Here is a 205,490-nt window from a genome sequence, read left to right as displayed (position 1 = left end):
GGCAGCGGATGCGTACTTTACGGCTTTCCCCCGAGCCCCGCAAGGGGCGGCTGTAAAAAAATTTCAGGGGCGCAACACAGCGGCTTATCCACAGCCGCTCGCAGGCGAGCGGCTGTGGATGGTTTTTCGCTAGAAGGGAAGACGACGACGCCCGCACGGGGCGGGCGTCGAAGATCACGCAGCCACTCAGCTCGAGGGCGGTGAGTGTTTCATCTTGCGCATGGCGGCAAGCGTCGGGCCGGACGCCACGTAGGCGCCAAACAGCAGCAGCAGCATCACCGAAGGCTCGACCGAGATCACCACGAAGCCGAGCACGATGGCCAGCAGCACCACGAAAGGCACCGGTCCCTTGAGATCGATCTCCTTGAAGCTGTAATAGCGAATATTGCTGACCATCAGGATACCGGCGGTTGCCACCACGAACAGCATCAGCAGCTTGAAGCCGAAGGCCTCGGCATCGAAGCTGTGGAAGGTCCAGACGCTGGCCGCCACGAAGGCTGCCGCCGAAGGACTAGGGAGGCCAATGAACCACTTCTTGTCGACGCTACCGAGCTGGACGTTGAAGCGAGCCAGCCGCAGCGCCGCGCAGGCGACGTAGAGAAACGCCACCACCCAGCCGGTCTTGCCGATGTCCTGGAGTATCCAGGTGAACGCCACCAATGCCGGCGCCACGCCGAAGGAGAGCATGTCGGAGAGGCTGTCGTACTCGGCGCCGAAAGCGCTCTGGGTATTGGTCAGGCGAGCCACCCGGCCGTCCAGCCCATCCAGCACCATGGCAATGAAGATGGCCACGGCAGCGGCGGTGAAGTCCCCGTTGATACCCGCCACCACCGAGAAGAAGCCGGCGAATAGAGCTGATGTGGTGAAGAGGTTGGGCAGCAGATAGATGCCCTTGCGCCGCACCTTCTTGCCATTCTCGATCGACTCTTCGATCACCTCCGTCTCACGCACGAAGGCGGCGGCCAGATCCTCTTCGGCCGGTGGCTCCCTCTTGCCCTCAGTGGGGCAAGGCTCCGGGGCGTCGCGGGAATTGTCGTGCTCGGTGTTGCGGGGCTCCTGACTCATTCGTCTCGTCCGTTGCCAGAATGGGTTCACCCGAAGGTATTGTTCACATTCTACACCGAGATATCGCAGCGGACAGTGCACATGCGGGCCACCAGAACGCCAAGGGCGCGGAAAATCCGCGCCCTTGGGTGCAACACATGCGCCAGACGGACAATCAGTTCTTGGACTTGTCCACCAGCTGGTTGGCCGCGATCCACGGCATCATGCCACGCAGCTTGGCACCCACCTGCTCGATCTCATGCTCGGCATTGAGGCGACGACGGGCAGTCATCGAGGGGTAGTTGGTGTTGCCTTCCTGGATGAACATCTTGGCGTACTCGCCGGTCTGGATGCGCTTGAGTGCGTTGCGCATGGCCTGACGGGACTGCTCGTTGATCACCTCGGGGCCGGTCACGTACTCGCCATACTCCGCGTTGTTGGAGATGGAGTAGTTCATGTTGGCGATGCCGCCTTCGTACATCAGGTCGACAATCAGCTTGAGCTCGTGCAGACACTCGAAGTAGGCCATCTCCGGAGCGTAGCCCGCTTCGGTAAGGGTTTCGAAGCCGGCCTTGACCAGCTCGACCGCGCCGCCGCAGAGAACGGCTTGTTCACCGAACAGGTCGGTTTCGGTCTCGTCCTTGAAGGTGGTCTCGATGATGCCGCTCCGACCGCCGCCAATAGCTGCGGCATAGGAGAGCGCGAGCTCTTTGGCCTTGCCGGAAGCATCCTGATGGATGGCGATCAGGTCGGGAATACCGCCGCCCTTGACGAACTCGGAGCGAACGGTGTGACCCGGCGCCTTGGGCGCGACCATGATCACGTCGAGATCCTTGCGCGGCTCGATCTGGTTGTAGTGGATGTTGAAGCCGTGGGCGAAGGCCAGGGTGGCGCCCTGCTTCAGGTTCGGCTCGATCTGGTTCTCGTAGATCGCCTTCTGATTTTCGTCAGGCGCCAGCACCATCACCACGTCGGCCGCCTTGCACGCTTCTTCGACGCTGGCAACCTTGAGGCCGGCCCCTTCGGCCTTGGCCGCGGAGGACGAACCCGGGCGCAGCGCGACGGTGACGTCGACACCGGACTCCTTGAGGTTGTTGGCATGGGCATGGCCCTGGGAACCGTAACCCACGATGGTGACCTTCTTGCCCTGGATGAGGGCGAGGTCGCAGTCCTTGTCGTAGTAGACGTGCATGTGTATTGCTCCTGAAAGTGAAGGTTGGCGAAGTGTCGTGTCAGCGTTGACGGCCACCCGCGCCGTCTGTCGCGGCGCTGGGAGTCGGCTCTTTCGATGTGGCTACCATAACGCCGCACGCACGTTGCGTAAAACGCGATATTTGCAACACGACATGCCAATTTATGCAATAATGGCTCGATGGATATGCGCCCCCTCAAGCAGTTTCTCGCTCTGGCAGATACGCTGCACTTCAGTCGTGCCAGCGAGCTTTGTCACGTCAGCCCTTCGACGCTCTCACGGACGATCCGCCAGCTCGAAGAGACCCTCGATGCGCCGCTGTTCGTGCGCGACAACCGGCACGTCGCCCTGACCCGTCAGGGCCAACGCTTTCAGCAATACGCCCGTGAGGCGTTGCACCAATGGGAGCTGCTGCGCCACGCCCTGGGCAGCCAGGCCGGCGAGCTTGCCGGAGAAATCAGCATTTACTGCTCGGTCACCGCCAGCTACAGCTTCCTCTACGACCTGCTCAGCGACGTCCGTCAGCGCCACCCGCGCATCGAACTCAAGCTGCATACCGGCGATCCGGCGGAGTCGATGGGCCGGGTGCTGGCCGGAGAGGAGGATATGGCCATCACACCGCGGCCCCGCAGCATGCCGGCCGGCCTGGCCTTCAAGTCACTGACCCGCTCGCCGCTGGTGTTCATTGCCCCGATGGCCCAGGCCGAGTGGATTCCCGCCACGCCCGACTCTCCCTCCATCGAACAGTGGCGCAACGTGCCGATGATTCTCTCCGAGGCAGGACTGTCACGGGAATATGCGGACACCTGGTTTCGCGCCTTGGGCGTGCCGCCCAGCATCTACGCTCAGGTAGCCGGTCACGAGGCGATCGTCAGCATGGTGGGGCTCGGCTTCGGCATCGGCGTGGTGCCGCGAATCGTGCTCGACAATAGCCCCCTGGCCCAGCGGGTGCGGGTACTGCCGGTCAAACCCGAGCTGCCCCATTATGATGTCGGGCTTTGCGTTCTCCACCGCCAGTTGAAGAGCCCGCTGATCCAGGCGTTGTGGGACGAGGTCGAGGAGCGCTGACAGAGCCAGCCAACAAAAAGCCGCCCCGTAGGGCGGCTAGACATACTGCAGAAGGTAGATTTACGTCACGAACGCAGTCGTAACTCAGAGCGAAAGCACTTTATCGCCGCGGGCGATGCCCGACACCCCGGTCCGCGCCACTTCGAGAATCCCAACCGGCCCCATGGCCTGCAGGAACGCATCGAGCTTGGGCGCATCGCCGGTGATCTGCACCGTGTAGAGGCTCGGGGTGACGTCGACGATCTGCGCGCGGAAGATGTCGACGGTCCGCTTGACCTCGTCGCGGGCCGCTCCCAGCGCCTTGACCTTCACCAGCATCAGCTCGCGCTCGATATGGTTGCCCTCGGTGAGGTCGACCAGCTTGATCACGTCGATCAGCTTGTTGAGGTGCTTGGTGATCTGCTCGATCACCCGGTCGTCACCGACGGTAGTCACGGTCAGCCGCGACAGCGACGGATCCTCGGTGGGCGCCACGTTGAGCGTCTCGATGTTGAAGTTGCGCTGCGAGAACAGCCCTACCACGCGAGACAGTGCGCCCGGTTCGTTTTCCATGAGAATCGAGATGATATGGCGCATCAGGTCCGCTCCGTCTTGGAAAGCAGCATGTCACGCATGGAGCCGAGGGGCACCTGCATCGGATAAACGTGCTCGCGCGGGTCGACGATGACATCGACGAACACCAGCTCGTGCTTGTCGGCAAAGGTGCGTTCCAGCGCCGGGCGCAGCTCGTCCATCGTCTCCACCCGCAACGCCGTGAAGCCATAGGCCTCGATCAGCTTGGCGAAATCGGGCAGCGACTCCATGTAGGAGTGGGCATGGCGGGACTTGTAGTTGAGGTCCTGCCACTGGCGCACCATGCCCAGCGAGGCGTTGTTCAGGTTGATGATCTTGACCCCACCACCGAACTGCTTACAGGTGGAGAGCTCCTGCATCATCATCTGGAAACTACCCTCGCCGGTGACACAGATGACCTGCTCGTCCGGGAAGTTCTGCTTGATGCCCATGGCCGCCGGGAAGCCGAAGCCCATGGTGCCGAGCCCGCCCGAGGTGATGAAGCGGTTGGGCTTATCGAACTTGTAGTACTGGGCCGCGAACATCTGATGCTGGCCCACGTCGGTGGTCACATAGGCCTCACCGCGAGTGATTTCGCACAGCGCCTCGATCACCTCCTGAGGCTTGAGCTGCTCGCCGGGCTTCGAGGGCTCGTAGAGCTTGCCGCGGCGCTCCTCGCGCCAGCCGTCGATCTTCTGCCACCACTCGGTCAGCGCCTCGGGGTGAGCGATCTCCTTGCCCTGCACCAGACTGATCATCTCGTCGATGACGCTGGCCGCCGGCCCCACGATGGGCACGTCGGCGCGCACCGTCTTTGAGACGGAGCTGGGGTCGATGTCGACATGGATGATCTTGGCCGTGGGACAGAACTTGGAGGTGTTGTTGGTCACCCGGTCGTCGAAGCGCGCGCCGATGGCGATGATCAGGTCGGCATGGTGCATGGCCATGTTCGACTCGTAGGAGCCGTGCATGCCGAGCCAGCCCAGGCACTGCCTGTCGCTCTGCGGATAGGCGCCGATACCCATCAGTGTGGTGGTGATGGGGTAGCCGAGCCGCTTGACCAGATCGGTGAGTCCTTCGCAGGCACGCCCGGTGATGACCCCGCCGCCGGTGTAGAAGACCGGGCGCTTGGCCTTGAGCATCATCTCCACGGCCTTCTTGATCTGACCGGTATGGCCCCGCGCCACCGGGTTGTAGGAGCGCAGCTTGACCTTCTTCGGATAGACGTACTCATAGCGCTCGGTGGGAGCGGTCATGTCCTTGGGTATGTCCACCACCACCGGGCCGGGCCGACCCGTCGCGGCCAGATAGAAGGCCTTCTTCAGCACTTCGGGAATCTCGGTCGGATGCTTGATCGAGAAGCTATGCTTCACGATCGGCCGCGTCACGCCGATGATGTCGGTCTCCTGGAAGGCGTCATCGCCGATCAGGTGGCTCATCACCTGCCCGCACAGCACCACCATGGGTATCGAGTCCATGTAGGCGGTAGCGATGCCGGTGACGGCGTTGGTGGCACCGGGGCCGGAGGTGACCAGCACCACGCCGGGCTTGCCGGAGGCCCGGGCATAGCCGTCGGCGGCATGGGTGGCCGCCTGTTCGTGGCGTACCAGGATGTGCTTGACCTTGTCCTGACGGAACAGTGCGTCGTAGATGTGCAGCGCTGCGCCGCCCGGATAGCCATAGATGTATTCGACGCCTTCATCCTGCAGGAATCGGGCGATCATATCCGCGCCGGAAAGCAATTCCACTTGTGTATCTCCCCTGGAGGTCTCGAGTGCGATCCGCGCCCGTTGATGGGCACGGGTTCGAGTGCGGCGGTATGCCGCTGTCGGCCGAGCCGACACCTGATGCCAAACCCTGGCATTTAGCCCTGTTGGGGCCTGCACTCTCATCGGGAACGCACTACGACGACCGCGCTCGCGGTAGCCGGGCATTCCCATCACGGCGGATCGCCGCGTCGGGGCATTGGCCAGAAGCGGCGGTTGGCCGCATCCGGTAGTCCTTCGGCGGGTAAAGGCCAGTGTGGCCTACCCTTCGCGCGGGGATGGGGGGTTGCCCGCTGAAATCCGCGCCCGCAAATCAGGAACGCTCAAGATTCCAACAGCCTTGCGGTAGTGTCAACCGTGAGCCGCCATGCAAGCACCGGTGGGATAAAAAAACCCGCCGGCGAGTGCGGGCGGGCAAGGGGGTTACAGGACGCAACCTATAAACAGTGTAGTCGTTTGCCGGATCGAGCAGCGGCCAATACGTAACGTTATGTATCAGCGGTGAAACACCAGCTTTTCCTCTTCAACCTCGACGCGAATGGTGTCGCCGGGCGCGAAGCGGCCGGCCAGCAGATCCTGTGCCAGCGGGTTCTCGATACGGCTCTGGATCGCCCGCTTGAGCGGCCGCGCACCGAATACCGGATCGAAGCCTGCCAGGGCGAGCTGGGCCATGGCCTCCTCGCTGACCTCGAGGCCGAGATCGTGCTCGGCCAGACGTGCCCGCAGCCTGTCGAGCTGAATGCCGGCAATCGCTTCGATCTGCGTCTGACGCAGAGCGTGGAACACCACGACCTCGTCGATGCGGTTGATCAGCTCGGGACGGAAGTGCATGCCCACCACGTCCATCACCGCCTGCTTCATCTCCTCGTACTTGGTGTCGTCGCCGCCAAGACGCTGGATGATGTCCGACCCCATGTTGGAGGTCATCACGATCACGGTGTTGCGGAAGTCCACCGTGCGGCCCTGGCCGTCGGTGAGGCGTCCGTCCTCCAGCACCTGCAGCAGGATGTTGAAGACGTCGGGATGGGCCTTCTCCACCTCGTCGAGCAGCAGCACCGAGTAGGGCTTGCGACGCACCGCCTCGGTCAGATAACCGCCCTCCTCGTAGCCGACGTAGCCGGGGGGCGCACCGATCAGACGCGCCACGGAGTGCTTCTCCATGAACTCCGACATGTCGATACGCACCATGGCCTCTTCGGTGTCGAACAGGAAGCTGGCCAGCGCCTTGCACAGCTCGGTCTTGCCCACCCCGGTGGGGCCGAGGAACAGGAACGAACCGTTGGGTCGGTTGGGATCGGCGAGCCCGGCACGGGAGCGACGCACGGCGTTGGCCACCGCGGTGACCGCCTCCTCCTGGCCGATCACGCGCTGATGCAGCGCCTCCTCCATGCGCAGCAGCTTGTCGCGCTCGCCCTCGAGCATCTTGGCCACCGGAATGCCGGTCCAGCGCGACACCACTTCGGCGATCTCCTCTTCGGTGACATTGGAGCGCAGCAGCTTGTGCTTCGAAGTGTCGGTCTCGGCTTCGCTCGACTCGGCGATCTTCTTCTCCAGCTCGGGGATCACGCCGTACTGCAGCTCCGACATGCGACCGAGATCGCCCTGACGACGGGCCTGCTCCAGCTCGATCTTGGCTTTTTCGAGCTCCTCCTTGAACTGCCCCGCCCCCTGGATGCTGGCCTTCTCGGCCTTCCATATCTCGTCGAGGTCGGCGTACTCGCGCTCGAGTTCGTCGATCTGTTCCTGCAGGCTTTCGAGACGCTTCTTCGAGGCTTCGTCGGTCTCCTTCTTGAGATGCTCGCGCTCCATCTTGAGCTGGATCAAGCGGCGGTCGAGGCGATCCATTTCCTCGGGTTTGGAGTCGAGCTCCATGCGGATGCGCGACGAGGCCTCGTCGATCAGGTCGATGGCCTTGTCGGGCAGCTGCCGGTCGGTAATGTAGCGGGTCGAGAGCTTGGCCGCGGCGATGATGGCACCGTCGGTGATGTCGACATTGTGGTGCACCTCGTAGCGCTCCTTGAGCCCGCGCAGGATCGCCACGGTATCCTCTTCGCTGGGCTCATCGACCAGTACCTTCTGGAAGCGCCGCTCCAGAGCGGCATCCTTTTCGATGTACTTGCGGTACTCGTCGAGAGTGGTGGCACCCACGCAGTGCAGCTCGCCACGGGCCAGCGCCGGCTTGAGCATGTTGCCGGCATCCATCGCCCCCTCGGCCTTGCCGGCACCGACCATGGTGTGCAGCTCGTCAATGAACAGAATTACCCGACCCTCTTCCTGGGCCAGCTCCTTGAGCACCGATTTCAGGCGCTCCTCGAATTCACCGCGGAACTTGGCCCCCGCCAGCAGCGAGCCCATGTCCAGCGACAGCACACGCTTGTCCTTGAGGCCCTCCGGCACCTCGCCGTTGACGATACGCTGGGCCAGCCCCTCGACGATAGCGGTCTTGCCCACGCCGGGCTCGCCGATCAGCACCGGGTTGTTCTTGGTGCGCCGCTGAAGCACCTGGATGGTGCGGCGGATCTCGTCGTCGCGGCCGATCACCGGGTCGAGCTTGCCATCGGCGGCACGCGCGGTGAGGTCGAGGGTGTACTTCTCCAGCGCCTCGCGGCTCTCCTCGGCGTTGGGATCGTCGACCCGCTCGCCGCCACGCACGCTGTCGACGGCCTGCTCCAGCGCCTTGCGGGTCACGCCGGCCTGGGTCAGCAGTTTGGTCACCGCATGGTTCAGCTCCAGCGCGGCGAGCAGCACCAGCTCGCTGGCGATGTATTGATCGCCGCGCTTCTGCGCCTCGCGGTCGGTGAGGTTGAACAGCTTGATCAGGTCCCGCGAGGGCTGCACCTCGCCGGTGAACTGGGAAACCTTGGGCAGGTCGTCGAGATGCCCGGTCAGGGCGTCACGCAGCCGTGCGGCATCGCCGCCGGCCTTCTGGATCAGTGCCTTGATGCCGGTGTCGCGGGCATCGAGCAGCGCCAGCAGCAGATGGCCGGGCTCGAGCTGATTGTGCCCACGGCCGACGGCCAGCGACTGGGCGTCGGCCACGGCGTTCTGCAGCTTGGCGGTGAACTTGTCGAAACGCATTCGCTTTCCTCCATCGGGGTGGCGGCGCGTTCGGACGCACCGCTTGGCCCTGTCGTATCGGTGACAGATTCAATGGAGTCAGCGTGGCCGGCTTTCAAGTCGCCGACCAGGGAAAGCGAACCGTGCTTGATCTGGATCAGCGTAGCCAGATCACGCTGGCCATGCGTCCGGTCTTGCCGTTGTCGCGGCGGTAGGAGTAGAAACGGGATTCGCAAGCGGTGCAGAAGTGACCGCCGCTGATATGGGCGACCCCCAGCCGCTCCAGGCGCAGGCGGGCGAGCTTGTAGAGGTCGGCCATGTAATGGCCCAGGCGATAGGGGCTGGGATCGAACGCCGCTGCCGCTTCGGGATGGATGCCGACGAACGCCCGCTGCACCTCGGGGCCGACTTCGAACTGGGCATTGGAGATCGCCGGCCCCAGCCAGACCATGATCTCTTCCGAGGGTACGCCGAGCGCAGCCACCGCCGCCTCGAGCACGCCGCCGGCCAGGCCGCGCCAGCCGGCGTGGGCCACCCCCACCCGAGTTCCCATGCGGTCGCAGAAGAACACCGGCAGGCAATCGGCGGTGAGCACCACGCAGGCGTAGCCGCGATCGAAGGCCACCGAGGCATCCGCCTCGGGTACGCTGTCGCTGTAGCTCGACTGCACCCGTGCACCATGCACCTGCCGAAGCCACAGCAGCGGCCGCTCGTCGTCGATCTCATCGGCCAGCAAGCGACGACACAGCGCCACGTGAGCCGGATTGTCGCCCACCTGATCGCCCGGATTGAAACAGGCGAACTCCCCCTGACTGGGGCCGCTCTCGCGGGTCGTGACGAAAGCTCCGACACTGGCCGGCGCCGGCCAGTCGGGCACGATCAGGGTCGGCTGCAGGTGGGGGGCATCGCTCATCCGGGCTCCTCAGCGCATGACCTCGTGGTCGTCACGCAGATAGTCGATCAACAGCAGCAGATCGTCGGGCAGCGGCGCCCGAAACTCAACTGTTTCACCGCTGGCAGGATGCAGAAAGGCCAGCTTGCGGGCATGCAGTGCCTGCCGGGGGAACTCCCGCAGCAGCGTCTTGAGCTCATCGCTGGCTGCGGCCGGCAGCTTGAGGCGTCCACCGTATACCGGATCGCCCACCAGCGGGAAGCGCCGATGAGCCAGGTGCACACGGATCTGGTGGGTGCGCCCGGTCTCGAGTCGACAGCGCACGTGGGTGTGGGTGCGGAAACGCTCGACCACCCGGTAGTGGGTCACCGCCGGCTTGCCGCTGGGGTGAACCGCCTGGCGCTTGCGATCCTTGGGGTGGCGGCCGATGGGAGCGTCCACGGTGCCACCGGAGGTCATCACGCCGACGCAGACCGCATCGTATTCGCGTGACATGGTGCGAGCCTGCAACTGCTCCACCAGGGCGGTCTGGGCCGCCAGGGTCTTGGCCACCACCATCAGACCGGTGGTGTCCTTGTCCAGCCGGTGCACGATACCGGCACGCGGCACGGCGGCAAGACTAGGACAGTGATGCAGCAGGGCATTGAGCAGGGTGCCGTCGGGATTGCCGGCGGCCGGGTGAACTACCAGGCCGGCCGGCTTGTCGATGATCAGCACCTCATCGTCCTCGTGGACGATGTCGAGGGGGATGTCCTCAGCCTCAAAGCGAGTCTGCTCCTCGAGCGTGGCCACCAGCTCGAGCCACTCGCCGCCGGCCATCTTGTCCTTGGGCTTGCCCGGCCGGCCGTCCACGGTGAGTGCGCCCGCCTTGATCCAGCCCTTGAGCCGCTCGCGGGAATGGTCGGCAAAGAGTTCGGCAGCGGCCTGGTCGAGGCGGCTGCCGGCCAGGGAGATGGGCACACGCTGCTGGGCTTCCACGGTCTGGGGCATGATGGACTGTCGTTGAAGAGCATCCTCGGACTGCGTTTTGACGCGAGGTGCTTTATAGTGGACGGGTTATGGCCAATTCTACCATGGCCGACACGAGTTGTTAGATACGAGGATCACGATGCGCGTTTCCCCCATCGCCACACGCCTTGTCGCCCTGCTTCTGGCCGCCGCCCTGATCACGGGCTGTGCCGGCAGGTCTGGCACGGAAGAACAGGACGAATTCGAAGGCGTCGCCGAACAGCAGCTCTACGACGAGGCGCGCGACGCGCTCGAAGGCGGCCGCTACACCACCGCCATTACGCGCCTCGAGGCCATCGATACGCGCTATCCCTTCGGACGTCATGCCGAACAGGCTCAGCTCGAGTTGATCTACGCCTACTACCAGACCCAGGACTGGGAAGCCGCCCGCGCCGCCGCCAGCCGCTTCATCCGTCTGCACCCCACTCATCCGCAGGCTGACTATGCGCTCTACATGCGCGGGCTGTCTTCCTGGCAGGCGGGCCGCTTCAGCCTCGAGCGCCTGCGTCTGATCGACATCTCCAAGCGCGACCTGGGTGCCTCGCGCGACGCCTACTCCGACTTCCGCGAGCTGGTATCGCGCTACCCGGCCAGCGAATACGCGCCCGACGCCGAACAGCGCATCGTCTACCTGCGCAACGTGCTGGCCCGTCACGAGCTGCACGTAGCGGACTTCTACCTGCGCAAGGGCGCCTATCTGGCCGCCGTGGAGCGTGGCCGCTGGGTCATCGAGAACTACCCGGAAGCCGAGGCCACCCGCGATGCGCTGGCCGTGATGGTCGAGGGCTACCTGGGGCTCGACATGCGCGACCGCGCCCGCGAAGTGCTGCAGGTGTTGATTCAGAACGATCCCGGTAACGAGCGCCTGCGGGGCCGTACCTTCCAGCCGCAGCACGTGCGGGCCCAGTCGCTCTCCGCTTGAGTCCGTCAGCCCCCGGCTGAAAACCAAGAACCCGCGAGCTTGCTCGCGGGTTCTTGCGTTGGGCGCTTTGGCTCGGTCAGTCGCCGGGCTGCCAGCCGTTGACGATGGGATAACGGCGGTCGCGCCCGAAGCCGCGCGGAGTCACCCGCACGCCCACCGGCGCCTGGCGCCGCTTGTACTCGTTGCGATCGACCAGCTTGACCACCTGATAGACGTCGTCGCGTTCGAAGCCGGCCTCGATGATCGCCTCGGCGCTCATGTCGCCCTCGATGTAGCGCATGAGAATGGCATCCAGCGTATCGTAGTCGGGCAGCGAGTCGGTGTCCTGCTGCCCCGGCGCCAGCTCGGCCGAGGGCGGCCGGGTGATCACCCGCTCGGGAATCGCCGGCTCCTGCGCGTTGCGCCAGCGGGCCAGTCGATAGACCCAGGTCTTGTAGACGTCCTTGAGCGCATTGAAACCGCCCACCATGTCGCCGTAGAGCGTGGCGTAGCCCACCGCCATCTCGCTCTTGTTGCCGGTGGTCAGCACCATCAGGCCCTTCTTGTTGGAGATCGCCATCAGCAGCACGCCGCGACAGCGCGACTGCAGGTTCTCCTCGGTGGTATCGCGCTCGGTGCCGGCGAAGGTGTCGGCCAGCGTAGTCATGAAGGCGTCGACCATCGGCTCTATCGGCAGCACCTCGTAGTGCACGCCGAGCACCCGGGCCTGCTCGGCAGCGTCCTCCTGAGACATGTCGGCGGTATAGCGGTAGGGCATCATCACCGCGTGCACCCGCTGCGGCCCCAGCGCATCCACGGCGATGGCCAGGGTAAGGGCCGAGTCGATGCCGCCGGAAAGCCCCAGCACCACGCCTTCGAAGCCGCTCTTGTTGACGTAATCGCGCACGCCGCTGACCAGCGCACAGTAGAGACTCTCCTCGGGCTCCTCGAGGGGCTCGATCTCGCCCTCCACCGGTGCCCAGGCGCCATTCTCCTGCACGAACTGCACCGGCATCAGCCCCGCCTGCCAGTAGGGTGCCACGACCCGTACCTGGCCACCGGCATCGACGCAGGCCGAGCCGCCGTCGAACACCAGCTCGTCCTGGCCGCCGATGGTGTTGACGTAGACCAGCGGCAGCGACACCTCGGCGGCACGCTGCTCGAGCAGGCGCAGGCGTTCGGCCGGCTTGTCCTGGTGGTAGGGCGAGGCATTCAGCGTGACGACGATATCGGCGCCGGCATCGCGTGCGGCCCGCACCGGCGCACCGTCCCACAGATCCTCGCAGATCAGCACGCCGAGCTTGGCCCCCTTGTGCTCCAGTACCAGGCTCTGCTCGCCGGTGGCGAAGTAGCGCCGCTCGTCGAAGACCTGATAGTTGGGCAGCACCTGCTTGGCGTATTCGCCGATCCACTCCCCGTTGTAGAGCAGCCCGGCCAGGTTGTAGCCGAGCCCCTCGCGGCGGCCGGGATAGCCGATGATCACCAGCACGTCGCGGGACATCTTGGCCGCCATGCGCGAACGCGCCTCGCGCAGGCGGGTCTCCATGGAAGGACGCAGCAGCAGATCCTCGGGCGGATAGCCGCTCAGGAACAGCTCGGGAAACACCACGATGTCGGCACCGTGCTCGATGCGTGCCTCGCGAACGGCCTCGATGGCACGCTCGGCGTTGCCGGGAATGTCACCCACCAGCGGGTCCAGCTGCGCCATCACCAGCGTCAAGTCTTGCATGGGCGTAGGAATCTCTTGAGAATCGATGTCATGACATTGTCCCGCAAGGGCGTCCGGCTGGCAAAGCCGCCAACCCAGAAGGGAGCCAGAAAAGGATGAACCTATTGCTCATTCGCCTGATCATCTTCGCCGTGCTGTTCTTCGCCGGCCTCAAACTCTATCGCATGTACCGCGAGTGGAAGCTCGACCGCGAAGGGCAATTGGAGGATGCATCGCACCAGGAAGGCAACCAGATGGTGCGCTGCAGCTGGTGCCAGGTACACGTGCCGGAGAACGAAGCACTGCGCGAGCAGGGCGAATGGTTCTGCAGCAGTGCCCATCGCGACCGTTACCTGCAGGAGCAGCGCCCCGAGGAGTAAGCTGTCAGGCCGTAGCGGCAATCGCCTACAGGCTCCATCGGCGATGACTGATAGACGCTCTGCGCAGCTCGACTAGAGTGGAGGTCTCATGCGAGGACACCACTCTGGAGAGCGCCATGGATTCGGCTCGCGCCACGGCTTTCATCGCCCCACGCCAACGTGGTCTGACCCTGATCGAACTGCTGGTCGTCATCGTCGTGGCCGGTATCCTGATGGGATGGGCGGTGCCCGGCCTGCAGGCGATGCACGCTCGTCAGGAAGTGGTCGCCGAAGCGCACCGCCTGCGCACGGCACTCGTGCTGGGGCGCAACAGCGCCATTACCCGACGCAGCACGGTCATCGTCTGCCCCAGCCCGGACCGGCAAAGCTGCCGCATGGATGACTGGAGCGCCCCGCTGGCCATCGTGCTCGGCCCGCTGTCGGGCAACGACTTCGCCCCGGACGCCCTGCTCAGGGTGCTCGAGAACGGCCGCGGCGTCAGCGTCAGCTATCGTCAGGATGACAAACCGGTACGCTTCACCCAGTTGGGTCGGTCGTCGGGCCACAACGGCACCTTCCGCATCTGCGGTCGGCATGGGCAGGGTACCGAGCTGGTACTGAGCAATTTCGGCAGAGTGCGCGCAGGCAGCGCCATCGACTGCTGACCCCGCCAAATCTGACGAGCAGAAAAATGCGTCAAGCCATCGTAGGTTACCACCGGGACGACGAAGGACACTGGGTCGCGGAGCTGGCATGTGGCCACAACCAGCACGTGCGCCATCAGCCGCCCTGGATAGAGCGCCCCTGGGTCATGAGCGAGGCCGGGAGGCGTACGCGCCTCGGCGTCGAGCTCGAGTGTCTGAAATGCGAGCGGGGCGAACCGCGGGACGATCCATGACCCGGCCCCGCCCCATGGCACCGCTCATCAGCGAGCCCGCTATCCCTTGGGCCCCATCAGCAGCCAGATGATCAGCCCCACCAGCGGGAACAGCAGCAGCACGATGATCCACAGCAGCTTGGCAATGGGGCCTGCCGGGCTCTTGGCCACCTTGACGATGGCCCAGACCAGGATGATCAGCCAGATCAGGCCCAGAAGGCCGCCTACTTCGATTCCCATCAGACATCTCCTTGTCCAGCGGTCGGTGTTGTTCAAGAAGTAGCACGCAGCGGCACAGGTAACAATCCGAAACTGTTACGCCAGGTAATATCAGGTAACTCATCTCAGCCGAGCTGCCACCAATCCGGGAACAGCCGGCGCACTTCCGCACGCCGAAAGCGATCGTCCATCAGCACCAGCGTGCCGCGGTCCTCGGGGCTGCGAATCACCCGACCGGCGGCCTGAATCACCTTGATCAGTCCCGGTATGCGATAGGCGTAGGCATCGCCGTTACCGAACCGCGCCTCGAGCCTGGCCTTGAGGGTCTCGTTGAAGGGATCGAACGGCGGCAGACCCAGGGTGGCGATGAAGGCGCCGATCAGCCGCTCGCCGGGCAGGTCGATACCCTCGCCGAAGGCCCCACCCAGCACCGCGAAGCCGATGCCCTGCCCGCCCGCGCGAAAGCGGGCCAGGAAGGCATCCCGCTCCTCTTCGCGCATACCGCGGGTCTGACACCAATGAGGCAGTTCGGGGTGGAGCTGCTCGAGCCGCTCGGTCACTGCCTGCAGGTAGGCGAAGCTGCTGAAAAAGGCCAGATAGAGCCCCGGGCGCTGGCGGTACTGTTCGGCCAGCTCGGCGACGATGGGACCGAGCGAGGCCCCGCGGTCACGCAGGCGGGTCGAGATACCGCCCGGGATGCGTACCGCCAACTGGTCGCCGCGAAACGGCGAGGCGACCGACTGCCAGACACAGTCGTCCGGCAGCCCCAGCAGGTCACGATGGTAGTGTGCCGGCGACAGCGTGGCCGAGAACAGCACGCAGCTGTGGGCCTGGGCGAAGCGCGGGGCCAGGAAGTCGGCCGGCACCAGGTTGCGCAGCCCCAGCACCGCGCGCCCACGGCCATGACGGCTGAGATCGCACAGCGAATGCTCGCCGAACGACTCGGCCAGACGGCCGAAGCCGAGGGCATCGAACAGCCGCTCCTGCAGCACCGGGTCGGCGCCACCGGGATGCTCGGCCAGATAGTCGCCGATCGCCGCCGCCACCTGCTGCAGCGCGCCGACCAGGCGGCTGGGCAGGTCATCGAGTACTTGGTAGGCGGGGCGGCCCCGCTGCCCTTCGTCGGCGCCGCCCTGCTCGCGCACCAGCGCCTGCCACTGGCGCATCAGCCGGCCGAGGGGCTTCACCAGCGGCGCCGGGGCACTGCGGTACAGCGTCGCGAAAGCGTGCTGATCCAGCTCGCCGCTGTACATCCCCCGGGCTCGCTCCACCAGGTTGTGAGCCTCGTCAACCAGCAGCGCCAGACGCCAGCCGTTGGCCTGGGCCAAGCCGTGCAGCAGCGCCGAGACGTCGAAGTAGTGGTTGACGTCACCCACGCAGACGTCGCTCCAGCGCGCCAGCTCCTGACCCAGGTAGTAGGGGCATACCCCATGCTCGAGGGCCACCTCGCGCAGCGCTTCGCGGTCGAGCCAGCCGCGCTCGGCCGCGGCCTGGCGTGCGGCGGGCAGCTTGTCGTAGAAGCCGGCGGCCAGCGGGCAGGCCTCGCCATGGCACGCCTTGTTCGGGTGCTCGCAGGCCTTGCTGCGCGCCGTCAGTTCCAGTACCCGCAGCGGCAGGCGCTCCTCCTGACGCTCACCGCAGTCACCGGCGGCTCCCAGCTGCACCAGCGCCTCCAGCGCCAGGCGCCGGCCCGGGGTCTTCATGGTCAGAAAGGCGAGCCGGTCGATCTGCTGGCGCGGCATCGCCTTGAGGGTCGGGAACAGCGTGGCCACGGTCTTGCCGATGCCCGTGGGCGCCTGGGCCAGCAGGCAGCGCCCGGTGGCCGCCGCCTTGTAGACGCCCTCGGCCAGCTCGCGCTGCCCGGGGCGAAATTCGGCGTGGGGAAAGCTCAGCCCGGCCAGGGCGGTATCGCGGGTCTGGCGATGGCACGCCTCCTGCTCTGCCCAACTCAGGAAGCGTTCACACTGAGCCTCGAAGAAGGCGGTGAGCTCGGTGGCGCTGGCCTGCTCGGTAAGCAGCGTCTCGCGCTCGCTGCCGATATCGAAATAGACCAGCGCCAGGGTCAGCGAAGCGAGCCCCCGCTCGGCGCACAGCAGCGCCCCGTAGACCTTGACCTGGGCCCAGTGCAGAGCGCGCTGATTGGCGGGCATGCGCGAGAGGTCGCCGCGATGGGTCTTGATCTCCTCGAGGCGGTTCAGCGCCGGGTCGAAGCCGTCAGCCCGACCGCTGACCGCAAGACCGCGGTAATGCCCGCTCAGGGCCAGCTCACGCTCGAAATGCTTGCCGCGTCGCCCTGCCACCAGGGCATGGCCGGCGATGCCTTCGCGAGCGCTGGGCGAGGGCGTGAAGCGGAGGTCGAGATCGCCCTCGCGGGCGGTGAAGTCGCATAGCGCCCGCACCGCCACGCGATAGAGCGGCGCTTCGCCACTCGTCGCGGCAGCACTCATGGCGCTCCGCCTTGCTGCCAGGTCACGTGACAGACCACGGCCTCGATGCCCTGGGCCTGGAAGAACGCCAGCCAGCGCCCCTGGTTGTCCTGCAGCCGGTCGCCGGGCCCCTTCACTTCGATCAGGCGATAGCGGGGCTCGCCGCTGGCCGCATCGGGCAGGAACTGAATCAGATCGGGCAGTCCCGCGCGGTTGGTCTTGAGGTCGGCGAGCAGGCGCTCGAAGCAGGCCCGCAGGTGCGTTGCCGGAATACAGACCAGGGCCTGCTCCAGCAGCTCCTCGTCGAGCGCGTCCCAGTAGACGAAGGGGGACGCCAGGCCGCGTTTCTCGTGCCAGACGCGCCATATCGCCTCACCGTGGCTGCCATCGTCGAGGCGCGCCAGGCAGGCGTCGAAGATCTCGCGCCGACGCGCGACGAAGTCGTCGCGATAGAGATCCGCCGGGCCGATGTGAAAGGGGTGGAAGAAAGCGCCCGGTAGCGGGGCGAACAGTGCCGGCCAGCAGAGCAGGCCGAACAGGCCGGCGATCAGCGCGTTCTCGACATAATGAACCGGTGCTTCGGGACGGCTCAGGTGTTCGGCCGCGGCGCGCTCGACGCCGACCGAGCCGGCCATGGGCAGGCAGAGATCGAGACGCCGAACGGCAGCGTCGGGCTCGCGGCTCGGCGGCGCCAGCTGCAGTCGCCGGCACAGCCTAGGCAGCAGGCGCGCCAGCGCCTGGCGCTCCTGCTCGCCGACGGTCGATGCCCATGCCCGGCTGGCCAGCGCATGGGCCTGGCGATACTCACCCAGCCGCTCCAGCAGCCGCAGGTGGCGTATGCGCGCCTCCACCTGGCCGCCCGCCCCCTCGCCGCTTTCGGCATAGAGCTGCAGGGCCAGGGCTTGCTGGCCGCTGCGTTCGGCTGCCTGGCCCAGCAGGAACGCCAGTCTGCCTCGCCGCTGCGCCAGCCAGGCGTTCTCCTCCGGCACGCTCGGCAAGTCGGTCATCAGCGCCGCGATCGGCTCGCCCTGCTCCAGGCGCTCGCGCAGCGCGTGCAGCGCCAGATAGGCATCGACTTCTTCGCGACGCTGGAAGGCGCGGGAGCCGGGCGTCAGCGGCACCCGCTCGAAGCGCTGCAGGCCGAGCTCGGCGAGCACGAACTCGGCCCAGTCCTGGCGCAGGTTGCCAAAGAACATCAACCGCAGGCGGTCGCACCAGGGCATCACCGCTAGCCGCACGATGCGCTCGCCGTCCAGAGCTTCACTCGCCACCGACCACCATTCGCTCAGGCGCTTCGCCTGGAACTCTTGCACCGACAACGCCTCGCTGATTGCCGTCTTGCTCGCTCCGGGAGCAAGCCCGGCAGCGGCAATCTCCGCCTTCAGCGCCCGGCGCAGTTCGGCCAGACGCAGCAGACGAAACAGCTCGGCGAACCCCAGCTCGGGGTCCGCTTCGACCCAGCCGGCATCCACCAGCGGCGCCAAGGCGCGCTCGGTGTCGCCAATCTCGGGATAGACGAGCCTGCCGGTACGAAAGAGCTCTCCCTTGCGCATCACCATGCGCACCAGCAGCGCCTGGGACGACCGAGGGAAAGCATCGAACGTGGCGAGAAGACCACGCTCCTCCCGGGTCAGCAGGTCGGCATGATGCGTACCCACCCAGTCCAGGACGAAGCGGAAGTTCGCCAGGTAGTAGAAGGGGTCGTCGAGGGAGGCGGTGGCCGCAGCGGTGCCTGAAACACTGTTCATGCATCCATGATATCAGTCTCACCGCCGCCCGCCAGCTCTGCCTCAGCTCAAACCTGCGGCGAGAGCGCGCACCACCTCGGCCGCCGGCACTTCACGACAGCTGCTGGCGTTCTGTCCGGCCCACAGCGGCGAAAAATCGGCGCTGCCCGCGGCCTCGGCGGCGCTGCGCAGCGGGGCAATGGCGGCGGTGGCCAACGGGAAGGCCGGTACTGCCTCGCTGAGCGGACCCTGCTCGCGCATCAGCCGGGTGATGATGCCCCGCGCGGGGCGCCCCGTGTACAGGTTGGTCAGCGCCGTATGACGCGCGGCCTCGCTCTGCAGCACACGGCGATGCAGCGCCGAGGTAGTAGCCTCGGGGCAGCATAGGAAGGCGGTGCCGACCTGGACCGCCGATGCCCCCAGTGCGAAGGCGGCAGCCACGCCGCGCGCATCGGCAATCCCCCCGGCGGCTATCACCGGCAGCGACACGGCCGCCACTACCTGCGGCAGCAGGGCAAAGGTACCGAGCTGGGTGGTGACGTCCTCGTCGAGGAACATGCCGCGGTGGCCACCCGCCTCAAGCCCCTGGGCGATGATCGCATCAGCCCCATGGGCCTCGAGCCAGCGTGCCTCCTCGACGGTGGTGGCGGACGAGAGCACCACGGCTCCCCAGCCCTTGACCCGCTCGATCAGCGCCGCCTCCGGCAGACCGAAATGGAAGCTGACCACCTCCGGGCGGAAGGGCTCCAGGGCATCGCACGCCGCCTGATCGAACGGATGCCGCCCGGCGCCGGCCGGCACGCTGTCGATATCGAGGCCGTACTCGGCATAGTAAGGCGCCAGCAGCCGATGCCAGCGTGTGAGCCGCGCCTCGTCCGGCAGCGGCGGCGCATGGCAGAAGAAGTTGACGTTGAGGGGCCGCGAGGTGGCAGAGCGAATGCGCTGGAGCTTGTCCGCCATGGCTTCCGGCGTGAGCATGGCGCAGGGCAAGGCGCCAAGCCCCCCCGCCTCGCTCACGGCCACTGCCAGCGTGGCGCCCTGCACGCCGGCCATGGGCGCCTGAAGAATGGGAAGCTCGATGCTGAGCTGGCGGGTCAGGCTCATGATTCCTCTCCCTGCTGTCGCTTGTTGCGCTGCCAAGGGCGCCTCGGCCCCAGCGTGTCGGCGGCATAGGCGCCCCGCTCGCCCATGGGCCGGGGTTCGCCCACGGTGGTATCGCGCTTGGTTTGACGCTCCATTTCAGCGTTGATCTCGGCGCCCAGCAATACGACGAACGAGGAGAGCCAGAACCACAGCATCAGGATCACCACCGCCCCGAGCGAGCCATACAGCTCGTCCATGTTGGCGAACTGGCTCACGTAGAGCGACAGACCGCCTGAGCCAAGCAGCCACAGTAGCGTGGCCACCAGGGTGCCCACGCTGACCCACTCCCAGCGCGGCGAGCTGCGATAGGGGCCGTAGCGATAGAGCACCGCGATCACGAACATCATCAACAGCAGCAGGGCCGGCCAGCGTAGCCAGTTGATCAAGGTGACCACGGGCCCCTCCAGGGCCAGCCAGCCGACGACCAGTGGAAATAGCGCAACGACACCGATCGCCCCGAGCGAGATCACGATCAGCCCGAGAGTCAGCGTGGCCACTACCAGCATGCGATGCACGAAGCCGCGCCGCTCCTCCTCGCCATACACCACGTTGAGTCCGACCAGCAGGCCGCGCACCCCCTTGGATGCCACGAACATCGCCACCGCCAGACCGAGCAGTGCCGTCAGACTGAGTCCAGTATCGGTATTGGCGCCGACCTCCTCGGCCTGCTCGGTAATCAAGCGAGCTCCACCGGGCGGCATGAAACGGCCGAGCTCAGCGATCTGCTCGGCCAGCTCCACCGGATCGAAGGCCAGTGCCCACAGCGAGATGACCGCCGCCATGGCGGGAAACAGCGATAGCAGCGAATAGAAGGCGATGCCGGCTGCCAGCATGTTGACGTGGTCGTCCGCCAGCTGCTCCTTGACCCGCCAGATCACGTCCAGCCACCCCGGAGCGGGTATCTGGTTCGGCTTGCCGGCCTTGCGGCCTCTCAGTTCCTTTGCCATGACATCCTCAGGGCTGCTGCGCCGGGCGCAGTATCATGCGGGCATCGCGAATCTCGATGTCGAAACGATTGAGGAAGCTCATCCCCAGCAGCGCCACCTCGCCCTCGAGCCCGGGGCTGATGGAGCCATTGACGTTAGTGGCTGTGAAGCCGCCCAGACTGACCTCGTCGAGTCGGGTGAGGTCCCCGCGAACACGTCCGTTGGCGGTGTTGAACCAGGCCGAACCGGCACTTTGCAGGCCAAGCCGCTCGGCAAACTCGGCGGGAACGGCCACGTAGGTGGCACCGGTATCGAGCAGGAACTCGATCGGCTCGCCGTTGATACGCCCGGTGGCGACGAAGTGGCCGGAGCGGTTGCGCTCCAGCACGATTGGCTCGTCGGAGCCGGTCACGGCGTTGACCAGGTGCGCGTTGGGATTGCGCTGTTGCTCGAGAAACCCGTGGAACCACCAGCTGCCAACGCCGATGAACGATACCCAGAACAGCAGCATCATGCCCATGCCGGCACGCCTGATAGAACCGTTCTGTCGGTTCATGTCTTTTCCCCCGATTGGCAGGCTTCGCCCGCTTTGACACTTTGGGTCTGGCTGTCTGTACTGAACGGCGCTGCGCCTCCCTTGGCTGCGCTTCGACGACTGTCGCTTCAAGACATCTATCGATTCAATAACGTCCATCTATTCAATAACGACAAGGATAGCCACATGCACGACCGCATCGAACATTCGACCATGATTGCCCAGCGCCATTCCCCTCTTGCCCCGACGCTGATCGGTGCCGCCATGATCACGGCCCTGCTGGCCAGCATGCCGCTGGCGGCATGGGACGGAATGGTGGAAAAGCAAGTCTTCGAAATGGACGAATACACCACCATCGGCGGCGACACCATCGCGCCGGTGCGCATCGGCTGGGAGGCCTACGGCACCCTCAACGAGGAGAAGGACAACGTCATCCTGATCACCCACTTCTTCTCCGGCACCAGCCATGCCGCGGGCCGCTACGCCGAAGACGATGCGGCACCCGGCTACTGGGATGCCATCATCGGTCCCGGCAAGCCACTGGATACCGACGAGTACTACATCATCGCCTCGGACACCCTGGTCAACCTCAACGCCCACGACCCCAACGTCACCACCACCGGACCGGCCACGCCCAACCCCGAGACCGGCGAGCCCTGGGGCACCGACTTTCCGCTGGTCACCATTCGCGACTTCGTCGAGGTACAGAAGGCCCTGCTCGAGAGCCAGGGCATCGAACGGCTGCATGCCGTGATGGGGCCTTCCATGGGAGCGCTGCAGGCCTACGAGTGGGCCAGCGCCTATCCCGAGCGGGTCGAGCGGCTGATTCCGGTGATCGGCGGTGGCGCTGCCGATCCCTGGCTGCTGGCGACCCTGAGCGCCTGGGCTGCCCCCATTCGCCTGGACGCCAACTGGAACGAAGGCGACTACTATGACGGCGAGCCGCCACTGGACGGGCTGCGCGAAGCGCTCAAGCTGGTGACGCTGAACGCCAACCACTGGCTCTGGGCCAACGAGACTTTCGACCGCAGCTGGGCCGACGAGGATGCCGATCCGGCCCGTGAGCTCGACGCGCGCTACGCCATCGAGCAGACGCTCGACGACATCGCTGCGGCCCGTGCCGAACTGGCTGACGCCAACCACCTGCTCTATTTGGTCAAGGCCAACCAGGCGTTCATCGCCGGCCACGGCGAAAGCCTGGAAGAGGGGCTCGCCCGCATCGAGGCACCCACCCTGATCCTCTACAGCGAGAACGATCTGGTCTTCGCTCCGCAAGGCATACGCAAGACCGCCGAGATGATCGAAGCCGGTGGCGCTGACGTGGAACTGGTGACCCTCGAAGGCAAGCGTGGCCACCTGGATGGTGTCCTCGGCATCGATCAGGCAGGTGATCGCATCCGCGCGTTCCTGGCCGAGTGAAGCAAGCGGTCGCTACCCGCCTAGCCGAGTAGCGACCGTGCCAGCAGGTAGCCCCCCATGGCCAGCAGGCCGCTCAGAAAGATCCGCCGGAAGGTGGTTTCCGAGAGCCGTTGACGCAGCCGCTGACCAAGCTGCATGCCTACCAGAGCCGGTACTACCGCTCCCAGCGATAGCAGGCCCAGCTCCACGCTGAGCAGGCGCTGGCCGCCCATGGAGAGACCGAGAGCCATGGTAGTGACCACGAACAGCACCCCCATGGCCTGGATCAGCATGTCCCGCGGCAGGCCGAGAGACTGCAGGTAGGCCACACCGGGAAACACCGAGGAGCCGGTCATGCCGGTGAGCAGGCCGGTCAGCGCCCCGTTGACCGGCGCGGCATGCCGGCCGCGGCTGACCAGCTTGCCCAGGCCGAGGTTGAACAGCCCGGCCAGGGCGTAGAAGGCGATCAGCACTCCGAGCAGCCCCGAGAGCCAGCGCACGTCGACCCGGGCCAGAACGGCCACGCCCAGCCACACGGTGACCACCGACGCCAGCAGGAAGGGCCACAGGCGCCATACGATCTGCTTCAGGTAGCCCCCCACCAGTGCCTGCCAGACGTTGGTGATGATGGTGGGGGCCAGCAGCAGCGCCATGGCCGAGGGCAGGCCCACCGTGGCCGCGAGCAGCGCCAGCGACACCGTGGGCATGCCCATGCCGATCACTCCCTTGACCAGGCCGGCCACGACGAAGGTGAACGCGACCAGTGCCAGCAGCAGGAAATCGAGCGTCATGTCGTTGCTTCCTTGTCGGTCACAGAGACGCCGTTATGCGCCTCCCATTCGGCCGCCGCCTGCTGCCCGCGGGCCTGGTCGACCGCCAGGCAGATGAGCATGGCTACGATGAACAGCGCCGCGCACAACAGGATCGACGCCTGGAGCCCCACCACGGATTGCAGCAGTCCGAGCGCGATGATGCCGAAGACCCCGGCCAGCTTGTTGGCCAGCCCCCAGAAACCGAAGAACTCGGCGGCCTTGCGCGTCGGCGAAAACAGCCCGACCAGGGCGCGGCTGGCCGACTGGCTGGAGCCCAGTGAGAGCCCCGCCAGACAGCCGACGAACAGGAACAGGTGCTGGGCCTCCCAGTCGAGGCCGAAGGCGGCATTGAGGAAGGCGGTGACCTCCGGTGTGGCCCAGATGGCCAGAATCGCCGCCACCCACAGCAGCAGGGTCAGCTGGTAGGTGAACTTGGTGCCGATGCGATCCTGGATGAAGCCGAAGCCCAGCGCGCCGGCGGCCGCCGTGATCTGCACGATGATGAACATGATGTTGCGCACCGCCTCGTCCCAGCCGATCACCTGGGCGCCGTAGATGAAGGCGAAGGCGATGATGATGTAGACCCCGGCCATGGAGAACAGCAGCGACACCAGGAAGATGCCCAGATCGCGAAAACGCCGCAGCTCATGGAGCGTGGTGGAGACCCGCTCCCAGGCGATCTCCCGATAGCGCTTGCGGTGCGGCTGAGGCGTGCCGCGCTCCTTCAGCCACACAAAGGTGGGAATGGCGGTGATGAGGAAGAACGCTGCGGCAAAGGGGCCGACCCAGCGTATACGCTCGAAGTTGTCGGCACTGGCCTCCCCCAGCACCACCAGCGTGAAGCCAGCTGCGAACAGACCGCCGACGTAGCCCAGCGCCCAGCCGAAACCGGAGATCTTGCCCAGATCCTGCGGCGGGCCGAGGTCGGGCAGAAAGGCGGCAATGAACGACTCGCCCATGGAGTAGGCATAGTTGGACACCACGATCAGCAGCACGCCCAGCATGACGTAGCCCGGGGCCACGAAATAGAGCAGCGCCGTAGCAATCACGGTGGCGATGTAACTGATGAACAGGAAGCGCTTCTTGGCCGCCTGGTAGTCCATCACCGCGCCGCACAGCGGTGCGGTGATCACCACCAGCAGATAGCTCGTCGCCAGAGCCAGGCTCCACAGCAGGTTGGCAAGACGAAAGCCGTCGCCGCGATCCCCGACGATGACGGTAGTGAACAGCTCGCCGAACACCACGGTGATGATCAGCAGCGTATAGGCCTGGTTGGCGAAATCGAACATCGCCCAGCCCAGGATCTCCTTCTTCGATGCCCGCTGCCTGGCGCCAGCACTGCTGGCCGCCGGTATCACGCTCATCCCACTCTCCTCATGCCTGCGGGACCTTCCCGAAGCGCTAGCCTACCAGCAATCCGACGCAAAAATGACGCTGGGGCGGCTTTCACTACACTGAGGGTCACACATGGACTGGAGGTGAATCATGAAAGGACGCTGGAGCGGTACCCCCCTGCTGGCACTGGCCGTGCTCGCCACGGCAACGAGCGCCGACGAAGTGACATTGACGACCGAGCATCAGACGCTGAGGCTGGTAGCGGTGGCGGAAGAGCTGGAGCGCCCCTGGGGTGTGGCTATCTTGCCTGGTGGCCTCTACTTGGTCAGCGAGCGCGGCGGGCGGATTCAGACCTTCTACAACGACGAAAGGGAGACGATCGACGACTTGCCCGGCATTCAGAGCGACGACCAGGGCGGGCTGCTCGACATTGCCGCCTCGCCCGACTATCCCGATACCGGCTGGATCTACTTCACCTATGCCAGTGGCGACGCCGACTCCACCGCCACGGCCCTGGCCCGCGGTCGCCTGGCCGGCAATCGGCTGACGGACGTGGAAGAGCTGTTCGAGGAGAACCGTCGCTCCGAGCCCGGCCCCCATGCCGGCTCACGCCTGGCCTGGATGGGCGACGACACCCTGCTGATGTCGGTCGGCGACCGCGACTCGCCCGAACGGGCCCAGGACACCAACGATCACGCCGGCTCGATCCTGCGGCTCGGCCCTCAGGGTCTGGCACCCGAGGACAATCCTCGCTTCGAGGACGTGGGCTACCTGCCGGAGATCTACTCCTGGGGCCATCGCCACGTGCTGGGGCTGGCCGTGGATCGCGATAGAGGCGACGTCTGGGCCGTGGAAGCCCGCGGCAACGGACATGACGAGCTCATGCGCATTCGCAGCGGCGAGAATCACGGCTGGCCGGAGGACGACGACAGCGAGGAAGCCGCCGGCGCGGACCTGCTCGACGACATCGCCAGCGGTGAGCTGTTCACCGACGAGGAGGTCATCGAGCCCGTGCATCGCTTCTCCTCGGACGTCTCTCCTGCAGGCCTGGCCGTGGTCGACGGTGAACGCTACCCGCAGTGGCAGGGCAACCTGCTGGTGGGCGGCCTGGAGAGCGGTCAAATCTATCGCCTCGAAGTGAACGGCGATGAGGTGACAGAAAAGGAAGCGCTCCTCGACGAATCGCTGGGGCCGGTGCGCGACATCCGCCAGGGCCCCGAGGGTTACCTCTACGCCCTCATCGGTGACGATAACGGCACGCTCTATCGGCTCGAACCGGAAGAGTAACACGTGCGCTACATTTTGCCGGCCCGGCTTCGGGCCGGCTTGTCTTGCGTGGAGTGGAATCCTTCCTTTCTCACGCACCGCCGGGCATTATCACTGTTAACCTGAGTTAAACAGCTTTGTCCGGTGGCGCTGTTATCTGCCCTCTGGCAGGAAGTCGACGCTTGGCAGCGTGACTCTCGTCACCAGACAGTAATCAAAAGAACAAGCTGGCAGGGTGGGGAACGCATGAGAAAAAGGTTGACGATGATGCTGGTCCTGCTGCCGCTTTCAGCAGCAGAGGCCTTGGAGGAGCTGACCTTCATCACCGAGGAATACCCACCCTACAATTATCGGCAGGAAGGTCGACTCGAAGGCATATCCATCGAACTCCTCGAACGTATCTTCGCCGAAACCGGTACCTCCCTGTCCCGCGAGGACGTGCTGTTCTATCCTTGGGCCCGCGGTTACGAGACGGCCCTCAACGAGCCCGGCACGGTGCTGTTCTCCACCACCCGCACCGAACAGCGCGAGGAGCTGTTCCAGTGGGTGGGGCCCATTGCCACGGACAGGGTGGCCCTGATCGCTCGCCGCGGCAGCGGCATCCAGTTGAACGATATCGACGACGTGATCGCCGGTGACTACCGTATTGCCGTGATCCGCGAGGACATCGGCGCCCAACGGCTGCAGGAAGCCGGAGTGCCGGAAACCCAGATCCATGCGGCGATGTCAGGTGCCAGTGCCCTACGCATGCTCGAGCGGGGCCGGGTCGACCTGTGGGCCTATGGCGAGGACGTGGCCTTCTGGCTGATGAATGAAGAGGGCCTGCCGACCACTGACTACACCCCGGCCCTGACCATCAGCGAATCCGACCTCTACTACGCCCTGAACCGGGACACGGACCCCGAGCTGGTGGCCAAGATGCAGGCGGCGCTGAACAACCTGCGCGAGGGCGGCGTGCTGAGTGAAATCCTCGGCGGCACCATCGCCTTCAATACCGAGGAGTACCCTCCCTACAACTACCTGGATGAACACGGCAGCATCATCGGCTCGTCCACCGAGCTGCTGCGCACGGCGCTGAACGCCGCCGACCTCGAGGCCGACTTCCGCCTGCTGCCCTGGGCTCGCGCCTATACCGAGGCCCAGCTGCGCGAACGCCACTGCGTCTACTCCACGACCCGTACACCCGAGCGCGAATCCCTGTTCACCTGGATCGGGCCGCTGACCTCCAGCACCTGGACCGCCTTCGCCCTGGAGAACACCGACATCGCAGCCGACTCGCTGACGGACCTGTCCGAGCTGCGTGTCGGCAGCTTTCGTGAGGACGCAGTGGGTCGATATGTCGCCAGCCAAGGCATTCCCGTCGTCGTCACCAGCGCCGAGCGCGAAAACGTCAATCGTCTGCAGAGCGGAGTAATCGACGTCTGGGTCACCGGGGCACAGGCGGCCGACTACCTCGCCGCCGAAGCCGACCTGTCACTGCGCCCTCTGTTCACCTTCAACGAGGTCGATCTCTATCTCGCCTGTCACCCTTCGGTTCCCGATCAGTTCGTCTCGCGGCTGCAGGCCGCCATCGACCGCATTCATGCCGAAGCGGAGGTACCCTAGTGAAATATATTCCTGGCATGGATCGCCGGGCCGGTAGACGCAGCCTGACCGCCAAGCAGGCCGGCCTCACTCTGGCCATCGCACTTCTGCTCAGCATCATTGCCGGCATCGTCGAGCTGGCGCTCGACGCCCGTGCGATGCGTCACGAGATCGTCCTCGAAACGCACTACCGTATCGACCTGGTACACGGCACTGCCGCCGAAGCGGCCTTCCAGCTCAATCCTGAACTGGCGACACAGGTGGCCGAAGGCCTGCTCAGCGGCGGGCGGATTGCCAGCGTCACCATCAGCGACGATTTCGGTCGCGTCATGGCTGAACGTCGGCACGACGACTCCGATACCTCCAGCTGGATGGTTCAGGCTCTGTTCGCCGATATCCTCCACTACCGCAAACCGCTGGTCTATCAGATAGGCTCCGACAATGCGCCCACATCAATTGGCGAGCTGGAGTTGACGCTATCTCTCGACAGCTTGTCCCGCGATTTCATCGATCGCAGTCAGTTGATCTTCTCTCTCGGCGTGGCCAAGGCCCTGGCCATTGCGGCCCTGCTGGCACTGGTCTTCCACTGGTTCATCACCCGCCCCCTGCTCAAGGTGCACGCAGCGATCACCGAGACCGACCCCAGTCAGCCCGGGCGCTGGTCCAAGCCGGTCATGGGAGTACATGGTAACGATGAGCTGGGGCATCTGGTGGAGAGCGTCGACCGGCTGCTGCAGGCCTTCCAGCACGGTCTCGACCAGCGCGATCAGCTGCAGCAGATCTCCACCATGGATGGCCTGACCGGCATTGCCAACCGCCGCCACTTCGATGCCTTCCTCAGTCAGGAGTGGCAGCGCGCCCAGCAAGGCAATCATGACATCTCGGTGATCTTCATCGATATCGACCATTTCAAGGAGTTCAACGACCACTACGGCCACGTGGCCGGCGACGACACCCTGCGAGCCGTCGCCCACTCGCTTACCCGCGTGATCCATCGTCCTTCCGACCTGGTCGCACGCTATGGCGGCGAGGAGTTCGTCTGCGTGCTGCCGGAGACCAATCTGGCAGGCGCCCAACGGGTAGCCGAACGCATCCAGAAGGAGATCCACGCGCTCGACATTCCTCATGCCCACGCCACCCAAGCGGGCCGGGTCACCGCCAGCCTCGGCGTGGCCAGCAGCTACCCCGCACAGGACGACGTTGCCGGCTTCGAGGCGCTGCTGGCCGAGGCCGATCACCAGCTCTATCGAGCCAAGCGCCAGGGGCGTGACCGGGTCGCCGTCCAGACCTGAGCAGTGCCGGGGAACCGGTCCGGTAGTATGGAATCGATAGAGTAGACCCAGCCGGAGGCGGAGCAAGCGTATGAGCAGACGCGACGAGTTCGTCGAGCAGATGAAGGCCCAACTGGACGAATGGAACACCGAGATCGAGGCCTTGGTTGCCCGCGCACGCAAGGCCAGCGCCGAGGCGCAGCACCGTTATCAGGACGATATCGAGCGCCTCAAGCGGCGTCGCGACGAAACCCAGCGCCGCCTCGAGGAGTTGCAGTACGCCGGCGAGGCGGCCTGGGATTCGCTGCAGCAGGGGTTCGACGACGCCTGGGAGCTGTTACGCAAGGCGCTGAGCGATGCTCAGCGCCACGAGCCACCGCCCAAGGACGTAAATGAAGCGGATGAGGAAAGCCCAGGCTCCCGATCGCCAGGTGGCTCGCCTTAGCCCTCTTTCTCGCCCTTGTCCTTGGGTGGCAGCTGCTTCTTCTCTTCCGCATCCTGGGAGTGGACCTCGTTGCCGCGCTGCAGCCTCTCGATCGACTCCCCACCCTGGTGCGTCAGCTGTGCCAGGCGGTCGATCTGGGCGTCGAGCTGGGGCAGCGCTTCCTGGCGATAGCGCGACAGATCGTCGATGGCACCCAGCACGTCATCGAAAGCCTGCTCCAGCGCCTGCATGTCGAGTTGGGCCGAGGCGGCACGGGTCTGGATCTCCACCCCCTGCTGACGCAGCGCCTTGCCCGTTCCGGCAATCATCTCCGAGGTCGTGGTATTGAGCGACTCCACCCGATCCAGCACCAGGCGCTGATTGGCCAGGGCCAGAGCCACCGCAACCGCCACCGTCAGCGCCGACACGGTAACGTGGATCGCCCGGTCGACGCCGCGAATCAGTTCGCGGTTGTTGCGAATGATCACTTCCAGCGCCAGCACGCCCTGCTGGCTGACCGCCTGCTGCTGCTGCAGATCGACGATGCGCTGGCGCAGCGGGAAGAGCAGCTCCTCCTCAATGAAGGTTCGCTGAGGGTGATCGTCGCCCAGCCGCTCCAGGGCCTGTATCAAACGCTGGTCGATCAGACGACCCAGGACGATCTGCCGCTGCAGCCGACCAAGCAGCTGACGCAGGCTCTCCTGATCGTCGCTGAGGGTGATGTTGTCGCGGCGCAGCATGTCGCGACCGCCTTCCAGGTCGGCGATGATGGCGTCCAGCGCCTGCTGGGCATTTTCGAACTTGCGGAAGTAGCGTTGAACACGGCTGCCGGCACCCGGAATGCGTGACAGTAGCCGGTCGAACGGCCCCGAGGCCAGGCGGTGCTGGTGCGGATCGAGCTCCTGCATGTGGCCGCGCAGGTCGATCAATGCCTTGGCCACCGGGCCGCCCTCGTCGCCCTGGTGTGCCAGCTTGCGCAGCGGCGCCTGCAGCATCTCGCTGTGATGCGCCGCCTGCTGCTGCAGCTCGAGCCCCATCTCGTCCACCGCGCGACGCTGGCGATCGAGCTCGGCGCCTTCGCTGGACAGCACGTCGTCGACGAAGGCATTCGCCAGTTGCTCCAGCTCAGGGTCGTCGACGACGATCTCCTCGCTATCCTTCGGCTCGGGCGCCACCGCCTCGAGTTCGCTGGCGATCTCCTCCACCGGCGGCAGCGAGAGCGGTGAGCCGCGTTCAGACGACTGCTTCATGAGTACTTCCCCATTCAGGCCTTTCCCCTACCATAGCAATTCCGCTCCTGACGCTGCGCGATCAGGCTGGGCATACATTCAACGACGTTCGCTGCGGCTGTAGCGCTCTGCCCCCTCGATGAAGCGACGCAACTCTTCCAGCGCCCGGTCGGTGGCAAGCGACGCCTGGGGTCGCCCGGTCTCGACCCGCGCCAGGGCCACTGCGGTATCGTCGAGCAGGGTCAGCGCCGACTCGTTGCGCGCCACCAGGCGTCGCAGGCGCCGGTCGGTCTCCTCGATCAGCTCCAGGCGGCGCTTGAGCGCGATGCGCTCCTCGACGGAGAGCTGGCTGCCCTCCTGGGTCAGGCGGCGGCGCACGTATGCGTCATCCAGCCCCATCACCCCCCGCGCCTGGGCCGCCATGGAGGTGAAGGTGTCCACCGCCCCGAGGCAGACCTCGGTGATCAGACTGCGCGAGCGCTCGAAGGCCAGCTCGCTCTTGTCGAAACGGGCGGCGAGCAGTTCCATCACATGGGTATAGCGGGTATAGAAACGGTCGACCTGGCTTGCCAGGTCGCCGCGCCTGACGTCGAGTAGCTGCTGCTTGACCCGACACAGTGCCAGGGTCAGCTCATCGGCCCCCACCGGCGGTCGGGCCGGGTCGAGCTCGGCCACCCCCGCTTCCCGGGCCGCACGCTCACGGTCGGCGCGTTGACGCTCGGCCTCTGCCGCGAGCCGCTCCTGCAGGCGCCGCTGATGTCGCCGACTGCGCCAGCGACGCCAGCCCCGTTCCACGGGCAGCGCCACCGCGACCGCCACCAGCCCGGCCAACCAGCCGCTCAGGCTGGGGCCAAAGCCGCCCCACAGCGAGGTCAGCCACAGCACCATGCTGATGAACGGCACCAGCAGGCAGTAGCGAAACAGTACCTGGAAGCGATTGGGGTTGTCGGTGGGCACCGCCAGCCGCGGGTTGGCCAACCCGACCAGACACCACGGCAGGCAGGTGACGAACAGCCCGTAAGCGAATCCCTGCAGAAATCCCAGCATAAGCCTCGTGCGCCAGCGGGTAGATGCATCTGAGTGTACGGGGGCCGGCGACGCGGCGCGAGCCTGACGGCCTCAGCGGCACAGGCGAAAGCCGCGCATGCCGAAGTGGAAGTGATCGGCATGGGCGCGATTGTACTTCGGCCCCAGCACGTTACCGAACAGGTCGCAGGCGCCGTCACGCGCATCGCGCAGGAAGTCTCCCCGCGCATCCTCGTCGTCCCAGTGGTCGAGCAGCGTGATACGTCGCCCATCGGCCAGGTGGAATGCCGCCACGTCGAGCGCCTCCGCGGTGGCATGCTCACTGAGGCGTCCGCTCTCGCGACCGTAGACGTTACGACAGGCAAAGCTGCCGAAATGTTCGACCCGCGCCACACGCACATCGAAGTGGGCCTCGGCGGCAGGCTGCAGACGCTGCCGCTCGTACATCACCCAGGCCAGCGCCAGCGGGCAGCGCGCCACGAAGCTGGCGTTGAACTCGACCTCGCTGCCATGCACACGCACCACGTTTTCCAGCGGGCAGCCGCTCACCGGTTCGTGATCGTCGAGCGGGGTCATGCGCAGCGCGCCCTCGGGCGCCGTTGCCAGTGCCGCCAGACAGCCTTCGCGATCCTCGGCCAGGCGATGCAGCTTCCACTTGGTCACCGGGGTCAGGGGGTCGTCGACGTGCAGCGGCGCCCAAGGGTGCCAGTGGCGAGGGATACGCTCCTCGAACTGCCACCAGGCGGCCGCAGCCACGCCAATCAGCACGATCAGGACAAGCAGAAAACGCATCTCACCTCATCGTCAGAGAAACAGATGAAGGAGCAGCGCCACGCCCCCCACCGCCAGGGCCGTGATCACGGCGACGTCCACCGCGCGGTCGAGCCAGCGGTCGAAGCCGCCCGAGGAGCGGCGACGCGGCTGGCGACGCCGGGTGGCGCCGCGCTGTAGCGAACGTTGGCGTGAGCCAATGAGAGACATGGTAGGCATCCGATACCGTTTCTTTCTCAAGCTTACGACCTGTCACCACGCCTGGCTACCGCCGCTGTCAACCATCTAGCCTCCCTCGCGCCGATGAATGCGCCGGTTGACCACGTTGGGTGCCCGCCGCAGGCGCTCCTGCTCGCCCAACGCCTCGGCCTCGAAGGCGTCGGCACCCACCGGGGTCTCGCCATGACGGCGGTAGAGCTGGGTCAGCATGGCCTGACGGTCGGCGCGCAGCTCGCGGATCAGCACCAAGATCATGCCGTAGAGGATGAAGGTGAACGGCAGCGCCGAGAGTACCGCGGCGGACTGCAGCCCGGTCAGCCCGCCGGCGGCAATCAAGGTGAGGCAGATGGCGGCGATCAGCACGCCCCAGATCACCCGCTTGAACAGCGGCGGATTGATCGAACCGTTGTCGGTCATCTGGGCCACGATGTAGGACGCCGAGTCGGCCGAGGTAACCAGGAAAATGAAGATCAGCAGCATAGCGATCACTGACAGCACACCGCTGTAGGGCATCCGCTCGAACATCTCGAACAGCGCCACGGTGATGTTGGCCTCGGTGGCCGCCGCCAGGCCGGCGTCACCGGCCAGCTCCATGTGCAGCGCAGCGCCGCCGAATACACCGATCCACAGGCAGGCCAGCAGCGGCGGCACGATCAGCACGCCGAACACGTACTGCTTGATGGTACGGCCACGCGAGACCCGGGCGACGAAGGTGCCGACGAAGGGCGACCAGGCGATCACCCAGGCCCAGTAGAAGACCGTCCAGTTGGCCGCCCAGGTGTTGTCGGTGAAGGGCGAGATACGCAGGCTCATGCCGATGAAGTTCTGCAGGTAGTCGCCGATGCCGAGCGTGATGGTCTCCAGGATCATCACCGTGGGCCCGGTGATCAGCACGTAGAGCATCAGTCCGATGCACAGAATCATGTTGAGGTTGGAGAGCCGCCGGATGCCCTTGTCCAGCCCCGACCAGGTGGAGGCCATGTAGGCCAGGAACATCACGAACAGGATGACGAACTGCCACAGCACGCTCTCGGGCAGACCGAACACGGCGTTGAAGCCGCCATTGAGCTGCAGCACGCCCAGGCCCAGCGAAGTGGCCACCCCCATCACCGTGGCCACCACCGCGAACACGTCCAGGGTCGGCGCATAGGGACGAACCCGGGGATACTTCGCCGAGATCGACGACAGCACCGAGGAGACCAGCCCGGCCTGCCCCTTGCGGAACTGGAAATAGGCGATGATCAGGCCGACCACCGAGAAGGCGGCCCACTGGTGTACGCCCCAGTTGAAGTAGCTGTACTGGATGGCATAGCGCGCCGCCTCGGTGGTTTCCGCCGGCACGTCGCCGTAGGGCGGCTCGATGTAGTGGAACATCGGCTCGGCCATGCCGTAGAACACCAGCCCCACGCCGAAGCCTGCCGCCAGCAGCATGCTGACCCAGGAGAAGAAGCTGAAACTCGGCGTGCTGTCCTGGGGCCCCAGGCGGATCTTGCCGTACTTGCTGAAGGCCAGCGCCAGCAGGAAGAGGACGAAGCCGAACACCGAGATGAGATAGAACCAGCCGAACAGCCGGGTGACCCCGGCGAGAGCGGCATCCGCGGCATTGGCGAAAGCCTCCGGAAAGCTGGCGCCGGCGGCCACCAGCGTCAGGATGATCAGGGCCGAGACGATGAAGACCCGCTGCCCTCCATGGTTGGCCATACAGAATTCCCTTAGTCGTCCTTGGGGCTTCTCATGCTAGCAGCCCGACCGCAGCGGCACACCATCCTCCCTCGGTCTGCCTCACTTCCGGCGTTTGGGCATTGCATCGGGGCACGGAGAAGAGGATTCTAGGAAAACCAAGCAGGCTAAACATTTTTTTCGAGTGCCATCATGTCCCGACTCTCCCGGACGCCACTGTCCGTGCTCGACCTGGCGCCCATTCGCCAAGGCGGCACCATCGCCGACAGCTTCGCCGAAAGCGTGGCCCTGGCCCAGTTGACCGAGCGTCTCGGTTTCACCCGTTACTGGCTGGCCGAGCATCACAGCCTCGACGGCATCGCCAGCGCCGCCACCGCAGTGCTGATCGGCCACATCGCCGGTGCCACCTCACGCATCCGCGTGGGCAGCGGCGGCATCATGCTGCCCAACCATGCGCCGCTGGTGATCGCCGAGCAGTTCGGCACCCTCGAGACCCTCTACCCGGGCCGCATCGACCTGGGCCTGGGCCGTGCGCCCGGCTCCGATGCCGCCACCATGGCAGCGCTGCGCCGCGACCCCTACGCCGGGGCCGAGAACTTCCCCGAGCTGCTCGCCGAGCTGCAGGGTTTCCTCGACGACGAGCGCCCCGAGCAGCGCGTGCGCGCGGTTCCCGGCCAGGGCACCAGGGTGCCGCTCTGGCTGCTCGGCTCCAGCGGCTACAGCGCCCAATTGGCCGCCCGCGAGGGGCTGCCGTTCGCCTTCGCCGCCCAGTTCGCCCCAGGCTATTTGCACGAGGCGCTGCGCCTCTATCGCGACAACTTCCGCCCCTCGGCCCTGCTCGAACGGCCCTACGCCATGGTGGGCCTGCCGGTGATCGCTGCCGAGAGCGACGAGCGAGCAGAGTTCCTCGCCTCCACCGCCCGCCAGAAGTTTCTCGGCATGATACGGGGCAAGCGCACCCGCGCGTTGCCGCCGGTCGAGACCCTCGACTGGACGCCCATGGAGCGGGTTCAGGTCGAGCAGTTCCTGGGTGCGTCGGTGATCGGCGGGCCCGAAACCGTACGGACGGGCCTCGAGCGCTTCCTAGAACTGACCGGCGCCGACGAGCTGATGCTCAATACCGATACATTTGCCAGCGCGGATCGACTGCACAGCTACGAGGTCGTCGCCGAGGTGTGGCGGGCATGAACGACCGTCCCGGCGCACAACTCGATCTCGCCGGCATTCTCGTCGGCATCCGGCGCATGGCGCCGCTGTCGCTGTTCGTGGTGATCTTCGGCCTGGCCTTCGGTGTGGCCGCCCTGGCGCGCGGGCTGTCGGGGTTCGAAGCCATGCTGATGAGCGCGCTGGTGTTCGCCGGCGCCTCGCAGTTCGCCGCCCTGGAGCTGTGGGGGCCGGAGATCCCGCTGCTGCCGCTGATCGCCACCACCTTCGCCATCAATGCCCGCCATCTGCTGATGGGGGCCGCCATCCAGCCCTGGCTGGCCCACCTGCCCCCGGCTCAACGCTACGGCAGCCTGGTAGTGATGAGCGACTCCAATTGGGCCATGGCGGTGGCCGACCGTCAGCGCGGCGAGACCAACGTCGGCATGCTGGTGGGCGGCGGCATCGCCCTGTGGCTGACCTGGCTGGCGGGCACGCTGCTCGGCGTGATCTTCGGTAGCGGCATCGCAGAGCCCGAGCGCTTCGGCCTCGACGTGATCATGGGCTGCTTCCTCCTGGCCATGCTGCTGGGTGGGCGCCGTGATCTCTCCATGCTCGCCCCCTGGGGTGCCGCCGCCCTGGCGGCCCTGGCCGCCATGGTCTGGCTGCCGCCGCACTCCCACGTCATCGTCGGCGCCCTGGCCGGCGGGCTGGTCGGCCTGATGGTGCCCGCCAGGCCAACCCGGGAGGCGACTGCATGAGCCTGCCAGCTACCGCCGCGGGGGCGCTGGCGGCCATTTTCATCATGGCACTGGTCACCTACCTGACCCGCGCCGGCGGCGTGTTCGTGATGTCGCGGGTACCCATCGGCCCCAGGGTGGAACGGTTCATCAATGCCATGGCCGGCTCGGTGCTGGTGGCAGTGATCACGCCGATGGCGGTACAGGGCGACTGGGGCGCCCGCCTGGCGCTGGTGGCCACGCTCGGCATGATGCTGGCGACGCAGAAAGCGCTGGCGGCAATCGCTGCCGGTATCGTGACCGCCGCCCTGTGGCGGCTATGGCTGTGATAGCCTGAGGCCCAGGAACGTTTGTCGTGTCGCGGTCTCCAAGAGATACCGACCACACCCGTGAGGCGGAACCAATCCGCCCGGAGATGATCATGTTCGACCCCAACGATCTACGCCGCAACGCCGCCTGGCAGGCCGCCCAGCAGTGGCGCACCCGTGCCAGCCAGTCTCCTCGCGGCCCCTTGAGCGGACTCAAGCTGATCCTGACCTGGCTGCTGTTCGGCGTGCTGCTGATCGTCGGCACCGTGCTTGGTCTGTTCTTCCTGCTGCTCGGCTGGGCCATGCTGCCGATCGTGCGCTACCGCATGAAGAAGCGCCTTGAACAGCTACGCGCCGAGCAAGCCAGGGAAGCCGGCAGCGGTTACCACTATCACGAGACCCACACTCGAGAGACCTACTCCGGCGAAGCCCACTATCGCGGTAGCGAGCCTGAATTGCTGGAAGGGGATTTCGAGGTGCGCGACGACAAGCCCAAGAGCTGATCGGCCATTCGGCTCTCCACGCGCATGACAGTCCCACGCGCATGACAGTCCCACGCGCATGTAAAGTCCCATGCAGTAAAAAGCCCGCCGAGCGGCGGGCTGAAAATGTCATGCAGGGATTGCAGACAATCGGCCTCGGCCGACCTGTGCAGATTATCGGGGCCTTCCGCCAACGGCTCATAGGCTTTCTTCATAGACGCGATAGGCCACGGCTCACGGTGGAAAATCAGCGCCGACTGCCATACCTTGAAGCCATACGCTCCCGGCGTCTCCATGCGCCCTTATCATCCGGAGGACAACAACAATGCCTCGACTTCGGACCACGACGGCACGCGTGCTGCGCCCCTCGCTCCTCGCCTGCCTGCTCGTTGGCTTCGCCTTGCCCGGCCTGGCCAACGACTACCCTACCGAAGCCCGCGTCGATTACGTGCTGGGCTGCATGGCAGCCAACGGCAACAGCTACCTGACCATGCAGAAGTGCGCCTGCAGCATCGACGTGATCGCCGAGCATCTGCCCTACGAAACCTACGAACAGGTCGAGACGGTAATGGGCATGCAGGACCAGCGCGGCGAGCTCGGCGTGCTGTTCCGCACTGAACGCGGCATGCAGGACCAGGTGCAGGCCCTGAACCAGGCCCAGGCCGACGCCAACCTGCGCTGCTTCTGATGCCCAGACCTCGCTTCACTGCCGGCCTGCTACTCGCCACGATCACGCTCTGGAGCGCTCCGCTGACGGCCTTGGCTGACGGTCATGCCGAGGGCGAGCGGCTGTTCCGCGCCCAGTGCGTCGGCTGCCACAGCATCGAACCCGGCCGCCACCTGGCCGGCCCCAGTCTGCACGAGGTGTTCGGGCGCCCGGCGGGCAGCATCGAGGAGTTCGACTACTCCGCCGCCTTCGAACAGGCCGAGCTGACCTGGGATCGCGACACCCTCGACGCCTTCCTGGCCGGGCCCGCCACCTTCCTGCCCGGCAACCGCATGGTGCTGTGGGAGCTCGACCCGCGCACCCGCCAGCGCATCATCGACTATCTGGAGTACCGCAGCCTGGAAAGCCAGGGCCAGGAGAGCCAGGGCACTCCCTGACGCTCAGCCGTCACTGCCACCCTTGGGGGACGCTGGAGCTTCAGCTTCCCTTGCGGGCCATCATGCCGCGGGACGGGTTATAACCCACGATCGCCAGCACCAGCAGCACCGCCGCCACCGCCACGCTGATCGCCACCGCCTCGGCGTTGAAGCGCTCGTACATGGCGAAGCGGATCATCTCCACGGCGTGGGTGAAGGGATTGAGCGCAGCGATCTGATAGACCAGATAGCTGCCCTCGCGGATGCGCCACAGCGGGTAGAGCGCCGAGGAAAGGAAGAACATCGGGAAGATGACGAAGTTCATCACCCCGGCGAAGTTCTCCAGCTGGCGGATGAAGGAGGAGAGCAGCAGCCCCAGCGCACCGACCAGGAAGCCGGTGATCAGCAGCGCCGGCAGCAGGTAGAGATAGCCCATCGCCGGCGCCTGGATGCCGTAGGCCCAGGCGATGGCCAGAAAGACGTAGACCTGCACCACCGACACCAGGGTGCTGGCCAGCAGCTTGCACACCAGCAGGTACCAGCGCGGGAAGGGGCTGACCAGCAGCACCCGCATGCTGCCCATCTCGCGGTCGTAGACCATGGAGAGCGAGCTCTGCATGCCGTTGAACAGCTGAATCATGCCCACCAGCCCCGGCACGATGTAGACCTCATAGAGGATGTAGGTCTGGTAGGGTTCGGTCATGGCCACCCCCAGCGCCATGCGAAAGCCGGCGGCGAACACGAACAGCCACACCAGGGGGCGCACCAGCGCAGCGAGAAAGCGGCTGCGCTGGTGCAGGAAGCGCAGCAGCTCCCGCCCCACTACGCCGCGCAGACAGTGCAGCCAGGGCATCACTCGCATGCGGTCTCCTTTCCCCCGACGAGACGGTCGAAGGCCTCGCCCAGGGTCTCGACGCCGAGCCGGGCGGTCAACGTCTCGCCGTGCTCGTCGGCCAGCAGCCGCCCGCGGTGCAGCACCGCGACCCGATCGCCGGGGCGCACCTCGTCGATCAGGTGCGTAGCCCACAGCACCGCCACGCCCGCCTCGGCGCACAGCCGATGGGCATGCTCGACCAGGTCGCGGCGCGAAGCGATGTCGAGCCCCACGGTGGGTTCGTCGAGCAGCAGCAGGCGCGGCTCGTGCATCAGGCCCCGGGCGATCTCCACTCGCCGTCGCTGGCCTCCGGAGAGGCGACGTACCCGTGTGCGGCGCTGGTCGGCCAGCCCCACCCGCTCGAGCTGAACCAGCGCGCGCCGCTTCGCTTCTCCGCTCGACATGCCGTGCAGGGCGCCGTGGTAGGCCAGGTTCTGCATCACGCTGAGATCGAGGTCCAGGGTCGGCTGCTGGAACACCGCGCCGATGCGGGCGTGGGCCTGCACTGCCTGGCGGCGCACGTCGAAGCCGCCGATGCGGATCTCGCCCCGGCGGCGATCGTGCAGTCGGGTGATCAGCGAGAACAGCGTGGTCTTGCCGGCGCCGTTGGGTCCGAGCAGCACGACGAACTCCCCGGCCTTAACGGCCAGGGAGACGTCGTCCAGCGCCGGCCTGCCGGCATAGGCGAAACTCAGCCCGCCCACCTCCAGCGCCAGTGCGGCTGCATCGTTCGCCTCGCTCACGGCTCGACGATCACGCCCCAGGGGAAGCGCCCCACCGGTATCGACTTGACGGCCCGCAGGCTATCCACCTCGATCATGGTGACGTCGCCGCTGACCCCGTTGGTGGTGTAGAGCCGGCTTTCGTCGCCGTTGAGCGCCAGATGCCAGACCCGCTGGCCGACCAGGATGTAGTCGAGTACTTCGTAGGTCTGCTGGTCGACCACCGCCACCCGGTTGGAGGGCCCCAGGGCGACGAAGCCGTAGCGACCGTCTGAGGTCAAGGCCACCCCCACTGCCTGCACAGTTTCCCGCGGTACGCCAGGTACGTCGAAGCGGATCACGTGCTTGACGTCGAAGGTCTCTTCCATGTCGAGGATCGACACGGTGCCGGCGATCTCCGCCGAGACCCAGGCCTCACGGCCGTCATGGGTGAACTCGGCGTGGCGCGGACGGGCGCCCACCAGGCGGTGATACACCGCTTCCATGGTCTCGGTGTCGATGATGTGGGCCATGTTGGAAGTCTCGGTGGTGGAGACCAGCCAGCGCCCGTCTGGACTGATGCCGAGCCCTTCCGGCTCGACCCCCACCGGGATCTCGGTGACCAGTGTGCGACGCTCGTAGTCGAGCACCGAGACGATGTTGTCGTCCTCGTTGGAGACGTAGATGTAGGGCCGGTTGGGGTCGACGCGGATCACCTCCGGATCGTCGCCCGAGGCCTGGCTGCGCACCACCTGCAGCGTCTCCAGATCGATCATGTCGATGGCCTCGTCGTCGCCCACCGCCACGAACAACTCGCTGCCGTCGCTGCTGAAGGCCATCGACCGCGGCCGCCGCCCCACGCTGATGGTCTCCACCACCTCGAGGCTCGCCCCATCGATGACCGAGATGGTGTTGTCCTTCTCGTTGGAGACGAAGATGCGCTCCGCCTGGGCGCTGGCGGGCAGTAGCACCAGCGCCCCCAGCGCCAGCCCGAGCAGGCCGGGCGAGATCATGCGGTTCAGAAGCGGCATTGTGATTCCCCCTCGTCGGCGCCGAGTGCATCGAGCGGCGTGCGTGGATGCAGATAGCCCTCCTGTGGCGACACCGAGGCCACCATGCGCGGTCCGGTGATCAGGATGGGCTGGCGTAGCTGATGGTTCCAGGTGCGATAGCTGACCGGGAAGCCCAGGTAGCCGGCAAGCTCGAACTCCTCGCTGAGCATGTAGTCGAGCACGGCATCGCGCTCGACGGAGCCGGTGCGGGCCGTCGCTTCACCCAGCGAGCGCAGCGCCAGCCAGGCGCCGAAATCCCGCGGCGTCATCCAGCGGTCGGCGAGCTTCTCGAAGCGCCGCTGCAGCTGCACCGCGCCCCAGGACTCGTGAGCCCGATGCCAGGGCGTGGCCATCAGGCCTTGGGTGCCGACCACCGGGCGTGGGGCCCAGGTCTGGAAGGGGAAGTATTCGCCGAAATAATCGGTCTCGTCGGCAATCACCAGCACGTCGTGCTCGGGCAGGTCCTGCAGGAACACCGGGATCTCGCGCTGGATGGCGTGGAAACCGCCCTCGGCGCGGCGTGCCATGGGGTCGTGAGGCCACATCCTGTCGCCCACGACGCGATGGCCGTAGCGCTCGGCCGAGGCGCGCAGCACGTCGGCCAGGATGCGATCCTCGTCGGTGTTGCCGTAGACCAGCGCCCAGCGGTCCCACTGCTTGAAGCCAAGGAACTGGGCCAGGGCGTCGGCCAGCATGCGCCGGCTCGGCGTGGTGTGATAGAGCTCCGGGTGGCATGCCTCGCCGCGCAGCTCGTCGTCCGGCGCCCAGGCGTTGAACACCACCCGGCCACCGCGGGCGGGGTGCGCCATCACTTCATTGAGCGCCGCGGCGGGCAGGCCACTGACGATCCACTCGACGCCCCGCTCGACCAGGCTCTCCAGCGCCTCGCCGACGTCGCCGCCCTGAGCCACCACCGCCTCGTGAAAGACGAACTCCTGGCCCAGAAACTGAGCCGTGGCGTTGTTGTCGTTGATGCCCAGGCGAGCGCCCTGCAGCCCTTCGTCGTCGATCACGGGATCGAGCACCGAGAGCGGCTCCTGGTCGTCGGGGCGCTCCATGCCCAGATACCCCACGACGATGGACGCCGGCGTATCGGCCGGCACCAGGGGCGACCACCCCAGGCCCAGCGCCAGCCCTCCCAGCGCCAGCCAGCGAAAGGCTCGCGGTAGCGTACTCATAAGCACTCCTCAGGCAGCCGCACTGCCGCTGTTGTCGTTGTCATGCTGCTCTAGCCGATGCTTCATGGCATGCGCGCCATGATCGTGCGCACCATGCGCGACAGCTTCTCCTCGAGCAGATAGGGCTGCTCGCACATGGCCGGCAGCGCCTGCTGACGCTGCTGAAAAGTGCGCTGCTCCCAGAACAGCGCCTCGGAGAGTCGCTCGAGCTCGGCCGCGTCGGCGCTCTCCTCGGCACGCCGTTCCTCGAGTTCGTCGACCATGGCCGAGATGGTTGCCAGGCGTGCCAGCTGGGCGCGGGAAGCGCTGCGAATCCCTTCGATGGTGCGCCGCCGCTCGCGATTGGTGAGCTCGAACAGCCCGGCGAAGAGCAGGGTCAGGCGCCGCTCGACCTCTTCGTCGGCCTGCTCCTCGGTCAGCGACTCGACGAATTCGCGCACCCGCGCCTGGGCCTGTTCTTCCGGCGTCGCACGCGAGGTGGCAAAGCGCGCCACCCGGCCGACCTCCTCGTCCTCCCACCAGTCCTGCTCCAGCTCCTCCGGCGAGGGCCCGGTCCAGATGGTGCCCCAGGCCAGCTCGGGGATGAGCCGCTGCACGCAGGGCCAGTCGGGTGGTCCCGCCGCAGCGCGCTGGGCCTCGGTCTCGGTCGCCGCGAACAGCGCCAGCGTGAAGCCGACTCCCAGCAGCAGGGGGGCGAATGGTCGTACACGGCTCATGCCCCATCTCCTTCATCCGTATCCAGCAGCCGGCCGCGGCGGTCGAGCAGCGGCACGTCATACTCGCGCAGGATGGCGTCGATCTCCCCCTGGCGGCGCTCGATGAAGTCGTTGATCCAGTCCTTCCAGTGGGGCTCGCCGCGGCGCACACCCATGGTGATGCGATAGTCGAGGGTGGCATCTGAGTCGTCGTCGATCAGCGGCACGACCTTGAGCGGCGGGTCCTGGCGCGCCGCGTAGTAGCCGGCCAGCGGCCCCCACAGCACCGCTCCCTCGGTCACGCCTTCGGCGACGTCGGCAATGGCATCGCGCACCGGGGCACGCACGCGCGTATCGACCATCAGCGGATAGCCCTGGATGCGCGCGCCGGTTCGCCGCAGCGGCACCAGCGGCGGGGTCTCGGCCACCACGCCGATGCGACGCCCGGCAAAGACCGGATCGCTCAGCCGAGTGGCGTCAAGCTCGGAGTCCTCACGTACCACCAGCGCATAGACCGAACGGTAGTAGGGGTTGGTGTTCTGCACGAAGTCGTAGCCCGCCACGACGCCGATCATCACGTCGCATACGCGCAGCTCCAGGGTGTTGCGTACGAAGCCCATGACCTGGGGCGCCCAGACGTAGGTCAGCGGCACGCCGAGGTCTTCGGCCATCAGCTCGGCGATACGGTTCTCGAACCCTTCGCCGGCCTGGTTGCTGAAGGGCAGATTGTTGCCGTCGGCGCAGACCCGCAGGGCCTCGCGCTCCTGGCGCTCGGGGGGATTGGCTAAGGCACCCACGGCAGCGGCCAGCCCCAGGGCCACGGCCAACGCCTGCAATGACTGACGACAGGCTGCTCTCATGCATCCTCCGCTTCAGGAAATGATGTCGCGAATGGAGCGGGCTCACTCCTTGGCGTTCGCTTCCTCAGCGGCCTTGTCGTCGCCGTTCTCCTCGGCTTGCTCCTGCATCGACTCGATGATCTGCGGACGACCTCGCCCCAGGCCGCCCTCGCCGCGCGCTCGCATGTAGCTGAAGAGTTTGGGAATGTTGCCCATGACGTAGGGGTCGTCGGCGAAGGAGGGCATCACCTGCCCGGGTTGCACTTCGCGCCCCGAGGCGATGGTGCCGGCGAAGTTCTCCCAGCCACGCCGCTCGGCCGCGCGAATCAGGTTGGGGGCGAACGAGGAGCCCATGCCGTCGGGCCCGTGGCAGGCCATGCAGGCCCGGGTATAGACGAGGTAACCCTCGTAGGTATCGGGATCGACCTTGCCATCCTCGACGACAAAGGCGCCGGGTCCATCGCCGGTGACGCGATGCTCGTCGGCAAGGGCGGCGGAAGCCAGCCCCAGGGTGAGGAACAGTGCGGGAACAACGTGAAAACGTGCAAATACCGTCATGCAGCACATCCTTCTGGTAACCGCTTCGGCCACGAGGAGACCACCTGCTGCCGAAGTGAAAGAGGATGGGCGGGAATGGCAAATGGCCATTCCCGCCCCGGCCAGACCCGCTCAATCGGGCAGAGCGAAGACCGTCAGCACGCCACCGAGCTTGGTGTAGTCACCCAGCGCGGAGAACACGCCCACGGCACCGAGGCCCTCTTCGGGATCCTCGAGTCCCGCTGCCAGGCCGATACCGGCCCAGCCGCCGACCCCGGAGAGCACGGCCACGTACTGCTTGCCCTCGTGCATGAAGGTATTGACGTTGCCGATGATCCCGGAGGGCGTCTTGAAGCGCCACAGCTCCTCACCGTTCTCGATGTCCACCGCCTTCACGTGACCTTCGAGCGTGCCGTAGAAGGCCAGATCACCGGCCGTGGCCAACGCCCCGCTCCACACCGCGAAACGCTCGTCGACCTCCCACACGGTCTCGCCGGCAACCGGATCCCAGGCGATGAAGCTGCCCATGCGGCCTTCCATCTGGCCGTTCTCGGTGGGCGAAGGCATCATGGTCAGGGTCGCACCCACATAGGGCTGACCGGCCACGTACTCGGTCTCGTAGGGCTCGTAGTTCATGCAGATGCGGTTGATGCCGGCATAGATCAGGCCGGTACGCGGCGAGTAGGCGCTCGGCTGCATGTTCTTGGCGCCCATCGCGGTGGGACAGATGTCGGTGGTGTTGACGTTCACCCCCTGACGGAAGGTGCTGTAATCCTCGTTGACGTTGGGCCGCCCGGTCTCCATGTCGTAGCTGTCGGCCCAGTTGGTCTCGGGAGCGAACTTCTCGGCCACCAGCAGCTCACCGGTTTCACGGTCGAGCAGGAAACCGAAGCCGGTGCGGTCGATGATCGCCAGGCCCTTGCGCTCCTCACCCTCGAACTCCACGTCGATCAGCTGGTTCTCGTTGACGCCGTCGTAGTCCCACTCGTCGAACGGCACCTTCTGATACACCCACTTGACCGAGCCGTCGTTGGGATCGCGGGCAAACACGGTGATGGCCCACTTGTTGTCGGCCGGCTCGCCGTCGACGGCGCGCTGATCCGGGTTCCAGGTGCCGGGGTTGCCGGTACCGTAGTAGATCAGGTCGAGGTCGGGGTCGTAGGTGACCCAGCCCCAGGGTGCCCCGCCGCCGCGCTCCCACTCGTCTTCCGGCCAGGTGGAGACGCCGAGGTCGGCCTCGCCGATGGGCTCGCCCAGCATCAGGGTGGTCTCGGGGTCGATCAGCACTTCGTCGTCCGGCCCGGTGGAATAACCGCGCCAGACCATCTCACCAGTCTCGACGTTGTAGGCGGTCATGTGACCGCGGATACCGTATTCGCCGCCGCTGATACCGACGATCACCATGTCATGCACCACCAGCGGCGACATGGTGTTGGTTTCGCCGACGGTGTGGTCGCCGTTGCTGACGTCCCACAGCAACTCACCGCTCTCGGCATCCAGTGCGATCAGGGTGTTGTCGGCCTGGCCGAGGAACAGGCGGCCGTCGGCATAGGCCAGGCCACGGTTGACCGTGTCGCAGCACATCACCGGAATGACGCGGGAATCCTGATCCGGCTCGTAGCTCCAGACCACACGTCCTTCGTCCTCCAGATCAAGGGCGAAGACCTTGTTGGGGAAGGGGGTGTGGATATATAGCCGGCCATCGCCGACATAGAGGGGACCGCCTTCGTGGCCGCGCAGCACGCCGGTGGAGAACTGCCACACCGAGCGCAGCTCGTTCACGTTGTCGCGGTTGATCTGGTCCAGTTCGCTGAAGCGGTTGCCCTGGTAGTTGCCCAGCTGAGTGGCCCAGTATTCCGGGTTCTGCTGGAGTTCGAGTTGATTCTGGTTGGCATGCGCCACCGACACAGCCAACAAGCTAATGGCCGTTACGGCATAACCGGTCTCCCTAAGCATGGCGTTGTCTCCGTCTCACTGAAGGTGTGCCTGGGGAAAGCGGCACATCTTGTGTAATTGTGTTTCAGGTATTGACAAGATCAGGTCTAGCACAACATCGGCAGGAGCATGAGCAGATCAGTTAATTTAGGTATAGCTGGGAATAAAAAGACTATTGCCTCTGGGCAACAATCCTGGACCACCCGAGCCAACCCCCCGCCATTGCGGCATTTCAAGAGCCTATGTCTCCTCATTCGGAGACTTTTGACGGATCTTATTTGCCCTTACTAGACTTAGGTCGCAAGGTAGCGAAGCCATTAGCTGCTTTACTGAATGGGCATGCCATCAATCCACCCATGTGGAGGAGTTCTTATGTGGACCAAGCCTGCTTATACCGACCTGCGTCTGGGCTTCGAAGTGACGCTATATATCTCCAATCGCTGAACCATCCCTTCGGCACGGACTCGACCGGCTGACGCTCTTCGCGGGCGTCAGCCGGTCGTTTTATCGGGTTCACCTTCGCCACGGAGTCCTGAATGCACGTACTGGTCCTCGGCGCCGCCGCCGGCGGTGGCTATCCACAGTGGAACTGCAACTGTTCGCTCTGCCATGGCCTGCGCACCGGCAGCATCGAGGCAACCCCTCGTACCCAGTCATCCGTTGCCATCAGCGCCGACGGTGAGCGCTGGCTGCTGTGCAACGCCTCGCCCGACATCCGTACCCAACTGGCCGCCAATCCCGAGCTGCACCCGCGCCGCATTCCCCGCGACAGCGGTATCTCGGGCGTGCTGTTGATGGATGCCCAGATCGACCACACCACCGGCCTGCTGTCGCTGCGCGAAGGCTGCCCCTTCGACGTGTGGTGCACGCCTAACGTGCATCAGGACCTGAGCAGCGGCTTTCCACTGTTCACCATGCTCGAACACTGGGGAGGACTGAACCGGCGGGCCATCGGCATCGATGAAGCTCATCTGGAGGCCACCTTCGAGGTGCCTGCCTGTCCGGGCTTGTCGTTCACCGCGGCGGCGCTGGACAGCAACGCGCCGCCCTATTCGCCCCGCCGCGGCGCACCGACGCCGGGCGACAACATCGGCCTGCTGATCGAGGACCGGGCCCGCGGCACGCGGCTGTTCTATGCCCCGGGGCTCGGACGCCTCGACGAGCGGGTACGCGGCTACCTCAGCCAAGCGGACTGCGTGTTGGTCGACGGCACCCTGTGGCATGACGACGAACTGCTGCGTGCCGGGGTGGGCAAGTCGACCGGCGCTGACATGGGCCACCTGGCTCTGGCCGGACCGGGCGGTCTGCTGGAAGAGCTGGGGCGCTTGCCGCCGTCCACCCGCCGGGTGCTGATCCATATCAACAACACCAATCCGATCCTCGACGAGCGCTCCGCGGAGCGTGCTACGCTCACGGAAACCGGCATCGAAGTGGCTTTCGATGGCATGCGCCTCGAGATCTGAACCCGGCGCACCGAACGGCGTCACAACGATAGCGCATCCGCTCGCACGCACTGGGAAGGAATCGTCTCATGAGTTCGATCGCATCCCCTTTCGCCGTCTCGACGGTGGATCCCGACACCCCGGCGCTTTCCCCCGAGGCGTTCCGCGAAGCGCTGCTGGCCAAGGGCGACTACTACCATGTTCACCACCCCTATCAGGTCGACATGGCCGAAGGACGCGCGACGCCGGAGCAGATTCGCGGCTGGGTGGCCAACCGCTTCTACTACCAGGTGATGATCCCGCAGAAGGACGCCGCGCTGCTGGCCAACTGCCCCGACGCCGCTACCCGTCGCCGCTGGATCCAGCGCCTGCTCGATCACGACGGCCATGATGACGACGGCGGCGGCATCGAGGCCTGGCTGACCCTTGGCGAAGCGGTGGGCCTCTCCCGCAACGAGCTCTGGACTCAGGAACACGTGCTGCCCGGCGTGCGCTTCGCGGTGGATGCCTACGTCAACTTCGTGCGCCGAGCGAGCTGGCAGGAAGCGGCGATCTCCTCGCTCACCGAGCTGTTCGCCCCTCAGGCACACCAGAGCCGGCTCGACACCTGGCCGACCCACTATCCCTGGATCGACGAGACCGGCTACGGCTACTTCCGCAAGCGCTTGAAGGAGGCACGCCGCGACGTCGACCACGGCCTGGAGGTGGCGCTGGCCGTGTGCACCACCGCCGCTGCCCAGCAGCGCGCGCTGGAGATCCTGCAATTCAAGCTCGACGTGCTGTGGTCGATGCTCGACGCCATGACCCTGGCCTACCAGCTCGAGCAGCCGCCCTACCACTCGGTCACCGACCGGCGCGTCTACCACAGGGGGCTGTGATGGCCATGATCGAGTCCGCTACCGTCTATCGTCTGCGCCCCGGCTGGCGCCTGCAGTGGGAAGAGGCCCAGGGCCGTCACGTGCTGCTTTACCCCGAGGGTATGGTGCAGCTCAACGACAGTGCCGGCGCCATTCTCGGCCAGCTCGATGGCCAGCGCGACGTGGCCAGCCTGGTGGCCAACCTGCAGGCACAGTTCCCCGATGCCCCCGCTGCGGCGATCGAGCAGGACGTACACGAATTCCTGCTCGATGCCGCCCGACAAGGGTGGATTCAGCATGACTGACCGAACCGACACCGCCGCTGTCAATGGCGCCACCGGCGCGCCGCTGTGGCTGCTCGCCGAGCTCACCTACCGCTGCCCGCTGCAGTGCGCCTACTGCTCCAACCCGCTGGACTTCGCCGCGGTGCAGGAGGAGCTCACCACCGCGGAGTGGACCGAGGTGCTGCGCCAGGCCCGCGCCATGGGCGCCGTGCAGATGGGGTTTTCCGGCGGCGAACCGCTGGTGCGGCACGACCTGGAAGAGCTGGTAGCCGAGGCTCGCCGCCTCGGCTTCTATACCAACCTGATCACCTCCGGGCTCGGTCTCGACGAGGCGCGCATCGAGGCGCTGCGCGAGGCCGGCCTCGACCATATCCAGATCAGCCTGCAGGCCGCCGACCCGGACGTGGCGGCAGCCGTGGCCGGTTCGCCCAAGGCCCATGCCAAGAAGCTGACCATGGCGCGGGCGGTCAAGGCCGCCGGCTACCCCATGGTGCTCAACGTGGTGCTGCACCGGCACAACATCGACCGCATCGACGAGATCATCGCCCTGTGCGACGAGCTGGGGGCCGACGCGGTGGAGCTGGCCAACTGCCAGATGTACGGCTGGGCCCACCTCAACCGAGAGGGCCTGCTGCCGAGCCGCGCCCAGCTCGAGGCCGCCGAGGCTACCACCGCGCGCTGGCGCGAGCGTCTGGCCGAGCGCGGCCGCGACATGCGCCTGCTGTTCGTGGTGCCCGACTACTACGGCGAGCGCCCCAAGGCGTGCATGGGCGGCTGGGGCTCGATCTTCATGACCGTGGCCCCGGACGGAGCGGTGCTGCCCTGTCACAGCGCGCGCATGCTGCCGATGACGTTTCCCAACGTGCGCGACCGGGGTCTCAGGGAGATCTGGTACGACAGCGAGCCGTTCAACCGCTACCGCGGCGACGCCTGGATGCAGGAGCCCTGTCGCAGCTGTGACGAACGCCACAAGGACGTCGGCGGCTGCCGCTGCCAGGCCTACTTGCTCACCGGCGATGCCGCAGCCACCGACCCGGTCTGCTCGCTGTCGCCGAATCACCATTTGATCGAGGCTGCCCGCCGCGAGGCCGACACAGCCACCCGCGCCATCGAGGCGCTGACCCTGCGCAACGTGCATGAGTCGCGAGTGTTCTGCCGCCAATGAACGCCCCGCCCCCTCTCGACGACGACGCGGCCCGCCGCGCGGGGCTGCCGCCGGGCAGCCGCTTGCAAGAGGTGCAACTGCCAAGCGGGCTGTGGATCGCTGCGGCGGAAGTGCCCAACGCGCGCCTGCAGCGCCTGGTCGCCGCGGTGGGGGTGGGCTACCTGGACGAGCCCGACGACTGCCGCGGCCTGGCCCACCTGCTCGAGCATGCCCTGTTCCTGGGTTCGACCCGCTATCCCGAGGCTGGCGAGCTGGCGCACTGGGTCGGCGAGCGGGGCGGGCGCTACAACGCGCGTACCGACGACACCGTTACCGACGTACACCTGCACCTGCCGCCGGACGAGACCGATGACGGCCTCGCCCGACTGGTGGACATGCTGGCCCGGCCCCGGCTGGTTCCCGAATCCATCGCCCGGGAGGTAGAGGTACTCGACGCGGAGTTCCGCGCCCGGCTGGCCGACCCCGACCTGCACCGGTTGGCGGCACTCGGCCGGCTCTGTCGTGAAGGCCACCCCGCCCGGCTCTGCCACGCCGGCAACCGCAAGAGCCTGGGCGACGATGCGACTCACCTGGTCTCCCGGCTCAGCGACTTTCACGCTCGTCACTACCGCAGCGGCCGCATGGCGCTGGCCATGCTGGGGCCGCTGCCGCTCGCAGCACAGCTCGAGCTGCTCGCGCGCCACGGCGCGGCGCTCCCCATAGGCGACCCCTCACCGCTTCCTCGCACCTGGCGCTGGGGCGAGCCTGGCGGCGTGGCCTGGCATTCGCCCCAGGCCACGCCCGGCACGTCGGCGCTGGAGTTGTTGTGGCCACTGCCTGACGAGCTCGATGCCAGCCACAGCGACTGGCTCTCCGGCGTGGCCGCGCGACTGGCCGACGGACGGCTGGCCGCCACGCTGCAGGCCGCCGTGGAGCTCGACAGTTTCGACGTGACGCTCACCCCACAAGGCACCGGAGCGGCCCTGGCGCTGCGCCTGGCACCGGCACCCGACGAAGAGGCCGTCCAGACGCTGCTGGCCGCCTGCCGCACGGCGCTCGAGCGGGCCCTCGTCTCGCCGTTGGCCACACGCCCCCCCGCCGCCATCGAGCTGGATGCCTGGCCCCGCCGGTGCGCCTGCCGCCTGGCCGGTTCGGGCAGCAGCAGCGATCGTGGCAACGATGGCCAGGCAGCGCCGCCGAAAGCCCTGCTGCCCTGGCTCGCCACCGAGCAGTGCCGGCTGCTGTGGCAATCTCCACATGCCCCCGGCAGTTGGAAGCGCCTGACCGAAACCGGCACGGTCTGGCAGCCGCAGTCGCTGTCAGAGGCAGAGCTGCCGTTGCCCTGGCGCGCGGCCCCCGCGCTGCCGGCCCGCACCCTACGACCGAGCGCTGATGAACCCGACCCACACCTGCTGAATCAGGGCGTGGGATTTCAGCTCTGGGCCGGCGATCCGCTGCAGCTGCCCGGCGCACCGCCGGCATGGTTCTGCCTGGGCTGGTCCGCCTCGCTCGCACACCAGACCGCACGTCTGGCCCAGTGGCGGCAGAATGCCCTGCCGCTGCGTCAGGCCGCCGCCGCCAATGGCCTGCAGCTCCGCTGCGACGGCGACGTTCGCGGCGACTGGCTGATCGCCACGGGCCCGGCCGAACGGCTGGACGCCCTGGTGGAGCTGGCCGTCGCATGCTGGCCCGAGACGGTGACGCGGCCCCGCGACGAAGCGCCCAAGGGGCTATTGGCCCAGCGTATGCTGGCACGTCTGGAAACCCTGCCACCGCCCGGCACGCCCGGTAAGCCGAACCAGCAGCCGCTTGCCTGGGTGTACGGCGACACCGATACCCAGGCAGCCGAGACCCTGCTGCGGCGGCTGGCGGCAAGCCGACGGAACGACGACACAGCGCACGAGGTTACCGCAGAGACACACTGGCTCTCAGCGCAGGCAGACGACCATGCCGTGATGCTCGAGATTGCCGGCCCGGACGACACGCCCCAAAGCCGCTGGCTGCTGCAGTTGCTGGCCCAGTGTCACGATGCCGCCTTTCATCAGGAGATGCGCCAGCAACGTGGGCTCGGCTACGTGGCGGCGGTACGCTACCGCGAAGCGGCGGGCTACCCGCGGCTGGGCTACGTGGTGCAGTCGCCAGGCACGGGGGTGGACGCGTTACGCCAGGCCATCGGCGAATTCCTGGCCCACCAGGGCGAAGCGCTGGCGCGCCTCGACGAAACGGCAATGGCAAACCGCAAACGCGCCCTGCTTGCCGCCGCCGGCCCGCCCGAGACCCATACCGAGGCCTTGAGCCGCTTGTGGCAAGCGCTGCGCCGTCAGCCACAGGCGGATGCCTGGCAGCCCCTGCCGTGGGAAGCCGAAAGCCAGGCCCTCACCTCACTGCATGCCGGTGAGATCACGGCGATGGCCAGCGCCATCGCCGAGGGTCGCCTGGCGCAGCGCTGGTGGCTGCATGACCCAAGCGCAGCCCACCCGTAACACTTGTTACGAGAATGTTGCCCACCAGCAACTCTGTTATGCCACTGCGCCACAATCGCCCCGCCTCGACTCACCTAGACTGACATCAGCGTCATCCCATGACGGGCGCCGCAGCGCCCCATACCACAACAAACCAGGGAGACCTGCCGATGAAATCTCGCGCCGCCGTTGCCATGGCCGCGGGCCAACCCCTCGAACTCACCGAGATCGACGTCCAGGATCCCAGGGCCGGTGAGGTGCTGGTACGAATCAAGGCCACCAGCGTGTGCCACACCGACGCCTTCACCCTCTCCGGCGCCGACCCCGAAGGGCTGTTCCCCTCGGTGCTGGGCCACGAGGGCGCCGGCATCGTCGAGGCAGTGGGCGAAGGGGTGACCAGCCTCAAGCCCGGCGATCACGTCATTCCGCTGTATACCGCCGAGTGCGGCAAGTGCAAGTTCTGCCGCTCGGGCAAGACCAACCTGTGTCAGGCGGTGCGCGCCACCCAGGGCCAGGGGCTGATGCCCGACGGCACCTCGCGCTTCTCGCTCGACGGCAAGATGCTGCACCACTACATGGGCTGCTCGACCTTCAGCGAGTACACCGTGCTGCCCGAGGTCTCCCTGGCGGTGGTCTCCAAGGAGGCGCCGCTGGACAAGATCTGCCTGCTCGGCTGCGGCGTGACCACCGGCATCGGCGCGGTGCTCAACACCGCCAAGGTGGAGCCGGGCGCTACCGTCGCGGTGTTCGGCCTCGGCGCCATCGGCCTGGCGGTGATCCAGGGCGCGGTGATGGCCAAGGCCAGTCGCATCATCGCCATCGACGTCAACCCGGACAAGTTCACGTTGGCCAAGCAGTTCGGCGCCACCGACTTCGTCAATCCCAAGGAGCATTCCGATCCGATCCAGCAGGTGATCGTCGACATGACCGACGGCGGGGTCGACTACTCCTTCGAGTGCATCGGCAACGTCAACGTGATGCGCTCGGCGCTGGAGTGCTGCCACAAGGGCTGGGGCGAATCGGTGATCATCGGTGTGGCCGGTGCCGGCGAGGAGATCTCGACGCGGCCGTTCCAGCTGGTCACCGGGCGGGTGTGGCGCGGCTCGGCGTTCGGCGGGGTGAAGGGGCGCAGCGAGCTGCCCGGCTACGTGCAGCGCTACATGGACGGCGAGATCAAGATCGACGAGTTCATCACCCACGACATGCCGTTCGAGCAGATCAACGAGGCATTCGAGCTGCTGCATGAGGGCAAGAGCATTCGTACGGTGCTGCATTATTGACAGCCGCGCGAAAGCGTCACAAGAGCGATACACGTCCAGGGGACAAGGAGGCAGCATGAGCCTGATGGATATGATACAGCGCTGGTTCGGCGGCAAGCCCGCCGCCGCGACACAGAGCACGCCCCGGCCGCCGCCTGCGGCGAGAAACCCCGAAAAAACGACAACACAGGGGAGTCAACCCACCATGAGCCACCACAACGTTCACATCCATCCCGCCGTGGACGACGGCGTCAAGCGCGGCAGCGACAGCTTCACCGGTGGCAAGCTCCACTGCCACTGCCCGAGCGACCGGGTCGAGGTGACGATCGACGCCCAGTGCGCCCACAACCATGTCTGCGGCTGCACCAAGTGCTGGAAACCCGAGGGCGCGCTGTTCTCGATGGTGGCCGTGGTGCCCCGCGACAAGCTCAAGGTCACCGCCCACGAGGAGAAGCTTCAGGTGGTCGACCCGGCCGCAGCCATTCAGCGCCATGCCTGCACCGGCTGCGGCGTGCACATGTACGGCCGCATCGAGAACACCGGCCACCCCTTCCACGGGCTCGACTTCATCCATACCGAGCTGTCCCATGATCAGGGCTGGGCCGGCCCCGAGTTCGCCGCCTTCGTCTCGTCGATCATCGAGTCCGGCGCCGACCCGCAGAACATGGGCGCGGTACGCTCACGGCTACAGGAGCTGGGCCTGCCACCCTACGACTGCCTCTCGCCGCCGCTGATGGACGCCATCGCCACGCATACCGCCAAGGCCAAGGGGGTGCTGTGACGGTAGCGTTCATCTTCCTGAAAGCGTCCGGGCCCGCCATGCTGATCTAACCTCGATAGCGGGCCCGGTCACTTTCGCCTTGTGCGGCGGGCCGCACCTCGCCCTTACTCGCCCAAATAGGCCAGCGCTGCCGCCGCCAGCGCCTCGATGCCGGTGCGCAGGGTCTCGGGGTTGCCCGGGAAATAGTAGGGGGAGTGCGGCATCTCGAGGTGGCGCATCTTGTCGGCCACGCTCGCCCCCGGCGTCTCCGCCCAGCGTGATACCGGCGTCGCGCCGATGAACCAGTAGACGTAGGGAATGTCCTCGCCGCCGAACCCGCCGGCCTCGGCATTGCCGAAGAAGGGAAAATCCTCGCTGCCGTTGAGCCGTGGCATCTCGTAGAGACGCTCCGACCCGAAGTGCCCGGCGTGAGCCCGGCGCACGTGGTCGACTGCCACGGGGTCGTTGTGCAGGGCGATGGTCTCGTTCAGCACAAGGAACTCCGGCGCTCTGGGCGAGCGCCCGGCCTCGCACTCGGCGCGTACGATGCGCTCGATGGCGGCTACCACCTGGCGATGCAGGGTGTCGTCGAAGCTGCGCACGTTGATCTCGAGCTCGGCCGAATGGGGGATGATGTTGGCCTGAGTGCCGGCCTGCAGCTTGCCAACGGTGACCACCACCGTCTCCTCCGGCGGTACCTCACGAGCGACGATGGTCTGCAGGCGAGTGACCACGTGAGCGGCGATCACCACCGGGTCCACCGTCTGGGCGGGCATGGAGCCATGCCCGCCGGCGCCGTGAATCGTCACCGCCAGGTTGGTGCAGGCGGCCATGGCGCGGCCGGCAATGTGCCCGACCGTGCCGGCCAGCGCCGGCATGTTGTGCTGGCCCAGCACCACGTCAGGCCGGGCGAAGCGCTCGTAAAGGCCGTCGTCGAGCATGGCCCTGGCACCACTGAAGATCTCTTCGGCAGGCTGGCAGATGAGCATCAGGGTGCCATTCCAGCGCTCTCTCAGTGCTGCCATCACACCGGCGGCACCGACCACGCAGCTGCTGTGCAGGTCATGGCCGCAGGCGTGCATCAGCGGCACCCGCTCGCCCTGGGCGTTCTCGGCGCTCTCCCGACTGGCGAACTCGAGCCCGGTGCGCTCCTCGATGGGCAAAGCATCCATGTCGCCGCGCAGCATCACGGTGGGACCCTCGCCGTTGCGCAGCAGGGCCACGACACCGGTACCACCCACGCCACGGGTCACCTCGAACCCCAGGCTCCCCAGCGCCTCGGCGAGGCGGGCGCTGGTCTTGTGCTCCTGGAAGGGCAGCTCGGGGTAGCGGTGCAACTGGCGGTAAAGCGCCTGTACCTCATCGAAGCCAGCCTCCACCTGGGCGCGAACGGCGCCCTTGAGGTCCAGAGTGGGGGATAAGATCGTCATCATGGCCTCCGTGGCGGTTCAGTGACTTGGAGTGCTGGATAAGGGGTGGCCCTGACGAGCAGAGCGGGATAGCCCCTGCCAGGCCGCTACCACGCCCACGTTGAGCAGCATCGCCCATACGCCGGCATGCCAGCCCAGCGGCGAGCTCCAGACGAAGTCCATCAGCAGATAGGCCAGGCTGCCCATCAGGGCGCCCGCCATGACGCTGGTGCGACGCAGTCGCGGCAGGAACAGGGCGCCGATCACCATGGGGAAGAGCTGTACGATCAGTCCATAGGCGCCGAGCAGCAGCAGGACCAGGGAAGCGGGATTTGCCAGGGCGAAGAGATAGGCGATCAGCGACAGGCCGACCACGCTCCAGCGGGTGGCGCTGACCACGGTCCGTTCACTGGCGCGCTGCATCACGGTGGGCCCCAGCACATCGCGTACCAGTACGATGGCCGCGGTATGGGCCAGGTTGGCGCCGGTGGACATGGCCGCCGCCAGCGCACCGGAGAGCATCAATCCGATCACCCAGGGGGAGAAATTGGCCACGTCCATGACCATGCGCAGCAGCACGGTATCCGAGCGCGCCAGCGGCTCGTCGGCGAACACCAGCACGCCGGCAAAGCCGATGAACAGCAGCGGCACCAGCAGGTAGGCGTAGAGCGGATAGAAGACGCTGACCTTGCGCAGGGTGCGGCCGCTGTCGGCGGAGTAGAACTTCATGAACAGATGCGGCCACATGGCCCCGCCGAAGGCGCTGACCAGCACCGCGGTGCTGAAGTAACCCCAGCTCATGCCGCTGGCGCCGGGCATGGTCAGGTACTCGGGCGCCGCCTGCTGAAGCTGGAGGAACATTTCGCCGACCCCGCCGTAGAGGCGCTGCGACACGGCCAGGCCCAGAAACCAGGCGATGGCGATCATCATGATGCCCTGCACCAGATTGGTCCAGCCGATGCCGCTCAGGCCGCTGCAGAACACGTAGGCCGCCACCACCATGAAGGCCAGCAGGGCGCCGAGCCAGAAGGGAATCAACCCATCGGTGGCGGCCTGGAAGAGCAGCCCGGCTCCGGCGATCTGGATGGTCAGATAGGGTACCAGCGCCAGCACGCCGATGGTGCCGGCCAGGATACCCAGCGCCTTGCTCCGGTAGTGGTCGGCGATCATGTCGCCCTGGGTCAGATAGCCCTTCTGGCGGCCCAGCTCGGCGACCCGAGGCCCCATCGCCCAGATGGTGATCGGCACCAGCGCCAGGTAGGCGAGAATGTAGAAGGCCGGCGAGCCGTGCTGATAGGCCCAGCCCGGCGCACCGAGGAAGGCAAAGGCGGAGAAGATCTCGGCACCGAGGATGAAGAACAGGATCACCACGCCGACGTGGCGTCCGCCGGCCACATAGCCCTCGAGGCTCGAGCTCTGCTGACCGCGGGCGCGCAGGCCCACCCACAGCACCATGGCGAGATAGGTCAGGGTGATACCGACCACGATCAGCGAATCAGTCATGACGGCCGCCTCCGTGACGTACGACGTAGGCAAGCCACATGCCGGCGAACAGCACCAGCATCCACAGGATGTACCAGAAGAACAGGAAGGGCAGCCCCAGCACGATGGGCTCGATGCGGTTGGCAATCAGCGCACCGGGCCAGATCATGGCCAGCGTGCACAGGGCGAAGTGCAGCCCAGTCAGGAGATGGTAGGTCTTGGTCATCGGGAGAGTCCAGCTCGCCGCAGCGAGTCTTGTTGTGGGTTGTCTCCTGACTATGGGACAGACGGCACGATCGAAAAAATAGGGATTTGGGATGCGAGCCATGCCATGACGGCATGGCTCGTGGAAGGCTTCCTTACTGAAGCGCGCGGAGCGGTTACTGAGCCAGGCTGGGACGTACCTGCTCCGTTCTGGCCACCATCACGGAGTCAGCCACCAGCTCGGCGGTGATTGCCGACAGCGTCCAGCCCAGATGACCGTGACCGGTGTTGTAGAACACCCGTGGCTGCCGCCCTCTTCCCACCCGCGGCATCATGTCGGGCAGCATGGGGCGCAGCCCCGCCCAGGGCACGACCCGCCGGGTACCGACGCCGGGGAAGCAGCGTTCGACCCAGTCGATCAGCGGACGAACTCGGTCGTGACGGATATCGCGGTCGAGGCCGTTGAACTCGGCGGTGCCGGCCACGCGGAAACGCTCGGCGCCCAGCCGGCTGGTGACCAGCTTGGCCTCGTCGTCCAGCAGGCTCACCATCGGCGCCGCATCTCGAGAGGCCGCGTCGTCGAGATGCACGGTGATCGAGTAGCCCTTCACCGGATAGACGTTGAGACGGTCGCCGAGACTGGCCGCCAGGCCACGACTCGCCACACCGGCGCACACTACCAGGCCGTCGTACGCCTCCCGCTCGCCTTGCACGCCGACCCAGGCTCCGCCGGCATCGGCCCCGACGCCGGACACGTCCTGGCCGTAGCGAATGCTCCCGCCGCGACGCTCGACGGCAGCCGCCAGGCCCTGGGTGTACTTGTGGATGTCGCCCGTGGCGTCGCTCTCGGTGAAGAAGCCGCCATGGTAGTCGCCGGCCAGATTCGGCTCGATGGCGCGCATCTCCTCGGGCGTCACCGGCCGCCGCTCGAGCCCGCCATTCGCCAGCAACCTGGTGACTCTGGCTGCATGCTCGAAGCTCGCCCTGTCGCGGTAGATGTGCAGAATGCCCCGCCGCTCGAGGTCGAACTCGATCTCTTCGTCGCGCGCCCAGCGGTAGAGATACTCCCGGGCGGCGATCGCCAGGCGTGCCGTTTCCGTGGTGTTGTCGGCATAGCGGGGAATGGCGGCGATGAACTCGGCGAACCAGCTCAGCTTGTGCCAGGTAGGCCGGGGATTCACCAGCAGGGGCGCATCGGCTCGCAGCATCCAGCGCAGCCCTTTGAGCACCGTGGGCCAGTGAGTCCACACCTCGGCATTGGAGGCCGACAGTTGGCCACCGTTGGCGAAGGAGGTCTCCATGGCTGCATAGCGGTTGCGCTCGTAGAGCGTGACGTCCAGGCCGCGTTTGAGCAGCGCGTAGGCGGTGGTGACACCCGTGATGCCACCGCCGATGACGGCGATACGTTGCATTGCGTTTCTCCAGACGCGTCGGGTCGAACTCGCCGCCAGCCGGCAGCGAGTACCCCATCCGTCATGGAACCTGAGAGATTCACGCGCGCAATGCCCGCTTGCTCCTTCGGTGTGCCGACGGACGCAGTCGTCGGCCGCTCTTCGGAATCAGTGATGCGAAGCGGTCCTGTGGCCTGAGAGTTTCCGGGGCAGTTGCTCCTTCGGCGCCGGTGCCGCAGCTCACGGACCGGTCTCTCCCGCTGTCGCACTATCAGTCATGCCACTATCCGCGCTGGGAATCCATAGGAAAAATACCAATAATCGATGAAAGCCATGCCATTCAGGTATCGGAGCCGATGGAATTCCGCCAACTGCACTACTTTGTCGCCGTCGTCGAGGCCGGCTCCATTTCCGCCGCCAGCCGTCGCGTGCATGTCGCCCAGCCCGCCCTGACCCGTCAGATTCACCTGCTGGAAGAGGACCTGGAGACGCGGCTGTTCGAGCGGCATGCCCGCGGCGTACGCCTGACGGTGGCCGGCCAGGCGCTCTATGAGGAAGCACAGCAGCTGCTCGACCGCCGCACGCGGCTCAAGGCACGCCTCACCGCGCTGGGACAGGGGGTGGTCGGCAAGGTCAGCCTGGGCGTGACGGTGACCCACCTGTGGGTTCCGCAGGTGGCCGGGCTGCTCGGGCGCTATCGCGAGCGCTTCCCTCAGGTTGCCTTCGAGGTCTTCCCGCTGCTCTCGGGGCCGCAGTTGGAACGGCTGCGGGAGGGCACCCTGGATGCCGGCATCCTCTACCTCGACGACAGCGGCCAGCCGGGGCTGGAGACACGCCTGCTGCAGCACGATTCGCTGGTGCTGGCGGTGCCGGCAAGTTCTTCCTGGGCCGAGGTCCCGCCGACGAGGCTGGAGCAGTTGGCCGACGCCGAGTTCGTGTGGGGGTTTCGCAGCGCTTCGCCGGTCTACTTCGATCGCATGCAGGCCCACTTCCAGCGTCTAAGCTTCCACCCCCGGGTGGTGCAGTATGGCGCCGACAACATCGCCATCCTGAGCATGGTGGCCGCGGGGCTCGGCATCGCCATTCTGCCCGCCGCCAGCAGTCATCACCCCATGCCGGGGATCCGCTTCCTGCACCTGCCGGAGCTCGACGCCTGCGCCATGCCGCTGTGGTTCGCCTGGCGGCCCGACAACGATTCCCCGGCACTCTGCAATCTGATCGAGCTGGTCGAGAGCCTGGACGCCCCTGCCCGCCCAGTCGAAGGCTGAGATTCACTACCCCTCGGGCACTCCCAGCGCCGCAAACAGCGCCGCCAGTTCCGGGTCCTGCCGCTTGGCGCGTAGCAGCGCGGCGTCCTCCACCGCGAAGCGGCCCGCGGTGGCACTCAGGTAGACCTTGCCGCTGGCGCGGTCGGCGAAGCGCACCTCCGGTACCTTGGCGAGGCACTGCTTCAGAAAGGTGCAGTTGGCGGCCACGGCCAGGGTGTCGCCGGCGGGATAGACCTCCTCCGGACACGTCGCCGCGGTGTGGATCTTCTTGTAGCGGTCGAGGTTGACCAGGCCCACTGGGTCCAGCACGTGCAGCACTTCGCGGGTGCCGTGGGCGACGACCTCCGGCGGGGTGTGCCGGGGCACGCTGTTGTCGAGGAACACGTACTTGAAGCGTGGCCGCGGGCTGTCCATCCACTTGAAGAACACCCTGGGCATGCCGTCGTAGGCCTCCACACAGTGCCCCAGGAAGTCCGACACCGCCTTGTAGCGCCCGCGCTCCAGCCCCCTCAGCCAGCCCCGCTCCACCGTGGCCTCCGGCGGGGTGATGATGAAGTACATGTGCATGGTGGAGACGTACTTGGCGTAGGTGCCATCCAGCAGCCGCGGCACCGTGTCGGAGGAGAAACTGTCGAAGCGAAAGCGGTCGATCAGCAGGTTGGGAATGGTGCGGTCCCGCTGCGCCTTGTCGCGAATGTAGCGGTCCAACTTGGCGTCGATCAGCTTGACCTCCTTGCCCGCCAGGCGACCGGCGTACTTGTAGGCCTCACCCAGGGTCTCGTAGTCGAGCAGCAGGCGACGCCAGATATCGGGCGTGATGGTGCCGTACTGCTCCGGCGGGATACCGAGGTCCTGCAGGGTGTATCTCAACAGGTGGCGCAGGGAGCTCTTGCCGGCCGCCGAGGCGCCCTTGAGGCTGATCAGGATCGGCTCGTCGGCGAGTGGCACCCGGGCGTAGCCCTCCTGCTCGATGGCCCGCTCGACGTGTGGCGCCAGCAGGTTGCCGACCACACGGCTGCCGTAGTCGTTGCAGGCGTGGCGGGCGATCAGCGTCGCCAGCACCTCGCGGTCCACGCCGATATGCCCCTGGACCGCGGCAATCGAGCTCATCACCCGATAGGCGCTCTTGTAGATGGCCTGTGCGAGCTCGTCCTGGGCGGCCAGCCCCCGCTGCTTGATGCCCTGGATGGCATCGTGGTGGCGCTCCTCCAGGGTACGGCGGTCGGCCTGCCGCTGCGGCGCCGGACGCCTGCCCAGCCAGCGGGCCAGCCGCGAGACCGGCTCGGGCTCGGGCTCGGCCGCTTCCGGCTCGACGGCGAAGGCCGCTTCCAGGATCTGCCCCACTCCGGCCCGGATCGTCGCGTAGAGCTCGTCGAAGGCCTGACGCAGCGCCGGCATGTGGGGCAGCAGGTAGCCGCTGAGGATCTGCAGGGTGATGCGGCGGAAGTTGCGCCCCAGCACTTCCTCCTCTTCCCCCTCGGCCACTCGGATATCGGCGGTCACCCGCACGATCAACTCGTGCAGCACCAGACGCTCGGCACGAAACGCCACCAGCTCCTCCTCCTCGAGGCCGGTGAGGGCTCTCAGTTCGGGGATCTCGCTCAGCCGGGTATAGACGTTCTCCTCGCGATGGATGGTTTCCAGGGGCTGGTAGCGCCTGGGCAGGTCGGCCTCGAGGCCGGGATTCCACGCCGAGTACTCGGGGGTCTCTCGATCAGACATGGGAGCCACGCTCGTGCTGCGATTGCCGGCCGATGTTCGGCACTCATGCCTCGACATTGGCCGAATTCGCTGCCCAGAGCAATCATGGCTTTTCTCCAGCGACAGAAGCCGCCCGCTGCCTTGGCTGCGCCCACGGCCGATGCAGGATCAAATAGGCCGCACAGCCGATCGCCACACCCCAGAAGGCCGAGCCCAGACCGAACAGGCTCATCCCCGAGGCGGTGGCCAGGAAGGTGATGATCGAGGCCTCGAGGTGCTGCTTCTCGGCTGCCGCGGCACTGAGGTTGCCGCTGATCGCCCCGATCAGCGCCAGTCCCGCCAGCAGGGCGACGAAGGTCACCGGCAGCGAGGTGAACAGCAGCACGATGCTGCCCGAGAACAGCGCGCCGAACAGATAGAACACGCCGTTGGCCACCCCGGCCACATAGCGCCTGGCGGGGTCGGGGTGGGCCGCCCTGCCGGTACACAGCGCCGCGGTGATGGCCGCCACCACCGTGGTGATGCCACCGAACAGCGCCATCGGCATCGACACCAGGCTGGTGACGGTGAGGATCGGCCGGGCCTGGGTGGCGTAGCCGGCGCCGCGTAGGATCGCCATGCCCGGCAGGAACTGGCCGGTGAGACTGACCAGCGCCAGCGGCAGCGCCAGGCTCAAGGTGGCGCTCAGCGTCCACTCGGGGCGAATCGGCTCGGGCGCGGCCAGTTGCCATGAAACGCCCGCCAGGCTGGCGCCCTCCAGTACCACCGCCAGCACGATCCCGACCAGCAGCAACAGCACCAGGAAGTAGCGCGGAAAGAGCCGCTTGAACACCAGGTAGGCGGCGAGCATGCCCATGGCCAGGGCCGGAGAGCTCTCCAGCGCAGTGAACACGCCGAGGCCGAACTGGAACAGGATGCCGGCCATCATTGCCGCGGCGATGCCGGGCGGAATCAGTGCGATGAGACGGTCGAAGGTGCCGCTCACCCCCACCGCAAAGACGATCAAGGCGGCGGTGAGATAGGCCCCCACCGCCTCGTTCAACGACAGCCCGGGAAACAGCGTGACCAACAGCGCCGTGCCGGGCGCCGACCAGGCGGTGATCACCGGCACCTTGAGCCACAGGCTCAGGCCGATACCCGACACCGCGGCGCCAATGGAGATCGCCCACACCCAGGAACTCATCATCTGGGCGGAGATGTCCGCGCTCTGCGCGGCCTGGAAGAAGATCGCCAGCGGGCCGGCGTAGGAGATCAGCACCGCCACGAAGCCGGCGGTCACGGCCGACAGCGACCAGTCCTGGCGCAATGACATGGTTCACCTCGCGTGAGTGGGATGGAGAGTCGAAACGGGAAAAAAGGCCCGCGGCGACGGATCGCACGCGGACCAATGGAGGACGTACGGCCGCTACGCTAGCGCGCCGCGGCGGTCTCGCGCTTGACGATGAACTCGAAGTCCTTGGTCTCGAAGATCATCGAGATCAGCACCCCCAGCACCAGTGCCCAGAACGAGGCGCCGATGCCGAGGATCTGGATGCCCGAGGCGGCGATCAGGAAGGCGAACAGCGCGCCCATCTCGTGCTTCTTGCCGGAGAAGGCGATGGCCAGCGCCGAGGTCAGCACGCGGACCAGCGCCAGGCCGGCGATGATGGCGATGAAGTAGCCCGGGGTGGCCTCGATCAGGCTGACCACGTAGCCGTAGAAGGGCGCGCACACCACGAAGATGGCCCCGGTGATCACCGCCGCCACCCAGCGCTTGTCGCGCTCGCCGGCTTCCGGCGAGGAGCAGATGCCGGTCATCGGCGCGGCGATGCAGGTGCTGTGCAGGTTGAAGAACGAGGAGATCATGGTGCCCAGGCCGCCCACCGCGGTGATGCCGTTGGCCGGTACCTTGTCGTAGCCCATGCCCTTGACCAGGCCGACGCCGGCCGGGGTCTCCATCCCCACCAGAATGATCGCCAGCGGCAGGCCGTAGGCGAGGAAGGCGCCCAGGGTGAACTCGGGCACGATGAACTCGGGGAAGCGCACCGTGGCCTGGATGCCGGAGAAGTCGACGCCGGTGGCCATCAGGTAGGCGATGCCCGCGCCCATGGCCACCAGCAGCGGCGGCACGCGGCGAAACAGCCGCGCCGCCAGGAAGAAACTCAGGATCATGATCGCGGCCGGCAGCAGGGCGTCGTCCAGCGAGCCGACCATGCGCGTGCCGAAGCTCAGCAGCACGCCGGCGATCATGCCCATCACGATGGGCATCGGGATCAGCCGCATCACCGTGGCCATCACCCCGGTGAGTCCGGCCACCAGCGAGATGGCGCCGGCGATCAGGGTCGCGCCCAGGGCGGCCTCGAGCCCCACCACCGGGATCACCGCGGCGAACAGCAGCGCGCCGGGAATCGAGTTGGCCATGGGCAGGGGCAGCCGGTAGTAGCTCGGCACCAGCAGGCCGAACAGACCGTTGATCATCAGGTAGCTGATCACCCAGATCATGATGAAGGAGGAATCCAGGCCGGCCGCGGTGCCGGCGCTGATGTGGATGACGCCGGCGCTCAGGCCGAACACGCCGGCCACCAGGCCGGCGCTGGCATTCTCGGGCGTCAGGTCGCGGATGAAATCGCCGGGTAGGCGCTTCAGGCTCGTGCCTTTCTCGATGTGTTTCACGGTGTGCTCCAGGGGACTGTTGTTGTCGTTGGGTGGGTGCGAGCAGGTGGCGTGAATGGCGCGACGGTATCGCTCAGCCGCTGTCGCCGCCCGCCACCGGCACCACGCTGCCGGTGATGTAGCTGGCATCGCGGGAGGCCAGGAACAGGATCGGGCCGGCCTGCTCGTCGAGGGTGCCGTAGCGCCCCATGAAGCTGGTGGCCTTGGTCTGATCGATCAGCTGCTGGTACCACGCCTTCTCCTGCTCGCTGGGCTCGGCGCTGTTGCGCGGCGTCAGCCGCGGCGGCGCCTCGGTGCCGCCGGGGGCGGTGGCGTTGACGCGAATGCCGTACTCGGCGTATTCGAAGGCCAGCGCCACGGTCATGGCGTTGACGCCGCCCTTGGCCGCGGCGTAGGGCACCCGGTTGATGCCGCGGGTGGCCACCGAGGAGACGTTGACGATGTTGCCCTGGCTCGCCAGCAGATAAGGCAGCGCCGCGCGACAGCACCACAGGGTGGGAAACAGCGAGCGGCGCACCTCGGCCTCGATCTGTTCGGGCGTGTAGTGGGCGTAGGGCTGGGCCCAGATGGTGCCGCCGACGTTGTTGATCAGCACGTCGAGCCGACCATAGTGCTCCTGCACCTGGCGCATTACGCCCTCGGCGCCCTCCCAGGCCTCCAGGTCGGCCTGGAGGGCGATCGCCTCGATGCCCGCCTCGCGCAGCTCGGCCGCCACCCGCTCGACGTGCTCGGCGCGGTCCACCAGCGCCAGCCGGGCGCCCTCGGCCCCGGCGCGTTCGGCGACGCGCTTACCGATGCCCTGAGCGGCACCGGTGATCACCATCACCTGCTCGGCAAAACGCGCGCTCATGCCACCGCCTCCTTCTTTGCTTCTTCCGGGGCCAGGCTCGGGGTGAACTTCTCGTAGTGGAAGCTCGCGGGCGAAATCCCCTGCTCGCGGAAGTGAGTGAGCACCGCGTCCACCATCGGCGGCGGCCCGCACAGGTAGACGTCGACCTCGCCGTCATGCAGCAGCTCGGGCGCCATGTGGTGGGTCACGTAGCCCTTGCGCATGTGCTCGCTCGCCGCATCGGCGACCACCGTGGTGTAGGCGAAGTCGGGCAGCGCCTCGACGAAGGCGTCGAGTTCGTCGAGCTTGACCAGGTGGTCGTCGACGTTCACACCGTAGAGCAGCCGCACCGGCTGGTCACAGCCCTGCTCCTGCAGCTGGCGCAGCATGGCCAGGAACGGCGCCAGGCCGGTGCCGCCGGCCAGCATCAGCACCGGGCGTCTGACCTCGCGCAGGTAGAAGCTACCCATCGGCCCGGTCAGGGTCAGGGCGTCCTCGGGCTTGGCCGCGCCGCTGAGATAGCCGCTCATCAGGCCGTTCGGCACGTTGCGGATCAGGAAGCTCGCGCGGCGCTCCCCTGGCGCCGAGCTGAACGAGTAGGAACGGGTCTCGTCGCTGCCCGGCACCTGGATGTTGACGTACTGGCCCGGCAGGAAGGCCAGCTCCTCGCCCTCATCGAGATACTCTTGATCAAGATCGATGACCAACTCGAAGCTGTCCTCGGAGAGGCGCGAAACCTCGGCGACTCTGGCCGGGAACTCGCCCACCGCGGTCTTGCACAGGGTCGATGCCACCGGCACCTGCACCACGCAGTCCGATGAGGGCACCATCTGGCAGGTCAGCACCTTGCCTTCAGCCACCTCCTCGTCGGAAAGCGCCTCGTCGATGTATTCGTCGCCAAGATCGAATGCCCCCTGCTCGCAGGTACCCTTGCAGGTGCCGCAGACGCCGTCGGAGCAGTCCATCGGCAGATTGACCTTGTGACGATAGGCGGCATCGAGCACCGTTTCCCCTTCCTTGCAGGAAATGAAACGGGTCACGCCGTCCTCGAAGTTGAGCGCAATGGTATAGCTCATGCTCGTCTCCTCCCCACCGGGTTCACGATCGTTCAGACGTGATACACGTCGATGACCTGGTGGATGTAGTCGTTGTTGAGCACCACCTTCTTGCTGACGATCAGCGGCTCTCCGCCGCTCACGTCCAGGGTGTAGAAGGAGGTGCCGAAGTAGCCGTCGGTCTGCTGGTAGCGATGGCTCAGGGTGTGCCAGTTGAAGCGCAGCTCGACCGTGTCACCTTCCTGGGAGAGCACCTCAAGATTGGAGATCTGGTGGGTGGTGCGCGGCTCGGGAATGCTGGTGGCGCCGGAGCGTTCGGTCTTGATGCGATAGACGCGATCCTCCAGCCCCTCGCGGTTGGGGTAGTAGATCAGCGAGATCTCGCGCTGGGGGTCCTCGGTCAGCCGATCGTCGTCGTCCCATGCCGGCATCCAGAACACCGCATTCTTGCTGTAGCAGGTCAGCCACTCGTCCCATTCGCGGTCGTCAAGCAGACGGGCTTCACGATGGATGAAGGCCTGGATGGCCAGAAAATCGATACTCATGATGACCTCCTCAGGATTCGCTCGTTGCGCCAGACGTGGTGGCGATGAACTGGCTGCGTTCCTTGTCGATGGCACGCAGCATCTCCTCGACCCAGTGCTTGTGGTGCAGCACATAGAGTCCTTCGTCCTCGGGGGAGGCACCGCTGAGCAGCGGCTTCATGTCGATGGCCTTGGCGTTGTCGTCGGCGCCCTCGATCCACTTCTTGGCGCCGCGGGAGAGGTCGTTCCACTCCGCGTCGAGTCCGGCGTAGCCGTTCTGGCAGGCGCGGAACTCCTCAAGGTCGTCGGGCGTGCCCATGCCGCTGACGTTGAAGAAGTCCTCATACTGACGGATGCGCAGGGCGCGGTTTTCGGCGGACTCACCCTTGGGCGCGAAGCAGTAGATGGTGACCTCGCTCTTGTCCACGGCGATAGGCCGGATCACGCGAATCTGAGTAGAGAACTGATCCATCAGGTAGACGTTGGGGTAGAGGCAGAGATTGCGGGTCTGGTTGACGATGGAGTCGGCCCGCGCCTCGCCAAGCTCCTGCTCGATGCGCTCACGCTGGGAGTAGACCGGACGTACCTCGGGGTTGAGCAGGCGGGTCCACAGCATCATGTGGCCGTTGTCGTAGGAGTAGAAGCCGCCCATGCTCTTCGACCAGCCGTTGGCGTCCACCGCCTTGGTGCCGCCGGCGTCGTAGTTGCGCCGCTCCATGGTCGAGGCGTAGTTCCAGTGCACGGTGCTGACGTGGTAGCCGTCGGCACCGTTCTCGGCGCCCAGCTTCCAGTTGCCATTGAAGGTGTAGGACGACGTGCCGCGCAGGATCTCGATGCCTTCCGGCGCCTGATCGACGATGTTGTCGATGATCTTGGTGGTCTCTCCAAGGTACTCGTTGAGCGGGGCGACATCGGCACTCAGGCTGCCGAACAGGAAGCCGCGATAGTTCTCGAAGCGCGCCACGCGCTTGAGGTCATGGGAGCCTTCCTGCTTGAAGCTCTCCGGGTAGGCGCCGGCCTTCTCGTTCTTGGCCTTGAGCAGCTTGCCGTCGTTCTTGAACGACCAGCCGTGGAACGGGCAGGTGAAGGTGCCCTTGTTGCCGCGCTTCTTGCGGCACAGGGTTGCGCCGCGGTGGGCGCAGGCGTTGATCAGCGCGTGCAGCTCACCCTGCTTGTCGCGGGTGAGGATCACCGGCTGGCGGCCCATGGTCACGGTCATGTAGTCGCCCGGCTCCGCCACCTGGCTCTCGTGAGCCAGGAACAGCCAGTTGCCTTCGAAAATGTGCTTCATCTCCAGCTCGAAGAAGGCCGGGTCGGTGAACATGCTGCGGTGGCAGCGGAAGATACCGTTCTCGGGGTCGTCGACGACGGCGCCGCGAACGCGTTTCTCGAGACGATCAAGCTGTGCGGTCATGGCTCCAACTCCTCGTTGCTCTTGTCAGGGACGAGGCTCCCCTACCCACCGGCGGGGGCCGGCGGGCAGAGCGCTTCGTGTCGTCAGTCAGGTAGCGTCAGCTGCGGGCGCTCAGGCCTCGACGGGCTCGCGCTTGGCCGGTGCCGCTTCGTCTTCCAGCGCCCGCGGGCGCTTGTGGCGGCTCTGCTGCTCGGGGTCGGCGGTGGGTGCCAGCTCGACGTCGAACACCACCTCGGTGAAGGGCGCTTCGAGCCCGCGCTTGGCGGCCTCGGCGGCGTCCTCGATGCGGGTGGCGTCGACCACCAGCTCTTCACGGGTGGCGAAGGCGAAGTCGTCCCAGGTGTACTCGTCGCCGGCCAGGTTGATCTGGGTGGTCAGGTGACGATGTCCTGGAGCGGAGACGAAGAAGTGGATGTGCGCCGGACGCTGGCCGTGGCGACCCAGCAGCTTGAGTACCTGGTCGGTGGGGCTGCCGGCCGGCACGCCGTAGCCGGAGGGGATGATGCTACGCGCGCGGTAGCGGCCCTCGGCATCGGCGATGATGGTGCGGCGCAGGTTGTACTGCGACTGCGAGGGATCGAAGAAGGAATAGCCGCCCTTGGAGTCGGCGTGCCAGATCTCCACCTGGGCGCCGGCCACCGGCTTGCCCTGGGTGTCGCGCACCTGACCGGTCAGCCACATCACCTCGGCATCGGCGTCGCTGCCGTCGTCCATGCGCGCCTCGCCTTCGCTCACCGGCGCGCCGGCCACGTAGAGCGGACCTTCAATGGTACGCGGCGTGCCGCCGGTCAGGCCGGCCTGCTCGTCGGCGGCGTCCATGCGCATGTCGAGGTAGTGGTCGAAGCCGAGCCCAGGGGCCAGCAGGCCGAACTGGCTCTCCTTGCCCAGCTCGTTGAGCAGGCTCACCGCCGACCAGAACTCCTCGGGGCTGACGTCGAAGTCGTCGATCAGGCGGTATACGTCGGAGAGCAGGCGATGCAGGATCTGCTTGCCACGGTGGCTGCCGCCCTGCTGGTCGAAACCGGCCACGGCCTTGAGAAAGTTCTGCACGTCGGGGGTGTCATGGATCTTCACGGTCATGGGTCTGTCCTCGTTGTCGTTGGGTGCCCCGCGGGGCTGGCGTGATGCTTGATCAGCTGTCGTCGTCGCGTATGGATGACGGATGGCGGCACAGCGGCTTGACGCTGATCTCCATCCACGGGAAGAGCGGCAGGCCCGCGACCAGCTCCTGCAACTCGGCGTTGTCGCGCACGTCGAAGATGCTGACGTTGGCGTAGCTGCCGGCGACCCGCCACAGGTGGCGCCACTTGCCCTGACGCTGCAGCTCCTGGGCGTACTCCTTCTCGCGCGCCTTGATCGCGGCGGCCTCGTCGGCCGGCATCGTCGGCGGCAGCTTGACGGTCATCTCCACTTGGAAAAGCATGCGTTTCTCCTCAACGGCGGGCGTAATGCGCCAGTTTGTCTTCATCCAGGGCGATCCCCAGCCCCGGGCCTTGCGGCAGCTCCACGCCGAACTCGCCGTAGGTCAGCGGCTCGGCGACGATGTCGTCCTTGAGCAGCAGCGGGCCGAACATTTCGCTGCCCCAGGCCAGCTCGGGCAGCGTGGCCCAGGCGTGCAGCGAGGCGGCGGTGCCGATGGTGCCCTCCAGCAGAGTGCCGCCGTAGAGACCGATGCCCGCCGCCTGGGCCACCTCAGCCAGCGCCAGGGCCCCGCGCGGGCCGCCGGCCTTGGCGATCTTCAGCGCATAGGCGCCGCTGAAGCCGGCGGCGGCCAAAGCGAAGCCGTCGCGGGCGTCGGCCACCGCTTCGTCAGCCAGCATCGGCACCTCGAAGCGCTTGGCCAGGCGCACCAACCCGGCATGCTCGCGGGCGGAGACCGGCTGCTCGATCAGCTCGATACCGGCGGCCTGCAGCGCGGCGATACCGCGCACGGCGGTGCTCTCGCTCCAGGCCTGGTTGACGTCGACGCGCACGCTGGCCCGTTCGCCCAGCGCCGCCTTGATCGCGGCCACGTGGCGCACGTCGTCGTCCACGGCGTTGGCGCCGATCTTGAGCTTGAAGTCGCAGTGGCGGCGCTGTTCCAGGCGCTGGAAGGCCTCGTCGATGTCGCGGGCGGTATCGCCGCTGGCCAGGGTCCACAGCACCGGCAGGTAGTCGTGGCGCGCACCGCCGAGCAGCTCGGCCATGGGCAAGCCGAGGCGCTTGCCCTGGGCGTCGAGCAGCGCGGTCTCCAGCGCCGACTTGGCGATGGCGTTACCGCGGGCGTGGCGGTCGAGGCGGGCACGCAGCGTGGCGACGGCGCTCGCCGGCTGGCCGATCAGCAGCGGCGCCAGGTAGCTGTCGATGTTGCGCTTGATGCTCTCGGGGCTCTCGGGGCCATAGGCGAGCCCGCCGATGGTGGTGCCCTCGCCCAGGCCCTCGACGCCGTCGGAGTCGCGCAGACGCACGATGACCAGCGTCTGGCAGGCCATGGTGGTCATGGAGAGCTTGTGAGGGCGGATGGTCGGTAGATCGACCAGCAGCGTTTCGATGGACTCGATAACAGATGACATGCGCGCTCCGGCGGTTCGGTGTTTCGATACCGTGGCAGTCTGATTGCCACGGCGCGGCCGAACCAATATCGTTTAGGTCCCGAGCCATACCTTGGAGGTATCATGGAGCTGCGACATCTACGCTATTTCTGCATGGTCGCGGAGGAGCTCAACCTGACCCGAGCGGCCGCCAAGCTGCATATGGCACAGCCGCCTTTATCACGACAGATCAAGCAATTGGAGAGCGAAATTGGCGCCGAGCTGTTCGAGCGAAGTGCCCGTGGACTACGCCTGACGCCGGCGGGTCAGTTCTTCCATGAGCATACCCTGCAGATAATGGACAAACTCGACACCACCGTTGCCGCGACCCAGCGCCTGGCCCGCAGCAAGCGCGTGATCTTCGGCATCGGCTTCGTTCCTTCGGTGTTCTACGGGCAGCTTCCGCTGCTGGTGCGGGAATTACGACAAAAGGATAATGTCGAGCTGGTGCTGGCCGAGCTGACCACGGTGCAGCAGGTGAAGGCGCTCAAGAGCGGGCGCATCGACCTGGGCTTCGGCCGCATGCGCATCGACGACCCCGACGTGGAGCAGGAGAACCTGTTCGACGAGCCGCTGATGGCGGCCCTGCCCGAAGGCCACCCGCTGGCCGACACCGTACCGACTCTGGCCCAGCTCGCCGAGTACCCGCTGGTGCTGTTTCCGGCCCAGCCCAGGCCGAGCCTGGCCGACATCACCTTGGGGCTGTTTCGCCGCCGCGGACTCAAGGTCACCGTGGCCCAGGAGGCCAACGAGCTGCAGACGGCGCTCGGCCTGGTCGCCTCCGGCCTGGGCATCACCCTGGTGCCGGAGCAGGTCAAGCGCGTACGGCGCGACGGCATCGTTTACGTCTACCTCGCCGACCCGGGCCTCATCTCGCCGGTGATCTGCAGCCGGCGCAAGGGCGAAGCGCCCTCGCCGATCATGCAGGAGGCCAATGCCATTCTTGAGGTATTGGTGGAGAACCGCCGCAGCGGAAGATATCCATGAACTGTCGGGAAAGTTCAGGCGAGAGACCGCGCCACGGCCAGGCACGATGCCCGGCTGCCGTGACGCGACAGCACCGTGAACTCTTCGAGCCGCAGGCCGGCGGCGTCGAGCTGCGCCTTGAAGGCGTCCTCGTAGGTCACCCGGCCGAAGTCGATGCTGGTGAGCCGCTTGAGCATGGGCTTGAGCCACTCCATCCCGCGGGAGGGCCGCAGTTGGATGGTCTGGGTGAAATAGAGCCGTCCGCCTGGGTTCAACAGTGCCGCGCAGTGGCGAAGTGCCCGCTCGGGCTCCGGCAGCAGCATCAGGCTGGCCGAGAAATAGGCTGCATCGTAGGGGCCTCCGTCATGGTCGTAGACGGACTCGAGACGCACCTCGGCATGGGCGCAGAGCGACTCCTCCTCCAGCCGGCGCTGGGCGCGGTCGATGTAGTCGGCATCGATGTCGATACCGGTGATGCGCAGCCCCTTGCGCCTCACCGTCTCGGCGTTGGCCGCCAGCGCCCCGGCCGTGCCGACCCCGACGTCCAGCAGGGCCGCCTCCTCGGGCAGCCGTTCGAGCACCGCGGCGTACCAACGGGAAGTCAGCCTGAGGATCAGGGCGTCGTAGATAAGGCTGCGCAGCATGGTTCAGCGGCCACGCCTGGCAAAGAAGGCATCGATGGCACCCTGTGCCTCCGGCGAGCCGCAGCGCTCGAGCAAGCGTCGCTCCTCTCTGGCGAAAGCGCCTTCGACGGCAGCGTCGTCACTCTCACGCAGCAGCGCCTTGATGGCGAGCAGCGTATCGAAGGGCTTGGCCACGAGCCGTTCGGCACAGTCGAGCGCCTGCATCAGCGCCTTGCCGTCGGGAGCGACATCGGTGATCAGCCCCAGCTCACCGGCACGGGCCGCAGTGAACGGCTGGCCCAGCATCAGCATCGCCGTGGTGGCCTTGCCGCCGGCCAGGCGTGGCAGCAGATAGGTAGTAGCGCCCAGCGGTGTCAGGGCCAGGTTGACGAAAGGCAGGCAGAAGCGGGTCGAGTGACCGGCATAGGCGAAGTCGCAGTGCAGCAGGATCGACGTGCCGAGCCCCAGCGCCAACCCCTCGGCGGCGGCCACCACGGGCTTGGGAAAGGCACGCAGGCGGCGCAGAAAGGCGATGGCCGGCACGCTTTCGGCATCGGCCAGTGCCTTGTAATCGTTCAGATCGTTGCCGGCGGTGAAGCAGTTCTCGCTGCCGGTGATGACCAGCACCTTGACCTCGGCGTCCGCCTCGGCCGCATCGAGCACCTCGATCAACCGCGCATAGCTCGCCGCGTCCAGAATGTTGCGCCGCTCGGGGCAGCTGATTCTGAGCAGCTCGATGCCGCCCTCTCGCCGTGACGTGGTGATGTCGGTTGCCATGATCCGCACTCCTCTCACACCCAATGCCTGACCACAGCATAAGAAAAAATTAATAAGTAAGCTAAGTTTTCCCGCCTGGCCGCGTTGCGTCCCGGGGCGCTATTCGAAAAGTAGACCATCGAGACGAAGGAGATAGGCCTCTCCCGGTTTGAAGGCCCAGGTGAGAGAAGTATCCAGACTAGCCCTCTCGTACCCATTGATGACGCGGGGCACGCCGGCCGTGACGCCGTGCTGCCAGCCGTGCCTCGGCCCGCTCCTGCAGCTGCGGCAGGGAAAGGCACTCCAGATGCAGCGCCCATTCGCGGCGCAGCCCTTCGTCGAAGGGTTGGTAAACGGCGGTCTTCAACGCTTCGAACAGTCTGGCGCAGGCCGGGTTGTCACGCGCCTCGTCAGGTAGCGCGAGGCTCAGGCGCTCGAGCCAACCGGCCGCATCGGCAACGGGCACCTTGATGCGCCGGTCGCGGGTTCGTCTCACCCCCTGCGCCGCCAGCTTCCACGCCTCGGCCTGCTGCTGCGCCTCCACGTGCAGCCGCGGCGTCACGGCATCGATGAGCCCCAGCCGTCGTGCCTGGGTCGCCCCGATGGTCTCACCCGAGAGCAGCAGGTGCAGCGCGGCGGCCAGCCCCATCAACCGGGGCAGCCGCTGGGTGCCGCCAGCGCAGGGAATCAAGCCCAGGGCGATCTGCGGCAACCCCAGGCGCAGCTCGGGCGGACCTAACCGGTAGTGACAGGCCATGGCCAGCTCCAGGCCGCCGCCGAGTACCGCACCGTGCAGCCAGGCCACGCAGGGTTTGGTGCCGCTCTCGATGGCCAGTGTCAGCTCAGGCAGGGAGGGCGCTTCATGCAGCCGGTCGAGCTCGCCCATGTCGGCGCCCGCCGAGAAGCAGCGGCCTCCCGCCTTGAGCAGGATCCACCTCACCTTCGGGTCGTTCTCGGCTTCGATTAGGGCCCGGCGAAGCTCGCTGCGCAGCCGCTGGGTCAAGGCATTGACCGGCGGATTGAACAGAGTGATCCGCGCGCAGTCGCCCTCGCGAATCAAGGTCACGGCTCGGCTCATGGCTCGTCTCGCTGTGTGATTAAAGGGCCGGCTCTTGCAGCATTACTGACAACTTATTGTCACAGCTACTTCTTCACGCCATTGCCAGTTCATGGAGAGAGTTTAGCCAAACCAAAATAAAAGACAATGTGTTGACATAAAATTTCGACTCGCCTAGCTTGAGCCTCAAGACGCGCCGAGCCGCACCAAGCACCGGCGCCCGCCACAACAACGAAACAACGGCAACATCAGGAGCTCGTATGGCTATCGAGACGAATCTGACTCCCGAGCGCAGGCAAGCGATGATCGCGCTTGGCGCCTGGAATGACATGCTCTTGACGGATTATCTGGATAAGGCCGTGGCCAGCGCCGCCGGTCGCCCGGCCATCGTCACCTACCGCATGGCCGAAGGCAGCCATGACTCGCTGTCCTACGCCGAACTGAACGAGAAGGTCACCCGCATGGCGGCGGGTTTGGCCGGCCTGGGCGTGGCCAAGGGCGACGTGGTCTCCTGCCAGCTGCCCAACTGGTGGCAGATGACCGCGCTGCACCTGGCCTGCATTCGTATCGGCGCAGTGCTCAATCCGCTGATGCCGATCTTCCGCGAACACGAGCTGCGCTTCATGCTGGCCCAGGCCGAGAGCAAGGTATTCGTCGTGCCCGGCGTGTTTCGCGGCTTCGATCACGCCGCCATGGCCCGGGGGCTGAAGGCTGAACTCACCGCCCTCGAACAGGTGCTGGTGGTAGGCGGCGAGGGACCGGACAGCTTCGAGAACACCCTGCTGGAACGCGCCTGGGAGCGGGAAACGGATACTGCCGCGCTGTTCCGCGAACGCCGCCCTGGCGGCGACGACGTGGTGCAGCTGCTTTACACCTCCGGCACCACCGGCAAGCCCAAGGGGGTGATGCACACCTCCAACACCCTGATGAGCCACATCCGCCCCTTCGCCACCCGGCTGGGGCTGGGCAACGACGACACGGTGTTCATGCCCTCGCCGCTGGCGCACCAGCTCGGCTTTCTCTACGGCCTGATGCTGCCCGTCTACCTCCAGGCCACCGCGGTGCTGCAGGACACCTGGAAACCGGCCGAGGCCGTCGACATCATTCGTGCCGAGCGGCCCAGCCTGATGCTCGGCTCCACGCCCTTCCTGGCCGACATCGCCGAGCAGGCCGAGGCCCACGGTCCCGATCTGCAGTCGCTCAAGCTGTTCATGTGTGCCGGCGCACCGATCCCCAGCCCGCTGGTTGAGAAGGCCGCACGCAACCTGCCGACGCGCATCATCTCCGCCTGGGGCATGACCGAGAACGGCGCGGTGACCACCACCCGCCCCGGCGACGCCCCCTCTCGCGCCGTGCACACCGACGGCCTGCCCCTGCCCTTCATGGAGCTGAAAGTCACCGACCTGGAGGGCAATACCCTGCCGCCCGGCCAGGAGGGGCCGCTCTATGTTCGCGGCGCCAGCCTGTTCGTCGGCTACTTCAAGCAGCCGGAGCTCTACGGCGTCGACGCCGAGGGCTGGTTTCCCACCGGCGACCTGGCCCGCCTCGACGAGCAGGGCTACGTGCGCATCACCGGACGTTCCAAGGACGTGGTGATCCGCGGCGGCGAGAACATTCCCATCGTCGACATCGAAAACGCGCTCTACCAGCACCCGGCAATCCAGGCCGTGGCCCTGGTGGGCCGTCCCGACGAGCGCCTGGGCGAGCGGCTGTGTGCCTACGTCACCCTCAAGGAAGGCGTCGAGTCGCTGACGCTTACGGATGTCACCGCCTTTCTCAGCGAGCGCCAGGTGACGCGCCAGTACCAGCCGGAGTTCCTGGTGGTGCTCGACGAGCTGCCGCGCACGCCCTCGGGAAAGATACAGAAATTCAAGCTGCGCGAGCAGGCCGCCCAGAGCGTGGCGTGACGCGAGGCCATCGCCTACCCAATCCGCAACGAGAGAGAGCTGCATGAGAGGACTTCAGGACAAGACCGTCATCGTCACCGGTGGCGGCGGCGGCATCGGCCGCGCGGTGTGTTGCCGCTTCGCCGCGGAAGGCAGCAAGGTGGCGGTGCTCGACCGCGATCTCGACGCCGCCCGCCGCACCGTGGAGGTAATCGCCGAAGCCGGCGGCCAGGCCCGCGCCTATGGCGCCGACATCACCGACTACGCCGCCATCGTCGACACGGTCGAGCTCATCGAGGCCGAGCTCGGCGTGCCCCTGGTGCTGGTCAACAACGCCGGCTTCGATCGCTTCATGCCGTTCCTCAAGACCGAGCCGGCGCTGTGGGAGTCGCTGATCGCGGTGAACCTCACCGGCGCGCTCAACATGCACCACGTGGTGCTGCCGCGGATGATCGAGGCCGGCGGCGGCAAGGTGATCAACGTCGCTTCCGACGCCGCCCGGGTCGGCTCCTCCGGCGAAGCCGTCTACGCCGCCTGCAAGGCCGGCCTGCTGGGGCTGAGCAAGACCCTGGCTCGGGAGCTCGCGACCAAGGGCGTGACCCTCAACGTGGTCTGCCCGGGCCCCACCGACACTGCGCTGCTGCAGGGTTTTGCCGAGACCTCACGCGACCCGGAGAAGCTGCTCGAGGCGTTCCGCAACGCAGTGCCCATGCGCCGTATCGGCCAGCCTGAGGACTACCCGGGAATCATCGCCCTGCTCGCCAGCGACGACGCCGATTTCATCACCGGCCAGGTCATCAGCGTTTCCGGCGGCCTCACGATGGCGGGCTGACGCCCCCGCGACGCCTTCAGCCCCACAACGCTTTCAGGAAGACACTCATGACACTGCAGACACCTAACTACGAAGACGTTCTCTATGACGTCACCGACGGCGTGGCGACCATTACCATCAACCGCCCGGAGCGCTACAACGCCTTCCGTGGCCAGACCTGCATGGAGCTGCTCGACGCCTTCAACCGCGCCGGCTGGGACAAGTCGGTGGGCGTGATCGTGCTCACCGGCGCCGGCGACAAGGCGTTCTGCACCGGCGGTGACCAGGGCGCCCACGAGGGCCAGTACGACGGCCGCGGCATCATCGGCCTGCCGGTGGAGGAGCTGCAGACGCTGATCCGCCAGGTGCCCAAGCCGGTGATTGCCCGGGTCAACGGCTTCGCCATCGGCGGCGGCCATGTGCTGCACGTGGTGTGCGATCTCTCCATCGCTGCCGAGACTGCCATCTTCGGCCAGGTGGGGCCCAAGGTGGGCTCGGTGGATCCAGGCTTCGGCACCGCCTACCTCGCCCGGGTGATCGGCGAAAAGCGCGCCCGCGAGATCTGGTACCTGTGCCGCAAGTACAGCGCCGCCCAGGCGCTGGAGTGGGGCCTGGTCAACGCCGTGGTGCCGCCCGAGCAGCTCGACGAAGAGGTGCGCCGATGGTGCGACGAGATCCTCGAGAAGAGCCCCACCGCGCTTTCCATCGCCAAGCGCTCGTTCAATGCCGACAGCGAGAACATCGCTGGCATCGGCGCTCTGGGCATGCAGGCGCTGAGTCTCTACTACGAGACCGACGAGTCGCGGGAAGGGGTGGCCGCCTTCAAGGAGAAGCGCCGGCCCGAGTTCAGAAAGTTCTACAAGTGACGGCCCCTGCCGCGAGGATGACAGCATGAACTTTGCCTTTACCGAACAGCAGCAGGCCATTCGCGAGAGCGTGGCGCGGCTGGCCGCCGACGCCCTGGCCCCGCGCTACCGGGCCCGCGAGCAGGAGGCGCTCATCGAACGCGAGATCGTCGTCCAGCTCGGCGAGATGGGCTGCCTGGGCGGCGAGCTGCCCGAGGCGTACGGCGGCAGCGGCCTGGACTGCGTGACCAGCGGTATCATCGTCGAGGAGATCGCCCGCGGCGACTTCAACGTCGCCTACCTGCCGCTGCTGGCCTCGCTCAACGGCCAGATCATCGCCCGCTACGCCCGCCCCGAGCTGGCCCGGGAGTGGCTCGGCGGCATCACCGCCGGGCGCAAGATCGCCTGTATCGCGCTGACCGAGCCCCACGGCGGTTCCGACGCCGCCAACCTCAAGCTCAAGGCTACCCGCGACGGCGAGCGCTTCCTGCTCAGCGGCGAAAAGACCTCGATCTCCATGGCCGACCAGGCCGACGTGGCGGTGGTATTCGCCCGCACCGGCACCCAGGAACAGCGCGCCAACGGCATCAGCGCCTTCCTGGTGCCGATGGATTCGCCCGGCATCTCCACCAGCCGCTTCGAGGACTCGGGACAGCGCGCCATTGGCCGGGGCTCGATTTTCTTCGACAATGTCGCGGTACCGGCCGATCACATGCTCGGCGACGAGGGACAGGGCTTCAAGCAGGTGATGCAGGGCTTCGACTACAGCCGCGCGCTGATCGGCCTGCAGTGCCTGGCGGTGGCCCAACAGTCGCTGGACGAGACCTGGCAGTGGCTCACCGAGCGCGAGGCCTTCGGCCACAAGCTCGCCGCCTTCCAGGGCCTGACCCATCCGCTGGCGGAGTACCAGACCTACGTTCAGGCCGCCCGTCTGCAGTGCTACTACGCGCTGTGGCTGAAGGACAACGAACTGCCCCACACCAGCGAGGCGGCAATGAACAAGTGGTGGGGGCCGAAGCTCGCCTTCGACGTGATCAAGCAGTGCATGCTGGCCCACGGCCATACCGGCTGGGGCGAGGACATGCCCTTCTCCCAGCGCATGCGCGACGTGCTGGGACTGCAGATCGGCGACGGTACCGCCCAGATCATGAAAAACATCATCGCCCGCCAGGCGGTGCCCAGATGACCAACCTCATCGCGACCGAACGCCCTGACTCCCGCCTGGCGGCGCTGCTCGACAAAGGAGTGCCATCGATGGCGATTCAGGACGACAAGAGCGTGGCCAACCGGCTGTTCTTCCGCCTCTTCCAGGCCAGCAACATCCTGCAGAAGCAGACGGTGGGTCAGGTCGGCCTGAGCACGGTCCAGTGGGCCGTGCTCGGCGCCCTGTCGCGCAAGGGATATGAGGACGGCATCTCTTTCAATCAGCTCACCGAGTACCTGATCGTCAGCCGCCAGAACCTCGACGGCGTGCTCAAGCGGCTGGAGCGGGACGATCACGTCAAGCGCATCACCCACCCCGACGACAAGCGCGCCCGGCTGATCCTACTCACCGATAAAGGCCGCGCCTTCTGGGAGAGCCTGCAGCCGAAGATCCACGAGTTCTATGCCCAGGGGCTTGCCAATTTCACCTTCGACGAGACGGTGAGCCTGCTGCACTACCTCAACAAGTTCCAGAAGGACCTGGAGGCCATCGCCATGCGGGATGCCCCCACCGCCGAGCACGAGAAGAGCTGAAACAGCCCGGCGGCTCGCCCCACAGCTCTTACCAAGGAGTTTCTGAATGCACGTCGACGACGCCATCCGCAGCCGCAAGTCCGTTCGCCGCTTCTTGCCCGATCCGGTCAGCCGCGACACGCTGGCCCACATCGTTGAAGTCGCCGGACGAGCGCCCAGCGGCAACAATATTCAGCCGTGGCAGGTTCACGTGGTGACGGGTGAGGCACTGCACCGGCTCAGCGCTTCCATTCTCGCCGCCTTCGACAGCGGCGAGGAGCATCAACCCGAGTACACCTACTACCCCACCCAGTGGTTCGAACCCTATCGCGAGCGCCGCCAGCGCTGCGGCTACGGCCTCTACGAAGCGTTGGGCATAAAGCGTGAAGACAAGGCCCGGCGCCACGAACAGATGCGCCGCAACTTTCACTTCTTCGACGCCCCGGTGGCCATGATCGTGACCATCGACCGACGCCTCGAGACCGGCAGCTACATGGATGCCGGCATGCTGATCCAGAGCCTGATGACCTCCGCCCGAGGCCAGGGCCTGCACACCTGCGCCCAGGCCGCGCTGGCCTGGTATCACCGGATCATCCGTGAACAGCTGGGGCTGGCCGACAGCGAACTGGTGCTGTGCGCCATCGCCGTGGGTCACGAAGATCCCGAGGCACCAGAGAATCACTTCATCACCGAGCGCGAGCCGGTGGAGAACTTGGCCACCTTTCACGGCTATTGAAGATAGCGCCAAGTCTCGCCAGGGGGCTGGTCAGCATCGCCGCGAGTGCCGCGGCGATGGCGGTCGCCGCCGCCAGCTACTGCCCCACCACCTGGTCGCGCCCCTTTGCCTTGGCGGCATAGAGATGCACGTCCGCATCCGCAAACATCTCGTTGAACCCTTGAGATTGCGGGTCCCCGACAGCGACACCCGCACTGATCGTCACGTGCACACTCTGGCTTTCCACCGACACAGGTTCCACACCTACGGCCAGGCGAAGCTTCTCGGCGCGGCGCCAGGCAGCACCGTCCCCGCAGTCGTAAAGCAGGACACAGAACTCCTCTCCCCCCAACCGGGCGACCAGGTCCTGTGCACGGACTGCCGAAAGCAACCGCTGGGTGACGGCGACGATGACCTGGTCCCCGACGGCATGCCCGTGGGCATCATTGATCGCCTTGAAGTTGTCGATATCGATGAGGACGAGGGCATACGGACGATCCAGGTTGCACAGAGCTTGGCGAACCCGTTCGAAGCGCTGCAGGAAATGGCGGCGGTTCGAGATACCGGTCAGGCTGTCCTGGTTGGCTAGCGCTTCGATTCGATGGTAGGCGGCCTCCCGGGATCGTTCCTGATAATACGCCGCGGCACCGAAGGCCATCATCGCGCCGAGGATATTGGTCAGGGCGGCCCCCGACAGCGCCGGCCAGTCGTTTCGGTAACTGAGGGTCAATGACAGGATGACTGCGAAAAAAACCAAGTAAACGGGCAAGCCCTTGCGCGTGCCGAGCAGGAAAAAATTGACGATAGCGAAGAAAACCGTCCATACCGCTGCAGAGACACCCGCCTGCACATACCAAAAGAAGAAGGCAGAGAGGAGACCGCAGGACAGGACCGTCACCCAAGCCGATCGCTCGATGTTACGGTTGACCCGCATATCTGCCAGCGCCAGCACGACGATGACGAAGAACCCCAGCTCGACGACCGCCAAAGGGATCGCCTTGAAGTAGAAGAAGTTGATCAAGGCATACGCCAGGGAGGTCAGCGCAACGATGATCAAGAAGCAGTTGGCCAGCCAGAATCGTCGCGAGTCCGCTCCCAAGTCAGTGTCGCTCTCGACCCGCCACCTACGCGCTAGTGGTGTGTTCATTGCTCCCCCGCCCCCTGATGTCGCCACTTCTCGAGAAAGTAGGCTTCACGAAAGCATGACCCCACCCGACGCTGACGATCATGTTTGCGAATGCTAACAGAGGTATATCGGCCGGGCTGCGGGGGCCTTGAGGTCACCCATCAACGCTCAAGACGAAGGTCGCATTGTGGCGATCGGGCGCAGCCTTCAGCCTTGAAACGAACTTGTGTACGCATTGCGTACGATCAACTCCCTCTGCAGCGTCACCAACCGGAAGCTCTTGCAAGGACCACCCCACATGACCGAACCCTGCGCAATCGTCACCGGCGGTGCCCGCAACATCGGCCAGGCCATCGCCCTGCGCCTGCAACGTGACGGCTATCGCACCATCGTGCTGGATATCGTCGAGCCCGAGGCGGAGTCGCTCAGAGCCGATGCGCGCCTGGTCGATCTCGCCGAGGTGGAAGCAACCCGCGAGGTACTCGCCGAAATCGTCGCGGCTCACAGCGTAAGCTGTCTGGTCAACAACGTGGGGATCGTCGCGCCGGCGCTGCTCGACGACACGCGAGTGGAGGACTTCGACCGCCTGATGCACCTCAACGTGCGCTCGGCGCTGATCTGCACCCAGGCGCTGTTGCCCGGCATGCGCGAACGCAACTACGGCCGTATCGTCATGAACGCCAGCCGCGTGGTGCTGGGCAAGGAGGCACGCAGCCTCTACAGCGCGACCAAGGGCGCGCTGCAATCCATGGCCCGCACCTGGGCGCTGGAGCTGGCCGGCGACGGCATCACCGTCAACTGCGTCGCCCCCGGCCCCATCGCCACCAGCGCCTTCTGGGAGAACAACCCGCCGGATTCGGAGCGCGCACGACGCATCATCGACAACATCCCGGCGCGGCGCATGGGCCAACCCGAGGACGTGGCCCAGGCGGTGAGCTTCTTCTGCGACGCACGCAGCGGCTTCGTCACCGGCCAGACCCTGTTCGTCTGCGGCGGCGTCAGCGTCGGCTGATCCGCGCTAGATCACATCGCGCTGGCGCAACTCGGCGATCTCCTCCGGCGTCTTGCCAAGCAGCCGCGCCAGCACGGCCTCGGTATCCTCGCCCAGTGCCGGCGGCGCCTTGCGATACTCCAGCCGGGTACGCGAGTACTTGATCGGGTTGGCCACGCCGGGCACCGGCCCGTGGCGCGACTCCAGCTCGATCTTCATTTCCCGCGCCTTGACCTGGGGGTCGTCGAAGACCTGAGCGATGTTCTGGATTGGCCCGCAGGGCACGGCGATCTCGCCCAGCAGCGCGATCCACTCGGCGGCGGTACGGCTGCGGGTGATCTCGACCATGATCGGTACCAGCTCGAGGCGATGCCGGACCCGCTCGGGATTGGTCGCAAAGCGCGGGTCCTCGGCCAGCTCGGGGCGCCCCACCGCCTGGCAGAAGCGCTGGAACTGGCCGTCGTTGCCGATGGCGATGATCACCTTCTCGCCGTCGGCGGTGGGAAACGGCTGATAGGGAACCAGGTTGGGATGGTACTCGCCGGTACGGGTGGGCGGCGTACCGCTGCAGAAGTAGTTCTGCGCCTGGTTGGCCAGCCAGCTCACCTGCACGTCGAGCAGGGCCATGTCGATGTACTGCCCTTCGCCGGTCAGGTGACGGTGGTGCAGCGCGCCGAGAATGGCGATGGTCGCGTTCATGCCGGTGGTCAGGTCCGCCACCGCCATGCCGACTCGCTGCGGCCCCGCGCCGGGCTCGCCGTCGGCGGCGCCGGTGATGCTCATCAGGCCGCCCTGGGCCTGGATCAGGTAGTCGTAGCCGGCCAGAGCGGCCATCGGCCCGGTCTGGCCAAAACCGGTGATGGAGCAGTAGATCAACCCGGGATTGATCGCCTCCAGGGTGGCGTAGTCGAGCCCCTTGCGCGCCAACCCGCCGCGCTTGAAGTTCTCCACCAGGATGTCGCTCTGGGCGGCCAGCTCACGGATCAGCGCCTGCCCTTCGGGCTGGCCCATGTCCACGGTCACCGAGTGCTTGCCGCGGTTGGCCGAGAGATAGTAGGCGGATTCGCGGGTCTCGTTGCCGCCGCGATCCTTGAGCCAGGGCGGGCCCCAGTGGCGCGTGTCGTCACCGCTCACCGGGCGCTCGACCTTGATCACCTCGGCGCCCATGTCGGCGAGTATCTGGGTACACCAAGGGCCGGCCATCACCCGGCTCAGGTCGAGCACGCGCAGGCCTGTCAGCGGTCCCGCCATATCACCTCTCCCGCTTCTTGCGTTGCGCCCGTGGGTGCGATACCGCTCACGGGCTCTCCTGCGTCACGCTGGCGCTGACGGACTGACGGCGCGCCGCGACATAGCGATAGATCGCCAGCAGGATCGAGCCCAGCGTCAGGGCGATGAAGAACCAGGTGATCGGACCGCGCACGAAGATCGAGAGATCGTTGTGCCCGATCAGCAGCGAGCGGCGCAGGTTGTCCTCGAACATCGGCCCGAGAATGAAGCCGATCAAGAATGGTGCCGCCGGAATCGCCGCCCGGTTGAAGATGTAGCCCAGCACGCCGAAGCCCAGCATCAGCCACACGTCGAAGGTGTCGTTGTTCACCGCGTAGGCACCGTAGACGCAGAACATCAGCACGATGGGGAAGAGGATCGACTTGGGAATGTCGGCGATCAGCGAGAAGTACTTGATCGCCCCGTTGCCCACCACCAGCAGCACCAGCGAACTGAACATGATGCCGACGAACAGCGCGTAGATCAGCGTCAGGTTCTCCTGAAACATGATCGGGCCCGGGGTCAGGCCGTGGACCATGAAGGCGCCGAGGATGATGGCGGTGATCACGTCGCCGGGGATGCCCAGCGACAGCAGCGGGATCATGGTCGCCCCAGCCACGCCGTTGTTGCCCGCCTCGGCGGCGGCCACGCCTTCCACCTCGCCCTTGCCGAAGTTGTCGCGGTTGGGCGAGCGGCGGCGGGCGTCGCTGTAGGAGATGAAGGCCGCGGCGGTGGCCCCGGTGCCGGGAATCGCGCCGATGATCACGCCGATCAGGCTGCCGCGAATGATGCTCTTCAGGCAGCGTTTGAGCTCCGCCAGGGTCATGCCCACCCCGCTGGCCTTGGCCTTGAGGTGCGGCAGCGCCTTCTTGCGATAGAACTCGATGATCTCGGGAATGGCGAACAGCCCGATCAGCAGCGGGATGAACGAGATGGAGTCCATCAGGTTGTAGTTGCCGAAGGTCAGCCGCTGGGAACCGTAGACCTCGTCCAGCCCCACCAGCGAGAGCAGGATGCCCATCAAGGCGGCAAGCAGGCCCTTGATCATCGAGCCGCTGGCCAGCGAGATGATGATGGTCAGCGAGAAGCAGATCAGCCAGAAGAACTCCGGCGCACCGAAGTTGAGCGCGATCTTGGCCAGGTAGGCGGCAAAGAAGATCAGCGCGATGTTGGAGATGAAGTCGGCGATCACCGAGGAGTAGAGCGCCGTCTTGAGCGCCTTCTTGGCGTGGCCCTGCTGGGCCATCGGGTAGCCGTCGAGCAGGGTGCAGGCGGAAGCCGGCGAGCCCGGGGTGCGAATCAGGATGGCCGTGATGGAGCCGCCGTACATGCCGCCCTTGTAGATGCCCACCAGCAGCAGGATGGCCGCCACCGGCTCCATGGTGAAGGTGAACGGCAGCGCCAGCGCGACCGCCATGGTCGCGGTCAGTCCTGGAATCGAGCCGACCACGACGCCGATGACCACCCCCAGCGCAATGGCCAGGAAGTTGTCCAGGCTGAGAAAGAGATGAAGGACTTCCGAAAACATATCCATGCATTCACCCAGGGGCAGTAGCGCCTGCCGTCAGAACGGCATCAGCGGCAGCGGTACGTTCATGACCTTCACGAAGACGAAGGCGACCGCGGCAGGTAACACGAAGGCCAGGCTGTAGACCCACCAGGTCCTGACCGGGTGAGCGGCGAACAGAATCAGCGTGGCCAGGATGCCGCTGATCACCGCCCCCAGCGCCTCGAACAGCGCCACGTAGACCACCAGCGCCGCCACCATCATGGCGAAACGCAGCCGGGGCCCCTTCTCGATGCGGCGTCCATCCTCCTTGTCGGTGTTGTCCACCAGCATTCCCTGCACGATCAGCAGGCAGGAGAAGAACAGCATCAACCCGCCCACGATGCGCGGTAGCCAGCGCGGCGACATCAGCGGGCTCTGCATGATGGGCGGCTCGCTGATGTAGTTGGGGATCAGATAGAACAGCAGGATGGCGGAAGCGACCAGCAGCACACACCCCGAGAGAACGTCTCCGGGGTCGCGAACCGCCATGACACGCTTTGACGACGAGGACGACATGACACCCTCCAGAGGACAGGTGAGGCGAGGACAGAGCCTCGCCTCAGCGAACGGTGAAAGCGGTCGACTCGCTTACTGACTGATGCCGGCCTGCTCGGCCACTTCCTGCCAGCGCTCGACCTCCTGGGCGATGAACTGCTTGAACTCCTCGCCGGCCACCTGGCCCGGCTCGGCACCCAGTTGGTCCGCGAAGCTGACGAATTCCTCGCGCTGCATCACGGCATCGAGCGCGGTGCGCATGGCCTCCTGAGCCTCCACGGAGAAGGACTCGTGAGCGATCAGGCCGAACCAGGCGGTGGTCACGAACTGGTCGAGGTTGTAGTCGCCGACTTCCACCAGGGTGGGCACATCGGGCAGATGCTCGGAACGCTCGGCGGAGGTCACCGCCAGCGCCTTGAGGTCGCCTGAGCGGATATGGGACAGCACGGTCGGCATGTTCTCGAAGGAGACGTCGACATCGCCTCCCAGCAGAGCCGGAAGTGCGGCACCGCTGCCGGCAAACGGCACGGCGGTCAGGTTGGTCTCGGTCAGCGTCTTGAACAGCTCTCCCGACATGTGAATGGAGCTACCCACGCCGCTGTGGCTGAAGGTCATGTTCTGCTCGCGCGCCGCCTCGACGAACTCTTCGACGCTGTCATAGGGGCTGCTGGCCGGCACCACCATCACGTTGGGGATATCGATCAGGTTCTGCAGGAAGACGAAATCCTCGACCGGATCGTAGTCGAGGTCGGGATAGATCGCCGCCCCGATGGTATGTCCGGGCGAGGCCATCAGGATGGTATGCGCGGCGTCGCGCCCACCGCGCGCCAGGCGACCGGTGGCCACGGTGGAACCCGCTCCCGGCCGATTCTCCACCACCACGTTGGCGTCGAGCTCATCCTGAAGCAGGTCGGCCACACGACGCGACAGTACGTCGGTGGTACCGCCCGGGGCATAGGGCACGACCAGACGCACGTCGCCGGTCGGCCACTCGTTGGCATGGGCAGTAGAAACGGACATTGCCACCGCCAGGCCACCACCGCATGCCGCAAGGCACACCTTTTTCAACAAGCTCTTTTGCACACCAGCCATCACGCCACCTCGCATCGTCGTTTGAAATTGTTCGCAAAGCGCACACTTATTCGTTATCGAATCGAGAGTACTGGGTTGCGCCCGGGCTCCAAACCCGACCTTAGTCTTAGCGAGTCTCTCGGCAGGCATGAAAAAGCCCGGGCCAACCACCACAGCCCGGGCAAGGAGGAGCAAGGAGGAGCAAGGAATAACGCTACTCGAGCGACTCGTAGGGCAGCCCGACGTAGTTCTCGGCGATGGTCTTGAGGCCGGCCTCCGAAGAGGTGAGATAGTCCAGTTCGGCCTGCTGCATGCGGGTCTCGAAGTCTTCCTCGTCGGAGAACTTGTGCAGCAACGAAGTCATCCACCAGGAGAATCGCTCAGCCTTCCAGATACGCTTCAGGCAGGTCTGCGAGTAGTTGGGGATCAGGTCGGTGCGGCCCTCCTGATACACCTTCACCATCAGCCGGTAGAGCGTGTTGACGTCGCTGGCGGCGAGGTTGAGTCCCTTGGCGCCGGTGGGCGGCACAATGTGGGCGGCGTCACCCACCAGGAACAGCCTGCCGTACTGCATGGGCTCGACCACGAAGCTGCGCAGTGGTGCGATGCTCTTCTCCAGCGCAGGGCCGGTGACCAGCTTGGCCGCCACCTCTTCGGGCAGGCGACGCTTGAGTTCCGCCCAGAAGCGCTCGTCGGACCAGTCCTCGACCTTCTCGTCAAGGGGCACCTGCACGTAATAGCGGCTGCGGGTCGCCGAGCGCATGCTGCACAGTGCGAAGCCGCGCTCGTGGCGGGCGTAGATCAGCTCGTCGGAGACCGGCGGCGTATCGGCCAGCAGGCCCAGCCAGCCGAACGGGTAGATCTTCTCGAACTCCTTGATGCGATCCTTGGGGATCGACTGGCGCGAGACACCGTGAAAGCCGTCGCAGCCGGCCACGTAGTCGCAGTCGAGGCGCACGGTCTCGCCGTTCTTGTCGAAGGTGACGTAGGGAGCGTCGCTTTCGAGGTCATGCGGCTGCACGTTGTCGGCCTCGTAGATCGTCGTGCCGCCGGCGGCCTCCCGCGCCTCCATCAGGTCGCGGGTCACTTCCGTCTGGCCGTAGACCATCACCGCCTTGCCGCCGGTCAGTCCGGCCAGGTCGATGCGTACGCGGCGGTTGTCGAAGGCCAGCTCGACGCCATCGTGAGGCAGGCCCTCCTCGTTCATGCGTGCGTCTACGCCCGCTTCGCGCAGTAGGTCGACCATGCCCTGTTCCAGCACGCCGGCACGAATGCGGCTGAGCACGTACTCGCCGCTCTTGCGTTCGAGGATCACGTTGTCGATGCCTTGGCGGCTCAGCAGCTGGCCGAGCAGCAGCCCGGAGGGGCCGGCACCGATGATGGCTACCTGGGTCTTCATGGAAAAAGCCTCATTATTGTCAGGGACGACACATGAGTTGCATTTTTCAATGAAAAGTCTCGGCTATTAAGGCAAGATAAATACCAATAGTTGGACTTTTCGCACATTCTTTATCGACTTTAGTCGTACTGGAGGGCCCGTAATGAACTCTCCCCACGCCTCGGTGCCCGTGTTCAAGCTCTACGGTGAGACCCACCCCTGGCCGACACCCGACCTGCTGCACTGCGAATCGATCCCCGAGCGCAGCCGGCTGCACGACTGGCACATCCGCCCCCACCGGCACGCCGACCTGGTGCACGTGCTGCACATCGCCAGCGGACAGGTCGAGCTGGAGCTGGAGGGCACCCAGCATGCCCTCAGCGGGCCGCTGGCCATCGTGGTGCCGGCCATGAGCATTCACGGCTTTCGCTTCTCGCAGGATATCGAAGGGCATATCGTCACCCTGGCCCAGCCGCTGGCCGAACAGCTCGGCCAGCAGCTCGAGGAGCAGGCCAAGGCGCTGCGTCAGGCCAACTACTTCCCGCTGGAACAGGCGGCCCAGGCGCACCGCCTGGCCACGCTGGTAGCGCAGATCGACACCGAGTACCGCCAGCCCGCCGCGGGCCGCGACCGCATGCTGGGTGCGCTGGTGCAGGCCTTGTGCGTGGAACTCGCGCGCCTGGCTGAGCCGCACGGCCCCGCTACCGCGGAGCCACGGAGCCGCGACCGCGGCCACGAGCACCTCGCCCAGTACCAGACGCTGATCGAGGCGCAGTACCGCCAGCAGCCCAGCGTCGAGCAGTTTGCCGAGTGGCTCGGCATGAGCAGCGCGCACCTCAATGCCCTGTGTCGCCGCCTGGCGAATCGCAGTGCGCTGCAGCTGCTCCACGAACGCCTGCTGCTGGAGGCCAAGCGCCAGCTCACCTACACCAACATGACCATCAGCCAGATCGCCGACAGCCTCGGCTTCTCCGAACCGGCCTATTTCACCCGCTTCTTCAAGCGCAATACCGGGCTCTCGCCGCGGGACTTCCGCCTGCGCCAGCACGCCGAAACCTCGCCCAAATGAAAAGGCCCCGGTCAGCTAGGCTGAACCGGGGCAGGAGATCAAAGGTGCGAGGTTATAGCATCCATAGCGACAGCACCGGGAAAGCAATCAACAGCGCCAGGCGCAGCAGGTCGGCGACGATGAAGGGCGCCACGCCGCGGTAGATCTCGCCCAGCCCCACATGGGGCGCCATCGCCTTGATCACGAACACGTTCATGCCCACCGGTGGCGTCACCAGCCCCAGCTCCACCGTCAGCACGGTGAGAATGCCGAACCACACCGGATCGATGCCGAGCATGGTGATGATCGGGAACACCACCGGCACCGTGATCACCAGCATGGCGATGGAATCCATGAACATGCCGAGCACGAAGTAGAGCAGCAGGATCAGCAGCAGAATGACGATGGTCGGCACGTCCAGCCCGCCGAGGAAGGTGCTGATGGTGAAGGAGATGCGCGACACCGAGATGAAGTAGCCCAGTGTCTCGGCCCCTACCAGCATGAAGAACACCACCGCCGAGAGTGCCAGGGTTTCCCGCACGCTCTGCCACAGCCCGGCCAGACGCATGCCCTTGTAGAAGGCGTAGAGCATGGTGGCGAAGGCGCCCACGCTGGCCCCTTCGGTGGGCGTGAACATCCCTTGGTAGATGCCGGCAATGATGATCACGAACACGGCGAAGAACGGCAGCAGCCCGGAAATCGAGCGCAGCTTCTCGCCCAGCGAGGTGGGCTCGCCCGGCACCGCCATATCGGGCCAGATGCGCATCACCACGCTCACCGTCAAAGCATAGAAGAGCAGCCCCATCAGGCCGGGGATGATGCCCGCCGCGAACATGTCGCCGACGGACTGCTCGGTGATCACGGCGTAGATCAGCAGCGCGATGCTGGGCGGGATCATGATGCCCAGGGTGCCGCCGGCGGCCAACGTGCCGGTGGCCAGCGAGCGCTTGTAGCCGTGCTTCTCCATCTCGGGCAGCGCCACCCGGGTCATGGTGCTGGCGGTGGCCAGCGACGAACCGGAAATGGCCGAGAACACCCCGCAGGAGCCCACCGTGGCGATCGCCATGCCGCCCTTCCAGCCGCCGCAGATGGTGCGCGTGGAGTTGAACAGCATGCCCGCCATGCCCGAATGGGCGGCCAGCACCCCCATCAGGATGAACATCGGAATGGCGCTGAAGCTGTAGCTCGAAAGTACGTCCACCGGTACCGACTTGACCATGGAGAGCGCCGCGCCCCAGGAGATCACCTGGGCAAAGCCCACCACGCCGACGATCAGCATCGCCAGCGCCACTGGCACCCGCAGAATCAGCAGTACCAGCAGGCCGATCAGGCCGATGCCACCGATCATCTCGCTACTCATGATGGACACCTCCCCCCTCGGTAGCGAAGAAGGCACCCAGGACGGCATGCAGCAGGCTGCGCAGCGCCAGCAGCGCACACAGCACGGCACCGAACTGGTAGATTGGCCCCATGGGAATCCGCAGATCCTGAGTCACCTGGCCACGCTGGGCGGCGATAGCAGCTTCCTGCCACAGGCCGATGGCCATGACCGTGCCCAGCACCACGAAGCCGAACAGGAACAGGCCGCCCAGGCGCTCCTTGAGCACCGGCGAAAGGCCGTGTGAGAAGGCCTCCACCACCACCTGGCTGCGCTCCACGCTGGCGGCCATGGCCGCCAGCAGCGAGAACATCAACAGATAGCGCACCAGCTCGACGCTGCCGATCACGCTCCAGTTGAGCGCCCCGCCTGAGAGGCGGAACGCCATGCGCAGCAGCACGTCGACGATGGTCACGCTCATCAGCGCCAGCAGCGCCAGACCCGCCACCAGCAGGCACAGGCGCCCCAACTGGCGGCTTGCGAACAGCAAGGGTTGCATCATGGCCTCCCGGCTCAGCCCTGCTCGACCGAGCAGGCCTCGCGCGCCGCCATAGCGGCTTCGTAGACTTCACGCGCGTTGTCCAGGCCGCGGCCTTCGAGCTCGCTCAGGTAGTTCTCGATCCCCGCCTGGAGCGGACCGGCCCAGTCGTCGTGCTCGAGCGGATTGTCGATCACGCGGATGGTGTGTCCGGCCTCCTCGGCTTCCTGCTTGCCGGCCTCATCCAGGCCGTCGAACACGCCGCCGGCCACTTCGCTCCACTGCATGCCCATGTTGGCCTCGATGGCCGCCTGCTGCTCGTCGCTCAGGCGGTCGAAGCTGCGCTGGTTCATGGTGGCGACGAAGATCAGCGAGTAGAACGGCACCTGGGTGTGATAGTTGGCCAGCTCGTTGAGGCGGAAGACCTTCATGCCCTCCCAGGGGAAGCTCAGGCCGTCGATCACGCCGCGCTGCAGCGAGGTGTAGATGTCCGGGGCCGGCATGCCGACCGGCTGGGCGCCGAGCTGCTCGAGCATCTCGCCGGCCACGGCGGTGGGACGGCGGATACGCAGGCCGGAAAGATCGGCGGGTGACTGGATGTCGTTGTCCACGGTGTGCAGGTACCCCGGCCCCGTGGTGAACATGAACAGTACCTTGGTGTCGTCGTACTCGCTGGCGATGTGGCCGTCGTCATAGAGGGTCTGCAGGATGCAGGCGCCCTGGCTGGCGGTATCGGAAACCCCCGGGAGCTCGACGATCTGCGACAGCGGGAAGCGGCCCGCGGTGTAGCCCTGGGCGGTGATGGCGATGTCGGAGATGCCGTTGACCGCGCCCTGATAGGCCTGATCGGCGCGGGTCAGGGTCTGGGACGGGTAGTTCTCGATTGTTAGCTCGCCGCCGGAAGCCTCCTGCACGGCCTCCGCCCAGGCCTGGAAGATCTCCTGGTTGATGCCGGAACCGTCCGGCCAGAAATGCGACATGCGCAGGGTGGTGGAGGCCTGCGCGGCGGAAGCGGCAGTGAGCCCAGCGATGGAAGCCGCCAGCAGGCAGCGAGACAGGACACGGTTCATGGGTGCCTCCAAGGGTCGTTGTAGTCGATTTGCAGTGCCATTGTTCGCAACACGAACACACGTTCGGCTTAGCGACTAAGCTACCCCACCACTGCCCCACCCGATAATCGACATTAGTCTATGTCGCTTGGATTTTTCGTTGCTCTAAAAGAAGAAACAGCGCTTCAGGTCTTATTTATGTGGACTATCGATAACTTTTATTGGACTTTTGGAATCCCGAGCCAGCCGGAGGATTCACCCCAGCCCCCATAGCTCGCCGTAGCGCAGGCCGATGAAGGCGTGCTCGCGCATCAGCATCTCGGCGCGGGCACCCTCGCCGTGGCGCAGCGCCTGAAACACCAGCTCGTGCTGGGTCTGGGCCAGCTGCAGCTTGCGGTACTCCCGATCGAGCGCCTCGCTGTCGATGACGATGGAATCCGCGGCGGCAAAGGGCAGATGGTTGTTGCGGGCGATGGCGTCGCCGATCACCGGGCTGCCGGCCGAGCCGACGATGGTTTCGTGGAAGCGCCGATTGAGCTCGCTCCAGACGTCGACGTCACGCTCCTCCAGGTAGCCCTTGGCCAGCAGATCGCGCCCCTTTTGGATCCAAACCGTCAGCTCCTCGGCCAGCTCCGGGCTCAACCCCTGCTCCGCCAGGCGCCGTGCCGCCAGCCCCTCCAGCACCCCGCGCACTTCCACCGCGCAGAGCACGTCCGCCTCGGTGAACTCCCGCACCATGAAGCCGCGCTTGCCGGCCCGCTGCAGCAGCCCCTCCTGCTCCAGGGTGCGGAAGGCCAGGCGCACCGGGGTGCGCGAGACGCCCAACTGCTCCGCCACCGCCACCTCACCGATACGTTCACCGGGCTGATAGAAGCCTTCGCCGATCAGCTTGCGCAACCGGCTCACCACGCTCTTGTCGCTGTCGCTCACTCGATCACCACCCTTGCTGCCCTTTCGAAATTAACAATGGATCCAACTAAAGCATAAGTTGACCATCATCAGGCTGAAAAGCTCTACTTTGGATCCAAACACAATATTCACGACCGTGACCGAGCGCGGCTTCACGCCGCCGGCATGCCGGCCCCTGCCGAGGAGAGAACCATGAGTCAACAGGCCCCCTTCCCCAAGAACACCTGGTACGTCGCCTGCACCCCGGACGAGATCACGGACAAGCCGCTGGGGCGCACCATCTGCAACGAGCCCATCGTACTCTTTCGCGGCGACGAAGGCCGCGTTGCCGCAGCGGAGGACTTCTGCCCGCACCGCGGTGCCCCGCTGTCGCTGGGCTTCGTGCGCGACGGCAAGCTGGTTTGCGGCTACCACGGCCTGGAGATGGGCTGCGACGGCAAGTGCGCCGGCATGCCCGGCCAGCGCGTACGTGGCTTCCCCAGCATCCGCGCCTACCCGGTCGAGGAGCGCCACGGCTTCGTGTGGCTGTGGCCAGGGGATCCCGAGCAGGCCGACCCGAGCCTGATCCCCGAGCTCCACTGGGCCAACAGCCCCGACTGGGCCTACGGCGGCGGGCTCTACCACATCCACTGCGAATACCGCCTGATGATCGACAACCTCATGGACCTGACCCATGAGACCTACGTGCACGCCTCCAGCATCGGCCAGCCAGAGATCGAGGAGGCCGCCCCCGAGACCACCGTGGAGGGCGACGAGGTCATCACCAGCCGCCACATGGAAAACATTCCGGCACCGCCCTTCTGGCAGGCGGCCCTGCGTGGCTGCGGCCTGGCCGACGACGTGCCGGTGGATCGCTGGCAGATCTGCCGCTTTACCCCGCCGAGCCACGTGCTGATCGAGGTGGGCGTGGCCCACGCCGGCAACGGTGGCTACGACGCCCCAGCGGCGGTCAAGGCATCGAGCATCGTGGTCGACTTCATTACCCCCGAGACCGACACCTCGATCTGGTACTTCTGGGGCATGGCGCGCAACTTCAAGCCAGAGGACGGCGAGCTCACCGAAAAGATCCGCGAGGGCCAGGGCAAGATCTTCGCCGAGGACCTGGAGATGCTCGAGGCCCAGCAGCGCAACCTGCTGCGCTATCCGGAGCGCCAGCTGCTCAAGCTCAACATCGACGGCGGCGGCGTACAGGCCAGACGCATCATCGACCGCATCCTCACCGAGGAGCGAACCGCCAGGGAGGGCGTCACCCCATGAGCAGCGTTCCTCTCTCGCTGATCGTCGAGGTCAAGGCGCGCCACGACGAGGCCCGGGACATCGTCACCTTCGAGCTGGCCGACCCTCACGGTCGGCCGCTGCCGGCGTTCAGCGCCGGCGCCCATCTCGACGTGCAGGTCAGAAGCGGCCTGATTCGCCAGTACTCGCTGTGCAACCACCCCGAGGAGCGCGACCGCTACCTGATCGGCGTGCTGCGCGACCCCGCCTCCCGGGGCGGCTCGGTGGCCATGCACGAGGAGATCCAGGTCGGCGACCTTATTCAGATCAGCGCGCCCAAGAATCATTTTCCGCTCAAGCCGGCAGCGCGCACCCTGCTGCTGGCCGGCGGTATCGGCATCACGCCGCTGCTGTGCATGGCCGAGCGCCTTGCCCACACCGATGCCGAGTTCGAGCTGCACTACTGCACGCGCTCGCCGGAGCGCACCGCCTTTCGTCGGCGCATCGCCGAGTCCGGCTTCGCCGAGCGGGTCCACTTCCACTTCGACGATGGCGCAGCGGAGCAGAAGCTGGACCTCGAGACGCTGGTCGCCACGCCGGATCCCGACGCCCGGGTCTACGTCTGCGGCCCCACCGGCTTCATCGAGGCGGTGCTCACGGCCTGCAAGGCGGCGGGCTGGCCCAGCGAACGGCTGCACACCGAGTACTTCGCCGGCGCCGTGACCGACACCGCCGACGACGACAGTTTCGAGGTCAAGATCGCCAGCAGCGGCGCCAGCTTCACCGTGCCCGCCGACAAGACGGTGCATCAGGTGCTGGCCGAGAACGGCATCGAGATCATGGTCTCCTGCGAACAGGGCGTCTGCGGCACCTGCCTGACCCGGGTGCTGGAGGGCGAGCCCGACCACCGCGACCTCTACCTGGACGACGACGAGCACGCCGCCAACGACCAGTTCACCCCCTGCTGTTCGCGGGCCAAGAGCAAGGTTCTGGTGCTGGACCTGTAGGTGCTTCACATGACGACACCCATAACGACAAGAGGAACATCCCCATGACACCCAGCAAGATCGTCACCGGTATCGCTTTGGCAACCACGCTGCTGGCCGCACCGGCTCTCGCCGAGGCCACCACCCTGCGTATCGCCCACGTCTGGCCCGGCGGCTCGCTGATCGACCGCGAGCTGTTCCAGGCCTGGGCGGAGAGCGTCGAAGAGGCCTCCGAGGGCCGCCTGCAGGTGCAGATCTTCCCCGGCGCCACCCTCACCGGTGCCGACAACGCCTACCAGGGCGTGGTCAACGGCATCGCCGACATCGGCGCCACCGCCCAGGGCTACAACGCCGGTCGCTTCCCGCTGACCCAGGTGGTCGAGCTGCCCGGCGTCTCGGCCAGCAGCCGCCAGGGCTCGTGCATCCTGCAGTCGCTCTACGAGCAGGGCCACTTCGACGAGGAGTATTCCGATACCCGGCCGCTGTTCATGTTCACCACCGGCCCCGGCTACCTGCACACCAAGGAGCGCCTGATCGAGACGCCGGCGGACCTGGAAGGGCTGCGCCTGCGCCGTCCCACGCCGGTGGTCGGCGACATGTTCACCCGACTCGGCGCCCAGGCCGTGGGCATGCCGGCGCCGGAAGTGTTCACCTCCATGCAGCGCGGCGTGGTGGACGGGCTGAGCTTCAACTGGGAGGGCATGAAGACCTTCCGCCTCAACGAGCTGGCCAGCTACCACACCGAAGTGCCGCTGTACGACCTGTCGCTGTTCGCCACCATGAACCAGCGCACCTACGACAGCCTGCCCGAAGACCTGCAGCAGGTGATCGACGACCACAGCGGCCTGGAGTGGTCACTGCGCGCCGCCGAGGTCTATGACGAGCTGATCCGTCAGGGCCGCCAGGACGCCGAAGAGGCCGGCCACGAGTTTCTGGTCATCGAGGATGCCCTCGAGCATCCCGACTGGGGGCCGGTGCTGAACGAGACCATCGAACGTTACCTGGACGAAGTCGGCGAGGAAGGCCGGGAGATCTACGAAGCCGCCCTCGCGCTACAGGACGAGTGCCGCGGCTGAGTTCATCGCTAGTCGCTTCACTCGCCATACTCTACCCGCCACCCTCCATTCGCTAAGTCACCCTTCGTTACGGCAGCCCTCGGGCTGCCGTCTTCGTTTCTCCTCCAGAACGCTTCTTGCAAGACTAAAGTCGAAGAAAGGTAGGAATGACCCGGCTCGGCGACTGCTGTACTCTATCTATTGTTTAGTTACACAACAGTATCTTCGAACAACAAGCGCTCAGCTTGACGATTATTGCCGAGGCACACATGACCGAAACGCTCGTCAAGACGACTCTGGACGACACCATCTACACCATCACCCTGGCGCGCCCGGAGAAGCGTAATGCCGTCAGCGACCGTCTGCTCAGCGCCCTGGAAGAGGCCCTGGTGGCAACGCCGGAAGAGGCCCGGGTCATCGTCCTGGCCGCCGAGGGCAAGCACTTCTGCGCCGGTCTGGACCTCGCCGAACATCAGCATCGCGACCCCTTCGGCGTGGTGCAGCATTCGCGCGGCTGGCACCGCCTCTTCGATCGCCTGCAGAACGGCGGCCTGCCGGTGGTGACCGCCATGCAGGGGGCCGTCATCGGCGGCGGGCTGGAGTTGGCCACCGCCACCCATGTGCGGGTCGCCGAGTCCAGCACCGTCTATCAGCTGCCGGAAGGGCGTCACGGCATCTTCGTCGGCGGTGGCGCCTCGGTGCGGGTCTCCAACATCATCGGCCCCGGCCGCATGTGCGAAATGATGCTCACCGGCCGCGTCATGGACGCCGACGAGGGCCAGCGTCTCGGCCTCTCCCACTACGTGGTCGGAAACGGCGAGAGTCTCGACAAAGCCCGCCAGCTTGCCGCGCGCATCGCCGAGAACGCGCCAATGGCCAACTGGGCCATGGTCTCAGCCATCTCGCGCATCGACAACATGGCCAGCGACGACGGCCTGTTCGTGGAATCGCTCACCGCCGCCCTGACCCAGACCAGCCCCGAGGTGGCCGAGCGCATCGGCAACTTCTTCAAGCACAAGGGCCAGGGCCCACGTACCTGAGGAAAGCATCATGAAATTCCAGGACAACACCTTCATCGTCACCGGTGGCGCCTCGGGGCTGGGTGAAGCCACCGCCCGCGCCCTGCACGATGCCGGCGGCAACGTGGTGATCGCCGATCTCAATGCCGAGCGCGGCGAAGCGCTGGCGGACGAGCTGAACGCCAGGAGCGCCACCGACCGCGCGCTGTTCCGCCGCACCGACGTTACCAGCGAGGCTGATGCCCAGGCCGCGGTGGCGCTGGCCGTGGACACCTTCGGCGGCCTGCACGGGCTGATCAACTGCGCCGGAGTCGGCGACCCCGCCAAGGTGGTCGATCGCCACGGCGAGCCGCTGCCGCTGGACGCCTTCGCCCGCATCGTCAACATCAACCTGCTGGGCACCTTCAACATGCTGCGCCTGGCCGCCGCCGCCATGGCCAAGGGCGAGCCCCAGGCCGACGGCGAGCGCGGAGTGATCGTCAACACCGCCTCGGTAGCCGCCTTCGACGGCCAGATCGGCCAGCCCGCCTATGCCGCCTCCAAGGGCGGCATCGTCGCCATGACCCTGCCCATCGCCCGGGAGATGGCCCGCCACGGCATTCGCGTCATGACCATCGCCCCGGGGCTGTTCAGAACCCCGCTGATGGAGGCGCTGCCGGAAGAGGCGCAGCAGTCCCTGGCCGCGTCCATCCCCTTCCCCAACCGCCTGGGCGAGCCCGACGAATTCGCCCGCCTGGCCTGCCATATCGTCGACAACCCCATGCTCAACGGGGAGACCATTCGGGTGGATGGGGCGATCCGGATGGCTCCGAGGTAAGGAAAGGCCACCATGCTCGATTACCAGGCGCCGCTGCGCGATATGCAGTTCATCCTCGAGGAGCTGGCCGGCCTCGAGCGGATCGGCGAGCTTCCCGGCTGCGAAGATGCCTCGCCGGATCTGGTCAGCGCTGTGCTGGAGGAGGCCGGCAAGTTCGCCGCCGGCGTGCTCGCGCCGCTCAACCCGGTCGGCGACCAGCAGGGCTGCCGTCTGGAAGGCGAGCGAGTGGTCACCCCCGAGGGCTGGCAGGCAGCCTACGACCGGTTTCGCGAGGCCGGCTGGATCGGCCTCTCGCTGCCCCCTGAGCATGGTGGCCAGGGCCTGCCCAAGCTGGTCTCCACCCCGGTGTGGGAGATGTGGTTCTCGGCTAACATGGCCTTCGCCATGCTGCCCCAGCTCAACGTGGGCCAGACCGAGGCGCTGATGATCGCCGCCAGCGAGGCGCAGAAAGCCACCTGGCTCGACAAGATAGTAAGTGGCGAATGGGCCGCCACCATGAACCTCACCGAGCCCCAGGCCGGCTCCGACCTGGCCGCCACGCGCATGCGCGCCGAGCCCGAGCCCGGCGGCGCCTACCGTCTGTTCGGCCAGAAGATCTTCATCTCCTACGGCGAGCACGAACTCACCCCCAACATCGTGCATCTGGTGCTGGCCCGGTTGCCCGACGCCCCGCCGGGAGTGAAGGGCCTGTCGCTGTTCCTGGTGCCCAAGTACCTGCTCGACGAACGGGGCGAGCCGGGGCCGCGCAACGACATCCGCTGCATCGCCATCGAGCACAAGATGGGCATCCACGGCAGCCCCACCTGCACCCTCAGCTACGGCGACGACGGCGGCGCCCTGGGCCATCTGGTGGGCGAGCCGCACCAGGGCCTGGCCACCATGTTCGTGATGATGAACGAGGCCCGCTTCAACGTGGGCATTCAGGGCGTGGCCCTGGGCGAGCGCGCTTATCAGGCCGCCCTCGCCTACGCCCGGGAGCGTGTGCAGGGGCGCGACATCGTCACCGGCGAAGCCGGCAAGGCCATCCTCGCCCACCCCGACGTCAAGCGCATGCTGGTGTCGATGCGCGCCCGGCTGATGGCCATGCGCGGCCTGCTCTACAGCGCCGCCGGCTGGTTCGATCTCGCCCGTCATCACCCCGAGGCCGAGGCTGCCGACAAGTACCGCCGCTACGTCGACCTGCTGATGCCGGTGGCCAAGGGCTGGTGCACCGAGGTGGGCAACGACCTCTGCGACGAGGCGATCCAGGTGTTCGGCGGCATGGGCTTCGTCGAGGAGACCGGGGTGGCCCAGCTGTTCCGCGACGCCCGCGTCATTACCATCTACGAGGGCACCACCGGCATTCAGGCCAACGACCTGCTGGGTCGCAAGATCCTGCGCGAGGACGCCGCCACCCTGCGCGAGCTGATCGCGGATATTCGTCAGACGGCCGGTCGGCTCGACGGTCATGAGCACCTGGGCGACCTGGCGCAGCCGCTCTACGACCAGGCCACCCTGCTCGACGGAACCGTCGACTGGCTGCTGGCCCACAAGGCCCACACCGCCAAACTCTACGCCGGTGCCGTGCCGCTGCTGCACCTGCTCGGCATCGCCTGCGGCGCCTGGCAGATGGCCCGCCTGGCGCTGGCCGCCGAGGCCCGCCGCGCAGCAGGCGACGGCGACCCCGACTACCTGACGGGGCTGAGCGAACTGGCCCGTTTCTACCTGGCCACCCAGGCACCCCAGGCTCACAGCCATGCCCATACCCTGCGCTACGCAGGGGCGGTACTGAGCCGCTTTTCCGAGAAAGGGCTTTGAGAGCAGGGCTTTGAGAGAGGGCCCTAGGCCCTCTCCCCACCAGCCTTACCCCACCTTGACGATCAGCGCCGCGGCGGAGTCGCCGGCGGCGCAGCCGGTCACCAGGGCGTAGCCGCCGCCCTTGAGTGCGGTCTCCTCGATGGCTTCGATCAGCAGACGCGCCAGGGTCGGCGCCTGGGGGTGGCCGTAGACCAGCGAGGTGCCGTAATTGTTGAAGCTGTAGGCGTCGAGCCCCAGCGCCTTCGAAAGGTGCAGGTCGTTGGCGATGAAGGGCGTGTGGTTCTTGATCGTCTTGATCTGGTCGAGCCGGAGATCGGCCCGGGCGAGCGCACGCTTGACCGACTCGGCCGGCGCCATCGGCATGTGCGCCGGCTTGGTGCGGGCATGGCCGTAGGCCACCACCTGCACCGCCATCTGCGGGTCGCGGCTGAGCTCGACGGCCCGCTCGCGGGTGGTGACGAGAATGCCGGCATTGGCATCGGCCGGGTGGGTCTGGGCGCCGTAGGTATGGATACCGTCCGGCTGCACGCAGCGCAGCTTGGCGAGTCCCTCGGCGGAGGTCGCAGTCACGCCCTCGTCGGCTTCGACGAGCTTGGTCTCCTTGCGCGAGACCGCGACCTCCACGGGGAACATGTAGCGCTTCTGGAAGGCGCGCTCGCTGGCCAGCGCCTCGGCGTACTGCTCATAGCGCCGCAGGGTCAGCTCATCGGCCTGCTCGCGGCTGAAACCGTGCTCCCGCGCCACGTTCTCGGCGGTGGTCAGCATGTCCTTGCCGGTGGCCGGATCGGCGGCGATGTTGTCCATGTTCCAGTTCTCGGCGATCACCTCGCCACCCGGCCCGTTGGGGTTGGGCCAGATGGTGTGGGGGCCGTTGGAGGGCCGGTCGGCCAGCAGGCAGTAGGTGGTGTCGAAGCTGCCGGAATCCACCGCCAGGGCGGCATTGAACACCGCTGTGGTGGCGGTGGCGCAGGCCTGGGTGATGTTCTGCCCCGGGGCCTGGCCGGCGCCCATCATGGCCGCGGCCCAGGGGGCGCCGTAGAAGATCGACTTCTGCCCCACCGACACCCCCAGGTAGAGGTAGTCGATGAGCGCGGGATCGATGTCGCGGGCGGCGAACCAGCGCTTGCTGGTGGCCGCACCCAACTCGATGGAGTTGACGTTGGCCAGGCTGCCCATCCACTTGCAGAAAGGGGTGGTGTAGTAGCCGCCGTAGGGGATGTAGGCGTTCTTGAACATGTCCGATCTCCAAATGCTGTTCAGTCGCGGGTCAGGTGTGCGCGCAGGCCGCCCCACTGGGGCTGGAAGAGCTCCGCCGGCATCTCGCGCAGCTCGCTGGCAATGCGCGGCACGAAGTCCATGGCCGCCAGGATGTCGCGCTCGACGTCCAGCCCGGGGGCGATTTCGGTCAGGGTGATCTCGCCGTCGAGCAGCTCGAACACGCAGCGCTCGGTGACGAACAGCACCGGCTTGCCGGTCTCGTGGGCGTAGCGACCGCTGAAGGTGATCTGGTCGACGCGCTGGACGAACTTGCGCCGCGGCCCCTCCTCGAGAATCCGCAGGCTGCCGCCCTCGACCGCCACCTTGCCGCCGTTGGTGAAGGTGCCGCAGAACACCACCTTGCGGGCGTTCTGGCTGATGTTGATGAAGCCGCCCGGCCCCACCACCTTGTCGCCGAACTTGCTGACGTTGAGGTTGCCCTCGTGGTCGGTCTGGGCCAGCCCCAGGAAGCACACGGCCAGGCCGCCGCCGTCGTAGAAGTCGAACTGATAGCCGTGATCGATGATCGCCTCGGCGTTGTAGGCGGTGGCGAAATCGCCGCCGCTGGCCGGCACGCCGCCGTAGGTGCCGAGCTCGGTGGTCAGCGTCATCAGGTCGCTGACGCCCTCTTCCGCCGCCACGCTGGAGACCCCTTCCGGCATGCCGATGCCGAGGTTGACCACCCCGCCCGGCACCAACTCCATGGCGGCGCGCCGGGCGATCACCTTGCGCGGGTCCAGCGGCAGCGGCTTGATGCCGCCCAGCGGCACCTTGAGATCGCCGGCCAGGGCCGGGTTGTAGGTGGTGGTGATAGTCTGCATATGGTGTTCGGGCTCGGCCACCACCACGTAGTCGACCAGGTCGCCCGGCACCTTGACCTGCTTGGGGTGCAGGCTGCCCTGGGTGGCCAGGTACTCCACCTGGGCGATGACGATGCCGCCGCTGTTCCTGGCCGCCTGGGCCATGGAGAGCTGCTCGAGGAACAGCGCCTCGCGCTCCATGCTCAGGTTGCCGCGCTCGTCGGCGGTGGTGGCACGGATCACTGCCACATCCACCGGGAAGGTGCGATAGAGCAGCCACTCCTCGCCTTCCAGCTCGACCAGCTTGACCAGATCCTCCTCGGCGGCGCTATTGGCCTTGCCCCCCGCCAGGCGCGGATCGACGAAGGTGCCGAGCCCCACCTTGCTGAGCACGCCGGGCTTCTTGCCGGCGATATGGCGCCACAGGTGCGCCAGCACGCCCTGGGGCAGCAGGTAGCCCTCGACGCGGTTCTCGCGAATCAGCTCGCCCATGCGCGGCGCCTGGCCGGTGTGGCCGCTGATCAAGCGCTTGACCAGGCCGGCGTGGCCAAGGTGGTTCATGCCGCGGCTCTTGCCGTCGCCGCAGCCGCAGCTGTGCGCCACGGTGAGGTCGCGGGGCGCCCCGGTCTCGAGGAAGCGCTGCTCCAGGGCCGTGGCCACGGCTTCGGCGAAGCCGCACAGGCCGGCGGTGGTCCAGATGACCGTATCGCCGTCCTGGATCAGGTTCGCCGCGGCAGCGCTGTCGATGATCTTGTTCACACTTGTCGGCTTCACTGTTGTCGGCCCTCTTGCGAAATCACCACTAGGCTCTGTACGAAAACTGTCTGCGCTCGCCCATACGGCGTTAAAAATCGGCTCAAAGTACTCATTTACACCCCGTAAGCTCCGTCTTTTCGCCGATTTTTGCCTTGTCTGGCCATCGCTCGCCGACTTTTCGTACAAGGCCTAGCATGGATATATATTGTTGAATCAACAAACATACTGACTCATGGATCTCCCACTCGAACGCCCCGGCTAGCGGGGCGCTCCCGTCAGCCGCTGGTCAACACCAGCACGATCTGGGGATAGAAGATCACCAGTGCCACCACCAGGATGTCGGCCACCAGGAAGGTCGAAACGCCGCGGAAGATGTCCATCAGCGAGGCGTACTGCCCGGCCACGCCCTTGATCACGAAGATGTTCATGCCCACCGGCGGCGTGATCATGCCGATCTCCAGCAGCTTGACCAGCAGCACGCCGAACCAGATCAGGCTGACGTCATACAGCTCGAAGATCGGCAGCAGCACGGGCAGGGTCACCAGCATGGCGCCGAACGGCTCCATGAACAGCCCGAGGAAGAGATAGATCAACACCACCACCAGCATCAGTTCCAGATAGGTGGGGTCCCAGCCGCTGACGGCACCGGTGATGTAGCCGGCCACACCGCTCAGGCTCAGGAACATGGTGAACATGCTGGCACCGACGCCGATGATCAGCAGCGCCGAGGTGGTGGAGAGCGTCTCGAGCAGCGCCGCCTTCATGGCCCTGCCATTCAGCCGCCGCAGCACCAGGCCGATAAGAATCGCCCCGGCAGCGCCGACGGCACCGGCCTCGGTGGCGGTGAAGAAGCCGGAGAAGAGGCCGCCGAACACCAGCACCCCGAGCGCCAGCACCGGCCAGATATCGAGCAGCGCCTGACGCGGAGACACCTCGCGGGCGCCAACGGCCTCCCGGGGCACGATGTCGGGGCGCAACCAGCTCACCACCAGGATCACGATGCAGTAGCTCACCGCGGTCAGCAGGCCGATGGTGATGCCGCCCAGGAACACCTGGGTGATCGAGACCTGGGCGAACACGCCGTAGACGATCATCAGGATGCTGGGGGGAATCAGCGCCCCGATGGTGCCACCCGCGGCAATGGTGCCGCAGGCGAAGCTGGGCTTGTAGCCGCCCTTCACCATCTCGGGAATCGCGATGCGCCCCATGGCCGCCGAGCAGGCGACGCTGGAACCGCTCACCGCGGCAAAGCCGGAGCTGGCAAAGATGCTGGAGATGGCCACGCCGCCCGGCAGCCAGCGGAACACCACCTTGGCCGCATTGAACAGGCCGTTGGTCAGCCCGGCGTGGTAGCAGACGAAGCCCATCAGCAGGAACATGGGTACCGCGCTGAGCGTCCACTTGGCGATGAACTCATAGGGCGTCGAGGAGAGCATGCCGATGGCGGTGTTCCAGCCGAACATCATGGTCATGCCGCCCAATGAGACCGACACCAGAGCAAGCGCAACCGGTACGCGAAGTGCCAGCAGGACAAGGAGAATGATCAAGCCATAGAAACCGGTCGCAACGGACATGAATTACCTTTCCTCTTGCGCGGGAGAATCGTACGTCGTTCCCGTCGCCAGCAGCGGCAGCCTGACCAGGCAGACCAATGCAGCCAGCGCAAAGGCCACGGGCAGTACGAAATAGGTCGGCCAAACGGGCATCGGCACGTTGAGTGACATGACGTAGGCGCCGATCTGGTACTGCTCCATGGCCTTGCCCCAGGTGGCCACGGCCAGCGTGGCGTAGATGGCCGCCGAGAGCAGCGATACCAGAACGTCGGAAATGCGGATCAGCCTGGGGCCCATCAGGCCTTCCAGCGCTTCGACGCTGATCATGTTGCGGCGCCACTCGACCCAGCCCAGCGGCAGCAATGCCAGGGTGATCAGGTAGTAGCGGGTCACCAGTTCCAGCGTGGCGGGAATGGAGATCGACAGCGTCGAGCGCAGCACCACATCGAGCGTGATGTGCACCACCATCAGCAGAATCCCCAAAGTGCCCAGCAGCGCCAAGCCGACAGCGGCGAGGTTGGTCAGGCGATATAACACAGCCATGGGGCGTCTCCTACATCAAGGAAAACACTGCACAAATGCCGGCCCGAAGGCCGGCCATTCGTGGGGTACACGACCTACTCAGCTGCCGTAGGTGGCGAAGTCGACGTCACTAAAGATTTCACGCTTCATGGCCTCGGCAATGGCCTCGTGATCGTCGCCGATCTCCTCGACGATCTCGGTCCACTTGTCGACCAGCGCCTGGAAGCGCTCGATCTTGGCCTCGGCGTCTTGCACACCGTGACGCCTTTCGGCCTGCTCCGCGGCGTAGACCAGGTCCTCTTCAATGAAGGCCGGAATGGCATCGAGAAGATCCTGCTCGGGCTCGAGAATCTCGATGCCGCTCTCCTTGGCAACTTCGCGCGCCTCCTCGGCCATCTCGTAACCCCAGCGCTGGGTGATGGCGGCACTCGCCTCGACGGAAGCGTGGATCATCGCTTCACGCTGTTCCTCCGTCAGGCTGTCCCATGCCTGCTGGCCGACGGCGTGGGAGATGGTGCTGTGGAAGGTGCCCAGCTCGACGTCGGTCACGTAATTGAGAACGTCGTCAAGACGGAAGGAAATGATGTCGGCGATGGAGGCGATGGTGCCCTCGATCACACCCTGAGAGAGCGACTCGTAGGTCTCGCCCACCGACATGGTCGCCGGTGTCAGGCCGACCGATTCGGCCCAGCGCGAGTACTGCGGGCCGCCGACGCGCATGCGCAGGCCGCGCAGATCGGCAAGGGAGCGTACCGGCTTGGTGCTCAGGATGCGATAGAGATCAGAGGCATGCGAGCTGGTGTAGACGATACCCAGCGCCTTGAGCTCTTCCTGACATTCCGCACAGGTAACGATATATTCCGTCACTGCCGCCGCCATGGCATGGGGCGTGGTGCCGAGGAAGGCCATGTCGCCGACCAGGTTGATCTCGGGAAGGTCGGCCGGGAAATAGGCCGGCAGGAACAGCCCCGCCTCCACCAGACCGCTGCGGATGGCATTGCGCATGTTGCCGATGTTGGCCACCTCGGTGCCCAGCAGATTGCCCCTCAGCTCACCGTTGGTCTTCTCCTCCAGGCGCTCGGCAAACTGGGTGAACATCGGGTTGTAGGCGGGATGAGCGGGCGGTACCCCAGGCGCCATGCGCAACTCACGGGCCTGAGCATGGCTGGCGAGCGCCAGACTCCCGACGGTGACGGCAATGGCAACGGTCTTGAGCAGCGTGTGATTCGTCATGGGTGTCTCCAGATGGATTATATTTGTTTGTTGAATCAACAATGGTTGTAGTCATCTATCTGATGGCCGATTATAGTCCACTCATCAACCCCTCTCGATACCCGACTTTGGTCTAAGTCCGCTTGGCACAATGACATCCCAGAGCGCGGGCTCAACACGTTTGGCGAGCCTCGCTAGTGCTTTGCCTAGCTGTGCGCGCCTCGGCATGGATTCACGGCACTATCGCTCGCCCACCACGGCACCATGGTGAGAGCCATCGAACGAAGGGTCAGCGACGGATCGTTGCAGCCTATAGTCGAGGGCGATACACTCAAAAATGAAATGTAGCGGCTGGCATCTTGCATTACCTTTTCGACAAATAGCGGGTTATTTAACCAATAATTTTAAAGTTTTCTTGGTAAAAACATGAGCCACCCACTACCACCTCTAAACCCGCTAAGAACGTTTGAGGTCGCCGCTCGCTTACGCAGCCTCACTCGTGCCGCCGACGAGCTCCATGTATCGCAAGTTGCCGTTAGCCGACAGGTCAAGGTGCTGGAAGATTATCTTGGTGTCGCCTTGTTCACTCGCCTGCATCGCGGCATAGAGCTTACCCAGGAAGGCGCTGAACTCTACGAGGGCGTAAAGCAAGCCTTTCAGGACATAGAAAAAGCCACGAAGAAAGTATCGCGCCGAAATCAGCGAGACACGCTTTCGATACAGTCCTACACCACGTTTTCCCAGCGCTGGCTGATACCTAGACTGGCAGACTTCCACAAGAAGAACCCATTGCTGGAAGTCAAATTGTCGTCGTCATTGAAGCCCGTCGACTTCAGCATGCAGAACGTGGATGCAGCCATTCGTTCGGGGCATGGAGACTGGCCAGGCCTGCACGCGGAAAAGCTGGTCGACATCGAGCTGGTCCCGATCGTATCGGCCTCATTGTGGGCAACCGAGCAATTGGAGAAAGACGCCATTTCTCGAGTTCGTCTGCTGCACTCGACGGCACGGCCCGATGACTGGAAGGCGTGGATCGAGGCAAGCGGGCACCAGGCAGATCCAGATATGGGGATAAAATTCGACACCTCCGCGCTGGCCTATGAAGCCGCCTCGATGGACATAGGCTGCGCTATTGCCATCAAGGTCTTCGTCGAACGTCAGCTGCAAGACGGTAGCTTCGTGGCACTATCGGACTTCATCTGCAAGACGGGCGAGGCCTATTACTTGACCTGGCCGAAGGATGCCCGCCCTTCGGATGCATTGCTCAAATTCCTGGAGTGGATGAGAGGCATGATAGACCAGCCGCTCTGACAGAATCTTGTTGGAAAACCCGCCTGTCATTCAGAAAGCCCGTGAACGAGCCTCTTGTCATGGCGATGCCGAAGCCATTGGAATATCGCCAGGTGCACGAACAAAAGAACTCCGCACAAGAAATAGGCCAACGTAAAGCCCGCGAGCTGCGTGGCAAGCCCCAGGAGCAGAGGTGCGAGGAACTGCATGGCTCGGTTGGCCATAAGGCGCATCGCCAAGGCTTGCGCTCTCTGCTCTTCGCGCACCTCCTCGGCGATCACCACCATCGAGAGCGGCTGGGACAACCCCACCCCGACACCTACCAGAATGGCGAAGAAGCACAACAGGTAAAAATCGCCTGCCAAGCCAGTGAGCAGCAAGCCTGAGGCCATGAAAGCCATGGTCAATGCCATGGTCGCGTAACGTCCACGGAAGAGACGAACGATCATGCTGGTGAATGGCCTGATGGCCATTGAGGAAAATGCGCGCAGGCTGACGATGATCCCGATCGTGGTGCCCGTGAGCGCCAGGCTTTCCAGGTACACGGGGAGGAAGCTGGAGTGCGCACCCAGCGCCAGCATCGCTGCGAGCGAAGCGATCATGGATAGCTGGACGCCATGCGTGTTCTTCACCAGCGCCAACTGCCTTGTCAGCCCCACTCGCAAGCCGACTTTTTCCTTTAGGCCACCATGTCCCTTGCGCTTGTTGGAGATGAAGATCGCCACCAGCGAGACCAGAGACATGTGAAAAGCCGCGTGGATGGCCCCCGCAGGACCACCCCGATGGTCGATGATCCACCCGGCCAGCAAGGGCCCGAGCATTTGGCCGACGGAGAGAAAGGTCGTGTACCAGCCGAAGTATCGCTCCAGCTTGGTCCCCCTGCCGAAATAGCTGACAGCCGTTTGCGCCGAGATGATCATCATCAGCTGCGCCAGGCCAATCACCAGCTGGCCTGCGACCAGGCCTGTGAAGCCAGGCAGTGCGGCCAGCAGCCATGCCCCCAGCACCATGCCCGCCGCACCCAGCTGCAGGGGGCGTGTACTCCCCCAGCGAGCGACGAGCGAGCCAAACGATAGCGCCAGGAACAGCGGTAACACGTACGGAGCACTGACCAGAAGCCCCAGGGCCAGTGGCGTTGCTCCCAGCTCGATGGCTGACAGCGGTACGGCTACCAGCAACATCGTTTGCACGAGGAAGGCGACGCCTAGGCTCAGGCAAATACACGCAAACTCCTGCCGCATCGTATGCTATCCCTATTCCTGAACGCCTGAACGCCCGAACTCCTGAACCAACCATAAAGGGGCGGGCACAGCCACTGCCCACCCCTCCCCTTATCGGTCGCCTCCTCACCCGCCTCTATCTCACGATGGGCCGCTGGCGACGGTATCCTTTGATCTTGTTGCGGAAAGCACCCAGCGCCGGCAAGACGAACGACAGCACCGCAAGCGCGAGCAGCGTGGCACTCAGCGGGTTCGTCACAAACGTCGTCACATCGCCATTGGAGATGGAAAGTGCACGACGCAGGTTCGTTTCCAGCATATCGCCCAATACCAGTGCCAGAATGATCGGGGCCAGGGGGATATTGGTCTTGCGCAGCAGGTAGCCGATGACGCCGAAGGCCAAGGTCACATAGACCGGGAACATCGAGCCTGCAGAGGCATAGGCGCCGATCAAGCTGATGGAAGCCACGATGGCGGCGATGGCAGGACGCGGTATGTCGGCCACCTTGGCCCAGAACCGAGCCCCCGCCAGGCCGATGAACACCATGATCGGCACACTGATCCACAGCGAGACGAAAACCGTATAGGGGATCTGCGGGTTGGTGGTGAACAGCAGGGGCCCGGGCTGTATGCCGTGAATCATGAGCGCGCCGATCATGATGGCCGTAGTGGCCGAGCCCGGAATGCCCAATGCCAGCATGGGCGCAAGGGAGCCGGAAACCGAGGCGTTGTTCGCCGTCTCCGAAGCAGCGATACCCTCGTAGCTGCCTTTACCGAACATTTCCGGCTGCTTGGAGAAGCGCTTGGCAACGGCGTAAGAGACGAAGGAACCGACGGAAGCACCCGCGCCGGGTATCACACCGACGAAATAGCCGATGATGGAGCTCCGCAAGAACAGCGTCTTCATCTTGTAGAACGATTTCAAGGGCACTGCCAGGATACCGCTCATCGGCTGGTTCTTGGTCTTGTTGCTGGCCCCCGCCTCGATCATGTAAAGGACTTCGGAGAGAGCGAAAAGACCCAATAGAGCAGGAACCAGCGGCAGCCCCTCGAAGAAGTCGGGATGGTAGCTGAAACGCGGCACCCCCGTTTGGGTATCCAGGCCGATGGTGGCCAGGGCCAGCCCGATCCCCATCGCCAGGGCGCCCTTCCACATCGAACCGGAAGACAGGCTGGATACCAGGCTCAACCCAAGCAGCGCGAGTGCGAAGTAGGCCGTAGGGCCGAAATTCAGCGCATATTCCGAGAGGGGAACGGCGGTCAGGAACAGCAGAATGGCGCTGGCGAAAATGCCTACGCCTGAAGAAACGATGGAGATGTTCAGCGCAATCCCCGTCTTTCCCTGCTTGGTCAACGGGTAACCATCCCAGGCCGTTGCCACCGCCGCCGCCGTGCCGGGAGAGTTGAGCAGAATGCCCGAGATGGCACCGCCGTACTCGGCCGCGGCAAACAGCGCGACCAGCATGACGATGGAAACGATGGGATCCATGCCGTAGGTAAAGGGAATCATCAATGCGATGCCCAGGCTGGGCCCCAAGCCGGGGATGGCACCGATCAGATAGCCGATGAGAGCGCCCGCGACGAGGCCGAGGGGGACCATCGGATTGGTGAAGGCATCGAGGCCTATCAGAAGATTGTCGATCATCATCACACCTCAGTCGAAGTAGACGCCAAGCACCAGCACGAAGAGGACGTAGATACCGGCGGATAGCAACGGTGGCAGGCTGAACAGCAGCAGATAGCGCCTTTCGCCGCCTAGCCACATCAGCAGGAGCGCGAGTAGCGCGATACCGACAAGAGGCCCTATCGCCCGGAAGGAGAGCACCAGGACGAACATGACGGCGATGGTCAGTGCGACTTGCACCGGTCGACTGACCGTCACGTAGGCGTCGGCGTCATTCTTTGGTGCCGCAATGAGGGATACGAGGATGAGCGCAACCAGCGATACGCCGATCAACAGGGAAACAAGGACAGGAAACCCACCGGCTCCGACTCCACGCGCCGCACCGGGAAGCTCCAAGGCCTCCTTGAAATAGAAAGCATTGACGAGAAAAAGCACCACATAGACGAATATCTCGAGCCACTTTTTCTTCAGCCTAAGCTCCGAAACGACGTCGTCTTTGGCATTGGCATCATGGGACAAATCACTCATTGGCGGCCTCCTGATCTGTTATAGTTTTTTCTTTCGATACTCGACATGAAGCCGCTAGGCTTCTGTTTCCGCTGTCTTCACCAGGCCGGCATCGCCTCGCTCATGGCCCTTGCCGCTCACATCGGCAAGCCAGCCGAGCTGCGACGCGAGCCTCTCGTGGCCCCACTGGCGCGCAATGAAGAGGGGACCGCCCCGCCAGCGCGGGAAACCGTATCCGTGTACGAGTGCGATATCGATATCCGCCGGTCGCTGGCAGACGCCTTCATCGAGCAACAGCAGCGCCTCGTTGATCAGCGCGAGCAGCGCCCGCTGCTGGATCTCCTCGTCATCGAACGCCCTCGCCTCAATACCCTGCTCCTGGCGGTAGCGCGCGACGATTGCGGCGACCTCGGGGTCCGGGATGGGGCGTTTGTCTTCGCCGTAATGGTAGTAGCCCCTACCGGTCTTGCGGCCCAGGCGACCGACCTCGCAGATCACATCGGGTATCCCGACGTAGCGGCGCAGATGCCGGGTGGCCAGGGTTTGCTGACGCATCCTCCAGGCGATATCCAGCCCGGACATGTCAGCCACCTTGAACGGCCCCATGGCAAAGCCATACGCCTCCAGAGCGGCATCGATCCGCTCGGGGGTGGCGCCCTCTTCCAGCATGAACTCGCACTGGCGACGATAGGCCGCGTACAGCCGGTTACCGACGAAGCCCCAGCTGTTGGCGACCACGATGGCTTTCTTCTTCACCCGCCGCGAGAACGTGATGGCGGTGCTGAGCGTCTGCTCGCTGGTGGTCTTGCAGCGCACCACCTCGAGCAGCGCCATGCGCTGCGCGGGGCTGAAGAAGTGCAGCCCAAGCACGCGTGCCGGATTGGCCACGCCCTCCGCGATGCGGTCGATATCGAGATAGGAGGTATTGGTCGCCAGCAGCGTGTCCTCACCGACCAGGTCGGCAAGCTCGGCAAACAGTGCCCGCTTGACGTTGAGGTCTTCGATGATGGCTTCGATCACCATATCCGAGCCGGCCACCGCCTGGATCTCCTGGGTGGGGCGCAGTCTCGCCAGCAGCTCATCGCGCCGTTCGGTCGTCATGCGCCCGCGCCCGATATCGGCTTCCAGCTCCTGTTCGATTCGCTTCACGCCCGCCGTGAGGGCTGTGGCATTAAGCTCCAGCAGATCGACCGTATAGCCGGCCTGCAGCACGCAGAGGGCGATTCCGCTGCCCATCGTGCCGGCACCGATCACCGCGACTCGCTCCAGCGTGCGAGGCACTATGGCCTGGCTCGGCGTGAAGGGCTGCTCGCGCTCGGCGAAGAAGAGGTAGCGCAGCGCGCGGGCGGGCTCGCTGCCACGCAGGGCGAGGAAGTGCGCCCGCTCCTGGGCCAGCGCTTCGGCAAAGCTCGACTTGCCGGCACTCATCACCACCTCGGCCGCCACGGCTGCCGCCGGCAAACCACGGGAGCGTGCCAGGAGCTTTTGCGCCTGGGCCTGTAGTGTTGCTTCATCGACGTGGTCGACGTCACGCTCGGCCAGGGGGCGCTTGCCACCCCGGTAGCGGCTTGCGTAGGCCAGGATTTCGGCATGCTGCGCCGCGCCCTCTTCCGTCGCCGTCAGCAGCTCGTCCACCAGTCCGATCCGATTGGCCTCGACGGCAGCTATGGGCTTGCCGCCGACGATCATCTCCAGCGCCTTGGGCAGCCCCACGGCGCGCGGCAGACGCTGGGTGCCCCCGGCGCCGGGGATGACCCCGACGCTTACCTCGGGCAACCCCAGCGTGGCGCTGGGCGTGGCCAGCCGCACGTCGCAGGCCAGCGCCAGCTCCAGCCCGCCGCCCAGGGTGTGGCCCTTGACGACGGCGATCACCGGCAGCGGAAAGGCAGCCAGCGCCGCCGTGACTTGCGGCAGCGTCGGCTCGGTCGGCTCGCTTTCCAGCTCGCGCAGGTCGGCGCCGGCCATCAGGTGCTGGCCCGCTCCCGTCAGCACGACGGCGGTGGTGCGCTGCACGTCGATCCGGCCCAGCGCGGCCAGGATGCCTCTGCGCACCGCGTCGGTGCTGCTGTTGACCGGCGGGTTGTCGAGGACGATGACCGCCACCGCCCCCTCCTGCCGCAGGTGGACCTGGCCGCCGGTGCGCGGTTCAGCCATGGGAGCTACCCTCCCCGCGACCCTCGTCGAGGACGAGCACCGCATCCGCCGCCACCACGCCCTGCCCTTCCGGCATAACGAACAGCGGGTTGATTTCCGAGGTCACAACGCGGTCGCCCAGCGCTGCCATCAGGGCGGAGAAATTGACGATCGCCTGCGCCAGCGCTTCGGTATCGCGACGCGCTGCACCGCGATAACCGTCGAGCAGAGGCCAGGTGGTCAACTGCTGCATCATCTCCCTGGCCTGTTCCAGCGTGAGGCCGCCCTGCATCGGTAACAGCCGGATGGCGGTGTCCTTGAACAGCTCGGCCGTGACGCCACCGGCCCCCAGCAGAATGGCCGTGCCCAGGGCATCGCGATTGGCGCCCAGGATCAGCTCATGGCCGCCCGACACCATCACCTCCACCAGGTAGGCTTCGGGGCGGCGTCCCACGTGGGACTCCACCTGATGCGCCATCTGCTCCAGGCGATCGCCGATGGTCTCGGCATTCAGGTGCAGTGCCACGCCGCCGATGTCGCTCTTGTGCAGCAGGTTGGCATCCAGCACCTTCAGCACGACCGGCGCCCCCACTTCACTGGCGGCATGCTCGGCTTCCTCACGGGTGTGCACGACGCGGCTCGCCGGTACGGCAATGCCGGCCGCTGAGAACAGCCGCTTGGCGGCCACCTCATCGAGCGCACCCTCAGGCAGGCCGCTCACATCGGGCAGCGGAACGCTCGGCAGGCTGCCTTCAGCGCTCAGCGGCCGGCTGGTGACGTACAGCGCTTCCAGCACGGCGCTGCAGCTTTCCGGCGAGCTGAAGCCGGGTATGGCCGCGCGATTCAGGCGCTGCAGCGTGTTCGGCGCATAGGGGCTGACATAGGCCAGCACCGGCTTGTCGCTGGCACCCAGGCTGTCGCTGATCGCGCCGACCACCAGGTCCGGCATGGCCAGGCCCGAAGAGCCAATGATCACGATCAGGGCATCGTAGCTGTCGCTTGCGAGCAGGATGCGAATCGCTTGCCGCAGCAGATCGGGCTGCAGCCCCGCCAGGGTCACGTCGATGGGGTTGCGGTCGAGTGCCGTTGGCGTATCGCCCTGCAGGGCGCGCAGTTGCTCCGCGGTGGCCTGATCCGGCGCTGGCGTCTCGAAGCCATTGATGCCCAGGCTGTCGGCGATGAGGGTACCGGCGCCGCCGGTAGAGGTCAGCACGGCGACGCGGCGCCCCGCCAGCTTGCGCCCGGCCACCAGTACGGCGGGCACGTCGAGGAATTCGTCGAAGGTGTTGACGCGAATGACGCCCAGCTCACGGAAGAAGGCATCGTAGACACGGTCTTCTCCCGCCAGCGCACCGGTGTGCGAGCTGGCGGCACTGGCTCCCGCCTCGGAGCGGCCGATCTTGAACACCACCAGCGGCTTGCCTGCTTCGCGGGCCCTCAGTGCCACTTCACGGAAGCGCCCCGGGTGACGAATGCTCTCCAAGTAGAGCGCAATCACCTTGGTGCTGGGATCGTCGATCAGGTACTCGACGAAGTCGCTCACTTCCAGGTCCACCTCGTTGCTGGTGGAGATGAGCGATGAGAGACCGATGCCGCGGCCCGCCGCACGCGAGAGTAGCGCCCCCAGGATGCCGCCGCTCTGCGAGACCACCGCCACGCTGCCGGCAGGCAGCTCGCTGACCTCCAGCGCCCCGCTGGCCGAAAGGGGGATGCCAGCGGTCAGGTTGACCAAACCGATGGTGTTCGGCCCCAGGATGCGCATGGAGCCGGCGGCCTCCTTCAGCTGTGCCTGAAGATCCTGGCCCTCTTCTCCCGCCTCCGCATAGCCGCTGGCGAGCACCACCGCGGCCTTGCAGCCCAGTTGCGCCAGTCCGCGAACCGCATCGATGCTGCGCTTGGCATTGAGCAGCACCAGGCCGACATCCGGGGCCTCCGGCAGCGCCTCCACGTTCGGGTAGCAGGTGAGACCCTGAATCTCGTCGGCCTTGGGATTGACCGGATAGATCGGCCCTGCGAAGCCGTGCTTGATCAGGTAAGACACGGGCAGACCCGATGTCTTCTTTGGATCGGCGGAAGCGCCGATCACCGCAATGCTGCGCGGATTGAGGAGGGCATCGATCGGGTTCACTGCTGGGCCTCCTTCATGCGATCGAGAAAGGCCTGCACCGAGCCGCGATGCTCTTGTGAGGTGTAACAGATACCCTGCGCCTTGCTGCCCTCGGCGAACACCTGGTGCTCGGACATCTCGTAGCTCTTGTTGATGACCGATTTGGTCAGCGCGATGGCCGTACGCGAGCCGCTGCTCATCTCGTCCGCCATGGCCTGGGCCGAGCTCAACAGCTCGTCGGCGTTGCAAAGCTGGTCCGCAATGCCCAGTCGCAAGGCCTCTTCGGCATTCACACGACGACCGCTGAAGATCAGCGCCTTGGCACGCGCCAGGCCGACACGACGGGGCAGGAAGTACATGCCGCCGCCATCCGGCACCAGCCCACGGGCGATGTAGGCCCAGGTGAAGTGGGCATGCTCGGATGCCACGACGAAGTCACAGGAGAGCGCCAGATCCGCGCCCAGCCCAGCCGCCGCACCGTTCACAGCCGCCACGGTGGGAATCGGCAGGTTCAGCAGCAGGCTAGCGGCATAGTGGACGCCCTGCTGGCGCTCCCAGCCGTTGAATCCCACCGTCGCCGGATCCGCCTCCATCCGTGTTTTCATGCCTGCGATGTCGCCGCCGGCACAAAAACCCTTGCCATTCCCGGTAATGACCAAAGCGCGAATGGCGCGATCGCCACGGATCGAAAGCAAGTGCTCGACCAGCTCGGCCCGCATGGCATCGCTCATGGCGTTACGCTTGTCGGGACGGTTCAGCGTCAGCAGGGCGATACCGTTGTCGACCGTGCGGATAACCAACTCAGGTTGACTCATAAAACACTCCTTCTGGAGAGGGCATCACAATATCGGCACCAGCCCCAAGACCAAGCAGGACAGTCTTGATGCAACATTGTCGGACCGCTCACCGAGATATCATTGCCAATACAAAGAAACCAATGACGGTCTTGCATTGCTTAAGCACCTGATCATTTGCATTCCTTTGGCACTTGGCATTACTTATATACTGGAATTAATTAGTCACTAGGACGTTACTTTCATCCGCCGCCAAAAAACGACTCAAATAGTATTGACTTGACGACCAAACATGCCTTCCGTGAGGGGCTGAGCAATGCGAGAGCGTTTCCACACTGACACATTACTCAGCGAATATACGAAGTCTGTTTATTCTTCCAACTGGGCCTTTGCCACCTCGCTGATTTGATGGGCAAAAGCGGTATACTCTTCCGGTCCCATCCAGGTGTCGGTAACACCGGCGTTGCGAGCGTAGTTTTGGTAGTGTTCGCTACGCATCGCCTCATGGAAGGCATCGGCGATCTGCTGCTGCAGCTCCATCGGCATGCCGGCAGGACCGAATATCCCGCGTACCTGCACCCAACTGGAGTCGACGTCGAAGCCTTGCTCTTCCAGCGTGGCGACGTCGTCGAGCCCGTCCACTCGCTCCGCTCCGTGTACGCCCAACCCTTGCAAGCGCCCTGCCTCGAAGTAGGCCTGGGCCCCGCTCAGGTTCGACATGCCCACGTCGACATGTCCGCCCAGTACGGCGGCAACAATATCGGGGGTCGAATTGAACGCCACCCACTCGAACTCGACATCGGCGGCCTTTTCCAACATCCGCAGTGCAATATGCTGTGTCGACCCCACTGGCCCGAAGCCGCCTACGGCGACCCTGCCATCCCGCGCTCTGGCCTCTTCGACCAGATCGTTGATGTCCTCGATGTCCGATCCGGTTCTGGTCCATATCAGGTTGGGATCCGACTGAGCGGTGGCTATCCAGCTAAAATCCTCGATGGAAAACGTACCCTTGAGGTTGGTCAGCATGCCGGTAAAGTGGGACAGGGTGTTCACCGCCAGCGTCAGCCCATCCGGGTTCGCAGACCTGACTCTTGCCATCTGGGTCGCACCTGCGCCCCCCGGCGAGTTGATGACCGCAATGGTTTGCCCTATCTTCGGCTCCAGCGACTCCGCCACGGTACGAATGAATACATCTGCCGAGCCACCGGCACTCGTGTGCATAATGATTCTGACAGGCCCTTCAGGGCGCCACTCACCTTCATCTGCGGTAGAAGTCGCACTAAAACCCAGTGCGATAGACAATGACAAGAAAGAAGCGAAGCAATATTTCTTGAGCGAAGATGAGCCATGGTATTTTTTCACGTCGTGCTCTCCTTTATATAGCAACACCATATTTATTTTTTAGCTGCAATTCGATACTGGCATACCCCTTAGCAGCCAGCCACTGACCATAAATTGGTGCTTGGCCAACCTTTGGTTTATCGAATGCTAGAAGGCTATTCAGGCTCGGCGGGCAGGCCGTCGCCCCACAGAATGTCGTTCTTAATCTCTTCAAGCCGACGTTGCGAAAGGATTCCCGCCGTCAGCTCATCATACTTTTCGATGAGTTCGTCATCCGACATGGGCTCTTCGGGATCTCCCTTGCGCACCCTCTGCATATGGTGGTATTCCTGGCCGTCATCGGTCATCACGATGATGTTAGCCATCCGCTTCGCCGGGTACTGCGCCGCAATATCCTCTCTTTCGGCTACCGTCACCCTTTTCATCAGGTCGCGCACCCGTGCATCACTCAGCATTGAGCGCTCGAATGCCTGCAACCTGACCTTCCCGGTAATCAAAAAGACGGCAATGCAGTACTGAATGCTGAACCTGGCTTCCTGCGCGGAGACAGGCTCGGGCCGATTGCACATCGAGTAGGTGGCGCCATACCCCTCGATATGGATGCTCTGAATCCGCTCGATCGGTATGCCCTCTCTTTCCCGCAGCACTTTCAAGCCATCGAGCGCCGGGAAGATGTGCCCACAGCATCCATGATTCTTGATCGTCATTCGCGTGATGGGCGTCCAACTGCCGATACCTTCCAGAGCGACCTCCCAGTTCCCCGTGGAGTCGCTGGTCGCCGCAGCGAAGCCGTTGGGCGCATGCAGGCTGTCCAGCGATGCCGTCACACCATGGGCTGCAGCCATGCCGGCCATGAGCCCGGCGTCCGCTGCATGGCCGGCATGCAGGGGCTTGGCCATGCCTTCGCCCTGCAGGTTCTGCTGATGCCCGCCGGCGAAGCTGCTCGCAAGCGCGATGGCGTGGGCGATCTGCTGTCGGCTTGCTCCCAGCAGCATTGCCGTGGACACCGCCGCGCCGATGGTCCCCACCGTGGCCGAGGTATGCCAGAAGGTGTAATGGCTCGGCTGGACCGCCAAGGCGATACGACAGCCGACTTCGTAGCCGCCGACGATGGCGCGGTGCAGCCGTTCGCGCGATACGCCGGTGTTCTGGGCAACGGCAAGTGCCGCAGCAATGGTGGAGCTGCCGGGGTGATAGCCGCCATCCTTGAAGATATCGTCGAACTCGACCGTATGGCTGGCAGTGGCGTTCAACAAGGCGGCGTACCTGGGCGCACTGTGCAGTCCATCCACGTAGCACACGGCCTTACCGGCGCCGCGCGTGGCAGCAAACGCCTGGGAGAGCAGCGTGGCAGGTTCATGGCGGGTACCGGGCAGCGTGGTGGCAAACCAGTCCAGCAGCGCTCTGCGCGTCGCCCACTCCATCTCAGGGGCCAGTGGCCGGTGCTGCCACTCGTCCGCCGAGCTCGCCAGGCGTTCGATAGGATGATTCATTGCGGACTCTCTGCGTGGATCTCGTCCAGCGCACCGCCGATGACACCCGCGGCTTTCAGCGCCTGCAGATCGCCTGCCGAGTATCCCAGACTGGTGAGCAGCTCTCCCGTCTGGGCGCCGACCCTTTGCGGAGGAGAAGTGATTCGCCGCTCTCCGGCGGACATCGTGAACGCCGAGACCGGCACGACCAGTTCGCGCTCGTCATTCTCGGCGATAGGCTGGCCGTGCAGCACGCCTCTCGCGCCGACATGCGGATCTGCCAGCGCCTCCTCCAGCCGCCTGATGCGTGCCGCCGGAATGCGTCGCTGCTGCAAGAACGTCTCCCAGTAGCTCGCCGTCATGGTGCCGATGATTTCCGCAATGACTCGCGCCTCTTGCGCATGGCCATCCAGGCGCTGATTGTTGTTCTCCTTGATCATGTCCTCGCGCCCCAGCGCGGTCCACAGGCGTTTCTGCTGGGTCAGGTTGGAGGCAGCGATCATCAATGGCTCATCGGAAGCCTGGTAGCAACCGATGGTGGCAAAGGGGAAGGTGTTGCCCTTTGGCTCCGGCTTCGCCCCGTTCCACAGCAGGGCAGTCAAGGCTGGGCTTGTCAGCATCAGGGCCGTGTCCAGCATCGACACATCGATGAACTGCCCTTTGCCACCGTTGCGCTCACGCTGAAAGAGCGCCGTCGCGATGGAAAATGCCGCTGTCGTGCCCGTGGCATAATCGACTACCGGCGCCCCGCTCTTGAGCGGCCCGGTATGACGGTCTCCCGTCATTGCCATCATGCCGGAGAAGGCCTGAATGACATTGTCGTAGGCCGTCAGCTCCCGGCGCGGCCCCGTGGTGCCAAACGCAGAAATGGAGCAATAGATCAGCGCCGGGTTGATGGCTGCCAACTCTTCATATCCCAGCCCAAGCTTTTCCAGAGCACCGGGGCGATAGTTCTCGACGAACACGTCGGCCGTTGCCAGCAGCTTCTTCATGATTTCTTGCCCTTCGGGCTTCTTGAAATCGATGGCGACAGCCTTCTTGTTGCTCGCCTGCGACATGAACGCCGTGCCCATGCCGATATCGTTCAGTTTCCGATCGGATCCTTGAAGACGCGCCTGGTCGGGATCGGATGGCGACTCCACCTTGATGACGTCCGCCCCCAACACGGCCAGCTGATACGTGGAAAAAGGGCCGGCCAACACATGGGTGGCATCGATGATTCGCACGCCTGCAAAAGGGGGAGACATAGCACCTCGTCACTTTCTCAAGTTATTCGTTTTGTATGAATTCCCGGTACAAACCGTACACCGCTGACTTTCAACATATACAAGGGTGGGGAACAGCTGTACTGAAGAAAAATCATGCCCGGCTTAACAAAAAGTTAGCGGGCTCTCTTGAAAGGAGAGGCAAGGAGAGAAAACAAGGGAAGGGGCGCGAGATAGCGATGCTCTACATCATAAGCAGGTAGGCCAGCGCCGGGCATAGGGCTAACTGGCAGCAGGAAGCTGGCAGCGGTAAAAGCAGGAGAACCAACGCGAAAAGGCCCGGCGAGTCGCGTTCTCGCCGGGCCGAAAGCAAGCTAGTCGGACACAGAGCACCTTGGCATCAGAAGCTGACGCTGAGACCCGCCGCCACGTTGTTGTCGGTGCGGTCGTAGCGGCCTGCCTCGAGGAAGCCGTACACCTTGTCGTTGAAGTGGTGGCGCACGATACCCACCCAGGCGTCGTTGTCGAGATCGAAGTTGCGGTTGTTCTCGGCGTAGCCGAGGGAGACCGACCAGGCATCGCTCAGATTGGCCGAGACGTTCACACCCCAGGCATCGAAGTCGGAAGCGGCACCGCTGTCCTCGCGGTCGTCGTTGTGCTCGTATACCCCGCCCAGTTGCACCATGCCGAAGTCGTAGCCGATGCCGAAGGAGGTACGGTGCAGGTTGTCGATGCCCGGGCGGCGCACCTGGGTATGGCCGATGCCGAAGTTGAGCGGCCCTTCGTTGTAGACCAAACGCCCCGTCACCACGTCGAAGTCCTGATCGTTCTGGGCGTTGGTGGTCATCACGGCGCCGATGAACTGGAAGCCACCGAACGTGGGCGTGCCGTAGGAGAGCACGTCGCTGCCCTGCTCGGCTTGGCCGAAGATGGCGTTCTGCCCGGTCTGGCCATGGAAGCGGTTGTATTCGAAGGTGTCGATGTTGTTGTAAATCTGGTGCCAGAAGCCGGAGGGCACGCGGGGCTGGAAGCCGAAGCTACCGAAGTCGGTCAGCAGCAGCACGCGGGCGGTGCGGATGTAGATCTCGCCGTCATCCTGGCGGTGGGCGCCCGGCGTCCAGGTCTGCTCATCCACGGAGTTGATGGCATTGGCGAAGTCGGCGATCAGGTCGTAGCGGATGCGGAGGCTGGGATTGACGGTGTAGACCCCACCCACGCCGGCCTCGGCCCGGAAGGCCCAGAGGTCGAGATCGCGGTCGCTTACGTCGAGTACGCCGCCGGTCACGTTGCCGGAGAAGGTGGGGCCGTTGTGCTGGGTGTCGGCCAGGGCCTGTCCGGAAACCGCAGCGGCCAGGGCGAAAGCGAGAGGCGTCAAGGTCAGTCGTTGGAGCGTTGTCATTGTGTGTTCCCATTGTGTGTCTTGTTGGCGAGCAGCGCGCTCAAACGCTGCATAACAATACTTTCCAACAAACAAATTGTTGTCAAACACAATGTTTATATCAACATATCGTCCGCATAACGAACAATATTGGAAAATGGAAAAACACAATTCATACAAAGAGTTGCAGAGATTTCCAGGGTGTGCATCGGCAATCGCTCACACAGCCTCCCTTGCTAAAGTCGAATGCCGTAGCTGCTGAAACGAGGTACTCGCTTACCAGAACGAGGAACGCCCCGGCTTCCAGGACGGGGCGTCAGACATGCAGCCTGTGTTGCTCTACAGGAGTGCTCAGCGGAATCGATGCACGCGATATCGGACTCAACCGAGCTGCAGGACGCTCGGCGGCAGTGGCTCGCGATACAGCTCGTCGACGATGGCGGCCCGGTTATCGAGCACCGCACGCTGGTTGATCGAGCCTTTGTCGGTGATCTCATGGGCATCCAGCCGCGGCGGTTCGTCGAGCAGTACCAGGCGCCGCACCCGGGTGGAGCTGCCGGTGCTGTGAGCGTCCAGGTCGCGCAGCATCTGCCGGAAGCGCTCGCGCACCGGCTCGCTTGCCAGCACCGTGGCGGCATCGACCTCGCGGTCCAGCCCCGCCAGCTCGCGGCACTTCTCCAGATCCGGGAACACCATGACCGAGATATAGGGCTTGTCGATGCCGGCAATCACCACGTCCTTCACGTGGGGGGCGCCGGCTTCGATGATGCGCGCCCGCAGTGGCCCGACGCTGACCCAGGTGCCGGTATCGAGCTTGAAGTCCTCGGAGATGCGACCGTCGAAGCGCATGCCGCGCTGGGGGTCGTCCGGGTCGATGAACTTGACCGCATCGCCCAGGCAGTAGAAGCCCTCCTCGTCGAAGCTCTTGGCGGTGAGCTCCGGCTGGCGCCAGTAGCCCGGCATCACGCTGGGCCCCTTGACCCGGCACTCCAGCTTGCCGCTGTTGGGCACCAGCTTGATCGTCACACCGCGGGCCGGCAGGCCCACCACCCCCGACTTGGACTCCTCCAGCGAAGCGAACATGGCCGAGGGCGCAGTCTCGGTGGCGCCCAGCCCCGTGAGCATGCCCACCTTGCAGCCAAGGGTCTGGACGGCCAGCCGGTCGAGCTCGTCCCAGATGTGCTGGGAGAGCCCCGCGGCGGCGAAGAACATCAGATTGAGCCGCGAGAAGAAGGTCTCGCGCAGGGCATCCTCGCGCTTCAGGTAATCCACCAGGATCTCGAAGCCCTTGGGCACGTTGAAGTACACCGTGGGCGCGATCTCGCGCAGGTTGGCGATGGTTTTCTCGAACTCCCCCGGCACCGGGCGGCCGTCGTCGATATAGAGGCTGCCGCCGTTGTAGAGCACGATGCCGACGTTGTGGTTGCCGCCGAAGGTGTGGTTCCACGGCAGCCAGTCCACCAGCACCGGCGGCTCGTCGCGCATGAAGGGCATCAGCGACGCCAGCATCTCCTGGTTGGAACAGAGCATGCGGTGCGTATTGATCACCCCCTTGGGCATGCCGGTGGAACCCGAGGTGAACAGAAACTTGACGATGGTATCGGGAGTGACCGCCGCGCGGGCCGCCTCCACCGCCTCGGTGGGGGGCGTATCCAGCAGCGACTCGAAGGCATCGATGCCGGGAAAGCCGGTGGTATCCACCGCCACGCAACCGCAGTCGGCCGGCTGCACCGCCGCCAGCGCCGGCGCGAAATCCTTGGCCTTGTCGACCAGCAGCAGGCCGGGAGTCAGCAGCTCGACGATATGGCGTAGCTTGGCGTAGTCGCGGCTGACCAGCGAATAGGCCGGCGAGATGGGAGCGAACGGCACGCCCACGTACATGGCCGCCTGGGCCAGCAGCAGGTGCTCGATGGAGTTGCCGCTGAGGATGACCAGCGGCCGCTCGACGCTCAGCTCGTGATCGAGCAGCGCCTGGGCCAGGCAACGCACGCGGCTCAGGGTGTCGGCATAGCTCAGGCGCTGCCACTCGCCGCTCGCGTCGCGGCGCGCCACGAAGGTTCTCTCCGGCGCCTCGTCGGCCCAGCGCTCCAGACACTCGAGCAGCGTAGCGGGATAGTCGCCAAGAGGCTCCTCGATGCTGAGCAGTTGGGTGCCGTCATCGCGCGAGACCAGTCGGGCAGTGGCAGTGCCCAGGTGAACATCGCGAAAGGGGTGAAGCATGGGCGCTCCTGCTGTTGTGATCGTTGTCAGGGGTCGAAAGGGGCATTCGCTACCCTCGGCCTGGGAGCCTTGGTAACATGGGTCCAGTATTTTTTTAAATTGTTGGATAGTCAAACATTTAACCACCATAACATTATGCTTGGGAATGCCAGCGGCAGGTGAGGAAAACCAAAGAATATCAAAAAGATATGCGGCACATCGGGCGATACCCATCACGCCTGGATACGACTAAAGTTGGTACCCAGGCAGCCCCGCCAGCTGCTATCCGATAGGCTATTCACTGCTCCGCCCGCGTGGCTCACCCTAGGTCAGGACCCACATATTCATGAGCAACGACGACCAGAACGGAATCGACTACTCCATGCTGCAATCCCGCCTTGGTTACAAGCTACGCCGGGCGCAGCTCGTCTACTTCGACGTCTTCTTCGAGGCCTGTGCGCAGGAGGGCATCACGCCCGGGCTGTTCAGCATCCTCGCCATCATCTACCACAACCCTGGCTTGACCCAGTCGGCGGTTTCCACGGCCCTGAACGTGGACCGCTCCGCCATGGTGGCGGCCATCGACAAGCTGGAGAGCATGGAGGTGGTGGAGCGGCGCAAGTCGAAGAACGACCGCCGCTCCTATGCGCTCTACCTGACCGAAAAGGGCAAGGAGTTCACTGAGCGGCTCAACCGCAAGGTCTCGGCGGGCGAAGACCGCTTCGACAAGTTCATGAAAGAGGGCGAGCGCGAATGGCTGCTCGACCTGCTCGACCGCATCATCGAGAACCGCAAGGGCAACTAAGGCCCGTCGCCTGCCAAGCGTAGGGGGCGATACCATCGCCCCCTGCTACTTGCCTGGCTCGGCAGCTCAAATGGGGGCTGCTCAAATAGGATAGTGCCGTGGGCCCAGTTGCACCGTCACCCAACGCAGCTCGGTGAACTCCTCGATACCCGCCTTGCCGCCGAAGCGCCCGTAACCGCTGGCCTTGGTGCCGCCGAAAGGCATCTGCGGCTCGTCGTGCACCGTTGGCGCATTGATATGGCAGATACCCGAGCGGATCTTCCCGGCCACCTTCATCGCCCGCGCCGTGTCGCGGCTGAACACCGCCGCCGAGAGGCCATACTCGCTGTCGTTGGCGATGCGAATCGCCTCCTCCTCGCCATCGACGCGGATCACCGCCACCACCGGCCCGAACGACTCCTCGCTGTAAAGGCGCATGGCCGGGGTCACGCCATCCACCACCGTGGCCGGCATGATCACCCCATCGGCCCGGCCGCCGGCGGCCAGGCGCGCACCGTGGCTCTCGGCATCGTCGAGCAGCGCATTGAGCTTCTGCCCCGACTCGGCGTTGATCAGGGTGCCCAGGGCGTTGCCCTCGCCGCGCGGATCGCCGACCTTGAGCGCCGCGGCGCGGGTGGCCAGCTTGTCGACGAAGGCATCGGCCACCGAGGCATCGACGATCAGCCGCTCGGTGGACATGCAGATCTGCCCCTGGTTGAAGAAGGCACCGAAGATCGCCGCATCCACCGCGGCATCCAGATCGGCGTCGTCCAGCACCAGGAACGGCGCCTTGCCGCCCAACTCCAGCAGCACCGGCTTGAGATGGTGCGCCGCCTTCTCGGCGATGATCCGCCCCACCCCGGTAGAACCGGTGAAGTTGATGCGCGTCACCTCGGGGTGGGCGATCAGCGTCTCGACGATCTGCGGGGCCTCGTGGGGCGCATTGGTGACCACGTTGACCACGCCCTCACCGAGGCCGGCCTCCACCAGCACCTCGCCGATCAGATGGTGGGTCGCCGGGCACTGCTCCGACGCCTTGAGAATCACCGTATTGCCGCACGCCAGCGGTGTGGCCACGGCGCGGGTACCGAGGATGATCGGCGCGTTCCACGGCGCGATACCCACCACCACGCCGCAGGGCACGCGGATGCCCATGGCCAGGTTGTCGGGTACGTTGGAAGGGATCACATCGCCCTGAATCTGAGTGGTCAGCGACGCTGCCTCGCGCAGCATGCCGGCAGCCACCATCACGTTGAAGCCGGCCCAGCCCGGCGTAGCGCCAGTCTCGTTCACCATGCGCTCGATGAACTCCGCCTGGCGCGCTTCCATCAGCTCCGCCGCCTTGAGCAGCTTGCCGCGCCGCTCGCCGGGGCCCGTTTGCGACCAGGTCGCGAAGGCGCGGCCCGCGGCATCCGCCGCCGCCTTGGCATCCTCCACCGAAGCCGCCGCCGCCGTGGTCGCCACCTCACCGGTGAAAGGGTTGCGACGTTCGAACGTTCCTTCTCCAGAGGCAGCCTTGGCCTGGCCGCCGATCAGCAATCCGAGGGTCGTCATGGGTCACTCCGTTGCGTTGTTTTCAGCATTGCCCGCTTCTCATTCTCCCCGAAGCCAACGGCTGCATAAGGCAATATCAGCGGGATTACTTGGACTTTTCCCGTATCGGGTTGGGACTTTAGTCGTGTATCTCGAGCGGTATCAAGGAAGGGCGCGGCTAGGCTGCCGACTAATATCGGGAGGCAGGAGACGGTCAGAAGCGATCATTCATAAGAAGCTGGTTTAACTTGGAGCTGAGCCGCCGTTTGAGAGGCACTACGCAGCTTCTGAACATTCCATGCCAGCTCATTGCTATATCTCTTCAAACTCAAGGTCAAACGAGGAGGTGCTTCTTTTTCCCTGGAAAACTTGTGCATGGGGAATATGTTCCTCTACGGCTTCTAAAATCTGCTCCCTCACCTCGTCAGTCATACGGCATCCGAGATACACGGCTCCGAATACGCTCGGATTCTCTTTAAGGAGCGTATAGCCATCGCCCGGTGGCTCGTGAAGTAGCGGCATGTGAACACGCCATTCTTTTTCGTACGCCCAGTCGGTGTGCTTTGTAAAGGCCACATCCCAACTCAGAGCAGCCAAATCAATTGGATCCTCACCCGTCAGGTGCCGGACGTACTGATCGAGGGAAGGGAACATTGGGAATTCCCTTGAGTAGTCGACTCTCCGTGCCGCCAAGAGGGTATTGTCCAACTCATCGATACAGCGGAGCTTAAGGACAAGGCCTCGGTGTTCCTCTGCGTAGTGCGACCACATCACGACATTGTCGTTTGTCTCGCTGACGCAGAGCACCCGAGAGTGCGTAAGATGTTCTTGTATAGCGGCATGCAGCCTCTCAATATTTTGCGGGAAGTTGTACGCTATCTCTTGTGTAGCCTCCCAAAGCTCTTTCATAATCGCTTCTTCGGGAAGTCTGCCTGCGATGCCCTGTAGACCGAGAGCGAGTTGAGTAAGTAAAGTAGGCTCTTTGAAATCGGTTTTCCCCCGAAAGACAATCTGCTCTATCTCCCGGAACAAAGCTTGTCCGATTTCGGGACCACTGAACCCGAAGGTGAAGCCAATCTGATGGTCAAACGGATCATTGAACTTTAGGGGGGTACTCCACCGAAGAGAGTGGTTCGATATCACCTTTAAAGCCGTCTCGACCGACATGTATTTGTAGAAGTGATGCTTATCATGGGCCCGGATCACTCTCTCCCCCTAGTATAATAAGAAGCTTCGCGGTAATTTTAGCACCTCGAAGAAGTGGAACATTTTCCAGCAGCAGCGTCTGACTATCTGAAGTGTGACGGTATTTACCTGACAGTCGGCCACTGAAAAGCAACGTGGAAATTTTACAGCGCACACCAATGGAAATACCTAGAAAGGTATTTCAAAAACCTCAAACTTAGACTTTCCTTCATATTTATAATACTTCCTTAACGCCTCAGACAGCTCCTCTCTAGCCTCTTTACCTTCATTCATAGTAGCCACTTCGCTTTCGTGTAAATCTACTTGAAACTCTATTGTGCTTTCTTGTTTATTCCAATGCATATGTCCTTCTTTCAACAATTTATTCACTTTTGAAGGCTCTTCAATAAGCGAATATAACGACCACCATATATCGTCTGCCACATCATCCTTGAAAAAATTTAGCTTTTTGGCATCCCTGGTAATCTCCGAACAAAATTTTTCGTGAATTTTGCCAAAGGCCATCTTATTTGCATTATGCAAATTGTTATATTGCTGAATAATTTTCTCAAATCGATCTGCCCGAACGAAATGTACCTTAGCAAAGGTCTGCTGCTTATCCAAAATATATCCCGCCACATAAATTTCATCATCTATGGCGAAGCCTTTAGCTATATTTTTTTCAAAATCCAGACGAACAAGATCTGTTTGAGCCACTGACAGCAAATTAAATTGAAATACACAAGAATCTTTTTTGCGCAGGGGCAGGGCATTCATCTCATACGCCTGAGCCTTCATAACTGAATTTACGGAATTGAATATATTTTTATCATTCTGAGGGGATCCACTCACCTTATTCATCTCTTGAAAACCAAATATATGCCGCTCCGGCTTACCAGTTACAATATTGGCTTTCTTTTGTTTTAAAATAGAGAGGTAAAATTCTTTCCAGTCAGGCTCGTCAAGCATATAGGACAATACACGATCATTTGACCAAGCATGAACTGGAACCCACTCTATATTGGGATCACTATGATTGGACTCTTTCGACAATAGCGCCCAAGCATTTTGCTCACTTTTCTTGCAACTTAAAATTAATGCAGTATACACATAGATATCATGTACAAGATTAGCTTTGTATGCAACAATATCTATTTCCCGAACAACTTCTTGCTGATCGTCCACATAATATTTGTTATTGATTACATTCCAACCATTCTTCACAAGGATGTTAGATATGTCGAATTCTAATCTGAAACCAGTTTTTTCAATGCCTTTTTCAATTTTCTCTATATCCATAACCCCTCACCCCAGCTATTAAATTTCATCCAAGTTTAAATCTCACTTTCACTGACGAACCTCAATCGCGGCAAGCATCGCCTTAATTGACTTTTCTAGTAAGTCACGTGCTCGCGATTTCATCTTGGTCCTTCTTATACTAACGCCAAGTTCTACAGCCCTCTGGCCGCGTCGCGGCGACGAACGTGCATGCTGCCCTGCCCTTCATGTCCGCTCCGGGCCGTTACCAGCATCAGCTTTTTCCAAATTGGCAAACATAGTCTTGATTTTCCGGTGAGAAGATCCTATAGCTATCATGAAGCACGCAAATAAGCACTTAATACGCAAGGTCATATTCAACGCCACCCAAAAACACTGAATGTAGCCCACCAAACTTTACTGCAGCATTAACTTCCTGTATTGTCGGCCCTAAAAAGACCCTGTAATCCTCATTGCCTTCTGAATATATATTCCCGACAACAAACCATCTATCGATGTATTCATCAGAGTAACAGAGGTGCTCTCTGCTAAAAGGCGAAACCACCTTATCAAATATCCGATAAGAACTGGACAAAAGATTTATTGAATGATTCCCCTTAAATAACTCTAGACGAAAATACGCTCTTTTAACCGTTTTAAAACTATAGTTGGAAACCTGAACAAAGATAGGGCGAGATGGCGGGCATTGACGCGCAGACCCTTCTCTATCTATTGTTACCTTCATACCTTGTCCATAAAAAAGCAATGACGCAACCACTCCTAATACTAACAGCCCTGCACCTGCGCTTAATAAAAATATCATTTTTTTCATTCTTTTCCACATTTCCCCGATGTATCGCCTAGCTTATAAATCAAATGCTTTTTGCACACCACACACTTTAGGTTGTTAACTGCCACCTCAGCTTCATCAGCATTGACTGAGGTTTACCATTCGGCCATGAGCGGACACTGTGACTTTCCTGATGTTTAACGCCAGCCCTAGGCTGGCGCTAAGCCATGGAGCGGGTTAGCGTCAGATGGAGTGCCCTTGTTAAACGGCACTACCGCTCGCTCCTATATAGCCACTAACAAACCCTGTGAGAGCGAAAATGATGATTCCGAGTAGCACACCCACTCCGAAACCAGCCCAGCCACTTTTACTGCGGTACCGCCAGACCGCGGCCATTAGAAGGCCTGTCCACAGCATGGAGCTGTACCCTGACATCGGCTCAGGGCTACGCCCAACCAACGCCGGAATAAACATTGCGGCGTATACCCCAACTACCAATACCCCCGCAAGCAGTACCCAGACAAGGGATTTGCGATCACTTTTGTCTTGCTTCTGTTGAACGGTCTCATCATCACCAGACACTGCTCCCTCCTTTGCTGTTAACAGGTCTTAGACAGTGTGCTCGGTTATTGACTTGAACGAGCCCGCGCTTTCAACTAGATACGCCGCGCGTATCCAGCCCCCTAAGGCACTAGAATATTGAAATATTAAGTATGGCTCGGCTACATAATACCGGTCACCGTGCATGCTACATATCCCAATGAACGTGCCCGCTGACTTCCAGCATGTCAGCTTTGGGTCGTTAGCTGCCATTACCCTTCCGCTCCATTGCCAAGCCAGGGGCCAGCCTAAAGCGCACCCACCTTTTCAGATTACAAACGAACACATACAACCAGCCTAGACGCTCCCTCAGCCCCACACCAGCGACCTATGTCAACGCAATGCCAAAAAGCCAAGAGCCAGCGCAATGGCTGGCTCGCGGTGCTGACAACCGCTCCATGATCTCGCCGGGCGACTAGTTCTCTATTGCCGCGAACGCTGCGGCGATGGTGGGCGGCGCCGTGGGTCGGGCGTACATCGCCTTCAGGTACTCTCTCAGCCGCGGGGCGGCGTCGAGCAAGTTCTCTTCGTTGGCCCAGTCCAGGGTGTAGGCGGCGTTGAAGTCGGCGACGCTGAGTCGATCACCGACGAGGTACTCGCGCTCCTGCATGTGGCGTTCGAACACCGTCAGCATCTCCCTGCACTCCTGCCTGGCCAGGTCGACGTCCTGGGGTATGCGCATCTCGTCCGGGTAGATGAAGGTATGGCGAGCAATGCGCCACAGCGGTGGCTCGATCTCGGTCATCAGGAAGAAGATCCAGCGGTACATCTGGGCGCGTTCTTCCACAGCGCTGGGGATGAAACCCGCCTGTGGATATTTCTCGGCCAGGTAGAGCTGTATCGCAGCCGATTCGGCGATGGTGGCGGTGCCGCCGGCTGGGCGAATATCACCTTCAGGTGCTTTCTCAGCTTCGGTGTTGGCGCCGACGGCGACGGAACCGAAGGCATAACATGATCTTGCGCAATCCGCACGGGCACCGCCAAACACCTTTCAGCCTGCACAGCAGCGAGGCCTTCCTGCCTCCCTTTTCGGCCGTTCTCCATCGCACGATCTACCGGTACCGTTGCCCGACCCAGGGGCGCGGGCACTTCTCGATGTCGCGGGATATATAGTGATGGTCGACGGAACATCGATCCGCAGCTCGGGACCGAGCGTGTTAACGCCACCGTGGCTTGCGTAGTAGATGCGGGCCGCCGAGGCTGCGCGTGAAGCGCCGAAAACGCAGATTACTAAGCCTGTAGCCCCAATGGCAACCTTGGTGCGCCAGTGACATTACTGTCGTCAATGTCTTACAAAAAGCAGAGAGGGTGACCTACAGCCTGCAAACTCAATGCCTGCTACCCTAACCCGCTTTCTAGGAACTAGGCGCTAATATCTCGCCGCAGGGAGGCACATTGGCCAACGCAAACGGATGGCAATTCACCCTGACCTTGCCTGGGGCCGACGACCTGGCGGTCATTGAGTTCACTCACACCGAAGCGCTGTCCCAGCCCTTCAAACTGAGCATGCGCTTCGCCAGCCGTAACGGCAGCCTCTCCGCTACCGAACTCCTCGATCGCCAGGCCAGCCTGACGATCTGGCAGAACGGCGAGGTGCTGCGCCGGGTCCATGGCGTGGTCAGCGAGTTCGCGCGCGGCGACCGCGGCCATCGACACACCCTCTACCGGGTCGAGATCCGCCCCGCGCTGTGGCGCCTTGGCCTGCGCCACAACTCGCGCATCTTCCAGGAGGTCTCGCCGCTCACCGTGCTCAACACCCTGTGCGACGAGCGCGGCCTCACGGATGTGGCCTTCGCCGCTACTCGCGAGCTGCAGACTCGAGAGTTCCTTGTGCAGTACCGGGAAACCGATCTCGCCTTCGTCGAGCGCCTGACCGCCGAAGAGGGCCTGTTCTACTTTCATGAGTTCGAGGATGCCCCGAACGGCGCCCATCGCCTGGTCTTCGCCGACGCGCCCCAAGTGCTACCCCACCTGGGTGAGCGCACCTACCACGGCCGCGCCGGCGGTACGCCACCCAAGCGCCACGTGCGCAAGCTCGAACAGTTCGCCCGAATCGCCCCGGCCTCGGTCACGCTCAAGGACTACTCGTTCAAGAACCCGGCCTATGCGCAGCTTCACGAACACGCCGCGGGTGACCTGGAAAACCACGCCCAAAGGGACGACTACGAGCACTACGACTATCCCGGGCGCTACAAGGCCGACGCCGCCGGCGATGCATTCACCCGTATTCGCCTCGAAGCGCTGCGCCAGAAGGCCAGCACCGCCGACGCCGAGAGCGACCTACCCGAACTCGCCCCGGGCGTGCGCTTTGCGCTCACCGACCACGACATCGATGAGCTTAACCGCGACTGGCAGGTCATCCAGGTCGTTCACCACGGCAAGCAGCCCCAGGCGCTGGAAGAGGATGGCTTCGTTCAGGGGGGCAATCAAACCGATCAAGGCGGCATGACCAAGTACCATAACGAACTGGTGCTGATGCCCGCCGACCAGGCCTGGCGGCCCACGCCCAACCCCAAGCCCCGCGTCGACGGCCCACAGATCGCCGTGGTGGTCGGCCCCGAGGGCGAGGAGATCTACTGCGACGAGCACGGCCGGGTCAAGGTCCAGTTCCCCTGGGATCGCTACGCCGAACCCAACGAGACGGCAAGTGCCTGGGTACGCGTGAGCCAGGGCTGGGCCGGCGGCGGCTACGGTAGCATGGCGATTCCCCGGATTGGGCATGAAACGGTCGTCTCGTTTCTGGAGGGCGATCCGGATCAGCCGCTGATCACCGGGCGGGTCTATAACGCCGTCAACACACCGCCCTACGAACTCCCGGCCCACAAGACCCGTACCGTCCTCCGCACCCAGAGTCACAAAGGCGAGGGCTTCCAGGAGCTGCGCTTCGAGGACGAAGCGGGCCAAGAGCAGATTTGGCTGCACGCCCAGAAGGATCTGGAGCTGCTGACGAATAACGACTGCACCGAAGAGATCGGCAACGACAGCTTCCTCACCGTGCACCACGACCGCATCGGCGAGATCCATGCCGACGATCACCACACCGTGCGCGGCGAGCGCCATGAGCAAACCGTCGCCAACCAGCACCTCACGGTACAGGGCACCCTGCACCTCAAGGCCGGCCAAGCCTGGCTCAGCGAATGCGGCCGCGAGCTGCACATCAAGGCCGGCCACAAGGTGGTGCTCGAAGCCGGTAGCGAAATGACGCTCAACGCCGGCGGCAGCTTCCTCAAGCTCGACGGTGGCGGCGTCACCCTGGTCGGCCCCAAGGTCAAGATCAACGCCGGAGGCAGCCCCGGCTCGGGAAGCGGCCAGGCCGTCGAGACGCCGCTGCTGCCGGGGCGGGCAATGGCTGAAGCGCATCAGCGTATTGAGGGCTTCACGCACGAGGCACGGCTTACGACGCACCTCAAGTTGCCGGAGATCTGCGAAGAGTGCTGGCGGGAAGCGTTGGCCTCGGGGCAAACAATGGTTCAGGCGGGGAAATAGCGTATGGCTGAGGTCACAACGATACCCGTCGACTGGCAACGGACCCCTTGGCCAGCGGAAGAGGCACCCAAGCGCATCGCTCTGATCGAATTGGGGCTTCTCGATCCGGCTGCGCGCACCGCACTGTTCGAGACATCAGGCATCACGGCCTGGCCTTTGCTGCAGGATGACCGGCAGCCGCATCTGGCCGCTGAAGGGCCATGCCTGTTCGAGGTGACGCTCGAGTCGATGGCCGAACTGTCAGCACAGCATGTGCTTGGTTGCGCTCTGCATGCCTGGATCGAGAGTCGCATGGCGACTCAGCGTCTGGCCAGCCAACTGGCACCCGCCATGGTGGCCTATCCGGCTGGTGAGCCACCGGCACTGTTGAGATTCTATTTGCCCCAGGTCATCCGGCAATTGCATGCCGAGACCCAAGCCGATTGGCACCACTCGCTCTTCGGTGGCATCGAGCAGTGGTGGCAGCGGGACGATAACCGAGGCTGGCAGCCGCTAGGCGTCATGCCCGAGCAAGCGCCGCAGGAATCCCCTTGGCAGCTGACCTTGTCTGCCTCGCTTTACCAGGCGCTGCAAGGCGATCCGGAGGTACGCACCGCGACTCGCGTGCTCACCCAGCAGTACCCCGAACTCTTTGCCGGCATGTGCGCCTGTGCTCGCTCGCAGCGAGTGGAAGCTGCGCTCTTGGCCGCGACCGAGGCGGGTCTGGTTCAACCCGGCGAGCGCCTGGCTTATGTTTATCGCCGCTTGCTGGCTGAAAACCAGGAGCGATAAATGCTGGTGAGATGGATCTGGAACTGGTTGTTCAACCAAATCTGGTACGGCCTGCCCAAGGGAGCGCGCTGGGGGCTGGGCGCGCTGTTTGCCGGCTATTTCGTGTGGCTGTTTTTCTTGCCCGATTTGCACCCCATGCCCACGGATACCTCTATTGAAGGGCGCAGCCATATCGACCGCCCTATCCATCGGTTTTGGGTCAATGGTCGCTGGGGGGGGGAATCTAGATCCTTATGGTGGTGGGGGAACGGTATGCTGCCAGTCTATCAGCGGCGATACCGCTGAGATGGTGTGGGTGTATGGGCGGACCGTCGAGGAGTTCGAACGTGGCGATGAGCCCGAAAGACGCCATGTGACGCTTCCCATGCCGGAGCGCATGCGGGAAGACCGCTACCTGCACGTGCACTTTCTGCCCAATCACGAGGTCAAGCTGGGCTGGAGCTCTAATCTGGTGTCGCCCTATGACCATTTGCCGAAGAGCTTAGACGTGGCCCGCTATCAGGAGCAATAAATGCTGGTGAGATGGATCTGGAACTGGCTGATCAACCAAATCTGGTACGGCCTGCCCAAGGGGGCGCGCTGGGGGCTGGGCGCGCTGTTTGTCGGTTATTTCGTGTGGCTGTTCTTTATGCCCAGCCTGCACCCCATACCCACGGATACCTCTATCGAAGGACGCAGCCATATTGATCGTCCTATTCACGACTTTTGGGTCAATGGTCGTTGGGGAGGAAATGTCGAACCCTATGGTGGTGGGGGGGTCGTCTGCTGTCAGCGTATTAGCGGCGAGACCGCCGAGTTGGTGTGGGTGTATGGGCGAACCGTCAAAGAGTTCGAACGTGGCGATGAGCCCGAAAGGCACCACGTGACACTACCCATGCCGAAACGCACGCGGGAAGACCGCTACCTACATGTTCACTTTCTGCCCAATCACGAGGTCAAGCTGGGCTGGAGCTCTAATCTGGTATCGCCCTATGACCATTTGCCGAAGAGCTTGGACGTGGCCCGCTATCAGGAGCAATAAATGCTGGTGAGATGGATCTGGAACTGGCTGTTCAACCAAATCTGGTACGGCCTGCCCAAGGGGGCACGCTGGGGGCTGGGCGCGCTGTTTGCCGGTTATTTTGTGTGGCTGTTCTTCCTGCCCGACCTGCATCCTATGCCTACGGATACCTCGATACGTGGGCATAGTCATATCGACCGCCCTGTTCATCGTTTCTGGGTCAATGATCGCTGGGGGGGAAATCTTGGTCCTTATGGAGGAGGTGGGACCGTGTGCTGTCAACGGATTAGTGGCGATATTGCCGAAGTGGAGTGGGTGTACGGGCGGACCGTCGAGGAGTTCGAACGTGGCGATGAGCCCGAAAGGCACCACGTGACACTACCCATGCCGGAGCGCACGCGGGAAGACCGCTACTTACATGTTCACTTTCTGCCCAATCACGAGGTCAAGCTGGGCTGGAGCCCCAACCTGGTATCGCCCTATGACCATTTGCCGAAGCGCTTGGACCAACTCGAGGAGGGAAGTGGCCCATGACCGAAGAGGAAATCCTGGCCAACTGCGAGGCGCTAAGCGCTATTGCCGAGGATCTAATCGCTATGGACACCATGACGTGTCATAGCATCTTGGAGGTGGGCGTTTTCTTCGATGGCATTGGGCGACACGCTGAGCGAGATGAGCCCGATGGACGGTTTAGCAACGTGGCACGTCTCTACGAAACATTCCCCGATCAGACTAGCGATCAGCCAGGTCGACGTTTCCGCAAGCTCTATCTTCCTGGCTTGGGTACACCGATGGAGAGTGAAGCGTCCGAGAGCCTGGCTGCGGTGGGGCGAATGGTGCCCGGTGAGGCACGTAGAACCATAGAGGGGCACCTGAGCGGTAGCGCCCGTCAGACCGTAGGGCGCGGACTGCTGGAAGAGAGTGGGCGTGCCTGGTGGGAGACCTCCCGGCGTACCCTGGCCCAGCAGTTCAGTTCGTTCAAGGGCTGGGTGATGGCACCGCGTGATACTCTCGCACGCCTCGGTGTCGAATCCTGGGCGCCGGTGCGTGACAGCCCCTTGATGGCGCACCTGCTGACCAGCGGTGCGGCCTCGCGGCTGACCAAGGCGATGAGCGAGTTCGAGGAGGAAATTGCACTAGCGAATTCAGCCGAAATGCCGCTGCGTACTATTCGTGTATCAGTGTTCGGCTTCGATTTCGGCGCGGCCTTGGCCAAGGCCTTTATCCGCGAGCTGCTCGACAAGAGATGCGAACGCCAGGGCAACACCTACCGCTACCAGGACGCTGAAGTGGTAGTCGCCTTTGCCGGACTGTTCGACTGCGTGCATCGCACCCACCCGGATATGGGGCCGCTGGAAGCCCTGACGCCGACCGTCACGGAGATCGACGACGGTGGCCCGCTACATCCCGCCTGCCGCCGTGCCGTGCACCTGATCGCCGCCCAGGAGCGGCGGATCACCCGCCGCTGCCGCCCGCTTGGCGGGCAGCGCGCCAACTGGCGCGAGGAGCTGCTGCCGGGCATCAGTGAAGATGTCGGTGGTGGCCTCAAGCCCGGCGAGCAGAAGGTCAGCGCCGAGCTGTCGCGCTATGCGTTGCACCGAATGTACCGTATGGCGCACCGGGCCGGTGTTCCGGTGCCCAGCCTGGAACAGCTCTACCAACGCAACCCTGATGTGGCAGCTTATTTCATGGTCGATGACGAGATCGATGGCCGTACGCTGCCTTCACTGGCGGCGGCCTACGCTGCAGCAACCCGCAAGTACCGGGAACCAAGCGCCGAGAGCTTCCTCTTCCACGCCGAGCTGTACCTATCCTGGCTGGACAAGCGCTACCTGATCTACCGCGACACCAGGGCCGCGCTGGAGGCTCGTCTCGGCGCGTTGCCGAGCCGTACGCCAAGCGGTGTGCTGGGCGTGCCTGCGGCCTCATTGACCCGGCCGGCCGAGTGGGAGGATATCGTTGCCACTGCCGAGGAGATCGAGCAGGCACTGGCGGAGCTGGAGGTCCAGTGGGGCTGGTTGAAGGAGGTCGACCGGGAGGCTCGGAACATCAGTGCCCAGCATCGGACAGGGAACAATGAGATTGGCGGCTATGCTCGGCGACACTTGGCAACGGAAGGCAATCTCGCCGAGCTGTGGATGGCCCGGGTTGGCAGCGAGTCGGCGCGAAACGAGCTCGAGGAGACCTTCACGCGAAATAGTGATGTCGCATACCTGTTCCGCTATGGAATTCATGACCGCCATGCCGACGACCAGGAACTGCAATTCCAGGCCGGGGGCGCGAATGCCAGCGTGGGTAGCCGGCATTACCGCTTCTTCGCCTGGCGCGGCGTGGACATGCCTGGCGAGGAGCCACCGGAGCGCCCCGCTCAGCATCCTAGGGAGAGAATGGAGCGCTGGACCATGCGTTGAGCAAAAGCTAGCCCCCAGGCCCCGCCTGGGAGCTGAACTGGCATGCCGGCGAGGTCGACGAGAGACACGCCCTGATCCCAGCGGCGAGGGTCCGATCCATGAGTCTGTCCCTTCAGTCTCAATGTTGACGCCGACGGAGCCGAAGGCACGACAAGGCCTTGCGCAATCCGCGCCTGGCACCGCCAAACAGTTTGGCAAAAAAAGCGGCGCGCAGCCGGGCATTGCGCCGCTCGATGTCACGCATTTTTGGGTCGGGGTTATGGAAGGCCATCAGTCGTCTCGCCCGCTGTCGTTCTGCCAGCGTAGCAAAATTGGGGATCATCACCCGGCCCGGCACATGCTATACGTGTATTGACTGATTAAGGCGGCAATCGGCCAGTAGCTGCCACTTGATTGCCTCTGCGAAATCTTGGGCGATACAACTGGCGTTTTGGTACCTGGCTAGGTGAGTGCGACTTTACCGTCCTGCATCGCTCAATCGGCACGACTGACGCCAGGCCATAAGCGAGCTAGGCCAATCCCCGCTGCGACTGCTCAGGCCTGCGAAGGCAAAGATGCGCCGTAGGCCAGCAAAGAATCGGGGACAGGCCACGATTCATTTCAACCGTGGCTTCCCCAGTTGACACAGGCCGGCCTTTACACCACTGCAGCCGCCACCGCCCTGGAACGCCAGGCAAACCCCAGCACCATCAGCAGCCCCAACCCCGCCATCGCCGCACCGGCCAGGGAAATCGCCGGGTAGCCCAGGCCGACGTTGATCACCGCACCACCCAGCGCCGCGCCAATCGCATTGCCCAGGTTGAAGGCGCCGATGTTTACAGCCGAGGCCAAGTTGGGCGCGTCCTTGGCGGCTTCCATCACCCGCATCTGCAGCGGCGGCACAATGGCGAAGCTGGCGATACCCCAAATCAGAATGGATGCAGCAGCCGGTAGCGGCCAGCGCATCAGTACCGTGAACGCCAGCAAGACCAAGATCAGCGCACTCAGCGAGACGATCAGGGTGCGGTCGACGGAGCGATCTGCCGCCTTGCCACCCCATATATTGCCCAGCGTCAGGCCGATGCCGTACAGCACCAGCATGGCGGTGATAAAGGTGGTGGACGCCTGGGTTTCGCTGCTGAGGATCGGCGCGATATAGGTGAATACGGTGAACATCGCGCTGGAACCGATCACGGTCAGGGCCAGAGCCGACAGCACCGGTCCCCGGAGCAGCACTCGGATTTCAGCCAGTACGCCGTCGCTTTTCCGCAGCGCCACGTTGGGCAGGGCGAACCACAAGGCGGCCATGGCCAGTACGCCCAAGCCGGTAATGCCCCAAAACGCGGTGCGCCAGCCAAACACTTCACCGAACCAGGCCGCCAGCGGCACGCCGCCGATGGTCGCCAGGGTCAGTCCCATGAACATGGCCGCCACCGCGCCGGCACGTTTGTCCGGCGCGACCACGCTGGCGGCAACGATGGAGCCGACGCCGAAGAAGGCACCGTGGTTCAGCGAGGTCACCACCCGGGCAATCAGCAGACTGTAGTAATCGGTGGCCAGGGCCGACATCAGGTTGCCCAGGGTGAAGATGGCCATCAGCCCGATCAGCAGGTAGCGCCGGGGTATCCTGCCGGTGGTCAGGGTCATCAGTGGCGCGCCGAGCAACACGCCCAGCGCATAGGCGCTGACCAGCAGGCCGGCAGCAGGAATGGAGACGCCGAGATCGAGCGCGATGCCCGGCAACATGCCCATGGGGGCGAACTCGGTAACGCCGATGCCGAAGGCACCGATGGCGAGTGCAACAAGGGGTGGATTGATACGCATGGAAGGCTCCTCATCTATGCCGCGAATGCTAAGATCCAAATCTTGGCGGCGGTAGATGGCTTTTCTGGCAAACACCTTTGCTTACGGAGCACAAATGGACTTCAACGGCAGGTCAGGTGAAATGGTCGTGTTCGCCAGCGTGGCGGAGGAAGGCAGCCTGTCCGCTGCGGCGAGAGCACTAGGGCTGACACCCTCGGCGGTCAGCCGGATCATCTCCCGTACCGAACAACGCCTCGGTACCCGCTTGCTGCTGCGCACCACCCGCGCGATCACCTTTACCGCCGAGGGCGAGGCGTATCTACGTGGTGCCCGGCGCATCCTTGCCGATATGGCCGAGGTCGAAGAAGCGATCGCCGACCAGGGCGTGCCACGGGGTCGCTTGCGTGTGAGTGCTGCGCTCGGCCACGGGCGGCTGGCCATCGTGCCGTTGGTGACCGCATTCAGTGCGCGTTACCCGAACATCACTGTCGACCTCACTCTGGGCGACGAAGTAGTCGATATTCTCGGCGGCCAGGCCGACGTAGCCGTGCGCTTTGGCCATCTGCCCGACAGCCCACTGACCGCTCGCCGCATAGGCGATACCGGCCAGGTGGTGGTGGCCTCCCCAGACTATCTCCAGCGCCACGGTACGCCGCAGCAACCGGAAGACCTGCTGCAACACAACTGCCTGCGCTTCAACTTCCGACGTGCTGAACCCAACTGGCCGTTCATCCGCGATGACCAGGCATTCTCCCTCAAGGTATGCGGCAATATCGAATGCAGCAGCGGTGAGGCGCTGGCGCAATTCGCACGGGTGGGCGCCGGCATCGCGCGCATCGGCGAATTCAGCGTGGCCGAGGATTTGCAGCGCGGCGACCTGGTACCGCTGCTGGAAGCCTTTAATCCCGGTGATAGGGAACCCATTCATGCGGTGTTCGTGGGTGGCTCGGCGATGCCGGCGCGGGTGCGATTGTTCGTGGACTTCCTGCTAGAGAATCACCGCATGTAAACAGGCGATAGCTCCGAGGGTGAGTGATGGCTTTCGGCCAGGAGCGCTCTTTTAGTGGACGCTTATATAAACACGCCATTCAGCGGACGCAGCTTTTTACGTTCTGCTGAATGAGCTGGTTAGCATACAGGTGCATGATCATTGATCTGCTTTTCTGGAACCACTCAAATATTAACTACAGTATATCTTTTTGCTACATATCTTAGCCACCTGTCGCATCGCAGCCAGATGGCATGAGTTTCCGTTGTGCAACCGAAAAAGGACCAGTCGCTTAGTAATATATGCAACTCTTGCCTCTTTACGGCAAGGTCTATTTTAGCCAGGAAAAGCTCCCGTGTGCTTCTCAATAATTTCAATATCATTCTCGGAAAGCGTTTCAATATACCCCCTGTCAACAACCACATTTTTTAGGCCAAATTTTGCACAAATCCGTGCAAGCTCCGACTTTCTATCACGCTTTGTAACATCACCAAAAACAGACAGCACGGCCTCACACAGAGTCCTTTTTTCATCGTCAGATTCAAATAAATCAGATCCAGCGGTCTCGATAGACCTAACGAGATTGTCGGCCATAATGTCTCGCCCCTCTTGAACTGAAAGCGTTTCGCGGAGTATTTGCAAAAATGCATCGCCAGAAAGATTCTCCACGTTCACCAACATATTATTATACAAGCGGGATGCCTGCTCGTCCGTTATGTCGGTATCGATAATTGTGTCAACCAAGACAGTCGGCCAGTTTTTTATAATTGCGGAGACCCACATCGCCATAATTGAATCGGGAACCCCGTCCGAAGCTTCAGCCGGTTGTCCGAGGAGCGTAGTTGTTGCCGACTTAATTTCAGATTCGTCGGCGCAGGAAACCTCATGCTCCAAGACAGTGACCAAACTGATTGAATCATGATTCTCTTCAGAATTCGCCATCTGAATGAACTGCTGGACAAGATTTGCCAACTGATCTGACGTCCGTGTCGCGTCCGGGTACTTCTGTGCAATTTCCTCAGAAGCGGCAGGGTCATATGCCCATAACTGATAGGCACTGGCAACAAGTCGGTCTGGATTTTCTGGTTGCGCCAAACGAGCACGACGGTGCAGATCGTCTAAGCTATAGAGCAAGGCTGCCGCCTCGTTTGTTTGGCCGAGCCTATCGAGAGTATCGATGCCAGCGTTGAAGAGTTTCTGAGCCTGGAAATCCACTCCCCCTTCTGCAGCTGGGATTGGCCATGATCCCGAGAGCTTGTTATACACGCCCGCCAAGATACTGGGGTGCGCCTGGAGTTGTGCCAACGCATTGAGCAGTTTCGTCACTTTCTCATTGGAGAGTTTAGAAAGGTTTTCGCTGACTGCCTCTATTTTGGATACGATAAAATCTCCAGACTTTTGGGAAATTTGACTTACGAGTTCGTCAATGTATTGATTGATCTGCTCAATGAATGGGCTTTCCAACAAAGTTTGGGCATTTAGCGTGAAAAGGAGGCGCGACATTGCTTTTATTTGGTGCTCGGTTAGCTCATTGCTGCCTCGGAGCGAGGAAATCGAGGAAGCCACCTGAGTGCGCAAACTATCGGGTGCATCGTCTTCGGTTACCGCGGCTAGGAGCGCAAGTTGGCAAGGCTCCTGTAGATCACTGAATAGCTGCTTAGCCCAGGCTTGACTCAGATTGCCCGCCTGTTCGGAATCCACCTCTGCAATCACTGAATAAAGTCGAGCTGCGCTGTCAGAACGCTCTGCTGACTCTGACCATTTCTGAGCCAGTCGGGCCATGTGCTCGACGCCGGTGGCACTGAACGATTCACAAGCCTCCGCAACTTCGACAATTGTGCTTCGAAGGGCTTTCTCATCCGTCAGTGGCCAAGTGCCGGCGTCGCTTTCGTGCTGATCGAAGCGAGCAGCAAGGGCTTCAAAAACCTTCTGTGTCGAGGCCTCATCAGCGTCAACGTACCACTGTGCAAACGCGGTAAAAGCCACCTCTGCCAAGGAAGGTTCCCGGAGGGCAGCAAAGTTGGCAAGGTAATCCCATAGTGCCGCGCGGCTTTCGGCCCCCTGCTCGAAAAGCCGTGTAAACACAGTGTCCACGCGATCTCTAATGACGGGCAAGTCCAGGTTTTCTGGCTCTTCTTTTTTGAACTCTTCTTGAACGAGAAAGGGGTACCTGTCCTCAATTAGTGGCAAAAGGACATCCCCGCGATAGGATAGTTGCTCTTCGAGCCAGGACAGAGGAAGTTGATCGGATTGACCTTGAACCTTTAAGGTCCGGTGAAGCAGCCATTGACCAAATTTTTGTTGGGCCTGAGGCGGCAGGTCAACTTGTTTCATCAGTTCCAAAACAAGCATAGCGGCGGCGTCCGTTAGCTCTCGCAATTCTCGCAAGCTGGGGCGTTGCAGGGTAGGCAAGAGGGCCTTACTAGTTTCCGCAGCAATGTCTTCGACGAGAGAGCGACCAAGGGCGCGGAGTTCCTCATTGTCACCATATGCCCTGATTTCAAAGAGCTTGGTGGGTCCGACGCGCCAACGTAGAGAATCACTGTGTCCTGAACGTCGAACGACGAATCCGAGGATACGGCGCCTTTCATTCTCTGGGATTCGCTGACTTATCTCAGCGACTGTGAAGGCGGCGTTGTCCTGAATTGTAAACGTTTCGGCGCGTAGATCGTCAATCAGGTCGGCCACCAAAGCACCGATTTCTGCTGACAAGGGATTCGTGCTGCCGGTAAGTCCGGTAGCGTCTAACAATGCAGTAATGTCCGTTGTTCTCAGGGCTTCCTCAATCGGAACCGCCTTGTCGCCATGCTTCCGAGAAACAGGATCCTGCGACAATGCCAAGAAGGGCTGCAAACTATACGGACGGCGCACATCCTGTATGTGAGACATAAATTGCCGCAGTCCACGGTGTTGAGTCTTTACCACCCAGCGACCCTCTACAGTAGCATCGACAGAAAAAGCAGCCAATTCTTCACGCACCTCAGCCGGTAACTCCTCTATAGGTTCTGGGCGAATGAACCTATCGATAAAATAATCGAAGATACGTGGGTTGCGCTGTAGAGCCTGATATAGGTCAGGAAAGTCGCTTCTTATCGCACAGATGATCCCGACAGTTAGAGGGTGATCCGTAATGACTTTTTCACCTAGGCCACCTGGGCTGTTCGACCCGATGCCTCCGTGCTCTCGTATAGCGCCAAGCCACCAACTTTGGGCGAACAGATTGACGATTTGAATAGCGTTTCGAGGACTTTGTACTCCAGGATGAATCATTCTGTCGACGAGTTCCTGAATATCTACCTTTCGGTTTTTTAGGTCTGTTTGAAGAGCTGAGAACTCCGATTTTATGAGGCCAAAGGCGAAACTACGCATATCTCGCTTTGGAAAGGGCGGGATTTCAAGCCGAAACTGGAAGATTCGATCGAGATAACGGCGTGCGTCCTGAATTGTGGAAACCGCGGCTGGAAGCTCCGCGGATGGCCGCCGTTTACTCAATGCATCAGCAACCCTTTCCTCATCGCACGAGATGACAAAGACGATACCAATATCATGAGGCACTTGATGTGATGCGATCTCTATAAGGCTTCGGATGCCATCGAGTCCACTCACCATTTCATCGGCAGTCAGCCGATCAAGATCGTCAATAAAGACAACGATCCGTCGGACCTTTTTGCCGTGAGTATCACGAACACGGCCACTCTTGAACTTCTGAAGCTGCGCTTGAAAGATATTCTCGAACTCCTCAATTGTCTGACTTGGATTCGATGTGACTTGAATTGGTATGCGTGCCGATAAAATCGGCAAATTGGTAAAAAACTTGTACGCAAGCAATCCAACCAAACCAGCGGAACTGAATATACTTACTGATTTAGAAATGGGATCATCGAAACCAAAAACCCACCCCATCAATGTAACGAGTACAAAAAATAAAAAACCGAACCCAGCAACAACCAGAAGTCCCACTGCGTAATGGTCGATAAATTCGGCCCAGAGCTCATTTAGTGGCTTTCTCCGAGATTCTGTTGACACGATGGTTTTTAGTAGCTGTTTATCAGCCTCTTCGTGAGTGCCACCAATCTCCAGAAATATATGGCGGAAGAGCGATTTTCGGATATCGCTTTCACCGCCATACTTCCAAGCGTTGAAGGTGATTGGGTATATACGATCACGGCGCGGTACGCCATCGACGCTCCTCGTTTCATCATCTTGTAGGTCGCTTAGGTAAAGCCTTTTAACGGTTGATTTTCCAGTGCCCCATTTGCCGAGAAGGCCGATCGAGTATGGCGGTCGGTGTTTATTATCTTCGAGAAGCCCTTTCAATGCCTTTGCGAGATGAACATGGCCAAATTTATCACCATCTGCCGAGGAAACTTCTCTGTCGAGATAGGCAGGCATTTGTTCTTTATGAAGCTCGGATTTATGCATGGAGTACCCCTTTTGCTCCCATGAAAATAGAGATATTTTTTCTTTTTAGGTTCGAACACTTTCTTATATTATTGGGGGCGGACCACGACACCTTATTTATTTTCATATTTAATTTCCAAAAATGCATCATTAATCCATATATTAAGTAAAAATTATCTTACCGCATCACTATTTGTGTAAAGGCATGTAAAGCACACTTTCAAGTGCAGCCATAATATGATCGGAGATAAGAGACCCAACAATAGCATAAACAATCTTCATCAAAGCTTACTTGCTTGCGAATACTAGGTATTAGATAGCGTGATCAATAATCTACTCGAACGCGCATACTGCCTTTTCCAGCATGACCGCTTTGGGTCGTTAGCTGCCATTAGCTTTTATTCAGCCCAGAGCAACCGCCACCATTTCAGCTTACAAACGAACACATACAATCAGCCTAGACGGTTGCTCAGCCCCACACCAGCCACCTACGTCAACGCAATGCCAAAAAGCCGAAAGCCAGCGCAATGGCTGGCTCTCTCGGTACAACAGCTCAACAACCTCCGGGCGACCTAACTCTCCATTGCCGCGAACGCTACGGCGATGGAGGGCGGCGCCGTGGGGCGGGCGTACATCGTTTTCAGGAACTCCCTCAGCCGCGGGGCGGCGTCGAGCAAGTTCTCTTCGTTGGCCCAGTCCAAGGTGTAGGCGGCGTTGAAGTCGGCGACGCTGAGCCGGTCGCCGACGAGGTACTCGTGCTCCTGCATGTGCCGCTCCAGCACCGCCAGCATCTCCCTGCACTCCTGCCTGGCCAGGTCGACGTCCTGAGGTATGCGCATCTCGTCCGAGTAGAGGAAGGTGTGGCGGGCAATGCGCCACAGCGGTGGCTCGATCTCGGTCATCAGGAAGAAGATCCAACGGTACATCTGGGCGCGTTCTTCCACAGCGCTGGGGATGAAACCCGCCTGTGGATATTTCTCGGCCAGGTAGAGCTGTATCGCAGCCGACTCGGTGATGATCTGGTCGCCGTCGACCAGCACCGGAACCTTGGCGGCAGGGTTGAGCGCAAGGAAATCTGGCTTGAGGTGCTCACCTTGCATGAGATACACCGGGACCTGTTCATACTCCAGGCCCAGTTCGTTGAGCATCCAGATCACGCGCAGGGTACGGGTCGGGGGCGTTCCGTAGAGTTTCATCATGTTCCGGCTCCATCGATTGGCTGGCATCTGCCGTTTCGCCTGTTTCCGGAACTCATCGAACGGGGTCGCGCGCTATCGACACTCCATAACGAGAAGAGCCAGCGCAGGCGCTGGCTCTTCTCGTCGTATCTGATTACCGGGCCGACTCGGCCAGGCACTACTACCCGTTAGAGGTAGTAGTTGTTGCGCAGACGAGGCGCATGCTGGCGGTAGGCAGCTTCGCTCATCCGCTCGAGCAGACGGTACGCGGCAGAGCCGATGCGCTTGATCAGGGGAGCGCTGGTTTGGGTGGCGACTGCGGTGTGGGAAAGCGTCTGGGTGGTCATGGCTGGGTATCTCGGTTACTTCATGAGGATGCTAACAGAATACCCGAAATTTAGACTTTGGTCTAACTTATTCGCCTTTAGTCGCATGACCTGCGTCATGCCAATGGCCAAAAAAACCGAGAGCCGGCACGTGTGCCGGCTCTCGGTGTCTTGCGGCCCTCTTGGGGCGGATTCGCTGCGGTGATGGAGAATCAGAAATCGAAGAACACCGTCTCGCCTTCGCCCTGCAGCCTGATGTCGAGGCGGTAGCGCACCTTGCCGTCGGCTTCTTCGCGCTTGGCGATGAGGGTCTGGCGGCGGGTCGGCGATTCGATGCGCGAGAGCACCGGGCAGGCGGCGTTGGCCTCGGCTTCGTCCTCGAAGTAGAGGCGGGTCTGCAGCTGGATGTTGATGCCGCGGGCGAAGATCGCCAGGTTGATGTGCGGCGCCATGAGCTGGCCGTTGGGGTGGGCCACCGGGCCGGGCTTGACGGTCTTCAGCGACCATTCGCTGCCGTGGTCGAAGGTGGTGGCGGTGCGCCCGAAGCTGTTGAACGGCTTCTTGAGGTCGAACTCGGGCTGGTAGACGCCGTTGGCGTCGGCCTGCCAGGCTTCGAGGAAAGCGTCGCGTACCAGGTCGCCGTTGCCGTCGATCACGGTGCCAACGACTTCGATCAGCTCGCCCTCGGCGCCGGGCTTGGCCATCTCGTTCCAGATCTCTTCGTCGCGGGTCGGGTTGCCCGCGGCGGCCAGGGCCAGGCCGATGTGTACGTAGGGCCCGGCGGTCTGGGAGGCGGTCTCGCGCAGCATCAGCTCGCTGGTGGGGACGCTGTTTGGCTGTTTCATGTGATTTCCCTCACTGATTCTCGAACCCGCTTACTGATTTTCGAAATAGGTCTGCAGCTCGCCGCGTACCACCAGGTCGAAGCGGTAGGCCAGGCAGTCCATGGGCTTGCTGCGTGCCATGTCGAGGCGGCCGATCATGGTCTCGACCGCGGCCGGGTCCTTGATGGTGTGGACGATGGGGCACAGCGGAATCAGCGGATCGCCCTCGAAGTACATCTGGGTGATCAGGCGGGTGGAGATCGAGGGGCCCATCACCGAGACGTGGATGTGCGAGGGGCGCCAGCTGTTGGGGTCGTTGGGCCAGGGGTACGGGCCGGGCTTGATGGTGCGGAAGCGGTACCAGCCCTGCTCGTCGGTGAGGGTACGGCCCACGCCGCCGAAGCCGGGGTCGAGCGGAGCGAGGTAGCGGTCGTTCTTGTGACGGTAGCGCCCGCCGGCGTTGGCCTGCCACATCTCGACCAGGGTGTGTGGCACCGGCTTGCCGAACTGGTCGATCACGCGGCCGAACATGATGATGCGCTCACCCACCGGCAGGCCGGCCGCGCCCGAAAGCGACGGGTCTTCGCGGAAGTTGAGCAGCAGGTCGTTGTCGTGGGGGCCCATGCGCAGGTGGCGGAAGTCGGGGCCGGTGAGTTCGGAAGCGGTGGCTTGCTGCATGCTGGCCAGGGCCTGCTGCGGCGAGCGGGGCACGCTGGTCTTGTAGCCGGGGGCGTAGGCCGGGGGGTGCCAGTTACGGTCGCGCTCCACGAAGCGCTTGTTGTGATCTTGCATGGCGTGTCGTCTCTTGGGGAGAGTGGTCTTGTCTCGCCCAGTGTGGCCTCTCGCCAAAGGCCCGCCAATTGACGACTCGGGCACCCCTCATAACCGTTGGGTTATGCTGCACCGCCGCTATGACGCTATTTTCAATTGCTCCCGGCGCCGCGCTCGGCGCTCACTTCGCGCAGTACTTCGCAGAAGGCCTCCAGCGCCAGCGAGGGCTGCATGCTGGCGTTGTAGCACAGCCCGACGGAACCGCCGCGGGGTTCCAGCTCGATGCCGAGGCGACACAGCCGCCCCGCCGCCAGGTCTTCGGCCACGGCCTCTTCGGGCACGACCCAGATGGCATCGCTCTCCAGGGTGTAGTGACGGCTGATGGGCAGCGAGAGCGTCTCCAGCCGCTGGCTCATCAGCGTCAGCGAGTGGCGCACGCAGAAGCTGTCTACCTGCTGGCGCAGGGTGGTCTGCAGGGGCGGCAGCACCCAGGGGAATTCGCCCAGCCGGGCGGCTTCCAGCGGCGCGATGCCGGCCAGCGGGTGGCCGCGGCGCACACACAGCAGCAGCGGCTCGTAGTAGAGATGCTCGAAGGCCAAGTCGCGGATCTCGCGGGCCTCGGTCATGCGCCCTACTACCAGATCGAGCTCGCCGCGGCGCAGACGCGAGAGCAGGAAGGCGCTGGCGCCGACTACCACGTTGACGCCCACCGCGTTCTGCCCGCCGGGCGCGGCGTGCCAACGGCGGATGGCCTCGGGCAGCAGCCGGCTCTCCACCGTGGAGAGCGCCCCCACGCGCAGGTCGTGGGCGCCCAGGCGCACGTCGCCCACCGCGGCCACGCCCTCTTCCAGCGCGCGCATGGCCGGCCCGGCATGGCGCAGCAGGGTCAGGCCCGCCTGGGTCAGCGCCACGCCCTGGGGCGTGCGTTCGAACAGTGAAGCACCGAGGCTCTCTTCCAGCTCGCGAATGGTCTTGGAGATGCCCGGCTGGGTGATCGCCAGCCGCTCGGCGGCCCGGGCGAAGCTGCGCTGGCGGGCCACCTCGAGGAAGGCCTGCAGATGGCGCAGCTTGATACGGGCATTGAGCATGGGGTTTTCCTACTGGCGTAAGGCGAGCCAACTATCAGCGACTAGCAGCGAATATCAGAAGGTACCCGAAGAACGAAATGACGACCATGGAAAGCCGAACCGGCCAGGCGGCCGGTTCGGATGGTGCGACTTGTGCACTCTCTTTGCTGATGAATCAGTCTATGCGCAAACTGACTATCAGGCATGGTGAGGTGGCTTGATCAGGCTCTCGGCAGGAATACCGAACATGTCGTGTAGTTTCCAGACCATGGCGAGGGTCAGGTTCCGCTTGCCATTCAGGATCTCATAGACGCGATTGCGACGACCAAGAGCGGGCTCGAGATCCTTGGGCGTGAGCCCCTGCTGTTCCATGCGAAACTTAATCGCCTCAATGGGATCCGGCAGGTCCACGGGAAAGTGCTTGGCTTCAAAGGCCTCGATCAGCGTCAGGAGGATCTCGAAGCGGTCGCCTTCCTCGGTGCCGGGCTCCGGCTCATTATCGAAATAGCCAGAAACTTCCCGCAGGGCGGCCTGATAATCGTCCTCGGTACGAATGGGGCGAATATCCATGGGTTACTCCATCTCTACGGTTTCGGCATCGACTTTGTCATATTCCGCGTGCGTGCCGATGAACTTGATGTAGACCGCGCCAAATCGGTAGGCAACGGCGACGATCAGTCGATAGTCGTTACCTTTGATGTTGAACACCACACGCTTGTTGCCCACAGGGCTGGCGCTGCGGTATTTGGCCTTGATGTCATGCGCATCTTTCCATTCGGCATGCTTCACCTCATCGACCCAAGCTTCCAATGACGCCTTGGCATCGGGGTGTTGCCGCCAAAAGTCACGCAGATACTTGATGGCGATGATCCTCATAGCGCCAATGATGTCCCAATATGGGACCATGCGCAAGGCGAGTGGTTCCCTACGCTGCCCCACCGCTCTACCAAATCATGGTGATGCCACTTACCCAGCCCCGGTTATACGAAGCTCGCGAGATGAGCCAACGCATGGAAGACGCCAGACAAAGGCAGCCGTAGAAACCTTGCATCCCGAATATCGGTACGCCTAGAATTGGCCTCAATACACCCGCCAAGCCTATGTGGACTTCGGTCCTCACGCTCAAGTTGCGCGGGTTTTTTTATTTCTCGTCACAAGAACGTGAACCGGGCAGGAAGGCTCGGACGACTTCCTGCCTCTGCCCCAAGTCAGCCTAGCTCCTCGCCCCAGCCCAGCTCCTTGGCCAACGCAAACGCATGGTTCGCCGTCGGTACGCCGGCGTAGATCGCCACGTGCATCAGAACCTGGCGCAGTTCCGCTTCGCTGAGGCCGATGCGCTTGGCGGTCTTGAGGTGCAGCGTGAGCTCCTCGCGGCCCAGGGCGGCGAGGATGCCGGTAGTGATCAGGCTGCGTTCGCGGCGGGTGAGGTCGTCGTTGCTCCACAGCTCGCCCCAGGCCAGCCGGGTGATCATCTGCTGGAAGGGGGCGTCGAGGCTGTTGGCGTTCCGGCTGGCGCGGGCGACGTGCTCCTCGCCGAGCACCTGCTTGCGGGTCTCGAGACCCTCGGCATAGCTCACGCCATGCTCGCCGACGTCCTCACGCTCGCTGGCCATCCACAGCAGCAGCCGCTTGGCCATGGCGGCGGGCGCCTCCACCGAGGGCACGTGGGCAATGCCTTCGAGGATCTCCAGCGGCGCCCCGCCACACTCGGCGGCCAGGGCCTGCAGGGTCTCCGGCGGGGTGGCCACGTCGGCGCTGCCGCCGAGCAGGTGCACGCCGATGCCCGGATGCTCGGCGAGCGGCCCTTTCAGCTTGCCGCGGAAGTCGGTGCGGCCGAGCATCTCGCACAGGCGGGCGTAGGATTCGTCGTCGCCGCGGCCCATCTGGGTGCACCAGCCGGCCTTGAGCGCCGGTTCGGCCTCGAAGCAGGCCGGCGCGAACCAGCGCGGTACGATCTCCTCGGCCATGGCCGCCAGGCCCTCCTGACGAATGCGCTCAGCGCGGGTGCTCCACAGTTCGGCATTGCCGATCACCGCGCCGGTGTTGGTCAGGGTTACGGAGTAGAGCCGCTCGGCGTGCTCACTGATCAGCTGCTGGCCGACCACGCCGCCGATGGAGGTGCCGACGAAGTGGAAGCGCGAGGCACCGGCATGTTCGACCAGCGCCAGCGCCTCGCGGGCCAGCGTCGCCGGGGTGATCTCGCCGCCTTCGGCCGGCCAGGCCTGGCTGGCCCCGTGGCCGGGCAGGTCCCAGGTCAGCACGCGGTAGCGTGGCAGCAGCGCCGGCAGCAGCTCGTCCCACACCGCCTGGCTCATGCCCAGCGGATGCGCCAGCACCACCAGCGGCAGCGCCTCGGGGCCGAGCAGGCGATAGGCGACGCTGCGGCCGTCGATGGTTAGAAATGCCATGTTCCTTCTCCCTGCAGTGCAACGGGAAAAGCCGGCAGTTCCTCACCGCCGGCCCTGGTTCCAATCTCAGTCTCGCTTAGATCCTTTCGATCAGCGTGGCAATACCCTGCCCCACGCCCACGCACATGGTGCACAGCGCGTAGCGCTTGCCGGTGCGCTGCAGCTCGTGAGCGGCAGTGAGCAGCAGGCGGGCGCCGGACATGCCCAGCGGGTGGCCCAGGGCAATGGCGCCGCCGTTGGGGTTGACCCGCGGGTCGTCGTCGGCGAGCCCCAGGTCCCGCGTGCAGGCGAGGGCCTGGGCGGCGAAGGCCTCGTTGAACTCGAAGATGTCGATCTCGTCCATGGTCACGCCGGTGCGCTCGAGCAGCTTGCGCACCGCCGGCACCGGGCCGTAGCCCATGATGCGCGGCTCGACGCCGGCCGTGGCCATGCCGATGATGCGGGCCATGGGCTTGAGCCCATGTTGCTCCACTGCGGCCTGGCTTGCCACCAGCATGGCGGCGGCACCGTCGTTGACGCCGGAGGCGTTGCCGGCGGTGATGCTGCCACCCTCGCGGAACGGCGTCGGCAGCCCGGCCAGCTTCTCCAGGGTGGTCTCGCGCGGGTGCTCGTCGGTATCGAATACCAGCGGCTCCTGCTTGCGCCGGGGGATCTCGATGGGCGTGATCTCGATGGCGAAGCGACCCGCCTTCTGCGCGGCGGCGGCCTTCTGCTGGGAGCGCAGGGCGAAAGCGTCCTGGTCCTCGCGGGAGATGTTGAACTGTTCAGCCACGTTCTCGGCGGTCTCCGGCATGGAGTCGATGCCGTAGGCCTTCTTCATCAGCGGGTTGACGAAGCGCCAGCCGATGGTGGTGTCCTCGATCTTCTGGCCGCGGGAGAAGGGGCTGTCGGCCTTGCCCAGCACGTAGGGCGCACGGGACATGGATTCCACGCCGCCGGCCAGGGCCAGCTCCATCTCGCCGGCCTTGATGGCGCGGAAGGCGGTGCCTACCGCGTCCATGCCGGAGCCGCACAGGCGGTTCATGGTGGTGCCGGGCACCGAGGTGGGCAGGCCCGCCAGCAGGGCGGACATACGCGCCACGTTGCGGTTGTCCTCGCCGGCCTGGTTGGCGCAGCCCATGAAGACCTCTTCGATGGCGGCCGGGTCGAGATCCGGTGCCTCGGCCAGCACCGCCTTGAAGATGGTGGCGGCGAAGTCGTCGGGGCGCACGCTTGCCAGGGTGCCGCCGAAGCGGCCGATGGCCGTACGCCGCGGGTGGCAAAGGAATACGTCGGTCATGGGACTCTCCTGTTCGGCTTACTGAACGCTATGGGCGCGCTCGGTGCGAGCCTTCAATTCACGCAGGATCTCGAGTTCGTTGGCGCTCGGCTCCGGCGTGGCCTCGAGGGTGTCGGCGAAGCGGATCTCCCAGCCGGTGGCCTCGATCACGTCCTCGCGGCTCACGCCAGAGTGCAGCGAAACCACCACCAGCTCCTTGGTCTCGGGGTCGGGCTTCATCACGCACAGGTCGGTGATGACCCGGGTCGGTCCCTTGCCGATGTTGGGCACGCCGTCGCGGCCCTTGCCGTCGCGGCCGAAGCCCAGGGTGGTGACGAAGTCGACCCGATCGACGAAGGCGCGCTTGGAGTGCTTCAGGGTGATGAATACCTCACCCGCGTTCGTCGCGATTTCCGGCGCACCGCCGCCGCCCGGCAGGCGCACCTTGGGCTCGCGGTAGTCGCCGATCAGGGTGGTGTTGAGGTTGCAGTAGCGGTCGATCTGGGCGGTGCCGAGGAAGCCCACGTCGATCTTGCCGCCCTGCAGCCAGTAGCGAAACATCTCCGGCACGGAAACGGTGGTGAGCGCGGTTTCGGCCAGCTCACCGTCGCCGATGGAGAGCGGCAGCACGTCGGGCTTGGTCTGCAGGGTGCCGGATTCGTAGATCAGCACCACATCGGGGGCATGGGTCAGGCGCGCCAGGTTGGCCGCCTCACTGGGCAGGCCGATGCCGACGAAACAGGTCATGCCGTTCTCCAGCGCGCGGGCCGCGGTGACGGTCATCATTTCCGCCGAGGTGTAGTCCAAGCCCTTATCGACAGTACTCATCAGGCGTTCCCCCCTGCTTTCATGACGTTCTCTTCGATCCACCGGGTGAAGGTGTCGCGGTCGCGGGCGATGCCGTCCCACTCCTTGTAGAAGGCGTTGTTGCGCGGGTAGTAGCCGTGGGCATAAGAGGGCAGCGAGCCCTTCTCGGCCACGGCGATGGCGCTGATGGCCCAGCCCGGGATGATGCAAGCGTTGGGGTGATAGTCGGCCTCGGCGCGCAGGTCGTCGACGATCTCCTCGACGGTGACGATGCTGTGCTTGGCCGCCAGCACCGCCTCCTTCTGCACGCCGACGATGCCTTCCACCAGCACATTGCCGGCGCGGTCGGCCTTCTGCGCGTGGACGATGGAGACGTCCGGGCGCACCGCCGGCACCGCGGCCAGGCGCTCACCGGTGAAGGGGCACTCGATGAACTTGATCTGGTCGTTGACGCTGGGCAGCTCACTGCCAACGTAGCCGCGCAGCACGGCCAGCGGCAGCCCGGCGGCGCCGGCCTCGAAGGCGCAGGCCATGGCGGCGTGGCTGTGCTCGAGGATCTCGACCTTGTGCGGCCAGCCCTTCTCGACCGCGTCGCGCAGGCGGTGCAGCGAGCCCACGCCGGGGTTGCCACCCCAGGAGAAGATCACCTTCCTGGCGCAGCCGGCGCCGATCATCTGGTCGTAGACCAGGTCCGGCGTCATGCGGATCAGGGTCAGGTCGCGCTTCTTCTGGCGGATCACTTCGTGACCGGCGGCGAACGGAATCAGGTGGGTGAAACCCTCCATGGCCACGGTGGCACCGTCTTCGACGTAGCGGGCCACCGCGTCATGCAGGCTCAGGAACTCGGCCATGATATGTCTCCTGGGCGCTCTCGCTGAAGTTCGAATAACGAACTTTGTTTTGTGATGCGAACAAATTACCCCCGCAGCATTCCCGCCGTCAAATTCAAGGTGGCTGAAACAACACTTCAGGCAGCCAAGCTCGCGGCTGACCGATACTCTTAATAGGTTGATATATCGAGCAAAAGGTGAGAAAGCCGCGAGACTGAGCGCAACACCCCTCAGCCCGAACCACTACCAAGGTATAACCAAGACACCTACACCGCTGGTCTCAGTTAGAGGCCAGACCGAGGATCTCGCGGGCTTGCTGCCACGTAGCCACCGGACGCTCGTATTTTTCACACAGTGCGGCGGCACGCTCGACAAGGGCGGCATTGGAGGGCGCCAGGGTGTCGCGGTCGAGCCGCACATTGTCTTCCAGGCCGGTACGGGTGTGACCGCCCGCGGCGATCGACCACTCATTCAGCAAAAGCTGGTTGGAACCGACGCCGGCACCGCACCACTGGGCATCCGGAGCCAGTCGCTTCAGGGTCTCGATGTAGAAGTCGAAGGTCGGCTTGTCCGCCGGCATGGCATTCTTGACCCCCATCACGAACTGGACGTAAAGGGGCGCCTTGAGCCTGCCCTGCCTGGAAAGCTGCACCGCTTGGTGAATGTGCGACAGGTCAAAAGCTTCGATCTCTGGCTTCACGGCGTACTTGAGCATCTCGTCGGCAAGCCACTCCACCAGCTGCGGCGGGTTCTCGTAGACGCGGTTGGGAAAGTTGTTGGAGCCCACCGAGAGGCTGGCCATGTCCGGCTTGAGCGGCAGCATGCCGCCGCGCTCCTCGCCGGCGCCGGAGCGGCCGCCGGTGGAGAGCTGAATGATCATGCCCGGGCAGTGCTTTCTTAGCCCTTCCATCAAGCGGGCGAACTTCTCGGGGTCCGAGCTCGGCGTCTGGTCATCGTTGCGCACATGGCAGTGAGCGATCGTCGCCCCGGCCTCGAAGGCGGCCTGGGTACTCTCGACCTGCTCCTCGACGGTAATGGGAACAGCGGGGTTGTTTTCCTTGCGCGGCAAGCTGCCGGTAATGGCAACGCAGATAATGCAGGGATTGGACATGATGACCTCTCGAGGAACCGGGACGCAGCCAGACGTTGACGGATCAATGTCTGAGAAGATTTCGAAAAGTTCGTATAACGAACTTAATTTTGCAATACGAACAATCTAGCGCCCTGTCTCTCTGCGGTCAAATCGGCAAGCGTGCAAAAAAACAAAGGGGAGGCCAGGCCTCCCCTCGTCGGGTGTCATCAATCGATGGGTTTTCAGCACATTATTCGCGCTGAAGCCAAGCAGCGGCGCGGCGCACTTGCGCTTGGCTACTACCAAGGTATAAGGCGGGATCGGTTGCCTGGCGCAGCGCTTGCGCTTCCACCTGCCCTTGCAGCTCAGGGTGAGCCTGCAGCGCCTCGGCATAGGCCACGCCCTGCAGGCGGGCCGTTTCGGCAGCCTCGGCGCTGATGCGCTTGGCCGCGTCCTGGCCCAGCGTGGGCGCCAGCAGGCGCAATACCGGCTCGGCCATGATGCCGCCACCAGTGACGGCCAGGTTGCGGCGCATGGCCTCGGGGTGCACCTCGAGCCCTTCGAGCAGCACAGCGGCCTGCTCCAGGGCCCCCTCCACCAGCAGCGCGCTGTCGAGCAGCGGCGTCCACTCGGCGTGCCACTCGCCCAGGCCGCGCTCCAGCGGCTGGGCCTGGGCATTGAGGATCACCGAGACATGGCCGTGGACCTGCCGCGCCGCGCCGCGAATCAGTGCACAGCGCACCGGGTTGCGCTTGTGCGGCATGGAGGAGGACTCGCCCATGCCCTCGCCGCCGGGCTCGCTCACTTCGCCCACTTCGGTCTGGGTCAGCAGCGCGACATCGAGCGCCAGCTTCTCGGCGGCGCAGGCCACGGCGTCCAGCGCGGTGGCCAATGCATGGATCGGCTGGCGGTCGGTGTGCCAGGGGAGCACCGGAACGCTCAGCTCGAGGCGCTGCGCCAGGGCATCCATCAGTTCCAGGCCCAGCCCGCTCGGATCGGTTCCATCCAGTCCCTGCCCATCCAAGCCCGGCCCGTCCAAACCCGAGTGCACGGCTACCGCACCACCGAACTGCACCGGCAGCTCGAGGGTGGCAAGACGACGGCGCGCCTGCTCCAGGCCGATGCCCCAGTGCGCCACCTTGACGCCGAAAGTGAGCGGTAGGGCCTGCTGCATCAGGGTGCGCCCCACCATCACCGTGGTTTCGTGAGCCTGCATCAGCTCGACCGCAGCACTACGGCAGCGTCGCAGCAGCGCATCCAGCGCTGCCAAGCGCGGCTTGAGCATCAGCATCAGCACCGAGTCGATCACGTCCTGGCTGGTGGCGCCGAGGTGAAAATGGCGCCGCAGCTCGGCGGGCAGCGCCGCGCGCGCCTGCTTGACGAAGGGGATCGCCGCGTTGCCGCCGCTGGCCACGCCGGCGCCAATGGACGAGATATCGAAGGCGTGTCCCTCGAGTGCCTGACGCATCTGCGCCGCCACACCTTCGGGCAGAAGGCCACGCGCCTCCTGCACCTCGGCCAGGGCCAGCTCGAAGGCCAGCATGCCGGCCACCATGGCCTGGGCATTGCACTCATTCAGCGCGGCTTGGCTCATGAAGGGATGCTGAAGCAGGGCGTCGGACATATCATGTCTCCGGTAACATGTTTCCGGTCATCAGGGCTCGGACTCACGACTTGGTCTTGCCAGTCGCTCAGCCTATAGTCGAACAAGTGTTCGTGATTCGAACACTATGCTAGATTGGGGGCGACCCGGGAGCAACTCACGATAACGGAACGACAATGACACCAGAGGAAGAGGTTCTCAGCCCAGACGACCGCGACTTCGTGACCGCCCTGGCCAGCGGCCTCGAGGTCATTCTGGCCTTCGACGAGGCCAACCCGCGCATGACGCTGAGCGAGGTGGCGGCACGCACCGACATGAACCGCGCCCGCGCCCGGCGCTTCCTGCTCACGCTACACGCGCTGGGCTACGTGAGAAAGCAGGGCCGTTACTTCGAGCTGGCCCCACGGGTGCTGCAACTGGGCTACGCCTTTCTCTCTGCCAACAACTATCGTAGCGTGATCCAGCAGGTGCTGGAGGACATCACCGCAGAAAGCGGCGAATCCTCGTCCCTGGGCGTACTCGACGGCGATGCCGTTACCTACGTGGCGCGCTCCTCGGCCCCCCATCGGCTGATGGCGATCACCCTCTCGGTTGGCACCCGCCTGCCCGCGGCGCACACCTCCATGGGCCGAGCGCTGCTGGCTCAACTGCCCGACGCCGAACTCGATGCCTTCCTCGAGCGGGTCACCCTGGAGCGCCACACCGACAAGACCGTGACCGACAAGGCGCTGCTGAAGAAGTGCATTCTCAAGGTGCGCCAGCAGGGCTACGCCATTGCTGATCAAGAACTCGACTCGGGGCTGCGCTCGCTGGCGGTACCGGCCTTCGACGCCAACGGCAAGCTGCTCGGCGCGATCAACATCAGCACCAACGCCGCCCGGGTCGATCTCGACACCCTGATGCGGGAATACTTGCCGCTGCTGCAGAGAAAGGCGCGGGAGATTAGGGAAACGGTAAGTTGAGCATGGCAAGGCGAAACGCCGTCTAACCCACCCCATGCCAGGAAGGGTGCATGCTGGAAATACTCGCCATCACCACCCCGATCTTCCTGTTGATCGGGGCCGGCTACCTGGCCATGGGCACGCGACTGGTGAATCGGGAGCAGCTGCAGGGGATCACCATCTTCGTGCTCTACTTCGCCTTGCCGGCGCTGGTCATCCGCGCGGTGACCCAGAATCCCCTCGACGAGGTCCTGCGACCTCACTACCTGCTGGCCTATGGCCTCGGTTCGCTGGCGGTGTTCGCCTTCGCCCTGCTGCTGACCCTCGGCCTGCAGCGCAAGCCGCTCAGCGAAGGGGCTATTCACGCCCTGGGCATGTCGGCCTCCAACAGCGGCTTCATCGGCTTTCCGGTGGCGGCCATGGTGCTGGGTGCCTCTCCGGCGGCGGTTTTCCTGGCGCTGAACATGCTGATCGAGAACCTGCTGATCATTCCGATGGCGCTGATTCTCGCCGAGGTAGGCCGCCAGCGCGGCGCCGGTCTCGCCACGGTGGCACGCAAGACCCTCTTCCGCCTGATACGCAACCCCATTCTGGTAGGGCTGGCGCTGGGCCTGCTGCTGGCGGTGACCGACACCGCCTTGCCCCGGCCGCTGGCCCAGGCGGTCGACATGCTGGCCAACGCCTCCGGCCCCGCGGCGCTGTTCGTCATCGGCGGCACCCTGTTTGGCCTCCAGGTGCGCGGCATGATGAACGACGTAGGCCAGATCGTAGCGGGCAAGCTGATCCTGCACCCGCTGGCGGTGCTCGGCGTGTTCCTGCTGATACCGGAAGCGGACCCCATGCTGCTGGCCGGGGCGCTGCTGTTTGCCTGTGCGCCCATGATCAGCGTCTTCCCGCTGCTGGGCCAACGCTACGGCATGGCCGGTGTCAGCGCCGCCACGCTGATGGTCGCCACCCTATCCGCCTTCGTGACCCTGAGCGTGGCTATCTGGGCGATCAAGAGCGTTGGGCTGCTGCCCACTGCCTGAGGCTAGCGACCAGCGCCCCCGTCTCAGTTACGCTAGAACTCCCCACCTCGCTCAATCGGCCGGGTAGCCCGGCACCGGTGCATCCCGCTTCAAGTGAGCGACCCAGGACTCGATGCCGGGCAGCCCCGTGGCGGTACTCTGATAGAACTCGCTCATGTCAGGCAGCTCGTGGGCAATGCCCTTGTGGCAGGTAATGCAGGTTGCCTCTCCGTCGGCGAGGGTGGTGGAGTGGGCAAGCGCGGCGCGTGAGCTCTGCTGGGTGAAGTCCATGGACTCGAAGTCGTGGCAGTTGCGGCACTCCAGCGAGTCATTGGCCTCCAGCCTGGCCCACTCCCTTTCCGCCAGCTCGCGCCGCTTGTCCTCGAACCGCTCCTCGGTGCGAATGGTGCCGAAGATCCAGCCCCACACCTCCTTGGAAGCCTCCATCTTGCGCCCCATCTTGTGCGTCCAGCCGTGGGGCACATGGCAGTCGGCACACTGGGCGCCGACCCCGGAGCGGTTGACGTCGTGGATCCTGCCCTGCATCTCACGGTAGGGATTGCGCTCCATCTCATGGCAGGAGATGCAGAACTGCTGGGTATTGGTCGCCTCCACCGCGGTGTTGAAGCCGCCCCAGAAGAAGATCCCGGCGATGAAGCCGCCAAGCGTCAGGAACCCCAGGCTGAAGTGCATGCTGGGGCGCATCAGGATACGCCAATAGGTGATCAACCAGCGCTTCATTGGCCACCTCCCTCACGCTGCTGGAGCATTTCTCCCAGCATCTCGTCGACGTTGAGGAAGGTGTTGGGAACGATGGGGCTGGCATCGGTCTGTGGCACATGACACTGGGTGCAGAAGTAGCGGTCGGGCGACACCGCCGCCAGCACCTGCTGGTGGCGGTCGCGGAAGTGACTGATGCTGACCATGGGCGCACCGGCCTGAACCGCATGCTCGCGGCTGTGGCAGGTGAGACAGCGGTTGGCCCGGGTATCGACCTGATAGTCGCGGATGCCGTGGGGGATGACCGGCGGCTGCTCCGGGTAGTTGAGCACTTCGCGCCCGGCGTCCCGGGGCTCGCCGGCCAACGGCGGTGCCGGCAGGGACTGGCTGAGGGTACCGCCCGGCCGCAAGCCGTCCGGTGCCGAATCGTCCCGATGCTCTTCGGCGATTACCAGTCCGGCAACGACCAGCGCCAGCGAGAGACTGAGCATAGTGAGCCATTTCATCGCATTTCTCCTTCTGTCTCGGCCTCAGGCCAGGCTGACCAGTTCGAGACGAACCGCGCACTTCTTGAAGTCCGTCTGCTTGGAGATCGGGTCCGTGGCGTCCAGCACCACGTTGTTGATCAGCCGGTTGGCATCGAAGAAGGGCACGTAGACCAGCCCCCGCGGTGGCGTGACCCGGCCGCGGGTCTCCACCCGCAGGCGCACCTCGCCACGACGACTAATCACCTTCACCTCGCTGCCGCGCCGCATGCCCTCTGCGCGGGCATCCTCCGGGTGCATGTAGAGCAGCGCCGCCGGTACCGCACGATGCAGCTCCGGCACACGGCGGGTCATGGAGCCGGTGTGCCAGTGTTCGAGCACCCGCCCCGTGGAGAGCCAGTAGGGGTACTCCTCGTCCGGCGACTCGGGCGGCGGCTCGTCGGGAACGGCAAAGATCAGCGCGCGGTCGTCGGGCTTGGCGTAGAACTGTACGCCCCGGCCCTCTTCCACGTAAGGGTCGTAGCCTTCGCGATAGCGCCACAGGGTCTCCTGGCCGTCCACCACCGGCCAGCGCTTGCCGCGGTTCTGGTGGTAGTTATCGAAGGCGTCGAGATCCTTGCCCTTGCCGCGGCCGAAGCGAGCGTACTCCTCGAACAGCCCCTTCTGGATATAGAAGCCGAACGCCTCGGCCTCCTGGTTGGCGTAACCCTCTTCCATGTCCGAGAGCGGGTAGCTGTCTACCTGGCCGTTGGCATAGAGCAGCTCGAACAGCGTCTTGTCGCGGTACTCGGGGGCCTTGTCGAGCAGCTCGCTCGGCCACACGTCGGCGACGTCGATCCGCTTGGAGAACTCCACCAGTTGCCAGAGGTCGGAGCGCGCCTCCCCAGGGGCATCGATCAGCTGATGGAAGAACTGGGTCCGCCGCTCGGAGTTGCCGAAGGCGCCCTCCTTCTCGACCCAGGAGGCAGCCGGCAGGATCAGGTCGGCGGCCTGGGCCGAGGCCGTGGGGTAGATGTCGGAGACGATGACGAAGGCCTCCTCGTTGCGCCAGCCCGGCAGGATCTCCTGCTGGGTGTTGGGCCCGGCCTGCATGTTGTTGTTGACCTGGGTCCAGTAGACCTTGATCGCACCGTCCTTGAGCTTGCGGCTCTGCTCCACGGCATGAAAGCCGACGCGTTCGGGAATGGTGCCCTCGGGCAGCTTCCAGATCTGCTCCGCCTCGCGGCGATGCTCGGGGTTGGTGACCACCCGGTCCGCCGGCAGGCGATGGGCGAAGGTGCCCACCTCGCGGGCGGTACCGCAGGCAGAGGGCTGGCCGGTCAGCGAGAAGGGGCTGTTGCCGGGCTCGGAGATCTTGCCGGTGAGCAGGTGCAGGTTGTAGATGAGGTTGTTCACCCATACGCCGCGGGTGTGCTGGTTGACCCCCATGGTCCAGAACGACATGACCTTGATGTCGGGGTCGGCATAGAGCTCGGCCAGCCGCTCCAGGCGGCTCTCGGAGACCCCGGATTCCCGTGCCGCCCGTTCCAGGGTGAAGTCGGCGACGTGGTCGGCGAATTCGTCGAAGCTCATCTCCGTCCAGCGGTTGGGATTATCGGCATTGGCGGCCGCCTGCTGCAGCGGATGCTCGTCGCGCAGGCCGTAGCCGATGTCGTCCACCGCACGCACGAAGTTGGTGTGATTCTCGACGAAGTCACGGTCGACACGATCGGTCTGGATGATGTGGTTGGCGATGTAGTTGAGGATCACCACGTCGGCGTTGGGCTTCATCACCATGGGGATGTCGGCCAGGTCGAAACTGCGGTGCTGAAAGGTGGAGAGCACCGCCACCTGGGTCTCGGGATAGGAGAGCCGCCGGTCGGTGACCCGGGTCCAGAGGATCGGGTGCATCTCCGCCATGTTGGAGCCCCACAGCACGAAGGCGTTGGCGTGCTCAATGTCGTCGTAGACGCCCATGGGCTCGTCGGAGCCGAAAGCGCGCATGAAGGCGAACACCGCCGAGGCCATGCAGTGCCGCGCATTGGGGTCGATGTTGTTGGAGCGCAGCCCGGCCTTGAACAGCTTGCTGGCGGCATAGCCTTCCCAAATGGTCCACTGGCCGGAGCCGAACATCGCCACGCTCTCGGGTCCGTGCTCGCGAATGGCGCTCTTGAACTTGTCGGCCATCAGGTCGAGGGCTTCGTCCCAGGAGACCGGCTCGAAGTCCCCGCGCTTGTCGTAAACGCCGTTGCGCTTGCGCAGCAGCGGCTGCTGCAGGCGGTCCTGACCGTAGAGAATCTTGGACAGGAAGTAGCCCTTGACGCAGTTGAGCCCGCGGTTGACCTCCGAATGAATGTCACCGTGAGTGGCCACGATACGGTTGCCCTGGGTGGCCACCATGACGCTGCAGCCCACCCCACAGAAGCGGCAGGGCGCCTTGTTCCAGTTCAGCCGCGTCAAGTCGGCGTTGGTGATGAGGTTGGTGGCGCCGGCCGGAATGGCCATACCGGCAGTGGCCGCCGCCACGGCCACTGCGTTGGCCTTGGCGAATTCACGACGCGTCATCTTCATGTCGGCATTCCTTCTGCAGCGGCTTGGGATGAGACGGGATCGGCGGGTTCATCGGCAGACGCGGGATCGAGTACCTGGTGATACACCAGCGCCGCTCCCAGTACGCCTGGCCGCACCTGGATCGCATCGATCAGCTCGAGAATCCGCGCCTCGCGCAAACTCTCCACCACTACCACCAGTTTGCCGCTGGGATCCTCGGCGCTGACCTCGCTCTCGGGCTGGGCAGCCAGCCATCGCGTCACTTCCCGGGCGTGCTCGGGCCGGACATGTACCAGCAGACTGGCGATGTGGAGGGTTTCATTCGGCATGGGCCATCTCCTCGCTTGTCATTGTGATGGCGTGGTTGGGGCACAGGGCCTGGCAGGCCCCGCAGCCGGTACAGGCTTCGCCGTTCAGGCGCGGCTTGGGCGGGCGCCCCAACTGGGGGGAAAAGACGATAGCCTGCCACTCGCAGGCGTCCTGGCAGCTCTGGCAGTGAATGTCGGCCAGCGCCAGGCAGTGGCTCTCGATATGGGCGCGCCAGGGAAAGGCGGGGCGCTGGGTGTCGAACACGTCTGCCTCGCAGACCTCGACGCAGGCGCGACACAGCGAGCAGCCCGCCTGGTCGAAGCGGATCTCGGGATAACCGCCGCCGCCATGGAACAGCACACCCTCGGGGCAGGCCTCGATACAGGCCGCACAGCGCACGCAGCGTTCGGTGAAGTCATGGTCGGACCAGGGTGGCCGCCGGATCGGGCCATGACCGCCGAGAGAGCGAAAGAACTGGCGACGTGTATTGTGATTGTTCGCCTTGTGCATACGACCCTCAGCTCGGCGGCCCGGGCGGGCCCGTGAAGGTCTGGTAAATCCATACCGAGAAGCCGAAGCTGCCGACAACGGCTATCGCCAGGATGGGAAACAGCAGGATGGCGATGAAGAGGAACAGCTTGAACTCCTTTTTCTTCCGCTCCTCGGGCGCCATGGTATCCGGGTCTTCCATGCCTCTCCCCTTATTACCCGTTAGTTATTATTGAGCCTCCTGATGTCAGGGTAGCTAATATTCCAGCATCCCAAGTGCTTGTTACAAAAAGATACGTAACGGGCCCGCTTGTGTGGGCGGGCCCGTTACGTCAGTGGCAGATAAACAGCCGATCAGCTTTACCTCTAGGCCTTCACGTCTAGGTCGTCAGGTCTGGGTCTTCACGTCTGGGCGGCGGCATTGATCACTGCATCCAGCGCCGCCAGGTAGCCCTGGCTGCCGAGGCCAGCGATCACGCCATCGGCGCGCAGCGAGACATAGGAGTGGTGGCGAAAGCTCTCGCGCTTGTGCACGTTGGAGAGATGCACCTCGATTACCTTGCCGTCGAAGGCGTTGAGGGCATCGAGGATGGCCACCGAGGTGTGGGTATAGGCGGCGGGGTTGATGATGATCGCCGCCGTGCCGTCCTCGCGGGCGGAGTGGATGGCATCGATCAGCACGCCTTCGTGGTTGCTCTGCAGCGCCTTGATGTCCCAGCCGTTGATGGCGGCCTTCTCGTAGAGCGAGTTGTTGATGTCGTCGAGGGTCTCATACCCATAGACTTCCGGCTGACGGCTGCCGAGCAGGTTGAGGTTGGGGCCGTGCAGTACCAGGACCTTGTTCTGAATCATACGCCAATCTCCATAACGTATCGTGCGGGCTTCTGCAGAGAGCAGCCAACGCGCCTCACCATCATCAAGAAATTCTGTATCCATGATTTCATACGGCAAGGCGGAGCGTGGCCGTCACTCCTGGTCGCCGCGGAAAAACAATAACGAATTTCCAATTAGACATCACTTGATACTGGAAAAAATCCAATCTGGCTATTTTGCCCTCTCCATCAGCTGTAATTCCACCCCAGCGCTATAGAAAATACGTGATAGCAAGGCGATTTCGGACCTCGTTGCGCCAGGCTTAAATCGACAGGAGGCAATAGGTTGCCCCTGAAAAAAGAGAATATTCGTCGTAAAAAAATGTCAACTGAGGCATGGCTTTCTGACATGCCCCCACCTTAAACAAGTCCAAGAGGTGTTCAGATGGATAAGACACGTTTAGCAGGAAAGAACTGCCTGATTACCGGCGCCGCACGCGGCATGGGGGCAGCCGTTGCCGAACATTATGCCGCCCAGGGCGCCAATGTCTGCGTGGCCGACCTCAACATCGAGGGTTGCGAGGAAGTGGCCCAGCGCATTAACGCAAGGGACGGCGGGAAAGCCATTTCGGTCAAGCTCAATGTGACGGATCGCGATCAAATGAAAGCGGCCGTCCAGGCCACCGTTGAGGCTTTCGGCAGTCTCAATGTCATGGTCAACAATGCCGGCATCAACAAGCCATTGATGTTCCTCGATATCACCGAGGAAAACTGGCATCAGATCATGGACGTCAATGCGCTGGGCTGCTTGATCGGCATGCAGGAAGCCGCCAAGCAGATGATTGAACAGGGCAAGGAGCACGGCCCCTACAAGATCCTCAACGTCGGCTCCATCCTTTCCCGGCAGGCCTTCGATGACGTGGTTCCCTACTCCTGCAGCAAGCACGCCGTACTGGCCATGATCAATGGCGGGGCGAAGGCACTTGTAGATCACAACATCACCGTAAACGGCTATGGTCCTGGCGTTGTGCGCACTGAGCTTTGGGAGCAGCTCGACAAGGACCTGGTCAGCATCGGCAAGTTCGACAAGCAGGGCCAGTCCATGGACGAACTCGCCGCGAAGATGATCCTGATGAAGCGCTACTCCTACCCGGAAGACGTGGTCGGCACGGCCTCCTTCCTGGCCAGCTCCGAATCGGACTACATGACCGGCCAACTGTTGATGATCGACGGCGGCATGATTCTACAGTGATGTAACCAGCCTGCAGATGGATCAGTAGAACCCTCTGTCCTGCATTACCCTATCGGCCCTGTCCTGCGCCAAGGACAGGGCCTTCTTGATGGAACGCCGCCCGTCCAGCACCTCGAAGATCTCTTGTCCGGCGATGTTGATCAGATCGGTGATGCCCGGCACGGGAGGCCTCGGCCATGCCTGCAGGATGTCCTTTCTCGCCATGTCATCCACGATTTCGATCAGCGGCGACAGCGCCGACACCTCCGGGTCGCGGCTGACGCTGAAGCGCGGCGTCACCAGGCTGCCGTTCAGGATATAGAGCTTGGACATGTTGGCCGAGGTCAGGTGGCGCAGGGCCGTCCAGACGGCCTCGACCCGCTCCTCGGAGAGGTTGGCGGGAATGGCCAGGGCATAGCCGCCGATCGGGGTGATGGCACGGCCATGGTTGCCGATCGGATGCGGCAGGTAACCCGTCTTGCCCCAGGCCGGTGACTTGCGATCAAACTCGATGAGCGGCGCCAGCAGCGTGTAGCAATAGGCCATGCAGGACTCGCCGGTGGCATAGGACTGGGCACGTTCATACCACGCCATGTTGAGGATGTTGGGGGGCGAGTACTTGAGGATGTCCAGCATGTACTCGCAGGCCCGGTAGGCGGCATCCGACTGGAACATCGGCCGCAGATCCTCTCCAGAGGCCTGCTGATAATCGTAGCCCCCCTCGCAGCGGCGAAGATTGACGATCGGCTGGCCGAACTTGGCCATCAGGAAGCTGAAGGTATGGCCCAGCGGCGTACCTCGTGCGGCATTCCAGGCAATGCCATACCGCCCCCTGGCGGGATCGTGCAGCCGCCTGGCCGCCTTGATCAGTTCCTCGGTCGTCGTCGGCGGCTCAAGCTGCGCCTCCTCGAGGAGGTCCTTCCTGTAGCAGAGCAGCTCCGGGGTGGTCTGCAGGGGAATACCGTACTGCTGGCCGGCGTATCGCGTGCTCTGCACGGCGACAGGATGGAAGTCGGAGAGGTCGTAGGCATCGCGGCGGATGAAGCGGTCGAGGGGCATCAGGATGCCCTTCGAGGCCAGCTCGCCGAACCAGGGCAGATCGCAGGCCACCAGGTCGTAGCGGGACTTGGCCCGGCCGGCGTTGACCAGGATCGCCTCGAGCAGGTCATCGATGGACCTGGCGGAGTTGTGGATTTCCAGGCCAAAAATGGATTCCAGCTGCTGCTTGAGGTTATGCATTGCCATGAAGGTAGGATCGGCGTGGATGAGCCCACGCAGCCCACCCTTCATCTCGAGCCGCGCCGAGAGTACCGCCGGCGGAGAGATCACGCGATCCGTCGCGGCCGCATCGAGGAAGATCCGTCGCCCGGTATCCGACTCGGGGTCCACGCCGAACAGGGGGCCCAGCAAGCCCTTGATACGGTGCGCATAGGCCTCCCACTCCTCGATCATCATGGGCGAGGGATGCAGCGAGACGGTCTTGCCCGATTTCGTCCTGGGCCGTGACAGGATCAGTCCGCGCTTGACGATGCTTTCTATCCCGCGCTTGGCGGTGCCGTAGGAGAGCCCGGAGGCAGCCGCCAGTGAGGTGGGCGTCGTCAGCCGGCCGGCCAGATGGTTGCGCATGAGGTGGAGCATCATGCGCATCTCCCGGTAGCCGTGGCTCAGCGACAGGGCATGCTCGGTTTCCTCCTCGAACTTCTCGATGAAATCGATGAAACGGGAGAGCTCCGTGTTGGAAAGCTTGGGCCTCGGCGTCTGGGAAAGTCTGTCGTAGGGCCCCTCGGGATGGCTCTCGTCAGGGAGGTCGCTCATGATCGCCTCGAGGAGGATGAAGGGGGTTCACCAAGATAGCGCCCCTCAGACACTGACGGCAAACGCGGCGCCAGCTCGGCTACCCCAAGCCGTCGACGATCAGCCGAATGCCCAGCAGGAGCAACAGGACCAGGATGACCCGGAAGAAGAGCTCCCCGCTCAGGCGCTTCTGAATGACCAGCCCCAGGCGCACCCCCAGCCAGGCCACCGGGATCAGCAGCAGCGCGATGGTGAGGTTCTCGACGTTCAGCAGGCCCAGCATGCCGTAGGGCACCAGCTTGACCAGGTTGGTGGCGGCCAGGAAGACCACCGCGGTGGCGAGAAACTGCTCCCGGGTAAGCCGGCACTGCAGCAGATAGAAATTGAGCGGCGGTCCCCCGGCATGGGCGATGAAGCTGGTGAAGCCGGCGACACCGCCGCTCAGCGCACCTGCCCAGGTGGGCAGAACCCTGCCGCGAAAGGGCTTGAGCAGCCCCCACAGGCCGAACAGGATCGAGAACACCCCCAGCAGCACCTTCAGCAGCGCCTCGTCGAAGCGGCCATAGGTCAGGTAGCCGACCGCCACCCCCAGCACCGCCGGGGGAAACATCAGCCATAGCACGGGACCTACCCGGTGCCGCCACCAAGCCTTGAGGCTGAACAGATCCATCACGATCAGCAAGGGCAGCATCACGGCCACGGCGAAGACCGGGCTGGCCTTCAGCGAGATCAGCGGCACCGCCACCACCCCGACGCCGCCGGCAAAGCCCGACTTGGAGATGCCGGTAATCAGCACGGCGACGATGAGCAACACGATGAACTGCCAGTCGTACAGCATGCGGGCCTCTGCTCTCTGACCAGATAGAAAAAAAGGGCCGTGGCGAACACGGCCCAATCGGAGCATGGCATTGTCGCCCATGAAGGGCATGCCTCACGGCACCGAGTGCCACCTCCCGGAAGCGGGTTTACAGCACCTCGCAGATCTCCTCGAAGGCGAAGCGCTCCTGCCGCGGGAAGAGCGCCTCGACATCCCCATAGCCCAGGTTGCAGAGGAAATTGCTCTTCACCTTGCCGTCGGGGAAGAACACCTCATCGACGGCGGCATTGTTGAAGCCGGACATCGGCCCGGCATCCAGGCCCAGCGCACGCGCCGCCAGGATGAAGTAGCCGCCCTGGATGGAACTGTTGCGGAAGGCGGTAGCGTGGATGAAGTCCGGCTTGCCCTCGAACAGCGACTTGGCGTCCTTGTTGTGGGAGAACATGCGCGGCAGGTGGTCGTGGAACTCGGTGTCGAAGCCCAGCACGGCCACCACCGGTGCCTTCATGGTCTTCTCCTGGTTGCCGGGCAGCAGCGCGGGCTTGAGACGCTCCTTGGCTTCCTGGCTCTTGAGGAAGAGGATACGCGTGGGCTGGCAGTTCATGGAGGTCGGGCCGAAGTGCATCAGGCGGTAGAGCTCGTGCAGGGTCTCGTCGCTGACGTCACGATCCTGCCAGACGTTGTGGGTTCGCGCTTCGGTGAACAGGGTCTTGATCGCGGTGTTGTCGATAGCCGTCATGTCGCTTTCCTCTTGCTGAATGGTGTTGGCTTCAGGGGGTCGTCTTGCAGTGGGACTAGCGGCTCGCCTTGAGGCCGAAGTCATAGGTCAGATGGCGGAAGGGAACGTCCATCGACCGTCCATCCGGTGCCTTTCCCGGCGGCAGCAGCTGGTACTCCCTGACCAGGGAATCCTTGACGCCGAAGACGGCGTCGGAGTCGAGATAGGGGTCGTCCTCGGCGAAGACCTGGGTCACCAGGGTGTCAAAGCCCTCGGCCATCAGCATGAAGTGCACGTGTGCGGGGCGATAAGGGTGGCGACCGGTGAGTTCCAGCATCTTGCCGACCGGGCCGTCGGTGGGGATCGGATAGGGCGAGGGGGTCACCGTCCAGAAGGCATAGCGCCCCTGGGCATCGGTGGTGAACCTGGCCCGCAGCGAGGCGCCCTCGAGCTCCTTCTGGACGTCGTAGAACCCTTCGCTGTCCGATTGCCAGACATCCACAACGACATTGGCCAGGGGCTCGCCGCGCTCGTTGTGCACCCGCCCCTCCACCAAGAAGGGCTCCCCCTCGACGTTCCAGTCGATCGACTCGCCCTGGGCGGCCTCGGGCGGGTCGGCCACATAGAAGGGGCCGAGCACGGTGCTCTCGGAGACCATGGGGTCCGAGCTGTGGTGATTGATGGCATCGACCAGCATGGTCACGCCCAGGGTGTCGGAGAGCAGGATGAACTCCTGGCGCTTGTCGTCGCACATCTGGCCGGTGCGGGTCAGGAAGTCTATGGCCTGGGTCCACTCCTGCTCGGTGGGCTCCACGTCGCGGATGAAAGCGTGGAGGTGGGTGACCAGGCTATTGAGTACCTGCTTCAGGCGCTCGTCACTGCAGCCGGAAAACTGCTCGATCACGGCATCCGTGATGTTCACGGCATTCAGGTTTCGCATCTCGTCATTCCCTGGCGCCGGTGGCGCTCTCGAAGGCCGGCAGCCCAGACAGCCGCTCGGTATGGTGGATCGTGGCGATGTAGTCGTCCTCGCCGTGGCCCGTGCCGATCAGCGAGCTGTAGGCCTCGCGCATCTGGGCGGCAAGCGGCACGGCGACACCGTCGGCATGGGCACAGCCGAGGATCAGGTCCAGGTCCTTGGCCATCTGGGCGGCCGAGAAGGTGGCGGTGAAGTCGCGATCCTTCAGCGGCTGGGTCTTGTACTTGACCATCGGCGAGCCGACGGCGCTGTCGGCCATCAGGTCCAGCATCGCCTCCCAGCCGATGTTGCCCTTGCGGGCCATGGCCAGGGCCTCGCCCATCATGCCGGCGCTCACCGCGATCATCAGGTTGATCGCCAGCTTGGCGTAGCGGGCCTGCTCAGCGTCGCCGAGCCAGTACTGGGCCTTGGTGAAGGCGGCCATCACCGGCACGGCTTCCTCCAAGGCCTCACGTGGGCCAGAGACCATGGCCGACAGGGTGCCGGACTCGGCGGCGACGGGGTTCCCCGACACCGGGCTGCGCAGATAGGCGATGCCCCGCGCGTCGGCGGCCTCGGCCACCCGGGCGGAGGCCTCGATGCTCACCGTGCTGGTCTCGATCAGCACGCTGCCCGGGGCCATCGCCTCGACCAGCCCGTCAGGCCCCAGATGCAAGCCCAGCAGCGCCCGGTCATCGGGAATCGAGACGAAGACCAGGCGGCACCCCTCGACGGCGGTAGCCAGGGACAGGTGAGCAGTGATGCCGACCTGCTCGGCCAGGACCATGCGCTCGGCGCTGAGGTCGAACCCCTGGACGGGGGTCCCCGCCGCCGCGATCCGCGCGGCCATGGGCAGGCCCAGCTTGCCGAGGCCGATCCAGGCCACCTTGTTCGACGTGGTCATGGGGCTCGTCGTGGTCATAGCGCTTGTCGTGCTCATTGGGCTCTCTCCCCTTGTGCTCGGGATTCCCGCTCTCGTGACATCAGTTCGCCGTAGATGCGTTGGCCGGAGGCGTCGAGGTGACCGAGGCCGTCCGCCACGTCGGCCAGCAGCCTGCCGTGGCGCTTGTGGAACTCCCCCGCCACCATGACGCTGTCGACGTTGGCCAGGCTCGCCTGCATGACCACGGTAGAGACCGGGTCGCTGACCGGCTGCATGTTCAACAGGCTGGTATCCAGCAGCACCATGTCGGCCTGCTTGCCCGGCGTCAGGCTGCCAATTCGCTCCTCGAGGCCCAGGGCTCGAGCGCCGTCGAGGGTGATCCACTCAAGCGCCTCGCGGGTGCGGATGGTCGAGGTGTCGGGTATGCCGCCCTGCTCGCGCCGCGAGGCGTCGTTGTCCAGCGAGCGCTGCATGCCCAGCGCCATGCGGGCGACCGTGAACATGTCACCGGAGATCACCGACTCCAGGTCCACCCCCAGGGAGACCACGCCGCCGTGACGGCGAACGTGGCCGGTGATCGGGAAGCCGTGCCCCTGGGTCATCTCGTTCTCCGGGGCGATGGAGAAGGTCACGCCCTGCGCGCAGAATCTCGCCAGCTGCGCGTCGCTGAGGCTCTGCCCATGCACGATGTTGATGTCCGGCCCGAGCAGCCCCCGCTCCTCGATCACGTCCCAGCCGCCGGGGCTGACGGCCTCGCCGCCGCCCTGGTGCATGGAGGCGACCAGGCCGAACTCCTTGGCCAGTGCGAAGTCCTGCAGGCTGACCTCCAGGGTGGAGTAGTGCGGCCCGAGGATGGCCATCCCCAGGGTGACGCGCCCCTCGGGGTCGGAGAGCTCGCCCTGGAGCAGGCGCTCGACCTCGCCACGGGGATGCGGGATCTCGCTGAAGTGGGGCTGGCCCGGCTTGGGGTCCGGCTTGGGCGAGCCGTGGAAGAACAGCGCCCGGATGCCGGATTCCTTGAGCCCGCGCACCGCCGCATCGGTATGCGCGGGGGTGGGGTTGTTGTGGCACCAGTCACCCAGGGTGGTGGTGCCACAGTTGAGCTGGTTGAGGGCCCCCATGCGGGTGGCGATATAAATGTCGTCGGGGGAGAAGAGCGTCGCCAGGCCGCGGTGGACGTGGCGAAAGTACTCGAGCAGCGTCCAGTTGGCGGCCACCCCGCGCAGGGCGGTCTGCCAGGTGTGCAGGTGGGCGTTGACCAGGCCGGGGATCAGGATGCCGCCGCGGCAGTCGATGACCTCGGCCCCCTCGGCGGGCAGGTCATGGCCCACGGCCAGGATGCGGTCGCCCTCGACCAGCACCTGGCCGTTGGCCAGGTCGCCGAGCTCGGGATCCATGGTGATCACGGTGGCATTGGAAAATAGCGTCTTCATGTTTGGGCTCCCACCTCGCTGGCCGGTCGCTGGCCGACCAGGGCATGGCTCAGCAGCCGGTGGATGCCCTGAGCCTCGACCTCGCGGGGGTTCCAGTAGGGATTACGGGTGGCGATCTCGGTAGCCCGCTCCACGTCCCCCGCCTTCAGGCCGATCTCCTCCAGTGCCGTGGGCGCGCCGATCGCTCGGGCCAGGTCGAAGAGGCCGGCGGCGGGATCCTCACAGCCCAGCGCCCGGGCGATGCGTGACATCGCCTCGGGGGCCGAAGGGGCGTTGTAGGCCACCGCATGGGGCAGCACGATGGTGTGGGTCTCGGCGTGGGGCAGGTCGAAGGAGCCCCCCAGGGTGTGGCAGAGCTTGTGGTGCAGCGACATGCCCACCGAGCCCAGGCAGGTACCGCACAGCCAGGCGCCGTAGAGGGCATCGGCGCGCGCCTCGGCGTTGGCCGGGTCGTTGGCGATCACCGGCAGGCTCCTGGCCAGCGCCGCGATGCCCTCCTCGGCCATCAGCGAGATCACCGGGTTGCGGTCACGGGCGTAGAGCGCCTCCACCGCATGGGCGATGGCATTGATGCCGCTGGTGCCGGACATGCCCGCGGGTAGCGAGAGAGTCAGGTCGACGTCGTAGATCACCGTCTCGGGCAGCACCTCCAGGGTGCGCTGGGTGGTCTTGAGGCCGTCGCGGGTCTCACCGAGAATCGGCGTCATCTCGGAGCCGGCATAGGTGGTGGGGATGGCCACCTGGGGTAGCCCGGTGCGCAGCGCGATGGCCTTGCCCAGGCCGATGGTGGAGCCGCCACCGATGGCCACGGTGCAGTCGACCCTCAGCTCCTCGACCACCCGCATGGCGCGCTCGGTCACCTCGACCGGGGTGTGCATGGCGGCCTCGGCATAGAGGCCGACGCCGCGCTCGCCCAGTTGCTCCAGCACCGCGCGGGCCTGCTCCTGCTGCTGGGGAGTGGCCAGCACCAGGGCCCGGCGGCAGCCAAGCTGCTCGATTTCCTCGGCGAGGCGCGACAGGGTCCCCTGGCCGAATACCACCCGAGATGGCAGGCCATGATAGACAAAGGGTTGCATGGTTATTTCCTCAGACGTTGAAGGTGCATGTCGGCGCCCCGCGGGGCGCCGCGATGGCTGCGAGTCCGCCTAGACGGTCGCGGCTTCTGCCGGCGATGGTTGACCCATTCCGGTAATCGCCTGCACCAGCTCGTCCTCGCTGACGCTGTCGCCGTCGAACTCGGCGGTGACCCGGCCGTCGTACATGGCGATGATGCGGTTGCTGAGGCCGAGCACCTCCGGCATCTCCGAGGAGATCACCAGTACCGCGTAGCCCGACTTGGCGAGCTCCTTGACCAGGGCATGAATCTCCGCCTTGGATCCCACATCGATCCCGCGGGTCGGCTCGTCGAGGATCAGCAGCTTGGGGTGGGTATGCAGCCACTTGCCGATGACGATCTTCTGCTGGTTGCCGCCGCTCAGGTTGCCCACCTTCTGGCGCCAGCTGGGCGTTTTGATCTTCATCGCCTGGTGGTACTTGTCGTAGACGGCCCGCTCATCGGCACGCTTCATGAATCCCAGCGTGGAGACCGACTCGAGTCCGGCCAGGGTCATGTTGTCGCGGCAGTTCATGCCCAGGATCAGTCCCTGGTCCTTGCGATCCTCCGGCACCAGGGCAATGCCCGCGGCCACGGCGTCGTGTGAGGTATGGAAGCTCACCGGTTGGCCATCCAGCAGGATCTCGCCGGCCGTGGGGGAGCGCAGGCCGAAGATGGTCTCGGCGACCTCCGAGCGCCCCGCTCCGACCAGGCCGTACATGCCGACGATCTCGCCCTTGCGGATACTGAAGCTGACGTCCGAGAACAGCCGCTTCACCGACAGGTTGCGCAGCTCGAGCATGTTCTCGCCGAACTCGCTCGGCTTGCTGGCGTGGTCGAGCTCTAGGCTGCGGCCGATCATCATCCGCGTGACCTCGTCCTCGTTGGTCTCGCAGGTATTCACCGTGCCGGTGTACTCGCCGTCGCGCAGCACCGAGATGCGGTGGGAAAGGTGGAAGATCTCGTCCATGCGGTGCGAGATATAGACGATCCCCACGCCCTGCTCGCAGAGCGACTGGATCACGTCATAGAGCACCGGCTTCTCATGATCGGTGAGGGAGGCGGTGGGCTCGTCGAACACCACCACCCGCGGGGTGAAGACCAGCGCCCGGCCGATCTCGACCATCTGCTTCTTGGCGATCGACAGCGAGCCCACCAGGTCATCGTGCTGAAAGCTGCACTTGAGGGTCTCGAGGATCCGGTTGGTGTCCTCGCGCAGCTTGCGCCAGTCGACCCGATTGCCCCACTTCTTCGGCAGGCTGCCGAGGAAGATGTTCTCGGCCACGGTCATCCCCGGCACCAGCGACTGCTCCTGGTGGATCAGCACGACCCCGGCACGCTTGGCATGCTTGGGATTCTCGAAGGCCATCTCCTCGCCGCCGAGGATGATCCTGCCCTCGTTGGCCTGGTGCTTGCCGGCCAGCACCTTCATCAGGGTCGACTTCCCGGCGCCGTTCTCGCCGAGCAGGGCATGGACCTCGCCGGGGCGCACGTCGAAGTCGACCTGGTTGAGGGCCACCACGCCGGGAAAGCGCTTGGTGATGCCTTCGAGCTTGAGAACCGGCTCGGCGTCGATCGGCTGGCGGTGGCCAGTCGTGGCGTGAACGGGGGTCATATCCGCACCTCCTTGGTCGAGGGCACATTGAGCTTCTTGTCGATGATCAGCACCGAGATCAGGATCAGGCCGAGCACGACCAGCACGTAGAAGGCCGGCACCTGCATCAGGTTCATGCCGTTGCGCAGGATGCCGATGGCCAGGACGCCGCCCAGGGTGCCGACGATGCTGCCGTAGCCACCGGTGAGCTTGGTGCCGCCGAGTACCACCGCGGTGATGGTCCACAGCTCGTAGTCACGCCCGAGGTTCGGAGTGGCTGCGCCCATCTGGCTGGCCAGCAGCACTCCGGCCAGGGCCGCGAAGAAGCCGACGATGATGAAGTTGATCATCATGTGGCGGCCGAGCCGGATGCCGGCATCGATGGAGGCTTCCGGGTTGCCGCCCACGGCGAAGGTGTTGCGCCCGTGGCCGGTGCGGGTCAGCACCAGGTGCATCACCAGGGTGCAGAGCAGGAAGATGATCGCCAGTACCGGGATCGGCCCGATGGTGCTGGCGCCGAAGTCGGCGAAGGCGAAGTTCATCGAGTAGAAGGACTGTTCGCCGGTGTAGAGAAAGATCAGTCCGCGAATCCCGAGCATCGCGCCCAGGGTGACGATGAAGGCATTGACCCCGGTCTTCCACACCACCAGGCCGTTGATCGCGCCGAGCAGCATGCCGGACGCCAGCGCCGCAATGATGGCAATGGTCAGTCCATAGTCCTGCAGCCCCACCGCCAGCGAGGCGGCAAGCCCGAGTATCGCCCCCACCGAGAGGTCGATATTGCCGTTGATCATCACGTAGGTCATGCCCAAGGCGATCAGGCCGATGGTCGAGGTCTGGACCAGGATATTGGTGATGTTGCTCAGCGACAGGAAGTACTCCGACATGAAGCTGAAGAAGATGAAGATGGCAATGACGAAGACCCAGATCGGTTGGATAGTCGTCCTGCCGCGGAAGAAGCCTTTTATTGAAATCATGTGTCATGCCTCCGCGTCATGAATGGGTCGTCAACAGGCGCTTGCGCTTGTTGGCGAGGTCCAGCCAGACGGCCAGGATGATGATGACCCAGGTCACTATCCACTGGGTGTAGTAGGGGTAGCCCATCAGCAGCAGACCGTTCTGGATGAAGCCGAGGATCAGCACGCCGATCACCGTCTTCCAGATGCTGCCGGCGCCGCCGAGCAGGCTGGTGCCGCCGAGGATGATGCCGGCCAGCACCAGCAGCTCGTAGCCCTGCCCCACATTGTTCTGGGAGCCCATGACCCGGGAGCCGAGCACCAGGGCCGCGCAGGCCACGCAGAAGGCCGAGATCAGGTAGGTGCTGAAGACGCACCAGTTCCTGCGAATGCCGGAGTAGACGGAGGCCATCGGGTTGCCCCCGACGGCAAAGATGCGTCGCCCGTAGCCGGTATAGGACATGACGATCTGCATCAGCAGGGCCAGCAGGCCGAAGAGCAGCACCGGTACCGCGATACCCAGCACATAGCCGCGGCCGAAGAAGGCGAACCAGGTGCCGTCCTGGTTGGCGATATCGACGTTCTGGCCCCCGCTGTAGATCAGCACCAGCCCCTGGATGACGGAGAGCATGGCCAGCGTCACGATCAGGGAATTGAGCCGCATGAGGCCGATCAAAAAGCCGTTCACGGCGCCGAGAAGCAGGGTGAAGGCGAACATCACCAGGATGGCGTTCATGGGACCGATCTTGTCGTGAAGGTCGACCACCAGCACGGTGGCGAACGACAGCATCGAGCCCACGGAAAGGTCCAGGTTCCCGCCGATGATGACCACCGTGACCCCGACGGCGATGATGCCGATGATCGACGCCTGCCGCACGACGGTCATGATGTTCGACTGGGAGAGAAACTGCTCGGAAAACAGTGAGAAGACGAACATGCTCAGAAGAAAGAACACCAGGATGCCCTGAGCGGAGAGAAAGCTGAGGATCCCCGCGCGGCTGATTCTTCCATTGAGGAGCTGTGGATTGGTTTGTTCTGCAGAAGCCATGGTAATCACCTGTCTGAATATGGCCATGCGCAGCAAGTGCTGGCACAGGCTCGATCCGTGTCCCGGGACATGGCGCCTGTGCGCCAACTCCCGGGCAGCACGCCGTGCCGTCAGAAGACTGGACGGTCGAACTCTTCCAGATTCTCAGCGGTGATCTTCGGGGTCTCGAAGAAGTTGAGCTTGGGTACTTCCTCGCCGGCCAGGACATCCAGAGCGGTCTGCAGCGCCGCCTCGGCATCATCCACCGGGGACTGGTAGATGGAGCCGTAGTACTCTCCGCGCGCGATGGCGTCATAGCCCACGGCGAAGTTGGTGGCACCGATGAAGACGATATCGCCCGCCCGGCCGGCGTCCTTGGCGGCGTTCAGCGCGCCTACCCCCATGTTGTCGTCGCCGGAGTAGACGCCGTCGATGCGGTCGTACTTGGTCAGGAAGTCCTCCATGACGCGCTGCGCCCGCTCACGGTTCCAGTTGCCCGGCTGGGTTTCCATCAGCTCGACATCGGGGCAGAGTTCGGCGAGACGCTCCTCGAAACCGGCCGCACGCTCGATGGCGGTGGTGTAGCCCGGCTGCCCCGAGATCTGCACGATCTGCCCTTCCCCTTCCAGGGCTTCGCACATCATCTCTGCCGCATAGGCCCCCTGCTCCACGTTATCGGGGCCGGAGAATGCCGCGATGAAATCCATCCCGGCATCGGCAATCCTGGAGTTGGTCACGACGACCGGGATGCCGGCATTGTTGGCCTGGCGAATCGCCGGAATCACCGCCTGACCATCCGTGGGCCAGATGATGATGGCATCCATGCGCTGCTGGACGAGGTCTTGCATCTGGCCGATCTGTCGGGCCACATCGCCCCCGGCGTCCAGCACCACGATATCGACGCTGCCATTGGCCTCCGCGGCTGCCACGAAGGCCCTCTCATAAGTCGTCTGGTAGCTGTCGACACCGACGTTGTTCTGTGTGATACCGATCCGATAGGTGGAGTCGGCGTGGGCTATCCCCGAGGCAAGGAGGAGGACACTGGTAGCTAGCGCTGTCTTGTAGAACATGTTGTCACCTGTTGTTGTAATAGCCTGTTGTAATAACCTGTTGTGCTTGCATTCTCGTGTTGCGTGACTGTCCGCGCATGCGGCCCGTCAGGGTGAATTCAGCTTATGGGCTGAGAAGAGCTCGCAGCAACGGCGCTCGGGAAGTGAAATATCCATTCTGGTTATTTTCCCCGTGCCGGCCTTTCGCCAAAAACGACACGAGAAAAGCCCCGGCCGTGGTAACGGTCGGGGCAAGCGAGGGCACAAGGGGAACGGGGCATTGGCAGGTGGCTGGAGCCTCACCTGCCGAGGGTCAAGGCGTCGGCGGCTCCAGCAGCCGCTGCCAGGCATTGATGACGGTTTGGCGGTGCGCCTCGAAGTCGGCCTCGCGCCCGCGGGCGGCCTCGCGGGTCAGCGACGCCCGGTGGGCGGTGCTGCGCAGGGCCAGGTAGGCATCGCGCAGGCGCTGACACTCCTCGGCGGGCAGGCGTCCGCTGCTCTCCAGGGTCTCGAGGATGCGCATGTTGTCGCTCCAGCGCAGCAGCTCCGGCGTCTCGTGGCCCATGGCGAGCACCGCGAACTGGCACAGAAACTCGATGTCGACCATGCCACCGGGGTCGTGCTTGAGATCGAACTGACCCGCCTCGCTCTTGCCGCCCAGGTGCTCGCGCATCTTGTGGCGCATCTTGACCACCTCTTCGCGCAGCGCCTCACGGTCGCGCTCGCGGCCGAGAATCTCGCTGCGCACCGCATCGAAACCTGTAGCCAGGCGTGGGTGCCCTGCCACTACCCGCGCCCGCACCAGCGCCTGATGTTCCCAGGTCCAGGCCTCGCGGCGCTGGTACTCGCCGAAGGCATCGAGGGTGGTGACCAGCAGCCCGGCGTTGCCCGAGGGACGCAGGCGCATGTCGACCTCGTAGAGGGTGCCGGCCGGGGTCACCGCGGTGAGCAGGTGGATGATGCGCTGGCCCAGGCGGGTGAAGAACACCGAGGCGTCGATGGGCCGGGTGCCGTCGGTCTCGCCGCGGGAGTCGCCGTCGTGAATGAACACGAGGTCGAGGTCGGAGCCGTAGCCCAGCTCGATACCGCCGAGCTTGCCGTAGCCGACGATCAGGAACTCGGGCTCGGCGCCGGCGCGGGAGCCGTCGCGGCGCAGCGGGTAGCCGTGCTTGCGCACCAGGTGGCGCCAGGCCATGGCCAGCACCGTTTCCAGCAGTACCTCGGCAATGTAGGTGAGATAGTCGCTGACCTTCATCAGGTGGCGGGTGCCGGCGATGTCGGAAGCGGCAACGCGCAGCACGTGGGCGTGCTTGAACACGCGCAGCGCCTCGAGCTGGGCCTCCTCGTCGTCCTCGGGAATGCGCCCCAGGGCCTGGCGCAGCTCGTCGGCCAGGCGCTCCTTGTCGGCGGGGGTGTAGAGGGTGGCCGGGGTCAGCAGCTCGTCCAGCAGGATCGGGTAGCGGGCCATCTGCTCGGCGATCCAGGGGCTGGCGCTGCACAGCCCCATCAGATGACTCAGCGCTTCGGGGTTCTCCCGCAGCAGCGCCAGATAGGCGGTACGCCGCAGCACCGATTCGATCAGCGGCAGCACCCGCTCCAGGGCGGTGTCGGGCGCGTCGCTTGCCGCCACCGCATCGAGCAGCAGCGGCATCAGGGCTTCGAGGCGGTCGTAGCCGATGCGCTGCATGGCCTGCACCTGGCGCGACTGGCGCAGCCCGACGAGACGACGTAGAGCCGTCTCGGCCTCATCGAAGCCCGCTTCGGCGAGCATTGCCTCGGCCTCCTGGGGCTCGAGCTCTCCGCACCACAGCGCCCGCCAGTCGTCCAGTGACAGGCCGCCTTCGTCTGCCGCCTCGCCGTTCTCCTCGATCTCTTCCTCGGGGTCGGCGATCACCGCATCGAAATGGCCTCGCACCCGGCCGCGCACCTCCTCCAGGCGCGCCAGCAGCGCCGGCCAGTCCTCCATGTCCAGCGCCAGGGCGACGCGCTCACGGTCGAGCTCGTCGTCCGGCAGGCTTTGGGTCTGGCGGTCTTCCAGCGCCTGAAGTACATGCTCCAGATCGCGCAGGAAGACGTAGTCGGGCTCGAGCTCGTCGACCACGTCTTGCGGCAGCAGCCCCAGCGCCGGCAGACGCAAGAGCGCCGTGCGCAGCGAGGTGACCTGCAGCTCGGTGTCACGCCCGCCGCGGATCAGCTGGAAGGCCTGCACCACGAACTCCACTTCGCGAATGCCGCCGGGGCCGAGCTTGATGTTGGCCTGCATGCCGCGCCGCTTCACCTCACGGTTGATCAGTCCCTTCATCTCGCGCAGCGACTCGATGGCGCCGAAGTCGAGGTACTTGCGGTAGACGAAGGGGCGCAGGTTGCCGAGCAGCTCGCCGCCGGCCTCCAGGTCGCCGGCCACCGGCCGCGCCTTGAGCATGGCATAGCGCTCCCACTCCCGGCCCTGGTCCTGATAGTAGGCGGCCAGCGAGCTGAAATTGCCGACGAGCGGACCGCCTTCGCCCAGCGGACGCAGGCGCATGTCGACGCGAAAGACGAAGCCGTCGGCGGTGACCGCATCCAGCGCAGCGATCAGCTTCTGACCCAGCTTGGTGAAGTACTCCTGATGCGCGAGGGAAGTGCGCCCGCCCTCGGTGTCGCCCTGCTCGGGGTAGGCGAAGATGAGATCGATATCGGAAGAGAGATTGAGCTCGCCGGCGCCGAACTTGCCCATGCCCAGCACCACCAGGCGCTGCTCGCTGCCGTCACTGCGCGCCGCCGGGCGCCCCCAGCGCGGCTCGAAGTGACGTTCGAGCCAGCCCAGGGCGCCTTCCAGCGACACCTCGGCCAGCTGAGACACTGCGGCGGTGGTGGCCCACATGTCGGTGCCCGCCGGTCGCACCAGGTCACGCCACACGATGCCCAGCATGCGCGCCCGGCGGAAGCGCCGCAGCACGGCGTGCAGGCCGGCCTCGTCCTCGGCGCTCTCCAGCCGTTCGCCGAGCCAGGCCGTGAGGGTCTCGGCCGTTGGCGACTCGTCCAGCTCGCCGCCGGCGTCCAGGTGCAGCAGCCATTCGGGGTAGCGCACCAGGGTGTCGAGGGCGAAGTCGGAAATGGTGATGACCCGCGCCAGCTGGCGACGACGCTCCGGCCCCAGCGCCAGCCAGTTCTCCGAGGGCGGCTCCTGGCCGGTCATCTCGGCCACATTGTCGGCCCGAGCCAGGCTCTCGCTCAGGCGCTGCCACGCTTTCTCCAGGGCGGGCCTGAGCGCGGTCGGAATTTCATCGACGGGCAGGAAGTCAGCGGGAAGAGCCATGGGCAACTCGCCTTGTCGCAGCGGAATTGCCCCCAGCATATCGAAGGCGCCGACGCGACGGCACCCCCATCGACGGCCTTCAGCCGAAGAACTTCTGCCAGGCGAGCAGGCCCCAGGTCAGACCGGCGGCAATCAGCGCGATCATCACTGCCGCCGAGCCGATGTCCTTGGCCCGCCCGGACAGCTCATGATGCTCGGTGCCGATGCGGTCGACCACGCTCTCGATGGCGCTGTTTATCAGCTCCACGGTGAGCACCAGCAGGCAGCTGCCCATCAGCAGGATCCACTCCACCGGCCCCGCGCCGATCCACCAGGCCAGCGGCAGCAGTACCACACAAAGGGCCAGCTCCTGGCGAAAGGCCGTCTCGTGGTGAAAGGCGAACCTGAGCCCCTTGATCGAGTAGCCCGTGGCATCGATGAGGTGGCGCCATCCGGTTCGTGCTGGTTTCATCGTCTCGCATCCTGAGTTGCGGGTTGAGTCGGCTTCAGTGCGCCTCGATCATGCGCGCCAAGTCTTCGGAGAGCGGGTCCAGCACCTGAGCCCAGTTGAGCCAGGGCGTAGACGAGGTGCCGTTGACCATCACCGTGAACACGCCCCAGCGCCCCGAGCGGGTACGGAAATAGCCGCTCACGGCGCGCACGGCATAGGGCTGATTGAGGGTGCCGGTCTTGAGCATGATGTGGTCCTGAAACAGCGGCGAGCCACGGCGAATGAAGCGTGACACGCCGTTGGCCGGCGACTGGAAGCTGGCGACGAAGCTGGGAAACAGCGAAGAGCGGTGGAACATGCTCTCCAGCAGCGCGTTGCTGCCATGGGCCGAGGTGCGGTTCTCCGTGGTCAGACCGCTGCCGCTGAGCATGATCACCGGGCCGTGATCGGGCAGACCGGCCACGTACTGCTGAATCGCCTCGCCGGCCTGGAACAGGTCCGCCCTCGGGGTATCCACCAGGTTGAGCGCCAGTACGTCGGCCATGAAGTTGTTGGAGTAGTTCATCACATGCAGCAGCAGCTCCTGCAACGCCCTGCCCTCCACCTGCGCCAGCGTACGCGCGGAAGCGGCAGGCTGATCGATGCTGGTAACGTAGCCCCCACCCACGCCGATGCCGGCCTGCTCGAGCATGGCCATCAGGGTGCGGGCGGTCTGGCGGGCTGGGTCGCCGCTGGCGCGGTAGACGTCCCGGGGCGAGGCATTGAGCGAAATCTGGCCGCGCAGCAGCATCACGTCGCCCTCTTCGCGGGTCACGCGCTCGGCGCTGAACTCGGTGCCGCTGTCGGGCGGGCGCGTTTCGATCCGGTTGTCGACCTCCAGGATCAGCCCCTGACTGTCGCAGCTGGTGATGCGAGCGGGCTCGCCCGCCGCCGCCCCCGGCGCGACGTTGACGCACCAGTTGCCGTGGTTGACCCCGGCCGAGGAGAGCAGTGCGCTGTAGCTGTTGGCGGTGCGCGATTGCCCCTCGCAGCGGTCGGTGGTGATGCACTCCACCGGGCCGAAGCGCCATTGGCTGACCACCAGGCGCCCTTCGATCTCGCGTACGCCGGCCTGATGCAGCCGTTGAGTCAGCCGCCACAGGTCCTCGCTGGAGAGGCCCGGGTCGCCGCCGCCGTCGAGTATCAGGTCGCCGCGCAGCACGCCGTCGGCATCGAGTTCAGCGGTGCTGACCAGCCGCGTGGCAAAGCGATGCTGCGGCCCCCAGCGGTCGAGCGCGGCGGCCGCCAGGTAGGCCTTGGACACCGAGGCCGGCGACAGCTGGCGCTGCGGCTCGATGGCGCCGAGCAGGACGCCGTCACGCCCACCGTCACCCAGCAGCCGCGCTTCGGCGCTGATGCGAAAGCCGCTCTCGGTCATCTTGCCGAGCTCGGCAAAGCCAGACCCGACCGCCGTCACCGGCAGCAGCGAACCGCACAGGAGAAGCAGGCAGCCAAGCCTGGCAAGAGTTCTCGACATCATCGAACCATCCATCTAAAGCCCACATGACGTTCCTCAGTGGGCGGACATACGGGAAAACAGCTGAATCACCACCACGCCGGCCACGATCAGACCGATACCGAGCACCGCCGGCAGATCGGGACGCTGCCCGTACACCACGATACCGACCAGGGCCACCAGCACGATACCCAGACCGGCCCAGATCGCATAGGCGATACCCACCGGGATGGTGCGCAGCACCAGCGACAGCATGTAGAAGGCGATTGCATAGCCGACAACCACCATCAGGCTGGGAACGAGCCGTGTGAAGCCGTGGGTCGCCTTGAGCGCGCTGGTTGCCACGACCTCGGCGACGATAGCCAGGGCCAGATAGACGAATGCCATCAGCTTCTCTCCCTATCGCCGGGTACTAGCTCAGGGGCATGGGGCAGCTCGGCAACCAGACGCCAGAGTGACTGACCGCTGGCGTGGTACTTTCGTTCAAAAGGAGTGAGGTGCCGGGTGCCGGGGTCGAACGGCTCCACCGCAGCGGTCGTACCGGTCGCCTGCGCCAGCGCCAGGGCGAACTCCTCGACGTAGAGCCGCCAATTGGAGCGCAGCTCCAGCCGGCCGCCCAGCGCCAGAATAGTCGGCAGCACAGGATGCCCATGCCAGCGCTGCTTGAGATGCACCGACTTGGGGTAGGGGTTGGGGTAGAGCAGATAGTGCCGCACCGGCTGCCAGCCGGCGGCCAGTGCCAGGCGCCAGAAATCCACCAGGTCGGCGCGTACCAGCAGAGCGTTCTCGCCCAGTTCGCCGTGCTCTCGGGACAGCCGCTCGGCGCTGCGATCCACGCCGATCACCAAGTGATCATCGAACTGTCGGGCCAGCTCGCGAGTGGAAACCCCCACGCCACAGCCGGCATCGAGAATCAGCGGACGCTGCCCATCCCCGGCTTCACGCTGGTACCATGCGCGGGCCTGCTCGAACGCCTCCCGCGTGTGTTCGGCCACGGGCTTGCGCAGCGGATGGCGCAGAGCGCGGTCGACGCGCTTCTCGACATCCCGGTGGGGGCCGCTCTGGTTGGTCGCGATGGGGCGGGAGGTGGCATGCATGAGGCGAAATCGATCGGTAGCGGACGAACGGCCATTCTAGCAGCCATGCCGACGCGCGCGAGGGGGTAGGCGCGAGCGGGTGGCAGAGAGGGGCGAGGTAAAGAGGACGAAACAGGGCGCAAAAAAAAGGCGCCTCGACAAGGAAGCGCCCACATACCCACTCGTATGACTCAAACAGCACGATCAGGATAGCGTGTTTCCCGTCACATTTCAAACGTTTGTTTTATCTTTGCTGGCCGTAACTTGCATGCTACGCCCATGACGGAGTCCCGAAGCGGGTGCTATGATCGCCAGTCCAATATTTACATTACCGACTTGCACCAACAGCACAACGAGGAAAGCGGCTTGTCTCACTTACCGGTGATCGTCGGCATGGGTGGCGTCAACGCCGCCGGTCGTACCTCTGGCCATCAAGCGTTTCGTCGCACCGTGATCGACGCCCTTCCTGAAGCCGAGCAGCAGGCGTTGATGCTCGGCCTGGCCGCCATGATGGGGCTGGGTACCTATCGGGAGGGCACCTGGTACGATACCGCCGGAAACCCCATCGAGACCGCTCGCCTGGCCGAGAACTGTCGCGCGCAGGTGCTCGACCATACGCTGATACGGCGTATCGAGAACCCCCTCTTCAACGACGACGGTCTGCCGGCCAATCGCCGTGCCAGCCTGGGCCTGGGCTCGGAGCTGACCTTCAGCATTCGCCGCCGCCAGTTGCCCGAGCGGCTGCCGCCGACCTGGCAGGTGCGCGAGCTGGATCGCCACACGCTGGAGGTCACGGTGCCAGCCGGTGAGCTCGACGTGCTGCTGCCGGAAACCCGACCGGCTCTGGTGCGTGCCGCAGGCCAGCTGCCCAGCGGCTTCGATCCCAGTCGCTACTACCGCAGCGTGCACCATCCGCGCGGCCTGTCGATGTCGATCTTCGCCGCCAGCGACTGCCTGGCGAGCAGCGGCCTGGCGTGGGATGAGCTGCGCGACCGTCTCGATCCCGACGACATCGCCGTGTACGCCGGCAACTCCATCGGCCAGCTCGACGACGAAGGCTGGGGCGGGCTGCTCAAGAGCTTCGTGTCGGGCAACCGGGCCACCTCCAAGCAGATGCCGCTGGGCTACGGGCAGATGCCGGCCGACTTCCTTAACGCCTACGTGCTCGGCAGCGTGGGCGGCACCGGGGCCGCACTGGGCGCCTGCGCCAGCTTCCTCTACAACCTGCGCCTGGGCGTGGAGGACATTCGCAACGGCCACCGTCGTGCCGTGATGGTAGGGACGTCCGACGCCCCGGTAACGCCGGAGATCATCGAGGGCTTCCGTGCCATGGGTGCGCTGGCCGACGACGAAAGCCTCAAGGCGCTGGACGCCCTGGAGCTGCTCACCGACGCCGACTATCAGCGCGCCTGCCGCCCCTTCGCCCGTAACTGCGGCTTCACCATCGCCGAAGCCAGCCAGTTCATCCTGCTACTCGACGATGCCCTGGCCCTAGAGCTGGGCGCCGAGATCCTCGGCAGCGTGCCGGGCGTGTACGTCAATGCCGACGGCTGGAAGCGCTCCATCTCCGCCCCCGGCATCGGCAACTACATCACCCTGGGTAAGGCGGCCGCGCTGGTCCGCGACATGCTGGGCGACACCGCCCTGCGCGAGCGCACCTTTCTGCACGCCCACGGCACCAGCACGCCCAAGAACCGCGTGACCGAGTCCCACGTCTTCGATCTGGTCGCTCAGGCTCATGGCATCGAGAACTGGCCGGTGGTGGCGGTGAAGGCCTTCGTCGGCCACTCCCAGGGCAGCGCCGCCGGCGACCAGCTGGCCAGCGCGCTCGGCAGCTTCGCCCACGACCTGCTGCCGGGCATACCCACCCTCGATGCGGTGGCCGACGACGTCTACGCCGAGCGGCTGCGCTTCTCCCGCGAGCCGCAGCCATTCACGGCCGATGCCGCCTTCATCAACGCCAAGGGCTTCGGCGGCAACAACGCCACCGGGGTCGTGCTTTCGCCCGAGGTGACCGAGCGGCTGCTGGCGCAGCGCCACGGCCAGGCCGCCGTCGAGGCCTGGCGCCAGCGGCGCGAAGCGGTGCGCGAGGCCAGCCAGGCCTACCTGGCCGCGGCCGATCGCGGCGAGTTCGAGGTACGCTATCGCTTCGGCGAAGGCGTGCTGGAAGGTCCCGAACTCGAGGTCCGCGACACCCATATCGTCATCCCCGGCTATGCCCGCCCGGTATCGCTGGCCGTGGACAACCCCTTCGGCAAGCTGGAAGAGTGATTCGACGCGGCCCGCCGACGTTGTCGGTTGGGCCGCTGGCGGTTACCCTGAGCCCCCCCTGGCAGTGCAAGTGAGCGGAGCGCCATGAAAATCGCGGTCTATCCCGGCACCTTCGACCCCATTACCCACGGCCACTATGACCTGATCGAGCGTGCCTCGCTGCTGTTCGACAAGGTGGTGGTCGCCATTTCCGCCAGCCCCGGCAAGAACCCGGCACTCGATCTCGATACGCGTATCGCCCTGGCCCGCGAGGTTGCGGCCGGCCTCGACAACGTCGAAGTGATCGGCTTCTCGGGCCTGCTCACCGACATGATGGCCGAGCAGCAGGCGCACATCATCCTGCGCGGCCTGCGCGCGGTATCCGACTTCGAGTACGAGCTGCAGCTGGCCAACATGTACCGGGCCCAGGCGCCGGAGCTGGAGAGCGTGTTCCTCACGCCGGCGGTGGAGAACTCCTACATCTCCTCCACCATCGTGCGCGAGATCGCCAAGCTCGGCGGCGACGTCTCGCGATTGGTGCATCCCAGGGTCGCCGAAGCGCTGCGTAAGCATTACAATACCTGACCGAATTACTCGGCTTTTGTCCGAGCCGCCTTACCGGGGCGCGGCCGAATGCGCCCCGCCCGATCGCGAGGTAGCCCCATGGCCCTGATGATCACCGACGAGTGCATCAACTGCGACGTCTGCGAACCCGAATGCCCCAATGATGCCATTTCGGCGGGGGAAGAGATCTACGTCATCGACCCCAACCTGTGCACCGAATGCGTCGGTCACTATGACGAGCCGCAGTGCCAGCAAGTGTGCCCGGTGGACTGCATCCCCCTCGACCCGGAGCGTCGCGAGAGCCGCGACGAACTGATGGCCAAGTACCGCCTGATCACCGCGGCCTGAGCCGCCGTCCGCGCACTGCGCCTCGATCTCGGCTCGCTCAGCGCTCCACCGGTGCAGGTCGCGGGTTGATCGAGGTACAACCCAGGCAGCGGCGGAAGGTCGCCTCGGCCGGGGTCTTCACCAGCGCTTCGGCCGCCTGGTCGACGTTGCCGCCCATGGCCGAGAACGGCAGCGAAACGACGAACAGCGCGGTACCGCCAATGGTTGCCACCAGCAGCAAGGGTCGCGCAATCAGCGCATCGGCGACCATCGCCCCGCCGCTGGGTCGCGCCTCCATACGCTGCTGCTGGGCTTGTACCTGCAGACTGCCAAGCAGCAGCGCTGAGGCCACCGCCAATGCCGTCACGATTCTCGTCATGCGTACCATTTCTTCCCCTTATTCCCCTGTACGGCTCGTCGAACGTCACGCTGTCGTAACCTGACTCACCTCCACCTCGCTAAAATCCCACAGCCGACGCCGCGCTTCCAGTGTAGCCAGCCGCGGTTGCGTTCTGCCGCCTCTGTCGCCATGCTGCTCGGTTCGTTTCTCTTGAAAACGTTCGGTGACGACTCTGCATAGCGAAACACCCGCGGCGGCAAGACGGCGCATCTGGACGCTAGCGTGGCCAATCATACTCTCGAACATCACCGTGCCGCTGCTGGGCCTGGTGGATACCGCCGTGGTCGGCCACCTGCCGGACTCGCGCTATCTGGCCGGCGTCACGCTGGGGGCCACCCTGTTCAGCTTCCTGTTCTGGGGCTTCGGCTTCCTGCGCATGGGCACCACCGGGCTGACCTCCCAGGCGGTGGGCCGCGAAAGCGACAGTGAAGTGCGCAACCTGCTGGGGCAGTCGCTGCTGCTGGCCATGGGAATCGGGGCACTGCTGATCCTGTTCTCGCAGCCGCTGATAACGCTGGGGTTGTGGCTGCTCGACGGCAGCGAGATCGCCACCGAAATCGCCGCCGAATATGCCCAGATCCGTATCCTCTCGGCCCCGGCGGTGCTGGCCAATTACGCCATCCTCGGCTGGTTCCTGGGCCAGCAGAACTCGCGGGTGACGCTGGCGATCCTGATGCTCACCAACAGCGTCAATATCGCCCTGGACCTGCTGTTCGTGGTCGGGCTGGGCATGACCAGCGACGGCGTGGCCTGGGCCACGGTGATCGCCGACTACACCGCACTTGCCTTCGGCAGCTGGCTGGTGCTGCGTCAGCTGCAGCAACTGGAAGGTCGCTTCATGCGCGAACGGCTGCTGCGGCTTGCCGCCTATGGCGAGCTGTTCCAGGTTAACGCCAATCTCTTCGTGCGCACTCTGGGCTTGCTGTTCGCCATGGCCTTCTTCACCTCTCGCGGCGCGGTACAGGGCGACACCGTACTGGCCGCCAACGCCGTGCTGCTGCAATTCATCATGCTCACCAGCTATGCACTGGACGGCTTCGCTCACGCCGCCGAGGCCACCATCGGGCGCACCGTGGGCCGCCGGCGCTGGGACGAATTCGGCGATGCCGTGCGCGCCGCTGCCTGGTTCTCGCTGGCGACGGCCGCTACCGCGGCACTCGCCTTCGCCTTGGGCGGCCACTTTCTCATCGCCCTGCTGACCGGCCTGCCCGAGGTGCGGGACACGGCCGGCATCTATCTGCCCTGGATGGTGGCCATGCCGCTGATCGCGGTATGGAGCTATTTGCTCGACGGCGTCTTCATCGGCGCCACGGCCATTCGCGAGATGCGCAACAGCATCTTCATCGCCCTGGCGAGCTATCTACCGGTATGGTGGATAGCGAGTGCAGTGGCACCGCCAGGCTACGAGAACCACGCGCTGTGGCTGGCGTTCATCGCCTTCTCCATGGTGCGATCGGCGGTGCTGGTCGGCTACTATTGGCACCATCGGCGTACCCGGTGGTGCCATCAGCCCAATGAGCCAGTGCCACCGACAGCGGCCAACCGCTCCGGCTGAGCCGAACCGCCATTTAATTAGGGCAAGCTGATGAGTTTGCGCTATTTTTCTCAGACGCATACCCGACAACCAGAAGAAGCGACGCTGCCATGCTCAGATTCCTCTCGAGACCCGCCGTCAAGCTGGTCGACCGTTATCTGCCGGACCCTTTCATCTTCGTGCTGCTGCTGACGGTGGTGGCCGCGGCCGCCGCCATCGGCGTGGAACGCCAGACGCCGCTGGCCGTGATGCGAATGTGGGGCGACGGTTTCTGGAACCTGTTGACCTTCTCCATGCAGATGCTGCTGGTCCTCGTGACCGGCTTCATGCTGGCCAGCTCGCCGCCGGTCAAGAAGCTGCTGCAGCGCCTTGCCGCGCTGGCCAATGGGCCGGGCGGTGCCATTCTGCTTGTAACCTATGTGTCGCTGGTGGCCAGTTGGATCAACTGGGGCTTCGGCCTGGTGGTGGGTGCGCTGTTCGCCAAGGAGCTGGCGCGTCTGGTGCGGGTCGACTATCGCCTGCTGGTGGCCAGCGCCTACTCCGGCTTCGTGGTGTGGCACGGCGGTCTGGCCGGCTCCATCCCGCTGACCATCGCTACCGAGGGCCACTTCACCGCCGAGCAGATCGGCGTGATCGGCACCGGCTCGACCATCTTCGCCTTCTTCAACCTGGCCATCGTGGTGTGCCTGTTCGTCGCCATCCCGCTGGTCAACCGGGCCATGCTCCCTGACGAAAAGGAGAGCGTCTACGTCGACCCCAAACTGCTCGACGATGCCCCGGCCGCCCGGGTGCGCGTCACCCGCCCTGCCGAGCGTCTCGAGAACAGCGTCACCCTGGCCTGGCTGGTCGGCATCCCCGGGGTGATCTTTCTGCTCGATCATTTCGTGTTTCGCGGCGGCGGTCTGAACCTGAACATCGTCAACTTCATGTTCCTGTCGCTGGCCATCGTGCTGCACCGCACGCCGCGCAGCCTGCTGGAGAGCCTCAACGAGGCGATCAAGGGCGGAGCCGGCATCGTCATCCAGTTCCCCTTCTATGCCGGCATCATGGCGATCATGGTGCAGTCGGGGCTGGCTGAGTCCATGTCTCAGGGGCTGATCTCGTTCGCTACCGAAACCTCGCTGCCATTCTGGTCCTTCATCAGCGCCGGTATCGTCAACCTGTTCGTGCCCTCCGGCGGCGGCCAGTGGGCGGTTCAGGCACCGGTCATGCTGCCGGCCGCCGAAGCGCTCGGCGTCGATATCGCCCGGGTCTCGATGGCCGTGGCCTGGGGCGATGCCTGGACCAACCTGCTGCAGCCGTTCTGGGCGCTGCCGGTACTTGCCATCGCCGGCCTGAAAGCCAAGGACATCATGGGCTATTGTCTGATTCAGCTGGTGATAACCGGCGTGATCATCTCGGTGGGCCTGACCTGGTTCTGACAAGGCGTCATCTGCGTAGCGCGGACCCGGCCTGGCCCGGGTCCGCTGCCACTTCTCAACGCCGCGAGCCTTATGGATACCTTCCTGGAAGTCATCGATGCCATTGCGCTGTTGATCGAGGTGCTGGGAGTCACGATCATCGTCGGCGGTTTCGCCATCACCTCCTGGCGCTTTCTGCATCACCGCATGTTTCACGAACAGCGGGCTTTCATGCACTATCGCCACGGCATCGCTCGAGCGCTCATACTGGGGCTGGACTTCCTGATTGCCGGCGACGTGATCAAGACCGTGATCATCGCCAACACCGGCCAGCAGGTCGCCACCCTGGGGGTGATCGTACTGATCCGCGCCTTCCTTGCCTTCACCCTGCATGTGGAAGTGGAAGGACACTGGCCGTGGCAGGACAGCCGCTACCTGAGAGCGAAGGATGGCGAACGACATGACCGCCCCGAACGAGAGAGGTAACGAACATGGCAGGCGCCGACAGCCTTCCCCTGGATCTTCCCGGCCAGCACGAGCTGAGCATGACGGTGCTGATGACACCTGACATGGCCAACTTCAGCGGCAAGGTGCACGGCGGCGCCATCCTCAAGAAGCTCGACGAGGTGGCCTACGCCTGCGCCAGCCGCTACTCCGGCCACTATGTGGTGACGCTCTCTGTCGACCAGGTGCTGTTCAAGCAGCCGATCCATGTCGGCGAGCTGGTGACTTTCCTGGCCTGCGTCAACCACGTGGGCCGCTCATCGATGGAGATCGGCATCAAGGTGGTGGCCGAGAACATCCGTGACAAGGTGATCCGCCACACCAACAGCTGCTACCTGACCATGGTGGCGGTAGACACCGACGGCAAGCCGGCACCGGTGCCGCCGCTTGCGCTTACGACACCGCTGCAGAAGCTGCGCTTCGAGAAGGCCGCCCTGCGCAAGAAATTGCGCAAGCAGGCCGAAGAGGCCGAGCGCCGCGCTCAGGCAGAGCACGGCCAGGCGTGAAGGTCCGCGACCACAGCTACGGCGGTATCAGCCGCAGCCGATGTCGGTGATAGTATCGCTGTCGTCGATATGGACGTTGATGCGGTCGCCGCGGTACTCCATGGTATAGGCGTGTCCCGGGCGGATGACCCGCAGCGTGGCGGCGCCGCTCTCGCGTTGGATCGACTCGCCCAACGCTTCGTCATAGTGCCGGCCGACGCGATCCTGCACATGCCGCGCGCCACAGGCATCTTCGCTCTCACTGACCTCAGGCGGCCTGGGTGCAGGATCATGGGGTTGAGATGGGTTCGAATTGGACATAGGCGCACATCCTGCCAGCAACAATGCGCTGAAAGAGGCCAGGCAAAAACGCGATGGGCTAACCATGCGAAGATCTCACTAAAAGGGGGGAAGAGTCTATCGATTCAGGCAGCACACGGGGAGACTGCCAAGGTCGCCCGCATGCTGCCAAGCCGGACCGCTGGGATTTACTGGGCGGCGTCCTGCACGTGCTGGCCGCCACGCTCGACGTCCTGACCCGCGCCTTCCATGGTGTTGCAACCCGCTAGGGCACCGGCAGTCATCAGCAGAGCAAAGCTCAAAGCAATCGCTTTCTTCATGGTCGTATCTCCTTGAAATAGCCTTCGGGAATTCCATTCCTTTCCGTGAAGCAATGGCCTCTTCAAGCGTAACAGCCGGTTGTCATTTTGAAAAACGCTAATATGAATTCGACTGCCGCTGAATCGCCTCGCCACCGGCTTCGATGTCTTCACCCATGCCGCGCATGGTGTTGCATCCGCTGAGCAGTGACAGCCCGAGCAGCAATGCCAGCACAGTAGCTACCATCCGTTTCATTGTCGTTCTCCTGTTCGTCAGGCCTGACCCCTTCACTTTAGTCGCTAACGCAGCGAAGCGCCCGCCGAGGCTGGCAGACGCTCCCCCGCGCTTGTGCCATGATGAGGGCATCGCCACCATGAGGGAGAGCCGATATGTCGTCAGTGGAGCTGGATGAACGCCTGGTCAGGGACAGCTACCCGGTTGCCGAGCTGCCGCTGTGCCAGCTCAGACTGATGGACGATACCCGCTTCCCCTGGCTGATCCTGATTCCGCGGCGTGCAGGGGTGAGCGAGACATTCGACCTGGACGAAGCGGACCAGCGCCAGCTATGGCATGAGGCCAGCGAGATGGGCCGCATGCTCAAGGCGATGACCCGAGCCGACAAGATCAACGTGGCCAATCTGGGCAATGTGGTCGCCCAGTTGCACGTGCACGTGGTGGCCCGCCGACAGGCCGACGCTGCCTGGCCGGGGCCGGTGTGGGGGCAGGGCGAGGCGCAGCCCTACGATCTGGACGGACTGGCCAGCATGCGCGATCACCTGCTGGCCCAGCTGGATGGGCTGAAAGCGCGCCTCTGACTCCCTCAGCCGCCGAAGGGGTGCCCTCCCCCGGCCGGCGGCTGAGCCGGCGCGCTGCGGGCCGGCGGCTCGCCCAGCATGGGGGCGGAGGTGGGCTGGGAGATACCGGTCACCGAGAGCGAGATGCCCAACGACATGATGGCGAGTCCACCCGCCAGGGCCACCCAGCTGAGCAGCCGTGCGCCTCGCTGTAAGCCGTTCTGCCTCGCCAGCTGCTTTTCGGCCCAGCCACGGGCAAAGACGCTGGCCAACGCCAGCGCCGAAACTGTCAGCGCCGTGCCCAGCGCCATCACCATGACTGCCGCCACGCCTACGGCAAACTGACCCAGCAGGCTGGCGGCCCCCAGCAGCAGAACCCCGCCGCTGCAGGGACGAATGCCGATAGAGACCACCGTGGCCAGTGCCGTGCGCCAGTCGGCGGCCTGTTGGGGATCGACGTGATGATGCCCGCCGCAGCAGTGAGCGTGGTCATGAGCATGGGAGTGGCCGTGCGCATGTGAATGGTCGTGCGCATGGGCATGACCGCCGGCCGGCTGTCGCCGCAGCTGACGAATCGCTCGCCAGCATAGCCAGGCCCCCAGCAGCGCCACCATCAGGAAGCTGGCCTGCTCGACCCACACTACGCTGCCCATCGCCTGCCGGGTGACCCAGCCCAGGCCATGCACCAGCACCACCACCAGGCTGATGGCCACCACCCCCTGCAGCAGCGAAGCGGCAAAGGAGAGCCCCAGCGCCCGGCGCACCGCGCCGCCCTGGGAGAGTAGATAGGTGGTCAGCACCGCCTTGCCATGCCCCGGCCCGGCGGCATGAAAGACCCCGTAGGCGAAGCTGATGCCCAGCAGCGTCGCCCAGGCACTCGCGGAAGGGGTGCCGGAAAAGTTGGTGATCGCCATGGTCAGGGCACGATGAAAGTCGCGCTGCCAGGCCACCAGCTGCAGGCTCAACGACTGCAGACCGCCCTGGGCGAAGAAGTTCAGCGCCAGCAGGGCCACGGCCAGCAGGCCCAGCCCGACAAGCCAATTACGGGTACGGGGGTGCGCTCTTGCCACTACTCGCATTTGACGACTCCGGTCTCGGCAAAGTGACGACCCAAGCCGGGCTCCGCCTCGTCGGTGACGTCCAGCATGGCGGCCTGCATCACCAGCTCGGGGTCGGGGTTGGCGGGAACGATCTGGGTGCTGCAGCTCAGCTCGCCGCCCACCAGCAAGGCGTCGTCGAGCGGCGTCTCTCCCTCTGCCTCATGCACCACCTCAAGGTAATAGGTGGGATCGAACACCTTGTACTGCAGCGTTTGGCCTTTGAGCGGCTGGGTCGTCTCCAGCGGCAGAAGAAAGACGAACTCGACCCGACCGCCACGCTCCATCACGGTGTACTCGGAGACGTCACCCAGGCCGAGTCGCTCCTCGCCCAGGCGAATCTCGGTGAAGTAGTCGAACGGCGCCAGGTTGCCACGGATCTCGCCGCCCAGGCGGTCGAGCCCCGCTTCCAGGCCACCCTCGGTACGGCTCAGCTCCTCCAGCAGCACCAGGCTGTAGAAAGGGTCCATCCGCCAGGCCTGATGCAGCGCCTCCAGGCGCCCTTCGTCGTCGACCACCAGGCGAACGCGAATGTCGATCCAGCCATGGGGGTGGGCCAGTGCCAGGCCGGGCAGCAAGCCCAGCAGCAGTACCGCAAGCCAGGCACGTTTCACCCTGGCGGAGAAAAATTCATATAGGCGATTCATGTCGCAACGTGTCTCTCATGAGAACCAATGACGTCGATCAAGGGGCCAAGCCCAGCCGGCGCTGAAGCTCGGCCAGCAGGGGGTCGAGAAGATGCGGCGGCAGCGGCCTGCCACCGCGGGTGGCGCTCAACGAAGCACGGGCCCCCTGCCCCTCCGGCACCACCGCGACGTCGACCCGATAGCCGGGCCAACGTGCCAGCGCCGCCTCTGCGCGGCCCCGCTCGGCATTGGCACGGCGAATCACGTAGCCCTCGTCGGCCAGGAGGCCGAGAGCCTCCTGCAGTACCGCTTCCGGCGCTGCGGCGAACGCCAGCTCGCGCGGCTCCGGGGCCGGCGTGGTCGTCGCACAACCCGCCAGCAGGGCCAACAGCGACACCAGGACAGCGCGACGCATCACAGCGACTCCCCGGCCGGCACGGCCGTCATGGCCTGGCGCAGCGAACGACAGAAGGGCGCGTCGCTACCGCTGCGGGTCTCGCGCAATTCGCCGCGCCAGTCGATCACCTGGATGTCGCGACTGACCCGCACCCCGCCGGGATCGGCGATCACCGATACGCGCTCGAGCTGGGTGGCGTCCTGCGCGATGCTGCCGCCGGCGCCACCGAAGCCGATCATCATGCCGGTGGAAACCCCGCGCCCAGCGCCGATACCCACGCCACCGAAGAAGCCGGTGCTCTCCCAGCTGTCGTAGCGATCGCCGTAGCCGGGTATCGTCCGGGTGCGGTCGGCGCTGACCAACCCCACCGCCGGCTCGGTGTCGCGCACGACGAAGCCGTCCGCTTCCAGCGCGTTGAGCGCACGGCGCACCCATTCCCGCGGTTCGAGGCCATCGGCTTCCCAGCGGCACTCTGCAGCCGGCTGCGGTTCTGCGGTGGGCAGCACCGTCGGTGTCGTCTGGCAGCCTACCAGCAAGGCCAATCCGGGCATCATCCACCACCACTGGCGCATGAGGTGTCTCCTTTCGTCATAGGGCGCAGTCTACGCCGCACAGCCCACCATGCAAGGGTGCTGCTGCCGTCTTGAGAGTGCCAACGGCCGCTCGGGTTCCCGAGGCGTCGTCACTGCGTCAACGAGCCGCCCCCACTTGACCGTCGCCGGCGTCACACGCACATCATGCAAAGCGGCTATCGTGCCGATGTTGAGATATTGCTTAAGCGACGCCATATCGACACGTAGACTCTGAGGAAATCCCATTACGCGACAAGGAGAACGCGCATGAGTGACACCAACGCCATCGGTCTGCACGAGAGCAGCGCCAGTCAGCTCGCCGAGAAACTCAACGCCCTGCTGGCGAACTACCAGATCTTCTACATGAACGTTCGCGGCTACCACTGGAACGTGAAGGGGCCGCAGTTCTTCGAACTGCATGCCAAGTTCGAGGAGTTCTACACCGACCTGCTGACCAAGGTCGACGAAGTGGCCGAGCGCATCCTGACCCTGGGACACAAACCGGTGCACGCCTACAGCGACTACGTGGCCATGTCGCAGATCCGCGAGGACAAGAACGTACATGACGGCGAAGCCTGCGTACGCGGCGTGCTCCAGGGCTATCAGACCCTGATCGAGCTGCAGCGCGAGCTGCTGGCGCTGGCCTCGGATGCCGACGACGAGGGCACCGCCGCCCAGGCCGGCGACTACATCCGCGAACAGGAGAGGACCGTCTGGATGCTCAACGCCTATCTGGGCTGAAAGCCTGCTGACGGCAGCACCGTGAGGTCGCAGCGCAATACACGGCTGTTCAGGAACGGCGAGCATAGTCGAACAGTGTTCACTATGCTCCCTTTCCACCGCTATAATGGAGTGAGGGAAAAGAAGGGGTGACCGGAACGTGTCGTTGGCACTTGAGGAGAACCCCCATGAAACGTCTGATCTTCACCGCCTTGGTAGCCGCCTTGTCGCTGCCCTTCTCCATGTCGGCAAGCGCCGACCATGGCCGATATGCCGCTCATGGCACCCAGATTCATCATCACCACTACTACGTGCGCGACCATCGCGGCAAACCACCGAAGCATCGGCGCCATCATCGCGCCCATCGCCACTCCCGACCCGCCCATCGCGTAGTGGAGCATCACTATTACGCTCCTCCACGATACGACCATCACTACCGCGGCCACACCGATGTCCCGCTGGTCACCGTAGGGGGCTATCCCGTGGTTCACATCCAGGTCAACCACTGACGCCTGACTCACATGCCACTACATCGAGTCACGGTCCGATACCCCACGTCCCTTGTCTTCCGCCCTTGCCGTTTTATGGTGATAAGGGGCAGTGCTTATGTCGTCGCACAAGGAGCAAGGAGATAGCGAATGAGCGAGAAGCTGAAAGGCAAGACCGTCGCCATCCTGGCCACTGACGGCTTCGAGGAGTCGGAGCTCACCGAGCCCAAGGCCGCGCTCGAGCGCGAAGGGGCCACGGTGCACGTCATCGCACCGGACAAGGACAGCATCCGTGCCTGGGCCGGCACCGACTGGGGGCCTTCCTATGACGTCGATCGCAAGCTCGACCAGGTCGATGCCGGCGACTACGACGCCCTGGAGCTTCCCGGCGGCCTGTTCAACCCCGACGCCCTGCGTCAGAACGAGCAGGCGCTGGCCTTCACCCGGCGCTTCTTCGAGCAGCACAAACCGGTGGGCGCGATCTGCCATGGCCCCTGGGTATTGATCAACGCCGGCGTGGCCAAGGGCCGCCGCATGACCTCCTACCCTTCGGTGGAGATGGACCTGCGTAACGCCGGCGCCGAATGGGTCGACCAGGAAGTGGTAGTGGATAGCGGCCTGGTGACCAGCCGCAAGCCCGACGACCTCGACGCCTTCTGCAGCAAGCTGGTCGAGGAGATCGCCGAGGGCAAGCACAGCCGCCAGCACGCCTGAGGCACTGCCCGGCGCCGCTCATCGCAGCGGCGCCGGGTCGTTTCAAGCCTCAAGCGCTGTCCGCGGCCAGATCCTCGATCAACGCACGAAGCAGGCCCCAGAACTCCACCACGGAGTCCAGCTCCACCCGCTCGTCAGGTGAGTGGGCGCCGCGAATCGAAGGGCCGAAGGAGATCATCTCGAGGTTGGGATACTTGCCGGCCAGGATGCCGCACTCGAGCCCGGCATGGATCACCTTGACCGCCGGCTCGCGTCCCACCAGTTGCCGGTGCAGACGCTCGAAGCGCGCCAGCAGGGCGCTGTCGGGGGCAGGCGTCCAGCCGGGGTAGTCGTTCTCGACCCGCGTGCGCGCCCCGATCAGATCGAACAGGCCGCGGAAACGATCGGCCAGATCCTCCACCGCACTGTCACGCAGCGACCGCACCAGGGCGCAGAGATGGAAGCGGCCTTCGTCGAGGTTCACCACGCCCAGATTGTTCGAGGTTTCCACCACGCCGGGCACTGCGCTGCTCATACGCTCCACCCCGTAGGGCGCGGCGTTGAGCGCCGCCAGCAGCATGCTGCTGGCATGGGCATTGAGCGCCTGGGCGGGTCTTTCCGCCACGCGCACCGCGACCAGAGACAGCCCGTCGTCGACGCCGGCCAGCTCGGTACGCAGCTGCTGTTCGAGCGCCTGCACCCGACTCTCGGCGGCGGCGACTTCATCGGCCGGCAGCACGACGGTGGCGAAGGCTTCGCGCGGGATGGCATTGCGCAGCGTACCGCCACGATAGCTGACCAAGCGGATGTCGTAGGCTTCTAGCGCTCTGAGCACACGTACCAGCAGGCGATTGGCATTGCCGCGCCCGCGATGGATGTCGATGCCGGAGTGACCGCCCACCAGCCCGGTCAGGGCGAGCTCCAGGGCCACCTCGTCGACTCCCGACTCGGCGGTAGGCAGCTGCGCCTCGACCACGATGTCGGCACCGCCGGCACAACCGATGAAGACCTCGCCGCGGTCCTCGGAATCGAGATTGAGCAGCACGCTGCCCTGCAGCCATTGCTCCGCCAGCTGCAAGGCACCGCCCATGGAGCTCTCCTCCTCGAGGGTGAACAACGCCTCCAGCGGCCCGTGCACCAGGGTGTCGTCTTCCAGAATCGCCAGCGCCGCCGCCACCCCGAGACCGTTGTCGGCGCCTAGCGTGGTGTGGCGGGCGCGCAGCCAGCCGTCGTCCACGTAAGTGTCGATCGGGTCGCGGGTGAAGTCGTGGGGGTGATCGGCGTTGGCCTGCGCCACCATGTCGAGATGGCCCTGCAGGATGACGCCCGGCGCGCTCTCATGGCCCGGCGTAGCGGGCTTGCTCAAGCGCAGGTTGCCGTAATCGTCACGGTCGTGGGCGAGCCCATGCTGTTCGGCCCAGCGCTCGAGGATCGCCACCAGTTCGGCCTCGCGCCCTGAGGGGCGAGGCGTATTGCACAGCGTGCGAAAATGGCGCCACAGCGGCTGTGGCGAGAGTTGCGCGAGATGTTCGTTCATGTTGGATCTGCATGATGGTAACCGGCCTACCTTACCGGGCCGGCAACGCCGGGAAAAGCCCGCTCAGCCTGCGCGCGATTCGTCGGCCAGCAGCGTGGCCACCAAATCGCGCATCCGCGCCATGACCTGTCGCCGCCCCTCGACTCCGGCCCGGGCGGCCAGCCAGGCGATATCGCGCCCTTGAAAGGCCCAGGCGGCGAGCCATGCCAGCTCGGGGTCATGCCGCCCCACCACTACCGCACGGCATATCAGCCGCTGCAGGGCGAGACGCGCCAGCGCCGGCTCGCGGTGGCCGTGGGCCACATCGTCCAGGTCGCGCCACGCGGCCTCATCGAGCTCCGCTCGCTCCCCTTCCGCCAGCAGCGCCAGGGCGACCTCCGGCTCCAGCCCGGCCAGCTCGAAGGCGAGCAGAACGGGCAGCAGTGCATGGAAGCGCCGCGTCAGCGTTGCACACAGCGATTGCCCCATGACAGTGAGCGGTGCCACCACCATGACCGCATGTTCTCCCGTCGAGGTTTCCCGCGACAGCCCCAGGCGCACCGTGCGAAAGCCTTGGGAGCGCCAGAAGGCGAGCAGCCCCGGCTCGGCGCCGAAACTGGCGCCCAGCAGGTCGACGCCAGCTTCCTGAGCCGCTGCACGCTCTCCCTCCAGCAGCCGCGCCCCCAGCCCCTCGCGGCGCCGCTGGGGGTGCACCGAGATACGCTGCACCCGGCGCAGGCGGGCCGTGAGCGCTTCACGGCAGCCGGCATGGGCGGCCAGCGACTGGGCCAGCAGGTGCCCCGGCAGCCGCCGCTCGCCTCGCGCCACTTTGTCCGCCAGCTCGGGGGCGAAGCCCCCCTCGTCGGCGCACACCGCCACCGCTTGGATATGGGTGCCGTCCGTCAGCGTCCTGACCCTGAGCTCCGGCGCATCGAGCAGCCGCTGAAGGTCAGCCGGCGCGGTGCGGTAGTGGGCCTGCACCAGCAGGCCGAAGATCTGGCGCAACGCGGGCTCGTCGCCGGCCAGCGCCTCGGGCTGCCAGACCCATTCCTGCAACGGTTTCGACGCCACCCCCGGCGGCTCGGCATCGAGCAGCAGCAGGTCGCCGACCAGTCGTTCGAGCGGGTCGCCTTCGGCCCAACGTATCGGCGCGGCGAGATGGCATTCGCGCCAATCCGGTGTCTGTCGCTCGAGCCTCTCGCGGAAGCGCAAGGCGAAGCCGCGCCCGGAGCCTTCGTAACCGTGCACGGTGGTGGCGAAGGCGATGCGCGGAAACGCTTCGAGCCACTGCCCGAGCAGGGCGGCGGGAATGGCCGCAGCCTCGTCCACCAGCAGCCAGCTTCCTTGGCCGCCCGCCTCGCCGCGCTCGACCCGGGCACTCAGCTCGTCGGGGGCGACGAACTCGACGCGTCCGCCGCCCTCGTCATCGAAGCGCCCGCCATGGCGATGCCCTTGCGGACACAGCGACGCCAGACGCTCGAACAGCGCCTCGACCGCCGCCAGGCGTGGCGCCGTCACCCAGATCTTCGCCTGCCCCTCGTTAAGCAGGCGGGCGCAGGCGATACCCAGCGCGGCACTCTTGCCGCGGCCCCGGTCGGCGGTGATCACCAGCGGTCGCCGGCGCCGGAGGCCGATCAGGCGCTCCACCGCCTGGCGCTGGTCGCGGGTGATGCAGTCGGGATCGCCGCTATCGGCCTCGGGCTTGGGTTCGGGCCTGGGGCCGGGCAGCCGCAGCGGCTCGCCGGGCGTCCAGTGCACGGCATCCGTCGCCTGCACCAAGCGTTCACGCAGGCGGGCCATGTAGTGGCTGACCGCCTGGTTGCCAGTGGCCGGTGGCAATAACAGCAGCAGCAAGCCGCCTGCCCGCAGGGTGCCACTCAGGGCACCGAATGCATCCGGATCGAAGCCCGCCTCGCTGGCGGCATCGTAGACGATCAGATCGTGCTCGCCGCCCAGCCGGGTGCGGGCCTTGGCCGGTGGTAGCCACGCCGCTTGCCATGCCTTTTCCGGTGCCGCCGACGACACCCAGCAGGGGTGCTGCCAGGCGCGGGCCTGCCATACAGCCAGCGCTTGCTGCCGCGCCGTATCGGCAGGCGAGGTCGACCACACCAGACCGCGCCAGCCCTGCGCAGCCATTTGGTCAGACCAATTCAATACCGAACTCGCCTCTCGCTCGTACACAACACCAACCCCCACCGAAGACTCTCCCTGCACGCCTCTTGGCATTAACAATTGGTCGCACTTTTAGATACACCGAAAAGGCTAAGCACGCTAAAGATAAGCATAGGATCTATAGAAAAGGCGCAATTTTTCCAGAAGATCGCAACAAAACACCATCAGTTACCTATAGAAACACACTTCTTCTCAGCGAGACCCCATCCGCACACTTTGGTCTGACCAATTTTCCATTATTGCTTTCCCTTTGAGTTGCATGGCTAATTCAGCGCTGGAATAGGCCTTTCCCTAAAACAATACCCGTCACAACAAGTGGAGTCGCGTCTATGCAAGCATCAACTGGCCCCAAGGTGTCCACACGTTTCAAGCTGGCCAGCACGACCGCCGCCGTAATCCTGGCCGGCGCCGCCATGGCCAGCACCGCCAACGCCCAGGAGCGCGTGCGCTGGCAGGTACCTATCGCCTTCCCGTCACACCTGGTGGGCCTGAGTACGCCGGTCGTTCATCTGTCCGAAACGCTGGAAGCGATCTCCGGCGGCAACATCAACCTGCGCTACTACGAGCCGGGCGAGCTGATCCCGCCGTTCGAGATCCTCGATGCCGTTTCGGAAGGCCGCTACCCGGCCGGCTACACCTGGATCGGCTACGATCAGGGCAGCATTCCGGTATTGCCGCTACTCTCCGGCCCTCCCTTCGGCATGGAGCCCCCCGCCTTCATGGCCTGGCACTATTTCGGCGACGGCTACGAGCTGCTGCAGGAAGTGTACGAGCCCTACGGGGTCAAGGCGCTGCTGTGCGGCGTGATCGGGCCGGAAGCCGCCGGCTGGTTCGCCGAGCCACTGGAATCCCTCGACCAGATCGACGGCCTGCGCATCCGCTTCGCCGGTATCGGCGGCCGCGTCATGGAGCAGCTCGGCGCCTCGGTCACCATGCTGCCCGGTGGCGAGCTCTACCAGGCCATGGAGCGCGGCACCATCGACGCCCTGGAGTTCTCGGCCCCGGCCGTGGACCGCATCCTGGGCATGCAGGAGATCGTGCAGAACTACATCATGCCGGGCTGGCACCAGACCTACACCACCTCGCACCTGCTAGTGAATCAGGAGACCTGGGACGACCTTTCCGACCTGAGCCGCGCCCAGATCGAGATCGGCTGCCGCTCCGCCACGCTGTTCGGCTTCTCCGAGAGCGAGTGGGAGAACCCCCAGGCGCTGGCCGGCTTCGAAGCCGAAGGCGTGAACGCCCAGACCCTGTCGCCGGAGATCCTGGCCGAGCTGGAGACCGTCACCATGGGCGTGCTGGACGAGATGGCCAGCAACGACGCACTCTTCGCCCGCGTGCTGGAGAGCCAACGTGAATGGATGCAGGTCCACGGCAACTGGCATGCCAAGGGTTATCTGCCGCGCGCCTACTACTCGCCCAACTCCAACTGACGGCAAGTGCCGGTTGCCGGTGGCATGCCACCGGCAACCGGCCTCCCGGCTTGCGGCAACATGCAAGAGGCTGCACGATGTCTACACTGCTTCCCGACGCTCCCCCGGACGCCACCACGCTGCGCCCGGAGCTTCCCACCAACCGTGTCAGCCATATGATCGACACGGCCATTGCCGTTCTCGGCAAGCTGCTTTCCTGGCTGTGGCTCGCCACGCTTGCCGTGGTGCTCACCAATGTGTTCAGCCGTTTCATTCTGGGCCGCGGCTCCATCGCCCTGGAAGAGCTCTCGTGGCACTTCTTCGGCGCGACGATGATCCTGACCCTGGCTTACGCCGTGGTCACCGACGACCACGTCCGCGTGGACGTGCTGCGTGACAAGTTCTCGCTGCGCTTCCAGGCCTGGGTCGAGCTGCTGTGTATCGTACTGCTGGTGCTGCCGGTGCTCTATTTCATGGTCGACGGGCTCACCGAGTACGCCCAGCGCTCCTTCGCCCGCGGCGAGCGCTCCCAGGCGCCCAGCGGCCTGCCCTACCGCTTCATCATCAAGAGTACCCTGCCGATCGGCATGGCGCTGATCGCCATCGCCTTGTCATCACGAGCGCTGCGCTGCTGTACCTATCTCTTCGGCTTCCCCCGGCAGTTGCCTCTGCGGCGGCCGGTGGACCACCGCTAACGTGCCTTTGCGAGGAAGATCATGGGTCTCGAAGAAATTCTCGTCATCGGCATGTTTGCCGGCTTCATGGGACTGCTGCTGATCGGCTTTCCCGTGGCCTGGGCCTTGGCCGGCATCGGTTTCCTGTTCGCTGTCATCGGCCATGTGCTGGTCGAGCACATGGGGGCCGATCTGTGGTTCTCCTGGGGCGGCACCATCGGCGTTCTCGACCGGCGCCTCTACGGCATCATCGCCAACGAGCTGATGGTGGCCCTGCCGTTGTTCATCTTCATGGGCATCATGCTCGACCGCTCGGGCATCGCCGAGCGGCTGATGAACTCCCTGGTGCGAGTACTGGGTGGGCTGCGCGGCGGCTACGCCGTTACCGTGGTCATCGTCGGCGTGCTGCTGGCCGCTTCCACCGGCATCGTCGGCGCCTCGGTGGTGCTGCTCGGCATGCTCTCCATCGGCCCCATGCTGCAAGCGAAGTACAACAAGTCGCTGGCGGTGGGCACCGCCTGCTCGGTGGGCACCCTCGGCATCCTGGTGCCGCCCAGCATCATGCTGGTGCTGATGGCCGACCGCCTGGGCACATCGGAAGCCTCGGTGGGCCGACTGTTCATGGGCGCACTGATTCCCGGCATCATGCTGGGGGTGATGTACATCGCCTACATCGTGATCGCCGCCTATATCAAGAAGGACCTGGCGCCGGCGCCGGAGAACCGCCAGCCGCTCAATGCCCGCGCCCTGCTCGAGGTGCTGATTGCCGTGCTGCCGCCCCTGGCGCTGATCGTGGCGGTGCTCGGTTCGATCTTCACCGGTTTCGCCACCACCACCGAAGCTTCCGCAGTGGGTGCGCTGGGGGCCGTGCTGCTGGCCCTGTTCAATCGCCGCCTGAGTTTCGATGTGGTGTCCAAGGCGCTCTATCAGACCACCCGCACCACCGCCTTCATCTTCGGCATCTTCGTCGGTGCCACCATCTTCGCCGTGGTACTGCGTGGGCTGGGCGGCGATGACGTGATTCGCAACGCCATCACCGGGCTGCCCTTCGGCCCGGCCGGCGTGGTGCTGACCATCATGCTGGTGGTGTTCCTGCTCGGCTTCTTCCTCGACTGGGTGGAGATCACGCTGATCATTCTGCCGCTCGTCGCCCCGGTGGTGTTCAGCCTGGGTGTCGATCCGGTGTGGTTCGCCATCCTCTTCGCCATCTGTCTGCAGACCTCGTTCCTGACGCCACCGGTAGGCTTCGCACTGTTCTACATCAAGGGCGTCTGCCCACCGGGCATCACGACGCTCGACATCTACAAAGGGGTCGCCCCCTTCGTGGCCCTGCAGATGCTGGGGTTGTTCCTGGTGTTCTTCTACGAGCCGCTGGCCACCTGGCTGCCTGCTCAGGTCTACGGCGGACGCTGATGACAGCGACGGCGCCCGGCCGGGCGCCGTCTGCCGCGTTATCCGGCTAGACTTTGGTCTATTCTCACGCTCTTCTATCTCTTGCCCCACCCTGCCACCAGGCGGAAGTTTTACCTTTCAATACAGATAGATCCGCCTCCCATTCTTTCTTAATTAAACGTAACCGATGCTCGGCTCAACCCTGCTCAGCACCGTAGCCAGCTATCGATTCCGGTCATGACAGCGTGCTAGCTTGTCGATGTTCTCTGGCGGCCTGACCGATCATTCAGCAAATCACAACGACTGCGGCATGCCGCCTGGCAAGATCTTCTCTTTACGGCAGCACAATAAGACCCAGAAGGGAGCACGACATGAAGATGAAGACAAGATTCGCCATCTCCGGCCTGGCGGCCGGCATCGCTCTGGCCGCCTTCGCCACCACCGCTCAGGCCCAGGAGCGCTGGACCATGACCTCCACCTGGCCGGACAGCATCGATCTGATCCAGATCGACCGCCACTGGGTGGAGCTGGTCAACAAGATCGCCGGCGATGAGCTGCAGATCGAGTTCCGCGCCGGCGGCACCCTGATGCCCGGCACCGAGGTGTTCGACGCTACCGAGACCGGCAGCATCGAAGCCGCCGGCGACTGGCCCGGCTACTGGGCCGGCCGCAACCCGGCCTTCTCGCCGCTGGCCACCACCACCATGCTGTTCAACGCCGTCGACTACCTGAACTGGATCCAGCAGTGGGGTGGCTGGGACCTCTACCAGGAGATCTACGGCCAGTACGACATGGTCTACCTGCCCTACGGTATCACCAACAACGAGTCGGGCTTCATGGGCCGTACGCCCATCGAGAGCCTGGCCGATCTCGACGGCAAACGCCTGCGCCTCTCAGGCCGTGACCAGGGCCGCGTGCTCGAGCAGCTCGGCGGCTCCCAGGTGACCCTGGCCGGCGGCGAGATTTATCAGGCGGTGGAACGCGGCGTGGTCGACGGCGCCGAGTTCTCCACCCCGGGCGTGGATTACAATGCCGGCTTCGCCGAGGTGGTCGAGTACTGGTCGGTGCCGGGCTGGCACCAGTCCGCCAGCGTGTTCGGCGTGATGATCAATCGCGACGCCTGGGACGCCCTCTCCGAGGAGACCCAGGAGCAGCTGAAGATCGCCGCCGATGCCACCATGGCCTGGTCCATCGCCTGGTCCGAGCGCGGCTCCACCGAGGGTACCGAGAAGTTCATCGATGCCGGTGTGACCATCAATCAGCTCTCCGACGAGGATCTGGAGCGCATCCAGGAGATCACCAACGAGGTGATCCTGCGCGGCGCCTGCGAGCACCCGGACCACGCCAAGGTCTACCAATCCATGATCGGCTACCTGGAGCACTACGCCACCTGGCGTGACATCTCCGCGCCGTTCAACATGAGCCGCACCATGGACAACCTGCCCTCGCTCGAAGAGATCGAAGCCTGTCTGTAAGGCTGTACCGGCCGCCCCACCCGGGGCGGCTGTCGTTCCGACGTCGGAGACTGGACCC

193 protein-coding genes and 1 riboswitch are annotated in these 205,490 nt (G+C 64.6%); of the genes, 68 read left to right on the top strand and 125 right to left on the bottom strand.

The features are described 5' to 3' along the window. Positions 1 to 186: 186 nt before the first annotated feature. Positions 187 to 1,065, bottom strand: coding sequence for a CDP-diacylglycerol--serine O-phosphatidyltransferase (gene pssA, locus HOP53_RS20755; protein ID WP_234271763.1), 879 nt, complete (start codon positions 1,063 to 1,065; stop codon positions 187 to 189). Between the two features lie 154 nt (positions 1,066 to 1,219). Then, positions 1,220 to 2,236 (bottom strand): ketol-acid reductoisomerase, encoded by a 1,017-nt coding sequence (ilvC, locus tag HOP53_RS20750; protein ID WP_234271762.1) that lies wholly within the window; start codon positions 2,234 to 2,236, stop codon positions 1,220 to 1,222. Between the two features lie 180 nt (positions 2,237 to 2,416). Between ilvC and ilvY the strand changes: the two genes are divergently transcribed. Continuing rightward, on the top strand, positions 2,417 to 3,304 hold the full coding sequence (gene ilvY / locus HOP53_RS20745; RefSeq protein WP_234271761.1) for an HTH-type transcriptional activator IlvY: 888 nt from the start codon (positions 2,417 to 2,419) through the stop codon (positions 3,302 to 3,304). Positions 3,305 to 3,388: 84 nt separating this feature from the next. Here the strand turns inward: ilvY and ilvN are convergent, their stop codons facing one another. The 5 genes from ilvN to rluD form a co-directional block, all read right to left on the bottom strand. Then, entirely contained in the window at positions 3,389 to 3,880 is a 492-nt protein-coding gene (gene ilvN, locus HOP53_RS20740) for an acetolactate synthase small subunit (protein ID WP_010627682.1), read from the bottom strand. Continuing rightward, positions 3,880 to 5,604 (bottom strand): acetolactate synthase 3 large subunit, encoded by a 1,725-nt coding sequence (locus HOP53_RS20735; RefSeq protein WP_234271760.1) that lies wholly within the window; start codon positions 5,602 to 5,604, stop codon positions 3,880 to 3,882. The genes ilvN and HOP53_RS20735 overlap by 1 nt, the downstream gene beginning before the upstream one ends. Before the next feature lie 513 nt (positions 5,605 to 6,117). Further along, positions 6,118 to 8,700, bottom strand: coding sequence for an ATP-dependent chaperone ClpB (gene clpB, locus HOP53_RS20730; protein WP_234271759.1), 2,583 nt, complete (start codon positions 8,698 to 8,700; stop codon positions 6,118 to 6,120). A 136-nt stretch (positions 8,701 to 8,836) separates the two neighbouring features. Then, the gene (gene pgeF / locus HOP53_RS20725; RefSeq protein ID WP_234271758.1) at positions 8,837 to 9,592 is read right to left on the bottom strand and encodes a peptidoglycan editing factor PgeF; all 756 of its coding nucleotides are present in this window, start codon (positions 9,590 to 9,592) and stop codon (positions 8,837 to 8,839) included. Positions 9,593 to 9,601: 9 nt separating this feature from the next. Beyond that, the gene (gene rluD / locus HOP53_RS20720; protein WP_234271757.1) at positions 9,602 to 10,561 is read right to left on the bottom strand and encodes a 23S rRNA pseudouridine(1911/1915/1917) synthase RluD; all 960 of its coding nucleotides are present in this window, start codon (positions 10,559 to 10,561) and stop codon (positions 9,602 to 9,604) included. A gap of 118 nt (positions 10,562 to 10,679) precedes the next feature. On the opposite strand from rluD, the gene HOP53_RS20715 reads away from it, so the two are divergent. Continuing rightward, entirely contained in the window at positions 10,680 to 11,501 is an 822-nt protein-coding gene (locus HOP53_RS20715) for an outer membrane protein assembly factor BamD (RefSeq protein WP_234271756.1), read from the top strand. Between the two features lie 76 nt (positions 11,502 to 11,577). On the opposite strand, the gene HOP53_RS20710 is transcribed toward HOP53_RS20715, so the two are convergent. Further along, positions 11,578 to 13,209: an NAD+ synthase gene (locus tag HOP53_RS20710; RefSeq protein ID WP_234271755.1), complete on the bottom strand. Its 1,632-nt coding sequence runs from the start codon at positions 13,207 to 13,209 to the stop codon at positions 11,578 to 11,580. 95 nt (positions 13,210 to 13,304) lie between these two features. Between HOP53_RS20710 and HOP53_RS20705 the strand changes: the two genes are divergently transcribed. The 3 genes from HOP53_RS20705 (at position 13,305) to HOP53_RS20695 (ending at position 14,445) form a co-directional block, all read left to right on the top strand. Continuing rightward, positions 13,305 to 13,568, top strand: coding sequence for a PP0621 family protein (locus tag HOP53_RS20705; RefSeq protein WP_234271754.1), 264 nt, complete (start codon positions 13,305 to 13,307; stop codon positions 13,566 to 13,568). Positions 13,569 to 13,684: 116 nt separating this feature from the next. Then, complete coding sequence (locus HOP53_RS20700) at positions 13,685 to 14,212, top strand: GspH/FimT family pseudopilin (protein ID WP_234271753.1); 528 nt, start codon at positions 13,685 to 13,687, stop codon at positions 14,210 to 14,212. 26 nt (positions 14,213 to 14,238) lie between these two features. Further along, on the top strand, positions 14,239 to 14,445 hold the full coding sequence (locus HOP53_RS20695) for a DUF3565 domain-containing protein (RefSeq protein ID WP_234271752.1): 207 nt from the start codon (positions 14,239 to 14,241) through the stop codon (positions 14,443 to 14,445). 39 nt (positions 14,446 to 14,484) lie between these two features. On the opposite strand, the gene HOP53_RS20690 is transcribed toward HOP53_RS20695, so the two are convergent. The 6 genes from HOP53_RS20690 to HOP53_RS20665 form a co-directional block, all read right to left on the bottom strand. Continuing rightward, positions 14,485 to 14,664 (bottom strand): PLDc N-terminal domain-containing protein, encoded by a 180-nt coding sequence (locus tag HOP53_RS20690; RefSeq protein WP_010627671.1) that lies wholly within the window; start codon positions 14,662 to 14,664, stop codon positions 14,485 to 14,487. A gap of 104 nt (positions 14,665 to 14,768) precedes the next feature. Next, complete coding sequence (locus tag HOP53_RS20685) at positions 14,769 to 17,090, bottom strand: ATP-dependent DNA helicase (RefSeq protein WP_234271751.1); 2,322 nt, start codon at positions 17,088 to 17,090, stop codon at positions 14,769 to 14,771. Next, a complete protein-coding gene (locus HOP53_RS20680) occupies positions 17,087 to 18,817 on the bottom strand; it encodes a VRR-NUC domain-containing protein (RefSeq protein WP_234271750.1) in 1,731 nt (576 codons plus the stop codon). Before HOP53_RS20680 ends, HOP53_RS20685 begins: the two co-directional genes overlap by 4 nt. A gap of 42 nt (positions 18,818 to 18,859) precedes the next feature. Continuing rightward, positions 18,860 to 19,900 (bottom strand): NAD(P)H-dependent flavin oxidoreductase, encoded by a 1,041-nt coding sequence (locus HOP53_RS20675; protein WP_234271749.1) that lies wholly within the window; start codon positions 19,898 to 19,900, stop codon positions 18,860 to 18,862. Continuing rightward, positions 19,897 to 20,886 carry a YihY/virulence factor BrkB family protein gene (locus HOP53_RS20670; RefSeq protein ID WP_234271748.1) on the bottom strand — a complete coding sequence of 330 codons (990 nt, stop codon included), beginning with the start codon at positions 20,884 to 20,886 and terminating at the stop codon, positions 19,897 to 19,899. The genes HOP53_RS20675 and HOP53_RS20670 overlap by 4 nt, the downstream gene beginning before the upstream one ends. A gap of 7 nt (positions 20,887 to 20,893) precedes the next feature. Continuing rightward, the gene (locus HOP53_RS20665) at positions 20,894 to 21,421 is read right to left on the bottom strand and encodes a retropepsin-like aspartic protease family protein (RefSeq protein WP_234271747.1); all 528 of its coding nucleotides are present in this window, start codon (positions 21,419 to 21,421) and stop codon (positions 20,894 to 20,896) included. Positions 21,422 to 21,586: 165 nt separating this feature from the next. On the opposite strand from HOP53_RS20665, the gene HOP53_RS20660 reads away from it, so the two are divergent. Next, positions 21,587 to 22,819 carry an E22 family MetX-like putative esterase gene (locus tag HOP53_RS20660; RefSeq protein WP_234271746.1) on the top strand — a complete coding sequence of 411 codons (1,233 nt, stop codon included), beginning with the start codon at positions 21,587 to 21,589 and terminating at the stop codon, positions 22,817 to 22,819. A gap of 20 nt (positions 22,820 to 22,839) precedes the next feature. Here HOP53_RS20660 and HOP53_RS20655 read toward each other — a convergent pair whose 3' ends face one another. Together HOP53_RS20655 and HOP53_RS20650 are read right to left on the bottom strand one after the other, a co-directional pair. Then, complete coding sequence (locus tag HOP53_RS20655) at positions 22,840 to 23,589, bottom strand: sulfite exporter TauE/SafE family protein (RefSeq protein WP_234271745.1); 750 nt, start codon at positions 23,587 to 23,589, stop codon at positions 22,840 to 22,842. After that, positions 23,586 to 24,974, bottom strand: coding sequence for an MFS transporter (locus HOP53_RS20650; RefSeq protein ID WP_234271744.1), 1,389 nt, complete (start codon positions 24,972 to 24,974; stop codon positions 23,586 to 23,588). Before HOP53_RS20650 ends, HOP53_RS20655 begins: the two co-directional genes overlap by 4 nt. A gap of 121 nt (positions 24,975 to 25,095) precedes the next feature. Between HOP53_RS20650 and HOP53_RS20645 the strand changes: the two genes are divergently transcribed. The 4 genes from HOP53_RS20645 (at position 25,096) to HOP53_RS20630 (ending at position 29,511) form a co-directional block, all read left to right on the top strand. Continuing rightward, positions 25,096 to 26,232 carry a PQQ-dependent sugar dehydrogenase gene (locus HOP53_RS20645; RefSeq protein WP_234271743.1) on the top strand — a complete coding sequence of 379 codons (1,137 nt, stop codon included), beginning with the start codon at positions 25,096 to 25,098 and terminating at the stop codon, positions 26,230 to 26,232. 225 nt (positions 26,233 to 26,457) lie between these two features. Next, the gene (locus HOP53_RS20640; protein ID WP_234271742.1) at positions 26,458 to 27,816 is read left to right on the top strand and encodes a substrate-binding periplasmic protein; all 1,359 of its coding nucleotides are present in this window, start codon (positions 26,458 to 26,460) and stop codon (positions 27,814 to 27,816) included. Then, a complete protein-coding gene (locus HOP53_RS20635) occupies positions 27,816 to 29,087 on the top strand; it encodes a GGDEF domain-containing protein (protein ID WP_234271741.1) in 1,272 nt (423 codons plus the stop codon). Before HOP53_RS20640 ends, HOP53_RS20635 begins: the two co-directional genes overlap by 1 nt. A 70-nt stretch (positions 29,088 to 29,157) precedes the next feature. After that, positions 29,158 to 29,511, top strand: a complete 354-nt coding sequence (locus HOP53_RS20630) for a sll1863 family stress response protein (RefSeq protein WP_234271740.1) — start codon at positions 29,158 to 29,160, stop codon at positions 29,509 to 29,511. Here the strand turns inward: HOP53_RS20630 and HOP53_RS20625 are convergent. The 5 genes from HOP53_RS20625 to HOP53_RS20605 all read right to left on the bottom strand — a co-directional run bounded on the left by HOP53_RS20625 (position 29,508) and on the right by HOP53_RS20605 (position 34,436). Beyond that, the gene (locus HOP53_RS20625) at positions 29,508 to 30,740 is read right to left on the bottom strand and encodes a toxic anion resistance protein (protein ID WP_234271739.1); all 1,233 of its coding nucleotides are present in this window, start codon (positions 30,738 to 30,740) and stop codon (positions 29,508 to 29,510) included. The genes HOP53_RS20630 and HOP53_RS20625 overlap by 4 nt on opposite strands. Before the next feature lie 78 nt (positions 30,741 to 30,818). Beyond that, on the bottom strand, positions 30,819 to 31,766 hold the full coding sequence (locus HOP53_RS20620) for a cobyrinic acid a,c-diamide synthase (RefSeq protein ID WP_234271738.1): 948 nt from the start codon (positions 31,764 to 31,766) through the stop codon (positions 30,819 to 30,821). A gap of 72 nt (positions 31,767 to 31,838) precedes the next feature. Beyond that, positions 31,839 to 32,537: an extensin-like domain-containing protein gene (locus HOP53_RS20615; RefSeq protein WP_234271737.1), complete on the bottom strand. Its 699-nt coding sequence runs from the start codon at positions 32,535 to 32,537 to the stop codon at positions 31,839 to 31,841. Between the two features lie 12 nt (positions 32,538 to 32,549). Beyond that, positions 32,550 to 32,726 carry a hypothetical protein gene (locus HOP53_RS20610; RefSeq protein WP_234271736.1) on the bottom strand — a complete coding sequence of 59 codons (177 nt, stop codon included), beginning with the start codon at positions 32,724 to 32,726 and terminating at the stop codon, positions 32,550 to 32,552. A gap of 75 nt (positions 32,727 to 32,801) precedes the next feature. Further along, on the bottom strand, positions 32,802 to 34,436 hold the full coding sequence (locus tag HOP53_RS20605) for a BCCT family transporter (protein WP_234271735.1): 1,635 nt from the start codon (positions 34,434 to 34,436) through the stop codon (positions 32,802 to 32,804). A 171-nt stretch (positions 34,437 to 34,607) separates the two neighbouring features. On the opposite strand from HOP53_RS20605, the gene HOP53_RS20600 reads away from it, so the two are divergent. From HOP53_RS20600 to HOP53_RS20575, 6 genes are all read left to right on the top strand, one after another. Further along, complete coding sequence (locus HOP53_RS20600) at positions 34,608 to 35,603, top strand: LLM class flavin-dependent oxidoreductase (RefSeq protein WP_234271734.1); 996 nt, start codon at positions 34,608 to 34,610, stop codon at positions 35,601 to 35,603. Beyond that, positions 35,600 to 36,319: an AzlC family ABC transporter permease gene (locus tag HOP53_RS20595; protein ID WP_234271733.1), complete on the top strand. Its 720-nt coding sequence runs from the start codon at positions 35,600 to 35,602 to the stop codon at positions 36,317 to 36,319. The genes HOP53_RS20600 and HOP53_RS20595 overlap by 4 nt, the downstream gene beginning before the upstream one ends. Then, positions 36,316 to 36,627, top strand: coding sequence for an AzlD family protein (locus tag HOP53_RS20590; protein WP_234271732.1), 312 nt, complete (start codon positions 36,316 to 36,318; stop codon positions 36,625 to 36,627). The genes HOP53_RS20595 and HOP53_RS20590 overlap by 4 nt, the downstream gene beginning before the upstream one ends. Positions 36,628 to 36,713: 86 nt before the next feature. Then, on the top strand, positions 36,714 to 37,109 hold the full coding sequence (locus tag HOP53_RS20585) for a hypothetical protein (protein WP_234271768.1): 396 nt from the start codon (positions 36,714 to 36,716) through the stop codon (positions 37,107 to 37,109). 304 nt (positions 37,110 to 37,413) lie between these two features. Beyond that, positions 37,414 to 37,776, top strand: a complete 363-nt coding sequence (locus HOP53_RS20580) for a hypothetical protein (RefSeq protein ID WP_234271731.1) — start codon at positions 37,414 to 37,416, stop codon at positions 37,774 to 37,776. Beyond that, on the top strand, positions 37,776 to 38,192 hold the full coding sequence (locus HOP53_RS20575) for a c-type cytochrome (protein ID WP_234271730.1): 417 nt from the start codon (positions 37,776 to 37,778) through the stop codon (positions 38,190 to 38,192). The genes HOP53_RS20580 and HOP53_RS20575 overlap by 1 nt, the downstream gene beginning before the upstream one ends. 40 nt (positions 38,193 to 38,232) lie before the next feature. Here HOP53_RS20575 and HOP53_RS20570 read toward each other — a convergent pair whose 3' ends face one another. The 8 genes from HOP53_RS20570 to HOP53_RS20535 all read right to left on the bottom strand — a co-directional run bounded on the left by HOP53_RS20570 (position 38,233) and on the right by HOP53_RS20535 (position 46,003). After that, a complete protein-coding gene (locus HOP53_RS20570) occupies positions 38,233 to 39,033 on the bottom strand; it encodes an ABC transporter permease (protein WP_338073313.1) in 801 nt (266 codons plus the stop codon). Then, positions 39,024 to 39,788, bottom strand: a complete 765-nt coding sequence (locus HOP53_RS20565; protein WP_234271729.1) for an ABC transporter ATP-binding protein — start codon at positions 39,786 to 39,788, stop codon at positions 39,024 to 39,026. Before HOP53_RS20565 ends, HOP53_RS20570 begins: the two co-directional genes overlap by 10 nt. Continuing rightward, positions 39,785 to 40,777: a PQQ-dependent catabolism-associated beta-propeller protein gene (locus tag HOP53_RS20560; RefSeq protein WP_234271728.1), complete on the bottom strand. Its 993-nt coding sequence runs from the start codon at positions 40,775 to 40,777 to the stop codon at positions 39,785 to 39,787. Before HOP53_RS20560 ends, HOP53_RS20565 begins: the two co-directional genes overlap by 4 nt. Next, complete coding sequence (locus HOP53_RS20555) at positions 40,765 to 41,976, bottom strand: ABC transporter substrate-binding protein (protein ID WP_234271727.1); 1,212 nt, start codon at positions 41,974 to 41,976, stop codon at positions 40,765 to 40,767. Before HOP53_RS20555 ends, HOP53_RS20560 begins: the two co-directional genes overlap by 13 nt. 62 nt (positions 41,977 to 42,038) lie before the next feature. Continuing rightward, entirely contained in the window at positions 42,039 to 42,692 is a 654-nt protein-coding gene (locus HOP53_RS20550) for a hypothetical protein (protein ID WP_234271726.1), read from the bottom strand. After that, positions 42,689 to 43,531 carry a quinoprotein dehydrogenase-associated putative ABC transporter substrate-binding protein gene (locus HOP53_RS20545; protein ID WP_234271725.1) on the bottom strand — a complete coding sequence of 281 codons (843 nt, stop codon included), beginning with the start codon at positions 43,529 to 43,531 and terminating at the stop codon, positions 42,689 to 42,691. The genes HOP53_RS20550 and HOP53_RS20545 overlap by 4 nt, the downstream gene beginning before the upstream one ends. 42 nt (positions 43,532 to 43,573) lie before the next feature. Beyond that, complete coding sequence (locus tag HOP53_RS20540; protein WP_234271724.1) at positions 43,574 to 44,068, bottom strand: c-type cytochrome; 495 nt, start codon at positions 44,066 to 44,068, stop codon at positions 43,574 to 43,576. Positions 44,069 to 44,179: 111 nt separating this feature from the next. Continuing rightward, positions 44,180 to 46,003 carry a methanol/ethanol family PQQ-dependent dehydrogenase gene (locus HOP53_RS20535; RefSeq protein WP_234271723.1) on the bottom strand — a complete coding sequence of 608 codons (1,824 nt, stop codon included), beginning with the start codon at positions 46,001 to 46,003 and terminating at the stop codon, positions 44,180 to 44,182. 351 nt (positions 46,004 to 46,354) lie between these two features. Here HOP53_RS20535 and pqqA point away from each other — a divergent pair, with 351 nt between their 5' ends. From pqqA to gfa, 8 genes are all read left to right on the top strand, one after another. Further along, positions 46,355 to 46,426, top strand: coding sequence for a pyrroloquinoline quinone precursor peptide PqqA (gene pqqA, locus HOP53_RS20530; protein ID WP_081786101.1), 72 nt, complete (start codon positions 46,355 to 46,357; stop codon positions 46,424 to 46,426). A 92-nt stretch (positions 46,427 to 46,518) separates the two neighbouring features. Next, positions 46,519 to 47,445: a pyrroloquinoline quinone biosynthesis protein PqqB gene (gene pqqB, locus HOP53_RS20525; RefSeq protein WP_234271722.1), complete on the top strand. Its 927-nt coding sequence runs from the start codon at positions 46,519 to 46,521 to the stop codon at positions 47,443 to 47,445. Positions 47,446 to 47,513: 68 nt separating this feature from the next. After that, positions 47,514 to 48,302, top strand: coding sequence for a pyrroloquinoline-quinone synthase PqqC (pqqC, locus tag HOP53_RS20520; RefSeq protein ID WP_234271721.1), 789 nt, complete (start codon positions 47,514 to 47,516; stop codon positions 48,300 to 48,302). Next, positions 48,302 to 48,586 carry a pyrroloquinoline quinone biosynthesis peptide chaperone PqqD gene (gene pqqD, locus HOP53_RS20515; protein ID WP_234251748.1) on the top strand — a complete coding sequence of 95 codons (285 nt, stop codon included), beginning with the start codon at positions 48,302 to 48,304 and terminating at the stop codon, positions 48,584 to 48,586. The genes pqqC and pqqD overlap by 1 nt, the downstream gene beginning before the upstream one ends. After that, positions 48,579 to 49,730 (top strand): pyrroloquinoline quinone biosynthesis protein PqqE, encoded by a 1,152-nt coding sequence (gene pqqE / locus HOP53_RS20510; RefSeq protein WP_234271720.1) that lies wholly within the window; start codon positions 48,579 to 48,581, stop codon positions 49,728 to 49,730. The genes pqqD and pqqE overlap by 8 nt, the downstream gene beginning before the upstream one ends. Beyond that, positions 49,727 to 52,192 carry an insulinase family protein gene (locus HOP53_RS20505; protein ID WP_234271719.1) on the top strand — a complete coding sequence of 822 codons (2,466 nt, stop codon included), beginning with the start codon at positions 49,727 to 49,729 and terminating at the stop codon, positions 52,190 to 52,192. Before pqqE ends, HOP53_RS20505 begins: the two co-directional genes overlap by 4 nt. A 149-nt stretch (positions 52,193 to 52,341) precedes the next feature. After that, complete coding sequence (locus HOP53_RS20500) at positions 52,342 to 53,451, top strand: S-(hydroxymethyl)glutathione dehydrogenase/class III alcohol dehydrogenase (protein ID WP_234271718.1); 1,110 nt, start codon at positions 52,342 to 52,344, stop codon at positions 53,449 to 53,451. Between the two features lie 184 nt (positions 53,452 to 53,635). Next, a complete protein-coding gene (gfa, locus tag HOP53_RS20495) occupies positions 53,636 to 54,211 on the top strand; it encodes an S-(hydroxymethyl)glutathione synthase (protein WP_234271717.1) in 576 nt (191 codons plus the stop codon). A gap of 104 nt (positions 54,212 to 54,315) precedes the next feature. Here gfa and HOP53_RS20490 read toward each other — a convergent pair whose 3' ends face one another. The 4 genes from HOP53_RS20490 to HOP53_RS20475 all read right to left on the bottom strand — a co-directional run bounded on the left by HOP53_RS20490 (position 54,316) and on the right by HOP53_RS20475 (position 58,697). Next, a complete protein-coding gene (locus HOP53_RS20490) occupies positions 54,316 to 55,620 on the bottom strand; it encodes an amidohydrolase (RefSeq protein WP_234271716.1) in 1,305 nt (434 codons plus the stop codon). A gap of 18 nt (positions 55,621 to 55,638) precedes the next feature. After that, positions 55,639 to 57,102, bottom strand: a complete 1,464-nt coding sequence (locus tag HOP53_RS20485) for a sodium:solute symporter family protein (RefSeq protein WP_234251737.1) — start codon at positions 57,100 to 57,102, stop codon at positions 55,639 to 55,641. Then, entirely contained in the window at positions 57,095 to 57,307 is a 213-nt protein-coding gene (locus HOP53_RS20480; RefSeq protein WP_234251736.1) for a DUF3311 domain-containing protein, read from the bottom strand. Before HOP53_RS20480 ends, HOP53_RS20485 begins: the two co-directional genes overlap by 8 nt. 154 nt (positions 57,308 to 57,461) lie before the next feature. Beyond that, complete coding sequence (locus tag HOP53_RS20475) at positions 57,462 to 58,697, bottom strand: D-amino acid dehydrogenase (protein ID WP_234271715.1); 1,236 nt, start codon at positions 58,695 to 58,697, stop codon at positions 57,462 to 57,464. Between the two features lie 151 nt (positions 58,698 to 58,848). Continuing rightward, positions 58,849 to 58,947: riboswitch (glycine riboswitch) on the bottom strand. 85 nt (positions 58,948 to 59,032) lie between these two features. On the opposite strand from HOP53_RS20475, the gene HOP53_RS20470 reads away from it, so the two are divergent. Beyond that, complete coding sequence (locus HOP53_RS20470) at positions 59,033 to 59,944, top strand: LysR family transcriptional regulator (protein ID WP_234271714.1); 912 nt, start codon at positions 59,033 to 59,035, stop codon at positions 59,942 to 59,944. Positions 59,945 to 59,950: 6 nt separating this feature from the next. On the opposite strand, the gene HOP53_RS20465 is transcribed toward HOP53_RS20470, so the two are convergent. The 10 genes from HOP53_RS20465 to HOP53_RS20420 form a co-directional block, all read right to left on the bottom strand. Further along, entirely contained in the window at positions 59,951 to 61,666 is a 1,716-nt protein-coding gene (locus tag HOP53_RS20465) for a zeta toxin family protein (RefSeq protein WP_234271713.1), read from the bottom strand. 82 nt (positions 61,667 to 61,748) lie between these two features. Then, positions 61,749 to 62,957, bottom strand: coding sequence for a benzoate/H(+) symporter BenE family transporter (locus tag HOP53_RS20460; RefSeq protein ID WP_234271712.1), 1,209 nt, complete (start codon positions 62,955 to 62,957; stop codon positions 61,749 to 61,751). Positions 62,958 to 63,055: 98 nt separating this feature from the next. After that, the gene (locus HOP53_RS20455; RefSeq protein WP_234271711.1) at positions 63,056 to 64,297 is read right to left on the bottom strand and encodes a benzoate/H(+) symporter BenE family transporter; all 1,242 of its coding nucleotides are present in this window, start codon (positions 64,295 to 64,297) and stop codon (positions 63,056 to 63,058) included. Between the two features lie 73 nt (positions 64,298 to 64,370). Further along, positions 64,371 to 65,147 (bottom strand): benzoate diol dehydrogenase BenD, encoded by a 777-nt coding sequence (benD, locus tag HOP53_RS20450; protein ID WP_234271710.1) that lies wholly within the window; start codon positions 65,145 to 65,147, stop codon positions 64,371 to 64,373. After that, positions 65,144 to 66,202 (bottom strand): benzoate 1,2-dioxygenase electron transfer component BenC, encoded by a 1,059-nt coding sequence (gene benC / locus HOP53_RS20445; protein ID WP_234271709.1) that lies wholly within the window; start codon positions 66,200 to 66,202, stop codon positions 65,144 to 65,146. Before benC ends, benD begins: the two co-directional genes overlap by 4 nt. A 32-nt stretch (positions 66,203 to 66,234) precedes the next feature. Beyond that, the gene (benB, locus tag HOP53_RS20440) at positions 66,235 to 66,726 is read right to left on the bottom strand and encodes a benzoate 1,2-dioxygenase small subunit (protein ID WP_234271708.1); all 492 of its coding nucleotides are present in this window, start codon (positions 66,724 to 66,726) and stop codon (positions 66,235 to 66,237) included. A gap of 10 nt (positions 66,727 to 66,736) precedes the next feature. Next, the gene (locus tag HOP53_RS20435) at positions 66,737 to 68,119 is read right to left on the bottom strand and encodes a Rieske 2Fe-2S domain-containing protein (RefSeq protein ID WP_234271707.1); all 1,383 of its coding nucleotides are present in this window, start codon (positions 68,117 to 68,119) and stop codon (positions 66,737 to 66,739) included. Positions 68,120 to 68,230: 111 nt separating this feature from the next. Further along, positions 68,231 to 69,199 (bottom strand): catechol 1,2-dioxygenase, encoded by a 969-nt coding sequence (catA, locus tag HOP53_RS20430; RefSeq protein ID WP_234271706.1) that lies wholly within the window; start codon positions 69,197 to 69,199, stop codon positions 68,231 to 68,233. 52 nt (positions 69,200 to 69,251) lie between these two features. Beyond that, positions 69,252 to 69,542, bottom strand: coding sequence for a muconolactone Delta-isomerase (gene catC, locus HOP53_RS20425; RefSeq protein WP_234271705.1), 291 nt, complete (start codon positions 69,540 to 69,542; stop codon positions 69,252 to 69,254). A 10-nt stretch (positions 69,543 to 69,552) separates the two neighbouring features. Next, positions 69,553 to 70,671, bottom strand: coding sequence for a muconate cycloisomerase family protein (locus HOP53_RS20420; RefSeq protein ID WP_234271704.1), 1,119 nt, complete (start codon positions 70,669 to 70,671; stop codon positions 69,553 to 69,555). A gap of 102 nt (positions 70,672 to 70,773) precedes the next feature. On the opposite strand from HOP53_RS20420, the gene HOP53_RS20415 reads away from it, so the two are divergent. Beyond that, positions 70,774 to 71,676, top strand: a complete 903-nt coding sequence (locus tag HOP53_RS20415) for a LysR family transcriptional regulator (RefSeq protein WP_234271703.1) — start codon at positions 70,774 to 70,776, stop codon at positions 71,674 to 71,676. A gap of 14 nt (positions 71,677 to 71,690) precedes the next feature. Here the strand turns inward: HOP53_RS20415 and HOP53_RS20410 are convergent, their stop codons facing one another. The 3 genes from HOP53_RS20410 to HOP53_RS20400 all read right to left on the bottom strand — a co-directional run bounded on the left by HOP53_RS20410 (position 71,691) and on the right by HOP53_RS20400 (position 74,112). Then, positions 71,691 to 72,299 (bottom strand): class I SAM-dependent methyltransferase, encoded by a 609-nt coding sequence (locus tag HOP53_RS20410; RefSeq protein ID WP_234271702.1) that lies wholly within the window; start codon positions 72,297 to 72,299, stop codon positions 71,691 to 71,693. A 3-nt stretch (positions 72,300 to 72,302) separates the two neighbouring features. Beyond that, positions 72,303 to 73,055: an enoyl-CoA hydratase/isomerase family protein gene (locus HOP53_RS20405; RefSeq protein WP_234271701.1), complete on the bottom strand. Its 753-nt coding sequence runs from the start codon at positions 73,053 to 73,055 to the stop codon at positions 72,303 to 72,305. A gap of 178 nt (positions 73,056 to 73,233) precedes the next feature. Beyond that, on the bottom strand, positions 73,234 to 74,112 hold the full coding sequence (locus tag HOP53_RS20400) for an enoyl-CoA hydratase-related protein (protein WP_234271700.1): 879 nt from the start codon (positions 74,110 to 74,112) through the stop codon (positions 73,234 to 73,236). Positions 74,113 to 74,351: 239 nt separating this feature from the next. On the opposite strand from HOP53_RS20400, the gene HOP53_RS20395 reads away from it, so the two are divergent. From HOP53_RS20395 to HOP53_RS20370, 6 genes are read left to right on the top strand one after another with little or no spacing between them, the layout of a single operon-like run. Beyond that, a complete protein-coding gene (locus HOP53_RS20395) occupies positions 74,352 to 75,998 on the top strand; it encodes an AMP-binding protein (RefSeq protein WP_234271699.1) in 1,647 nt (548 codons plus the stop codon). A 43-nt stretch (positions 75,999 to 76,041) separates the two neighbouring features. Continuing rightward, on the top strand, positions 76,042 to 76,809 hold the full coding sequence (locus HOP53_RS20390) for an SDR family NAD(P)-dependent oxidoreductase (RefSeq protein WP_234271698.1): 768 nt from the start codon (positions 76,042 to 76,044) through the stop codon (positions 76,807 to 76,809). 47 nt (positions 76,810 to 76,856) lie between these two features. Then, on the top strand, positions 76,857 to 77,654 hold the full coding sequence (locus tag HOP53_RS20385) for an enoyl-CoA hydratase-related protein (RefSeq protein WP_086508572.1): 798 nt from the start codon (positions 76,857 to 76,859) through the stop codon (positions 77,652 to 77,654). A 25-nt stretch (positions 77,655 to 77,679) separates the two neighbouring features. Next, positions 77,680 to 78,819: a cyclohexanecarboxyl-CoA dehydrogenase gene (gene aliB / locus HOP53_RS20380; RefSeq protein ID WP_234271697.1), complete on the top strand. Its 1,140-nt coding sequence runs from the start codon at positions 77,680 to 77,682 to the stop codon at positions 78,817 to 78,819. Further along, a complete protein-coding gene (locus HOP53_RS20375) occupies positions 78,816 to 79,370 on the top strand; it encodes a MarR family winged helix-turn-helix transcriptional regulator (protein ID WP_234271696.1) in 555 nt (184 codons plus the stop codon). Before aliB ends, HOP53_RS20375 begins: the two co-directional genes overlap by 4 nt. A gap of 46 nt (positions 79,371 to 79,416) precedes the next feature. Then, positions 79,417 to 80,085, top strand: a complete 669-nt coding sequence (locus HOP53_RS20370) for a nitroreductase (RefSeq protein WP_234271695.1) — start codon at positions 79,417 to 79,419, stop codon at positions 80,083 to 80,085. A gap of 76 nt (positions 80,086 to 80,161) precedes the next feature. On the opposite strand, the gene HOP53_RS20365 is transcribed toward HOP53_RS20370, so the two are convergent. Beyond that, complete coding sequence (locus HOP53_RS20365; RefSeq protein ID WP_234271694.1) at positions 80,162 to 81,211, bottom strand: GGDEF domain-containing protein; 1,050 nt, start codon at positions 81,209 to 81,211, stop codon at positions 80,162 to 80,164. A 277-nt stretch (positions 81,212 to 81,488) separates the two neighbouring features. Here HOP53_RS20365 and HOP53_RS20360 point away from each other — a divergent pair, with 277 nt between their 5' ends. Then, positions 81,489 to 82,202 carry an SDR family NAD(P)-dependent oxidoreductase gene (locus HOP53_RS20360; protein WP_234271693.1) on the top strand — a complete coding sequence of 238 codons (714 nt, stop codon included), beginning with the start codon at positions 81,489 to 81,491 and terminating at the stop codon, positions 82,200 to 82,202. A 6-nt stretch (positions 82,203 to 82,208) separates the two neighbouring features. Here the strand turns inward: HOP53_RS20360 and HOP53_RS20355 are convergent, their stop codons facing one another. The 5 genes from HOP53_RS20355 to pobA all read right to left on the bottom strand — a co-directional run bounded on the left by HOP53_RS20355 (position 82,209) and on the right by pobA (position 87,964). Further along, the gene (locus HOP53_RS20355) at positions 82,209 to 83,432 is read right to left on the bottom strand and encodes a CaiB/BaiF CoA transferase family protein (RefSeq protein ID WP_234271692.1); all 1,224 of its coding nucleotides are present in this window, start codon (positions 83,430 to 83,432) and stop codon (positions 82,209 to 82,211) included. Positions 83,433 to 83,478: 46 nt separating this feature from the next. Continuing rightward, entirely contained in the window at positions 83,479 to 84,984 is a 1,506-nt protein-coding gene (locus HOP53_RS20350; protein ID WP_234271691.1) for a tripartite tricarboxylate transporter permease, read from the bottom strand. A gap of 30 nt (positions 84,985 to 85,014) precedes the next feature. After that, complete coding sequence (locus tag HOP53_RS20345) at positions 85,015 to 85,515, bottom strand: tripartite tricarboxylate transporter TctB family protein (protein WP_234271690.1); 501 nt, start codon at positions 85,513 to 85,515, stop codon at positions 85,015 to 85,017. Between the two features lie 72 nt (positions 85,516 to 85,587). Then, positions 85,588 to 86,514: a Bug family tripartite tricarboxylate transporter substrate binding protein gene (locus HOP53_RS20340; RefSeq protein ID WP_234271689.1), complete on the bottom strand. Its 927-nt coding sequence runs from the start codon at positions 86,512 to 86,514 to the stop codon at positions 85,588 to 85,590. A 265-nt stretch (positions 86,515 to 86,779) separates the two neighbouring features. Next, positions 86,780 to 87,964, bottom strand: coding sequence for a 4-hydroxybenzoate 3-monooxygenase (gene pobA, locus HOP53_RS20335; RefSeq protein WP_234271688.1), 1,185 nt, complete (start codon positions 87,962 to 87,964; stop codon positions 86,780 to 86,782). A gap of 142 nt (positions 87,965 to 88,106) precedes the next feature. On the opposite strand from pobA, the gene HOP53_RS20330 reads away from it, so the two are divergent. Then, complete coding sequence (locus tag HOP53_RS20330) at positions 88,107 to 89,012, top strand: helix-turn-helix domain-containing protein (RefSeq protein WP_234271687.1); 906 nt, start codon at positions 88,107 to 88,109, stop codon at positions 89,010 to 89,012. 52 nt (positions 89,013 to 89,064) lie between these two features. Here HOP53_RS20330 and HOP53_RS20325 read toward each other — a convergent pair whose 3' ends face one another. From HOP53_RS20325 to HOP53_RS20310, 4 genes are all read right to left on the bottom strand, one after another. After that, a complete protein-coding gene (locus tag HOP53_RS20325) occupies positions 89,065 to 90,351 on the bottom strand; it encodes a TRAP transporter large permease (protein WP_103969816.1) in 1,287 nt (428 codons plus the stop codon). After that, entirely contained in the window at positions 90,344 to 90,868 is a 525-nt protein-coding gene (locus HOP53_RS20320) for a TRAP transporter small permease (RefSeq protein ID WP_234271686.1), read from the bottom strand. Before HOP53_RS20320 ends, HOP53_RS20325 begins: the two co-directional genes overlap by 8 nt. A 14-nt stretch (positions 90,869 to 90,882) precedes the next feature. Then, the gene (locus HOP53_RS20315) at positions 90,883 to 91,917 is read right to left on the bottom strand and encodes a TRAP transporter substrate-binding protein (protein WP_234271685.1); all 1,035 of its coding nucleotides are present in this window, start codon (positions 91,915 to 91,917) and stop codon (positions 90,883 to 90,885) included. 234 nt (positions 91,918 to 92,151) lie between these two features. Continuing rightward, positions 92,152 to 92,826 carry a GntR family transcriptional regulator gene (locus HOP53_RS20310; protein WP_234271684.1) on the bottom strand — a complete coding sequence of 225 codons (675 nt, stop codon included), beginning with the start codon at positions 92,824 to 92,826 and terminating at the stop codon, positions 92,152 to 92,154. A 171-nt stretch (positions 92,827 to 92,997) separates the two neighbouring features. Between HOP53_RS20310 and HOP53_RS20305 the strand changes: the two genes are divergently transcribed. From HOP53_RS20305 to HOP53_RS20280, 6 genes are all read left to right on the top strand, one after another. Further along, positions 92,998 to 94,062: an aromatic ring-hydroxylating dioxygenase subunit alpha gene (locus tag HOP53_RS20305; protein WP_234271683.1), complete on the top strand. Its 1,065-nt coding sequence runs from the start codon at positions 92,998 to 93,000 to the stop codon at positions 94,060 to 94,062. Then, entirely contained in the window at positions 94,059 to 95,027 is a 969-nt protein-coding gene (locus HOP53_RS20300) for a PDR/VanB family oxidoreductase (RefSeq protein WP_234271682.1), read from the top strand. Before HOP53_RS20305 ends, HOP53_RS20300 begins: the two co-directional genes overlap by 4 nt. Positions 95,028 to 95,071: 44 nt before the next feature. After that, a complete protein-coding gene (locus HOP53_RS20295; RefSeq protein ID WP_234271681.1) occupies positions 95,072 to 96,082 on the top strand; it encodes a TRAP transporter substrate-binding protein in 1,011 nt (336 codons plus the stop codon). Between the two features lie 248 nt (positions 96,083 to 96,330). Then, a complete protein-coding gene (locus tag HOP53_RS20290) occupies positions 96,331 to 97,101 on the top strand; it encodes a crotonase/enoyl-CoA hydratase family protein (RefSeq protein ID WP_234271680.1) in 771 nt (256 codons plus the stop codon). Between the two features lie 10 nt (positions 97,102 to 97,111). Then, positions 97,112 to 97,897, top strand: coding sequence for an SDR family NAD(P)-dependent oxidoreductase (locus HOP53_RS20285; protein WP_234271679.1), 786 nt, complete (start codon positions 97,112 to 97,114; stop codon positions 97,895 to 97,897). 12 nt (positions 97,898 to 97,909) lie between these two features. Beyond that, the gene (locus HOP53_RS20280) at positions 97,910 to 99,694 is read left to right on the top strand and encodes an acyl-CoA dehydrogenase (RefSeq protein WP_234271678.1); all 1,785 of its coding nucleotides are present in this window, start codon (positions 97,910 to 97,912) and stop codon (positions 99,692 to 99,694) included. Positions 99,695 to 99,739: 45 nt separating this feature from the next. On the opposite strand, the gene HOP53_RS20275 is transcribed toward HOP53_RS20280, so the two are convergent. The 5 genes from HOP53_RS20275 to dctP (HOP53_RS20255) form a co-directional block, all read right to left on the bottom strand. Next, the gene (locus tag HOP53_RS20275) at positions 99,740 to 100,930 is read right to left on the bottom strand and encodes a thiolase family protein (RefSeq protein ID WP_234271677.1); all 1,191 of its coding nucleotides are present in this window, start codon (positions 100,928 to 100,930) and stop codon (positions 99,740 to 99,742) included. A 20-nt stretch (positions 100,931 to 100,950) separates the two neighbouring features. Continuing rightward, positions 100,951 to 102,525 (bottom strand): acyl CoA:acetate/3-ketoacid CoA transferase, encoded by a 1,575-nt coding sequence (locus HOP53_RS20270; protein ID WP_234271676.1) that lies wholly within the window; start codon positions 102,523 to 102,525, stop codon positions 100,951 to 100,953. A 257-nt stretch (positions 102,526 to 102,782) separates the two neighbouring features. Beyond that, a complete protein-coding gene (locus HOP53_RS20265) occupies positions 102,783 to 104,081 on the bottom strand; it encodes a TRAP transporter large permease (protein WP_234251680.1) in 1,299 nt (432 codons plus the stop codon). 3 nt (positions 104,082 to 104,084) lie between these two features. Beyond that, on the bottom strand, positions 104,085 to 104,603 hold the full coding sequence (locus tag HOP53_RS20260; protein WP_103969798.1) for a TRAP transporter small permease: 519 nt from the start codon (positions 104,601 to 104,603) through the stop codon (positions 104,085 to 104,087). Positions 104,604 to 104,681: 78 nt separating this feature from the next. Next, positions 104,682 to 105,815 carry a TRAP transporter substrate-binding protein DctP gene (dctP, locus tag HOP53_RS20255; protein WP_234271675.1) on the bottom strand — a complete coding sequence of 378 codons (1,134 nt, stop codon included), beginning with the start codon at positions 105,813 to 105,815 and terminating at the stop codon, positions 104,682 to 104,684. Positions 105,816 to 106,220: 405 nt separating this feature from the next. Between dctP (HOP53_RS20255) and HOP53_RS20250 the strand changes: the two genes are divergently transcribed. After that, a complete protein-coding gene (locus HOP53_RS20250) occupies positions 106,221 to 107,105 on the top strand; it encodes a LysR substrate-binding domain-containing protein (RefSeq protein WP_234271674.1) in 885 nt (294 codons plus the stop codon). A gap of 26 nt (positions 107,106 to 107,131) precedes the next feature. Here the strand turns inward: HOP53_RS20250 and HOP53_RS20245 are convergent, their stop codons facing one another. The 11 genes from HOP53_RS20245 to HOP53_RS20195 all read right to left on the bottom strand — a co-directional run bounded on the left by HOP53_RS20245 (position 107,132) and on the right by HOP53_RS20195 (position 123,085). Further along, positions 107,132 to 108,325 (bottom strand): MFS transporter, encoded by a 1,194-nt coding sequence (locus HOP53_RS20245; protein ID WP_234271673.1) that lies wholly within the window; start codon positions 108,323 to 108,325, stop codon positions 107,132 to 107,134. Positions 108,326 to 108,440: 115 nt separating this feature from the next. Further along, entirely contained in the window at positions 108,441 to 109,949 is a 1,509-nt protein-coding gene (locus tag HOP53_RS20240) for a tripartite tricarboxylate transporter permease (protein WP_234271672.1), read from the bottom strand. A 9-nt stretch (positions 109,950 to 109,958) separates the two neighbouring features. Beyond that, positions 109,959 to 110,456, bottom strand: a complete 498-nt coding sequence (locus tag HOP53_RS20235) for a tripartite tricarboxylate transporter TctB family protein (protein WP_234271671.1) — start codon at positions 110,454 to 110,456, stop codon at positions 109,959 to 109,961. A 54-nt stretch (positions 110,457 to 110,510) separates the two neighbouring features. After that, entirely contained in the window at positions 110,511 to 112,589 is a 2,079-nt protein-coding gene (locus HOP53_RS20230; RefSeq protein WP_234271670.1) for a 3-hydroxyacyl-CoA dehydrogenase NAD-binding domain-containing protein, read from the bottom strand. Then, complete coding sequence (locus tag HOP53_RS20225; protein ID WP_234271669.1) at positions 112,582 to 114,696, bottom strand: acetate--CoA ligase family protein; 2,115 nt, start codon at positions 114,694 to 114,696, stop codon at positions 112,582 to 112,584. Before HOP53_RS20225 ends, HOP53_RS20230 begins: the two co-directional genes overlap by 8 nt. Beyond that, positions 114,693 to 115,490 carry an enoyl-CoA hydratase/isomerase family protein gene (locus HOP53_RS20220; protein ID WP_234271668.1) on the bottom strand — a complete coding sequence of 266 codons (798 nt, stop codon included), beginning with the start codon at positions 115,488 to 115,490 and terminating at the stop codon, positions 114,693 to 114,695. Before HOP53_RS20220 ends, HOP53_RS20225 begins: the two co-directional genes overlap by 4 nt. 348 nt (positions 115,491 to 115,838) lie before the next feature. Continuing rightward, positions 115,839 to 116,831 (bottom strand): tripartite tricarboxylate transporter substrate binding protein, encoded by a 993-nt coding sequence (locus HOP53_RS20215; RefSeq protein WP_234271667.1) that lies wholly within the window; start codon positions 116,829 to 116,831, stop codon positions 115,839 to 115,841. Positions 116,832 to 116,965: 134 nt separating this feature from the next. After that, positions 116,966 to 118,303 carry an MmgE/PrpD family protein gene (locus HOP53_RS20210; RefSeq protein ID WP_234271666.1) on the bottom strand — a complete coding sequence of 446 codons (1,338 nt, stop codon included), beginning with the start codon at positions 118,301 to 118,303 and terminating at the stop codon, positions 116,966 to 116,968. Then, complete coding sequence (locus HOP53_RS20205; RefSeq protein ID WP_234271665.1) at positions 118,300 to 119,529, bottom strand: CaiB/BaiF CoA transferase family protein; 1,230 nt, start codon at positions 119,527 to 119,529, stop codon at positions 118,300 to 118,302. Before HOP53_RS20205 ends, HOP53_RS20210 begins: the two co-directional genes overlap by 4 nt. A gap of 358 nt (positions 119,530 to 119,887) precedes the next feature. Further along, positions 119,888 to 120,886 (bottom strand): porin, encoded by a 999-nt coding sequence (locus tag HOP53_RS20200; RefSeq protein WP_234271664.1) that lies wholly within the window; start codon positions 120,884 to 120,886, stop codon positions 119,888 to 119,890. Positions 120,887 to 121,246: 360 nt separating this feature from the next. Further along, positions 121,247 to 123,085 (bottom strand): feruloyl-CoA synthase, encoded by a 1,839-nt coding sequence (locus tag HOP53_RS20195; RefSeq protein ID WP_234271663.1) that lies wholly within the window; start codon positions 123,083 to 123,085, stop codon positions 121,247 to 121,249. Positions 123,086 to 123,410: 325 nt separating this feature from the next. Between HOP53_RS20195 and HOP53_RS20190 the strand changes: the two genes are divergently transcribed. Continuing rightward, complete coding sequence (locus HOP53_RS20190; protein ID WP_103969794.1) at positions 123,411 to 123,869, top strand: MarR family winged helix-turn-helix transcriptional regulator; 459 nt, start codon at positions 123,411 to 123,413, stop codon at positions 123,867 to 123,869. Between the two features lie 81 nt (positions 123,870 to 123,950). Here HOP53_RS20190 and HOP53_RS20185 read toward each other — a convergent pair whose 3' ends face one another. The 5 genes from HOP53_RS20185 to HOP53_RS21690 all read right to left on the bottom strand — a co-directional run bounded on the left by HOP53_RS20185 (position 123,951) and on the right by HOP53_RS21690 (position 130,201). Then, the gene (locus tag HOP53_RS20185) at positions 123,951 to 125,402 is read right to left on the bottom strand and encodes an aldehyde dehydrogenase (protein ID WP_234271662.1); all 1,452 of its coding nucleotides are present in this window, start codon (positions 125,400 to 125,402) and stop codon (positions 123,951 to 123,953) included. Positions 125,403 to 125,693: 291 nt separating this feature from the next. Continuing rightward, entirely contained in the window at positions 125,694 to 126,587 is an 894-nt protein-coding gene (locus HOP53_RS21695; RefSeq protein ID WP_234271661.1) for a DUF2971 domain-containing protein, read from the bottom strand. Between the two features lie 168 nt (positions 126,588 to 126,755). Next, entirely contained in the window at positions 126,756 to 127,865 is a 1,110-nt protein-coding gene (locus tag HOP53_RS20175; RefSeq protein ID WP_234271660.1) for a hypothetical protein, read from the bottom strand. A gap of 316 nt (positions 127,866 to 128,181) precedes the next feature. Then, entirely contained in the window at positions 128,182 to 128,655 is a 474-nt protein-coding gene (locus tag HOP53_RS20170) for a hypothetical protein (RefSeq protein ID WP_234271659.1), read from the bottom strand. 973 nt (positions 128,656 to 129,628) lie between these two features. Further along, on the bottom strand, positions 129,629 to 130,201 hold the full coding sequence (locus tag HOP53_RS21690; protein WP_234271658.1) for a glutathione S-transferase family protein: 573 nt from the start codon (positions 130,199 to 130,201) through the stop codon (positions 129,629 to 129,631). A gap of 407 nt (positions 130,202 to 130,608) precedes the next feature. Here HOP53_RS21690 and HOP53_RS20160 point away from each other — a divergent pair, with 407 nt between their 5' ends. From HOP53_RS20160 to HOP53_RS20130, 7 genes are all read left to right on the top strand, one after another. After that, entirely contained in the window at positions 130,609 to 132,699 is a 2,091-nt protein-coding gene (locus tag HOP53_RS20160; RefSeq protein ID WP_234271657.1) for a type VI secretion system Vgr family protein, read from the top strand. Between the two features lie 3 nt (positions 132,700 to 132,702). Continuing rightward, complete coding sequence (locus tag HOP53_RS20155) at positions 132,703 to 133,470, top strand: DUF4123 domain-containing protein (RefSeq protein ID WP_234271656.1); 768 nt, start codon at positions 132,703 to 132,705, stop codon at positions 133,468 to 133,470. After that, positions 133,471 to 133,755: a hypothetical protein gene (locus HOP53_RS20150; protein WP_234271655.1), complete on the top strand. Its 285-nt coding sequence runs from the start codon at positions 133,471 to 133,473 to the stop codon at positions 133,753 to 133,755. A gap of 1 nt (position 133,756) precedes the next feature. Further along, complete coding sequence (locus tag HOP53_RS20145) at positions 133,757 to 133,981, top strand: hypothetical protein (protein ID WP_234271654.1); 225 nt, start codon at positions 133,757 to 133,759, stop codon at positions 133,979 to 133,981. Next, positions 133,982 to 134,491, top strand: coding sequence for a DUF3304 domain-containing protein (locus HOP53_RS20140; protein ID WP_234271653.1), 510 nt, complete (start codon positions 133,982 to 133,984; stop codon positions 134,489 to 134,491). Next, a complete protein-coding gene (locus tag HOP53_RS20135) occupies positions 134,492 to 135,004 on the top strand; it encodes a DUF3304 domain-containing protein (protein WP_234271652.1) in 513 nt (170 codons plus the stop codon). Positions 135,005 to 135,261: 257 nt separating this feature from the next. Continuing rightward, the gene (locus HOP53_RS20130; RefSeq protein WP_338073312.1) at positions 135,262 to 136,881 is read left to right on the top strand and encodes a phospholipase effector Tle1 domain-containing protein; all 1,620 of its coding nucleotides are present in this window, start codon (positions 135,262 to 135,264) and stop codon (positions 136,879 to 136,881) included. A 636-nt stretch (positions 136,882 to 137,517) separates the two neighbouring features. On the opposite strand, the gene HOP53_RS20125 is transcribed toward HOP53_RS20130, so the two are convergent. After that, the gene (locus HOP53_RS20125) at positions 137,518 to 138,684 is read right to left on the bottom strand and encodes an MFS transporter (protein WP_234271651.1); all 1,167 of its coding nucleotides are present in this window, start codon (positions 138,682 to 138,684) and stop codon (positions 137,518 to 137,520) included. A gap of 94 nt (positions 138,685 to 138,778) precedes the next feature. Between HOP53_RS20125 and HOP53_RS20120 the strand changes: the two genes are divergently transcribed. Further along, positions 138,779 to 139,672, top strand: a complete 894-nt coding sequence (locus HOP53_RS20120) for a LysR family transcriptional regulator (RefSeq protein WP_234271650.1) — start codon at positions 138,779 to 138,781, stop codon at positions 139,670 to 139,672. Positions 139,673 to 139,987: 315 nt separating this feature from the next. Here HOP53_RS20120 and HOP53_RS20115 read toward each other — a convergent pair whose 3' ends face one another. From HOP53_RS20115 to HOP53_RS20050, 14 genes are all read right to left on the bottom strand, one after another. After that, on the bottom strand, positions 139,988 to 144,073 hold the full coding sequence (locus HOP53_RS20115; protein ID WP_234271649.1) for a KAP family P-loop NTPase fold protein: 4,086 nt from the start codon (positions 144,071 to 144,073) through the stop codon (positions 139,988 to 139,990). A gap of 551 nt (positions 144,074 to 144,624) precedes the next feature. Next, entirely contained in the window at positions 144,625 to 145,251 is a 627-nt protein-coding gene (locus tag HOP53_RS20110) for a glutathione S-transferase family protein (protein ID WP_234271648.1), read from the bottom strand. 167 nt (positions 145,252 to 145,418) lie between these two features. After that, on the bottom strand, positions 145,419 to 145,577 hold the full coding sequence (locus tag HOP53_RS20105; RefSeq protein ID WP_158409647.1) for a hypothetical protein: 159 nt from the start codon (positions 145,575 to 145,577) through the stop codon (positions 145,419 to 145,421). A 191-nt stretch (positions 145,578 to 145,768) separates the two neighbouring features. Further along, positions 145,769 to 146,401 (bottom strand): protocatechuate 3,4-dioxygenase subunit alpha, encoded by a 633-nt coding sequence (pcaG, locus tag HOP53_RS20100; protein ID WP_219793476.1) that lies wholly within the window; start codon positions 146,399 to 146,401, stop codon positions 145,769 to 145,771. Between the two features lie 30 nt (positions 146,402 to 146,431). Continuing rightward, entirely contained in the window at positions 146,432 to 147,172 is a 741-nt protein-coding gene (pcaH, locus tag HOP53_RS20095; protein WP_103969786.1) for a protocatechuate 3,4-dioxygenase subunit beta, read from the bottom strand. 131 nt (positions 147,173 to 147,303) lie between these two features. Beyond that, a complete protein-coding gene (pcaQ, locus tag HOP53_RS20090) occupies positions 147,304 to 148,239 on the bottom strand; it encodes a pca operon transcription factor PcaQ (RefSeq protein WP_234271647.1) in 936 nt (311 codons plus the stop codon). 177 nt (positions 148,240 to 148,416) lie between these two features. Then, complete coding sequence (locus HOP53_RS20085) at positions 148,417 to 148,788, bottom strand: helix-turn-helix domain-containing protein (protein WP_010627502.1); 372 nt, start codon at positions 148,786 to 148,788, stop codon at positions 148,417 to 148,419. A 3-nt stretch (positions 148,789 to 148,791) separates the two neighbouring features. Then, positions 148,792 to 149,124 (bottom strand): type II toxin-antitoxin system HigB family toxin, encoded by a 333-nt coding sequence (locus HOP53_RS20080; RefSeq protein ID WP_202949071.1) that lies wholly within the window; start codon positions 149,122 to 149,124, stop codon positions 148,792 to 148,794. Between the two features lie 302 nt (positions 149,125 to 149,426). Continuing rightward, positions 149,427 to 150,626 (bottom strand): alpha/beta fold hydrolase, encoded by a 1,200-nt coding sequence (locus HOP53_RS20075; RefSeq protein WP_234271646.1) that lies wholly within the window; start codon positions 150,624 to 150,626, stop codon positions 149,427 to 149,429. 76 nt (positions 150,627 to 150,702) lie between these two features. Further along, a complete protein-coding gene (gene pcaF, locus HOP53_RS20070; RefSeq protein WP_234271645.1) occupies positions 150,703 to 151,905 on the bottom strand; it encodes a 3-oxoadipyl-CoA thiolase in 1,203 nt (400 codons plus the stop codon). Positions 151,906 to 151,923: 18 nt separating this feature from the next. Beyond that, on the bottom strand, positions 151,924 to 152,712 hold the full coding sequence (locus tag HOP53_RS20065; RefSeq protein WP_234271644.1) for a CoA-transferase subunit beta: 789 nt from the start codon (positions 152,710 to 152,712) through the stop codon (positions 151,924 to 151,926). Continuing rightward, positions 152,712 to 153,542 (bottom strand): CoA transferase subunit A, encoded by an 831-nt coding sequence (locus HOP53_RS20060; RefSeq protein WP_234271643.1) that lies wholly within the window; start codon positions 153,540 to 153,542, stop codon positions 152,712 to 152,714. Before HOP53_RS20060 ends, HOP53_RS20065 begins: the two co-directional genes overlap by 1 nt. Before the next feature lie 259 nt (positions 153,543 to 153,801). Further along, the gene (locus HOP53_RS20055) at positions 153,802 to 154,632 is read right to left on the bottom strand and encodes a 3-oxoadipate:acetyl-CoA acetyltransferase (protein ID WP_234251302.1); all 831 of its coding nucleotides are present in this window, start codon (positions 154,630 to 154,632) and stop codon (positions 153,802 to 153,804) included. 211 nt (positions 154,633 to 154,843) lie between these two features. After that, a complete protein-coding gene (locus HOP53_RS20050; protein ID WP_234271642.1) occupies positions 154,844 to 156,217 on the bottom strand; it encodes a class-II fumarase/aspartase family protein in 1,374 nt (457 codons plus the stop codon). 155 nt (positions 156,218 to 156,372) lie between these two features. Between HOP53_RS20050 and HOP53_RS20045 the strand changes: the two genes are divergently transcribed. Both HOP53_RS20045 and HOP53_RS20040 read left to right on the top strand, forming a co-directional pair. Then, entirely contained in the window at positions 156,373 to 157,158 is a 786-nt protein-coding gene (locus HOP53_RS20045) for an IclR family transcriptional regulator domain-containing protein (RefSeq protein ID WP_234251304.1), read from the top strand. A 50-nt stretch (positions 157,159 to 157,208) separates the two neighbouring features. Further along, entirely contained in the window at positions 157,209 to 158,165 is a 957-nt protein-coding gene (locus HOP53_RS20040) for an AEC family transporter (protein WP_234271641.1), read from the top strand. A gap of 51 nt (positions 158,166 to 158,216) precedes the next feature. Here HOP53_RS20040 and HOP53_RS20035 read toward each other — a convergent pair whose 3' ends face one another. From HOP53_RS20035 to aroQ, 7 genes are all read right to left on the bottom strand, one after another. After that, positions 158,217 to 158,885: a NapC/NirT family cytochrome c gene (locus HOP53_RS20035; protein ID WP_010627483.1), complete on the bottom strand. Its 669-nt coding sequence runs from the start codon at positions 158,883 to 158,885 to the stop codon at positions 158,217 to 158,219. Beyond that, on the bottom strand, positions 158,882 to 159,370 hold the full coding sequence (locus HOP53_RS20030; protein ID WP_234271640.1) for a nitrate reductase cytochrome c-type subunit: 489 nt from the start codon (positions 159,368 to 159,370) through the stop codon (positions 158,882 to 158,884). Before HOP53_RS20030 ends, HOP53_RS20035 begins: the two co-directional genes overlap by 4 nt. A 24-nt stretch (positions 159,371 to 159,394) precedes the next feature. Beyond that, positions 159,395 to 161,899: a nitrate reductase catalytic subunit NapA gene (gene napA / locus HOP53_RS20025; RefSeq protein WP_234271639.1), complete on the bottom strand. Its 2,505-nt coding sequence runs from the start codon at positions 161,897 to 161,899 to the stop codon at positions 159,395 to 159,397. Further along, on the bottom strand, positions 161,896 to 162,207 hold the full coding sequence (locus HOP53_RS20020; protein ID WP_191223161.1) for a chaperone NapD: 312 nt from the start codon (positions 162,205 to 162,207) through the stop codon (positions 161,896 to 161,898). The genes napA and HOP53_RS20020 overlap by 4 nt, the downstream gene beginning before the upstream one ends. Then, the gene (gene napF, locus HOP53_RS20015; RefSeq protein ID WP_234271638.1) at positions 162,197 to 162,697 is read right to left on the bottom strand and encodes a ferredoxin-type protein NapF; all 501 of its coding nucleotides are present in this window, start codon (positions 162,695 to 162,697) and stop codon (positions 162,197 to 162,199) included. Before napF ends, HOP53_RS20020 begins: the two co-directional genes overlap by 11 nt. 7 nt (positions 162,698 to 162,704) lie before the next feature. Next, a complete protein-coding gene (locus tag HOP53_RS20010; RefSeq protein ID WP_234261150.1) occupies positions 162,705 to 162,878 on the bottom strand; it encodes a periplasmic nitrate reductase, NapE protein in 174 nt (57 codons plus the stop codon). A gap of 200 nt (positions 162,879 to 163,078) precedes the next feature. After that, complete coding sequence (gene aroQ, locus HOP53_RS20005) at positions 163,079 to 163,528, bottom strand: type II 3-dehydroquinate dehydratase (protein WP_234271637.1); 450 nt, start codon at positions 163,526 to 163,528, stop codon at positions 163,079 to 163,081. 405 nt (positions 163,529 to 163,933) lie between these two features. Between aroQ and HOP53_RS20000 the strand changes: the two genes are divergently transcribed. After that, positions 163,934 to 164,740 (top strand): SDR family NAD(P)-dependent oxidoreductase, encoded by an 807-nt coding sequence (locus HOP53_RS20000; protein WP_234271636.1) that lies wholly within the window; start codon positions 163,934 to 163,936, stop codon positions 164,738 to 164,740. A 21-nt stretch (positions 164,741 to 164,761) separates the two neighbouring features. Here HOP53_RS20000 and HOP53_RS19995 read toward each other — a convergent pair whose 3' ends face one another. The 16 genes from HOP53_RS19995 to trmB all read right to left on the bottom strand — a co-directional run bounded on the left by HOP53_RS19995 (position 164,762) and on the right by trmB (position 183,361). Then, a complete protein-coding gene (locus tag HOP53_RS19995) occupies positions 164,762 to 166,534 on the bottom strand; it encodes an ABC transporter substrate-binding protein (RefSeq protein WP_234271635.1) in 1,773 nt (590 codons plus the stop codon). 79 nt (positions 166,535 to 166,613) lie between these two features. After that, positions 166,614 to 167,351, bottom strand: coding sequence for a sulfite exporter TauE/SafE family protein (locus tag HOP53_RS19990; RefSeq protein WP_234271634.1), 738 nt, complete (start codon positions 167,349 to 167,351; stop codon positions 166,614 to 166,616). Between the two features lie 127 nt (positions 167,352 to 167,478). After that, positions 167,479 to 168,069 (bottom strand): malonic semialdehyde reductase, encoded by a 591-nt coding sequence (locus tag HOP53_RS19985; protein ID WP_234271633.1) that lies wholly within the window; start codon positions 168,067 to 168,069, stop codon positions 167,479 to 167,481. A 55-nt stretch (positions 168,070 to 168,124) separates the two neighbouring features. Continuing rightward, on the bottom strand, positions 168,125 to 168,988 hold the full coding sequence (locus tag HOP53_RS19980) for an intradiol ring-cleavage dioxygenase (protein WP_234271632.1): 864 nt from the start codon (positions 168,986 to 168,988) through the stop codon (positions 168,125 to 168,127). Between the two features lie 4 nt (positions 168,989 to 168,992). Then, entirely contained in the window at positions 168,993 to 169,910 is a 918-nt protein-coding gene (locus HOP53_RS19975; RefSeq protein WP_234271631.1) for an NAD(P)-dependent oxidoreductase, read from the bottom strand. Between the two features lie 32 nt (positions 169,911 to 169,942). After that, complete coding sequence (locus HOP53_RS19970; protein WP_234271630.1) at positions 169,943 to 171,322, bottom strand: amidohydrolase family protein; 1,380 nt, start codon at positions 171,320 to 171,322, stop codon at positions 169,943 to 169,945. Then, entirely contained in the window at positions 171,319 to 172,398 is a 1,080-nt protein-coding gene (locus HOP53_RS19965; RefSeq protein WP_234271629.1) for a maleylacetate reductase, read from the bottom strand. Before HOP53_RS19965 ends, HOP53_RS19970 begins: the two co-directional genes overlap by 4 nt. A 69-nt stretch (positions 172,399 to 172,467) precedes the next feature. Then, positions 172,468 to 174,030 (bottom strand): sugar ABC transporter ATP-binding protein, encoded by a 1,563-nt coding sequence (locus tag HOP53_RS19960; protein WP_234271628.1) that lies wholly within the window; start codon positions 174,028 to 174,030, stop codon positions 172,468 to 172,470. Next, entirely contained in the window at positions 174,027 to 174,986 is a 960-nt protein-coding gene (locus HOP53_RS19955) for an ABC transporter permease (protein WP_234271627.1), read from the bottom strand. The genes HOP53_RS19960 and HOP53_RS19955 overlap by 4 nt, the downstream gene beginning before the upstream one ends. 16 nt (positions 174,987 to 175,002) lie before the next feature. Further along, positions 175,003 to 176,013 carry an ABC transporter permease gene (locus tag HOP53_RS19950; protein WP_234271626.1) on the bottom strand — a complete coding sequence of 337 codons (1,011 nt, stop codon included), beginning with the start codon at positions 176,011 to 176,013 and terminating at the stop codon, positions 175,003 to 175,005. Between the two features lie 110 nt (positions 176,014 to 176,123). Beyond that, positions 176,124 to 177,062, bottom strand: a complete 939-nt coding sequence (locus HOP53_RS19945) for a sugar ABC transporter substrate-binding protein (RefSeq protein ID WP_234271625.1) — start codon at positions 177,060 to 177,062, stop codon at positions 176,124 to 176,126. 292 nt (positions 177,063 to 177,354) lie between these two features. Continuing rightward, positions 177,355 to 180,339: a bifunctional [glutamate--ammonia ligase]-adenylyl-L-tyrosine phosphorylase/[glutamate--ammonia-ligase] adenylyltransferase gene (glnE, locus tag HOP53_RS19940; protein ID WP_234271624.1), complete on the bottom strand. Its 2,985-nt coding sequence runs from the start codon at positions 180,337 to 180,339 to the stop codon at positions 177,355 to 177,357. A gap of 79 nt (positions 180,340 to 180,418) precedes the next feature. Beyond that, positions 180,419 to 180,790, bottom strand: a complete 372-nt coding sequence (locus HOP53_RS19935; protein WP_234271623.1) for a diacylglycerol kinase — start codon at positions 180,788 to 180,790, stop codon at positions 180,419 to 180,421. A gap of 34 nt (positions 180,791 to 180,824) precedes the next feature. After that, positions 180,825 to 182,288 (bottom strand): D-alanyl-D-alanine carboxypeptidase/D-alanyl-D-alanine endopeptidase, encoded by a 1,464-nt coding sequence (gene dacB / locus HOP53_RS19930; protein WP_234271622.1) that lies wholly within the window; start codon positions 182,286 to 182,288, stop codon positions 180,825 to 180,827. Positions 182,289 to 182,321: 33 nt separating this feature from the next. Beyond that, positions 182,322 to 182,654 (bottom strand): DMT family transporter, encoded by a 333-nt coding sequence (locus HOP53_RS19925; protein WP_234271765.1) that lies wholly within the window; start codon positions 182,652 to 182,654, stop codon positions 182,322 to 182,324. Continuing rightward, positions 182,651 to 183,361 (bottom strand): tRNA (guanine(46)-N(7))-methyltransferase TrmB, encoded by a 711-nt coding sequence (gene trmB, locus HOP53_RS19920; protein ID WP_234271621.1) that lies wholly within the window; start codon positions 183,359 to 183,361, stop codon positions 182,651 to 182,653. Before trmB ends, HOP53_RS19925 begins: the two co-directional genes overlap by 4 nt. Positions 183,362 to 183,733: 372 nt before the next feature. Here trmB and HOP53_RS19915 point away from each other — a divergent pair, with 372 nt between their 5' ends. From HOP53_RS19915 to HOP53_RS19905, 3 genes are all read left to right on the top strand, one after another. After that, positions 183,734 to 185,611 carry a beta-ketoacyl synthase gene (locus HOP53_RS19915; protein ID WP_234271764.1) on the top strand — a complete coding sequence of 626 codons (1,878 nt, stop codon included), beginning with the start codon at positions 183,734 to 183,736 and terminating at the stop codon, positions 185,609 to 185,611. A gap of 84 nt (positions 185,612 to 185,695) precedes the next feature. Beyond that, positions 185,696 to 186,175 carry a pantetheine-phosphate adenylyltransferase gene (gene coaD, locus HOP53_RS19910; protein WP_234271620.1) on the top strand — a complete coding sequence of 160 codons (480 nt, stop codon included), beginning with the start codon at positions 185,696 to 185,698 and terminating at the stop codon, positions 186,173 to 186,175. 78 nt (positions 186,176 to 186,253) lie between these two features. Next, positions 186,254 to 186,502 carry a YfhL family 4Fe-4S dicluster ferredoxin gene (locus tag HOP53_RS19905; RefSeq protein WP_234271619.1) on the top strand — a complete coding sequence of 83 codons (249 nt, stop codon included), beginning with the start codon at positions 186,254 to 186,256 and terminating at the stop codon, positions 186,500 to 186,502. A gap of 37 nt (positions 186,503 to 186,539) precedes the next feature. Here HOP53_RS19905 and HOP53_RS19900 read toward each other — a convergent pair whose 3' ends face one another. Beyond that, positions 186,540 to 186,860 (bottom strand): hypothetical protein, encoded by a 321-nt coding sequence (locus tag HOP53_RS19900; protein ID WP_234271618.1) that lies wholly within the window; start codon positions 186,858 to 186,860, stop codon positions 186,540 to 186,542. 184 nt (positions 186,861 to 187,044) lie between these two features. Between HOP53_RS19900 and HOP53_RS19895 the strand changes: the two genes are divergently transcribed. From HOP53_RS19895 to HOP53_RS19880, 4 genes are all read left to right on the top strand, one after another. Continuing rightward, positions 187,045 to 188,436, top strand: a complete 1,392-nt coding sequence (locus HOP53_RS19895) for an MATE family efflux transporter (RefSeq protein WP_234271617.1) — start codon at positions 187,045 to 187,047, stop codon at positions 188,434 to 188,436. An 89-nt stretch (positions 188,437 to 188,525) separates the two neighbouring features. Further along, complete coding sequence (locus tag HOP53_RS19890) at positions 188,526 to 189,836, top strand: short-chain fatty acid transporter (protein ID WP_234271616.1); 1,311 nt, start codon at positions 188,526 to 188,528, stop codon at positions 189,834 to 189,836. A 72-nt stretch (positions 189,837 to 189,908) separates the two neighbouring features. After that, on the top strand, positions 189,909 to 190,301 hold the full coding sequence (locus HOP53_RS19885; protein ID WP_234271615.1) for a DUF1622 domain-containing protein: 393 nt from the start codon (positions 189,909 to 189,911) through the stop codon (positions 190,299 to 190,301). A gap of 5 nt (positions 190,302 to 190,306) precedes the next feature. After that, entirely contained in the window at positions 190,307 to 190,825 is a 519-nt protein-coding gene (locus HOP53_RS19880) for an acyl-CoA thioesterase (protein ID WP_234271614.1), read from the top strand. A gap of 27 nt (positions 190,826 to 190,852) precedes the next feature. Here HOP53_RS19880 and HOP53_RS19875 read toward each other — a convergent pair whose 3' ends face one another. From HOP53_RS19875 to HOP53_RS19865, 3 genes are all read right to left on the bottom strand, one after another. After that, positions 190,853 to 191,125, bottom strand: coding sequence for an I78 family peptidase inhibitor (locus HOP53_RS19875; protein ID WP_234271613.1), 273 nt, complete (start codon positions 191,123 to 191,125; stop codon positions 190,853 to 190,855). 167 nt (positions 191,126 to 191,292) lie between these two features. Continuing rightward, positions 191,293 to 191,424, bottom strand: coding sequence for an entericidin A/B family lipoprotein (locus HOP53_RS19870; protein ID WP_234271612.1), 132 nt, complete (start codon positions 191,422 to 191,424; stop codon positions 191,293 to 191,295). A 97-nt stretch (positions 191,425 to 191,521) separates the two neighbouring features. Next, the gene (locus tag HOP53_RS19865) at positions 191,522 to 191,659 is read right to left on the bottom strand and encodes an entericidin A/B family lipoprotein (RefSeq protein WP_234271611.1); all 138 of its coding nucleotides are present in this window, start codon (positions 191,657 to 191,659) and stop codon (positions 191,522 to 191,524) included. A gap of 134 nt (positions 191,660 to 191,793) precedes the next feature. On the opposite strand from HOP53_RS19865, the gene HOP53_RS19860 reads away from it, so the two are divergent. Further along, entirely contained in the window at positions 191,794 to 192,219 is a 426-nt protein-coding gene (locus tag HOP53_RS19860; RefSeq protein ID WP_234271610.1) for an HIT domain-containing protein, read from the top strand. A gap of 5 nt (positions 192,220 to 192,224) precedes the next feature. Here the strand turns inward: HOP53_RS19860 and HOP53_RS19855 are convergent, their stop codons facing one another. From HOP53_RS19855 to HOP53_RS19840, 4 genes are read right to left on the bottom strand one after another with little or no spacing between them, the layout of a single operon-like run. Further along, complete coding sequence (locus HOP53_RS19855; RefSeq protein ID WP_234271609.1) at positions 192,225 to 193,277, bottom strand: nickel/cobalt transporter; 1,053 nt, start codon at positions 193,275 to 193,277, stop codon at positions 192,225 to 192,227. Continuing rightward, on the bottom strand, positions 193,268 to 193,942 hold the full coding sequence (locus HOP53_RS19850; RefSeq protein ID WP_234271608.1) for a DUF1007 family protein: 675 nt from the start codon (positions 193,940 to 193,942) through the stop codon (positions 193,268 to 193,270). The genes HOP53_RS19855 and HOP53_RS19850 overlap by 10 nt, the downstream gene beginning before the upstream one ends. Before the next feature lie 37 nt (positions 193,943 to 193,979). Next, positions 193,980 to 194,336 carry a hypothetical protein gene (locus HOP53_RS19845; protein ID WP_234271607.1) on the bottom strand — a complete coding sequence of 119 codons (357 nt, stop codon included), beginning with the start codon at positions 194,334 to 194,336 and terminating at the stop codon, positions 193,980 to 193,982. Then, positions 194,336 to 194,890, bottom strand: coding sequence for a hypothetical protein (locus HOP53_RS19840; RefSeq protein WP_234271606.1), 555 nt, complete (start codon positions 194,888 to 194,890; stop codon positions 194,336 to 194,338). Before HOP53_RS19840 ends, HOP53_RS19845 begins: the two co-directional genes overlap by 1 nt. A gap of 267 nt (positions 194,891 to 195,157) precedes the next feature. Between HOP53_RS19840 and HOP53_RS19835 the strand changes: the two genes are divergently transcribed. The 3 genes from HOP53_RS19835 (at position 195,158) to HOP53_RS19825 (ending at position 196,812) form a co-directional block, all read left to right on the top strand. Beyond that, positions 195,158 to 195,631 carry a Dps family protein gene (locus tag HOP53_RS19835; RefSeq protein WP_234271605.1) on the top strand — a complete coding sequence of 158 codons (474 nt, stop codon included), beginning with the start codon at positions 195,158 to 195,160 and terminating at the stop codon, positions 195,629 to 195,631. Between the two features lie 167 nt (positions 195,632 to 195,798). Then, positions 195,799 to 196,119, top strand: a complete 321-nt coding sequence (locus HOP53_RS19830) for a hypothetical protein (protein ID WP_234271604.1) — start codon at positions 195,799 to 195,801, stop codon at positions 196,117 to 196,119. A 129-nt stretch (positions 196,120 to 196,248) separates the two neighbouring features. Continuing rightward, positions 196,249 to 196,812, top strand: coding sequence for a type 1 glutamine amidotransferase domain-containing protein (locus HOP53_RS19825; protein WP_234271603.1), 564 nt, complete (start codon positions 196,249 to 196,251; stop codon positions 196,810 to 196,812). Positions 196,813 to 196,861: 49 nt separating this feature from the next. On the opposite strand, the gene HOP53_RS19820 is transcribed toward HOP53_RS19825, so the two are convergent. Together HOP53_RS19820 and HOP53_RS19815 are read right to left on the bottom strand one after the other, a co-directional pair. After that, positions 196,862 to 198,328: an aminoacyl-histidine dipeptidase gene (locus HOP53_RS19820; protein WP_234271602.1), complete on the bottom strand. Its 1,467-nt coding sequence runs from the start codon at positions 198,326 to 198,328 to the stop codon at positions 196,862 to 196,864. Between the two features lie 63 nt (positions 198,329 to 198,391). Next, positions 198,392 to 200,533: a tRNA(Met) cytidine acetyltransferase TmcA gene (locus HOP53_RS19815; protein ID WP_479688673.1), complete on the bottom strand. Its 2,142-nt coding sequence runs from the start codon at positions 200,531 to 200,533 to the stop codon at positions 198,392 to 198,394. A gap of 275 nt (positions 200,534 to 200,808) precedes the next feature. Between HOP53_RS19815 and HOP53_RS19810 the strand changes: the two genes are divergently transcribed. From HOP53_RS19810 to dctP (HOP53_RS19795), 4 genes are all read left to right on the top strand, one after another. After that, the gene (locus HOP53_RS19810) at positions 200,809 to 201,912 is read left to right on the top strand and encodes a TRAP transporter substrate-binding protein (protein ID WP_234271600.1); all 1,104 of its coding nucleotides are present in this window, start codon (positions 200,809 to 200,811) and stop codon (positions 201,910 to 201,912) included. A gap of 77 nt (positions 201,913 to 201,989) precedes the next feature. Then, a complete protein-coding gene (locus HOP53_RS19805; protein WP_234271599.1) occupies positions 201,990 to 202,586 on the top strand; it encodes a TRAP transporter small permease subunit in 597 nt (198 codons plus the stop codon). A 21-nt stretch (positions 202,587 to 202,607) separates the two neighbouring features. Beyond that, positions 202,608 to 203,978 carry a TRAP transporter large permease gene (locus tag HOP53_RS19800; protein WP_234271598.1) on the top strand — a complete coding sequence of 457 codons (1,371 nt, stop codon included), beginning with the start codon at positions 202,608 to 202,610 and terminating at the stop codon, positions 203,976 to 203,978. A 350-nt stretch (positions 203,979 to 204,328) separates the two neighbouring features. Then, positions 204,329 to 205,432: a TRAP transporter substrate-binding protein DctP gene (gene dctP, locus HOP53_RS19795; RefSeq protein WP_234271597.1), complete on the top strand. Its 1,104-nt coding sequence runs from the start codon at positions 204,329 to 204,331 to the stop codon at positions 205,430 to 205,432. Positions 205,433 to 205,490 lie beyond the last annotated feature (58 nt).

It is taken from the genome of Billgrantia ethanolica (genome assembly GCF_021404305.1).
GTDB classification, from domain to species: domain Bacteria; phylum Pseudomonadota; class Gammaproteobacteria; order Pseudomonadales; family Halomonadaceae; genus Halomonas; species Halomonas ethanolica.
This window is presented reverse-complemented; position numbering and strand designations above follow the sequence as displayed.

Excerpts from the sequence above, each read along its gene's own strand:
- HOP53_RS20235 (WP_234271671.1), bottom strand. The coding sequence starts at position 110,456 with ATGAGTGATTTGTCCCATGATGCCAATGCCAAAGACGACGTCGTTTCG.
- HOP53_RS20400 (WP_234271700.1), bottom strand. The coding sequence starts at position 74,112 with ATGAGCCGAGCCGTGACCTTGATTCGCGAGGGCGACTGCGCGCGGATC.
- HOP53_RS20080 (WP_202949071.1), bottom strand. The coding sequence starts at position 149,124 with ATGGTCCCATATTGGGACATCATTGGCGCTATGAGGATCATCGCCATC.
- HOP53_RS20690 (WP_010627671.1), bottom strand. The coding sequence starts at position 14,664 with ATGGGAATCGAAGTAGGCGGCCTTCTGGGCCTGATCTGGCTGATCATC.
- HOP53_RS20475 (WP_234271715.1), bottom strand. The coding sequence starts at position 58,697 with ATGCAACGTATCGCCGTCATCGGCGGTGGCATCACGGGTGTCACCACC.
- HOP53_RS20155 (WP_234271656.1), top strand. The coding sequence starts at position 132,703 with ATGGCTGAGGTCACAACGATACCCGTCGACTGGCAACGGACCCCTTGG.
- HOP53_RS20585 (WP_234271768.1), top strand. The coding sequence starts at position 36,714 with ATGATCATGTTCGACCCCAACGATCTACGCCGCAACGCCGCCTGGCAG.
- gfa (WP_234271717.1), top strand. The coding sequence starts at position 53,636 with ATGAGCCACCACAACGTTCACATCCATCCCGCCGTGGACGACGGCGTC.
- HOP53_RS20645 (WP_234271743.1), top strand. The coding sequence starts at position 25,096 with ATGAAAGGACGCTGGAGCGGTACCCCCCTGCTGGCACTGGCCGTGCTC.
- HOP53_RS20035 (WP_010627483.1), bottom strand. The coding sequence starts at position 158,885 with ATGAAGCGCTGGTTGATCACCTATTGGCGTATCCTGATGCGCCCCAGC.
- glnE (WP_234271624.1), bottom strand. The coding sequence starts at position 180,339 with ATGGCTCTTCCCGCTGACTTCCTGCCCGTCGATGAAATTCCGACCGCG.
- HOP53_RS19915 (WP_234271764.1), top strand. The coding sequence starts at position 183,734 with ATGGGTGGCGTCAACGCCGCCGGTCGTACCTCTGGCCATCAAGCGTTT.
- HOP53_RS20705 (WP_234271754.1), top strand. The coding sequence starts at position 13,305 with ATGAACCTATTGCTCATTCGCCTGATCATCTTCGCCGTGCTGTTCTTC.
- HOP53_RS20575 (WP_234271730.1), top strand. The coding sequence starts at position 37,776 with ATGCCCAGACCTCGCTTCACTGCCGGCCTGCTACTCGCCACGATCACG.
- HOP53_RS20250 (WP_234271674.1), top strand. The coding sequence starts at position 106,221 with ATGAGCCACCCACTACCACCTCTAAACCCGCTAAGAACGTTTGAGGTC.
- HOP53_RS20615 (WP_234271737.1), bottom strand. The coding sequence starts at position 32,537 with ATGCGTTTTCTGCTTGTCCTGATCGTGCTGATTGGCGTGGCTGCGGCC.
- HOP53_RS20245 (WP_234271673.1), bottom strand. The coding sequence starts at position 108,325 with ATGCGGCAGGAGTTTGCGTGTATTTGCCTGAGCCTAGGCGTCGCCTTC.
- HOP53_RS20040 (WP_234271641.1), top strand. The coding sequence starts at position 157,209 with ATGCTGGAAATACTCGCCATCACCACCCCGATCTTCCTGTTGATCGGG.
- HOP53_RS20000 (WP_234271636.1), top strand. The coding sequence starts at position 163,934 with ATGGATAAGACACGTTTAGCAGGAAAGAACTGCCTGATTACCGGCGCC.
- HOP53_RS20405 (WP_234271701.1), bottom strand. The coding sequence starts at position 73,055 with ATGGCAACCGACATCACCACGTCACGGCGAGAGGGCGGCATCGAGCTG.
- HOP53_RS20580 (WP_234271731.1), top strand. The coding sequence starts at position 37,414 with ATGCCTCGACTTCGGACCACGACGGCACGCGTGCTGCGCCCCTCGCTC.
- HOP53_RS20650 (WP_234271744.1), bottom strand. The coding sequence starts at position 24,974 with ATGAGCGTGATACCGGCGGCCAGCAGTGCTGGCGCCAGGCAGCGGGCA.
- HOP53_RS19950 (WP_234271626.1), bottom strand. The coding sequence starts at position 176,013 with ATGGCTTCTGCAGAACAAACCAATCCACAGCTCCTCAATGGAAGAATC.
- HOP53_RS20605 (WP_234271735.1), bottom strand. The coding sequence starts at position 34,436 with ATGGCCAACCATGGAGGGCAGCGGGTCTTCATCGTCTCGGCCCTGATC.
- HOP53_RS20570 (WP_338073313.1), bottom strand. The coding sequence starts at position 39,033 with ATGCGAGTGATGCCCTGGCTGCACTGTCTGCGCGGCGTAGTGGGGCGG.
- HOP53_RS19905 (WP_234271619.1), top strand. The coding sequence starts at position 186,254 with ATGGCCCTGATGATCACCGACGAGTGCATCAACTGCGACGTCTGCGAA.
- pcaF (WP_234271645.1), bottom strand. The coding sequence starts at position 151,905 with ATGACCGACGTATTCCTTTGCCACCCGCGGCGTACGGCCATCGGCCGC.
- pcaG (WP_219793476.1), bottom strand. The coding sequence starts at position 146,401 with ATGAAACAGCCAAACAGCGTCCCCACCAGCGAGCTGATGCTGCGCGAG.
- HOP53_RS20485 (WP_234251737.1), bottom strand. The coding sequence starts at position 57,102 with ATGACTGATTCGCTGATCGTGGTCGGTATCACCCTGACCTATCTCGCC.
- HOP53_RS20285 (WP_234271679.1), top strand. The coding sequence starts at position 97,112 with ATGAAATTCCAGGACAACACCTTCATCGTCACCGGTGGCGCCTCGGGG.
- rluD (WP_234271757.1), bottom strand. The coding sequence starts at position 10,561 with ATGCCCCAGACCGTGGAAGCCCAGCAGCGTGTGCCCATCTCCCTGGCC.
- HOP53_RS20260 (WP_103969798.1), bottom strand. The coding sequence starts at position 104,603 with ATGGCTGTGTTATATCGCCTGACCAACCTCGCCGCTGTCGGCTTGGCG.
- napA (WP_234271639.1), bottom strand. The coding sequence starts at position 161,899 with ATGAAGATGACGCGTCGTGAATTCGCCAAGGCCAACGCAGTGGCCGTG.
- HOP53_RS20670 (WP_234271748.1), bottom strand. The coding sequence starts at position 20,886 with ATGGCAAAGGAACTGAGAGGCCGCAAGGCCGGCAAGCCGAACCAGATA.
- HOP53_RS20330 (WP_234271687.1), top strand. The coding sequence starts at position 88,107 with ATGAACTCTCCCCACGCCTCGGTGCCCGTGTTCAAGCTCTACGGTGAG.
- HOP53_RS20555 (WP_234271727.1), bottom strand. The coding sequence starts at position 41,976 with ATGAGTACGCTACCGCGAGCCTTTCGCTGGCTGGCGCTGGGAGGGCTG.
- HOP53_RS19810 (WP_234271600.1), top strand. The coding sequence starts at position 200,809 with ATGCAAGCATCAACTGGCCCCAAGGTGTCCACACGTTTCAAGCTGGCC.
- HOP53_RS19800 (WP_234271598.1), top strand. The coding sequence starts at position 202,608 with ATGGGTCTCGAAGAAATTCTCGTCATCGGCATGTTTGCCGGCTTCATG.
- HOP53_RS20675 (WP_234271749.1), bottom strand. The coding sequence starts at position 19,900 with ATGAGCCTGACCCGCCAGCTCAGCATCGAGCTTCCCATTCTTCAGGCG.
- benB (WP_234271708.1), bottom strand. The coding sequence starts at position 66,726 with ATGAGTATCGATTTTCTGGCCATCCAGGCCTTCATCCATCGTGAAGCC.
- HOP53_RS20290 (WP_234271680.1), top strand. The coding sequence starts at position 96,331 with ATGACCGAAACGCTCGTCAAGACGACTCTGGACGACACCATCTACACC.
- HOP53_RS19960 (WP_234271628.1), bottom strand. The coding sequence starts at position 174,030 with ATGACCCCCGTTCACGCCACGACTGGCCACCGCCAGCCGATCGACGCC.
- HOP53_RS19825 (WP_234271603.1), top strand. The coding sequence starts at position 196,249 with ATGAGCGAGAAGCTGAAAGGCAAGACCGTCGCCATCCTGGCCACTGAC.
- aroQ (WP_234271637.1), bottom strand. The coding sequence starts at position 163,528 with ATGATTCAGAACAAGGTCCTGGTACTGCACGGCCCCAACCTCAACCTG.
- dctP (WP_234271597.1), top strand. The coding sequence starts at position 204,329 with ATGAAGATGAAGACAAGATTCGCCATCTCCGGCCTGGCGGCCGGCATC.
- HOP53_RS20655 (WP_234271745.1), bottom strand. The coding sequence starts at position 23,589 with ATGACGCTCGATTTCCTGCTGCTGGCACTGGTCGCGTTCACCTTCGTC.
- napF (WP_234271638.1), bottom strand. The coding sequence starts at position 162,697 with ATGCACAAGGCGAACAATCACAATACACGTCGCCAGTTCTTTCGCTCT.
- HOP53_RS20680 (WP_234271750.1), bottom strand. The coding sequence starts at position 18,817 with ATGAACAGTGTTTCAGGCACCGCTGCGGCCACCGCCTCCCTCGACGAC.
- HOP53_RS20390 (WP_234271698.1), top strand. The coding sequence starts at position 76,042 with ATGAGAGGACTTCAGGACAAGACCGTCATCGTCACCGGTGGCGGCGGC.
- HOP53_RS20365 (WP_234271694.1), bottom strand. The coding sequence starts at position 81,211 with ATGAACACACCACTAGCGCGTAGGTGGCGGGTCGAGAGCGACACTGAC.
- HOP53_RS20630 (WP_234271740.1), top strand. The coding sequence starts at position 29,158 with ATGAGCAGACGCGACGAGTTCGTCGAGCAGATGAAGGCCCAACTGGAC.
- HOP53_RS20560 (WP_234271728.1), bottom strand. The coding sequence starts at position 40,777 with ATGCCGCTTCTGAACCGCATGATCTCGCCCGGCCTGCTCGGGCTGGCG.
- benC (WP_234271709.1), bottom strand. The coding sequence starts at position 66,202 with ATGAGCTATACCATTGCGCTCAACTTCGAGGACGGCGTGACCCGTTTC.
- ilvN (WP_010627682.1), bottom strand. The coding sequence starts at position 3,880 with ATGCGCCATATCATCTCGATTCTCATGGAAAACGAACCGGGCGCACTG.
- HOP53_RS20130 (WP_338073312.1), top strand. The coding sequence starts at position 135,262 with ATGGAGAGTGAAGCGTCCGAGAGCCTGGCTGCGGTGGGGCGAATGGTG.
- HOP53_RS20395 (WP_234271699.1), top strand. The coding sequence starts at position 74,352 with ATGGCTATCGAGACGAATCTGACTCCCGAGCGCAGGCAAGCGATGATC.
- HOP53_RS20375 (WP_234271696.1), top strand. The coding sequence starts at position 78,816 with ATGACCAACCTCATCGCGACCGAACGCCCTGACTCCCGCCTGGCGGCG.
- HOP53_RS20110 (WP_234271648.1), bottom strand. The coding sequence starts at position 145,251 with ATGATGAAACTCTACGGAACGCCCCCGACCCGTACCCTGCGCGTGATC.
- aliB (WP_234271697.1), top strand. The coding sequence starts at position 77,680 with ATGAACTTTGCCTTTACCGAACAGCAGCAGGCCATTCGCGAGAGCGTG.
- HOP53_RS20315 (WP_234271685.1), bottom strand. The coding sequence starts at position 91,917 with ATGAACCGTGTCCTGTCTCGCTGCCTGCTGGCGGCTTCCATCGCTGGG.
- HOP53_RS20695 (WP_234271752.1), top strand. The coding sequence starts at position 14,239 with ATGCGTCAAGCCATCGTAGGTTACCACCGGGACGACGAAGGACACTGG.
- HOP53_RS20265 (WP_234251680.1), bottom strand. The coding sequence starts at position 104,081 with ATGTCCGTTGCGACCGGTTTCTATGGCTTGATCATTCTCCTTGTCCTG.
- ilvC (WP_234271762.1), bottom strand. The coding sequence starts at position 2,236 with ATGCACGTCTACTACGACAAGGACTGCGACCTCGCCCTCATCCAGGGC.
- HOP53_RS20595 (WP_234271733.1), top strand. The coding sequence starts at position 35,600 with ATGAACGACCGTCCCGGCGCACAACTCGATCTCGCCGGCATTCTCGTC.
- HOP53_RS20320 (WP_234271686.1), bottom strand. The coding sequence starts at position 90,868 with ATGCAACCCTTGCTGTTCGCAAGCCGCCAGTTGGGGCGCCTGTGCCTG.
- HOP53_RS20600 (WP_234271734.1), top strand. The coding sequence starts at position 34,608 with ATGTCCCGACTCTCCCGGACGCCACTGTCCGTGCTCGACCTGGCGCCC.
- HOP53_RS19850 (WP_234271608.1), bottom strand. The coding sequence starts at position 193,942 with ATGAATCGCCTATATGAATTTTTCTCCGCCAGGGTGAAACGTGCCTGG.
- HOP53_RS20505 (WP_234271719.1), top strand. The coding sequence starts at position 49,727 with ATGAACGCCCCGCCCCCTCTCGACGACGACGCGGCCCGCCGCGCGGGG.
- HOP53_RS20185 (WP_234271662.1), bottom strand. The coding sequence starts at position 125,402 with ATGACGACCCTCGGATTGCTGATCGGCGGCCAGGCCAAGGCTGCCTCT.
- HOP53_RS20710 (WP_234271755.1), bottom strand. The coding sequence starts at position 13,209 with ATGCAAGACTTGACGCTGGTGATGGCGCAGCTGGACCCGCTGGTGGGT.
- HOP53_RS19835 (WP_234271605.1), top strand. The coding sequence starts at position 195,158 with ATGAGTGACACCAACGCCATCGGTCTGCACGAGAGCAGCGCCAGTCAG.
- coaD (WP_234271620.1), top strand. The coding sequence starts at position 185,696 with ATGAAAATCGCGGTCTATCCCGGCACCTTCGACCCCATTACCCACGGC.
- HOP53_RS19990 (WP_234271634.1), bottom strand. The coding sequence starts at position 167,351 with ATGCTGTACGACTGGCAGTTCATCGTGTTGCTCATCGTCGCCGTGCTG.
- HOP53_RS19965 (WP_234271629.1), bottom strand. The coding sequence starts at position 172,398 with ATGCAACCCTTTGTCTATCATGGCCTGCCATCTCGGGTGGTATTCGGC.
- HOP53_RS20420 (WP_234271704.1), bottom strand. The coding sequence starts at position 70,671 with ATGTCATCTGTTATCGAGTCCATCGAAACGCTGCTGGTCGATCTACCG.
- HOP53_RS20045 (WP_234251304.1), top strand. The coding sequence starts at position 156,373 with ATGACACCAGAGGAAGAGGTTCTCAGCCCAGACGACCGCGACTTCGTG.
- HOP53_RS20470 (WP_234271714.1), top strand. The coding sequence starts at position 59,033 with ATGGAATTCCGCCAACTGCACTACTTTGTCGCCGTCGTCGAGGCCGGC.
- HOP53_RS19840 (WP_234271606.1), bottom strand. The coding sequence starts at position 194,890 with ATGCGCCAGTGGTGGTGGATGATGCCCGGATTGGCCTTGCTGGTAGGC.
- HOP53_RS20055 (WP_234251302.1), bottom strand. The coding sequence starts at position 154,632 with ATGTCCAATCCCTGCATTATCTGCGTTGCCATTACCGGCAGCTTGCCG.
- HOP53_RS19855 (WP_234271609.1), bottom strand. The coding sequence starts at position 193,277 with ATGCGAGTAGTGGCAAGAGCGCACCCCCGTACCCGTAATTGGCTTGTC.
- HOP53_RS19870 (WP_234271612.1), bottom strand. The coding sequence starts at position 191,424 with ATGAAGAAAGCGATTGCTTTGAGCTTTGCTCTGCTGATGACTGCCGGT.
- HOP53_RS20050 (WP_234271642.1), bottom strand. The coding sequence starts at position 156,217 with ATGTCCGACGCCCTGCTTCAGCATCCCTTCATGAGCCAAGCCGCGCTG.
- HOP53_RS20490 (WP_234271716.1), bottom strand. The coding sequence starts at position 55,620 with ATGACGATCTTATCCCCCACTCTGGACCTCAAGGGCGCCGTTCGCGCC.
- HOP53_RS20205 (WP_234271665.1), bottom strand. The coding sequence starts at position 119,529 with ATGTCTCCCCCTTTTGCAGGCGTGCGAATCATCGATGCCACCCATGTG.
- HOP53_RS20275 (WP_234271677.1), bottom strand. The coding sequence starts at position 100,930 with ATGTTCAAGAACGCCTACATCCCCTACGGCGGCTACTACACCACCCCT.
- dctP (WP_234271675.1), bottom strand. The coding sequence starts at position 105,815 with ATGACGAATCACACGCTGCTCAAGACCGTTGCCATTGCCGTCACCGTC.
- HOP53_RS20105 (WP_158409647.1), bottom strand. The coding sequence starts at position 145,577 with ATGACCACCCAGACGCTTTCCCACACCGCAGTCGCCACCCAAACCAGC.
- HOP53_RS20625 (WP_234271739.1), bottom strand. The coding sequence starts at position 30,740 with ATGAAGCAGTCGTCTGAACGCGGCTCACCGCTCTCGCTGCCGCCGGTG.
- HOP53_RS20355 (WP_234271692.1), bottom strand. The coding sequence starts at position 83,432 with ATGGCGGGACCGCTGACAGGCCTGCGCGTGCTCGACCTGAGCCGGGTG.
- HOP53_RS20295 (WP_234271681.1), top strand. The coding sequence starts at position 95,072 with ATGACACCCAGCAAGATCGTCACCGGTATCGCTTTGGCAACCACGCTG.
- HOP53_RS19890 (WP_234271616.1), top strand. The coding sequence starts at position 188,526 with ATGCTCAGATTCCTCTCGAGACCCGCCGTCAAGCTGGTCGACCGTTAT.
- HOP53_RS19980 (WP_234271632.1), bottom strand. The coding sequence starts at position 168,988 with ATGCGAAACCTGAATGCCGTGAACATCACGGATGCCGTGATCGAGCAG.
- HOP53_RS20140 (WP_234271653.1), top strand. The coding sequence starts at position 133,982 with ATGCTGGTGAGATGGATCTGGAACTGGCTGATCAACCAAATCTGGTAC.
- HOP53_RS20345 (WP_234271690.1), bottom strand. The coding sequence starts at position 85,515 with ATGTCGTCCTCGTCGTCAAAGCGTGTCATGGCGGTTCGCGACCCCGGA.
- HOP53_RS20550 (WP_234271726.1), bottom strand. The coding sequence starts at position 42,692 with ATGAGCCGTGTACGACCATTCGCCCCCCTGCTGCTGGGAGTCGGCTTC.
- HOP53_RS20435 (WP_234271707.1), bottom strand. The coding sequence starts at position 68,119 with ATGACCGCACAGCTTGATCGTCTCGAGAAACGCGTTCGCGGCGCCGTC.
- HOP53_RS20715 (WP_234271756.1), top strand. The coding sequence starts at position 10,680 with ATGCGCGTTTCCCCCATCGCCACACGCCTTGTCGCCCTGCTTCTGGCC.
- HOP53_RS20230 (WP_234271670.1), bottom strand. The coding sequence starts at position 112,589 with ATGGCTGAACCGCGCACCGGCGGCCAGGTCCACCTGCGGCAGGAGGGG.
- pcaH (WP_103969786.1), bottom strand. The coding sequence starts at position 147,172 with ATGCAAGATCACAACAAGCGCTTCGTGGAGCGCGACCGTAACTGGCAC.
- HOP53_RS19885 (WP_234271615.1), top strand. The coding sequence starts at position 189,909 with ATGGATACCTTCCTGGAAGTCATCGATGCCATTGCGCTGTTGATCGAG.
- HOP53_RS20190 (WP_103969794.1), top strand. The coding sequence starts at position 123,411 with ATGAGCAACGACGACCAGAACGGAATCGACTACTCCATGCTGCAATCC.
- HOP53_RS20065 (WP_234271644.1), bottom strand. The coding sequence starts at position 152,712 with ATGAGTACTGTCGATAAGGGCTTGGACTACACCTCGGCGGAAATGATG.
- catC (WP_234271705.1), bottom strand. The coding sequence starts at position 69,542 with ATGCTTTTCCAAGTGGAGATGACCGTCAAGCTGCCGCCGACGATGCCG.
- HOP53_RS20135 (WP_234271652.1), top strand. The coding sequence starts at position 134,492 with ATGCTGGTGAGATGGATCTGGAACTGGCTGTTCAACCAAATCTGGTAC.
- HOP53_RS20640 (WP_234271742.1), top strand. The coding sequence starts at position 26,458 with ATGAGAAAAAGGTTGACGATGATGCTGGTCCTGCTGCCGCTTTCAGCA.
- HOP53_RS20545 (WP_234271725.1), bottom strand. The coding sequence starts at position 43,531 with ATGAGAGCAGCCTGTCGTCAGTCATTGCAGGCGTTGGCCGTGGCCCTG.
- HOP53_RS20410 (WP_234271702.1), bottom strand. The coding sequence starts at position 72,299 with ATGCTGCGCAGCCTTATCTACGACGCCCTGATCCTCAGGCTGACTTCC.
- HOP53_RS19860 (WP_234271610.1), top strand. The coding sequence starts at position 191,794 with ATGTCGTCAGTGGAGCTGGATGAACGCCTGGTCAGGGACAGCTACCCG.
- HOP53_RS19830 (WP_234271604.1), top strand. The coding sequence starts at position 195,799 with ATGAAACGTCTGATCTTCACCGCCTTGGTAGCCGCCTTGTCGCTGCCC.
- HOP53_RS20415 (WP_234271703.1), top strand. The coding sequence starts at position 70,774 with ATGGAGCTGCGACATCTACGCTATTTCTGCATGGTCGCGGAGGAGCTC.
- HOP53_RS19935 (WP_234271623.1), bottom strand. The coding sequence starts at position 180,790 with ATGAAACCAGCACGAACCGGATGGCGCCACCTCATCGATGCCACGGGC.
- HOP53_RS19900 (WP_234271618.1), bottom strand. The coding sequence starts at position 186,860 with ATGACGAGAATCGTGACGGCATTGGCGGTGGCCTCAGCGCTGCTGCTT.
- HOP53_RS19815 (WP_479688673.1), bottom strand. The coding sequence starts at position 200,533 with ATGCCAAGAGGCGTGCAGGGAGAGTCTTCGGTGGGGGTTGGTGTTGTG.
- benD (WP_234271710.1), bottom strand. The coding sequence starts at position 65,147 with ATGAGCGCGCGTTTTGCCGAGCAGGTGATGGTGATCACCGGTGCCGCT.
- HOP53_RS20700 (WP_234271753.1), top strand. The coding sequence starts at position 13,685 with ATGGATTCGGCTCGCGCCACGGCTTTCATCGCCCCACGCCAACGTGGT.
- HOP53_RS20075 (WP_234271646.1), bottom strand. The coding sequence starts at position 150,626 with ATGGCATTTCTAACCATCGACGGCCGCAGCGTCGCCTATCGCCTGCTC.
- HOP53_RS20305 (WP_234271683.1), top strand. The coding sequence starts at position 92,998 with ATGAGTCAACAGGCCCCCTTCCCCAAGAACACCTGGTACGTCGCCTGC.
- ilvY (WP_234271761.1), top strand. The coding sequence starts at position 2,417 with ATGGATATGCGCCCCCTCAAGCAGTTTCTCGCTCTGGCAGATACGCTG.
- pqqD (WP_234251748.1), top strand. The coding sequence starts at position 48,302 with ATGGCCATGATCGAGTCCGCTACCGTCTATCGTCTGCGCCCCGGCTGG.
- HOP53_RS20115 (WP_234271649.1), bottom strand. The coding sequence starts at position 144,073 with ATGCATAAATCCGAGCTTCATAAAGAACAAATGCCTGCCTATCTCGAC.
- HOP53_RS19845 (WP_234271607.1), bottom strand. The coding sequence starts at position 194,336 with ATGCGTCGCGCTGTCCTGGTGTCGCTGTTGGCCCTGCTGGCGGGTTGT.
- pssA (WP_234271763.1), bottom strand. The coding sequence starts at position 1,065 with ATGAGTCAGGAGCCCCGCAACACCGAGCACGACAATTCCCGCGACGCC.
- HOP53_RS20195 (WP_234271663.1), bottom strand. The coding sequence starts at position 123,085 with ATGCTTCACCCCTTTCGCGATGTTCACCTGGGCACTGCCACTGCCCGA.
- HOP53_RS20020 (WP_191223161.1), bottom strand. The coding sequence starts at position 162,207 with ATGCCGAATGAAACCCTCCACATCGCCAGTCTGCTGGTACATGTCCGG.
- HOP53_RS20370 (WP_234271695.1), top strand. The coding sequence starts at position 79,417 with ATGCACGTCGACGACGCCATCCGCAGCCGCAAGTCCGTTCGCCGCTTC.
- trmB (WP_234271621.1), bottom strand. The coding sequence starts at position 183,361 with ATGCATGCCACCTCCCGCCCCATCGCGACCAACCAGAGCGGCCCCCAC.
- HOP53_RS20465 (WP_234271713.1), bottom strand. The coding sequence starts at position 61,666 with ATGTCTGATCGAGAGACCCCCGAGTACTCGGCGTGGAATCCCGGCCTC.
- HOP53_RS20460 (WP_234271712.1), bottom strand. The coding sequence starts at position 62,957 with ATGTCATTGCGCCAGGACTGGTCGCTGTCGGCCGTGACCGCCGGCTTC.
- pqqB (WP_234271722.1), top strand. The coding sequence starts at position 46,519 with ATGCACGTACTGGTCCTCGGCGCCGCCGCCGGCGGTGGCTATCCACAG.
- HOP53_RS20590 (WP_234271732.1), top strand. The coding sequence starts at position 36,316 with ATGAGCCTGCCAGCTACCGCCGCGGGGGCGCTGGCGGCCATTTTCATC.
- clpB (WP_234271759.1), bottom strand. The coding sequence starts at position 8,700 with ATGCGTTTCGACAAGTTCACCGCCAAGCTGCAGAACGCCGTGGCCGAC.
- HOP53_RS20685 (WP_234271751.1), bottom strand. The coding sequence starts at position 17,090 with ATGAGTGCTGCCGCGACGAGTGGCGAAGCGCCGCTCTATCGCGTGGCG.
- pgeF (WP_234271758.1), bottom strand. The coding sequence starts at position 9,592 with ATGAGCGATGCCCCCCACCTGCAGCCGACCCTGATCGTGCCCGACTGG.
- HOP53_RS20535 (WP_234271723.1), bottom strand. The coding sequence starts at position 46,003 with ATGCTTAGGGAGACCGGTTATGCCGTAACGGCCATTAGCTTGTTGGCT.
- HOP53_RS20340 (WP_234271689.1), bottom strand. The coding sequence starts at position 86,514 with ATGTCCGTTTCTACTGCCCATGCCAACGAGTGGCCGACCGGCGACGTG.
- HOP53_RS20300 (WP_234271682.1), top strand. The coding sequence starts at position 94,059 with ATGAGCAGCGTTCCTCTCTCGCTGATCGTCGAGGTCAAGGCGCGCCAC.
- HOP53_RS20385 (WP_086508572.1), top strand. The coding sequence starts at position 76,857 with ATGACACTGCAGACACCTAACTACGAAGACGTTCTCTATGACGTCACC.
- HOP53_RS19955 (WP_234271627.1), bottom strand. The coding sequence starts at position 174,986 with ATGATTTCAATAAAAGGCTTCTTCCGCGGCAGGACGACTATCCAACCG.
- HOP53_RS20665 (WP_234271747.1), bottom strand. The coding sequence starts at position 21,421 with ATGAACCGACAGAACGGTTCTATCAGGCGTGCCGGCATGGGCATGATG.
- HOP53_RS19880 (WP_234271614.1), top strand. The coding sequence starts at position 190,307 with ATGGCAGGCGCCGACAGCCTTCCCCTGGATCTTCCCGGCCAGCACGAG.
- HOP53_RS20210 (WP_234271666.1), bottom strand. The coding sequence starts at position 118,303 with ATGAATCATCCTATCGAACGCCTGGCGAGCTCGGCGGACGAGTGGCAG.
- pqqC (WP_234271721.1), top strand. The coding sequence starts at position 47,514 with ATGAGTTCGATCGCATCCCCTTTCGCCGTCTCGACGGTGGATCCCGAC.
- HOP53_RS20150 (WP_234271655.1), top strand. The coding sequence starts at position 133,471 with ATGCTGGTGAGATGGATCTGGAACTGGTTGTTCAACCAAATCTGGTAC.
- HOP53_RS20240 (WP_234271672.1), bottom strand. The coding sequence starts at position 109,949 with ATGATCGACAATCTTCTGATAGGCCTCGATGCCTTCACCAATCCGATG.
- pobA (WP_234271688.1), bottom strand. The coding sequence starts at position 87,964 with ATGAAGACCCAGGTAGCCATCATCGGTGCCGGCCCCTCCGGGCTGCTG.
- HOP53_RS20145 (WP_234271654.1), top strand. The coding sequence starts at position 133,757 with ATGGTGTGGGTGTATGGGCGGACCGTCGAGGAGTTCGAACGTGGCGAT.
- HOP53_RS20170 (WP_234271659.1), bottom strand. The coding sequence starts at position 128,655 with ATGAAAAAAATGATATTTTTATTAAGCGCAGGTGCAGGGCTGTTAGTA.
- HOP53_RS20280 (WP_234271678.1), top strand. The coding sequence starts at position 97,910 with ATGCTCGATTACCAGGCGCCGCTGCGCGATATGCAGTTCATCCTCGAG.
- HOP53_RS20200 (WP_234271664.1), bottom strand. The coding sequence starts at position 120,886 with ATGACAACGCTCCAACGACTGACCTTGACGCCTCTCGCTTTCGCCCTG.
- HOP53_RS19805 (WP_234271599.1), top strand. The coding sequence starts at position 201,990 with ATGTCTACACTGCTTCCCGACGCTCCCCCGGACGCCACCACGCTGCGC.
- HOP53_RS19995 (WP_234271635.1), bottom strand. The coding sequence starts at position 166,534 with ATGAGCGACCTCCCTGACGAGAGCCATCCCGAGGGGCCCTACGACAGA.
- HOP53_RS20125 (WP_234271651.1), bottom strand. The coding sequence starts at position 138,684 with ATGCGTATCAATCCACCCCTTGTTGCACTCGCCATCGGTGCCTTCGGC.
- HOP53_RS20350 (WP_234271691.1), bottom strand. The coding sequence starts at position 84,984 with ATGGATATGTTTTCGGAAGTCCTTCATCTCTTTCTCAGCCTGGACAAC.
- HOP53_RS20060 (WP_234271643.1), bottom strand. The coding sequence starts at position 153,542 with ATGGCCGAGTTCCTGAGCCTGCATGACGCGGTGGCCCGCTACGTCGAA.
- HOP53_RS19970 (WP_234271630.1), bottom strand. The coding sequence starts at position 171,322 with ATGAAGACGCTATTTTCCAATGCCACCGTGATCACCATGGATCCCGAG.
- HOP53_RS19875 (WP_234271613.1), bottom strand. The coding sequence starts at position 191,125 with ATGTCCAATTCGAACCCATCTCAACCCCATGATCCTGCACCCAGGCCG.
- HOP53_RS20120 (WP_234271650.1), top strand. The coding sequence starts at position 138,779 with ATGGACTTCAACGGCAGGTCAGGTGAAATGGTCGTGTTCGCCAGCGTG.
- HOP53_RS20480 (WP_234251736.1), bottom strand. The coding sequence starts at position 57,307 with ATGACCAAGACCTACCATCTCCTGACTGGGCTGCACTTCGCCCTGTGC.
- HOP53_RS19985 (WP_234271633.1), bottom strand. The coding sequence starts at position 168,069 with ATGACGGCTATCGACAACACCGCGATCAAGACCCTGTTCACCGAAGCG.
- HOP53_RS20620 (WP_234271738.1), bottom strand. The coding sequence starts at position 31,766 with ATGCTGGGATTTCTGCAGGGATTCGCTTACGGGCTGTTCGTCACCTGC.
- dacB (WP_234271622.1), bottom strand. The coding sequence starts at position 182,288 with ATGATGTCGAGAACTCTTGCCAGGCTTGGCTGCCTGCTTCTCCTGTGC.
- HOP53_RS19820 (WP_234271602.1), bottom strand. The coding sequence starts at position 198,328 with ATGAACGAACATCTCGCGCAACTCTCGCCACAGCCGCTGTGGCGCCAT.
- HOP53_RS19945 (WP_234271625.1), bottom strand. The coding sequence starts at position 177,062 with ATGTTCTACAAGACAGCGCTAGCTACCAGTGTCCTCCTCCTTGCCTCG.
- catA (WP_234271706.1), bottom strand. The coding sequence starts at position 69,199 with ATGACCGTGAAGATCCATGACACCCCCGACGTGCAGAACTTTCTCAAG.
- HOP53_RS20500 (WP_234271718.1), top strand. The coding sequence starts at position 52,342 with ATGAAATCTCGCGCCGCCGTTGCCATGGCCGCGGGCCAACCCCTCGAA.
- HOP53_RS20085 (WP_010627502.1), bottom strand. The coding sequence starts at position 148,788 with ATGGATATTCGCCCCATTCGTACCGAGGACGATTATCAGGCCGCCCTG.
- HOP53_RS20660 (WP_234271746.1), top strand. The coding sequence starts at position 21,587 with ATGCACGACCGCATCGAACATTCGACCATGATTGCCCAGCGCCATTCC.
- HOP53_RS20540 (WP_234271724.1), bottom strand. The coding sequence starts at position 44,068 with ATGACGGTATTTGCACGTTTTCACGTTGTTCCCGCACTGTTCCTCACC.
- HOP53_RS19975 (WP_234271631.1), bottom strand. The coding sequence starts at position 169,910 with ATGACCACGTCGAACAAGGTGGCCTGGATCGGCCTCGGCAAGCTGGGC.
- HOP53_RS20030 (WP_234271640.1), bottom strand. The coding sequence starts at position 159,370 with ATGAAATGGCTCACTATGCTCAGTCTCTCGCTGGCGCTGGTCGTTGCC.
- HOP53_RS20010 (WP_234261150.1), bottom strand. The coding sequence starts at position 162,878 with ATGGAAGACCCGGATACCATGGCGCCCGAGGAGCGGAAGAAAAAGGAG.
- HOP53_RS20360 (WP_234271693.1), top strand. The coding sequence starts at position 81,489 with ATGACCGAACCCTGCGCAATCGTCACCGGCGGTGCCCGCAACATCGGC.
- pqqE (WP_234271720.1), top strand. The coding sequence starts at position 48,579 with ATGACTGACCGAACCGACACCGCCGCTGTCAATGGCGCCACCGGCGCG.
- HOP53_RS20220 (WP_234271668.1), bottom strand. The coding sequence starts at position 115,490 with ATGAGTCAACCTGAGTTGGTTATCCGCACGGTCGACAACGGTATCGCC.
- HOP53_RS20610 (WP_234271736.1), bottom strand. The coding sequence starts at position 32,726 with ATGTCTCTCATTGGCTCACGCCAACGTTCGCTACAGCGCGGCGCCACC.
- pcaQ (WP_234271647.1), bottom strand. The coding sequence starts at position 148,239 with ATGCTCAATGCCCGTATCAAGCTGCGCCATCTGCAGGCCTTCCTCGAG.
- HOP53_RS19865 (WP_234271611.1), bottom strand. The coding sequence starts at position 191,659 with ATGAAACGGATGGTAGCTACTGTGCTGGCATTGCTGCTCGGGCTGTCA.
- HOP53_RS20175 (WP_234271660.1), bottom strand. The coding sequence starts at position 127,865 with ATGGATATAGAGAAAATTGAAAAAGGCATTGAAAAAACTGGTTTCAGA.
- HOP53_RS20325 (WP_103969816.1), bottom strand. The coding sequence starts at position 90,351 with ATGAGTAGCGAGATGATCGGTGGCATCGGCCTGATCGGCCTGCTGGTA.